This window comes from Ruegeria sp. CF5, assembly GCF_056537325.1.
In genome coordinates this window covers 1-230,686 of record NZ_JBQFRI010000004.1, presented here as the reverse complement: position 1 = coordinate 230,686, position 230,686 = coordinate 1, and the positions used below count along the sequence as shown (strand labels likewise).

Sequence of the window (230,686 nt, the reverse complement as noted above, 5' to 3'; positions counted from 1 at the left end):
GCGACGCACTGGTATGATTCACAAGGGAGGGACCCTGTGGGAATAGGAGGCCCCAACTAAAATCGACACAACCCGTCTTTTGAAATTCCTAAACTCTATAAAAATGGGGGTGCCTACCCATTATAAAGCCCTTCGCCATTTTGATTGTCTTCTTAACTAGAAAGTTGATTTAGCAGTGCGACGGTGCCTTGGCTTAGCCCGCTAGGTACAAATTATTCTCAATTTCGTCGTGACTTCTCCCAACCCCACTGAAACACTCTGTGAACCGTTACGAAGTAAAGCGATGGAAAGGTATGAATCCGGTTTTGAAGACTCAGCTGTGCGCAGGCAAAGTGAAAACTCGCTGAAGCCGCGCGAAGATTAGCCCCTAACGTGGGCGCAATCACGTGGGGCGCCAATAGGTCGTACTAAGTCGATCAGCACTATTGCCAGAATAGTTCAACGCGAATTGCCATCGCGCTCGACCTTAGGTTTGGGTTGAGCGGCCTAACCTTGAGGGCCAGCGAGTATTGCGAGGGTCCCCATCGATCTTCGACAAACTCACTAAAGTCGATGGGCAAATGGTTCTCGCCTGCAGTGACATTTGGAAGCTCGATCTTCGAGACAATGTTGCGCTGTTCCTCTGCAATTTCTCTTATTTCAACAACAATGTCTGATTGATTTGCTATCCAGAAGCTCAAAGTGCCAGTTCCTGAGACTTCTGGCTCTAGTGGGTTCTCCTGAAAGTCCAGAAGTTCGAAGTATTTGTTTACGAGTTCGTCAGGTATTCGCTCTCTCGAGAACACAAACTTTGTGGCTAAGGGAACATTTTCAGATTTCTTCACACTTGGAAAGATCGACAGACGTTGAGATTTTTTGTTGTAGCGCTCGTCATGCGGAATATTCCAAATTGCATGTTCGCTGTTCGATACAAGGTCCCAGTCAATGAAACTGACGCCATCGGAATCTGAAACCACCAAATTCAAAAATGTTTCGGCGGTATCCGACTTGCAGTAAACGTATCCACCTCCAGACAGAGTAAGATTGCCCAATACAAGCTCTTTTTTCTCCTCTCTATAGTAGCTACTAGGGAGCTCAGCTCCTTTGTCGATCCATCGCCTTAAAGCCTCGATTTCCAATTCCGATACCGTAGAAAAGTGTTCTTCTCCTTTCAGGAACTCAAATATTCTACTGTTGCTGCTGCTACCCGGTTTCACAAACTTTCCATTCAGACCTCCGATCATCAACTCGGTGTAATCTGTCAGCAAGACTCCTTGCACCCTCTTAGCTGAAAGCGCGTTGTTGTGCCCGTGACAACCGCTGCAGTAGTTCGCGAAGATCGGCTGGATGTCCTGGATATATGAGAAGTTCTTTCGTGCCCAAAACTCGTTCTCAAGCAACGTGGGTGGTGGGGATGTTGCTTTTCGCAGATACGCGATCAGATCTGCCCGGTCCTCTGGATCTTCAATTCCAGCAAAAGTCATATTGGTGCGTGGAACTAGACTTTTTGGGTCTCGTGTCCAATAATCCATTGCATAAGGGTCCCACAGAGGTTTAATTCTCTCCATCGAAGACGAATAGCGATACCCCTTCGTAGTTCCGCCTACTTGTCCGAACAAATCGTATAGGCTGGCACCCACCCTGTGGTGACCCGGTTCAAGAGTATGGCAAATAACGCATATTCTGTGAAATATCTTCCTACCCTTTTCCGGGTCACCAATCGGAAGGTCGGTTTGACCAAAAGCGCTAGACGCCAACAAAATGAAGGCTGCAGTTGTGAAGAGGTGAACCATTGTTAGTCTCTTTCTTTCTTGACAAATGCTTGGGCGGCAATTCGTTTTACCGTTCCTTTCAAAATTTCGACAAAAATCATGGATGCAAATAAGACGAACAAACCGAGTGCTCCTTGTTCGTACCACGGGCGAGCGAGCAACGACTCAAACCGACCTCGCATGAGTTCATGCCCATCTACTTTAACGGAAGTTGTATGGAACACGGCGCTTATATTTAGAGCGTTTCCCTGCAAACTAACATTAGCTAATTCAAGATCGCGGTAAGCGACATTAACATATGAATTCTCAGTTTTTGGTTTGTGCATTCCGTCAACGCCAACTTCGACGTAACTCAAGGTCTGGCAACCTGCGGCTTTGAATTGTCCATCGGTGCTCCTTGGCCCATCACCTCGAACCAGTTTCATTTCTGTTGTGGAGTTTGGAAATGATGCTCTAAAAATCTGTCCGGTTGCGTCGTTTGTCAGCATTGATTGCAGAAAGACGGCCAACGGTTCCCCACGACCGTCAAAACCAATAACTTCAGAGCGCACCACTTCTTTTCCGCCTAATTCGCGAATCTTCAGTCGACCCATCTCCGATAGTTCAAACGCCATGATGTCTAAGCGGACATGAATTTCGCTATCCTCGGTTGAGACTGATAAACCTTCAGCATCTACTGACATATCTGTTACATTGACTGTCTGAGCAGTAACTGGACCAAAATCTGCATTAGCTCGAAGTGTAAAGAACGGCATCTGGGTTGCATTGTTTGATACAATGGCGTCTAAAGTAAGAAGAGAAACGCGAGTTGTAGTTTTTCCACCAGAGATAAAGGCAACTTCGAAATCCGAGTTGTGTTGAACTTGAAGCTCGAACCCCCTCGTGTGTATAGAACTAGCTTCTGATAGGTCGAGCTGAACAGAGAATGGAAAACGAATTTTACTGCACGCGGCTTGAAATGCTAACTGTTTCTGCTTTGGAGAATCAAAGTGAGAAATCAGTGAGACAATCAAAAACAAGCACAAAATTAAGATTGCAATTACAACATTATCTTTTGAGATAACCCTTCGAATAAATTTCATCTTCCCTAAAGCCTTAAATCTATGATTTCATTACCTCGTCTTGCGAAAATTATTCGTGCATTCAGCGCTAGTGAAGCGCCACAATTCTATTGGTTACAGATAGTTGCACAACTTCGGCGTTACGCCAAATTTAATGTTGTTTGGCTCTGTAACTGTCCCATCAGCACCCGTACTCGCTGCGAGCTATTGCTCTCGCCTGATACTAACCACAAAGGGCAAAAAGCCGAGTTTCCTAAAGGTCTCGATGTAGTCTGTTCTCAAAAGTTGCTCAGCGTCCTTTTGGCCTTTGACTTATCTGCCTAAGCTTGGATATCGCGAAGCCTTCTCTGACCAAATCCGCCATCGGTGGAGCTTGGTATGAAAAGACACACACGTCCAAAATTGTTGTAATGACATGAACGTAAACAGAGCCGCTGACGCGGCCCTGATCAATTTACTTGATCGACAAAGCATCACCTAACGCGGCTTCAATGTCAGGTCGATGCATACTGTAGTGCTTCTTCAACACATCTTCCGTAGTGTTAACTGCCTCAGCAATGATGTTGAACGGTACGCCTGCGCGGACCATGTGAGTGATCGCTGTACGCTTCATCGTGTGGTGGGAAACAGGCTTTTTGACGCCAGCTTCCTTGGCGACTTCCGCCAATCCTTTCTTCAAACTCTTCACGGGTTTGCCATTGTAGGAAATCACGTACGGTTGTTCCCGATCACCGCCAAAGAGCAAGTAATTCATCAAGCGCCAGTTTTGGCCTATCGGTATCGCCGGGCGTCGCTTGTTTCCACTGCCTGCACCAAAGTCGATATAAACCCCGCTGACGTTTTCGCCCGTTTCATAGTTCAAAGGCGAATTCCCAAACTCCCATAAAGCAGCCTTGCGAGGTATTGCTTCATTGCCGTCAGCATCATGGGCAACACTACCGCGAATTTCGCTGGCCTTTCTCAAGACCGGCTCAGGAACATAAACCTGATCCCATGTCAAAGAGAGAATTGCTTCTTTCCTTGCGCCAGTAGCGTGTGCGATCAGTAGAAACGCTTCCAAGTGAGACCGGTCGCGTTCCCGATCAACTTCCTTTCCATTGACGAAAATGGGCTTGGGCTCGCATGCGGCAATCATCCGTTCCAGTTCTTCCGCAGTCAGCCATGCCTTGGTTTCACGGACCGGCTCACCTTCCTTGATGGAGAAGTCCGGTGGATAGCTGGTGTATCGGTTCTTGCGTGCGCGCGTCAGCGCGGCACGAAGCACACGCAGGTCCTTGCATGCAGTGTTGCGGCTAGTTTTGCCGAACTGACCTTCGGACTTTTGGTGTGCGGTCCAGCGTGGTTTCCCCATGCGCCATTCAATGTACTCATCCACTGTGTCCTGTACGATCTCATCCCAGAACAGATGTCCGAGATGTTCTTTCAGTGGTGCCACGTTTGCGGCCATTGGGCCTGACGTGGACTCTGCTTTTTCCCGGCAGATGTAGTCGTAATACTGATCAACCACCCACGTGATTGTCGGTCGGGTAGGTATTTCCGGTTTTACTAGCTCTTGGATGAATACGGCGTGCGCCGCCTCTGCCTCGACTTGGAACTTAGAGCCGTGGGATTTCCGGCGCGTCTTGCCGTCTTCCAGCCATACAGATTCCCAGTATCCATCTTTGCGACGGCGTAGACGTGGCGCATCAGGATCGATCGCGTCAGTGGTTGCGACCGGGTCAAACTCGGATAGCTTTTTCTCCGCCTCAACTTGATCTTTAGTGCCTGTGGCTTTGCGCTTTTTCTTCCCCGTGGTGGGATCGTCATAGACGATTTCCCAGTAAGAATCAGACCGTTGACGCACGTATGGGACAGGGTTCTTCATAAGAACATCCTCGCGATTTTGTGCAGCTCGTGCAAGATTGCACAGGTTGCAAGCTTCAATTTTCGCGTAAGTTCTTGATTTTATTGGTCGGAGTGAGAGGATTCGAACCTCCGACCCCTGCCTCCCGAAGACAGTGCTCTACCAGGCTGAGCTACACTCCGACCGTGGCGGGTGATCTATACCCGGCCGGTTGGATGCGCAAGAGGGATTCTGACATAATTGGGTGCAATGTCGCGGCCCATAAAATCATCTGAATCAGCTTAGGAGCGGGTGGATGCAGTGAAGCTGAAGCAGTGCACGGGTTTCGCTTAGGGTAGGGGATCGGTTCTGAACAGCCGGACCTTCGTGCCGCCATGGTCGACCACAGGGCCGGTGGGCAGGAACGGCAGATTTGTCGCGCGAGCCAACCCCTGATTACTGGTTATTATGCCCACGCGCCAGCCCGAGAAACGGTCGGTCAGCACCTTGCCAAGTGAGCCATAAAGTGAACGCAGACGCTTTTCATCGCCGATACGGGCCCCGTAAGGCGGATTGGCGATCACCAGCCCTGCCGGTCCGGCTGGTGCTTTCAAATCGCTAACAGATCGTTGCTGAAAATGGGTTGCGGTTTCAATCCCCGCCCGAGTCGCGTTTGCGCGGCTTGATTCCACTGCACCTGCGTTTCTGTCAGAACCACAGAACATGTAATCTGTTTCACCTGCAGGATCGCCTATCCGCATCTTTTTCCAGATATCTGGGTCGAATGTCACCAGATTCTCAAACGCAAAACTGCGCGACCGGCCGGGGTTCAGCCCCAGAGCAATCTCGGCTGCTTCGATGACGAACGTGCCAGAGCCGCACATCGGGTCGAGCACAGGTTCGGCCCCGGTAAATCCGCATTCGCGCAGAAACATCGCGGCCATGGTGTCACGCATCGGTGCCTTGGCCACGGCTTCCTTGTGCCCGCGCTTGTGCAACAATTCGCCCGAGGTATCGATCGAAAAGGTGCAGAGATCCTTTTCAATGCGCAACATAACCCTCAGCCCCGCATCCGACGAGACCGGCGTGCCGAGAGTTTCAGAGATTGCTTTCTCAATGCGCTGACGCGCGGCACCCGCATGATAGATGCGCGATTTGCGGCTGGTCGCCTCGATTTTGACAGGGACATCCGGACGCAGAAAATCACCCCATGGAAACTTGCGCGCTCTTTTGTCCAGCTGAGCCAGATGGACAGCCGGAAAACTGCCGATCCGGGCCAGAACCCGGTTTGCCCCGCGCAGTTGCAGGTTAGCACGCCAGACCTCGGGCCAGTTCCCGCGGCAGGAAACGCCGCCCGGGATCAGGCGCGCACCGGCAAAGTTCTTTTCTGTGGCCTCAGCTAAAAGAGGGGCTTCCAGTCCGGGGGTGGCGGCAAGAAAAATTTCAAGATCGTCTGAGCTGTTCATTCCCGCTGCTTACACCGGTTCTCTTATCCGTGCGAGCCGCAATTCTCATGCGACAAAGTTGACGTCGAATGCGCCACTATGGCTTAAACGGAACAGGATGTGCAGTTTTGGGCGGTAACAGGTTTGCCTTTGCGGCACGGGCCGCGTAAAGGGTCCGTGATTGGCGGTGCGCCTGCGGATTCCCGCCGGTTTCTGGCGCATTTCCCAGGGCATGGACCCGCGCGTCCGGGTAAGTGCAATGCTGAGGCAACGCGTCGGGATGATATGGCGCAGGAATGAGGCTTGGAAGAACGTAGCGACATGCAAACTTTCAAACTGAAAAAAGGGTTGGACCTGCCGGTTGAAGGCGCACCCGAACAGAAAATAAATCCGGGGCCCGAATACTCCACCGTTGGGGTGCTGGGAGGCGACTACATCGGCCTCAAGCCCCGTATGCTGGTGCAGGAAGGCGACGACGTTCAACGGGGCACACCGTTGTTCTGCCACAAGGACGCTCCGGACGCGATGATGGTTGCTCCGCTCAGCGGAAAGGTTGTGGCAATCAACCGCGGCGCGCGCCGCGTGCTGCAAAGCGTCGTGATCGAAGTTTCGGATGCCAATGACACTGGTCTGAGTTTCTCTGACGTGGGTGATGTTGATACAGCAGAGGGCGTGACTGCCCGGCTTTGCGCTGCGGGACTGTGGACAGCATTCCGCACACGGCCTTACTCGAAGATGCCCGAGCCTGGCACGGCCCCGACCTCTATCTTCGTGACCGCAATGGACAGTGACCCGCTGGCCGGTGACGCTGCATTGATCATCGACGATGCCGGTGAGGCATTTGCCGCAGGCCTCGCGGCTGTGTCCAAGCTGACCGAGGGCAAGACGTATCTGTGCCAAAAAGAAGGTGACTCGTTTCCGGGCACTGACCTGACTGGCGTTGAAACGGCTGCTTTTTCAGGTCCGCACCCGTCCGGACTGGCCGGTACGCATATTCATTTCCTGGAGCCGCTGGCCGGTGACAAACAGGTCTGGACCATCAGCTATCAGGATGTGATCTCCATTGGTCGCCTGATGCAGACCGGGCATCTGGACCCCAGTGTCGTGATCGCGCTGAGCGGCCCCGGCGCACGTCAACCCCGCCTGATCCGGACCGTCATGGGCGCATCGACCGACGATCTGACACGGGACGAGGTCAACGTTGACGGCTCGGCACGGATCATCTCGGGTTCGATCCTTTCTGGTCGGCACGCAGAAGGCCCGCACGCTTTCCTGAGCCGTTTTGCCCGTCAGATTACCATTATCCGCGAGGACGCAGACCAGATCCCGATGGGTTGGATCCGGCCGATGCCGTCGAAATATGCGGTGCAGCCGGTGCTGGGCTCGGCCTTTGCCAAAAAGCTCTTTGCTTTCACCTCGAACTTGAACGGTGGTCGCCGTGCGATGGTGCCGACCGGCACGTTCGAGGAACTGATGCCGCAGGACTATCTGCCGACGCAGTTGCTGCGTGCGCTATTGGTGATGGACACCGATACCGCTCAGGCGTTGGGTGCGTTGGAGCTGGACGAAGAGGATCTGGGCCTTGTCGGCTTTGCCTGTCCGGCGAAATATGAATACGGGCTGGCGCTGCGCGACTGCCTGACCAAAATTGAAAAGGAGGGCTGATCCGAATGGGTTTGCGCAACTTCTTTGACCGGATTGAGCCGAACTTTACCAAGGGCGGCAAATACGAAAAGCTCTTCCCGATCTACGAGATGGTCGAGAGTTTTATCTACACTCCGAAAACCGTAACCACTGTTGCACCTCATGCGCGGTCTTATGTGGATATGAAGCGGATCATGACCTATGTCGTGATCGCGACAATCCCCTGTATCCTGTTCGGGATGTGGAACACCGGGTATCAGGCGAACTCAGCCATTGCCACGCTGGGCCCGGATGCGGCCACCGGCTGGCGGATCGCCCTTTTGCAGATGTTCGGAATATCGCTGGATCCGTCCAGCATCTTTGCCAACACAATGCACGGGCTGCTGTACTTTCTGCCGATCTACATCGTGACACTGGTTGCGGGTGGTATATTCGAGGTGATCTTTGCCACAGTGCGCGGTCACGAGGTGAATGAGGGTTTCCTTGTTACCTCAATGCTTTACACGCTGATCATGCCGGCAACCACGCCTTTGTGGCAGGTCGCTCTGGGCATCATTTTCGGTGTCGTGATCGGTAAGGAAGTGTTTGGCGGCACCGGCAAGAACTTCCTGAACCCTGCGCTTGTGGGTCGTGCGTTCCTGTACTTCGCTTATCCGGCGCAGATGTCGGGCGACGCGGTCTGGACCCCGGTTGACGGGTTCTCAGGCGCGACTGCCTTGGCCGTGTCCGCTGCGGACGGCGTGCAGGCTCTGGCGGCCGAAGGTATCACCTGGTGGAGCGCCTTTTATGGCACCATTCAGGGCAGCTTTGGTGAAACCTCGACACTGGCCTGCATCATCGGTCTGGCATTCCTGTTGATGACCAAGATAGCAAACTATCGCCTGATCGTGGGGTGTCTGGCCGGAACAATCGCATTTACCTGGCTGCTGAACCTGATCGGATCAGACACCAATCCGATGTTCGCAATGCCATGGTACTGGCACGTTGTGCTGGGCGGTTATGCCTTTGGTCTGGCCTTTATGGTGACCGAACCCGTTTCCGCAAGCCACACCAATGTCGGCCGCTATATCTATGGCGCGCTGATTGGTGTCATGGTTGTGTTGATCCGTGTGGTGAACCCGGCCTTCCCCGAAGGCATGATGCTGGCCATTCTGTTCGGTAACGTCTTCGCACCCCTGATCGACTATTTCGTCGTTCAGGCAAACATCAAACGGAGGGCGCGTCGCCATGTCTGATACGCAATCCCAAGAACCTAAGGGCGCGATTGCCAAGTTTCTGGCGGCCTCGCCGGATTCAGTCGGCAAAACCGTCTTTGTCGCTGTCGCAATCTGTCTGGTTGCCTCGATGGTCGTATCGGCTGCCGCTGTCAGCCTGCGCCCGGTACAAGAGGCGAACAAGCTGAAGGACAGGCAGGTCAACGTTTTGCAGGTGGCGGGCGTCTATGAGCCCGGCATCAATGTGACCGAAGCCTTTGCGGCGTTTGAACCGCATGTGCTGGAACTGGCGACTGGCGATTTCGTCGACGATCAGTTCGACCCGGCGACCTTTGACGATCTGGCCGCGGCCAGCGACCCCGAGCTGAGCGTCGCGCTGGACGATGACCCCGCTGGTATTGGCCGCAAGGCGAAATACCGCGTCATTTACCTGCTGCGCGACGATGCCGGTGATCTGGACAAGGTGATCTTGCCACTGCACGGCTATGGTCTGTGGTCCACGCTCTATGGCTTTATCGCGCTGGAAAACAATGGCAACGATATCTTTGGCCTGCAGTTCTATCAGCATGGCGAGACCCCCGGCCTCGGCGCTGAGGTGGACAACCCGCGCTGGAAAGCACTGTGGAGCGGCAAGAAACTGCGCGACGATGCCGGTGATCTGCAGATCACAGTTGCCAAGACGCAACCCGCCGCCGGCCCCGATTTCTACGTTGACGCGCTGGCCGGTGCCACGCTGACGTCGGTCGGTGTCGATAACCTGGTGAAATTCTGGATGGGTGACGCGGGCTACGGCCCCTTCTTGGCCAAACTGCAAGCAGGAGAGTTCTGATGTCCCAGACAAAGAAAGAGCTGTTGGTCGACCCGCTTGTCGACAACAACCCGATCACCCTGCAGGTGCTGGGCATCTGTTCCGCGCTGGCGGTAACTTCGTCGCTGCAGGTGGCCTTTGTGATGGCGCTGGCGGTGACCTTCGTGACCGGCTTTGCGTCGATGTTCATCTCGATGCTGCGCAATCAGATTCCAGGTTCGATCCGGATCATCGTGCAGATGGTGATCATCGCCTCGCTGGTGATCCTGGTGGACCAGATTCTGAAGGCATACGCGTTCCAGATTTCGAAAACTCTGTCGGTTTTCGTCGGTCTGATCATCACCAACTGTATTGTGATGGGTCGCGCAGAAGCATTCGCCATGAAAAACCCGCCGATGGCCTCGTTCATCGACGGTGTGGGCAATGGACTGGGCTATGGTCTTATCCTGCTGCTGGTTGGCTTTATCCGGGAACTGTTCGGCTCGGGCAGCCTGTTCGGCGTCACCATCCTGCAGACGGTGAACAATGGTGGCTGGTATGTGCCCAACGGCCTGCTGCTGCTGCCGCCCTCGGCCTTCTTCGTGATTGGCCTGCTGATCTGGGCCTTCCGCACGTGGAAGCCAAACCAGGTCGAAGAACGTGAATATAAAATCCAGCAGGTAGAGGCGCACTGATGGAAGGGCTTATCTCTCTGGCCGTAAAGGCCATCTTTGTCGAAAACCTCGCGCTCAGCTTCTTTCTCGGCATGTGTACCTTCATCGCCGTATCCAAGAAGATTTCGACGGCGCTGGGTTTGGGTATCTCGGTTATGGTCGTGCAGGCCATCACCGTTCCCACAAACAACCTGCTGCTTAGCTACCTGCTGAAACCGGGTGCGCTGGCATGGGCCGGGTTCCCGGATGTGGACCTGACCTTCCTCGGCCTGATCTCATATATCGGTGTGATCGCCGCGATGGTGCAAATTCTGGAAATGGTGCTCGATAAGTATTTCCCGCCGCTCTACAACGCACTGGGGATCTTCCTGCCGCTGATCACGGTGAACTGCGCGATCCTTGGTGGTTCGCTGTTCATGGTGGAGCGGGACTATAACTTTGCCGAAGCGGCGACTTACGGTCTGTCTTCCGGTTTCGGTTGGGCGCTGGCGATCACCGCGATGGCAGGCGTGCGCGAAAAGCTGAAATATTCGGACATTCCGGATGGCTTGCAGGGTCTTGGCATCACCTTCATCACCGCGGGACTGATGGCCATGGCCTTCATGTCCTTCTCGGGCGTGAAACTGTAAGGAGGGGCCGATGGAAACTTTTAGCCTTGGCGTAATCCTTTTTACCCTGATCGTTCTTGCGCTGGTGGCCATCATCATGGCCGCGCGGTCCAAGCTGGTCTCGACCGGTGACGTGAACATCACCATCAACGGTGAGAAAACCATCTCGGTCCCTGCCGGCGGCAAGCTGCTGCAAACGCTGGCGGCCGAGAAACTGTTTGTCCCCTCGGCCTGCGGTGGCGGCGGGACCTGTGCCCAATGCCGGGTTCGGGTGCATTCGGGCGGCGGATCGATTCTGCCGACCGAGGAAAGCCATATCACCAAGCGCGAAGCCGCCTGTGGCGACCGTCTGTCCTGTCAGGTTGCGGTCAAGCAGGACATGGATATCGAAGTCCCCGAAGAGGTCTTTGGCGTCAAGAAGTGGGAATGTACCGTTCGTTCGAACGAGAACGTGGCCACCTTCATCAAGGCGCTGACGCTGGACTTGCCCGAGGGTGAGGACGTCAACTTCCGCGCCGGTGGATACATCCAGATCGAAGCGCCAGCGCACCAGCTCTCGTACACCGATTTCGATGTCGAAGAGGAGTATCGCGAGGATTGGGATCGCTTCAATCTGTGGCAGTACAAGTCCGTGGTGAGCGAGCCGATCGAACGGGCCTATTCGATGGCGAACTATCCGGACGAGAAAGGCATGATCATGCTGAACGTCCGGGTCGCCTCGCCACCTCCGGGCTCGGAAGGTATCCCGCCGGGTCAGATGTCGTCTTACATCTTCAACCTGAAACCGGGTGACAAGGTGACGATCTCGGGCCCGTTCGGCGAATTCTTCGCCCGCGAGACCGAGAAAGAGATGGTGTTCATCGGCGGTGGCGCCGGTATGGCACCGATGCGCAGCCACATCTTCGATCAGCTCAAGCGTCTTGAAAACCGCAACCGCAAGATCAGCTTCTGGTACGGCGCGCGGTCCAAGAAAGAGATGTTCTTTGTCGAGGATTTCGACACGCTGGCCGAAGAGTTTGACAATTTCGAATGGCACGTCGCGCTGTCGGATGCCCAGCCCGAGGATGACTGGAAAGGCTACACCGGCTTTATCCATAACGTGTTGTTCGAGGAGTACCTCAAGAACCACCCGGCGCCTGAGGATTGCGAGTTCTACATGTGTGGACCGCCAATCATGAACCAGTCGGTCATCAACATGCTGCTGGATTTGGGCGTGGACCGCGAAGACATCATGCTCGACGATTTCGGCGGGTAAGAAACGAAAAACCGGCGCCTATAGCGCCGGTTTTTTTTGTCAGCCAGCTTCGACTTTGTAGTAGTCCCGATACCATTCCACAAATCTGGCAAGACCCGTACGGATGTCTGTCTTGGGTTGATACCCGGTAAGTGACTGCAACAGACTGGTGTCTGCCCAGGTCGCAGGAACATCCCCCATCTGCATAGGCATGTAATTCCGTATAGCTTTCTTGCCGAGCGCGTCTTCGATCGCCTCAATAAAATCGAGAAGGCGCACTTTGTCGGAATTGCCGATATTCACCACCCGATAGGGGGCAACCGGCGACAGGCTGTCACCTTTGGCTATCTCGCTTTTGGTTTCAGGCCGTATGGGGACGGCGTCAATTAGCAGACGAATGCCCCGGACAAGATCGTCCACATAGGTAAAGTCACGATACATGTCCCCGTTGTTGTAAATGTCGATGGGACGGTCGTTCAGAATGGCGTCAGTGAACTTGAAATAGGCCAGATCGGGCCGCCCCCACGTGCCATAAACCGTGAAAAAGCGGAACATCGTGGTCGGAATATTCCAGAGGTGGGCATAGGAATGCCCCATTGCTTCGTTCGCTTTTTTTGTCGCGGCATAGATCGTCAGCTGACTGTCCGCCTTGTCGGTTTCGGTAAAAGGCATATCCTCGTTCGCGCCGTAGATCGAGGATGTAGAGGCCATCAGCAGGTGATCGACGTCATGCAGGCGAGCGACCTCCATCACATTGAAGGTGCCTGTGATGTTTGAATCTACATAGCTGCGCGGGTTTTCCAGGCTGTATCGCACCCCAGCCTGTGCTGCCAGATGCACGATGATGTCCGGTTTGAACTCGTCTGCTACCTGTAGCAGGCGCTCGTGATTTTCCAGAATGTCTTCGGTCGCGGAAAAACCCGGCGTTTGCAATAACATCTGATGGCGACGTTGTTTGAGCGTGACGTCGTAGTAATCCGTCATTCCGTCATAACCGTGGACTCGGAACCCTTCTGCCAACAGCAGCCGGGCAAGGTGAAATCCGATGAAACCCGCCGTACCCGTAACTAAAACCCGCTTCATGAAAACCCCCGAGTGCAGCGCATGTCCTGAAACCTGACGGGCCGCTTTCCCAACAAAGTTAAAGGACAAATTTCAAACATGGCACTCAATTGCAAGGTTTCGTTGGCCATCGTCACAATGTGCGATTTCCTCAGCTACGCAAACGGGTGGCCATTTCTGTGAAAGCAACGAATTCATTGGCGATTTCCCGTGCCGCCAGTTGCAAAAGCCGCGCGCCGTGTTCCGGGCTCGCCAAGGCGGAATGAGAGCCGACGCGCCCATCGGGAAATGCCGCGCGGTGCTCGTCAGGTGGGCCATGCCGATCGCCGCTATGGGCTTTCAGATAATCGGCTGTCAGTTTTTGCGGCGGTTGCGAAGCATCCAGCGGGGGTAACACTCCTAAAAGATGCTGGGTGATTGCGATTTCCGATGGTGTCGCGTGCATGCCTTCCCAGTCACCGTACAACTCCTTCCGAAGTGCGTTGACAGAAGGGGGTTCCCACCAGCTGCGGACCCTGAGTGCACCTTCCGCAAGTGATGTTGCGATTTGGTGCAGAGGTTCAACATTCGCCCCGTGACCATTCACGATGAAGACACCAAGAAACCCTTGTGCCAGACACCCTCCGATGACCTCTTTTGCAAGCAAACCAAAGGTTTTGGCAGATACGGAAACTGTCCCCGGAAAGGCGGTGTTGAACGGGGCAGGGGTATAGGCCAGGGGAGGCGCGACAATGGCATCGCACAGCGATGCGGCCCCCAGGGCCACTGCTTCGGCACAGAGTGTATCGGTCCCGATCCGGCCCATTGGCCCATGCTGTTCGGTTGATCCGACAGGCAGCAAAATGGCCGATCCTTTGTCGATGCGGGATTCGACCTCGCGCCAGGTCATATGTTCAAGTTTCATGCTGGTCTCCGTGAAATACGCGCCCAGAAACGCGCCGCTTCGCTTTCCCTTTGTGATTCGCCGCAGTACGTTAGGGGCATGGAAGATTCATTGCCCATCGATTTCACGAAACCCCCACTGGATCAGGTGGTTGGCGCAGCGGTCAAATCGCATCGCATGTTGGCAAACCTGACATTGTCCGAGCTTTCGGCGCAATCGGGTGTGTCCACTGCGATGATCTCCAAGATTGAACGAGGCCAGGTCTCTGCCTCTCTGGCCACGCTGGAGGCGCTGGCGCAGGGGATTGGAGTTCCACTGATCAACTTTTTCGCGGGCACCGTAGAACGTTCGGACGTTTCTTTTGTCGCTGCGGGTGAAGGTGTAACCGTTCAGAGGTTGGGAAGTGGGTTCGGCCACAGCTATAAGCTGATCGGACGGGCCGAAGGTACGCATGTCAGTTTTGAAAGCTTCAGTGTGACGCTTGAAGGCCCGCTTGCCCCGCGTCCGCTGTACCAGCATCAGGGGATCGAATTCATCCACGTCACTGATGGTGAAATGGTTTACCGTTGTGGGGACACAACCTATCACATGCGCCCCGGGGACAGTCTGAGCTTTGACTCCAATTCCGCACATGGGCCGATCGAGTTGAAGACGGATACCGTCAGTTTCGTCACAGTCGTGTCAAAGGCCGTATCTGGCCGCAACTGACCTTTGCGATTAGACAAGACCGGCCCGCTAAAGGGCCGATCTTGCTGAGTGGTGTTCAGAGGCCCCAGTTTTCTTTGTTCTTTTCAAAGAAACCTTGGGCTTTTTTGACGTTTACCCAGTTGTTTACATAGTTGATCCAGACCTGATCGGCCTGCGGCAGCAACATCGCAATAGGAGCGGGCGAGCGTGGGCCGGCATTCTTTACGCGCACGACCGGGAATTTCTCTTCCAGCGTCGCACCTTCGATGTTTGATGTGATGAAGACATCCGCACGTCCTGCAATCACCTCCTGAAAACCACGGGCAGGGGCCTCGACCACCTTGATTTCCGCGTCCGGGAACCATTCACGGGCGTTTTTCTCGAACGTCGTTCCCAGCGTCGTTGCGACAACCACATCCGGCTTGTTGATCGAGTCATACCCGTCGAACCGGTCCGCCTTGTCCTTGGTTGTGTATGGATACAGTTCGACGGAAATATAGCTTTCCGAGAATCCGGCAACTTTCATGCGTGGCGGTGAAATCGATGCGGACCCGGTAATGTGGTACTTGCCCGAGACGACGCCGTTGACCAGCGTTTTCCAGTCGGTCGGGACGTATTCGACTTCGACCCCAAGATCACTGGCAAGCTCGTTCATGATGTCGATGTCGAAGCCTTTGTAGGAATTAGTTGCCGGATCGCGCAGCGACATGGGATTCCAGTCACCGGTGGTGCCGACCTTCAACACGCCCGAATCCAGAATCTCGTTCAGTGCGGACTGGGCCTGTGCCGCGGTGGACAGGGCAATCCCGACCGCCGCGACCGCTGCGATTTTCAAGAACTGTTTCATGTTTTTCTCCCGTTGGTGGCGCAGACGTTATCTTCGCTGCCAGATTGTTTCTTGATTTAAGCGCAAAGACAAAGATAACCTCAAGAAATATTTTTACTGTGAAGAAAAGCGCGAACAGGAAATCAAATGCCACCAGCCGCGATTGAGCTAGAAGGCGTCAACAAATGGTTTGGCACATTTCACGTGCTGAAAGATATCAGCCTGACTGTTGGAACCGGTGAAAAAGTTGTGATCTGCGGTCCGTCGGGATCGGGGAAATCAACGGTTGTCCGATGTATCAACAAACTTGAAGAACACCAGAAGGGAACAATCCGCGTTGACGGGACCGAACTGACGAACGATCCCAAATCGGTTGCAGCCATCCGGTCCGAGGTCGGGATGGTGTTCCAGCAATTCAACCTGTTCCCGCATCTGACCGTGTTGGAAAACCTGACCCTTGGCCCGATCAAGGCGCGTGGCCTCAGCCGGAAAGAGGCCGAGGAAAAGGCACGGCATTATCTTGAGCGGGTACATATCCCTGATCAAGCGGATAAACGGCCGGGGCAGTTGTCCGGAGGGCAGCAGCAACGGGTCGCAATCGCCCGGTCCTTGTGCATGGAACCTAAGGTTCTGCTGTTTGACGAGCCGACCTCGGCACTTGATCCCGAAATGATTTCGGAAGTTCTAGATGTCATGGTCGAACTTGCCGAAGAGGGCATGACAATGGTGGTTGTCACCCACGAAATGGGATTTGCCAGAAAAGTCGCCGACAACATGATCTTCATGGACGCCGGTGAGATTGTCGAACAGGGGCCACCTGAAACATTCTTTGGCAGCCCTCGCTCCGAGCGCTGTCAGAAGTTCCTCAGCCAGATATTGCAGCACTGAGAGGTTATGATGAAAAAGCTATTCCTCTTTCTGGCGCTGCCGCTTCTGCTGACTGGCTGCGCGTCGTCTGACATCTGGGGCTGGTACGTCATTGACCCGACTACAGCCAGCGGTTGGACCAATATCAAATTCCTGATCTCTGGCATGGGCGATACCATCCTGATTTCGGTAATCGCGGCTGCCATTTCGATTTTTGTGGGTTTGATCGTGGCTTTGCCTGGGTTGTCCGAAAGATGGGGCTGGCGTCTGGTGAACCGGGTTTACGTCGAGCTTGTCAGGTCGATTCCCCTGCTGCCCATGCTGTTCTGGGTATTTTACGGGTTGCCGATCATCTTTCGGTCGATGGGCCTGAACATTCCGATCGATCCATTCTGGGGGGCGATCATAACGCTGGCGATTTCCGACAGTGCCTTCACCGCCGAAATCTATCGTGCGGGCATCCAGTCGATCGCCAAGGGACAACGCGAGGCCGCGCAAACAATTGGCTTGAACTATGCGCAAACCATGCGATACGTGATTCTGCCACAGGCGATCCGGCGCATTCTACCGCCGCTGGCCAATCAGTTCATCTACATCGTCAAGATGAGCGCCTTTGCTTCTGTCATCGGAATGCAGGAACTGACCCGGCGCGCGAACGAACTGGTCGTAACAGAATACCGGCCGCTGGAAATCTATACGTTGCTGATTTTTGAATATCTGGTCCTTGTGCTGATTATCAGCGCCTTTGTGCGCTGGTTGGAGCGGCGCATGGGATCGGACGAGCGCGGGTAAGGAGCTAACCGATGGACTGGAAAGAATTCATGGCAGAGACCGAGGCCAACATCGGAGCATTCTCCAAGGAGGTGCCGGAAACCGTCAAGGGCTTTGGTGTCATGGGCAAGGCTGCGAAAGCAGATGGCGCGCTGAGCGAAAAGACCAAAGAATTTATTGCTTTGGGAATAGCCGTGGCCACACGATGCGACAGCTGTATCGGATTTCACACCCGCTCATTGGTTCGGCTTGGAGCCAGCCGTGAGGAAGTGTGCGAAGCGTTGTCGATGGCAACGTATATGGGTGGGGGACCATCTTTTGCCTACAGCGCCAAGGCGCTGAAAGCGTTCGACACCTTTTCGGAACAGGAGTAACCATGCGACCCGATCTGGCCGGGGCCAAAGGCTTTATCCGCAACTGCTGGTATGTCGCGGGCCGAAGCGAGGATTTTGACCGCGAACTAAGCGCGGTTCGGATGCTGAACGAAGACATCGTGATCTTTCGCGATACCAAGGGTGCACCCATCGCGCTTGAGGATGCTTGTCCGCATCGCAAGTTACCCCTGTCTCGTGGCACCGTAGAGGGGGATAACGTTGTATGCGGTTATCATGGCCTGACCTTCGATTGTTCCGGTGAATGCGTGATTGCCCCGACGCAGTTGGACAATCCGCCTCGCCGTGCGGCAGTTCATTCTTATCCGGCAGAGGATCGCTGGGGATTCCTGTGGCTGTGGATGGGCGATTCGGCGCAGGCTGACCCGGCACAGATCATCGACATTCCGAACTTCGACAATCCATCGTGGGGGAAAACCCAAAAAGGTGCCATGGAAATGGCCTGTCATTACCTTTACATCACCGACAACCTGCTGGATCCCAGCCATGTGGCCTGGGTGCATCTGACCTCTTTCGCGGGGGCTGGAACGGACAATCAGCCGCTGGATCTGGAAGAAACCGATCAGGGTGTGATCGTGTCACGTTGGATACACGATCAGCCGCCTGCACCTTACTACAAGCCGATGTTGCCATTCGGGCCGAATTGCGACCGCAAGCAGCACTATGAATGCCGCCTGCCATCTACCGCCATCAACATGTCCGTCTATGCGCCGGTGGGCGAGGGTGGCCCGGACAAGCCACTGTCGCAGAACGCGCTTGTCAACATTTCCTACAATTTCATTACCCCGGTCGATGAAGAACGGTCACGCTATTTCTGGTTCCAGCATCGGAATATGCACGCCGAGGATGAGGCACTTTCCCAGCGTATGTTCGAAGGTGCGATAATGGCCTTTACCGAGGACAAAGAGGTTCTTGAACATGTTCAGACCGGAATGGCGCGCCGTAAATCGGCATACCTGAATCTTGGGCTCGATGCCGGGGCGATGCGGTTCCGTTCGCGGGTTGCCAAGATGATTGCGGCCCAAGACGACACCGAGGCGCAGGCAAGCTAGGTCACCCTGCAGAAAGACGGCCTTCCGGGCTTTGACCCACATCCTGCGCCGGATCGTCGAAAACGGCGCGGATACACGCATATTCAGTCAGAATTTCCGTTCCTCCGGGCACCGTCGCCGGGTCGAAAACGCCGTCTTTCCAAACCGCGACGCCATCCACGGTGACGGTGGGGTTCAGTACGTTCAGCGATATTTCCCCTGGCGCATAGTGGCCGCAGGTGTGGAAATGCAAAAGGCGGGGGTTGCCAAAGGCCGCGCCGCTCCAGCGTTCAAAATTCTTGTGGGCGGGCACCGGATAGGCACATCCAGGATGAATGCCGGCGTGCCAGGAGTGCATGGTAAACGCGTCCAGCCCGAACATCTGACCGACGTTCTCGTAATGAGCCTGGGCGCGCTCAACATCTGTTTCGTGCCCGGTAAAATGGGTCAACCGGTTTTCCTCGAAATGCACGGTCAGGGGGTGCTGCAAGGTGCAGCCGTAAGGGTCGTAGAATTTGGAACCAGTCCCGACAAGGAAGCCGTCCTGAATCACGACACCCGAAAAACCCTTGGCGGGGACAGGGGCAAAAACCGACATCGGGAACCGGTCGACACAAACGTCCGCTGGCCCGGCCTTGGGATATGCCGCTCCGGGCCCGTGAAAGTCCGTACCCAATGGACATGTCACCCGGATTTCAGTGGAATTCGCAAGCAGCGCGTTCACGGCATTCTTCAACGCCACGAACCCCTGATAGTTCGCGCGCCCGAACCCCGAGGCCAGCATTTCTGCGTCCAGCGCATATGACATGATGGGGCGAATACCTGCCATGGATGCGTCAAAACGAATCTGGTCGCCGCTGCGCGACAGAAAAAGTGTTCGGTCAGAGGCCTTCATCTCTTCGACCAATGCCTGGGGCAGGGCCGACCCCATCGGATCGAACGGCGCTGTCCGGACCAAAGCGTGGATGCCTAAAGTACGCGCACATTCGACGACTGCATCAACGATTTCCTGATCGTAGTAATCGTTGTCCGGGTCTTCGCGCAGGACCAGCAGCCGATCCCCGGCACCAAGACCGCCGCAGGTCGACAAAAGGTTTGTTGCTCCGCTGTGCAGGTTCGTTTGTTGCATATTCGCGCATCCCGAATTCGTCGGCCGAGTTTAACGCGATCACGTCCGCGTGATCCATCAAAATTTCCTGGTGGTGGAATTTTCTACTGGCAATATTCTGCTGCTTTGGTCTTTAGTACCTTGCACGCGAACAGGGAGGGTTGGATGAGCGCTTGGATCGAAATGGTGTCCGATGAATATGCGGATGGTCGTCTGAAAGAGTTGCTGGATCGCGCACGTACGCCCCATGGGACAGTGGATACTGTCATGCGGGTCCATTCGCTGCGCCCCGAAACGATGAACGGCCATGTCACGCTGTACCGCTCTGTGCTGCATTCGGACGACAACAACCTGCCATTCTGGTTTCTGGAAGTGGTAGCAAGTTACACTTCGATCCTGAACGATTGCACCTATTCCCTGACCCACCATTTCATGAACGTGCGCAATCTGATCAAGGATCAACCCCGCAGTGACCGTATATTCACGGCGCTCAAGGCGCACCGGCCCGAAGACGAGTTCCAAGGGAAAGAGCTTGCGTTGTTGCGCTATGCCGCCAAGCTGACCACGGATGTGGGAAAAATGGTGAAATCGGACTTTGAGGCCCTGAAGATTGCGGGATGTGATGATGGTGAAATTCTCGAGGTCAATCAGGTCTGCGCCTATTTCAACTATTCCAACCGGCTGTTGAATGGTCTGGGCGCGACCACTGAGAATGATGTGATCGGGTATTACAAAGGTGACGAATAGCGCCTGGCGTGAGACACTCCGGCTCAAAAGTTGACCGCACCTATCGTATAGACCATTCTGGGAGTTGTTAAATTTCCATTCGGCTTTCCGCGAACTGTCGGAAGGCCGCTGTTGTTTGTGAGATAAACCGCATGCTTGATGCGTCGCGGAAGCGGTATTTGACAGATACGCACCGGATGAGAGAGCCGGTGGAAACCCTTGCCGTCGTGCGGGATCATCTGCCCCGGATGGGTATTACCCGTATCGCAAATCTGACCGGGCTGGACCGGATTGGGCTGCCGACAGTGATGGTGACCCGTCCCAATTCACGTTCGGTCGCGGTTGCATTGGGCAAAGGGTTGTCGCTTGAGGCAGCCGAGGCGTCCGGTGTCATGGAAGCGATCGAAACCTGGCATGCGGAACATATCATTTTGCCGGTCCGACTGGCGAATTATACGAATATCCGCGACGACGTTCGACTGGTTGACATCGACCGGTTGCCCAAAGTGACAGGCGCGCGGTTTGACCCGGATGCAAGGATGCTGTGGATCGAAGGAACCGATCTGACTGACGGAGCCTCGCGCTGGGTTCCGTATGAAATGGTCGATACCGACTATACCGCCGAGCCGCTGGTGGGGCGGCACATCTTTCCTCGCTCCACCAATGGTCTGGCCTCGGGTAATGTGACACTCGAGGCTACCTGCCACGCGATCTGCGAACTGATCGAACGGGACGCAACGACGCTGTGGCATCTGGGACCGGAAACCGCGCGCATTGATCCATCGACGATTGACGACCCGCGCTGTCTTGAGGCGCTTGGCCGATTTGCTGCAGCGGATATCGACGTGGGAATTTGGGAAACAACCTCGGATATTGGTGTTCCCAGTTTCCGCTGCACGATCTGCGAAACCGGGGATAGGCCCAGTCATATCGGGATCGGTGATGGCTGCCACCCGGATCGTGCCATCGCCTTGCTGCGTGCCATGACCGAGGCCGCGCAGACCCGGCTGACTTATATCTCGGGTGCCCGCGATGACCTTATGCCGGATGAATTCACGGCATCGGCCCTGCGGGACAAATGGACCTATATCCGAAGCATGACAGACCGTTGCGCGCCCAACCTGGGCTTTTCTGATGGTCCAAACCGATCAACAGGTTCGTTCGAGGACGATCTGGACTGGCTGCTGGCGCGGCTGGCCTCGGTCGGGCTTGATCAGGTCGTCGCCGTCGATCTGTCACGGGAGGATATTGATGTTTCGGTCGTTCGGGTTGTCATCCCGGGCCTTGAGGCTCCGCATGACGATGCCGACTACGTTCCCGGCCCAAGGGCGCTTGCTGTTCCGGAGAGACCGGCATGAGCGCCGTCGTCTTCGTCGGACCGACGCTGGACGCGGCCTCTGTCGCCGGGTTTCTGGATGCCGAGGTTTTGCCGCCGGTAAAACAGGGCGATGTTTACCGCGCAGTCACGAACCGCCCCCGTGCTATTGGCATAATCGACGGGTATTTCGAAGGTGTTCCTTCGGTTTGGCACAAGGAAATCCTTTGGGCGATTGAACAGGGGATCGCGGTTTTTGGAAGTGCCAGCATGGGCGCGTTGCGCGCCTCGGAACTTTCTGATTTCGGCATGATCGGCGTCGGAGGCATCTACGAAGCGTATTCAAGCGGACAGATAAGGGATGACGATGAAGTTGCCGTGCTGCACGGTCCCGCGGAATTGGGGTTTCCAACCTTAAGTGAGCCGATGGTTTCCATACGTGAGACCATCAGGCGGGCCGTTGATGCCGGTATTCTGGGGGCGGAGGCGGCAGAAATCGTACTCGGCACCGCGAAATCGTTGTATTACCACGACCGGACTTGGAAGGCTGTTCAGTCCGGGGTTGGGGCAGAACTGGGCGGGCATCGGTTTTTCGATTGGTTGCAGGATGGTCGGGTCGACGCCAAGCGCGATGATGCCTGCGAAATGCTGAAGGCTATGCGGGTGTTCCTGCAGAAAGATGACCAACCGCAGCCCTCTGTTCAAAGGGTCGAACGCACGCTGGTCTGGGATGGTCTTGTTCGCCGGGTCGGCGCTGAAACACAGGCTCACCCTGCGGGTCAAGGCGTTTTGAATGAGCTCAGGCTTGATCCGGACCGATTTTTCGACACACGGGAACGTGCCGCGCTGCGTATGTTCGCGCGGCAGAATGCCGGTCGTAGCGGTACGCAAGCTGACCGCTCGGCATTGCTGGAACAGATGTCGTTGCATCGTGCCCGGCATGGTTTGGCGCGGCGGAGTGACATACTAGCATGGTTGGAACTGAATGATCTGGATGAGGCCGGATACGAAGATTTGCTGAACGGTTCGGCCTGCAAAAAGTCATTGCTAGAGCGCAAGAGCACTGAGCTGATACCTCATATTCTGGCTGAGCTTCGGTGGGAGGGCACCTATTCCGAACTCAAGGCAAGAGCGAATGCCAAAGATAGGATGATCGAGGTAAACGATGGGCGCGATCGTGAACTTTCAGGTGCAGACAAGGTGCGGATGCTGATCTGGTATTTCGAAAGCGTTTTGGAATCCGAAGTGCCCGAGGACCTTGATGCCTATGCGCAATCTCTGGGCCTTGCTGGGCGCGAGGACCTTCATGAACTGATCGCAGGCGAATTTCTGTATTGTATGGGCGCAGGCGGGTCGGGTCAGACTACCGGGAAAGGCCCGGGCTGAACTGATCGCCACGGTGACAAAAACTGGAGGGATACATGTACGGACCCGATACCGACGAGGGCGAAGCCCCCGGCACGCGGTTTCTGATCTTTCCGCAGTCTCCGTTTTTGGCGGGTAACGCCGAACCCGAAATGGTCGAGATATCCGCCCCCCCGGGTTCTATTGGACCGGGCCCGTCCGGGCCGCGCATGTACACGGTCAACCCGGTTGGCAAGACAGCGCACTATGGTGCCAAAGTGCAGGGGCCGGAGGGGCCGCAGATGTACCTGCCGCCATGGAATGGCCCGGTTCATCCACACCCTGAACCGGACGAGTTTGGCAATTTCATACACATAGACCCGTCCAGCCCGTCCTTCGAGGCCGCGCATCTGTTTGGGTCCGCACATTTTACAATGGATGTCTGGGAGGGCTATTTCGGGCGTCCGATCCCGTGGCACTTTGCTCGTGATTATGATCGTCTTGAATTGTCTCTTCTGCCGAATCTGGACAATGCCCATATCGGCTGGGGGTTTCTGGAAACCGGTGGCTCGCGCGAGCATGACAATGAATACAGGCCCTACAGCCTGAATTTTGACGTTGTCGCGCATGAGATCGGACACGCAATCATCTACAGCGTGATCGGTATGCCGGGGTCGGAGCACACGTCAGGGGAGTATTACGGATTTCATGAATCCGCCGCCGATCTGGTGGCTTTGCTGGCTTCATTGCACTTTGGCTCTGTTGTGGACGATTTGCTAGAAAACACGCGGGGCAACCTGTACACCTACAACCGGCTCAGTCGCTTTGCCGAACTTTCGGATAACGCTCAGATCAGGATGGCGACGAACGAACGCTCGATGCGGGAATTCGCAGATGGATGGTCCAGCGAGCACGACCTGTCCGAACCCCTGACAGGTGCCATGTTCGACATTTTCATAGACATCTACCACGAACGCCTGCTGGTGCATGATCTGATTACCCCTGAAGTCGAAAACCTGTCCGACCAGCTTGAGGGCTCACCAGACTATGTCAGTGTCATGCAGGGTTTTTTTGACGAGGAATACGCCCGTAATCCCGAAGGTTTCCGAATTGCCCTGCTCGAGGCACGGGATTTTCTGGGCACATACCTTGCGGACGCCTGGGAGATGCTGGACGCCGATATGCTGAGCTATTTCGGCGTGGAAAAAGCGATGCTGGCGGTTGATCGTGAAATCACCGGTGGTGCCTTCGCAAACATCATCGAAGGTAACTTCCGTATGCGCGATATCGGTCTGGCATCGGCCGGGCCACGCCTTGCCGAACCGGATGCCGAGAGCCATGCCGTATCCGTACGTACCAGGGTGCCAAGGTGACAGGCCGTAAATGTCTTTGTTTTAGCCGCGTTATGTGGCATTTTGCGCCGGGGTGATTTTTGAAGAATATTTTGGTCTGGGCTTTAGCACGGACCGCAATGAGGGGGAGATGAAGTTTCTGGCATCGTCGATCCCGCAATAGGGAGAAAGAACAATGTCTGAGTCTTTGCTCAGTTTTTCCGAAGTGTTGTTGTTTGGACGTCTCGTCGAAGATCTTGCGGTCAGGAAAGGCTATAAGACCGTTCGTCTGGCGTTGGTCGATGACAACAGCGATACCCTGCCGGCGCTGACCGACAAAATCGACGATGTTCCGATAGCTGATGGTGACAAGGTTCTGGTGCAAGTGTCGAAAGACAATGAGCCTAACAATGTGTCCGGTTTGTACAGGGTAAAAGAAGACGCTGCGAACCCAGGCACTTTTTCCTTGGAGGGTCTTAGAAGAATTCGGAACGGGAAGTTCGTATTTGTTCAGGAAGGCAAGCAACACGCCAAGACATTCTGGAAACAGAAAGCCCGGAAAAAGCAGGACCTTCAGTATTTCATTGACCGGGGCAAGCGGAGAAAAGGCTGGGGTGCAAACAACTTTGTTGGCGAGCAATTCGAAAAAGACCCAAGTCTCGCCCGCATCTATGGGTTTGCATATGACGGTACATATTACGAGCTGCCCGAGCCAACGATTTTCCTTGTACATGGCGAGGGCGAAAGCGCCACAGATCACAATATTCCAGACAATCAGGCAGGCAGAGCGCCCTTGTCACCGTCGGAATCGGGTGTTGCTTCAGCTGACTATCAAATGTCCAACGACATCCGTGTGTGGGACTATGACAAAGCTGACTACACAATCCGAATGGATGTGCTGACCGGACAATTCGAGCAGGTTTTGCTTGATCTTTTCTTCGGCTCTGATGGGCCGTCAGTGAGTGGCGCGCGGGTCAGCGGGGCCCGCGTGAGCGGCGCGCGGGTCAGTGGAGCTCGTGTAAGTGGTGCCAGAGTAAGCGGGGCTCGTGTCAGCGGTGCGCGGGCGCGCGGATCTGAGGATTAACAATCCCGCCAGTCCCTTGCCCAAAACTTCGGGGTCTTCCGTATCGGAAGGCCCCTTTGCTTTAGAACCCGGCTATTTTCAGGCTTTCCACAAAATGTTGCGTATCCTCGGGGCGTCGGTCCGGTTGAACACGGCCCCAGCGTTGCAATGAGAAATTCGGATGCACTTTGCGGTGCCTGTCGGCTATTTCGCGGGCAACGTCGAGCTTGCCCAATTTCACAAAGCTCGCCGCAAGGAGTCTTTGCCCCTCGGCAGGGTTGTTCATTTTGTTAATCCATCGGATGGTATCGTCATATTCGCCCAGATTGAAATAGGCACCGGCGATGTGCCAGAGATACTGATCCGGAAAGTATGGATTCAACCGCATCGCCCTTTTCAAATACTCAATTGCCGCTTCGTTGTCGCCTGAATGGGCCAGAGTATCGGCAAAATCGGACAGAAGATCTGCGTCATTTGGATTGAGCATCAAGGCACGGCGATATGCGCCGATCGCGGCGTCGTGTTCCTTGCGGTAAAGATGTACGAAACCCAGCTCGCCAAATCCTCGGGCATCCGTTGGATCCAGTTCAATGGATCGCTGCGCCAGAGCCAGCGCTGTATCCAATGCCTGATCCTGATCGGTTGCCCAGGAATAACGCCAATCTATATTCATCGTGCGGGACAGGGCAGCAGAGGCGCGGGCATATGATCCGTCACGCTCCAACGCGCGTGCATAGAGTTCGTGCGCTTCGTGATTGTCCTGCCGGGTATACTTATAGATATGTTGCTGTCCGCGCAGGACAAAACCATAGGCGGCCAGATCAGACGGTATTGCTTGGATCATACGCTGCCGTTCCTGAGCTTCGATCAGCACGGCCGCGGCAGCCACAATGGATTCTGTCACTTCGTCCAGAATATCAAAAATATCGTCAATTTCCCGATCGTATCTTTCACCCCACAGTGTTCTCTCGGAATCCGCATCAATCAGCTCAACAGAAATTCTAACTCTGGACTTGCTCCGCCGAACGCTACCCCGTGCGACATAGCGCACACCAAGCTCACGGGCGGCCTGACGGGGCGACATGGATTGAGCCTTGAAGAAATAAGCGGAATTCCGGGCAATGATGAACAGGTTCTTGAACTTGGAAAGATTGAGGATGACGTCGTCGGTCAATCCTTCCGCGAACCAGTCGTCGGACGGATCACCACCCAGATTGCTGAAGGGCAGTACGGCAACGGATGGAATGTCCGGTCGTTCCCTCTCAATCAAGCTTGTGTCCGGTCGCAAGGTTGACGCCATCGTGGCGCCTTCGGCCTCGCTGCGAACGCAATAGGTTGGAACCGGGTCCAGAATGTTCTTCAGCTGCTGGGGTCCAAGAAATTCATAGCCATAGCGCAGGTGGTTGCGGATTTGCTCATATACCGTTGCACTTATGTTGACACGACCAGGTTCGGCTATGCTCTGCAGACGGGCGGCGATGTTAACGTTTGCGCCGTGAATTCCGCGGTCATCTTCAAGCAGTTCGCCCATGTGCACGCCAACACGAAAGCGTATACGTCTTTCTTCCGGCTGGGTTGGATTGCTGGCCTCGGCTATCTGATGCAGTTTCACACCGTACCGGACGGCGTCGGTCGCAGTATCAAAAACGGCCAATACACCGTCCCCGCGAACCTCGACGATATTTCCACCGTATTGCGCGCATGCCGCATCCAGCTCGGCCAGAACAGTTTTGAGCGAGTTATACGTGTCGATTTCGTCTTCGCCCATAAGGCGCGAAAACCCGACCACGTCTGCAAACAGGACGGCACCAAGCCTTCGCCTGTAAGATTTGTCGGTACTACTCACATTAACGCCTCGTAACACTAATTCCGCTACAGTTGCCATATCCACCAGATCGTGCTCGAATTTTGATTGCGATTCCGGATGGCCTTTTGAAAAGTCTTTAGATTTCCGTTCCCTTTTGTGGTGGCCACTTCCAACCGCTTGCCGCGTGGCACCCCAGTGCGACAATGGTATTGTCACTCAGTTCCCGGGCCAGCACTTTACGCTGCTTTGCCCATTCGTCGCGCAGCATGCCGACCACGATCATATCGAAAAACCGGCCTTCGGCATACCACGCCTGCCGCATGCGACCCTCGACCTCGACACCCAATCGGGCCATAAGGTCGGCGCTTCGGCGGTTATCCTCGCGATAATAGGACGTAATTCGATTTAACCCAAATTGTTTGAAGGCGAGGTCCAGTATCAGAGCCACAGCGCGAATGCCAACTCCGTTGCGTCTGGACTCGTGGTCTACGAACAAGGCCACGACCGCATCGCGGTTCACCAGGTTCAAACTGTCCAAACCAACCATGGCAACAACTTTTTCATCGTGGTTTTCAACCACGAACCAGTAACTTCCTGTATTTGCCGGTTCTTCTATCGATGCCCGCCAGATTTTCTCTGCCGCATCCAGACTGAGTGGTGCGCGCCAGGACCGGTCAAATGTTGCCAGATCGTTTACATCGCGAAACCATCCCGCCGTGTCGGCCAGATCGCCTTTTTCCAGTGGTCTCAGCATAAACTGCTGTTTGAGTTGGTCTGACATTGACCGCCCTCTTGTCTGGATTTGTTGCCGATTGAAGTTCCGGCTTACGTAGTTAAAATTTAGTTTAGTATTTTTAAGTAGTTAGCCTTATTTTCGCTAATTGGGCGGCATCAGGCCAGAGTTATTTGACTATTATTCAGCGAAATGTGGATCGTTAGCAACAAGTAGAAATTGGCCTTTGATAAATTTAATCCAAGACGGCGTCAATCCGGCGGTATGTCGACTGTATGGCGACCAGAAACAATCGCTGGCGAAATCAGAGGAATCTGACAACCGGAATCGTCATTTATTAACTGAAAATATCGAATTTCCGGACCCGCACCCGGGATTTCATCATGAACCCGAATGAAAACAGCAGGCGGTGCAACAGTGGTCCGTTCCGTTTGAGCCAAAGCTGTTTTTCCGTATCCGGCAAAATCTCAGCTTCGAAATATGCCTCAGGCAGGAACATTGCGCCAGTTACGCATTTTATGAACAGGCCTAAACGGCGGAAAGGGTTGGCGGTCTTCCAAGTCAGCTTTTCCGGCAGCTTCAGTTGGGTTTCCGGATTGATCGGCCGCAGAAGCCTGATCTTCTTAGGACTGAGCGGCAATCCCAGAGAAACTTTTGCTGCTGTGGTCAATCTCTGAACAAGCGAACCGTCGACTTTCAGACACGCGACGCTATCAGGTTCTGCCCAGGGATTGGATTGTAGGAGAGCGGTTTTTTCAGCCAGCAGCTTTCGCAAAACCGTTGATGTCACTTCGGGATCTACCTGATCAAACGTCTTTTGTTCGGTCAGCCCCTTTAGCCATCCTTTATCAAACGAATTTCGCGGCACCAGATCCTTGACATTAATCCCTGACTGACATGCAGGAAGAAGCGTAGAAAAGTACCAATCGAGTTCACGGTTAAAGGCTCGATAGTCTGGAATGGCGAGATTTTTGAAGTTGTAGCTCAGTGGGTGAATTTCTTCGTCACCAACAAACGATCGAACCAATTCGTCGCTTGCCTGCCCCTGTTCACAACAAAATTCCATTATTTTACGAAGGGTTGGTGCCGGTTCGGTAATCAGCGCCTCATGCGAGATTGGCAGGATGCGATCAGGATGTGCCTGACACGCTGCAAGCGCAGCCTCATTCATGGTGCGCCAGTACACTAGCTGCTTTTGGGAATAGGACAGGTCAAAAAATTTAGCCGTGTCCATTCCGGTTTCTTTTGCAAAGCGGTGAACGTCAGACGGATGAAATTCACCACCAAATAAATCGAACGCGGGCAGTACGGAATCGATGACAGAACAGGGATTTCTGAAAACAAAGACAAATTTAGCATTCGGCCAAACATTCAAGAAATACTCGATCCGCCCGCAGGCCCTATCAAATTTTATAAGTGACGGAGAAGTCCCTATATCAAGATCTGCCACGAAATTGTTCAACGCCGGGTCGTCATGTGCCCGGGTAAACATGGGCGCGCGCGTGTGCGCGTAAATACCAGAGGGTGAAAGCTCTGTGGTTCTTTGGACCGTATCTTCGTTACAGTCGCTGATTGAGTTTCGAAGAAAGGGTTCAAAGAAAAGCCCTGGCTCAGCATCAAAACGCTCGTATGCCTTGGCCATGAACCGGAACAATGCAGTAGTGCCCGAGCGACCCACACCAAAGATCACGACGTCCGTGCCACTCTGCTTTGTTGGATTACTCACTATATGATTTTCCATCTGCTGGCCGTCGCCTGTATTTGCGGTGTGTCAAACGTTCAAATCGGGACGGCTGACTAATTCCATTAGGAACGTGTTTTGGAGTGCCGGATGTGGGAAACGTTCTGCGGCAAGCGACATCCGTTCCAGGAACTGCCGCATCGCGTTGCTGGTTGAAAAGCCACCTGGCTCGATCACCGAGATAGTTTCCGGAAGCCGATGGAAGATAGCGCCATTGAGATAAAGTTCCTGATTCAATCCAAGATCAGCCATCTGCAGACTTGTATCAAACGGAAACCGACGGAGCCATTCTGTTCGGGCATATTCAGATTGGTGGCAAAATGTCATGCCACGTGAAATCTGTGTGCGATGGGTATGGGGTCGGGTTTCGTCCATATACCGGGCATCACCATAGACGACGTCGTGCAGCCCGAGGGATTGTTTGACAAGGCTTAGTGTATTTTCATCAAAAAACGTATCCCCCGAATTCAGAAACACCACGTATTCCTGCGAGGCTTGCGCGACCCCCAGATTCATCGCATCGAACAGGCCTTTGTCCTGCCCGATTATGGAAATGTCGGGCTTGCGACTGGATTGTTCGACCAATTCCAATGAGCCGTCGGTGGAACCGCCATCGACAAAAATCCATTGAAAATCAGTCATGGCCTGCGTGCTGATCGACTGAATGGTTCGTTCAAGGCCAGCACGGTTGTTCAGATTGATCGTAATGATCGTCACGGTCCCGGTGCCCATTGCAGAACTGGACTGTCTTTGAAAATCGGACACAAGGCTGTCGTTCAGCAAATCTTTCAACTCCACCTTCTTGGAAAAGATATCGGATTGGCGCGCTGACAAAAAACCGGCGATGCAAATCTCGGCGTTGGGATTGCATCCAACTTGCCAGCCGTGCTCCAGAAAATCGTACAGGGTCAAATGACTCTCGACACCGTAGCGTTTCTTGTAATGGTCGACGTCAAAATATGAATTCGGCGCGATCGGTCTGTCTTTGACCAGCTTGCACCATCGCGAAATTGACGTGGTACGAGAGATTCCGCTCCAGCCCAGTTGTGCATTTACATGACCGTCATCAAAATGCTCGCACTTGTCATAATAGAGGATCAGCTCTTCCATTTCAGGCGGCGGTAGCGGATTTTTCATGGGCTTGGCTGGCATCACGGTCTTACCTGTCAGAAAGAAAGCGCTTTTTATTACGCGCCATGACGATGGGCCGCGTGTATACATATGACGGAAGACTTGCAATCCTTCTGGCCAAAGCCATCAGTTTTGGAGAAAACTGTTGCCATGATTGCAAAATGGCTCAGGGGAGTGGTGGGTAAGCCACTTATGGGAACGCGGCGTCATCCGTTTCCCTCAATTGCGCCCGAGCGGCCATTCTATGCCATCGGAGATGTGCATGGTCGGTTGGATCTGCTGCAACAATTGCTTACGCGTCTTGAACCTTCTCATCCGTTGGTCTTTGTCGGTGATTATATCGACCGAGGGGATTATGGCGCTCAGGTTCTGCGTCATCTTCAATATCTTGACGAAAAAAGCAGTCGCACAGTGTTTTGCCTGATGGGAAATCATGAGGACATGCTGCTACGATTTCTGGATGAGCCCCAACAGAACGCTCAGCCTTGGATGTGGAATGGTGGCTTTGAGACCCTGACGTCCTTCGGGGTCAAGTGCTCTCCGAACGAAATGGCAGGTGAGAAGGCAAGACGTGTTGCCGGGCAGCTGCGCGATGCGATGGGAGAAACTCTGTTAGAGTGGGTACGGGCGCGTCCGCTGATATGGAGCAGCGGCAATGTAACCGCCGTGCATGCGGCCCTTGATCCGACCCGGCCAGTTTCCGCGCAGGAGCGGCAGGTTTGTCTTTGGGGGCGCGGAGACGGGTTTCGGCGGCCACGACAGGACGGGCGGTGGGTTATTCACGGCCACACTATCGTTGACGATCCGAGTTTCGGGGGCGGGATCATTTCCATTGATACCGGTGCCTTTGCAACCGGCAGGTTGACCGCCGCCGAAATTTTCGACGGCGATGTTCGCTTCGTAACGACAGACTAGCGAACCAGAGCGGCGTGATCGATTGGTGTCAGCGCCGCCTTATCCGACGATCATCTGCTTCATGCGCAGGGCCTCGTATTCCAGCTCGTTCAACCGGAATTGCACCACATCGCCAATCGTGACGACACCGCTGAGGTTGCCGTCTTTCACAACGGGCATGTGGCGGAAACGCCCCTCTGTCATACGCTTGAGGATATCCATCAGCAGGTCATCCGGCGCGCAGGTGTGCACATCCCGCGTCATCAGATCCTCGACCGACTGTGGCAGGGTCTGACCCGGTGTGTCCGCCATGCGCCGCACGATGTCACGTTCGGACAAAATTCCCTGCAGCGCCCCGTTTTGATCCGTGACGACAACGGCGCCAATATGCTTTTCCTTCAAGATCTCGACGACAGAGTGAATGGTGTCGTTCGGACGGACGGCAAACACCGCATCTCCCTTGCCTTCCAGCAGTTTTGCCACGGTGGTCTGTGTGTGCGACAAATTCGAGTCGGTCGACTGGCTGTAGGTCGTCGTCTCGGCCTTGTCGCCCCGCATGGGTGACTGGTAAGAGCTTGGGGCCATGGGCGGTCTCCTCCTTTACCGGATATGGCTTTCCCTTCTACCTTAACGCAGGTAACTGGCCTGTATAGTGTGCAAATGCGCCACCCCGGCAACTAAACCCGCAATGCGAGGAAACTCAGTATCTTGGATGGCCTGTTTCTGACACCTCTGACCGGCGCGCTGATTGTGTTTGTGGTCGTTGTCTGCGGCCACCGTTTCCGGCTGACTTGGAAAGAGCAGACGCCTGGCTGGCAAAGACGCGCCTGGATATTCGGAGTGCCGGCTGCAATCGGCCTTTTGGCGCTGGCGTTTCTGCCTTTGAAGTATTGATGTCGGTTTGACTCCGGGCAGAGGCGCTGGCATACGCCGCACACAGTATTCCCGGAGGTCGCCTGATGCGCAAACTGCCAGTTCTGGCCCTGATCCTGTTCGTTTCCGGCTGTCTTTTCGACGAAGAGCCCGAGGTCGTTCGCCTGTCGGGCGAGACGATGGGAACCACCTACAATATCACTGCGATTGGTACGGACTTGGACGCTGAAGCGCTGGGTCAGGCAGTCGAGGATGCGCTTGCCTCGGTTAATGCAAAAATGTCGAACTGGGACCCGAATTCCGAAGTTTCGACCTTTTCCGCCAGCACCCAGACAACTCCCGTAAAGGTGTCTGAGGAATTCGCGCTGGTAATGGATGCCGCCAATGAAGTGCATGACAAAAGCGGTGGCACATTCGACGTAACCCTGGGACCGCTGATCGAGCTGTGGGGATTCGGGCCGCGTGAACCAGATGATCCGGTACCGGCAGATGCGGATATCGCCGCAGCGTTGGAGCGAGTGGGGCAAAGCAGGCTGCTATCGCTCGACAAAGATGCCGGAACGCTGGCGAAATCCGATGCCGGGGTTGGTATTAACCTGTCGGCCATCGCCAAAGGGTACGGAATTGACGCCATTGCAGGTACGCTGCAGGCGGCAGGGATCGAAGATTATCTGGTCGAAATTGGCGGTGATCTGGTAGCGCACGGCGAGAACGACAAGGGTGAAAACTGGCGGATCGGAATTGAAAAGCCCGAAACCGGCTCGCAAACGCTGCAACTCATCATTTCGCTTGATGACATCGGCATGGCGACCTCAGGCGATTACAAGAACTTCTTCGAACAGGATGGCATTCGCTATTCGCATATCATCGACCCGACCACTGGCAGGCCGATCACGCATCGCACAACCTCTGTCACGGTTCTGGCCGACAGTGCCATGATGGCCGATGCCTGGGCTACGGCCATGCTCGCCCTGGGTCAGGAAGAGGGGATGAAGGTGGCGGAAGAGAATAAACTTGCCGTGTTCTTCATCTCTCGGGATGTGACAGGCGGAGAAGATGCCTATATCACCGTACACAGCAGCGCGTTCAAGGATGCGCTTGGAACCAACTGACAGGTAGGAACCGGGATGAGCACGTTTCTTTTGGCATTTGTACTGTTGCTGATCATTGTGGTTGGAATGTCATTGGGTGTCATGCTGATGGGCAAGACGATCAAGGGCAGCTGCGGCGGCCTGAATGCGATCTCGGGCGCCGATAAATGCGTGGTCTGCCAAAAGGATATCGACCCTGACAGCCCATTGCGTGACAAACTGCAATGTCCGCGAGCAAAGAAGATGATGCAGCAGATGGAAAGTTGAATCCGCTCCCTGCAAATTGAGGCTTCGCTGCCCGGGAATTTCCCGATAAGTTAGCATGTGAAGGAAATTTGCAAGGGTCCGGGACTATGGCCAAAACCAGGAATATCCTGTTCATCATGTTCGACCAGCTTCGCTGGGACTACCTGAGTTGCTACGGCCATCCGCATCTTCATACCCCAAATATCGATCGCTTGGCGGCCAGGGGGGTTCGATTCAACAGGGCGTATATACAGTCACCGATCTGCGGCAGTTCGCGCATGTCCACCTATACCGGTCGGTATGTGCATTCCCATGGGGCGTCATGGAACGGAATTCCGCTGAAGGTTGGCGAAACGACCATGGGGGACCATCTGCGCAAGGCCGGGATGGGGTGCTGGCTGGTCGGAAAGACCCATATGCGCGCCGATGCCGAAGGTATGGAGAGGCTGGGGCTGGAACCCGACAGCCTGATCGGCGCCCGCGTGGCGGAATGCGGCTTTGACGTGTTTGAACGCGATGATGGCATGCTGCCCGAAGGTCCGGATGGGTATTATGACCCCGATGGCGCCAAGGAATACAACAAATACCTGAAAGCCAAAGGGTATGAGAGCGACAATCCCTGGCACGACTTTGCCAACTCTGGTCTGGATGCGGATGGGAATGTTCTATCGGGTTGGTTCCTGAAAAACTCGCACGAGCCCGCGAATATCGCGGAAGAGGATAGTGAAACACCTTATCTGACCAGTCGCGGGATGGCCTTTATGGAGCAACACGAGGGGCCGTGGTGCTGTCACCTGAGCTATATCAAACCCCACTGGCCCTATATTGTACCAGAACCTTATGCGTCGATGTACGGCCCGGAACATGTGCTTCCAGTCGTCCGTTCGGCAGCCGAGCGGGATCAGGCACATCCGGTTCTAAAGGCGTTCATGGACACCAAGGTTGGTCAGGCGTTTTCGCGGCAGGACGTGCGCGAGGCGGTGATCCCTGCCTATATGGGCCTGATCAAGCAGGCCGATGACCAGATGGGCCGTTTGTTTGACTGGATGGAAAAAACGGGCCGGATGGATGACACGATGATCGTGCTTACCTCGGATCACGGCGACTTTCTGGGCGATCACTGGTTGGGGGAAAAGACGTTCTTTCACGACGCCTCGACCAAGGTGCCTCTGATCATCTATGATCCATCGCCCGAGGCTGACGCGACCCGAGGCACCGTCTGCGATGCACTTGTCGAATCCATTGATCTTGTCCCCACCTTTGTCGACGCTGCGGAGGGTGAGGTTGCCAGTCACGTTCTGGAAGGGCATTCCCTGCAGCCAATCCTGCACGGAAACGCAGATACGACTCCCCGCGACTATGTGATCTGTGAATATGACTATTCGGCCTCTCCGGTGGCCGACATGCTGGATGCCTCGGTCCGGGATGCGGTGATGTTTATGGTCGCCAATAAGAAATGGAAGCTGATCCATTGCGAAGGCGGGCATCGACCTATCCTGTTCGATCTGGAAAACGACCCCGATGAGTTAACCGATCTGGGCGAAAGCCATGCGCATTCTGACGTTATTGCAGAGATGTATGAGCACCTGTTCGAATGGACGCGCCGCCAGTCACAACGCACGACCCGGTCCGAGCAACAACTGATCGAGATGCGAACCAAAAGCCGGGGCAGGGGTGTTGTCGTGGGTGTCTACGACGAAAATGACGCGCCACTTGAGTTGACCGTCAAGTATCGCAATCGCACCGCGCGCGCCTATCGGGACATCCTTGACAATGGCTGAGGTTCAGCTGCGGCGCGCCTTCCATTGGACATACCGCGCCATGCCACGTTCCAGCAGACCGGGTGGTTTTCCCTCGTCCAGTTGAAGTTTGCCACCGCCGGCACGGTACATCTCGGCAAATATGTCCAGAACTTTGGATTTGACCATGCCGCGCAGCGGAACATGGGCCATCATGCCATATGTTGCGGCACCGCCGGATTTTGCAAGCGATGGATCTGCGCGAACCGCCTGAACCGCATTGGCCAGGTCGATCAGATATTCGTCCACTACTTCCAGATGTTTGGCGGTGACCATGCAGTGAATGCCGTCGGGATTCTGTACCCGGTTTACGTTCCAGCCAAAGTTCTCAAGCTGATCGGCCACCGCGTAGATACTTAGTCTTTGATCCGTTGAGCCATAGGCCAGCAACGGTCCCTGCGGGTTTCCGAGAATTTTTAGCCCTTCGATGCCAGCAATCCCGGCCTTCAGTTTTTCCACGGCTTCTGTCGTGTCGTGTGCCAGTTTTCGATACCCATCTTCGCCAAATTTCTGCATCACCGCCCAGGCTGCGGCGTAAGCTCCACCGGGTCGCGTACCCAGCAGGGCAGGTGAAGCGAAAACGCCCCCCGGCCAGTCCTGATGGACAAACATCTGGTTTTTCAGCAAGTCGAGATGGCGATAAAGGATCGTTGATGCCCCCTTGGCCGCATAGCCGTATTTGTGCAGGTCGGCCGATATCGACGTGACACCGGGCACGCGGAAGTCCCAGTCGGGCAGATCAACGCCGTTTTTCTCCATGAAGGGCAGGATCAGCCCGCCCACACAGGCATCCACGTGCAGCGGGATGCCCTTGGACTGTGCGATCTGCCCCATGGCCGCAATCGGATCAATGGTGCCATGGGGATATTCAGGGGCTGAGCCCAGTATCATCACCGTACCCGCATTGATCATGCGCCCGAGTTTGGAGATATCGGTGGCGCAGTTTTCATCCATCGGCAACAATCGCGCCTTGACGCCGAAATATTCAGCAGCCTTGAACCAGGCGACATGCGCTGTCTTCGGGATGATCATGTTGGGCTTTGTGACCTTGCGCGTCTTCCGCGCCATGTCTCGATAAGCCTTGACGGCCATCAGACAGCTTTCAGTACCGCCTGCCGTGACAACTCCGCAGGTGTCCGGCCCGCCATGCAACAGCCCGGCCATGGTCGAAATGATCTCTGTCTCCATGCGCTTCAAGCTTTGAAACGCAGCGGGGTTCAGTCCGTTGGCAGATGAGAAGGTGCTGTATGCCTTTGCCGTAAAAGCATCGTGTTCATCATTCAGATGATAGACAAGGCTCCACGTTCGGCCCGCCTTATAGTTCGGGTCATCCTCGGCAAAGGTTTGCAGATGTTCCAGAACCTCATCTTCGGGGCGCCCATGTTCGGGAAGTTTCAGGTGGCTCATATCCTATCCTTTCCCCGCCAGCATCAGGGCAAGCGATATTCCTAGGTAGTTTCCGATCGCAAATCCCAGAATTCCGGTGGCCATGCCCGACATCAGAACAGCAGGGTTTTTTAGGCTTCGCGATACCATCGGCACAAAAGCCGGTGACATGACGGCCGCCACGGAAGTGATTAGAAACGTATCCCGATCAATCCGCGCCAACCTCGCCAGCAGCATGTGCAGGCCGAAGCTGCCAAAAGTCGCGGCAAGCACAAAGATAAGGACAGACAGATTGACGTTCATCAATGCTGTCAGATCCATGGATGCAGCCACACAGAATGAAAACACGTAGATCAGGTACATTCCCATATGAGGCGCCGCGCGATTCAGGCGCAGAATCGGAAGGAATGATCCGCAAATGCCCAACGTCGTCAGCAGTACGATGGTCAGAATCTGGGGGTTGCCAAAGGGCAGGACAGGGGCAAGAGCGACAGCGATTCCGACACAGACAGCAGCCGCAAACAATGCGATCACACCCTGGCCAAACAAGTTACCGGATTGAGGGGATACCGAATCCGATTGTTGTATTTGTTCCGACCCGCCGCCGGAGAACGGTGCGAAAAACCGGCTTAACATGGTTGGTATGACGGTCAGGACAAGCAGCAGGTAAACCGTACCGACAACGGTATCGACTGTCGCGAACAACAAATAGCGGGCCTCGGGAATGCCTAGCGCCAGCTTGATTGCACCCATATTGGCGATGCCGCCCGTGTACATGCCAACGGCCATTCCCGATAGCTGTTCGGCATCCGTCAAACCCTGAGACCTGAACAGGAAGAACAAAAGAGCGGCGACGCATGTAACTGACACGACCGCCAGCGCCATGGAAACCATGGCCGAGCCCGCTACGCGCGTCCATGCCCTTACATCAACCCCAAACAGAAGCAGTGGTAGTGCAAGTCCCAGGCTTGCCTCCATCACCGAGTTGCGAATGTCCTGAGCGCTTTCAGGTATCAGCCCCAACAGACCCAATAGCAGTCCGATTGCATAGCACAGGACAATTGGCCCCAGCTTTGCCGCAAATGAAGAGCGCAGGGTCAGAAAAACCAGCGCTGCCGGCGCAGCCAGGAAAAACAGTGCGAAGATGATTTGAACCGACGGCAAGTCTGGCCCCTCCCTGAGAGCCGAGACTAATCGCCGCTGTCATGATGGCGCAAGACAGCCTGACGTGAGGTTTTAAGGCTGAATCACACAGCTTCCGGTCGGGAATTCCTGACCTTTGAAGGCTATGATGACCTCAGTCCGCCAGCGACACCCACAGCACACGGGCGTCTTCTTCGCTGGTGGAAACGCATCCGTGGCCCATCCCGCTGTCGTAATAGACCGAATCCCCCGCTTTCATCGGAAGCGGGCGATAATGCTCGGTGTAGAGCGTAAGTTCACCGCTGATTACAAACATGAACTCTTCGCCCTTGTGACGGACCCAACTGTCAAATTCCGTCACATCTCGTGATTTGATCGTGCTGATATATGGCAGCATCCGCTTGCTGGTCAGTTCGTTGCACAGCAGTTCGTGATCATAGGTCCGTGTGACCTGATGTTCACCTTCACCTGAGCGGGTATAGTCGCGGCGCCCTGAAATATCGCTTTTTGCCGATTGAACAAACAGCTGAGGGGTCTCCAGTTCCAGCGTCTGCATCAGTCGGCGGATGATTTCAAAACTTGGACGCGTCTGATTGTTTTCGATCTTTGACAGAGTAGAGCGCCCGATCGCCGCCGCCTTGGCTGTCTCTTCCAGCGTCAGGCCTTTTTCCCGACGCGCATCGCGGATCATTTTACCCAGAACTTCACCGTCCGGTGCCTCAGCTGTTTCTGATGCAAGACCTGCGTCTTCAATCTGAACGGGTTCCATTTTGAATAATCTCCTGACTTTCAGGCAGAATAGCTTTGTTCCCTATTATGGTCAAAGTTTCCTTTCGGGGCGAGCTTGAACGAACTAAGGGAATATCGTGTGCGTCTCGGCAGTCATTCCCAAGTCGCCATCGGCATCGTAGGAAAGCTTGGTGCGGGTGGAGGGACTTGAACCCCCACGCCTTGCGGCGCCAGAACCTAAATCTGGTGCGTCTACCAATTTCGCCACACCCGCATTGCAATGCCGCGCTGAATAGCAAAGCTTGTGTAGGAGCGCGAGAGGAAATTAGGCGCTGTGCAGAATATTTTTGACGCTCAGATTTTTCCCCTTCGGGTCGATGCAGCACTTTCATTGCGCTTTCCACTCTACTCTGCTGGCTTGAGGTAGTTTTGCCTGTTGACAGCTTAATGTCGTGCCACCAAACAGTCAGTAATATTGGCCCACTGCATTGGTGATTTCCTACACCGCGATGTCCTGCCTTCTCCGGCTCAAACGAGCCTGCCCAATTTCAGGGAAATCGAAGCGGGAACGAGGCATTGACCAACAACTTTCCTGCTCGCTTACGTTGAGTTAACGGACTTTGCAGCGAAGTCCGTGCAGCAAGACGCGGAGTGCATTTCATATCCTCGAAATTGCGATCTGCCTTGCAGGCCGTTCGACGATTACCGGGTCGGGCAGGGTCAATCGGTCGCTTCGGGTTGTGTATTGCCTTTAAAATATGGCGTTTCATTCGTTCTTGTTTGTCTCCGAAATCCAGAAGGCCCCTATCATCATGCGGGAGAGTTTTTTGGTTTAACGGTAAGGATGTATAGGGCGGTCAGCGCGATTTCTCCTCAAGGTTGAGGCAATTTTAAGCAGGCCGATTCACAGTTCCGCCACAATTCCAACGCCAAAAAATCTTATTCAGGTCAAATTAACACCGCCTTGAGGGTAATGCTGTTCAGCAAGGAGTTAATGAGTCTTTTTGCCACTTTGGCGACGTACCAGTTTCTGCTCAACTCCGGAAAAAAGGTTCTCATCGTGACCGAACAACTCAAAACTGCTGCTTCGGAGCAAGAGTCCGTCTTTCTTGCCCGCGAGAGCTTCATTGGTGAGCTCAAAACCCTGAACAAACGCTACCCGAACACTGGGTTCGGCGTTTCGCTCAGAACACATTCAGGCGAACATTATTTGTTGGCAAACACACGGATGCCGTTGCCTGCCAACAAAGCCGAAGGTTTTCCGACCGGACGCCGTGTTGCTTGCCTGGAAAACGGTGACAGGTTTCATTCCATTGAGGTGCTGGCAGACTCCGGCGCCTACGAGTCGATCTCTCCGCGCACCGAAGCTGCGATACTCAGCAACGCGCTGGAACTGATCGCGAAAATCGACACCTCATCCAGCGTTCCGGCCGGGCGCCTGGAAACGCAGTTCGCGTCTCAGAACGTGGCTACCGGCACCGGAGGGTAAATTATGGCGCGCAATGATCACCTGCTGTCTGTCGGCAACGAGGCGCTTGCGCCCATGACATCGTCCATGTCGGCGCTGACCGCGCAGATCGACCAATTGACAGAGGTGGCAGATGCGCGCTCCTCGGCGCGTCTGGCCACACTCAAGACGCGAATGGAGAACTTTACGGCCAGTGTCACACTTGTGGGGCAGGTTAAGGCGGGCAAATCGTCTGTCATCAATATTCTGGCCGGACACCCCGGCTTGCTGCCTTCTGACGTCAACCCCTGGACCTCGGTGGTTACCACACTCAACATCAACACGCGGCCACCCGGTGACACAAAGTCAAAATTCACATTCTTCGCTCAGGAAGAGTGGGACAACCTGATGGTTGGCGGCGGTCGTTTGGGCGAATTGGCCAATCGGGCCGGCGCGGATGATGAAATGGACGATATCCGCCGTCAGATCGCCCAAATGAAAGCAAAGTCCGAGGAACGCCTTGGAAAACACTTTGATCTGATCCTCGGCCAAAGCCATCAATACGACTACTTTGACGACGAACTGATCGAGCGGTACGTCTGTCTGGGTGATGAAGACGATCCGGACATCGATCCCAAAACGGGGCGTTTTGCCGACGTCACGAAGTCAGCGGAACTGTATATGGACATTCCGCAGTATCCGATATCGCTGAAACTCTGTGATACTCCGGGCGTCAACGATACATTCATGGTTCGTGAGCAGATCACGTTGCGCAGCTTGCGCGGATCCGAAGTCTGTGTCGTGGTGCTGGCCGCAAGTCAGGCTTTGACAACCATGGACATGGCGCTGATGCGGATCATCGCGCAGTTCGAAAATCGTCAGATCGTTCTGTTCGTGAACCGCATCGATGAGCTGTCCGATCCTGTGAATCAAGTTCCGGAAATCCGTGATCGGATTCAAGAGACGCTCAAGCAGAACAACATCGACACCAGCACCAGCATCGTGTTCGGTAGCGCATTGTGGGCCGAAGCCGCCCTGACCGGAAATCCGGATATTTTGACTGAGGATTCGCGCAAGGCGCTGAATACCTTCTATCTTGCGGCCGGTTTCGGGGATCAGGCCGCCTCGCTGGACAAAATCTGGGCACTGTCGGGCTTGCCAGATCTGCTTTTGGCCATGAACGAACGGATTGCCGAAGGTGCGGGGGCACGTCTGATTGATCGCGTCCGCCATCGCGCCCGCAATATTGCCAGTCAGATTCGCGCGACTGCGGTGGCCAAGAATCTTTCCGACACAGGAGAAATCGCACGGGATTTGTCGGGTAACACACCCGAAGAGGCGATCTCGGATATCATCACGGATTACGAAAAACAGGTTGCTAATCTGACATCCTCGTTGCGTGACAGAGTTCTGGAACGTCTGACCTCGGCTGAAACCAACTTTGTCAAACGCGCCACGGATTCACTGATCTCGCATCTCGAAGTCAATGGTGAGCAAGGGACGTGGCAATACGATCCGGCGGGTCTACGAACTCTGCAAAAAGCCGCGTATTTCAGCTTTGCCCGTAACATGCGCAAAGAAGCCGGGGCGCTGTATACCGCCGCTGCGGCGGATATCGGCGCGTTGTATCACAAGCTGCTTGGCAATCATCTGGGTGAGTTCAACATCGAAGCACCCATTGTTCCGCGAGTTCCACCGCCTTTGGGCATCGGACGGACCATCGCACTTGATCTGCAAAGCACATGGTGGAGGCGATGGTGGCAAAAACGCAAAGGTTTTGAAGCTTATGCCGCTGACTACACCCGCCTGATCGCGTCCGAGGCAAACTCGATCACGAAGGATATCGAAGAAAATCAGGTGGCGGCGGTCCTTGAGAACGTGCGCGCAACGCTGACGGATTTCATGCGTGAACAAAAGGAGACGCTCCTGAGCATCTCGCAATCTGCCGAGCGGAATCCCGAACAAAACGCTGCATTGATGGCAGGAATGCAGCCCAAAAAATCCCGGGATGAAATCCTGGGAGACATCCTCAAAGACCTTAGCAACGAAGCAGCATAAGAAGAGTTATGGTAAAAAATAGTAGCATCCGCTTCGTCTCTCCTCGGCAATGGGAACGTATCGAGCAGTGGTCCCGCCGCAAGCCTGTCTTTGCGCTTATGGGGGAATTCAGTGCCGGGAAATCGACACTGATGAACTTTCTTCTGCGCAAGCGGGCTTTGCCGACGCAGGTGACGGCAACCCAACTTCCGCCGGTCTGGTTCAGTTGGGGCAATCAGCCTGCTTATGTGAAGCGCCCTGATGGCAGCACAGAAGAAATCAGTCTGGATCAACTGGATCAGGTTGGTGTCAATGATGCGCAGTTCATTCGCATTCACCTTGAGGCTGACATTCTGGAGGCCGTCGATCTGATCGACACTCCGGGTATCTCGGATCCAAAAATTTCGTCGGATGTTTGGCAGCGCGCTGTCGGTCAGGCAAACGGAGTGCTGTGGTGCACCCATTCAACCCAAGCCTGGCGCGAAACCGAGCGTGCGACTTGGGTTTCACTGCCTGAACGTTTGCACAATAACTCGTTGTTGCTGGTTACCCGCGCTGACGCGTTGAATACCAAAGACAGGCAAAAGGTTCTGCGCCGTGTCAATCGCGAGGCAGGCCATCTGTTCAATCGTTCAATTCTGTTTTCCGCCCGTGATGCAATTACCGCGCGGGACAAGACGGGCGACGCCGAATTGTGGGCCCGCAGCGGCGGCGGTAAAATGATCGACAGTTTTCTGGAAATTACCGAGAGCATCATGGATGCTCGCGCGGATCAACTGGCCCGGTATCAGGTCGACAAGAGCCTTTCCGACGCCACCCCGATTCAGCCGATGCGCGCTGCCGAAAAATCGGCGCCCATTTCTGATGATAGCGTCGCGGCATCGGAGCAATCCGCTGAAACATCCGTACAGCCACTCAAGCTTGAAAACCCGCTGCAGGAAGGAAAGTCTGCAACGGCCTCGTCCGGTGAAAGCGGTACCGTTACCAACTTTCCGGTGCGTCCGGCCCGGGTGGCGCCGCGCGGTGATGAAGAAGCGGAACGGGTGGAACGGGTTCGCATCGATGCCGAAGATGCTGTGCGGATGCGGGCGGAAGTGACAACTGAGACCACCGTTGACGTTGTCCCCGAAGCGGAAACCAGCGACGAAGAGCTGCGCGCATTCTTCCGGGATACAGGCGGCAATCCGTTGGATATTTCCAGCCAGGATGGCGGTCGGCCCACAGAATCGCCACTGGATATGGAGGATGAGTTCGGGCTGATCGATTTTGACGATGAAGAAGAGGCAGGCGAAGAGTCCTCGGCTCTGGAAAGAGACACCGCAGAGGAGCTTTCCGAAGAACACGCCGCAGGAGACGACACAGACGCCCTGCTTGCTTCGCTGAATGATCAGTTGGAGCAAACTCCGGACTCCGAAACCGGCGACATTGAGCCCGACAAGAATCCTGTCGCGTCGGAAATTGAAGTTTCCGTCTCGTCGATCACAGCGTTGCTGAGCCGTCAGGAGGCTGCGCAAAGTGAAAATCCCATTGAGGATTTCGAACTGGAGTCGGAGGAAGGCGACCTGCCCGGCGCATCTGTTCTGGCCATGTCGGACAATCTGCCGACCCCCGAGGGTGAAGCTGACGACGCAGAAACCGAAGGTGACGAAGGGGAGTTGGAGCATCTTCTCGACGTGCCTGCGGGCTCACCGCTGAGCGCTGCGGCCATGTGGCGGGAAGTGGCCTCAAGCGAGGTGTTGCCCGATGACGCGCAGGACCTCAGGGCAGTATTCCAATCGTTCCTCGAGGAATTCGACAAAATAGCGGTCGAGCATAGCGCCAGGCAGGCAAAGGACACATTGCGCCCGATCCCAAAGGCAAACAACGCAGGCAAGGCAGAATGGCATGTTTTGTAACGGAACATCTATTAGGCACTGGCCGAATGGAACTTTCTTCCAACATCCAGCCTGCGATGCTAACGAAGACGCGCAGCGGCCCGAGGGCCGCTGCAATTGTAGATATTTAGTAAATAATAGCAGGCGCTTAGATGTCACTTGACGCAGCACTGACTGCCGCAATGGCAACCATACCCGACTGTTTTGCAGCCGGGTATATCGACATGGAAACCGGCATGTTGCTGGGGCTTCGGGGGGATGATCCCGAAAGCGCCGAGGCCTTGGAAACTTTGGCGGTCGCAGCGTCAAATCTGTTTCAGGGAAGCGGCGTTCGAGCATTTGAACAGATGCTGCGCGAATCCGGCGTGCAGGATGCGGAAACGCCAGGTTTCGGGGAAATCGCGGTATTTTCGAATGACAGGCTGCACATCTTTTTGCGGACACAGAAATATCCGGATCATGTCGTCTGTTACATCTGCAAAGACAGTGCAAATGTCGGCCTTGCCCTGACGAAATCTCATATGAGTCTCGGGCCGGTGGCGGAAGCAGTTTAGACAGGAGCAGAGGGGGAAGTTATGATGGACACAGACATTCTCGACATGCTCGAAGATATCGGGCGGTCTGCAACAGCCCGGTTGTCTCCTGCGGTTCGCCTGCCGGGCTCGACCGCGGAAGAGCGCCGTCAGAGCGTTTTGAAGAAAATCCGGGGCACGATTCTGCCACGTCGATTGGAATTCACCGCCAGCAACGGGGATCAGCTGGCGCTTGAGGTCAGCAGCTCGCGCGTCACGGATGTGTTCCTGACGCCATCAGGAGATGCGCCCGACTTTGAGACCGAGCCGCGAAACGGCGTGGCCGACAAACTCGCGCAAGGCATATCAGCCATCAGCGGTGCACCTGCCCCGTTGGAAGTGGTATCGCTCCGTCCTGACGCGACGCCCGAGGCGGATGATGTTGGCATAACCCTCAGCGAGATTGAAAGCGCCTGTGCGTTGATCGACCTGCCTTCAGAACCGCATGTAAAAGTTGTGGCGGAAGCACTCGAACCTTTGGCCGAAAGTGAGCCAGTTTCCGAGGTGGCACCAGAGCCGGATACCGAAGCATCCTCGAGTTCCCGCAACTTTTTTGATGGCGCTGAACGCTTTGCCCTTGGGCGTATACTGGTTGAAACAGGCGATGCGACTTCGGTTCAGACTGCAGATCTGTGTGCTGAAAACGCACCGTTGCATCCTGAACAGGATGTGCTGGCCCGCTTTGTCAGTGATTTGTCCGGTTGGGATACCGATAGCAACTCAGTAATGCCCCATCCGCAATTGATCGTGATGCGCCCCTCAGGCGGCAGGGCTGCCGGCATTGCCGTATTACGCGACGGTTCTTCGACCGCAGTCGCGATTCACGAAGCGCGCAAATTGGGCGCGGTGGTAAACCTTTGGAAGTCCATTCGGGAGGCAGAGTGATGGCCGCCTCCCCAATCGTTAAAATTTTCTGTTCAAGAAAAGTCCTTACATACCAGTTAATAGGGTAAATCTTATGAGTGAGACCAGTCGCCGGGAGTTAGTCCGGATCGCGGAAGAAATGAACGAAACGACGAATGACGAAACCCGTCAGTTCATTTCGCGCATTATTGACGATCTTTCGAACCTCAAGCCCGGAATTGCATTTGTCGGGCAAATCAAGGCGGGTAAATCGCGTCTGATCAACGGGTTTACGGGTCAGGCGGAATTCCTGCCGTCCGACGTCAACCCGTGGACCACCGTGATTACGGATATGCACTTCGGGCACCCTTCGGGCCGAACCACCGGGGCCGAGTTCCACTTTTTCGACAATCACCAATGGCATGCGCTGATCGCCGAAGGCGAAGAGTTGCGCAACATGTTCCCGGATGACGAGGACAGCTATAAGCGCGAGATGATCGAAGAGCAGGTCGAGGCGATGAAAACCCGCGCTCGTATGCGTCTTGGCGACAGCTACGAGGAACTGCTGGGGCAACATCACGATCTGGACGCTTTGAATTCCGACGATCTGGCGCGCTATGTCTGCGCCGGAGACGACCCGCTTGATGGCGAAGTGGAAGAGCCCTCTTCGGATCGCGGGCTTTACAGCGATATCACCCGCAAGGCCGAGGTCTTTTTCGACGTCGGCCACTTTCCCTTTCCTTTGACGGTTACCGATACACCCGGTGTCAACGATCCACTGCTGATCCGCGAGGAGATTTCGCGGCAATATCTGAGAGAGGCGGATTTCTTTGTCGTGGTTCTGTCCGCGCATCAGGCTTTGTCCCGAGCGGATCTGAAACTGTTCCGACTAATGCAGGCATTGGAGCTGGGTCAGATCGTCGTCTTCATCAACCGGGTGGATGAGCTGGGTGGTGGTGCCGAGGATGCGCTCAAGGTGCGCACCGATGTTCAGGACGGTTTGGAAAAGGCCCTTGGAAACTCAGACATCGATGTGCTGATGGGCAGTGCCCAATGGGCGCATTACGCCCTGACCGGAGACGAATCCGGCGTCGATCATGATCAGGTACTTGCATGGTTGCGGGCGCATCCGGAACTGATGAAACAGTATCTGGAAGGTGTTGAGGACATTAAACAGGGCCCCGGCCCCATCAGCCGCGAAGCGGTGTTGAGGTTTGCCGCGATGATTGCGTCTGGTCTACCCGATCTGCGCCGACACGTGACTCATGCTTTGTCAACTGGCCCGCGCAGTGAACAATTGAAGATGGCATGGCAGCACCTCAACAGTTTCGCGCAGGCTGAGTTGGAGCGAAGCCAGATTCATCTGCGGGCTCTGGACGATGAGGACGACACAACACCCGCCGACGAAGAAGAAAACGACAAGACTCTGGCATCACTCCGCGTTCTTGTGGCGGAGAAAACCGCCGAGATTACCCGCGACATGGACGATGTGTTTGCCAATCTTCGTGGTGTTATGGACGACACAGTTTCCGAGGCCGTGTCCAATGTCGTGCGCGGTCCGGACGGAAAATCTCCGCTGTTGGCCAAGGGCGGCGCGACAGAGCTTAACTTCACCGATTTGCGCGACAGAATGCGCGAATTGGTTCAGGACGCAACTCAAGTCGTGCGGCAGCGGCTGTTAAGCGAACTTTTCACCGTCGACATTCAATGCAACGCGGCGCTCCGCGCCTTGCCGGGTTGGGAAAATCCGCAGGACAACAGAATGAACACTAGTGCGGTTCGTTGGTTCCGGCCCGATACAACTGCATTGACCCGTGGAATAACTGTTGAGCTTCGCGTGAACTGGCTTTCGCGTCTGATCTCGCGTAGCAGCGTTGTTTCCCGCGCGGAACGAATGATTGTTCAGGAGTTCGAATTGATCGGTGACGATTTGGTGGATACCGTTCGCACCGACCTGCTGGAACGGTTGAACACGGTGCTTGACCATTACCTGGCCCTGTTGGCCGGACATCTTGAAAACCGGATCGGGTCAGGGGAAACCTGCGCCCGAACCGAGGCACAAAGCGCGTTCGATAAAGCTCGGCGGATTGCCGACGAACTGGGCTCGGCATTCGGCTCTGAGCGCGCGGATGAAAGACAAGCGGAGGCTGCGGAGTGATCGAATTTCCCGGAACCGAGCATGAGGTGCGACAGCTTGAGCGTTTCCTTGCTGTCTCGGAGAAAGACCCTACCAGCCCCGCGCTGGAAGAGTGGCGCGCCCGCGCGCAAAAATATGTCGAAAGACTGTCCAGCGCCGTGTCGATTGGTTTTGCCGGAGAGTTCGGGGCCGGAAAATCGAGCCTTGCAAATATGCTGGCAGGCGCAGACATCCTGCCGACAGGACCGCAGCATCTGCAACTGCCTCTGGTTATCGTGGCTTATGCGGATGAGCCGGAGACGACTGTCGGCTGGTGGGATAAAGAGCCAAAAACATATTCAGGCGTCGCGTTGGAAAAGGCGGCGGCGGATAAACCCGACTTTATCTCGGTCGGGCTGAACACCCCTGCCCTACGCGAGATTTCCCTGTTCGATCTGCCCGGTTCCGGCGCATTGGACGATACGTATAAACAGACTCTTGATCTGCTGAAGTTCGTTGACTGCGCGATTTGGTGCACCAACGGAACGAATGCCTGGCGCGAGACCGAGCGCCACCTGTGGGCGCAGGTGCCCAAAGAATTGCGGGCCAACAGCCTGCTGGCGGTAACCCACTCCGATTTGCCACCTGTACGAGATTCGCTGGACCGTGTTCTTAAGCGGTTGGAAAAGGAAAAAACCGGAATGTTCCGGTCTATCGTGCCGATCGGAACGCCGGTTGCGGTCCGCGCGATGTCGCAAGAACCGGAGCCCGATATAAGCCTGTGGGAATCCTGTGGCGGGCAAAACCTGGCGGAACAGGTTCTGCAGGCCGCTTCGGACAGACGTCAGAGCGATCTGAAGGCTGCCCGTCAGGATTTGATTGAACATTTTCTGCCGTATCTTGAAGCCGTGTCCAAACTGAATGGTTCTGACGGGGCTGAGAAACCGGATGCGGTTGAACAGGTTCAGAACAGCTTGGGTGCGACCCTGCCCCCGCTTACAAACCCGATCCTCGAAGATTGGCTTGCCGCTATCGCCAGCATCTATGATGATCTGCGCGAATCGACCGACATCGAACCGTCAGAATTTTTGCGAAGCTGTCAGGATATCGTCGAGGATTTTGCCGAGCGGCTTGAAAGCGGAACGGAAATCGATCCTGATGCAGACTGGATTCCGGCAGAGTTCGAAAAGGCGACCGATCTGCTTCTGTTGCTGCAATTCGAAAGCGGCCAGGCACCGCTGAAAGATGCCGTAAATATTCTTGCTCAGCTAAGCGATAACCTGGCTTGGGCCGGCAGCACCGTCGCCGATCCGCAACCCAGAACAGGAACCTGATTGTTCCAGCAAAACTCACGTAATTTTGCATCGAATCGAATCTGTGGGAATCGCCTCCTAATTGTTTCGATATCGTAGACCAAGCACGGTATTTGGGGGCAACAGCCCCCATTTTTTTGCACAGTGAAATCAACATATAGTATCACGAGGGTACAAAAGCCTAAATATAGCGCTCCCGGGTTATCCATCCTTAGTGAAGCCATCAGGCGGCCCCAATAAAGTCAAATTTGAAACGTCTAACCGTTCTCGAATGTCCTGCGGTTGTTTTTGGTTGTGAGTTCGCGGGCCCCTAGCCCAGTTATTTTTTGCCGCAAACCGAGTATTATGGGCGGGTAGAAATGAGCCACAACCAGGCTGTCGGCCAAGCGCACGACGAACCTCAAATTGACGGGCTGAGACCAGGAGCGAAACTGCTTCGCGGCCAGTATGAAATTATCCGCTATCTCAGCCATGGCGGTTTTGGCGTCACCTATCTGGCTCGCGACAGCCTGGAGCGCGACGTCGTGATCAAAGAGTGTTTTCCGTCAGCACTCTGCCGTCGCAACGGTGATCTGGTCGAACCTGCGGACACGTCCTATCAGGAAGATCTGAAGTCGATCGTCGACCTTTTCATTCAGGAAGCCCGCAACCACGCACGCCTTGTCCATCCCAACATCGTGGATGTTCATCAGGTATTCGAAGATAACCAGACCGCTTACATCGCGATGGATCTGATCCGCGGGTGTGACCTGTTGGATTACATAGAAAACAAGGAAAACGACGCCGGGCCGGACTTTATTGTTCAGGTGACTGAAAAGATGCTGTCGGCGGTGTCATTTATCCATCAAAGCGGCATGCTGCACCGGGATATCTCGCCGGACAACATTCTGATCGACGAAAACGGTGATCCGGTTCTGATCGACTTTGGCGCGGCACGGGAACAGGCAGCCAACAAATCAGCGGCGCTGTTGACGCTGCGGGTGATCAAGGACGGATATTCTCCGCACGAGTTTTACGTACGCGGGGCCGAGCAGGGACCAAGCAGTGATCTGTATGTGTTGGCGGCAACGCTATATCACGCGATCAGCGGCGAACGTCCGATTGACGGGCAAACACGTCTGAACGCCTTCAACAATGATCAGTCTGATCCCTATGTGCCACTCACAGGACGTTTCGAGGGGTATCCGGATGGATTCCTGCAAGCGATCGACAAGGCGATGGAGGTTCACGCCACCGACCGGTTGCAATCCGCGCTGGACTGGCTGCGAATGTTCCGTGGGCCCGGCGTTGAATTTGACTCGTTCAAATACCGTCCGGTTTCGGTCATCGTTGCATTGGACCGCAAGGATGAGGCTGCAGAGAGGGAACGCATCAAGGCTGAGACCGAAAATGCCGAAGCGGTTGTTACGGCCCTGCTTGCAGGCAATTCAGATATCGCATTGGGCGACGAAGAAAAGCCCGGCCCCGAGGCCGCGAAATTTGTTCAGAAAGAAGAGCCCACTGTGGCAGTCGACACTGTGGTTCAAAGCAATTCAGGTGGCGGCATCAAGATTGTTGTCGGCCTTGCGGCGGTCGCTGCGCTTGCAGCGGGTGGGTTTATTTTCCTCAACAACAGTGACGGCGAAGTTCAAACGGCTGCGGTTCAATCGACCGAAGTTGCGGCAACTGCGGTGGAAGAACCAGCACCTCAAGTTGCTACAATTGCATCTGAGCCTGTTCAGGATAACACACCCGCAGCGGACGAGGTAACCGAAGCAACAGCAGGAACGGTAGCGGAAGAACCTGTCGAGCAGACAACCGTTGAAACAGCAGCCAACGAAGCTGCGAACAGCGAAAATGAGGTTCCAGTAACCGAGTCAGCGATTGAACCGGCAGAAGAAGCGGTTGAAATCGCTGAACCTGCTGCACCGCCTCAGCCTGCCCCTGTGAATGTCAGCGAAAATCAGATCTCGTTCTCGCACTGGGACGTGGATATTCCGTTCGCGACAAGCTTGCGGCGTGGGTCCACAGGCAATGTCTTTGCTATCACCAGCGTCGACTCAAACCGCGATATGTCGGTTATCGGCGACTGGGTTGGCCGTGGTGCTGCAATTTACACGCTGAACGGGAAACCAGTTCGCAATGACGCGACTTTTGCCGCGCAGGTGCTTGAAAATCTGAAGGTTGACCCGGACGGGTATACGCGCGTTGCCGCACGGTATCGTGAGCTGGGCAAAACCCGGGCCCAAAACGGATTGCTGGCCTTGCCTGCCGTACGGATGTTCGGACTGGAAAATGGCTATTCCTTCTCTGCACAAAATACCGGCAAAGACGGCTGGCAGACAGTTGTGACAAACGTGCCTGCCAGCAGTGCCGAGGGTCTGCAGCAAGGCGACGTACTGTTGCGTGAATCTACGACCGGACAAAGCGTGGAAGGGCCTGAAAGTCTGGATGAAATCCTGACAAAACTCGCAGGTAACAACCAGCCAAAGGCCAGCCTGACCGTCCTGCGGAACGGTGCCGAAACCGCTGCGGTCATGCAGCTGGCGCAGGAGTGACCTGAACAGTGTAATCGAAGTTCGCCAGTGTGTTGTTGCTGAGGATGGCGGGCAAAGTTTGCCATCCTGACCGGGGGTCACCCGGTCGCGAAAAGTAAAGGTTCCTTGGTTTTCCAGATAATCAGTGCCGCTGTGCGTCGTTGCGCAGAGGTTTGTATGCAGCCCCACGGGACACAGATCCTGTGCCCATAAATCGGAAGGTGTCGACACCATGTTCAAATATAAAAGCCCCCTGAGCCGGCTTCTCGAAGGTGCCGGCAAAGCCAAGGAAACCGAAGAAGAAGTGAGCCCCGCCCCCGAAGCGGAAGCTGCCGAACCGATTGCGGATTTCAACGCGCTGCGTCAGGCCCTTGCCGGCGGGAACATGCCCTCGGAAAGCTATGAGGACGCAGAAGAACTGATCCCGGAAGAACGGATGCCCGACTTTGATGAAGGCAACGCCGAACCGGATCAAGCCGAGGCTGCAGAAGAGGCCGTTGAACCGGAAGTCAGCGACATCGCTGAGGAAACGGCGAATGATGATGAAGTGGAACAGGTTGTAACCCTGCACCTTTCCACTCCTGAAAACAAAGAGCCCGAGGGTGAGCCTGTTCAGGTTGAAACGGTCGAAGCCGTTGAAGAAACTGCCCCTGAACCAGTGGTTGAAACCCCTGAGCCTGTTCTGGATGAGACGCCTGCAGCCCAGCCTGCCGCAGCTCAACCTGAGCAGCCCGCCGCACAGGCAGAGGACCGCCGTGCCCGTGTAAAAACCACATTCCTCGGTTTTGAACGTCCGGACACGCATGTGCAGGACCTGATGGAAACCGCACCAGCAGCAAAAGCCGAAGCCACTCAGGAATCCTTTCCCGTCGGCTGGCTTGTGATCACCAGCGGCCCTGGCCGTGGTGCAAGTGTAATTCTGACCGAAGGTCTCATGCAGATCGGCCGCAATGACGATCAGGGCATCCAGCTTGATTTTGGCGACACCGGGATATCGCGCAGCAACCATGCCGTGATCGCATATGATCCCGAAGACCGGAAATGTTACCTGGGACACGGCGGCAAAGCGAATCTGGTGCGTCTGAATGGCAAACCTGTGCTGAGCACGGTTCCTCTGAACAGTGGTGACATGATCCGGATCAGCGAAACCTCCATGCGTTTCGTCGCGTTTTGCGATGACGGCTTTGACTGGCGGGATGCCTGATAGATGCTGGCGTCCCCGGCATATGATATTGCGCTGATCCTTGATCAGGGTCGGCGCGACTCTCAGGAAGATGCGATTGCAGCGCGTGTTTTTGACGTTGCGAATGCAGGATATGTCGTCGTCGCTGACGGCATGGGCGGGCATGACGCTGGTGACGTTGCCTCGGAGCTTGTCATTGCTGCCTGGCGCAACATGCTGGATGAGCCGATGGAAAGCGGCGACTTTTCCGAGGCCTCTATCGTCGACGCGCTTCCGATGGCGGCCATGCAGGCCAACGCCGAAATCGCTTCTCATGTCGAAAGTCAGGTTGCCGGGTTCAACATGGGTTCGACGTTGTTGGGCGTTTTGTTGTTGGGCAATCGGCTGTTCTGGATATCGATCGGCGACAGTCCCCTCTATTTGTTTCGGGATGGGCAGTTAACGCAGATCAACGAAGACCATTCGATGGCACCTGTCATCGATGCTCAGGCCGAGGAAGGACTGATTTCGAAGGATGAGGCCCGTACGCATCCCGACCGCAATCAGCTGACTTCGGTAATCATGGGGGCCTCGATACCTAAGGTGGACTGCCCCGAAGCACCAATGGAGCTGACGTCAGATGATATCGTGATCATCGGCAGTGACGGCCTGCAATATCTGAGCAACACGGAAATCGAAACCATAACGGCGGAACAGAAAGACAATCTGGCCGGCGACATCGCAGATGCCTTGCTGAAGGCGCTGCAAGTCAGAAATGACCCGGATCAGGACAATGTCTCGGTCGCTGTTGTGAAATTGGCAAGTACGTAAATCAAGGCAAAGAAACGGAAACCATGAGGAAACATCTGATCGTATCCAGCCTGGCGCTGGCGGCTGCTGCAGGGGCAGCCTCGGCTCAGGAAGCCTGTTCGACCTATGAAATTCAGCGGGGCGACAGCCTGCGCGAACTGGCCATACAGGTTTATTCGACCGAGGATTACCGTATCATCTATGACGCCAACCGGGACACCATCGGATCCAATCCGAACATCATCCGGGTCGGAGATACCCTGACATTCCCATGTCTTGAGGATGTTGGACGGGCAGCGCCGGAACCCGCGTCAGAAGCGGAACGCATGGCCGAGGAAATGGCCGCTGAACTGATCAAAGCGGCGGAAGAACGGGCGCAAAAAGCGATTGACGAAGCAGAGGCGCGTGTCGCGGCGGCGGAAGCCGAGGCCAAGAAAACCAGCGAAGAAGCGGTAATTGCCGCCAAGGCTGCGGCCAAGCAGGAGATCGAGGCCGCCCGGGCCGAAGGTGCAGCCCTGATCCGTAACGCCGACGCAGGTGAGCGCCCGGATATCCGGGATAGGCAGTTGCTGCTGATCACCGGGGGCAATTACGCGCCGTTCACCGATGAAGCCTTGCCGAACCGCGGTCTTTACACCGATCTGGTACAAACTGCGTTTTTGCGGGCGGCTCCGGAACAGGCTTACAAAATCCAGTTCGTGAATGACTGGTCGTCGCATCTTGATTTGCTGATGCCGACACTTGCCTTTGACGCCACATTCCCGTGGTCGCGCCCGAATTGCGACGAGCCGGCCGCCCTGTCGGAAAATGACCGCAACCGTTGCGAGACCTACAATTTCTCAATCCCGTTCTACGAGGTCGTTGACACCTTCTTTGCCCGCGAGGGTTCGGGCTATGAGGAAACGCTGACCTATGCGGATTTTGCGGGAACCACGATCTGCCGTCCCGAAGGCTGGTCGTTGTCCCATATGGATGCGGTCGGCCTTTATGAACCGGCAGTTACCTTGCTGCGCCCCGTATCACCGGATGACTGTTTTCATGCAGTCATGCAGGGTGAAGCCGACATCGTAGCCATCGAAGCGCATCTGGCAGTCGAGGCGATCGGTCGGCTTGGTTACGAACATCAGATCATCGAAAACCCCAATCTTGCGGCGATCAAGCCGCTCAACATCATGACCCACAAGGATAATCCTGATGGGGAAGCGATCCTTGAGACACTGAATCAGGGATTGGCAATCATGCAGCAATCGGGTGAGTGGCGCGACATCGTTTCCACCGCTCTGCGTCATCAAATGGAAAATGGCTAAGGCCGCGACGGCCTGACAACTAAAATCTGGAGGAATTTCTAATGTTTGAACTCAAAGTCAAAAAAATCGCAATGTCGGCAGTGGCCTTCACTGCGATCAGCGCCGGAGCCGCCGCCGCTCAGGAAGCATGTACCAACTATACCGTATCCGACGGCGATACACTGGCGACAATTGCAATCGCGGCCTATGGCACCTCGAACTACCAGCCGATCTTTAACGCGAACCGCAACAACATCACCAACCCGAATGCACTGGAGCCAGGTCTGGTTCTGGCTCTTCCATGTGCGGACGGTAGCCTGCCAAACGGCCAAACCGCGCAAGAGATTATTGCCGCGGAAGAGCAACGTGCCGCGAGCGTCAAGCGGTCCAGCGTTTACGAACCTCCGATCAAGCTGGTAACCGGCAACGGCTGGGCGCCTTTTGCAGATGAATCACTGAACGGCGGTGGCGCGATCACCCGCCTGGGTACCACAGCCCTGCAACGTGGCGGCAACGCGCGCGATTACTCCGTCAGCTTTGTGGATGATTGGAACTCGCATCTGGAAACACTGTTGCCGTTGGGCGCATTTGATGTCTCGATGGCGTGGAATATGCCTGACTGCACCAACCGCACCTACGAATGGTCGTGGGAAACTGAAGTGCGCTGCACCCAGTTCGATTCATCTGTCCCGGTTTATGATATCGTCGTCGGCTTCTACACACTGCCCGAAAGTGATTATGCGAATGCAACCACCTTCGATCAGCTGAAAGGCTCGACTATCTGTCGTATGGACGGTTGGTTCATTCACGATCTGGAGCAGGAAGGCCTGCACAATGGCGAAACCATGACCCTGATGCAACCGATCACTGCGCGTGAATGCCTTGATGCGGTTTTGACCGGCACCGCTGACGTCGCAACGTTCGAAGTTCAGCTTTTCTCGGACACCATGTCGGAAATGGGCCTGAACCAAAACGACATGATCGAGAACCCCTTCGTGACTTCGCTGTCGTCACTGCGTTTCATCGCTCACCGCAGCAACCCCTTTGGAAAGCAATACCTCGCGATGCTGAACAAAGGCCTGAACGAGATGCGTGAGTCCGGCGAGTGGTATGCGATCGTTTCGGATACACTGCGCGAGCATAACGAAAAACTGATGGCCGCATCGAACTAATCCCTCGGCAATGCTGCCAAACATTGGGCCGGTCCTAGGACTGGCCCCTTTTTTGTTCGAAATACCAGATCATTTATTGTGTCTGCAGCGGGTTTTTGGCGCATTGCAACAGAAAATCCGTCCGAACTACGGGAAACCCCTAATATTCATAAGACTTGGAAATGCTACAGTTAAGTTCAAGCTTCCGGTCCGGCTAACGCCGAACCACTCACTCGGAAAGGGGCAGGCATTGGGGTGCCGCCCCTTTTGTGTTTTCAGCCACTAAATCGGCTCAAAGTGCCGGAACATGATTGGCCTGGGCACGACACCTGACGCGAAATCCGACACCCGGCCCGGCAGCGCAAGATAGAACCGCAAGAGACCCGGTTCGATTTCTTCCGCAATTTCAGAACACCTTCGGATGATCCGATCCGTATCATCGGACAGCTGCCCTTTGCGCAATGCGTCTACAAGTTTTTCATGCTGACCCGCCAGATCCCTGAACACTGCAGAGCGTGCAGTTTCCTGCCCGCCGACCACAAGAAAAATAGGTTCGGGAAGCGCTTTTCCCTTTAGTGGTACAACGCCTGCCTCCAACAGGGCCATTTCCTGTCCGATGGCCTGAAAAACAGTTTCGGAAACCAGTATGTCATAGTCCACATGGCGGCAGGTTTGCTCAATTCGCGCGGCTACATTCACCACGTCTCCGATGACGGTGTAGTTGAACCGGCTTCGCGAACCGATATTTCCCACGCAGGCAATCCCCGTTGCACATCCCGTGGCCAGAGAAATCCTGGGCTGCCCCTTGGACAAGCGTGTGACATTGATCCGGTTCAGGGCCTCTCGCATGCGCAGGGCAGCTTGTGCCGCGCGGATCGGGTGGTTCTCGAGCGGCATTGGCGCATTCCAGAAGGCCATGACCGCATCTCCGATGAATTTGTCGATTGTCCCGCGCTCAGATAGGATTTGATCGCCCAGGGTCGAAAAAAGTTCGTTCAGGTTCGTGACCAGCTCGGTCGCGGAAACTGTTTCGGACAGGGCGGTAAATCCCCGAATATCCGAGAACATCACGGTTATGTCCTGTGTGTCCCCGCCCAGCTTCAACGTATGGCCGTTGGTCTCCATCTCGTCCAGAATTTCGGGTGCTACATAGTGTGAGAAGGTCTGGCGAATGGCGCGTTTTTCTCGTTCCGTGGAAATGAACAGATATCCCGCCAACAGGCCAAAATTGGCCATGCCACCCATGAGAGGAAATGTAGCATCGAACAGTACCGAGTTGCTTTGAAACGCCGACCAGCTGATGACCAGAACGACAGCGGCAGCTACGCCCCCGGCTATGAACGAGGCCACGGCGCCAAAGCGGGACATGACAAAGACTACAACAAGACCAAGAACGGCGAACGAAATCAGTTCCAGGGCCGAGGTCACATCCGATCTCCGCAAGACTTCGCCTTGCAAAATCTGTTCGATGATCTGTGCATGTATTGAAACACCAGGGACAGCCTCGCCTAGCGCCGTTTCACGAATGTCGATCAGTCCGGCGGCCGAGGTGCCGACAAGAACGATGTGGCCTTCAATCCTGTCCCGCACCGAAGGGTCGTCGGGGCTTCTGAGCACATCAGCGGCAGACAGATAGAGGTCCGGATAGTCCTTGCGGTACCTCACCCAGATCTCACCGAATTCAGTCGTTGGAATGAAGAATTCTCCGATTGCAACGGACAGCATGATCCCCTTTTCGTCCTGAGAGCCTTCCGCAATGATGTTGGTTTCCCCCATCGCGATGCGTAACGCTTCGAGCGATAGAGCAGGCAGGATGCCATTTGGCCCGTTCCATAGCACCGGAACCTTGCGGACGACCCCGGTCCCACCCAAAGGCGAGACATTGATACCGCCGATGCCCCACGCCTTTTCACCCAATGGTGGCGCAAGTGATGTCCAGTGTGGAACGGTAAACAGACCTGCTCCGGGAAAGTCCCCGATCTCGATTATCCCCGCACGGGGCTGGATGGGGTCTGCTTCCCCCATCGTTCGGGCTGCGACACCCAAAACGACGGGCCACTCGGAGACGGCCTCGCCCAGTTGAACGTCGTTATCCATATCTGCAATCTCACTATCGGCGCGCAGTGCCGAAGCGAGGGTAGGATCGGCCAGCAGACGTGACGGCGAAAACCGGTCCGGTTCGGCAAACAATGTGTCAAACGCAATTACAGCAGCACCGTTGTGCCCCAACGTTTCAACCAGCTGTGAAATTATCGATCGGGGCCACGGCCACTGACCAAGCTCAGACAACGAAGTTTCATCGATATCCACAACGCGCACAGGCAGGTCAGGATAGTAATTTCTGGGTGCGAGTCGTTGCAGGTAGTCAAAGTAGATTAGACGGGACATCTTAACCGGATAGGGGTCCATGACCCGCACAAAACAACCGAGCAATATCAGGCTTAGCCCAGCCGCAAAGAATGCCCATTTGCGATGCCGTTGTCCCGATTGCTGACGCATATCACCGAGTTTCCAAATAAAGCGACCTAGCCGCTGGCTGCACTGGCACCCCCTGCCCCGCCGCCAGTTCCGCCACCAGACCCGCCATTGGCGCCTCCGACTCCGCCGTTCCCTCCGCCACCGGTATTCCCACCGGAACTATTGCCCGGAGCACCGCTACCACCGGTCGAGCCGCCGCCGGATCCACCGCTTACGCCGCCCGCGCCACCGATCTCTCCACCGCCGCTGCCGACGCCTGTGCCGCCACTACCGCCAACACTACCCTGACCACCGCCATTGCCACCACCGGTGCCCTGATTACCTCCGCTGCTCTGGTTTCCTCCCTGACCTGCCGGTTCACCGGCAGCGGGGGAGTTTTCTCCGGGGGGTGCAGGCGCTGGCTCTGGCATCGATACCGAATCCGGCTGGGACGCGCGATCCACAACTTCTGCAGCATTGGGCGGGTCAGTGATGCTTGCGCATCCGCTGATATCGACCCGGAAGGGCTGTAATAGCGTGTTCTGCGAAGTGATGAACGGAAAACCGGCGTTCAAAGCCCGGGCAGCCTGTCGTTTGTCGATGGGGCGACCGACGCGTCCCTGGGCATTTGTCGCAACGATGCTGCACTGGCCGCGGATGGATTTGCACCGACCGCTAAGCCCGCACATGCGCACAACACCTTCCAACATAACCAAGGAGCTTTGCTTGTCACCGACGACCCACAAATCAAAAACCGTTCCCCGGACACCCATCGTGGATGTTGGCGTTTTCACGACATAGGCAGATTTCTTGCTCTTCCCTGAAATAAACCGAAAACTGCCACCAAGCGTCTGAACAGCAAAGCTTTTGGCTTTCTTCCCGCCACGTAACATTGTGACGTCCAGAACCATGCGCGCATTCGGTCCGACGGCGATTTTGGTTTCGTCATTGAATAAAATCTGAACCAGCCCCTTTGAGTCCGTGGAAATAGTATCCCCGGTTGCTACGTCCATTCCCGCGCTGATCCGCCTGGTCTCTCCGCCTGACGTCAATTCGGCGCCCTGCTGAACACCGATGACTTTGCCAATCGTGGCGAATGCTTCACCAGGAAATAATGAAAACAAGCCGCAAAAGGCCAAAATCTTAAACCAGGCCAACGTAAGCTCTCCCTAAAAAGCAGCTTCCATCGGTTCACAAGGCCACCCATCCTTGCAACCAAACCCACAATGGGCCAAATCGCCTGTACTTATTTTCCGTCTCAAATATTCAAGAACTATTATGGTTTTTTACTCTCACATTGCAAGTTTTCAATGTGACAGCCCCGGAGCCGAGTGAGGCGACAAGACGGTTGGCCGCCATTGTTGGAAACCGGATGTCACAACCGCGAGTCTCATCCAACCGATGCCGGAACCTTGCCTCTGCAGACCTTCGGCAGCGCCAAAGTAACTTTGGGTGGGATTTCACTACGCCATTTCCAGACCGCATCAGATCAAGGTCGAATGACGACTACAGTAGGTGTGCATGCGTTTCAGGACTATTGCCGTTTATCTGTGTGTGTCTACGCATTGTTCTGCAATTTCAGCCATTAACCAAAGAGTCGCGAAAAATCTCCGAAACCCTTACTTTTGGCCTTGTTTCTCTGGGCGCATGGCTGATAGACGGGTCAGCGGAGATGTGGCCGAGTGGTCGAAGGCGCTCCCCTGCTAAGGGAGTAGGCGGGAAACCGTCTCGAGGGTTCGAATCCCTTCGTCTCCGCCACCTATCTTATGGGCGAATAAACTGTTTAAATTGAGTAACTTAACAGCTCTCAATTCTCCCCATCACCACACGTTATCACCACACGTTTGCTTACCGCGATCCGTTCGGCCTTGCGGGGTGCGGAATCGGTGTTGCCAAGGGAAAAATTAGCTGGATAGGCTACTTGCGTGGCGCTTCCAGATTTGCATGATCTCACTTCGATACAGTCGATTAACGTAGTGGTTTCAGCATGATAACTCTTAAGGAAGCTATGCAGAGCATTTCGGAGGAACACCGTCAGGCTCTGGAATGGTTTCAACGCCATAAGGGGCAACGTATCCTATGGTCGGAAATTAAAGGTCAGGCTGAAACAGGTCCGCGCCTCGTGACACAAGCCAAAGGTATCTACAAACCCAAAGGCAGCGAGTACGCTCTCAGCTTTAGAACACTGCAAGAAGGGCCATACCTGGACAAGGATGTTGAGTTTCGATCCGACGGGAGTTGGGTTGTCCAGTATCACCAAGAGAACCCGGACCCTGCCCAACGCGATCGAGAAGCCACAAATCGTGGTCTAGTGCGCTGTATGGATGATCGTGTCCCCGTGGGGTTTCTCGTTAAACGGAAGCCGAAGCCAGACGTAGAATACGATGTTATTGGGCTGGGTTTGGTGATTGGTTGGGATGACGGATATTTCACTGTTGAAGGTTTCGCGGATGACGGCGGAAGTCACGCAACTTTAGAAACTCAAGACGCAACTCGTTCACGGGCGCGGTTCAGTTCTATCCACGAGACAGGCGTAGATGAACGAGAGGACTTCAATGCGCAGAAAGACGAAGACCTTCGAGAGCGGACGATACGCCAGGTCGCTCAAAGGCGAGGACAAGCAAGGTTCCGTGCATCACTGCTAGCAGCTTATGAAGGTAGGTGTTGCATCACAGGGTGCGACTTTCCTGAGGCCTTAGAAGCAGCCCACATCTCTCCTTACCGCGGTCCCCATTCCAACCACCTGCAGAACGGATTGTTGTTACGTGGAGACCTGCACTCATTGTTCGACTTGGGTCACCTATCAATAACACCGGATTACACTGTCGTCCTGTCTCGGCAGGGCAAAGCCTCACAGTCATACCGACACCTAGAAGGGGCGCTGTTAGAGCTACCAAAGCGTGAAAAGGATCGCCCTTCACAGGACGCATTGGCCGCACACAGATCATGGGCAGGTTTTGACTAAAGCGTACAATGAGAATTTCGTTTGACGATTTACGGAAGCAATACTGTCTGGACGTCTATTCGTGATGCCCCCGTACCCCCGCGTTGAATAGCTCCGAGGGTTGGAGATCGATTTTCCGCACCTCAGAACGGTAGTAGAGCGGCGGAGTTTCGGTAGATTAAACATGCCGTCACCTGGATGTCGCTTCGGTGCTTGACAGGATGCGATAAACGGACGCTCGTCCGATTTTGAGCTGCCTAGCGATGTCAGTGGGCCGGACACCTTGAGCTTTGAGTTCCCTTACCTCGCCGGCCTTGGCTTGAGCTGTTGGTTTGCGACCTTTGTACTTCCCCGCGGCTTTAGCCTTGGCGATACCCTCACGCTGGCGCTCGAGCATAATCTCCCTTTCAAACTCAGCGACGCTGCCCAGCAGGTTAATCATCAGTTTTCCTGTGGGCGTCGAAGTGTCGAGATTCAGGCCGATGATCTTTAGATGCGCCCCTTGAGTCTCAAGTCGCTGCCGTATTTCCATCAGATGGGCCATGGAGCGAGCCAGACGGTCGAGTTTGGTGACCACTAGGGTGTCCCCCCCTCGCACAAAGGACAACGCCTCCTCGAGTCTTTCACGCGCTCTCACGTCCACTGAGGATACCTGTTCCTCGAATACGCGTTCGCAACCTTCAGTCTTGAGGACCCGCAACTGGGCTTCAAGCCCCGCAGTCTGGTCCAGAGTGGATGTACGTGCATAGCCAACAATCATGACAGCTCCCTTTTTGTCTCATACGGATCTTAGAGTCAGGAGTCACTTGTGTCTCATATCTCAAAACTCATTCCAATGAGTCACTCTGACTCACCCGCTGAGACGTCTCATTGGAGCAAGCCCCTGTGAGATGCTGCTCAGGGTCCTTTGGAAGCTCGCCATCACGGCGCAAAAATTGACAACCGGTGATGTGTTGAGTCCAAACAGCAACATATTTGAGTCATTGCCGCCAGTTCACTTTTGGTTCCTTTCATCCGATTGCACTATGTCGCAAGTGAACTCGGGGATGGTGCAGTGGCGAAGCCAAAAGCCACAATAAATCAAGCCACTTACTCTTCAGATCGAATGACGGCGGGGTGCTAAGCATGGGATACGACTTGCGATCAAATGAACATCAGTTCTCAAGTCCAAGTTTGGAGGCCGAGGCTCGCGAAGCCGAAAGACGGTTGATCGAGATTGACACCAAATTGCACACCTTCTTCTTGGAGTATGTTTCTGACAGAGCGGTGGTCTATGTTGGTGTGCCCATCTTCCTTGCCTCCGTGTACGGGTATTTTGCAGGAACTGAGGACGCTGGCTGGATGGCTGCTCTGAGCGCCATTGCGGTTTGCGCGTCGATCAGCGCACACTCTATTGCTAGTGCCCTCCGAGAACAGGCATTCACGGAGAGCGAAAGGGTCAAGCGAACCGTTGAAGATGACCTGATGTACTCAGGCCGCCTCAGACAAGCTGATGTGGACTAACAGAAGGTATTTGCGGCCCCCTGTTTTTCGGGACAAGAACTTAAAAGTACGTACACGGGAGAGGCGAAGCCCTCCCCGAATGTACATACCTATAGTCTACTGTATGTAGTCATGAGACAGTCTAGAGAGGGACGTTAGAGAGGACCCTCAGTTATGGGGTAATTAGATAGAATATACCCCCCACTGAGGACCTCAGCATTTAGCCCACTAATATGCTCTACAGTATGTAGGCAAGAGGCATTCTTGAGGGGGACGTTCGGCAAGACGCTCTGGTATGGAACGACCACAACAACCTAGGTTGTTCCAAACAGAGGACTTCATCAGTTAGTCGATCCTATGTCCTTCTCTCGTCTGCTTTCGATCAAAGGAATAAGCGCGGCCAATCGTGTAACCCGGCGAAAAGCAAGATGATAGGAGGCACCATTTCCCTCCGCGCGAAGACGGTGCGCTAGGCGGGCCGTAGAGCGACGAAAACTTGCTTTGGCTGGGGTGGGGTGCGGGGACTCCACTTGGCCGCTGTGGGACTCACACAGGCGCGCTGTGTGGCTCATTCATATCGTCGGGTAGCTCAGTTTCGCGATGGCCGCGCGCTTCTGGTTGAGGCTGGGTCCTGCGCTGTACAAACCGTAGGTGATTGACCGGTTCTCGTGGCCCACAATCGACATCGTGATCTCTTCTGGGACATTCGAGTGCTGGAGTTGTGTAACGACTGTCTTGCGGATGCTGTGGAAGCCCCATTGCCGCCCTTCGAAGCCCATTCGTTCCTTGAGCCGACCGAACCGTTTACCGATGGCATTGGACCTGTCACCGTATTTGTTCGAGGACAAACCGGAAAGGACATACCCGTCGGCGCTATTCGCACAAAGCTCAGACAGAGTGCCTTTGAGTTTTTCGTGGACGGGGACGATGCGATCCCCGGCATCGGTCTTGTCACTGACCCGCAAGGTGTCGTCTTTCACGTCTTCGACTTTGAGTGAGCACAGTGACTCTATCCGGCAGCCTGTCCACATGCCAAGCGTGACTAGATTGGCCAGAGCATCGTCTCCGCTGGTGACCGCTGAGTTCAACAGCTTTACCACGTCCACCGGCTCAAACGGAACATAGGGTGTCGCTTTTCCCCTTCGGTTCTTGCTCTGGGACCCGACTTTCAGGACGTTGGCAAACGGATCGTTGTCCCCCGTGACCACCCCACGGTCCTGTAAGTGTCTCCAATACCCACGCACCGCAGAAAATGTTCTCTGTAGGGTGTTGTCTTTTGTCCCTTCGTCCCTCAACTGCGCCACCCAATCTTTTACTGACTGGTGGTTAACATCGGAGGTCTTGGGAAAGTGCTGACAGAAGCGAACTAGGCTACCCCTGTACAGGTCTATCGTTTTTGGCTTCGTGTCTCGGGCTTTGGCCTCAAGGAAACTATCCAGATGCTCGTCTGTTTGCGCGTGTTCTCCTAAGGCGATTTCAACGAATAGCTCGCCTCGACGGATACCGTGGAAATCGTCATGGTCAGAAGGGTCTGCTTCCTGACTGGCCTCTTCCTTCATCTGTTCAATGATTATGTCCCTTGATGACGGTGCCGCGTTAGCAATCCGCTGTCGCCAGTGGTTCGCCCTGCGGTGCATCCTGTCTTCGGCGGTTTCTTTGGGGGCGGAGTCGTTCTCTGGACGGGTGGCATTCCTAATCATCTCCAGCCAGCTTACGTCAAAAGTGGCTGCTACCAGTTTGGCTGCCGCATGATCTCCGGTGCCTGTGGATCTAAGGAAGCGCGACTTTCCGATGCGCTTTTGAGCGTCTAGTGGTATGTCCCTAACGGCATAGTAAAGTCGCCGTCGTTTCTCGAGTCTTGCCATCACGTCACCACACGTTATCACCACACGTTAGGTGTCTATTTCACCATATTTCCTTAGCTGCAAGGCTCAAATTAAATCACGTCAGTGAATCCCTTCGTCTCCGCCATCAAACTTTTTCAGTGAATTAATATGGCGTGTATAGCGTGCCGTATCCTTATTAATAATTGGCTCTTACTGCCCCGTAGTATCATCTTGAGCTTTGCTCAGATCGCCACCCTTTGCCCTGCACTTGACGTACAGTGCATCGGAACTCCACCGATATATACGTACCCAAGTGGACCTTGCTGTGCTTGAGCACGCGAGTAGAAGAAGAGATTTGTCGTAATAAGAGCTGCAAAAACAATGAAATTTGACAACTGGTTTTCCTCCCTATTGTGAACTTTCGAATGTCTCCGGTGAGCCCAAAGCGGACCTAGCATCGGGTCAATGGCGTAAGCAGATCTCGTTGTACTAAGTAAGATATGACCCCAATCAGCGCTCCGCGGTGAAATATGGTAAAATCGACGGAGAACCCACTGTTCGAGGACCGTACGATGCTTCGATTCAGAGTATTCAATTGGCTATTCTGTCCCCTTCTTATGGTTTTGCTGTCTTCGCAGATTGCTCGTGCTGACGACATATTGCAGGCAGCCAGAAAAGGAGACGTTGAGGCTTTGAAGGCTGCGCTCGCCGCCGAAGAAGGCGTTGATCCAACCAGTTTGGAGAGGCCTTTGTTCTTCGCCGCTCAGTCCGGCCACACCGACGTTGTCGCAATACTTCTCGAACATGGCGCAGATGCCAACACGATGCTCGACTTTGGTAGTCCTTTGCAAAAGGCTGCCCGCGGCAACCATAAAAAGATAGTTGAACTTTTACTGAATGCGGGAGCGGATCCAAGCGCACAGGCAGGTGATAAGGGCTATACGCCGCTTCATGATGCTGCCGAGAGGGGCGCATTGGACGCCGCCAAAATTCTTGTGGCTTATGGTGCAAACGTTAATGCCCGAGAGTTTTGGGGTGTGCCGCCGATCCATCTGGCCAAAAAGAAAGATAACGCAGAGATGGTTTCGTTTCTCTCAGAAAGCGGTGCACGACCAATCGAACCGCCGCCCATTTCCGAAACTGAATTAGCAACGGCCGACTTGGAACTCGGGCGGATTTCAGCAATTGGTTGCACGCAATGCCACATTATCGAAGAAGGAACCGCACCAAGCGGAGCGCACAATCACGGCCCGTCGCTCATTGGTGTGGTCGGACGCACCAAAGCCGGAGTTGAAGGCTACAACTACTCAAACGAAATGGCTTCGCTTTCCGGTGTTTGGAGCGTCTCAGAACTCAATCAATTCATCGCCGATCCCGCAGGACGTGTTCCTGGGACAGAGATGGCTTTAATGCCGGATCTATCGGACGTCGAAAGGGTCGCTTTGATTGCGTTCCTTAGTGCGCTTCGAGTGCAATGAGCCAATATAAGTGCACCAATACAGGCAATCCGGCCATGGTCGGCATTGTCCGCACAGCAGACGTCCCTCCCTATTGTGAACTTTCGAATGTCGGCTGTAAGCCCAAAGCAGCCATTGAAATGCGACAAATAGTGTTTTCAGTTTCTTTTTCTTTGAGGGATTGCTGCGTTGCGGCATACTGATGTTGGGCTTGCGAAATTGTCGTCAGGAGATTCAACCGTGCCCAAGAAACGAATTGATATCGCCCTTCAGGGCGGTGGATCGCATGGCGCGTTCACTTGGGGCGTGCTGGATCGATTGCTACAGCTTGAAGATATTGAAATCGTGGGCATTTCCGGCACCAGCGCCGGTGCTATGAATGCCGTCGCTCTCGCACAGGGCCTGACCGAGGCCGGGCCTGAGGGTGCACGCGACTTGCTTAGGCGCTACTGGACGCGGGTGAGTCGAGCCAGCACGGCGAGTCCCTATAAGCGAACTCTATGGGACAGGTTGCGGGGCGACTGGAGCTTAGAATATTCTCCCGGCTTTATCATTTCGCAATTTACGCGCCAAATGGCGTCCCCCTATCAATTCAATCCGCTCAACTTCAATCCCTTGCGGGATCTCGTGAAGGATTGTTTTGATTTTGACGCCATCAATTCAGCAGAAGGACCGCGTATATTTCTGTCCGCTACAAATGTGCGCACCGGACGGCCCAAAGTGTTTCGCCAACCCGATCTGAGCGTAGATGCGGTGATGGCGTCTGCCTGCCTTCCACATGTCTTCAAAGCTGTTGAAATCGACGGAGAAGCATACTGGGACGGCGGATACATGGGAAACCCACCACTCTTCCCCCTTGTCGACGAAACCGAAGCGCGAGACATCGTTATAGTTCAAATCAATCCGTTCGAACGTGCGGATGTCCCCACAACGCCTTACGAGATCGAAAATCGTCTTAACGAGATCACGTTCAACTCAAGCCTAATGAAAGAACTCCGCTCAATTGGATTCCTATGGGAGATTATAGAGCATGACAATCTCGATCGGGCCGCGTACCGAGATGGGCGGTTGCACCGTATTCATTCTTCTGAAGCCATGTGTGAACTCAGCGTTTCCAGCAAGATGAACGCCGAGATGGCCTTTCTGGATCACCTTTTCCAAATCGGCCGCGAAACTGCTGAAGATTGGGTTAAGACGGCATGGCCGGACGTCGGAAAGATGTCAACCTGGCGGCCAAGAGAGATTTTTGAAGAAAGTCTCCAGCCGGCTCATCTGGCTGAAGGTACCGATCGGGAGCCCAAGTCATAAATGGATATCGCCTCTGTTCTACTCTCGCTCTTGTTGCTCATGTACTTTGCATTTCGCGGTGTCACGCTGCTGATATTGGCGCCGCTCCTTGCTTTGCTGGCGGCTGCGTTGACGGGAGCATTGCCGCTACTGGCAAGCTTCACACAGATTTTTATGGCAAATACAGGCGATTTCATCGTTTCGTTTTTTCCACTGTTCTTTCTGGGTGCGATCTTTGGCAAGTTGATGGACGACAGCGGTTCGGCGCGTTCGATCGCACATTGGGTAATCTCCAAGCTTGGCGCTGACAAAGCTATTTTGGCAGTCGTTCTGTGCTGTGGAGTGCTAACCTACGGCGGCGTCTCGCTTTTTGTGGTAGCATTCGCGATCTATCCAATCGCAGCAGCACTCTTCCGCGACGCGGATATTCCCAAACGGCTCATCCCCGGCGCACTCGCGCTTGGCGCATTCACATTCACGATGTCGGCTTTGCCGGGCACCCCTGCGATCCAGAACGCCATACCGATGCCATTCTTCGGAACCACTGCGTTCGCCGCACCGGGCCTTGGATTCATCGCAGCTACTATTATGGCTGGCCTTGGTATGGCGTGGCTCAACCGTCGGGCCTCCAGAGCTGCAGCTTCCGGTGAAGGATATGGACAACACGATGAAGCTCTTCCCGCACTGGATAGCGAGATGCGCGCCCGCTCTCAGGGTGAAGGCTTCGACTTAAACGAGATTGAACCGGGAAGTGTCACCCAAAGGAATGAACCAGCCTTCGCTCTGGCTATAACGCCAGTTGTGCTTGTGGTCGTGGTAAACTTCCTTTTCATACAGTTGGCCGTTCCGCGTTTGGATACCAGTTACCTCGCAGAACCGTTGTTTGGGCAGACAACCATTGAGGCCGTGCGTGGTGTGTGGTCCATTATTGTAGCGCTGACCACTTCTATCTTATTCCTGCTCGCAACGAATTGGCCCCGTCTTGCAAGCGTCAAAACAAGCCTTAACAAGGGCGCTGATGCAGCCGTTTTGCCGATCTTCAACACAGCCAGCCTCGTTGGTTTCGGTGCTGTAATCGCGGCGTTGCCTGTTTTTCAATCCATCACCGATGTCATGCTCGAGTTGAGCGAGGGCAATCCGCTTGTTGCCGTGGCAGTTTCCGTTACGACGCTCTCAGCGATCACTGGCTCTGCTTCTGGAGGCATGAGTATCGCCCTTGATGCATTAGGCTCGCAATTTGTCGAACTTGCCGCCGCAACCAACACCTCGTTGGAAGCCATGCATCGCGTCACTTCTGTCGCTTCCGGCGCCCTTGACGCCTTGCCCCACAACGGAGCGGTCATCACGGTACTCGGTATATGTGGCCTTACCCATCGTGAAGCTTATGGTGATATCTTCGTAGTTGCTGTTCTGGTACCGATGATTGCGTTGGCTGCAATCATCCTGCTCGGGACACTGTTCGGTGGGTTTTGAAGCCTCATGAGGTAATCGTTTCAAGCATGAACATGATCGAGAATATTGCAGGGCTCATCGCTGACATTGTTGATGCGGGCGCGATCGTTCTTATCAGAATTCTGCTTGTATTCTTTCTTGACCGTGAATTTGATCGCCTTTCGTCCAACGGGAAGTAGCCGCCACTAAAAAATTGTGTCTGCATAGTCCGAAAAACAGGCGTCGGCGCTCCCTACTTTGAACGCTCGAATGTCCGCTATGAGCCCTTACCAGACCTTCATAGCACTTTGCGGCTTCGCTCGTGCAACAAGTCGCAAACCGCACATTCCGGACGTTAAAAAATCTGGCGCCAGATGGCAGATGGGCGGACCGAGCCGCCAATCGTAATTTCACAACGAGCGGCCAGTTTGCGCGCATCGCTACCGCAGCAAAAAACAGCAAGGGCGGGAAGCGATCGTTCTGATCGACGCCAAAGTCTGCGACAGAGCCAGAATTTCACCAATAGCATCCTCCTTCAATTTCGGAGGCGTTACTGGGTGTTTCCTCTCTCGAAGGTCGAACCCAAAACTCGTTTATTACTTTTTTTTTGAAATCTGGACTTTCTTCCCAGCGAGCACCAGTAATTCCGAATAGAATTTGAGTTGCTCCACCCAAATGCACTGCTGTTTTGCCCATGCGTTTGATGTGGGCCGCAAGAGGAAATCCGTAAGCACCGCAGCCAATGATTGCTACATCGAAATCAATTTTTGAGGCCTTTTGGTGCATGTAATCAAGCGCTTCAAACCAAGAATGAAACGGCACCGATGCGCCCCCTATGGATTGAACCGCAGGCAACGTGATCAGTTTGAACTCCGGCATCAAGTCGGGATCAGAAAACAGCTTTCTTCGCTTGGTTGAATATTGTATCTCAATTGTTTTCGCAAAAGGATGAACAACAAGCACCCTCTTGCCTGCCAACGCTTTGGTCCAAGGTGTTTCGCTGAATAAAGGTCCAATGCCACCTAAATGACAAACATTTGCGTTTGACAATTGCTGTGCGTAAACCGCTTCTCCATTAACCCAAGATGCTAATAGGTCCACCTCGGGCAGCATATCCAAAATCATTGCTTGGTATTTTTCGAGTGCCTTCCGTTCAGGTGGGAAAAAGCCGGCTGCATGATGCATGGAGCGGATTGTTCTCTTCGACGGGAATGGTATACCTTCACGGTATAAATAATGCTGTATTCTCTCGGCTCGAGAGGCAATATGCCCAAGCCAATAATTATCCATGGGTGCAAATTCGCTCGTTCCGAATCTGGCAACCATTCTGGCTTCGCCATTCACTATCCACCCGGATATTAGTGCATTGGCTTGATCTTTCGATAGGACATCGGGTCGGACAGTTGTAAGAGGCTTGTATTGTTCGACTGTGGATTCGCTGATTATCGGACGGGCAACCACTCTTGAAGTCTTTTTGAGCAGCCTAGAATCCAAAAAACGGTCTTTAATTCGGTTGCTCTGATATTCACGCGATGTTGGCATTTTGATCTAACTCATAATGAACTTCAAAAATAGACACATCTAAATAGTATGTTTAGTTGGAAAGCCCAAAAAGTCTAGGTTCCAGACTTCGGTAACGGGGTCCTCCCAGTCAAGCGGCTTTACGCAGAATTAATGATCCGGCGAAGCGGTGTTGTCAGGACTGTATTTGTCCGACCTGCTATCTATCGCGGCCTTCGGTTGAGATTCTTCAGGTAGGGGGCGGGCTTACCGTCGTTCAAATGCGCAAATGCGGTGGCTGGGCTTGTGACTGCAATCAATACTCCGGCTCAAGAGCAAACGGAGATGTTCCACTGGACCAAAATCGCCAATTGTTACCACCAAAGCAACGGGTCACTGTTCAGACATCTACGCGGGGCGTGGTTGGACACAAATGGCGACGCCAACGACGGCCACACGTTAGACGGTCTGACGCTTTCGTGCATCCTGTTAGTCATCATCCCATCGTCGATGGCAGACACCATGGGATGAGAGCTAAACAGCGAATAGGTTTGGGCTCGATGCGGCCATTCTCTGCGACGTCCCCGGTGGTCGAAAGAGCCCTTTCCAGCTATTTAATGTGGTCCAGCATTTTGCTTGTACAGCAGGTCACGAAACTGCGAAAACCGGACGTTTGGAGTACCGGCGAGTAATGGCAAGTGGTGGACAAACAGAGTTATCGCTGCGACCGCTCCAAGGAGCGTTTTTTGGACGGGCGTTCAACAGCGATCTTCTTTTTCATACATGTATGCCAAGCGCTGGCCGTTTGGCTTCAACGGCGCCCGTCACCTGAGTATATAATGCGCCAAGGCTTCGTGTCTGGCACCTTCTGGGTGCAAGGTCGATTGGAATAGGGTAAAGCCGATCACCGGCATCTTTGGCAAGGCGTTCATAGTGCGCGGACGTTGGACGAGCTGAACCGCCTCGTGTTGTCCTGGTTTGAAGCGAGCAATAGTCACATGCGGGCGAAAGCGCCGGCGGGGCAGCACGATCCCGGCTCGACGCATGGCAGTATGGATTTTTTGGTGCAAGGCTGTAAGTGCCGGACAATCCTCCACTGCGACAGCCAGAACCTGCCCAAAACTTTCGATCCCTGAAAAGGAGACGCCGAAGGGTGGAGCTGAAAGTATCAAAAGCTCTTCATGCAATTCCTCTAACGTCTCCTCGGCCTGATCACCCAGAAAGGCTAGCGTCAAATGCATGTTGTCCGACGATACCAGTCGGCCGACCGGCAGCGCGCGTTGCAAGGGCACAAAAGCTGCCTTTACGCCGTCGCTGAGCGATATCGCAATGAAAGAGCGCATAGAGCCCATACCTGCCGACAATCTTCTCATGTTTTTTTGCACCTGCAGTACGTTGCGAACCGCGCCAACCGGACATTTCTGGCGCAGTTTGCCAATAGCAATCAGCGGGCAAAGCTAGTGTTTAATCCGGTGCAGGCGCAAAGTCTTTTGGCTGCTTTTTGCATTCTTAGATAGCGCGATTGCAATCGCTAGCCAGAAGGTCGAACGTAAGATCATGGCCCCAATTGTTCGCCATTCGAACGGGGTGCCAGTAATTGCCATTGCTATCAGAGAAACGAACACCAAAAGTGTACAAACACCAATCAACCAAGCAATTCGCTGCGCACAGAATGCAGATCTAAGGAGTGTGTATCCGCCGAGCACATAAACGAAACCAGCAAAGAAATTGAACCACAGCACCAACGGAACCGCGTCTCCAACGGCGGCTTTGGCTGCGGCACCGCCGAATAGTGCCGTCCCCCCGGAAAAGACCGTCACAATGCCAAAAAGCACAGCGACTATTGCTACAGGACGAACCCAGCTTGGAGACTGATGTATAATTGGCCTTCTCCGGATTAGATCAATGGTCGTGATGCAAGCAACCTAATCCTTAAAGCCAGCGCCAACTTGATTGATATCAATGCGGTCATTCTGCCGTGAGGATTTGCAGGCTAAAAAAACGGTCACTATGTGACTCGCTCTTTCGTTTTTAGTGGCTGAACAGACGTGTCACTTTGAGCCCATATCAGCCGTCGACCAAGCTTCGGTCCTTTGCATGTGTGGCACGTCGAGAGCCACACATTCCGGACGTTTAGCACCAAGTGGCAAATGGCTGTTCTGCGGACAAAGCTGCCGTCCAATTCCATCCGTCAAATGCCCGTTCGCTAACTGCCCAAAAGCCTTACTCAATGAAACTACTGATCGAGCAAATGAGTTTTGCGAATTGTTGAAGTTGTTTTAGTAACGCCGTCCAAAATTTGTCCAGCACGGCAGCTTCGAAGATGCTCCAAGCAAAAAAACTCGTCAATGCAGAGCGTTAAGAGGCTTATTCGGTGCGATCTCTCTCGCATGGAAGTGTCCGGAGTCACATCCGTTAGCGGACGTGCCGTCTGATTGAATGATCCAGTTCACTAAAGCTTCCGTAAACATCATCAGTTCCGGGCAATCGAAAGCAGATTGCCGCTGCCAAAGGAAGCAACGTTCACCTTTGGTGCAAAACCAAAACTGCTGGGGAGTACCACCATGTTCTTTAAAAACCTTCTGTCAAACGTCTTCGACAAGCTGTTCGGAAAGCCACCAGAGCCGCCGATGCCCGAACCACCGGTGGAAGAAATGCCCATGGACACCATCGCGTCTATCGCTTCCGGCAACGACAATTTCGAAACCCTCGTTGCCGCGCTTCAAGCAACAAACGGGATTGACGGCCTGCTGGACGTGGCATTGGATCCGAATGCCGATATAACTGTCTTTGCCCCGACTGACGCTGCCTTTGCTGAGCTTGCCAAGAGCCTTGGCATCGATGTCGCGGCCGTTCTTGAAAAAGACCCGGCTGACGTCGTTGATGCGGACGTCGCTACTGCACTTGCTACTGTATTGGGCGCCGACGTGGTAAGCCAAGTACTCAAATATCATGTCAAAATCGGTGGTGCTTCTCTGGCAGAGCTCGAAGAGGCCGGTTCTGTCAACACACTGGTCGATCTTGACGGGCTGGCCACCAGCTTTGACGTCAAAGATGGTGAATTGATCGACGCGGACCCTGAGCTCGAAAACCCTGAAGTGATTGAAGGTCTGACCGATATTGCGGCCAGCAACGGCACAATTCAGGCCATTGATCGGGTTCTATTGCCGTTGGATGTCGCCGAGGTGATTGCACAACCGACCATTGCCGACATTGCAACCGGAAATGACAGCTTTGAAATCCTGACGGCCGCATTGATCGCTACAAACGACATTAACGGCTTGTTGGACGCTGCGGCGTCCCGGAATGCCGATGTTACGGTCTTTGCGCCGACAGACGACGCATTCATTGCGTTGTCCGACAGCCTCGGAATTAATGTTGCCGAAGTGGTTGAAAAGGCACCAGAGGACGTGGTGGATGCCGATTACGCAACTGCTCTGGCGACCGTTCTCGGCGCTGAAACTGTGTCAGACGTTCTGAAGTACCATGTGTTGGGTGGTGGCCAGCGTGTTGATGGCCTGCAAGAGGAAAAGGTCCTTGGAACACTTCTGGACGGTGCGACGCTTGTCATTGAAGGCAACAAAGTGGTCGACGCGGACCCGCAGATATCAAATCCAGAATTGATAGACGGGCTGACGGATATCGAAGCCGCCAATGGTCAAATACAGGCGATAGATGCCGTACTTCTTCCATTCGACCTCGATCCGGAGCCGTTAAAGCTCAAAGGATCGCGGAGTGATGACGTTCTTGAAGGCGGCGGTGCCAATGATAAGCTTTGGGGTCGTTGGGGCGATGATGTCCTGAGTGCCGGTGACGGACACGACAGACTTGCAGGTGGCGCTGGTAACGACACTCTGATCGACGGTGGCGGCAACGATAAATCGTATGGCGGTCGTGGCGACGACACTTTCATTGATGGCGCCGGCAATGACAGATCGTTTGGTGGCCGCGGAAATGACACCTTTATTGATGGCGAAGGGAATGACTTCTACAGCGGAGGATTTGGGGCAGACAGCTTCGATTTCACGAACATCGATGGAGACAACAAAGTAGCCCGTTTCGACTCCCACGACGAGCTGATCTTTTCGTCGGATGATTTCGGATCAGCGCTGGACGTTGCCAACGCAGTTGAGTTGGTAAGAGGAGGTTCTTTGATCGAGATCGAAGACAAGGGATCAGTGCTCATTTCTAATGTGTGGCATCTTGACGTCGACGACTTTCAAATCGTGTAATTTACGGGTCGACGCCGACACTTCGGGGGGCTGGAAACAGTAGCCCCCCTCTTCTGCGGCCAAGCGTTCTTGATTTAACGCTCAGCAAGCTTCCTTTCACGCGCACTAGAAACTTTTTGTCTTGGCAAAGTGCGCGAGGAAAGGCTTCGGCTTGGCAGTCTGCACCTGAGCTATGCCCACGTTCAAATCGGCGAACACTTTGCGCTTTTAAATCCTGGCAGCTATCGCCTCCTTGCTGTTTAAAAAAAACAGACGTGGGCTAACCCATTCTGCATTGTCCGATCTGGGTTCAATGCGGCCTTTCAGCGGAATTCATTGCATTTCCACCTTGCGGACAAAGTGGTCTTTCTCGGCGGTCGTACCAACGCCTTGTATTCGGGGTGTTCCCAGTCATAAGCTCGCGACTTAAGGATTTTGTAGTTTTGCTTAGCCTACCTCAAATTACCTGGTTCGACTTTAAATATTGTAGGCTGGCAACGTACTGCGGAGTGACAGATGAAGTATGTAGTTTCCGGCGTTGCCTTCGGTGCTCTAATCTTTTTTCCCTTGGTTTTTCAGATGGGTTGGGCTTCCGCCTTTATAGCCGCATCCATTTCGGGGTTTTTGTTTTCTATTTTCATTTTTGCTTTTGTCAACAATCCGATAATCAAACGCCAAACAGCCTTCCCTTCAAATAAGTTATTGCCTGGCGAAGTCGTCAAAGAAACTTTTGGAGCAAATTTTATCATTCGGTTGGATGACTATGAACTAGAAGCTTTTGCCGCTAGTGGCCTGATGTGGGCGGTGGGGATGAAAGGTAAAGAAGGCATCGGAGGACGGCTACATCTCACTAATTATCGGCTTTACTTTCAATCGCACCGCCTTAATCGCCTGACAGGTGCAATCAGCATTTTTCTACCACAGATTGACGATGTACAGCCCCAAATAAAGTACTTGGTGTTTCGACAGGCAAGCGTTCTTGTCGGCAAGAATACAATGCGATTTGTGGTCAGCGATCCCAAAAAAATTGCCGAATGTCTTGCGATAGCTGTCGAAGAGTCAAAAGCTATCGACACAGAAATTGCAAACCACGCTGCGGCGAACCCAGAAAAATGTGTGGCTGGATTAGAGCAGGCTCAACTTCTTGTTTCTGTGAATAACCTACTTAACCGCGCATCGACGATCTCCGAAGCTAGCAAGATAGTTGTGAACCCAATTGGAGCCATTGGCGCAATGCTATTGGCAGATCTTCAAGATCGTATGGGAAAAAGCGTCTGGAACGATCACTTGGACAACTCCCTCACTAATATATCAGTGCAACGGGAGTCCCTATAGCCCTGTCGAACTACAAGCAGCCATGGGAGCTATCCGCGGCATCGATCATATTTGGGCTCACAGCGGTCGTTCTTTGCAGCCTGCCTCATGTGGCCGAACGGGCCCAAAGCGGTCGTCAGCAACCTGGCAGCCCTTCGCCGGTGCAACATGCAGCGAATGGAGCTAAGCAGGCGCCCCCTGTTCGGGCTACTCGCAGTCTCCACAATCCCCGATCACAAACACTGCATCTTCATACGAGGTGCCGAAGTCGCTTCAGAGCGCTCCCGGGGCGGTCTGGGTGTAACGTCGCGCAGATTAGCGTTGAATCCTTTGACGTAAATTCACGTTTCCATATTGTTCTCGAGCATCGCAATTACCTCTATCTCGATCACCATGCCTTTGTAGACCAGATTGGGCACCGGGATGCCTGTCGTGGCTGGGCCGGGTGCAGTGTAGGAATTGGAACGGATCAGCAGGTTTTCGTGTAGCGCTTCGGCTGAGGCACTGCCTTGATAGAAGGTGGTGACCTTGACCACATCGTCTAGAGTGGCCCCGAACTCATCCAAAACTCGAGCCACATTCTCCATTGCGATACGGGTTTGGGCGACCATGTCGCCGGGTTCCAGCACCTCAGCTTGCGTATCCAGTGCCACCTGGCCGCCCACATGGATGAGCTGGCCGGAACCGACTCCGTGTTTGTAAGGCAGTGCGGCGGTCCAATTCCAGTGCCCGTCAGGCCAGATATGGCGGATTCGACGCGCTCCGGGAGCACAGGCGGTCGCGGCGATGCGTGTGGTCAAACCATCATGGGGAAAGGAAGGTACGGGAATGCCGGTGGGCGTCGGACCGGGATCAGGGAAATAATCGGCACGGATGCGGGCCGAAACTTCCCAATCTTCCGCCGTGCCGTCGCCAAGGTAGAACGTGTTGACCTTGACCACATCCTGCATCCCCGCACCTGCCATCTGAAGTGCGCAGGAGAGACGCTCCATCATCAATCGGGTCTGCGCCACGATATCGCCGGGATAGGTGACCGATCCGTCGGCAGAGCGGGCGGTCATGTCACCGGTAAAGATCATGTCGCTGCATTTTACCACATGCGAGAAGGCCCTGGGCAAGGGCGACTGGGCGTCGAGATGGAAGTTCTCGCGGGGCAGAGCGCTGCCATCAGGAGCTCGCATGGCGACGCCTTCGATTTCGCACAGCATGTCTGGGTAACAAAGTTCAGGCAGGTTGATCAGATTGACCACCGGTTTAACCTCATCTCCGATGATGTCGGCCAGAAGGTTCAGCAACCGGACCTCATCACCCGCGTCACCGACGTAATATACAACCAGCCGCACCAGATCGGCGAAACCCACGCCAAGGTCGGTCAGAAGATCCTGCATATAGGTCATCGAATTACGCACTTGGGCATCCAGATCGCCGATGTTGCGAACGGCTCCCTGGGAATCCAAATCCACCTGCCCGCCAGTAAAGACCATGTCGCCCGCACGCACTGCATGGTGGTGCGTCAGAGTTACCGGCCAATTCCAGTGCCCCTCGGGAAAGCTGTATCGCCTGGTCATGGAGCGCCTCCTGGCTGTTCGATGCCTGTAAGAGCGCAAGTAATCATGGAGCTGAAGATCTGGCCAGTGGTTTCTGGAACGCGCATGTGCCGACAGCACAATTGTGCGGTTTGAGCCCAACGCCACCATTCCTGTGTGTGACGGATTTTGCGGGTGCGTTCGTCGGGTTGCAGCGCAAATCGGACATTGGAAGCGCCAGTGAGTTAAGACAGGTGAGCGGGACAAAACAGACCTTTGATCAGTGTCCGCTTTGTAGCTCACTTCGTTCGCCATCGAACGGTTATTACTGGCTGCATTCGTTTTCTGTCCTTAATCTGTCTTGCATGGCAATCGAACCGAGACTGGACATAATCGGGGCCGCGCTCGCCGATCCCAGCCGATCCCGCATCTTGTGCGAACTGATGGACGGGCGCGCATTCACCAACAAAGAGCTGGCTTGTGCGGCTGAGGTTAGCCCGCAGACGGCGAGTGCCCATCTGAAGCAACTCGAAATTGCCGGTCTGACCTCTTCATTGCGAAGCGGTCGGCATATTTATCACCAGGTGGCAAGTGCTGACGTTGCTCAGGTTCTGGAAGGATTGGCAACTCTGTCACCGACTGACCACCTGTCTCGGCCCGGCCGGATCGCGACAGACACACAACGCGCACGCAGTTGCTACAATCATATTGCTGGTAAGCTCGGTGTCCTGATGACGAAGCGCCTTGTTGCCCTTAACGTGCTGAATCTCAGAGATGACGCTTTGACATCCGGCCCTCGTTATCAAGATTTCCTCGATGATATCGGGATCGAGCCTCCACCTGTTTCATCGGGGAAACCTGCGGCAAAACTCTGCCTTGATTGGACAGAGCGTCGGCACCACATTTCCGGCCCGCTGGCCACAGCGATCATGCAGAAGTCACTGACGGCGAACTGGTTGAAGCGCAGGACCGGTAGCCGCGCCCTTACCATTTCCGACGACGGGTTCGATGCGCTCGAACGCTGGTTCGGCCTGAGCAGACAGACTCTGGACGGCTCGGGTGACACCTGACGGTTCGGCCGATAACGAACCGTCATTTTCCGGAACATCGCCAAAATGAGCTATTTCGGCAGAAACTGCTGGAGATAAACATGACATTGCCCAAACTCAAAAATGACAGGTTCGTTCCTGAAAACGGTCTGCGGATCGTCGTCCAGGTGCCCGATACACACGTGCAAAAGATCATTGACGCGGTTCTGGTCGATGACGCTCTAGAGTATGGCGACTACGATTGCGTCACCTATCGGACCGCGCCGGGAATTCAACAATTCAGATCACTGGGGAGTGGGCGCAACACGGCAACCAAAAGGGTTGTCGAAGTGCCCTGTGTGGAGCTGTCTTTCTTTCTGGGCAGTGACGAAGCCAAAACCGTGCAGGTTCTAAGAAACATCTATTCATCACACCCCTACGAAGAGCCGGTGATCCTCGTAGAGCCGTGCATGCGGACGCTCCATATCCGGGGAATGGACGAGGACAATCCTAACAGGTTCTGGAACAACGAGGCCGAAGACTGGGTGCCAAAAGAGCACCGTTAGGTAAGGGTGAACCCAGCAATCACCGAACCCCAATGAAATAATAGGCAGGGCTCGCAGTGGCCATTCATTGCAGCGAGTATCAAATTGGTGGTTTCGAGCCCACTGCCGCCAATTCAGTGAAACTTGGAAGCTGCAGGTGCATTGGGCCGTTTGCAGCCCAAACCTAACATTCAAAGTCAGGCTTTGCACTTTCCGATATGCGAGAGAGTACCGCCACACCTGTTCCATACGCAGGCGGCTCGTGTATGCACTTTGTTTCCGAAAAAAGGGCCGCTTGTGACGCCTCCGCCGGATGTGTGGAGGATACGGCACATAGTTGAATCAGGCTAACCGTCAATTTTGGGATAAATAAACCCGTTCACCGGGTAGAAACTGCCATACCGGCCCGGATTGCTTTCGACCCGGACCAGAGTCCAATCATTGTTTTTGGATACATCCTTGACGCCCATTTTCAACGATACCTTGTTGCGGTGCCAGTTGGCGTGGTTCACGATGACTTCCCTGTCTGTGATAACATCGGATACGACAGCCACGTGACCAAGGGGCATCCCTCGGGTTGCTCGAAATGACATGACCGCACCGACAACCGGTTCACTACCTCGCTCAAAAGTATTGCGCGCCTTGCCCCACCAGTCCTTGGCATTTCCGCGAATTTCGATACCGCTGAGGTTACGTGCGTAGGGTACACACCACACCCTTTGCCCTCGAGCTTGTTTTTGTGAGACCTCGCGCAAAGCCATGGACTGACGTTCTGGGTCGAGATCCGCCTCGTTTGAGCCCTGAGCGCAGGCAGATAGAAGAGCAAAACAAACCATCGCAAACGCAGCGCGGGCAGTGCCGGACTGGCGCGGCCATTTCGTAGTCGTTTTGCTGTCGCTGTTTTGCAAGAAGCTATATTGCCTGTTTGAGGGGTTGCGGAGTTTTATGGCGATCTTGGGGTTATGAAAAGAGCCCGGCCTATTCCCCGGCAGGAATTTGCCAGTTAATGTTCCTCGTCTACGGGCCGAGCGCGAGGCTTTGCAAAGTCAGCTTTCTACATGCTGCTGCCGATCGTGGCGCCTGATACTGCAGACTCAGAGAAGGTCTGCTTTGTGGCCTTCCAACCTGCCCCGGCGACTTAAGTTGAATGTCGGCTATGTCCGCATAGCGGACGTCCCTTCTGATTGTGAACTTTCGAATTTCCGCTATGAGCTCGAACCGGACGTTTCAAAACGAGCGTGGCTCGCAGTTACAGCATTTCACTGTACAGCACGAACGGCCCATTCGTCGGACGCATACTAACGAAGTCCAGGCTCCACGCGTACTTCGAGCCATCAAGAACCACCATCGGCCTTCTGCTACTCACTGCTACTTAGTGCCCGCTTCATGCCACCAATACGCCGGGCCTGAATACTGTTTTCCCGTCAGCTGAAAAATTCAAAACAAGCAGCGTATAAGCTAACCTTATCAGAAATCTACTCCAGAATACTCCTGCAAGCTTGATATCGCTTCGCCCGCAATTTTTTGTACTCTGGAGTTTTCGCCATTTTCACATCAAGTGCGAACTTTGGATAGTCCGAGAGCGCTTCCTGCTTCAAACTCGGAGACAAGTGGTCTGCAAAAACACTCTCCTCGCAAACGCAGAGCTGAGGAGTGGCAGGTTTCAACGAAGTGGCTACATACATGCTTGCGTGCCAGCAAGCCTCCGAAATCGTTTGGAAGTTTGAACTGCCCGGCTCTATGCTAGATTCTGAACGAGATTTGTCAGCATCAAGCGCACTAGATTGCTGTACGCTCAATCCACCGCCCAACGCATTCAAGAGATTAAGATCAAACTGCTGAACCGAATTGCTCTCGCAGCCATTCGAGCGAATGAATACGGCTGCATCAATAATTGGCGCACTCAATCCGCTTGGAACCTCAAAAACCGCAGTCAGGTCACCATTCCACACCCTTGTTAGCTGATTGAGTGCTACCATGAAGGACGGCCCGAACTTATTCCGACGAATTGCATCCACATAGGGAGCAAAGTGTTTTCTTACTCTGACGGAGTTACTGCTTGAATACGATGATTTCGGCCTGCCAAGTCTGGACCGATAGGTGACCATGTATTGATCTTCGAACTCAAAGTAGTCTTCCGCCAGGAGATGGCTGCATTGAGCCTCAAAAGCTGCCACCCACCCCATCAGGATGCCATCAAGGTTATACCCCTGGCCGTCGCCATTCAGAATTGCTGCCATCAGTACTGGATCCTGAAAATTCACCCAGTAATCGTAACCCTTATAGACAGCTCCGGTTCGCACTGCGTTTTTATAGATGGCTTTTTGGGCATCAATGCGCTCCTGAGCAATGGTTTCGCGTTTTTTCCAACTCTCCAGAATTCGCTCGTCTATCTGGTTCTCTCTTTTTACGACAACTTCTAATGCATTAGACCTTTTGCCGGCCGTCATGCCGCCTGGGTCTACCCGATCCTGAGCGACGTCCCCTACAAGACCGCCCGACCCATTTGGACGAAGGTGAATCCTATACTCTCCCTTTGCGACAGTTGTCATTTGGCTAGAGCTTTGAGGTATCCGAGCTCCATTCACAATGTGATACATATGAACGAATTGCATCTGACCAGCCCGTCTGATCCTTGACGTGTCCACGCGATGCTTTGCCAGATGGTCAACATAAAGCGTTTGGAGAAATCGCACATAATCGGGTTGTCCTGCGACAACGAGATGGTCAGCTGGGTTGGTATTGATGTCTGGATAATGAACAACAACGACAACCAACCTATTCTGCCTGTCCCACGCCTCCGAAAAAAGCATTCCTGGAGCGACAGCTACCGGCATATGGTCCTTAAGGCCATAAAACCTCAATTCGGCAGCAAGCGACGAGGCATCGTATTGAGGTATATGCTGACTATTTGCTTGATGAGAAAACAGAAATAGCACTGCGAAAATGCTACTGACGATAAAACGCATCATTGCAAAGTCCCTCAAGAAATATGCAAAAACTACGTGCTTTTACGATTGTCGTCAATTTTGTCGGCGGAAGTGATCCAGACCCGAAGTTCCCGGCCTCAACACTGTGGATGACCTCAGCCTGCGTTCGAGAAGCCTAAGTCGGCCGGCAAATCCCGGTGGGGTGACGCGTTTCCGAAAAAAGGGTCCCAAAAGGGATTTGAGCGACCGAGCTGGCCGTCGGAAAAGCTGACACCAAATGGGACAGCAGCGATTGCCCGCATTGTCCGCATAGCGGAGGTCCCTCCCTAATGTGAACTTTCGAATGACCGCTGTGAACCCAAAGCGGAAACTCACCCGCCTAAGGCGAAACAAGTGATTTTGGACGATTTTGCATCAGCCTAAATCCAAATAGCAACGATAGAAATCCCAACGCCAATCCCATGGCAAGCGCATTAGCAACAAAGACACCACCAAACAGGGATGCCGCTGTTCTTCCCGCCTGTTCGATAGACGTGTCTTCTATGATTGACACCCAGTCTTGTAGGTATCGTGCGAACAGGATCGAGAGCCCCACGGGTGAAATGATAAGCGCTGTACCGAGAGAGGCCAAGCCTCGTCCGAGGGTGTCCCGCAGTGTTGACCCTTTCGGTACTATTGCGTCTGTGGAAGCAAAAATGACAAGCGCAGAGAACAGGACTAGCAACAGATCAACAATAAGGGTTAGGTCTTTAGAGACAGCCCTTGGGAGGGCTGAGGTGACGGGCAATAGAACACAGGTCACAAGCCCTGCAGCGATGAGCCCTTTGAACAACTTTGGCAACATGCCGGACGAACGACTGCCGCCCCGGTTTCGTTGTTTAAGTGGAATGGGCAGAGCAGGATCAATCTGATCCCACCGCACCGGCATTAATTTTGGAAGAGAAAGCATCATTGCCCCTTAGAATTTCTAAAGATGAGACGACCAGGCCGGTTGCTTGTTCTTCGGAATTTGGCTGTTCGGAACTGGGTTTCTTTCGACACTTGAACAAATGCGTGCGCCAGTTGGACACGCCGATGTGCGAGCATTGGTATCCTTGGTATTTCAGGTGATGAACAACCTGATTACGTAAGCGACAGTGGCTAGGCACAAGACGCTGCAGAACCAGATCGCGCCGAACCAGAAAACTTGCTTTAGCAGTTTCAATGATAATTCTCCTCTGGATCGATCTTCCCGCGGAAAACCCAGTACGTGTAGGCGGTGTAAGCCAGGATCACAGGCAGCAGAATGACGGCTCCGACCAGAGCGAAAGCCAAACTGCTGTCCGGTGCGGCGGCTTCAGCAATCGTGAGGCTTGGAGGTAGCATATAGGGATAGAAGCTGATCCCGATGCCAATGAAGCACACGGCGAACAAGGCAATGGCGCAGAAAAAGGGCTGGTAGTCGCGCTGTTCCTTTAGGCCGCGATCGAGCATCCATGCAATGACGGTAACTACAGCCGGCACAAGTACCGAGAAGACGACACCGGGCCACGAAAACCATCTGATCAGATAGATCGGGTCTTGGAATGGGGTCAAAAGACTGACGACGCCGATCAACGCAAGCGTCGTGAACATCAGCGGACGGGCATAAGAACGCATCCGGTGCTGTATCTCGCCCGTGGTTTTCATATTGAGCCAGGTCGCACCCAGCAAGGCATACCCGATCACCAAGGCCACACCCGTCAAGACAGAGAACGGCGTCAGCCAATCCCACTGTCCACCTGCGTACACCCGATCCTCGACATGGATACCCTGAACCAGAGCGCCAAGCGCGATGCCTTGGCATAGGGTGGCTACGGTTGAGCCACCATGAAACGCAACATCCCACAGCCAGCGCCCGCGCACCGTTCGCCACCGGTATTCGAAGGCGACACCTCGGAAGACAAGCGCAAGTAGCATTATGATTACAGGCAGATAGATCGCGGGCATCACCACGGAATAAGCCAGCGGGAAAACAGCAAACAAACCTCCTCCGCCCATGACCAGCCAGGTCTCGTTTCCGTCCCATACCGGCGCGACCGAGTTCATCATGACATCGCGATCTTTGTCGGTTTTTGCGAATGGAAAGAGGATCCCAATTCCAAGATCGAATCCGTCCAGGATCACATAGGTCAGAACGGCAAAGGCAATGATGCCTGCCCAGATTGTCGAAAGTTCAAACATTACGCCGCCTCCGCAAAGGTACAGATTTCAATGGGTTTGTGATTTTCCTGTAGACCTTCGACAGGTGCTTTTCCCATGAGGCGCAACATGTAGAACGTGCCCGCCCCGAAAACGGCGAAATACACGACAATGAAGGCAACCAGAGACGCTGCAACAGCAGTCGCATCCACTTGTGAGATGGAGTCCGATGTCCGCATCAGCCCGTACACTGTGTATGGTTGGCGCCCCACTTCGGTGGTGATCCAACCGGCCAGCACTGCTACAAACCCACTGGGCGCCAACAGGACGGATGCCCGCTGCAACCAGCGATCTTCGTTGAGGCGGCCTCGAACGCGCTGAACAAGCGACCACATGCCGACACCCAACATGGCAAAGCCAATAGCGAGCATGACGCGGAAGCTGTAAAAGACGATCGCGACCGGGGGCTCTTCATCGTCAGGAATAGTGTCCAGCCCGTCAAGCGGGGCGTTCAGGTCATGTTTTAGGATCAGCGATGATAGTTTCGGAATCGCGATGGCATAGTCCACGCGCTTCACATCCTCGTTTGGAATACCAAATAAGATCAGTGGTGCGCCTTCGGGATGGCTGTCGAAGTGACCCTCCATCGCCATTACTTTCTGCGGTTGATGCTCCAGCGTGTTCAAGCCATGGAGATCGCCCGCGACGATCTGCAGAGGGGTAACCAGAACGGCCATCCACATCGCCATCGAGAACATGCGGGTGACCTCGGCCGTTCGATTGCGGCGCAGCAAGTGCCAGGCCCCGACCCCGGCCACCACAAATGCCGTGGTGAGGTAGGCGGCGAGAACCATATGTGTCAGGCGGTAGGGAAAGGATGGGTTGAAGACTATCGACCACCAATCCACGGGGATGAATTGCCCCAGCTCGTTGATGTCGAACCCGGCCGGAGTTTGCATCCAGGAATTGACGGACAAGATCCACGTAGCCGATATCAGAGTGCCAAGGGCGACCATCGCCGTGGCCATCATATGCAAGCCGGGACCGACGCGTTCGCGACCGAAAAGCATGATACCTAGGAAACCTGCCTCAAGAAAGAAGGCTGTCATGACCTCGTAGGCCATCAGGGGTCCGATTACGGGCCCGGCGGTGTCCGAGAATGTGCTCCAATTCGTGCCAAATTGGTAAGACATCACGATGCCGGACACGACACCCATCGCAAAGCCAACTGCGAAGATCTTTTTCCAGTAGTTGAAGAGATTGAGGTAAGTCCTGTCCTTGCGCCAAAGCCAAAGGCCGTTGAGGACAGCCAGGAAACTTGCCAAGCCGATGGAAAAGGCCGGGAAGATGATGTGAAACGACACAGTAAAGGCAAACTGGATGCGTGCCAGGGTCTCTGCGTCGAAGTTTGCGAATAGGTTCATTGCCGTTTCCTTTGGCATTGGGTTGCAAAGAGCGGCAGTGAACAGAAGTGCCTAGGCTGCCAACTCGTCGATGTCCTTCAGATGAGCCGGATTTGGGTTGGTGCCTGTTTCAGTTCGTTTGGGTTCTGGACGGTTGTTTTTGGGTTTTGGACAAAACCCGAGGCGAGTTGGGCGCCTCAAGTTCGGATCTGCGGCTTCCGCAAAGGAGTTACGTTTGAGGGTCCAAAACAAAGTTGCCACCCGGCTCGTTTGTGAGCTGGATGGCAACTATCAGAAACTGTGCGAGTTCTGTGCGGGGATGGTCAGTCAAATGGCGTCTGAATGCTAACAACGCAGGGCCAATGGGCCTTATTCTGACCGGTCAGTTTTGTTCGGCTGTGTTTCTCCTTTTTCTGTTTCGCTGGCGGTCGAGTTTTAGTCGTTCCAGTCCTTATGCTCTTCTTTGAAGTCGTCGCGGCGCTCTTGAGCTTCGTCCTGCGCGTCTTCAAAATTGTCCTTTTGGATCGCACCGCCCACAGCTCCGACTGCGGCACCAGCAGCCGCGCCACCTACGATGCTTTCGCCAGCGATACCGGCGACAGTGGCGCCGACAACTGCGCCTTTAATCGCTTTGTCTGTGACGTAGTCGGCATGAGCCGCTGCTGCCATGGTGATCAGAAGTGCGCCTGAGATCGGGGCGAAAAAGAGTTTCTTCGAGGTCTTCATAGGGTTCATCCTTGTTCTGGGTCAGCAACCACTTCGGCTGCTGTGTGCCATTGAACTAAGTGACCCTATGGCCTGCTTTCTTTTGGAGACGGGACAAGGTTTTGTGGATCTTGGACATCTAACGTCCCCCGCACGTTGCAAGGGTCGGGGCTCCTAACGGCCTGCTTTACGGAACCTGGCGGGCGTTTCACCTGTCCATCGCTTGAATGCCACTGAAAAGGCGGCCTGATCCGCAAATCCAAGCATGAACGCAACGCGGGCAACACCCTCGCCACTACGAAGCATCCGCTTGGACAGGTCGCACAAAACCCCTTCCAAGAGTGCTTTAAAACTTGTTCCCTCGGCCGACAGATGCCGGGTCATAGTGCGCCGCGTCAGTCCAAGCTCTCCTGCTATATCGTCGCCGTTTGGTATCGGTCCGGGAAGACGCTCCCCGAGCATGTCCACAATGCGGTCGGAAAGGCTGCGGACGGCATCAGGCTGAGCCTTCAGTTGCTCTTCCCCGTGCCTGCGTAAATGCCCCAGCAAGTTACTGTCTGCCGTTGGTATCCTAAAGCTCATGCCGTTTGAGGGCAGAACCAAGGCGTATCCGGAATTGAAGCCTACCACTTCACATCCCGCCAAATCGGCCAGCAACCGGCAGTGTTCTGCATCGTCTGTTTCCAGCTCGATAGAGATCGGGGCAAGCCCGCCAGAGGTGATTTGTTGAAGTCGCCTATTAAGGCCGAAAATCAGCATTTCGCGATGGCGAGGATATTGATGCGCCGGGATTACACTGCTCTCCAGAGTGATCTTTGGCTGATCGGGTGCCCCAACTACGTCCAGACGCAGGTCGGGGTCTTGCATTGCGTAGAAACGCTGTGTCAATGCCAGGGCATCTTCGACCGTCTCGGCAGCCCGCACGATGTAAGCCAGAAGCGTTCCGGGACCTTGCGCAGAAAGCCCCACCCGCGCAGCGAAGGTTTTGTCTTCCAGAACCCGACAGGTGGTTTCAACTGTGCCTGCTTCATGCAGCAGCTCGACGGTGGCGTCGGGGCTGTCGACGATATCAGAAGGTGCCCCCGCCATTTCCAGGACCTCAGGAAACGGAATGCGCGCGCCGGGTTCTTGCGAATAACGCCGCCCGACATTTTGCAGTCTGTAAGCGCTGATGCGTGGCACTTTTGCGCCCTCCTCTGATTAGCACGCAACCCCCTGCAATCACCGCAATTGTCCAGAAGGCAATAACAAATGTCCAGAACCCTCAGGATCGCGGACGCGATGGCGGTTAAGTCCGGGTCATCAGAAAGGACAACGCAATGATCCACTTCGCAAGGTACTACCGCGTTTTCAAAGCAATCCACGACTCCGCCAGACAGGAATGGTCCGGCGGCAACAATCAAGGCCTGCAAGCATCGCCACTTGGCGAGAAAACACCGAACGGGCGTCGTTGGGATCCCCCCTACTCCCCGCAGGAGCAGCCCTCAGAACCCGCACAACAACCAACCGAGAATTGACGTTCTCCAGACACTGAAAATCTACATGCGCAGCTTGGCTGCACAACGAAAGGACCTAAAAAATGAAACCACCCGCGTTCCTGTTGGCGCCCTTTGTTGGCGTCATTACAACTCCGGCCTTTGCCGCTGGCGGCGATCCCAGATGGTGGGTCGCGCCCAATCAAACCGACACCTACGCATGGGTCGGCCTGGTTGTTCTCTTCCTTGCGATCCTGCTGGTCGTACATCTCTATGCGCGTTTTGAACGTTACACCGAACACAAATCAATTGGCACTCCGCTGCGTACAACCATTCCGACGATGCTTACCGTAGCCTTGGCGTATGAGCTGATGCCTGCCCTCAGCCACTTCAGCAGTCTACTGCCGGGCGCCCTTATCCTGACCGCAATCGCTCGCGACTTCATGTTGTGGTGGCGCCCATCGAAAGAGGAGTTGGTAAAATGATTGAGCTTCTGGTCACATCTTTTCCGTTTGTCCTGCGCGTGATCTATCTGAAATGGCGCGGGCTACCGGTCACCCTCTACAACGTTCACCGGGCGTTGTTCATGTGGTTCGTCCTGGCCCTGATCGTGTTCTTTGCCGTATTCTACAACTACCCCAAGTCCTACACTGGCCTTGTGCCATTCAGAACCGTTCCGGTCGTCGCCGAGAATGGTGGAACAGTGACCGATATCTACGTTAAGGGCGGTGATCATGTAGAACCAGGCGATCCGCTGTTTGCAGTCGAGAATGCGTCGGAACAAGCCGCTGTAGATCTCGCGACCCGCAAAGTTGAAGAGATCGAAAGCGCAAAACTGGCAACTGAGTTGCAAGTCCAGACTGCGCAAGCCGTGCTGGATGCCGCTATAACCGCCCGAGAGCAGGCCGAGCTGGTGCTAATGGATCACAAAGCGCTTCAAGCGAAGGGCTCCGCAGCATTTCAAGTGAGCCAGCTGGAACGCGCTCAGGCAACTTTGAGCACTCGGGAAGCAGAAGTTGAGGCTGCTGAAACGCAACTTGGTGTGGCGCAAGTCCAGGCGACGGCAGTTTTGCCTGCCCAACTCGCGTCGGCGCGAGCGTCGTTGAAGCAAGCTCAGGTGGAACTGTCAAAGACGCTGACGCTCAGCTCCGTCGAGGGTGTCGTTGAACAGGTAACCCTAAATGTCGGATCGCGCGCAGCGCAAGCCGCAATGAGCCCTGCCATGCTGATTGTACCGGATCGAAAAGATGCTGAACGCGGACGTATCGTTGCTGGTTTTTCACAGGTTTCTCGCACCGAACTGTACGAAGGTATGGCGGCAGAAGTGGCTTGCGAAAGCAACTTTAACATCTCGATGCGCAATACCGTGCTTCCAGCAAGGATTGTACGTATTCAGGAATCGATTTCTTCCGGTCAACTTGCGCCCAGCGGTCGACTAATCGAACCTAGTGAAAAGGCTAAACGGGGTCAGATCGTCGTTCATCTTGACCTCGTACACCCAGAGCACCGCGAACTATTGGTGCCAGGTAGTGGTTGCATCGTTCAATCCTACACCACCAGTTTTGAAGGTGACATGGAAGGTACACTTGTCGCCCACGGGATCCAGGCAATGGGTATCATCAAGGCGGTTGGTCTGAGGGTCAAAGCTTGGTTCGGACTGACTTCGGGTATCGGTTTGATCGGTGGTGGACACGCCTGATTTCCCAAAGCCCCTCCTATTCAGTAACCACGGCTCCCGATAAACGTTGGGAGCCGTTTCTATTATTTGCGGACAGACCGAACGCAAATAATGTGAGTTCTGTAACGGTTTTCTGCTACACGGCAAACGGTCGGAAAGTCCGCCCAGGCAGCCTTTTGCAAGAAAATGACAACCACGTGAACTAGCCCGAAATGGCAGCTTTGTTCGCTTTGCTACCGCGGTAGAAGGCACCTTGGGGGGGAAGCAGTCATTCGCTGTGCTTGCAGAGATTTTGGAGTGACAGGTGTACTGCAGATGTTTGCCGCGTCGTCTTTTATCGTCAGCGACGCGATCCAAGTGGGCGTTTACTTATCAAGAACTGAAGAAAACACTGCAACCACGCCAATCGCAAAGGCCTGTAACCCAAGGATTAGTTCAATACATTTATTAACCTAAACTTTCTGCACTGATGCCAGCCAAAATGGTTAGGGTGAGGTTTTAAGAGTTGCAGCTGTATCTGGAGGAATTGCGAATTGAGCCTCGTCTATGTTTGGGCATTTCTCGTCATGCTTGCGCAGGTTTTTTTGGCCTTCGGCGTTACTTTACATGCCGTTCTAAAAAAACGCGACACGCGCGCGGCCATCGGCTGGTCAGCCCTTGCTTGGCTTGCGCCGTTTGTGGGCTCGCTGGCATATGTCGTTCTGGGAGTTAATCGCATCAACCGCGCCGGTACGCGGATGGGCCTGTCAGATATCATGCGGCAGATTCCAAACTTCTCACTCTCGGAGAGCGAGAGAGTGCTGTTTGAAGAGACCAATGTCCAATTTCCTCACATTGCCGGTTTAGCCCGCGCCGGGGAGGCTCTTAGCGCAAAGCCGCTGCTGCCGGGAAACAAAGTCCATTGTTTGCGGGATGGTGATGAGGCTTTTCCAGAAATGATCGCGGCCATCGATAGCGCCAAACTGTCAGTAGGCTTGCTGAGTTATATTTTTGACAGTGACCGAGCAGGACAAGAATTTCTGGATGCCCTTGTTCGTGCCAAGGATCGTGGCGTGGAAGTACGCGTTCTTATCGACTGCGTTGGAGCTCGCTACAGCGAGGAAAACATGGTTACCCGTTTGAAAGCAGTCGGTGTTGAGGCAGCGAGTTTTCTTCCCACAAGCGGGTTCTCCTCACGTCGTTTTTCGAACCTGCGAAATCACAGAAAAATCCTTGTTGTAGACGGCTGTATTGGCTTTACAGGTGGAACCAATATTCGCGAAGCGCACTGCCTGAACCTCGATCCCAAGGGGCCGACGCAATGCCTGCATTTCAAGTTTGAAGGGCCGGTGGTAAGCCATTTCAAACAAGTATTTGTTACGGACTGGGCCTTCACCACAGGTGAGCAGTTGAAAGGTGCTGCATGGTTTCCCGAGCTTTCTCGCAGCGGTTCAGTCTGGTCGCGCGGGATTTCACACGGACCTGACGAGGATTTCGAAACGCTTAGCAAACTTATGTTTGCGGCACTATCAGCAGCGCGGGAACGTGTGCGTATCGTAAGCCCCTACTTCCTTCCGGATTCTCGCCTGATAGAAGCGCTTTCAGTGGCAGCTCTGCGTGGCATCAGGGTCGAGATTTACCTCCCGTCAGACAACAACGTTAAACTCGTCGAGTGGGCGGCTATGGCTCAAATCGGGCAAATAATGGAACACGGGTGCCGGGTTTTTTTCACCAAGCCACCATTTGATCACACAAAGCTCATGCTCGTGGACGACGTTTGGGCCCTTGTTGGAAGCACTAATTGGGATCCCCGAAGTCTGAGATTGAATTTTGAATTCAATGTTGAATGCTATCATCGAACATTGTCAGAAGAACTCCATGCCATCCTTGACGCAAAAGCACTTGGCGCACGCGAGATGCGCCTCGAACACATCAATGATCTCCCGCTATGGATCAAATTGCGCAACGGACTGGCACGACTACTCTCTCCCTACCTGTAGCAACCGACACTTGGTTCGCCCACGGACTGATTGCCGGTGGTGCACGGTTCAAAAGTAAGTTCACGTCAATCCAAACAGAAACTCGCGAAAAGCCGAGTTATGATCTCACTCATCTTGCGTTGTTTCGGAAGCTGCAGGTGCAACACGTGTTGGTCCGTCAGAGCGAGTAAACAAATAGAACAAAAGCGCAACGAATACTAAAGCAGCAAAAACTACTACGCCTGAAATTCCTAAGAGAGGAGCACGATGGCGCGAACCTTTGTTGTCGGGATCAGTGTTGTTGGCAGACATTGTCTTTCTGACCTCCAGTGTGATCCCTGACACTATCATTTTCAGTGTTCACAAACAAATTGACGGTAGAAGAAGGAATATTCCACAATTCCTGCGGCTTTGGATGACATGCCGCAGCATCAGTCGTGAAGAGTGTTGTGCGCCTGCTTTAATGCAGTTAACTTTTTACTATGGAATTTATTATTGGCGCCATCGTCACCGTTTTCCTTGTAGTTTGGGGAGCTATTTCGTGGTGGCGCGTTCCGAGCTGCAATCGAAAGAAAGAAGACGACGACAAGTAGCCTAACAAACTACTTGTAAGGAGCTTTCACGCTCGAAACGAAGGTGCTGCCTGTTTGTCCTAAAGGTGGGATGATTCAAGGCATTCATTTGTTTTCAGCCGCGTCAGAGAATGAACGCAAACGGTCGATATCTTTCAGCACAAACTTTCCGTAACGAGTCTCTAACACTCCATCGGCTTTGAGTTTTTTGAAGGTGCGTTGCACGGTTGGAACAGAGGATCCTGTTAGTGCTGCAAATTCATGTTGTGAAATTTGAATTGGCTTGTTGACCCGCAGCCAAGAGCCTTCAAACAGACCCAGAAGCAACGCCGCAACGCGTGTTTCGCCCGTGGTAGTCAAAGCATTGGTAAAAGCTTGTTGCAGAACGTGCCGCGAGTAGTTGTCATAGGTCATCAACTCCCGGTACCGTGACGGATCGGCATCCAGAAACGTAAGCAGTTCCTTGCGCGATATGCGTACTACCTGCGACGGGACACGCGAAACCGCGTCCGCAATCGGAGGTGTTTTAGTGATCATGTCGCTGAAGCTGAGCCACCGACCCGGCGTAGTCGTTGGCGATACGATCTCAGTGCCATCCGGCGCATGCATGATGACGTCAAGTTGACCACGGATCAGGCCATAGACACTGCGGAACACTTTTCCGCGCCGATAAAGCCATTTGCCGGCGGGAAGTTCCACAACCTTGCCAAGCTCCAGAAATGCTGTTCGAAACTCAGGGCTTCGCGACGTGAGCCATTCGGAGTTACGAAGTGCCGTTTTGTACTTGGGCGATGTCAGCGATGATGACTCGTGGTTCATACTCCACCACACAAAACTAAAGACGGTTAAATCACTAAAGATATATTAAATTATTCCAAGACTTGATCACGTGAGCAAGTCTGACTTCGGAATTCCAAGTAATGCTGACTGTGCGAGCAGAATTCAATTTTGCAATATGTTGTAACGGAACAGCAATTCAGGACCGAGCGCATTCCGTGACACGCCAAAGCGAGGTTCTCTTATGTCCACTAACAGAAGAGATTTTATCAAGTCAGTGCCCGCGATGGGTGCTGCCTTTGCTGTAGCGCCTGCATTCGTTGCAGAGGAAGCCAGCGCACAATCCCAATCGGCCACGCCATTGGAAGGGCATTTTCACCCAAAAGGGAAAGCCCCTTCGGAGCATACATTGAAGGTATTGGCAGAGGCGAAAGAAGGATTGCCTTTCTCTGACACTTTGGATTTTGACGAAGTTGCACGTGGGTTCATCGCCGAAATGCCGGAACCGCAGATTATGGCGGATGCGGGCAATGTAGCTTGGGATCGAGGCGCATTTGACTTCATTGACGAGCAGGATGAGTACGACAGCATTCATCCATCACTGATGCGCATCAGCAAACTCAACCAGAATTACGGTTTGTATGAGGTTATCCCCGGAATTTATCAGGTTCGCGGGTTTGACCTGTCCGATATCTCTTTTGTGCGTGGCAAAACGGGCTGGATAGCCATTGATCCGCTGGTCTCAGCCGAGACAGCCCGCGCGGCCTGGGAGCTGTTTTCAGAGCACAAAGGCGAAGGTCTGCCGATCACCGCGGTGATCTATTCTCATTCGCATGGTGACCACTGGGGCGGCGTGCGCGGCATTGTATCTCCGGAAGACATAGACGCGGGCAAAGTGGAAATCATTGCGTCGCGCGATTTCATGCAGCACACGATTTCCGAGAATGTCTTTGCTGGCAACGCCATGAACCGGCGCCTGTTCTATCAGTATGGCCTCCTCTTGCCGGTTGCTCCCCACGGCTTTGTAAATCAGGGTCTGGGTAAGCGTGTGTCGGCAGGTGCCGTAGGACTGATCGCACCCACCCGGATTGTCGAGGACGATATCGAAGAGTTTGAGGTCGATGGCGTGCGAATGATATTCCAGAACACGCCCAACACCGAAGCGCCATCTGAGATGAATACTTACATCCCAGAAATGAAGGCCTTGTGGATGGCCGAGAACGTGACCGCGACCTTGCACAACATTTACACGCTGCGTGGCGCCCAAGTGCGCGACGCATTGCGGTGGTCGAAATACATCTCTCGCGCCCTGTTCCTATTTGGTCAGGAAGCCGAAGTGATGTTTGCTTCGCACCATTGGCCGCGGTGGGGCAACGACCGGGTACAGCAGGTTCTGCGAGATCAGCGGGATCTTTATGCCCATATGAACAACCAGACACTGCATCTGGCCAATCAGGGTGTGACAATCAATCAGATCCACCACCATTACCAGCCTTCCAAAGGGTTGCAGCAAACCTGGCACACGCGGGGATATCACGGATCTCCCGAGCACAACTCACGTGGTGTCGTGCAGCGGTTTCTTGGCTTCTGGGACTGTAACCCTGCCACATTGATTCCATTGGCCCCAGAAGACTCAGCCCCTCTTTATGTCGAGATGATGCGGGGCAAAGACGCGATTATGGCGAAAGGGTGGGAACTGCATGGTGCCGGCCAATATTTCGAAGCGTCCGAAATCCTGAACAAGCTGTTCCTGTCTGACCCATCGGACCAAGAGGTCAAAGACCTTCTGGCCGATGTCTACGAACAGTTGGGATATCAGCAAGAGAACCCCGGTCTGCGCAACAGCTTCCTGTCTGGCGCTTATGAGTTGCGCTCGGGGATACCCACCGGCGAAACAGCCGATACTTCCAGCCCCGAAGTCATCCGCGCCATGTCGACTGAACTATTCCTGGACTTTCTCGCGATCAAGATGGACAGCCGCAAGGCTGAAGGGATCGAGTTCACGATGAATCTGAGCACGCCAGACAATGGAGAGATGTTTGCGATCGAGCTTGCCAAAGCGACGCTTACAAACGTCGAAGGGTTTGCCTTCGGTGAACCGGACCTGACCTTGACATTGAACCGGTCTGATCTGGAGCTTGTGATGGTCGGCGAAGCCGAGTTTGAGGAGCTTCTGGCCGATGGTCGGGCTACGGCCGAAGGCGACGTAAGCGTTCTGATCAAACTGGCAGGCACGATGGTCGAGTTTGATCCGCTGTTCGAGGTTCTACCCGGCACCAAGTCCGGTCCAACCGAAATGGCCGAAGCTGAGGCGTTGCAAGCCGTTACCGGTCAGGTTGCGATCGAGTGAGGTTGTTGTCCCCGGCTCCATATGGGCCGGGGCACCTCAATGAATAACCGATCTCAGGATCGGGGCGCATCAAAGCGCCCAAAAACCGCAGAGTAATATTTGAAAATCACTCACTTTGTTTTTGGAGGTATAAATGGCTGATCTTGTCGTTCTTTCCTTTGACGGAGTCGACAGCGCGGACGCTGTTCTAACGAAATTAAGGCAATTGAAGAAACAGGAGTTGATTGACTTGCTCGATGCCTGTGTCGTCGTTCGACCAGAGGAGGGGGATATCCATATCAAGCAATCGGTGAACATGACACGCATTGGCGCCAGTACAGGCCTAAGTACAGGTGCGATTGTCGGGATGTTGGCCGGTATTCTGGTTCTCAACCCGCTCGCTGGAATGGCGGTTGGCGGATTGGCCGGTGCCGCAATGGGTGCACTTGGAGGCTCTTTGTCGGACTACGGCATTAACGATGATTTCATCAAGGAATTAGGAGAGACGATTAAACCCAACTCCTCCGCCCTTTTCCTTCTGATTGCAAAGGTCACACCTGATAAGGTTCTCGCGGAGATTGAGCAATACGATCCCAAAATTCTTCAAACATCCCTTTCCCAAGAACAAGAAGACAAGCTGCGCGAGGCGATAGCTGCAGCTCACGGTAAGTAACCGCTGAATTGCGATCTCACGTACCGAGCGTTGCTCGAGCCCTCTGATGTTCTTGAGTAACTGCGCAAAACTTGCTCAGCCCTGAGCAGCTACCTGCCAGTCGATGACTGACATTGAAGACCTTGTGGTTGGATACGGCGGAAAGGGGCTATCTCAAGCCACAAGAGTCGCGGCCCAGAAAACTGTTGAGTTCGCTTGCAATGAAGACAATCTTCGGATGTTCTTGGGATTTCGTGTCAGCGAGGACCTATCGGCTCTGCGCACTGACCCTATTTATCGGAGCGCAGGCACGACGCGCAGATTGCGGGGGCGCTGCGATTTTGCCACGCTGGTTTACGCTGCCGCGTGCTTCCACAGTGCTTCCAGCTGGTTTGGCACAACGCAGGGAATCGTCCTCGGGTGGATCGTAGGCTGTTGTTATTGTGTGTTTATTTTTTTGCGTGAGGGTGCAACCACTGTTGCCGAACGCAATTATCAAGGCAGGATTAAACGCAAAGAGGACATCACAGTTTCGACCAATAGACTTCCGTGTTGCGGACAAAGAAGACGTCCAAGATTTAAGTCTATCCGAAGGTGGAGTTGTTCGAGTTTAAAAACCCAGTTACCGTTTTGTGTTCAAACCTTTCCAGAAGCCATGGACACGCTTATGACACCCGACATCAAAACGGCTCGAAAATTGGCCCAGGATCATTGTGCCGCCTGGACTGACAGAACACCGGAGCGTGTAGCCAGTAGGTATGCCGAAAAGACCTCGATGGCCATGAACGGCGGCGAACCTATGACCAGCCGCGCTCAAATATCTGATATGGCTGAAGGTTTCATGGCTGACTTCCCTGACCTTGTTCTTAGTCTCGATACTGTTCTCGTTGCTGACCATCACATGGTTTATGCGTGGACTTTCGAAGGCGAACACAAAGATACAGGAAACCGCGTTCGCTTTTCTGGTTGGGAAGAATGGGACCTGGATGAAAATTTGAGTGTGAGCAAATCGTTAGGTTGGTACGACAGCGCTGACTATGACCGCCAAGTCGCTGGGGAGTGACTTTTCAACCGCGCGACTAGGCAACGACATACTGGGTGCATCGCGGCCATTCGGGTAAGGCGCGGCATTTGGGAGGTATGGGCTCACAGCTAAAGTTCGCCGCATCTTCATGAGTGTCTGCTATGTGTTTCAAACTGAAATTTCTGCCATCTAGTACCTTAGGCAGTGCGTCTGCCGTCCTTTTTTTACTCCGGCGGGCCAAGCTGATTCAGTTGGGGCGTGCCCCTACTTTCCACACAAACCACCAATCAAACATGCGACTTCTCCACCTGCAAACACGGGTCTTTCAATCGGCAGTCGAAAATGACAGGCTTTGCCATCACGAAGCGATCCCTGCCCAGCTAAGGTCAGGCAAAACCCGGAGGTTGGCGAGCCGTGCCAGTTATCAATAACCCATATCGTAGGGGCGCCAAATTGGTGGGTGATGCCCCGTTTCCTTCGGTGGCTGTCGAACGTGTGGCTGCGCTTTTGGCGCAGTGTCCTGCGGCTCAGGAGACACCATTGGTCGAGGTTTCCGATTTAGGGTCTGTGGCTGCGCTTTATATCAAGGACGAACGGGGCCGCATGAACCTTGGGTCATTCAAGGCTCTGGGTGCGGCCTATGTGATCGCGCGACACGCGGTCCAGGCGCAAGGCGACACGCCGGGGCAGAACGCGCTAAAAGGCAAAACGTATGTAACGGCCAGCGCGGGAAATCACGGAATGAGCGTTGCGGCAGGCGCGCGGGCTTTTGGTGCCGATGCAGTGGTTTTTATTGCCGAAACCGTACCTGAGAGCTTTGCCGCGCGGCTTAGGGAACAGGGCGCGCATGTAGAGCGGCAGGGTAAGGATTATGCCGCGTCGATGGAAGCCGCACAGAATGCGGCCGAACAGAACGGATGGATACTTTTGTCGGACAGTTCATGGGTCGGGTATACGGAACTGCCTCATATTCTGATGGAAGGGTATCTGCAGATGGCGGCCGAGGCTGTTCGCCAATGCCCCGAAGTTCCGACACACGTCATGCTTCAGGCGGGCGTGGGGGGACTGGCCGGTGCAGTCGCGGCCCATATTCGGGAGGCTTGGGGCGATGGTCCGACGATCGTCGTCGTCGAACCCGAGGCGGCCCCTGCCCTTCAGGCCAGCATCCAGGCAGGGAAGTCTGTTTTTGCTGACGGACCGGTCAGCAACATGGGGCGTCTGGACTGCAAGGAACCTTCGCTGATCGCATTAAACGGATTGGCGCGGGATGCCGACCTGTTTCTGACGATCGGGGACGAGGCGGTTGCAGCCTGCCTGCCCGCGCTTGCCTCGGCGGGGTTGGCCACGACCGCATCAGGTGGAGCGGGCGTGGCTGCGGTGTTGACACCGGATACACGTACCGCAGTTGGTATCGACAGCACATCCCGGGTTTTGTGTTTCCTGTCCGAGGCTCCTGAATGAGGGGGTTTGATACGTCGGAATTTACCGCCCGTTGTGCGCGGGCGCAGGAACTGATGGTAGAAAACGGATTGTCGGCGCTTTTGCTGACGACCGAGCCGGAACTGCGGTATTTCACCGGCTACCTGACCCGCTTTTGGGAAAGCCCGACGCGGCCATGGTTTCTGATCCTGCCTATTGATGGCCCGCCAGTTGCGGTGATCCCCTCCATCGGCGCAGCCCTGATGGGGCAAACGTGGATTGAAGATATCCGAACCTGGACGTCGCCGGATCTGAAGGATGATGGCGTTACCCTGCTTGCCGACACGCTTGTCGAACTCACGCCCCTTTCCGCAAGAATAGGCATTCCTGACGGCCACGAAACTCATTTGCGGATGCCTCTGGCTGACCTCGGACGTTTGGAGGGACTGATAGGCAGCCGTCAGATATCCGGTGATCACGGTATTCTGCGCAAGCTCCGTATGGTGAAATCCGCAGCCGAGATCGCAAAGATCGAGACGGCTTGTGAAATCGCCGGCCGGGCATTTGCCCGGGTACCTGAAATTGCCCGTGCAGGCGTGCCGCTGGATGAAGTTTATCGCCGCTTCCAAATGCTCTGCCTCGACGAAGGCGCAGATTGGGTTTCCTACCTTGCCGGAGGAGCTGGGCAGTCCGGATATGGCGATGTGATTTCTCCGGCTACAGAATCACCGCTGGCGCCCGGTGATGTGCTGATGCTGGATACAGGTTTGGTCTGGGATGGGTACTTTTGCGATTATGACCGCAACTGGTCCGTCGGGCCGCCGAACTCAGCGGTTCGGTCAGCGCATCAACGACTTATCGAAGCATCTGATGCTGCCTTTGATATTGCGCGGCCGGGCGAAACCGCAGCAGACCTTTTTCATGCCATGAACAAGGTTCTGGCTGATGGCGGCGGTGATACCGATGCAGGTCGCCTTGGGCATGGGCTGGGGATGTCCCTGACTGAATGGCCATCTCTTATCCCTTCGGACAATACGGTTCTTGAGCCGGGTATGGTGCTGACACTTGAGCCGGGGATCACTGTTGGTGACAAGATCATGGTACATGAGGAAAACATCGTCATAACCCAGGGTTCGCCACGATTCCTCAGCCCGAAAGCACGGCCGGAGATCATCGAAATATGAAAATATTCCCACATACACTTGAACCGGCAAACGCCATGCCACCGCCAATGGGGTTAATCGTCCTGCAGGCCGATCAAACGATCGAACCCGAGTTTCGGCGAGTATTCTCGGATCATCCCGCACCGCTTCATGTTTCGCGCATTCCAAGCTCTGCCGAGGTCACACACAGCACTCTTGCCGCAATGGAAGATGACCTGACGGCCGCCGCATCGCTGTTGCCGAATGCAGCCCCCTACCCTGTGGTTGGATATGGCTGCACCTCCGCAAGCTCGGTCATTGGGTCTGAAAGAATTGAGACGTTGGTTCAAAAAGGGTGCAACGCGAAGGTCGTAACGAATCCGCTACGCGCTGCACTCGCCTGCGCCGCTGATCTGGGTATCTCACGGCTGGCGTTGCTGTCGCCGTATATCGAGGAAGTCAATGAGCCTTTGAGGCAAGCCTTCGCCAAGGGCGGCCTGTCAACCGAAGTTTTCGGCAGTTTCGGCGAATCGGAAGAGGCCAAGGTCGTTCGGATATCACTGAGTTCGGTGATCACCGCGGCCCAGAAACTTGGGGAAGACCCCAAAGTTGAAGGGGTTTTCATCAGTTGCACGAACTTGCGAACACTTGATGCGATTCCAAAAGTTCAGGACCTGATTGGCAAACCGGTTCTGTCCAGCAATCAATCGCTTGGTTGGCACATGAAAAAGGTTGCCGCAGAACATTCTCACAACCATTTGTAATAATTATTTATTTTTGAGTTGCCTAATGCGTTCTCATTGTTCTCTAATGGGCGATGTCAAATGCGATGGCGGGATCAACTTGCCACAGGAACATTAGACGGGGAGATCACGTGGCCGATACGGCAAACGACAATGCGTTCGTTAGATTCGAACGCGTACAGAAATCATACGATGGTGAAACTCTGGTGGTGAAGGACCTGAACCTGTCCTTACCAAGAGGAGAGTTTCTGACAATGCTTGGGCCTTCGGGGTCCGGAAAAACAACCTGTCTGATGATGCTTGCGGGTTTCGAAACCGCCACTCACGGGGAAATTCTGCTGGACGGGCAACCGATCAACAACATCCCGCCACACAAACGTGGCATCGGGATGGTGTTCCAGAACTATGCACTGTTCCCGCATATGACAGTAGCCGAGAACCTCTCGTTTCCGCTGGAGGTTCGGAAAATCGGCAAGTCCGATCGTGAAGACAAGGTCAAACGCGCATTGGATATGGTTCAGATGGGTGAGTTCGGCGGAAGACGCCCGGCGCAGCTTTCGGGTGGCCAGCAGCAACGGATTGCCTTGGCCCGTGCGCTGGTTTTTGAACCCGAGCTCGTGCTGATGGACGAGCCTTTGGGCGCACTGGACAAGCAGTTGCGCGAGCATATGCAGTTCGAGATTACGCGCCTGGCGCATAACCTGGGCATCACGACTGTGTATGTGACGCATGACCAGACCGAAGCTCTTACCATGTCAGACAGGGTTGCCGTGTTCGACGATGGTCGCATTCAGCAGATCGCCCCACCTGACCAGCTGTATGAAGAGCCCGAAAACAGTTTCGTGGCGCAGTTCATCGGCGAGAACAACACGCTGACCGGAACCGTCAGTTCCATTGATGGGGACAGGTGCGTCATCCAGCTGGATGATGGCGAAGAGATCGACGCCAAACCGGTCAACGTGTCGGAGGTCGGCGAACGGACCAAGGTTTCGATCCGCCCGGAACGTGTGGAATTCAACAAGGACAGGCTGCACGCCGACGCACACATGCTGAAGGCTGAAGTCAAGGAATTCATCTATATGGGTGACATCTTCCGTTTCCGTCTTTCTGTGGCCGGAAATGATGACTTCATCGTGAAGACACGAAATGCACCGGATGCGGTTAGACTCAAAGAAGGCCAGATCATCGAAATTGGCTGGCTGCCGCAGGATTGTCGGGCGCTGGACGCCTGACGAATCAGCAAACAACAATACGAGACCGGTGACCAAAACCCGCTCCGGTCTCGCATAAAAAAAACTCGGGTAAACCAACTGGGAGAAAAAAATGAAATCAACGACAAAGATTCTCGCCGTTCTGGCCGCTACGACAGCAGCCGGGTCGGTGGCCGCTCAGGAAATGACCATCGTGTCATGGGGTGGCGCGTATTCCAAGTCGCAGCTTAAGGCGTATCACGAGCCCTATTCGGAAAAGACCGGCGTCACGATCATCAACGACGACAGCTCGGCCGAAGCCGTTGCCAAACTGCGCGCGATGAACGAGGCCAACAACATCACCTGGGATGTGGTCGATGTTGTGGCGGCTGACGCCATTCGCCTGTGCGACGAAGGTCTGGCCATGGAAATCGATCCCGACACGATGCTGGCCCCGGCGCCTGACGGCACATCTGCTGCAGACGATTTTGGTGACCTGCTGGTTTCGGAATGCTTCATTCCACAGATCGTCTATTCGACCACCTTCGGCTATCGCACTGATCTGGTTGGCGACACTCCGCCGTCCAACATTTGCGATGTCTTCGATCTGGAAAACTATCCCGGCAAGCGCTCGCTGGAAAAGCGCCCGATCAACAACATGGAATGGGCGCTGCTGTGTGACGGCGTTGCCAAGGAAGACGTCTATGACGTGCTTGCCACCGAAGAAGGTCAGGATCAGGCGCTTGCCAAGCTGGACACCATCAAGGACAACGTCGTCTGGTGGAATGCCGGTGCCGACACACCGCAGCTTTTGGCTGATGGCGAGGTCGTGATGGGTTCGACCTATAACGGACGTCTGTTCTCGGTCATCGAAGAACAGAACCAACCCGTGGCCATGCTGTGGGACGCACAGGTGTTCGATCTGGATGGATGGATCATCCCGGCGGGCCTGAGCGATGAGCGTAAGCAGCGTGCGCTGGACTACATCATGTTCGCGACCGACACCCAGCGTCTGGCAGATCAGGCCAAGTACATCTCGTACGGCCCGGCACGCGCCTCGTCGGCACCTCTGGTTGGTCAGCATGCCGATCTTGGTATCGACATGGCACCGCATATGCCGACCGATCCGGAAAACGCAAAGAACACGTTCCTTTATAACTACGAGTTCTGGGCGGATTACCGCGACGACATCGACGCCAAATTCCAGGCGTGGCTGGCGCAATAAGCGAAACGCACTACCGAAGGGGGCCATCTGGCCCTCTTCTCTACAGGCATTCGTTAGTCACTTTTTGACCAATAAACACGTCACAGACGGGGACGAAGATGAGCGACGAGACACAATCCGGCCCGGTGCTGGCAGCTGATGGCACACCGCTAAAGCGAAGCCTGCAACGATCTTTGCGGAATCAAAGGTTAAGGGCTCTGGCTTTGATCGCGCCGCTTTTGCTGTTTGTGCTCTTGTCGTTCATCATACCGATTGCATCGATGTTGTTCCGGTCGGTTGAAAACAACATCGTCTCCGACACTCTGCCCCTGACCGTCGAAGCTTTGCAGGAATGGGACGCCAATAGCGGAGAGTTGCCGGATGAACAGGTCTTTGACGCGTTCGTCAACGACATGGTGGTGGCGATCGAAGCCAAAGAGCATACCCGACTGGGAACCCGCTTGAACTATGAGCAGACGGGGATGTCGTCTCTGTTCCGCAAATCGGGTCGCCAGATCAGACGGTTGGATCCTGCAACGGACGGACCGTTCAAGGAAACGCTGATCGATATCGACAAGGACTGGGGAGATCCGGATACATGGCGAACGATCAAGACACATTCCGTCCCATTGACCAATGGCTACTTCCTTAACGCTGTCGACATGCGCCGCACACCCGAAGGGGCCCAGGCGCAACCGGAAAGCAAGCAGATCCTCGTAAAGCTCTTTGGGCGGACGTTGATCATGTCGCTGGTGATTACGCTGTCATGTGTCATCCTAGGGTATCCCGTGGCCTGGATACTTGCGAACCTGCCGGCACGTAAGGCAAACGTTCTGATGATCCTTGTACTGCTGCCATTCTGGACTTCGCTGCTGGTTCGGACGTCAGCCTGGAAGGTGATGCTACAACAACAGGGCGTCATCAATGATGTGCTGGTTTGGCTGGGACTAGTAGCCGATGATGCGCGTCTGGTGATGATCAACAACCAGTTGGGCACAATCATCGCGATGACTCACATCCTGCTGCCCTTCATGATCCTGCCGATGTATTCCGTGATGCAGACCATTCCGCCCACTTATCTGCGAGCCGCGAAATCGCTGGGCGCCACAAACTGGACCGCGTTCTGGCGGATTTACTTCCCGCAGACCGTGCCCGGTATCGGTGCGGGCTCGATCCTCGTGTTTATTCTTGCCATTGGTTACTACATCACGCCCGAAATCGTCGGCGGCACCAAAGGCGTCTTTATCTCGAACCGGATCGCTTATCACATCTCGTCATCGCTTAACTGGGGGCTCGCGGCCGCGCTTGGAACGATCCTTCTTGCGGTGGTTCTGATCCTTTACTGGGCCTACGACAAGATCGTCGGCATCGACAACGTGAAGCTGGGTTAAGTGAATATGGCAAACGATCTTTCTGATATCAAAGTTCCGGTTTCGCTGTCCTTCACGCTGTCACTGGTAGGTCTTGTCGTTGCAGCGGTCAGCTTTGTGGCCGGTGTCTCGACCGCATCTGATTTCTCAGAATTCCTGCTGACCGTGGCGGCTGGTGCTGCACTGGCGATTGGCTACGCCTATTCGGTCATCGCACTGTTCGACTCAGCCAGACCCGCCAAGATCGTCAGCGCCCTGTTGGGTGCGCTGATCGGTTTGGCTGTGGGCAGCTTGGGCGGTGCTCTGTTCGGAATTATTGGCGGAGTCATTGCCGCGCAGCTGGTATTCTGGGTGCACTATCGCCACTATCGTCACGGACTGCCACCGTATCTTACGTCAAATCAGGTGCTGTGGCATTACGGTTTCCGGGCGATCTGCGGCGCAATCTTCATCTTCCTGATCACGCCGATTCTTGTTGTGCTGCCTCTCAGCTTCAACGCTCAGGACTTCTTTACGTTCACTCCGGAAATGCTGCGTTTTGATCCCGAAGGGTATTCACTCAAGCATTACCGCGATTTCTTCACCAACAACGAATGGCAACGCAGTTTCAAAAACTCGCTGATCATCGCACCAATTGCCACGATAATCTCCGTGTCACTTGGCACGCTGGCAGCAATTGGACTTAGTCAAAGCCACGTGCCGGGCCGCCGCGCGATCATGGCAATTCTGATTTCGCCAATGATCGTGCCATTGATCATCTCGGCCACGGGCATGTTCTTTTTCTACTCCTCCATCGGCAACTGGCTGGAAGGAACGCTTGGCCTGCCCAAGAACTTTGTAGGCTATATCAAGGTTGTTCTGGCCCACGCCGTTCTGGGTATTCCCTTTGTGATCATCACGGTTACGGCCACCCTTGTTGGATTCGACCGCTCGTTGACCCGAGCGGCGGCGAATATGGGCGCTGATCCGGTAACAACCTTTTTCCGGGTGCAGATGCCGCTGATTTTGCCGGGCGTAATCTCAGGCGGACTGTTTGCCTTCATCACTTCATTTGACGAAGTGGTGGTGGTCCTGTTCGTAGGCTCCGCAAGCCAGAAAACCCTGCCATGGCAGATGTTTACCGGTCTGCGCGAACAAATCAGCCCGACGATCCTGGCCGTTGCGACGATCCTTGTCGTGATCTCGATCGCGCTGTTGACGACTGTGGAACTGTTGCGCAGGCGTTCGGAGCGATTGCGGGGCATGTCTCCGTCTTGACGTGTCGCTTTTCTTAATCTAGCCATTTCACCGTGCGGACCGGCCGCGATGGCGTCGCGGAAATTCCGGCTTGCACGGTCCTCGAGTGCCGAGGCCGCATTGTCCTGAACGCCGGGACTTCGTGGCCGGGCGGATTCCGTTCGGCATTGAACGGAGACCGAAATGACTGACCTATCCAATCGCCCCGAATTTTTCACCTGCCACAACGGGTCAAAAGCGCCACTGCAGTTCAGCGAAGCTGAATACAATCGCCGCCTGAGCATGCTGCGCTCAATCATGGCGGCGCGCGACATTCCCGCTGTCTTGCTGACGTCGATGCACAACATCGCGTATTACACCGGCTTTCTGTATTGCGCATTCGGCCGCCCCTATGGATGCGTCGTTACCCAGGAAGCGGTTACGACCGTTTCGGCAAATATTGACGCCGGACAGCCTTGGCGGCGCTCGGTGGGTGAGAACGTGATCTATACCGACTGGAAGCGGAACAACTACTGGCGGGCCGTTGCCTCGTTGATCGGGGGTGCAAAGCGTGTCGGTATCGAAGGCGATCACATGACGCTGGCGTCCCGCGATGTGGCACAGGATATGCTTGGCGGCCCGGAACTGGTCGATATCGCAGCAGACACAATGTCCGCCCGACTGGTTAAGTCCGACGAAGAGATCACTCTGATCAAAAGCGGCGCACATACTGCAGACGTTGGCGGAGCCGCAATTCATGCCGCAATCCGCGAAGGCGTGACCGAGATCGAAGTTGCGATGGCCGGTCGTGACGCGATGGAGGCCGAGATTGCCCGCGCGCATCCAGGTGCCGAGTATCGGGATACCTGGGTTTGGTTCCAATCCGGGATCAACACGGACGGTGCACATAACCCGGTGACCAGCAGGGCCCTGCAAAAGGGTGACATCCTGTCTCTCAATACTTTCCCGATGATCTCCGGCTATTACACCGCGCTCGAACGGACTCTGTTTCTGGGCGAACCTGACGCGGCATCCCTGAAGCTGTGGGAGGCAAATGTCGCCGCGCATGAGCTTGGCCTCAGCCTGATCCGGCCCGGCGCGACCTGCTCGGGCATCACCGCCGAAATCAACAGGTTCTTTGCCGATGAGGGTCTGCTGCAATACCGGTCGTTCGGATACGGTCATTCGTTTGGCGTACTGAGCCACTATTATGGGCGCGAAGCAGGTCTGGAGTTGCGTGAGGATATCGACACGGTTCTGGAACCCGGGATGGTGGTTTCGATTGAACCCATGCTTTGGGTCCCCGAGGGTCAACCCGGCGCCGGTGGCTACCGCGAGCACGATATTCTGGTCGTGGGGGAAGATGGCGCTGAAAATATCACGGGCTTTCCTTACGGGCCTGCCCACAACATCATCAGCGCATAACACAAAGCATTCGAGACTGAAGTGTCGGGGCCAAAACTGGCTCCGGCGCATTTGTATTTTCAAGTCGATCACGATTCCGCGTGATGAAACGTGCTTGACGCACCACAGGCGACATCGGTCAACATCGCGCAAGGACAATCAGTCGCCGTGGAGGTAATTCCATCTGTATCAGAAACAGTAAGTTTGGCGCTTTTCTTGTCCCCTTTCTACACGATTTCAAGATGATGCGGCTGGTCTTCGGAACTTGCAGCCACAGTCATTGAAACCTATCAACTTGCCCTCAATGTGGCTGAGTGGCAGAATTCGGCGAAGTTGATGTGTAAAGTGCAGTTAACATTGATAGATCGCAGCGTTCCGCATATGAGGGACACCCGGCTGCTCCGGTTTGCTAAGATTCTGTGAGGTATTATGACGCGTAAGGTGACCAAAGCAATTTTCCCGGTTGCTGGGTTAGGCACCCGATTTTTGCCAGCAACAAAATCTGTTCCCAAAGAGATCATGACCCTCGTTGACCGTCCTCTGGTACAGTACGCCATCGACGAGGCCCGCGCGGCAGGGATCAAGGAATTTATTTTTGTAACCTCACGCGGAAAGTCCGCGCTGGAGGACTATTTTGATCACAACCTGACTCTTGAGCAGGAGCTCAAGAAAAAAGGCAAGGACGATCTTCTCGAAGTTCTTGAAGCGACCAACATGGAAAGCGGGGCTATTGCCTATATCCGCCAGCATAAGGCGCTGGGGCTTGGGCATGCAGTTTGGTGCGCGCGCCGCCTGATCGGTGATGAACCATTTGCAGTCATTCTGCCGGACGATGTGATCGCTGCCGAAAAGCCATGCTTGCAGCAAATGATCGAAGCATACGCTGAAACCGGTGGCAACATGGTTGCCGCCATGGAGGTTTCCGCCGAAAAAACAAGCGCATATGGCGTTCTGGACGTTGCCGAAGACATGGGCGCGGTTGTGTCTGCCCGGGGCATGGTTGAAAAGCCCGAGGCTGACAAAGCACCTTCGAATCTTGCCGTTATCGGGCGATACGTTCTGAGCCCGACGGTTTTGAACAATCTCAACCAGATGAAAACAGGAAGCGGTGGAGAGATTCAGCTGACCGATGCCATTGCGGATGACATCGCAGGTGGTGTTCCGGTTTATGGCTACCGGTTTAACGGGCAACGATTTGACTGCGGGTCAAAGGCAGGGTTTTTGCAGGCAACCGTGGCGTTTGCGCTGGCGCGTGACGACCTGCGCGCTGACTTGTCCAGTTATTTGCAGGATCTGACCCTTGCCGAACATGCCGCGCAGTGACAAAACTGCGATCCAGTCTTAGGGGCCTCTCAGCGGCCCCTCTCCCTCAATTGGTCTAGAAGCACGGGCATTATGACAACTGTTCATCCTATCATTCTCTGTGGCGGCTCCGGCACACGGCTGTGGCCGTTGTCCAGAAAAAGCTATCCCAAGCAATTTGTTCCACTGGTAGGAAACGAGACGCTGTTACAGGCTTGTGCCGAGCGGATGCGAGGCCCGGCGAGTGCGCCCTATGCCGCCCCCATGGTGCTGACCAATCAGGCTTTTCGGTTCATCGTCACCGAACAACTGGCCTCGATCGGGATGGACCCTGGTCCGATTATGATTGAACCGGATGGCCGCAACACCGCACCGGCGGTTCTGGCCGCCGCGTTGCATTTGGCGAAGAAAGACCCTGAAGCCATCATGCTGGTGGCACCGTCAGACCATGTGGTACCGGACACAGGTGCTTTCCACGAGGCCATCGCAGAAGGCGTTCGTGCGATTCAGGCCAATGGTGATCTGATCACGTTTGGCATTACACCGACCAGCCCTGAAACGGGTTACGGTTATCTGAATCTTGCACAAAAGCCAGATGGCTCAGGTGCGACGGTTCCACTGAGCCGGTTTGTGGAAAAACCGGATCTGGAAACCGCAAAGTCCATGCTGAAAGATGGCAGCTACCTGTGGAATTCGGGGATTTTCCTGTTTTCAGTGCGCGATATTCTGGCCGCCTTCGAAAAGCACGCCCCACAGCTGCTGGCGCCCGTTCAGAAGGCCGTCGAAGATGCCCAGATTGATCTGGGTTTCCTGCGACTGGACCCAAAAGCCTGGGACCAGGTCGAAGACATCTCGATCGACTACGCGGTTATGGAAAAAGCCAGCAATCTCAGCGTTGTCCCATACTCTGCCGGGTGGTCTGATCTGGGCAACTGGCAAGCAGTTCAGGAACTGAGTGAACCCGATGAAAACGGTGTCGCAACAACCGGCGAAGTGACTGCCATTGACTGCAAAAACGTTCTTGTGCGTTCTGAGACGCCCGCACAAGAGGTTGTCGCGATGGGGCTGGAAAACGTAATTACAGTGGCGATGCCCGATGCGGTTCTTGTGGCCAGCATGGACAAGGCACAAGACGTCAAACAGGCGGTGGCCGCGTTGAAAGCCAAAGGGGCGAAACAGGCCGAAGCGTTGCCCGTCGATCACCGGCCCTGGGGTTGGTTTGAAAGTCTGGTGATTGGCGACCGTTTTCAGGTCAAGCGCATCCATGTTCACCCCGGCGCGTCCCTGAGCCTGCAATCGCACCATCACCGTTCCGAGCATTGGATCGTCGTTGAAGGAACCGCCAAGGTTACCGTGGACGATAAAGTTACCCTCATCTCGGAAAATCAGTCGGTCTATATTCCGCTCGGCGCAGTTCACCGGATGGAAAACCCGGGCAAGGTTCCGATGGTGCTGATTGAAGTTCAGACCGGTTCGTATCTGGGTGAGGATGACATTATCCGCTACGAAGACGTTTACGCCCGTAGCTGATGCACGGCCTAAATGGAAGCGGGCGATTGTAATCGCCCACTCAAAAACCCCGAATTGCCGTATGGCATTGCGGGGTTTTTATTTGTCTACAGAAAAAGAAAATCCTCGGCGCTCAACTGATCGGGTGCTACGCCCACAAGATGAATGATCCCCGTGCCGAGGGTAATGAATGCGTCGCCTTCACGCGCTTCAATCGTCAGGGCGTCGTATGACTTGGCCAGACCTACCAGCGAAATCGTGTCTTGCCCCGGAACAAAATCGTTGATCGTGTCGTTCATGTGGTTCCCGACAAAGCGAAATTCGTCTGCGCCACTCCCTCCGTGGAGAATGTCATCACCCAGCCCACCAATAAGAATATCGTTACCGCTGCCGCCCCATAGAGTGTCCACCCCAGATTTTCCCGCAAGAAAATCATCACCGTGATCACCAAATAACTGGTCGTTCCCTCCCTGTCCGAACAATCTGTCATGGCCTTCACCACCCCAAAGCGAGTCGTCCCCGTTCCCCCCCCGAAGTTCGTCGTTGTCTTGTTCCCCATACAAAAGGTCATTCGCAGGTCCGCCCTTCAGAATGTCATCGCCCCTGCCACCCCAAAGCTTGTCGTTTCCACCACCTCCCTGCAGCAGATCGTTACCTGCATCACCAAACAGCTGATCGACACCGAACGACCCATATAGCTTATCGTGCCCATCACCCCCTCTGAGTATGTCTGACCCATACCAACCGTTCAGACTGTCGTTGCCGCGCTGACCATCAAGAGTATCGTGCATGATGCCGCCATGAAGAACGTCGTTCCCCGATCCTCCAAACAACTCATCGTTGCCATCTTCACCGGAAAGAAAATCGTGATCGTCACCCCCATCAAGCCGATCAGCGCCCTGACCGCCCAGAAGCCTGTCATTACCACGACCTCCTACCATGTAATCCTGGCCCCACTGGCCATACAGCTTGTCATTTCCATAGCCGCCAAAGATCGCGTCGTTCCCTTTATTGCCAAAAACCACATCGTTCCCACCTAGTGCTTCGATAAAATCAACAGAGGATTTGCCTTGCATGACGTTGTTCAAATTGTTTCCCCGCCATGCGGCGGAAACTGAGCCTGTTTTCTGGCTCTGGACGGATTCCCATGTCCCCAACCCGTCCATGTAATTTACACGGACGGAAAACTGAGCACCCGCGTCCGAGTCCTTCAATCGATAGCTGGCTGCTGTCGCTCCGGAAATCTCCACCCCATTGCGTAACCACTGATAGGTGAACGCGGTTCCAATGCCATCTGCGTCCTGTATGTTCTCGGTCTTTGCCTGGAGAGATTGGCCTGTGCCAAGCCATCCGGACACAGAAGCCGTCCCTTGCGGAGCTGAGTTCACATCAACACCCGTCAGTTTCAGAGTGGAGCTGTCCCCAAATGTTATGATCCGTGTGGAGCCGACCTGAACAGACGTCAGAGCGGCCTGTTGAACAGTGTCCAGTTTCGAAAAATCCAGGCGATCTTCGGCAGGGTTGAAGTCGGTGATCGTGTCCGCGCCCGAATTGGACATCAGGACAAACGCGTCCGAGCCAGCACCCAGCGTAAAAATCTCGTTCGCCCAGGTGCCTTCAATCGTGTCCGCGTTGTCGCTGCCGGATACATTGATTGGTGCACCCGGAGCCTGTGAACCAACAGGAAAATGGTTTGCGCTGTCAAAACGGTTACCCGGCCAAAGATCGGCCAATGTCAGTGGGCTGGCATCGGCCGATGTAATACGGATCTCAGTTCCGTTATGGCGCAGTACAATCCCATCCGGTATTACATCGTGATCCAGTTGCAAGGGGCTGTAGAGGTACGGCAATCCACTAACGTCCAGCTCGTCCTTGGCGGGATCGAAGTCCAGTATGTGATGCTGGCCCTCGGTCACAACGAATACATCGGCCCCTGAGCCGCCAGCCATGTCGCTGCCGTCGCCTCCGGAAACCAGAATGTCATCCCCCGCGCCGCCTTCAAGCCGGTCACGCGCCCCAGCAGAGGCGGTTTCGCCGGTCGCAACGATCAAATCATCGCCGCCTGTTCCGATAACGGTCTGGGCCTCAGGATCCTGATCCTGCTTTACCTGCCCAAGATCCTTTAACGAAACACGGAACTGAGAAATTCCGGGGGCGCCCTCACCTGCAGCAAATATCTGCAACTCGTCGCCGACGCGGACGATTTCCAATGCCGTGACGTCGCGAAGGCCGCGCCCGGGTGCTTGCGCAAGCGTCGCAAGCTGCAGCAAATGGCCGTTGGGCAGAAGGGTGAACAGGGTAAATCCGTCATCCCCTCCACCGGCGACAACAAAAATCCTGCCATCTGTTTCCAGCATCGCAACAGACTGAACATTGCCAAAACGCGTTTCCTGCGTATCCAACAAGTAGTCGGTCGGTGTCAGGCTGCCATCTGCGCCCAAACGCAGGACGCTGAGGGATTGAGCAGCGCCATCGCCGACGACGACCCAGGCGGTTCCATTCGCACTGACGGTTGCCATTGTGGTTGGCGTGTTTATTCCCAATCCGTCGACAGCGCCGCTAATGTCGCGCTGTTCCAATGCGCCGGTCGCCGGATCGACACGGTAGCTGGTGACGTTGCCCGGGCCCGACCAGCCACTTCCTGCCACTACGACGTAGCGCGAACCGCCCGACTGCACGTCGTGAATGCTTGCACCCTTCTGCGTTTCAAGCGCGTCTATTTGTGCATCTGCGATCGCATCCAATCCGCCGTTAGCGTTTTCTACGTAGCTGCCAAGTTTTCCCGAATTCGCATCCAGTACGTAATGGGCCATCCGACCATCCGTCAGATATGCAGTTGCCACTCCGCTGATTGTTCCGCCCGAGCCGCTCGGCAGTCCGGTTTCGGCTTTGCTGCCAAATCCGCCATTCGCATGCAGGTCGTATCCGATCAAACTGTGCCCCGGCCCCGATCCAAGCAACAGCTTTGGCCCGGTCCCTGTATCGGCGTCGACCAGCGTACCGACACCCAGCCCGACATCCGCCGGTGAAAAGAACACCTTTCCAGGAAGCGACGATGCCAGAGCACCCTCGTTCACGTCAAAGGCACTGATGCCCCCGTTCTGACCTGTTGCCGCGTAAAGGATCGGCCCCGACGGCCCGTCAATTATCTGAAGATCACGCAAATCTAAATCCAGAACAGCCTGACCTGCCGTCAGACGCCCCTGAAACACCGGTTTCATGGCCCCACCACAATTTTGTTTCCACTCCACAAACCATGTTGCAGGCGGTGAAGGTCGCGGCTGGGTCTACAAATGGGCCCAATTGTGGCGTTTGTTTCCAATTCGAGAAATTACGGTAAACAAAAAATCAACTGAGAGTTCGGGCTGCTCGGATGAGATTTACTGGTTCGGTCGCAGGGTTGCGCGCAATTCGAATTGCCGGACAACATCGACAGGAGATTCCGATGCCACAGATCTCGCCGCTTTTGGCCCTGCCCTTTTTGCAACCTTCTCAGGCCCAAAAACACGTCACCCACAATGAGGCACTGCGCAAACTGGACCTTGTCGTTCAATTGAGTTTGGCGTCTACCAATGCGATGACACCGCCGGTCTCGCCTGCCGAGGGGGATATTCACAGCCTGGGGGCCAACCCGACCGGAGACTGGGTTGGTCAGGCGGGTAAGCTTGCGGCTTTGCTGGACGACACATGGCACTTTTTCTCTGCCCGCGCGGGGTGGCGGGCATGGGATGCTGCCGCAAGCCGGCTTGTGGTCTGGGACGGCTCAGCGTGGGTCGAGCCGCCTGTTGAGCTTCAGAATCTCGATGGTGTCGGCATTGCGACCAGCCATGATCAGAACAACCGCTTGTCGGTACGTGCTCCGGCAACGCTGTTGTCTCACGAAGGGGCCGGGCATCAGTTGAAAATTAACAAAGCGAGCGCAGGAGACACCGCATCTCTGCTGTTCCAGTCAAACTGGACCGGTCACGCGGAAATGGGGCTGGCCGGGGGAACAGGGTTTTCCATCAAGGTATCGACGGATGGCGGATCGTGGACTGAAGCGCTGGCCATTGATCCGTCCGCGGGAACAGCCAGCGGAGCGGCCGTGCAGAACAGTGCTGACGACACCACCCCCGGCAGACTGATGCGGGCGGATTACGGGTATGGTCCTGGTAATCTGGTGGGCACGGTTTCTGAAAATGCCGGTGCACCCACGGGTGCCGTCATCGAACGCGGCAGCACCGCAAACGGAGAGTTCGTAAGATTTGCCGACGGAACCCAGATTTGCTCGGCGACGCTTGCCGGAGTGAGTTGTACGAATGCGCAAGGCGCACTGTTCGACACCGGTGCAATCATGACGTGGGATTTCCCGGCCACATTCGTCGCTGGCAGCACCCCCGCCGTCAGTGGAAACGGCGGCGCGCCGCAGCGTTTTGTTGGCTGCGACACAGCATCGGCCACTCAGGTTGCTTATCAGGTGATGTCGGCAAGCTCCGATACTTCCACATCGGCACCTGCCATGATTGCCATCGGACGCTGGTATTGATGGATGGCCGTCCGGCAGGTTTGCCGGGCGGCCCTTAAACCCGAATGTCAGTGTCGGATTGCTTGAGGAACCAATCGTAGGTTTCGCGAATGCCGCCTTCCAGTTCAATCCGCGCGGTCCAGCCCATGTCAGCAAGCCGCGAAACGTCCATCAACTTGCGCATTGTGCCGTCGGGTTTGCTGGTGTCCTGGGTTATCTTGCCCGAAAAACCAGTGACTTTCGCCACCAGCGCGGCCAATTCGGCAATCGACACATCCGAACCACAGCCGACGTTGATGTGGCTCAACATAGGCTGCGTGTTCGCCTCGTAATCGGCTCGTGGCAAGTCCAGCACAAACAGAGAGGCTTCGGCCATATCGTCCACGTGCAGGAACTCGCGCCGCGGCTTCCCGGTTCCCCAGATCACGACCTCATCCAGACCATCCCGGGCCGCCTCATGGAAACGGCGGATCAGCGCGGGCAGAACATGCGAGTTCTCAGGGTGGAAATTGTCACCCGGCCCGTAGAGGTTCGTGGGCATGACCGAGCGATAGTCGACACCGTGCTGGCGATTATAGCTTTCGCACAGCTTGATGCCTGCAATCTTGGCCACGGCATACGGCTCATTGGTGGGTTCCAGAACCCCGGTCAGCAGCGCATCTTCGCGCATTGGCTGCGGAACTGCTCGGGGATAGATGCAGGAACTGCCCAGTTGCAACAGTTGCTTGACGCCCGAAGCAAAAGCCTGATGAATCACATTGCACTCGATCATCAGGTTTTCATAAATAAAATCAGCTGGGTATGTGTTATTGGCGTGAATACCGCCCACTTTTGCAGCGGCAAGTATCACGACATCGGGGCGTTCGGTTTCCATAAAGGTTCGAACGGCGGACTGATCCGTCAGATCAAGTTCTGCGTGGGTTCTCGTCACGAGTTCCAGCGGCTCGCCCGCCTCTTTGCGATCCTGAAGGCGGCGCAGGATCGCACCGCCTACCATACCCCGGTGACCGGCGACATAGATCTTACGCATCAGCCTACTCCTCAGCCGTTTTCCAGGCTAACCGGCAATTCATACCCGTGCTCTTTGAGCAATGCATGACGTTTGGCCGTTTTCAGATCTTCGGAGACCATTTCTTCGCACATCTGCTGGACGGTCAGTTCCGGCTCCCAGCCCAGTTTCTGTTTTGCATTCGTGGGATCGCCCAACAGGGTCTCCACTTCGGCCGGGCGGAAATACTGCGGATCGATACGGACGATGACATCACCGACCTTCAGCGCCGGGGCATTTTCGCCCTTGATCGCGGAAACAGTTGCGATTTCATCCACGCCTTCGCCCGAGAATTCCAGAGTAACGCCCAGCTCGGCCGCCGACCACGCTATGAACTGGCGAACAGAATATTGTTTGCCGGTCGCGATCACAAAATCTTCGGGGTTGTCCTGCTGCAGCATCATCCACTGCATCCGCACATAGTCCTTGGCATGGCCCCAGTCACGCAGACTGTCGATGTTGCCCATGTACAGGCAGTCTTCCAGGCCCTGCGCGATATTCGCCAGGCCCCGCGTGATCTTGCGGGTCACAAAGGTCTCGCCGCGGCGCGGGCTTTCGTGATTGAACAGGATGCCGTTGCAGGCATACATGCCGTAGGCCTCACGGTAGTTGACGGTAATCCAGTAGGAATAAAGCTTGGCCACCGCATAAGGGCTGCGCGGATAAAACGGCGTGGTCTCGCGTTGAGGGATTTCCTGAACCAGACCGTAAAGCTCGGAAGTCGATGCCTGATAAAAGCGTGTTTTCTTTTCCAGCCCGAGGAACCGGATCGCCTCAAGCAGGCGGAGGGTGCCAAGGGCATCCACGTCCGCCGTATATTCCGGCGATTCAAAACTGACCGCCACGTGGGACTGCGCGCCGAGGTTGTAAACCTCGTCCGGCTGCACCTCCTGAATGATTCGCGTCAGGTTCGAAGTGTCGCTTAGATCGCCATAATGCAGCCGCAACTTCGGGTTTGGTTCGTGCGGGTCCTGATAAATGTGATCGATCCGCTGTGTGTTGAAAGACGAGGCGCGGCGTTTAATTCCATGCACTTCGTAGCCTTTGGCCAATAGAAACTCGGCCAGATACGATCCGTCCTGACCTGTAATTCCGGTAATCAAAGCTGTTTTGGTCATTAAAGCCCCACCAAATTCACGTTCTTGTTTGTCGCCCCAAAAACCTCAAGATCGAAGGGAATGCAAGCGGACGCTGATTACAGGCATTGAATCCGGCGGCGGATTCTTCAAATGTAGGGCCGCCATCGGCGGTAATTGAGTAAGAAGGGTTTCGGATAATGCGAATTGCGATGATCGGCACCGGCTACGTGGGCCTGGTGTCAGGGGTGTGTTTTTCCGATTTCGGACATGACGTGACCTGCGTCGACAAAGCAGTCGCCAAGATCGAGATGTTGCAAGCCGGAAAGGTTCCGATTTATGAGCCCGGCCTTGATACGTTGATGGCCAAGAATGTCGCTGCCGGACGCCTGAATTTTACCACCGATCTGGCCTCCGCAGTGCGCGAGGCTGACGCCGTTTTTATTGCGGTGGGCACGCCGACCCGCCGCGGTGACGGTCACGCAGACCTGACTTATGTGATGGCCGCCGCCGAAGAGATTGCGCATGCCGTTTCCGGTTACACGGTGATCATCACGAAATCCACGGTACCTGTCGGCACCAATCGCAAGGTGCAGCAGATTGTGGCCGAGGCTAATCCAGACGCGGAATTCGACGTTGCCTCCAACCCCGAATTTCTGCGCGAAGGCGCGGCAATAGACGATTTCATGCGCCCCGACCGCGTGGTTGTCGGTGTCGAGTCGGACCGCGCGGCCGAGGTGATGGCAGAAATCTATCGCCCGCTTTATCTGCGTGATTTTCCGATTCTGACGACCGATCTGGAATCCGCTGAAATGATCAAATACGCGGCCAATGCGTTCCTTGCGACCAAGATCACATTCATCAATGAAATTGCGGGCCTGTGTGAACGTGTTGGCGGCGACGTCAAGGAGGTGGCGCGCGGCATCGGTCTGGATGGCCGCATCGGCAATAAATTCCTGCATGCAGGGCCAGGTTATGGCGGGTCCTGCTTTCCCAAGGATACCGCTGCGCTAGCACGTATCGGGCAGGAACATGCCCATCCGATGCAGATCACTGAAACCGTCATCCGGGTGAACGACGGCGTCAAGAGCCGGATGGTCGACAAAATTCGCGACGCTTGCGACGACAACTTCAACGGCAAGACGGTTGCGGTTCTGGGTGTCACCTTCAAACCGAACACCGACGATATGCGCGACGCCCCATCCGTTACAATCGTACCGGCACTGATTGGAGGCGGCGCCCAGGTTCGGGTCGTGGACCCGCAGGGCCGTGCCGAAGGAGAGGCCTTGTTGCCCGGTGTTCAATGGGTGGATGACCCCTACAAGGCAGCTGCAGGCGCCGATGTAGTTGTTTTGCTGACTGAATGGAACGAATTCCGCGCCCTGAATCTTGAAGATATCGCCAAAGGAATGAAGACCCCGCGCATGGTGGATTTGCGTAACATTTATTCCGAAAAGCGAGCCATGAATTCGGGCTTTGAAAAGTATGTGGGTGTGGGGCGCTGATCGAACCTAGCCATCCCACTGACGGGCCACGGGTTGGCCAATTCCCAACAGATCAATCGCCCGTGCTGCAATCTGATCTATGATTTCAGGCACAGATTGAGGCAGCAGGTAAAAGGCCGGGACCGGTGGCAGCATGATTGCCCCCAGTTCGGTGGCGGCGGTCATGTTCCGAAGATGCGCCAGCGTCAAAGGCGCCTCTCGCGCCAGCAACACCACTCGGCGGCGTTCTTTAAGTTGAACCGATGCGGCGCGGGTCAGCAGGTTGTCATCCAGCCCATGAGCAATGGCGGCCAGACTGCGCATTGAACAGGGGGCCACGATCATACCCGCAACTGGCACCGAGCCCGAAGCGATAGAGGCGCCGATGTTTTCGGCCGGATGCACCCGTGTCGCGAATGCGCTTAGCTTGTCCATTCCATCCGGACCACATTCGGCAGCAATGGTGCGCTCTGCCGCTGCGCTGATGACCAGATCAACCTCGGCACCCAGATCACGCAGTTGCCTTGCAACCGATATACCCAAAGCTGCACCAGATGCACCGGACAATCCCAGGACGACACGTTTCCTGTTCATGAGACCAGACCCGGCAGATGATCACGTAGAAGTTCAGCCGCAAATGCGGCGTCTTCGGGATCCGTTGTCATGACTTCCCCCCACTCGCGGGTTGTTTCCGCACCGATTTTGCGTGTCGCGTCGAACCCCATTTTTCCGGTCAGCCCCGGTTGCGTGGACGCAAAGTCGAGATAGTCGATGGGTGTGTTCTGCATCATCATCACATCCCGCGCCGGGTCCATGCGGGTTGCGATCGCCCATGCGATGTCGTCCCAGTTTCTGACGTCGATATCGTCATCCACAACGATTATGGATTTGGTGTAACTGAATTGCGGCAACATCCCCCAAAGCGCCATCATGACCCGCCGCGCCTGACCGGGATAGCGCTTGTCGATACTGACAACGGCCATACGATACGAGCATGCTGCAGGGGGCAGCCAAACATCCAGAATGTCGGGAATCTGCGCACGGATTGTCGGCAGCGCAAGCCGGTTGAAAACCTCGCCGATGATAGCCGGCTCATCCGGCGGGCGTCCTGTATAGGTCGAAAGGTACAACGGATTTTCCCGATGCGTCACGGCAGTGACATTCATGACCGGGAACGGCTCAGCCGGGTTGTAATAGCCGGTGTGATCCCCGAAAGGGCCTTCGGGGGCTGTTTCCGTTGCTGACACCCAGCCTTCGATTACGATCTCGGCTTCGGCGGGAACCATCAAAGGTATTGTCTTTGCCCTGACCAGTCGTGGACGTGTGCCGCTGAGCACACCGGAAAAGGTCAGCTCGGACACTGATTCCGGCAGGGGCAGAGCCGCGGCCAGCAGCATTCCGGGATCAGCACCAAGGACAACCGCAATGGGCGTGGCCTGACCCTTTGCAGACCAGCTGCGATGATGCGCCGCCCCACCCCGGTGCGGCAGCCACCGCATGATCAGGCGGTTTTGATCCAGAACCTGAGCACGATAGACCCCGGCATTGTAGCGCGCGGTTTCATCCGGTTCCGACCCGAATGGCCGCGTCAGGACCACTGGCCATGTGATCAGGGGACCGGCATCGCCCGGCCAGTGGGTCTGAACAGGCAGTGCGGACAGATCTGCGGCCTCGCCTTCATGCGTTATCTGTTGAACCGGGGCACTGCGGCAAACCTTTGGCCGTGTGCTGAGCGCTGCCCGCAGCAATGGCCAGCGCGCCAGTGCATCTCTCATTCCGTCCGGCGGCGTAGGCGCCCGAAGCTCGGACAGGAAACCACCCAGCGCGCCAAGGTTTTCCGGGGCCACCCCCAATCCCGCAGCAACGCGATCCGGGTGTCCGAACAGATTGGTTACAACCGGAATGTCGAAACTGGCCCCATCTGCCCCGGTCGGGTGGTCAAACTGCAGAACCGGCCCCCCGCCTTCCAGTACAGCCTTGTGCACCGCTGTCATTCTGTGCGCGACAGGCACCGGTTGCGGAATTGAGCTGAACTGCCCGGAGTCACGGCACCAGTCGAGAAAGCGGCGCAGGCTGGGAAAGGGAGGGTAGTCGCGAATGGGTCTTCTCCTGCAGGGCCTTGTCATTGCGGCCTCTAGTTCGCGCCTAACAGCAGGTTCGTGGATCGAAATTGACGTTCGTCAATTCACGTTTGGATTCACGCTCCTAGAAAGACCACGCTGAACCTGTTGACCGCCAAGGCAGAAAAGGAACAATCCTTGGATCACTTCCCATCGGCGTTTCCAAAGTGCCCCGCACCGCTGCAACGCGCCTTGCGGGTAGCCCCGCTTGTGCCGCTGTCCATAACACTCACAAAGTTCTCCCGAGCCGTTGCGGTAAGACACCCTTCGTTGTTTCGACGTCTGGGCGAGCACGCGCATTCGCGGTTTATTCTGGATCCCACCGACCTGCCCTTTGTCATCAGCCTGGAACCGCAGGGTGGCCACCCAAGCGTTCGGGCATTGCGCGGGCATGGGCAAGGCGATGCAAGGATCGCAGGGGCGTTGTCCGTGCTGTTGGGCCTGCTGCATGGCGCGGTTGACGGTGATGCGCTGTTTTTCTCTCGCGATCTGGTGATCGAAGGCGACACCGCCGCCGTACTTGCCCTGCGCAATGCGATCGACGACAGCGAGATTGATTTGTCGGATGAACTGGCGCGCATGTCTGGCCCGTTCTCTCCCGCGTTGCGGCAACTGGTCGGGCTGGCCGAACGCCGTGCCGGGCTGTGCCTGTCCCGGCCAGAGGAGGCGTTGGCATGGTAATGGAAATCGTCTGCCCCGCCGGAACACCTGCGGCGTTGCGCGCTGCAGTCAAAGCCGGGGCTCATACCGTCTATTGTGGTTTTGCGGATGAAACCAACGCCCGAAACTTTCCCGGTCTGAACTTTGACCGGGCTGAAATGCGCGAAGGCGTTGCATTTGCGCATGCGCATGGGGCCAAGGTTCTGGTGGCGATCAACACCTTTCCGCGAGCCGGTGCCGAACATATCTGGCATCAGGCAATCGGTGATGCTGCGGCTGCAGGGGCAGATGCCGTTATTCTGGCTGATCTCGGGCTGCTGGATTACGCCGCACGGACCCATCCGGCCCTAAGGCGCCATATGTCCGTACAGGCAGCAGCGGCAAATGCCGATATCATCAACTTCTGCGCCACCGAGTTTGGCATCCGACGTGTCGTGCTGCCGCGTGTCCTGTCCGTGCCCGAAATCGCTGCCATCAATGCCGAGACGGATGTGGAAACCGAAGTCTTTGTTTTCGGCGGCCTCTGCGTGATGGCCGAAGGGCGTTGCTCACTTTCTTCTTATGCGACAGGTAAATCGCCAAACATGAACGGCGTGTGCTCACCGGCCAGTCATGTGGAATACCGCGAAAGCGCCGGAAAACTGGATGCCCGGCTGAACGGCTTTACGATCCATCGTGTCGGACAGGACGAGCCGGTGCCCTACCCGACACTTTGCAAAGGCTGTTTCAGCGCCGGTGGCAAGACCGGGCACCTGTTCGAAGACCCGGTGAGCCTGAATGCCGAACGGCTGATCCCGCAGTTGTCAAAGGCAGGCGTCACGGCACTCAAAATCGAGGGGCGGCAAAGATCCAAGGCTTATGTCGCGCAGGTCGTGCGCAATTTTCGCGCGGCCGTGGACGCGCTCGACAAGGGCCAGCCCGTGCCCGAGGGGTTGCTGGCGTCGCTGTCCGAAGGTCAGGCGACAACCACGGGCGCTTATCGAAAAACCTGGAGGTGACGGCATGGAACTGACCGCAGGCCCCGTTCAGTATTTCTGGAAAGCCGACCAATGGGCGGAATTTTATGAAAATCTTGCCACAACCCCCGTCGATCGCGTGGTTCTGGGCGAATTGGTGTGTTCGAAACGCCTGCCCTTTTTTCAGGACCGTATTCCCGGCGCGATTTCGACCCTGCTGTCGGCCGGAAAACAGGTTGCCCTGACCAGCCTTGCGCTGATTACGTTGAAACGTGAGCGCAAGATCACTGCGGAACTGGCCGAAATGGGGGCGGAAGTCGAGGTTAACGACCTGACGGCACTTGCCTATCTGCCCGAAGGCACCGCCTTTTCGGTTGGCCCCTTGGTCAATGTTTATAATGAAAGCACTCTGCGTTGGCTTGCTGGGCGCGGCGCGACCCGTATCTGCCTGCCGCCAGAACTTCCCCTTGCGTCGGTGCGTGTTCTCGTACGCGCAGGGCAAGAGCACGGCGTCGCAATCGAGGTTTGGGGACACGGGCGTGTGCCGTTGGCTATCTCCGGGCGATGCTATCACGCACGCAGGCACGGGCGGACCAAGGATAACTGCCAGTTTGCCTGCGAAGAGGACCCCGATGGTCTCGACGTCCGCACGATGGATGACCAGCCTTTTCTTGCGATGAACGGGGTGCAAACCCTGTCGGACAGCTATGCCTGTGTCGATTATCAGATTGAAGCACTGTGCGATGCAGGGGTATCCGCACTGCGTTTGTCACCGCAATCCTCAGGGTTTGGAAGCCTTTGCGAGGTCTACCGTCAGCGTGTCAGTGGGGCCGTGGGTCCCGGCGCAGTGTCCCAAGCCGTTCAGGATCGCACGCCCGGCGTCCGGCTGAGCAACGGTTTTCTGTTAGGTACCAGCGGTGTTGAATGGTCTGACCGGTCTGCACCTGCGTAATTTGCTGCGGAAATAGCGATGCAATTCGCCTGTGGGTTCAGGTCTTTTTGGGCGATGCCCTACAGGCCGCTTTTTCCTGCGGCCTTCCTTTGCGCCGCCACTGTCATCCTGATCTGGCCGTTGGGGGCGGAATTCGGCTGGAACGCCCCATCACTTGGCACTCCGGCGCTGTGGCACGCACATGAACTGCTGTTCGGTTTTGGCGGGGCCGCCGTGGGTGGTTACATGCTGACTGCACTGCCCTCGTGGACCGGAAGCCGCCCGTTACAGGGCAGGTCGTTACAGTTGCTTCTGCTTTTTTGGTGCCTGTCCCGATTGGTCTGTGCCAACAGTGGCCCCCTGCCAGTCTGGGTGGTTCTGTTGCCGGGCCTGGGCTACTTTCTGTTTGTCGCGGCAATTCTGGCACGGGCGATCATTTCAGCGAAAGAGGGTCGAAAAGCCGGGTTCGTTGCCGTCGTTCTGGCGTTGGGCTTCTGCGATGCTCTGCTTCTCATTTCTTCTATCAGCGGTGCATACGCTCAGGCCAGTCAGGTGGCCGGAGCTACGATATTGGTATTTTCGATGTTGATAGCGGTGATTGGCGCCAAGGCAATCCCTGCTTTTAGCCGAAACTGGATGCTGGCTGTGTATGACCAAAAAGGGGATGGCACACAGTCAGCTCCATGGGTTGCAATATTTTGCATCGCCATAGGGACTGTGTCTTATCTCGTGAATGCAGGGATGCTCGGCGGAATGGCCTTTTTGTTGGCCGCAGGCATTTTGGTTCGAAGGATGCAAACATGGTTCCAGTGGGAAACACTGACGAACCCGCTTTTGACTGCGCTGAATGCTGCGTTTCTTTGGTTGCCATTCGGGTTGTCGTTGATTGCGGTTGCCGTGATGGCCCCAAGTGCCTATTCGACCTCAGCTGCGCTACACGCCATCACGGTTGGCGCGATGGGTTGTCTGATCATGGCGATCACCGCCCGCGCCGCAGCAAAACGGGAAAAGGGTGTCCTGCAGGCTCGCCGTGGCTTTGCGCTGTGCGCAACCCTGATCTGGCTGGCCTCGGTCTGTCGGCTGGCGGCGCCGTTACTCCCAGATCACTATAGCCCAGTGATTTCTGCCTCGGCCTTGATGTGGTGCCTGGGATGGCTTGCCTTCACTATCACATTCATACCCGCATTGATCGGACCGCCGAACCGGCCCGTATTAAGCGGGAACCGGATCGGCAATCTCAGAAACAACTGAGGCAGGCGCGATCACTGCATGTCGTGCTCTTTCTTGAATTCACTGACCAAATCCGTCAGCACGTCACTCACATCCCAAGCTCCTGCTTTCATCTCGTCACTCAGAGGATCCGTCAGACCAGTCGTGTCGGGTTTTGGCGGAGGTTTCGCGCCGGGCACTGACCAGGCTTCTTCAGTGATGACCGCCATGCGCTCTGTAATGGCTTCTTTGGTAATGTTCCAAACCATGTTGTCCGTGGCCAATGACAATGGCCCGTCATAGACCGTTCGAACCTGTTCATAGATATCGAACCGCGTACCTTCTTCGTTGAAAAAGTGGTATCCGATCGCGTGGCGCGGCTTGATCTCGGCCATAACTTTTCCAAAGGCGGCCGGAGCCGTGTGGACCTGAGTGCCCACGCCAAGGGCCTGTTCGGGCGACTGACCGTACCACTGGACCAGCTGATCCGGTGTCAGAAAGGTCTCATGAATCGCCAGATCCGCGTCCTTGGCATAGTCGATGTACCACTTGTTAGGATAGGTATCGCCGCCAATCACAATCTTCAGATCATTCCATTCCAGTGAAAAGCTGACCGGGCCGTCACCCGAATGAATCGCGGGCCATGACCGGATCACAACGCCGTTTTCGTCATACACGACCTCGTTTTCCCCACGAAAATCAAACTCGGTCACTTCAATTTTCCCGGGCTCCGGGCTGAGGGCAAAGTTGCGCGTTTGCGCATCCCAGTTGTAGGCCTTCAAAAAATGTTCGACCGCGTATTTTGTACCCATGTCCTCGGTTGCGCCGGACGGTCCCCAGATGCGCAACGGACCAGTCCGGCCTGCGGTCCAGCCACCCGCCCACAAAGTGGCGAGATCACCCCAGTGATCGGTGTGCAGGTGTGTGATGAATACCTTGTCCAGCATGTCATAGGGGATCATGTACGCTGCGACGTTGGCCATCGAGCCCGTGCCAATATCAAAAAAGAACTTATCGCCATTACCCAATTCGGCCAGAAAACAGGTCGCCGCCTGTTTGTGCCGCGCTGCCGGCATGCCTGTTCCGCACGCAATGAGACGAATTTCGTCATCCGCAAGCTCTTCGGTGCCGGGATAATAGACGTATCGGTCAGGGGCAGTGCCATTGGGGTCTGAAACGGTTCCGCCAGCAGCGAATACTGCAGGCGAAAGAATGAGTGACATGCTGAACGCCAGAAAACTGGTGTTTTTAGTCTTCCCAACGTTTCGGGTTTTTCCCTTTGCGGTCATCAAAACTCTCCCCTTTCTTGATGAAGCTTCGGACAGGGCACTAATTTAGAGGATGGCCCCTATTATTCTTATCTGTGAATAATTTTTGCATATTTTCTGACCATTGTCTGCTGTGACCAATCAATAGGCACAGTGTTTGGAGTTGGAGTTATGCACTCGCATCTAGCTGGTCTTTGCATGCGCACACTCAAACGTGTTTTTCCCCGATGATGAAAGCCTGCGTGACGACCTACTGATCGAAAGCTCAGACTTCTTTACCCGCAGGGCCTGATGATCGCGGCACTTCCGCCCGCCCGTTCTGGTTAAAAACTCGACGATCTTCTCACAGAAAAAATGCGGCTCTTTCGACTACCCAAAACATTGCGATGATCGATGCACAGCCAGCAACAACCCCGCGCGACAACAACCAAACGCGTCCGGGAATTCTGCGCAACACGACAACTATCGGCCAAACAAGCACAACAATGGCAAGCTGGCCGATTTCAACGCCGACGTTGAACGCCAGAAGGCTTTGCCAGACATTCGGGGCATCAACTTTCAGGATCTGGTGCAGCATGAACGAAAATCCGAATCCGTGCAGCAATCCGATGCCGGAAGTCACCGAAAATGCACGCAGATTACCACCCGGTGCTGTGTCGTCCTTAGACACAGCCATCCAGGCCGCGTAAATGATCGACAGCGCGATCGCCAGCTCAACGGTCGGGATAAACCATGCGCCACTGGGTGCGATGCCAAAAAAGCCAAGGATCAATGTAACCGTGTGGCCAATGGTAAACCCCGTTACCCTCTCGACAAGCGACCAAAGACCACTGGCCCCGATAATCATGCAAAGCACAAACAGAACGTGGTCCGGACCCTCAAGGATGTGGCGTATCCCTTCGACAACAAAGGTGGACACGGCAGCGGCAGACGACTGCATTATCTGAACGGGTTCGCCCATCAGTCCGGTGGCGCGGAAGGTCCTGATGATGTCCCCGCGATAGTCCAATATCAGGTTCGCTGTCTTTTCCTGTTCCGGCAGTCCCGGATCAAAAGAATGCGACATTGCATAAGATCGGATCGGTCCGCCGCCGTACCGAAGGTGAACGTCGACCACAGCATCCCCGACATATGTCTCTGGCGCGTCTGGGGGGAAAACCGTTTTGCCTTCGAATGCGGCCTTGGCTTCGTGCCGTGTCGCAAATCCGGGCTCTGTTCCAATTGGGTGCACCCTTACGGCCACGACCTGCAGCTGCAACTCACCTTCGTCACTTTGCACCTGAATATCACTTGTCGCGATTCTGCCCAGACCCATGGGATCGGCGGCCAATGCCCGATGATCAACGATGTGCATAACGGTGCCATCTTCCAGCCGGTTGACGGTAAACGGAGCAGGTTCAGGTAAACCGTCATCCTGCACCGGCCCCAAAAGACCCGCCAAAAGGTAGGCCAGGGGAAGGCGCAGGTACAGATCAGCCCCCTCATCGTTATGGACCACATGATGTATCCGAACATTCTGGTTGAGCTTGAAATGCGACATCGCAGCGGTACCGCAAAGGCTGGCTAGCAATACCAGACAGGCAATCGCTCTTGCCAATTTGCGCGGCTTGCCGGTGGTTGAGTTCGATTGACCCATCATCGTGATCATGCCTGAACCTCTGTGCGATCCGGTACAGAAAATCATGAAACCTTTTGATTTCACAGGCTCAATATGAAATTTTGAATATGAACAGCGAAGAGAGTTCAACATTTCGGCGGTGTTGGGCAGAAACGGCACGCGTAATGGTAAAGTTATTCTGCTTTTTCTTTCTTCTGGCGGCTACCGCCGCACGGGCGGATTACATGCCGTTTGGCGGTGCAGAGGTTGCACCGAACGTCGCAGAGTTTCACGTTGATGAAAACGGCGTGCATCTTCAGCTGGAGGTCTATTACGGCGATATTCCTGAGTTCGCAGCGCTGATCCCGGACGATTGGCTTACAGACTCAGAACGTCAGGCCCCTGTTTTTCAGGATCGGATTAAGAAATTTGCGCAAAGCGGTCTGAGCCTGAAACGTGATGACGGGACACCGCTGCCTATTCAGATAAAGACCGTTGAGCCGCGCATGCGGGTTGATCGCACGACCCCGTTGTCCGGTAAGGTAGATCCCTATTCAGGGCGGCGATTTCCGGAACCACCGGAAGATAAACGCGTTCTGTATGCCGATCTGTTTTATGATTTCGAGGGTACAAAACCGGATGCGATAACGCTGACCCCGCCCATGGGCGATAACGGAAAGCCCGATGTCTCGATCGGGATGGTTTTGTTCGATAGGGATGTTCCGGTCACAAGCTTCAAGTTTCTGTCAGGTCCAGCCCAGTTGAATATCAATTGGGACGATCCCTGGTATTCACATTTCGCCAACAGGAACCTCAGAAGACACCATGAATCTGCGGCAATGACGTTTCTTTATGTGGAACCGAGGGAAGTCCGGCATGAAAGTCTGATTAGAATCCGCGATCTGGCGAATTTTATTGGTGAAACTGCATCATACGACCAAAACCTAAACCAAGAAGACCAGCAAAAATTCAAAGCCGCCGCAATTGATTTTCTGACAAGTGGCAACACACTGATCTTGGACGGGAAGCAGGCATCGGCCCACTCCGGCCGTGCGGAGTTTCTGAGAATCACGACCAATGGTCTGGAGGTCCTGGATAATCCGGAACTCGTTGATCCATCCACCACCATGCTGGGCGTCATTCTGTCCTATCCGGTTGATGTCATTCCGCAAGAGGCAATCATAACCTGGAACCTGTTCAATGATCGAATTCTGAAAGTTCCCGCAACACTCACTGATCCTGCAGGGCCTTTCCTCAGCGGCGCTACCCCGGATGCACCTGAGATCAAATGGACCAATCATCTTTTGACCTATGAAGAACCAGTGCTGTCCCACTTGACCACAAGCGGGGCAGATAGCATTCGCTTGCCTGTTCTGACGCTGGCCTTCGCGCTTGTGGCCTTGATCGTTCTGGTATTTGCAATGCGAAAGAATGGAAGAACCAGACTGATATTTTCAGGCTTTTCTATCACGTGTCTGATGTTGGCCGGGTTGTTTTATGGGCGCGGCGAGTTGGCTTTTGCAAACCCTCTTCAAAAAACTCCAGATTCCGAAGCCGCGACAGCGATCTTTGCAACCATGCTGAACAACATAAACATTGCGGGCTATGAGGTTCTTGCGGACAGGAAGGCCGCGATGCTGGAGCCGGTGCTGGCCGATAAGACCAAAAAAGAGGTTCTGGCCGAGATCGAACGCGGTCTGGCCATTCCTGTTGTCGGCGGTGGATACGCCAGGTCCGACAGGGTTGAAGACGTGACGCTGACCGAAATCCGGCCACGTCAAAGCGGGCCGGGCTTTTCGGCCGTCGCTACCTGGACCGCGCGTGCGGGCGCGGGCCATTGGGGGCACAATCATCGCCGCAACGTCGCCTATCAGGCTGTGGTTGAGCTTGAAAACGCCGCGAGCGAATGGAAACTCGCCGGTCTGACGATACTGTCCGCAAGGCAACTCGAATAACAAATCCTCATCCCCCGGTTACTGACCAGACTGTAACCTCTTGGCAAACATGCCCGGCAAAATCACCCCGACCAAAAGATTTCCATTGCAGTCGGGGGGTTATCGGCTACTCATTCCAAACATGACCCAGCCTTCGCTTTCTTCAGAACAAACGGCTGACGGATTGCTTGTTCGCGTTGCAGGTAGAATGCTGACTCAGTCGCTGAACGTGGTTGAACGTCCATTTGAAGATGTAACAGGCAGTAATTCCAAGGCTGTGCTTGACCTGTCCGGGGTCGAAGCGCTGGATACCGGTGGCGCGTGGCTGATCGCCAACCTGAAACGCCGGTTAGAGGCTGAAGGCTGCGATGCGCAGGTAACTGGGGCCAAGCCGGCCCATGCTGCGCTTATCGAAACCGTTTCAGAAAACATGCCCGACGAGGCCGGACCCGAAGCCCCACCACATGGCTTTGTACCGTGGTTGGAACGGCTGGGTGAAAAAACCGCCGGTACGGTCAAGGATTCCATGTCAATTCTGGAATTTCTCGGCCTGACTCTGCATCGCCTTGTCCGATGTCTGCTGATGCCCTGGCGGCTGCGCAAGGCATCACTTGTCACGCATATGGACGAAACCGGCTTCAAGGCCATGCCCATCGTTATCCTAATGGGGTTTCTGATCGGTGTTGTGCTGGCATTTCAGGGCGCGACGCAGCTGAAACAGTTTGGCGCAGAAATTTTTGTGGTCGAACTGATTTCGATTTCGATCCTTCGCGAACTGGGCATCCTTCTGACCGCTATCATTGTTGCGGGCCGATCCGGGTCGGCCTTTACCGCATCCATCGGATCGATGAAGGTGCAAGAGGAGATCGACGCGATGCGCACGCTGGGCCTTGACCCGATCGAGGTGCTGGTCGTCCCGCGTGTTCTGGCATTGATTATCGTCCTGCCCATCCTGGGCTTTGTCGCTGACATCGCCGGCCTTTTCGGCGGCGCATTAATGAGTTGGATCGACCTGGGTGTCAGCCCGGGAATGTTCCTGACGCGCCTCAAGGAAAACACCGATGTCTGGCAACTTGCCGTTGGCTTGATCAAGGCCCCCTTCTTTGCACTGGTTATTGGCGTGATCGCCTGCTGGCAGGCCATGCAGGTCAAGGGGTCATCAGAGAGTGTTGGGCAACGCACAACCGCTTCGGTCGTACAGTCCATCTTTATGGTCATTGCCATCGACGCTCTGTTTTCGATCTTCTTTTCGGAAGTGGGGGTCTGACATGGACGGCTCAACCGTACAGCAGACCACAAGAACCGGCGCTCAGCGCGAGGCGGTCATCCGCGTCCGCAACCTGACCAATCGGTTCGGGCCTCAGGTTGTCCATGACAACCTTAATCTGGATGTCTGGCGGGGTGAGGTTCTGGGCGTTGTCGGCGGTTCCGGCACCGGCAAATCGGTGCTGCTCCGTACCATCGTGGGCCTCAACACGCCTGCGTCGGGCAGCATCGAAGTTCTGGGTGTTGATGTTCTGAACGCACCCGAAAAAGAACGCCGCCGCATCGAAAGACGCTGGGGCGTTGCGTTTCAGGACGGGGCGCTGTTTTCATCGCTGACTGTATTGCAAAACGTGATGGCCCCGCTGCGCGAGCATGTGAATATCAGCGAAAGCCTGATGCGTTCACTTGGCGCGCTCAAGATCAGCCTAGTGGGCCTTCCACAACTGAGTTGTGACAAGTTTCCTTCGGAATTGTCGGGCGGCATGCGCAAACGCGCCGCGCTGGCCCGCGCATTGGCAATGGACCCCGAGATCGTCTTTCTGGATGAACCGACCGCCGGTCTGGACCCGATCGGGGCGGCGGCATACGACGAACTGATTCAGGAACTGCAACAGGCGTTGGGGCTGACGGTATTCATGGTAACCCATGACCTCGACAGCCTTTATGCAATCTGTGACCGGATCGCCGTACTTGCCGAAAAACGTGTACTGGTGGAAGGTCCGATTGAAGAAATGGCCGAGGTCGATCATCCTTGGGTAAAGGAGTATTTCAACGGCCCCAGGGCGCGCGCAGCGCAAGATAAGGGGTATAACAGTTAGAGGCAGCCATGGAGACCCGAGCGAATTATCTTCTGATCGGTGCATTTACCCTGGCGGGTATTCTGGGCACCTTTGGCTTTTTCCTCTGGCTTGCCAAGTTCGAGGTCAACCGCCAATACGCCTATTATGACGTGCTGTTCGACAACGTGTCGGGTCTGGCAACAGCCGGCGGTGTCAGCTTTAACGGCCTGCCGGTCGGACAGGTCATCGCACTGAATCTGGACGAGGACGACCCCGCCAAGGTGCGCGTCCGGATTGAAGTGAATGCCGACATCCCGGTCAAAACCGACACAATTGCACAACTGCAATCTCTGGGTGTCACCGGGGTCAGCTATGTTGAACTTTCAGGCGGATCGCCTACGGCAGAACGCTTGCCTGAAAACAGTGTCATCAAGAGCAAACGCAGCGCGATACAGTCGCTTTTCGAGGGCGCGCCAGAGCTTTTGAACAAGGCGATCGAACTGCTGGAGAACCTCAACACAGTCGTGGATGAGGAAAATCGACAAGCAGTCACCCGGATTTTGGACAACCTTGCCTCGGCCTCGGGGCGTCTGGACAAGACCCTGTCTGATTTCGAGTCGCTCTCGGGCGACCTGGGCAGCGCGGCCCGCGATATCGGCGCCTTCACAAAACGGCTGGATGAGCTATCCGATACAGCCGAAACCACTCTCAAAACCGGGACAGACACTCTGAACAGCGTCAAAGATGCCAGCGATTCCGCGAAATCGGCGCTTGATACGGCCAAACAGACGCTTGAAACGGCGGAAACCATCATCAAAGACGATGTGAAGCCGTTTATCGAACGTGGATCTGAACTGGCCGACCATCTTATCGTTCTCAGCGAACAGGGCAGTGTAACCCTTGGCACCATTACAGGAACGGTGGAAAACGCGAACGAAACCCTGGTTTCGATCACCTCTGCGATGGAAACCGCAAAGAGCGCACTTTCTTCCGCCGAACAGGCATTTGACTCGGCCAACAGGGTTCTGGACACCGATATATCTCCCGTCGTGGCCGATATCCGCAATGCGGCCGAGCAGGTGGCGACAACCGTGTCGAACGTTGCCGGCAGCCTCGACAAGGTTTCGGACAACATCCTGAGCGCCTCGAACTCTGCATCCGAGTTGCTGGGAACGGTCGATGGAATCGTGCAGGCGAACCAGCGTCAGGTCTCGGATTTTCTGCGCGTAGGGTTGCCTCAGTTCGTGCGCTTCATCGAAGAAGCCCAACGGCTGGTCGTCAATGTTGATCGTCTTGTGGACAGGGTGGAACGCGACCCCGCCCGCTTTCTGCTGGGAACCCAGGCTTCGGAGTTTCGTCAATGAACCGGCTTAATTTATTCTTCGCACTGGTCGTCACGGCAATCCTTGGCGGTTGCGCGGGGTTAGGAACTTTGAAGCAGGCGGCCAAGCCGAACGATTTGTATACGCTGACACCAAAAAGCACCTTTTCATCTTCTCTACCGCGTCTCGCACAACAGATCGTTGTCGAAGAGCCGACTGCCACTGCAGCTGTGAACACCGATCAGATCGCCATTCAACCGACCCCGTTGCAGGTACAATACCTGCCGCGTGCAAGGTGGGTGGACCGGGCGCCCCTGTTCGTTCAGTCACTGCTGGTCGAAAGCTTTGAAAACACCAGAAAAGTGGCTGCGGTCGGACGCTCCACCGTCGGGCTGCGTGCAGATTACCTGGTCGTTCCGGATCTGCGCGAATTTCAGGGTCACGTGATCGGAGAAACCGAGAACTCGAAAACAGTTCAGATCAAGGTGCGGTTGAACATCAAGATCATTGACGAATTCGAAGATAAAATCATCGCCTCCAGTTCGTTCGAAGAAAAAGTGGTGTCGGTCAGCGATCAGACGCCGGATCTGGTCAAGGCGTTCGATGAAGCCTTGGGCGATGCCATGCGCGACTCCGTGGAATGGAGCATCCGCAAGATCAGTGCCCACGCCGCCAACAACCCGCGCCCATCCCTGAACTGAACGCACCGGTATCTGCGTAAACGGCGGTTACCAATTTACTTTTCTGCTCCCGCTCATAAGCTTGCAGGTGGGAGGAGAGTTGCATGAGGACACAGGTTGCCATTATCGGTGGCGGACCTTCGGGGTTGTTGCTGGGCCAGTTGCTGCACCGTCGTGGAATAGACACAGTGGTTCTGGAGCGCCGGACCCGAGATCATGTTCTAAGCCGTATTCGCGCTGGCATCCTTGAGGTAGGTTTCGTCAACCTGATGCGCGAAGCAGGCGTGGGCGAGCGCATGGACAAAGAAAGTTTCACCCATGACGGCGCGGTGATTTCTGATGGCGATGGCCAGTTCACGATCAATTTCAAGGAACACACTGGCAGTCACGTCGTGGTTTACGGCCAGACCGAGGTGACCCAAGATTTGTATGATGCTCGCGATGCCTCGGGCGCAAAGACCGTCTTTGAGGCCGAGCATGTGGAAATACATCAGGCCGATGGTGACGCACCATTCGTTACCTATGAAAAGGACGGCACCGAACACCAGATAGACTGCGACTTTGTTGCCGGATGTGACGGATTTCATGGCGTCAGCCGCCAAACCATACCCCTGACCGTAAGGCGCGAATATGAAAAGGTTTATCCGTTTGGTTGGCTTGGCATTCTGTCTGAAACACCTCCTGTCCATGATGAGCTGATCTATTCCTGCTCGGATCGGGGATTTGCGCTTTGTTCCATGCGCAATGCCAACCTCAGCCGGTACTACATTCAATGCTCACTGTCAGACAGCCCCGAGGACTGGACTGACAAGGCGTTCTGGTCCGAACTGAAACGCCGCATTCCCACCGATGCCGCCGACCGCCTGGTCACAGGACCCTCGATCGAAAAATCAATCGCTCCGCTCAGGTCGTTCGTGACAGAGCCGATGCGTTGGGGGCGGCTTTTCCTGTGTGGGGATGCCGCGCATATTGTGCCGCCGACCGGCGCCAAGGGTTTGAACACGGCTGCGAGTGATATCCACTATTTGTATCACGCTCTGACCGGGTATTTTGAAAGCGGCGACACCGAAGGGATCGATACCTACTCGCAAAACGCTCTGGCGCGCGTATGGAAGACCGAACGTTTCAGCTGGTGGATGACAAACCTGCTTCACCGTTTTCCGCACCAAACGGAATTCGATCTGCGGATTCAGCGCGCCGAACTGGATTTCCTGCGCACCAACCGCGAAGCGCAATCGGTACTTGCACAAAATTACGTAGGGCTGCCTTATTGATCAAAGCGGCGACGCATCAGAGGGGTCAGTATGTCCGAAAAATTTGAACGCGGGATGCAGATCAGACGCAGCGTTCTTGGCGATGCGCATGTCGATCGGGCCGAAGCGGCCAAAACTGACTTTGACGAGCCGTTTCAAACCCTGATCACCGAAGGCGCCTGGGGGACGGTCTGGGCGTCCGAAGGCATCACCCTACGCGAGAGGTCGATGCTGACCCTTGCATTGCTGGCCGCCCTTGGAAATTTCGAAGAGATTCCGATGCATATACGCGCCACTGCCAATACCGGTGCAAGCAAACAGGACGTGCTGGAGGTGTTTCAGCACGTCGCCATCTATGCGGGTGTGCCACGCGCGAACCATGCCCTGAAGCTGGCCAGACAAACCTATGCTGAAATGGAGGGGGAATGACCCAAGATCACTCTGGAAAGAGCGCACCCATGTCAAAGCCCGGCGAGTTTTACCAACGTGACCGCGATTGGCACCCCCCTGCCCTGACGCCGGACTACAAGACCTCGGTCGCGCGTTCCCCACGACTTGCGCTTATCAGCATCGAAAACACGCTGAGCGAAATTACCGGGCCTGCCTTTGGTCATGGCGACATAAACCCCGGCGACAACGATCTGCTGATGAACTATGCCAAGCCGGATGAAAGTCCGATTGGAGAGCGCATCATCCTGCATGGTCGCGTACTGGATGAGAATGCGCGCCCTGTTCCCAATACGCTGGTGGAAATCTGGCAAGCCAATGCGGGTGGGCGGTATCGTCACAAGAACGATACCTACTTCGCCCCGATTGATCCGAATTTCGGCGGGTGTGGCCGCACCCTGACCGATGAAAACGGATATTACTATTTCCGAACAGTCAAACCCGGAGCATATCCGTGGCGCAACCGGATCAATGACTGGCGACCTGCCCATATTCACGTTTCGGTCTTTGGCACGGCTTTTGCGCAACGCCTCATCACACAATGTTATTTCGAGGGTGATCCGCTGATCCCCAGATGCCCGATCGTCAGAACGATCCCTGACCCCGAGGCTGTGAACCAACTTGTTGCGGTGCTGGACATGAACGCAGCGATCCCGCTGGATGCGCTGGCCTATAAATTCGACATTGTTTTACGCGGGCGGCGCTCGACCCTGTTCGAAAACCGGTTGGAGGGAAACTGATGGCACAAAATCTCAGATACCTTCGGGAGACGCCGTCGCAAACAGCCGGACCGTATGTCCACATTGGCCTGGCGCCGGGTGCTGCCGGATTTGACATCTACGGACGCGAACTTGGCTGGGACATAGCCGGACCCAACGCAAAGGGCGAGAGAATCCGGGTTGAGGGTCTGGTGATCGATGGCACGGGCAGCCCCGTCAGAGACGTGATGCTGGAGGTCTGGCAAGCAAACGCTGCCGGCATCTATGCCCATCCGGAACAGCCCGGTCAGGTCGAGGACGGGTTTCGGGGATGGGGCCGTGTGATCACCGATTTCGAAACAGGCGAATGGGGTTTTGACACAATCAAGCCCGGCGCAGTCCCGGGCCGATCCGGCACAGTGATGGCGCCGCATATCAACCTTTGGATTGTGGCACGCGGGATCAATGTCGGCCTGAACACGCGGCTGTACTTCAGTGACGAAGCTGGCGCAAACGGTGCCGATCCGATCCTGAACTCCATTGAGTGGAAAAACCGTCGAACAACCCTGATTGCAGATCGGCAGGAACGCGATGGGCAGACTGTTTATCGCTTTGACGTCCGCCTTCAGGGCGAAGATGAAACCGTCTTTTTTGACATCTGAACCGGAGGGAACATGTCCAAACCCTGCATCATCTGCGTCGCGATCACCGGATCGGTTCCGACCAAAGAAAACAATCCTGCAGTTCCCATATCCGTGGATGAGCAGATTGAAAGCACGCATGAAGCCTTTGAAGCCGGTGCCTCAATCGCCCATTGCCACGTACGCAACGAGGATCAGACACCAACCAGCGACCCAGAGCGGTTTGCCCGGCTCAAGGAAGGGTTACAAAAACACTGCCCCGGTATGGTCATCCAGTTCTCGACAGGTGGCCGATCCGGTGCTGGCGCGGCCCGTGGGGGTATGTTGCCGCTGAGCCCGGACATGGCTTCTCTGTCCGTGGGGTCAAACAATTTTCCTACGCGCGTTTACGAAAATCCGCCCGATCTGATTGATTGGCTGGCGGGCGAAATGCGCACCTATGAAGTAACGCCAGAAATTGAGGCATTTGATCTGTCCCATATCCTGCAGGCCATACGCCTGCATGGTCAGGGGGTGCTGTACGGCAAGCTTTATGTCCAGTTTGTCATGGGCGTCAAAAATGCCATGCCTGCTGACCGCGAGGTGTTTGATTTCTACGTGAACACCATGCAGACGCGGGCACCGGAGGCCGAATGGTGCGCAGCCGGGATCGGAGCCAATCAGCTGGCAGTGAACGAATGGGCGATCGCCGCGGGCGGGCACACCAGAACTGGGTTGGAAGACAATGTTCGTCTGGACAAATCCTCGCTAGCCCCATCTAACGCGGCTCTGGTCAAACGTGCCGTTGAACTCTGCGAAAAATACGAGCGCCCCGTCGCCACATGGCAACAGGCCCGTAGCATTCTGGAATTGCGCCCGGCGTAGGAATCCCCAGAACGGATTGTCTCAGCGCTCCTGACGCCTGGTCCGGATCAAATCGAAGGCTGACGCGTCGGGTCGGCAAGAAAGGGCTGCAATCCCTGCAAGAACGCGTCGATGAAGTCCAGGGCCAACAGTGACCTGCTGCCGGCGGCAGGTTGCAAAATGGACAGGCGATGGTGGATGTCGGGCCGAAACGGGACAATCGCGACGTTCTGATCCCGAAAAGCCTCGGCATCCAAGGCGCTGACGATCGACGCCCCCTGCCCCTGATTGATGATAATGCACGCGGTCGAAAATTGGCGCACTTCGATCCAGCTGTTCATTTCCACACCATATTCGGCGAATGCGTTCGACAGCTTTCTATAAAACGGACTGTCACGCCGGGTGTGGATCAATTTGTGATCACGAAGATCGGATGGTGATACCGAGTCTCGGTGGGCCAGCGGATCGTTTTTGTGCAAAACACAGACGGTTCGGATCGGAACATTGATGTTTTCAACTGCGGGGTGCGTTGCAAATTCATCGGTAATTCCACAATCGTATTGCTGCCCGATGATCCATTCCAGAATGCGCTCTGGTCTGTCCGGTTCAAGCGTGAGGCGGACGCTTGGCCGATGCCTCAGGAATCCCGCCAGAAGCTCGGGCAAAAGTGTATTGGCAAAACCCGGCAGGCAGGCAATCCGCAGGTGTCCTGCAGTGCGCTCTGTCAGGTCCCGGGTGAGTTCCTCGAGGTGGTTCAGATTCTCGAAAACGCGGCCAACTTCCGATAACAAATATCGCGCCTCGCTGGTCGGAACCAACATGCCATCCTTGCGCACAAAAAGGTCCACCGCCACCGATTTTGAGAAATCCGACAAAAGCCGACTGGCGGCGGGTTGAGAAATTCCAAGTATTTTTGCGGCACGAGTCACAGAACCCGTATGCGCAATGGCCTGAAACGCTTCGAGTTGCCTGAGTTTAAATTTCAATGGGTTACGGTCCCTTGGAGAGATTTCTGCTACCGGTGATATAATGTTGTGTTATGAAATTTGTCAAAAAACTTTTGCTTGAATTATTCTCTCAGCCTGACGCAAAAAGGTTCGAGAGCTAACTTCAGGGAGAAGAGACTCATGACAATCAAGTCCTCACTCAGCGCCTTTGCACTGGTCGCAGCAACCGGCAGCATGGCTTTTGCTGAAACCGAAATTCAATGGTGGCACGCGATGGGCGGCACCAATGGTGAGCGCGTCAACAAGATCGCCGAGGACTTCAACGCCTCGCAGAGCGACTACAAGGTGGTTCCTGTTTACAAGGGGAACTACACCGAAACCATGACCGCCGCGATTGCCGCTTTCCGTGCGCAGGAACACCCCCAGATCGTTCAGGTGTTCGAGGTCGGCACTGCGACGATGATGGCGGCGCAAGGCGCGATCTATCCGGTTGAAAAGCTGATGTCGGATACGGGCGAACCTTTTGACGGCGACGCTTTCCTTCCGGCGGTGGTCTCGTACTACGAGACACCTGAGGGCGAGTTGCTGTCGATGCCATTCAACAGCTCGACCCCGGTTCTGTGGTACAACAAGGATGCGCTGGACGCGGCAGGCGCGGCGGTTCCCACCACTTGGGCCGAAGTTAAGGAATCTGCACAAAAGCTGGTCGACAACGGCATGAAGTGCGGCTTTTCCTTTGGCTGGCAGTCCTGGGTGATGATCGAGAATTTCTCGGCCTGGCACAATCTGCCGACCGGCACCCTTGAAAACGGGTTTGGCGGGTTCGATACCGAATTCACCTTCAACAACGACAAGGTCGCCGCGCGTCTGGATGACGTGGCCTCGATGTCCGATGGCAATCTGTTCGTCTATGGTGGTCGTCGCGGCGACAGCCTTCCGATGTTCACCAACGGTGAATGCGGCATGTGGATGAACTCGTCTGCCTACTACGGTTCGATTTCATCGCAGGCCGAGTTTGAATTCGGCCAGACCATGCTGCCGCTGGACACGGCCGTGGCAGATGCGCCGCAGAACTCGATCATCGGTGGCGCAACTCTGTGGGTCCTTGGGGGTCATGATGATGAAGAATACAAAGGGACCGCAAAGTTCCTGACCTATCTGTCATCGCCCGAAGTTCAGGCATGGTGGCATCAGGAAACCGGTTACGTACCGATCACGACAGCGGCCTATGACCTGTCGAAGGAACAGGGTTTCTATGACGAGAACCCCGGCACCGACATCGCCATCCAGCAGCTGAGCCTGAACGCCCCGACCGCCAACAGCCGTGGTCTGCGTTATGGCAACTTCGTGCAGGTTCGTGACGTCATCAACGAAGAGATGGAAGCCGTTTGGGCTGGTGAAAAGTCGGCGCAGGAAGCGCTTGATAACGCGGTCGAGCGTGGCAACGATCTGCTGCGCCGTTTCGAACGCACCACCAACTAATCCATAATCAGGGATCATGCCGTTCCTTCAGGGGCGGCATGATCCAATTCTGTCAGGGCCACTCATGCTCAAAAGAGTACACTTCCCTTCCGCGCCGCTGCCATATCTTCTGGTTGCGCCGCAGATTGCCATCACGCTGATATTCTTTATCTGGCCCGCAAGTCAGGCAATGTATCAGTCCTTTCTGATTCAGGATGCGTTCGGCCTTGGCACCGAATTTGTCTGGTTCGAGAATTTCGAAATTCTCTGGTCGGATGAATTGTATCTGGCAAGTTTCAAAAGAACGGCTGTGTTTTCGATCCTCGTGGCCGCGCTTTCAATGGGGTTCGCGCTTGTTCTGGCGGGTTTCGCGCAAAGGGTAATTCGCGGCGCCATGTTCTATCGAACGCTGCTGATCTGGCCCTACGCGGTTGCCCCTGTTCTGGCCGGGGCGTTGTGGGTGTTCATGTTCAACCCCACGCTGGGCATTTTCCCATATTTTCTGGAATTCGCAGGAATCACCTGGAACCACTACCTGAACGGAAATCAGGCGATGGCACTTGTGATCCTTGCAGCCGCATGGAAGCAGGTCGCCTATAACTTCCTGTTTTATCTGGCTGCCATGCAATCCATCCCCAACTCGGTTATCGAGGCCGCCGCCATCGATGGCGCGGGACCTGGTCGCCGTTTCTGGACAATCATCTTTCCGCTGATCTCGCCGACCACGTTCTTTTTGCTGGTCATCAACATGGTTTACGCCTTTTTCGAAACCTTCGGCATCATTCATGCGGTGACGCAGGGCGGACCGGGTACAGCGACGACGATCCTTGTCTACAAGGTGTTCAATGACGGGTTTGTTGGCCTGGACCTCGGCGGTTCGGCCGCGCAATCGGTGATCCTGATGGCACTGGTCATTGCGATGACGGTGATCCAGTTCCGCTTTGTCGAAAGAAAGGTGGAATACTGATGGTCGAAAATCGCCCGCTTGCCACGTTCCTAACGCATGTGGCCCTGATCATCGGCGTCTTTGCAATCGCGCTTCCTGTCTGGATCACTTTCGTTGCATCCACCCATGATGAATTGCGTATGACCCAGGCGCCATTGCCACTCTGGCCCGGTACGCATTTCTGGGAGAACATGAACCAGACATTGTTCGGCAAGGGGCTGAGCGGTACTGAACAGGCACCTGTTTGGCTGATGTTGCTGAACAGCCTTGCCATGGCGATGATGATCTCCGTCGGAAAGATCGTGATCTCATTGCTATCGGCTTTTGCCATCGTCTACTTCAAGTTTCCATTCCGCATGACGTTCTTCTGGCTGATTTTCATCACGCTCATGTTGCCGGTTGAAGTTCGGATTTTGCCCACCTTCGAGGTGGTGGCAAACCTTGGAATGCTAAACAGCTATTGGGGGCTTTCCATCCCGCTGATCGCGTCGGCCACTGCGACTTTCATGTTCCGTCAGGTGTTTTTGACTGTGCCGGACGAGTTGCTGGAAAGCGCGCGGATCGACGGCGCGGGTCCCATGCGGTTCTTCTGGGACATCCTGATCCCGATGTCGCGCACGAACATCGCGGCATTGTTCGTGATCCTTTTCATCTTTGGGTGGAACCAGTACCTCTGGCCGCTGCTGATCACGACTGACACGTCGATGACGACGATCGTCATGTCGATCAAACAGATGCTGGAGGCCGCCGAGCAGAGCCCCCAATGGAACATCATCATGATGACCGCCCTTCTGGCGATGATCCCCCCGGTATTTGTGGTCATCGCAATGCAAAAGCTCTTTGTTCAGGGCTTGACGGAAACCGACAAGTAGGACGCCCTAAATGGCAACAATAGAACTAAAAGACCTGGTGAAATCCTACGGCCCGACCGAAGTTTTGCACCACATCGAGGGCGATATCAAAGACGGCGAATTCGTCGTGATCGTCGGGCCTTCGGGATGCGGTAAGTCCACATTGCTGAGGATGATTGCCGGGCTCGAAACGGTAACTTCGGGTGAAATCCGAATTGGTGAACGCCGGGTCAACGAGCTGGAACCCTCGGCGCGCGACATTGCGATGGTTTTTCAGAACTATGCGCTTTACCCCCATATGAGCGTTCGGGAGAACATGGCGTATGGCCTGAAAATCCGGAAGCTTTCGAAAGACGAAATCAACCGCCGGGTCGAAGAAGCAGCCGATACGCTTGAAATTCGTCAGTATCTCGATCGCAAACCCCGGCAACTGTCCGGTGGTCAGCGTCAGCGTGTTGCCATGGGGCGGGCCATCGTTCGCGACCCGCAGGTTTTCCTGTTTGATGAGCCGCTGTCCAATCTGGATGCAAAGCTGCGGGTTCAGATGCGTCTGGAAATTCGCAAGCTTCAGCAACGCCTCGGCGTCACCTCGATCTACGTCACGCATGATCAGGTAGAGGCAATGACGCTGGGTGATCGGCTGATGGTCCTTAATGGCGGATATGTCGAGCAATTTGGCACACCGATCGAGCTGTATGACCGGCCAGCCTCGGTTTTTGTGGCGGGTTTCATCGGCAGCCCTGCGATGAATTTCTTTCCGGCTCAGTTGCAGGATGGCAATGGGCTGTTGCCCGGAGGCGCCAAAGTGCACACGGGTTCGGTTCCTGATGGTACCGCAACACTTGGCATTCGGCCCGAGCATCTATCGGATGATCCGGATGGCCCAATTTCTGTTCGCGTGGAAATGCTGGAACAACTGGGCGCCAACACGCTGATCCATGGACGCCTTGAAGGGACAGATCATGCAATCGTTACAAGCGTCACCGGCCATGCCAATGACGGTGTCGGCAGTCTTCGCCGCTTCAGCGTCGAGCCTGCGCTGATCCATCTGTTCGACCCGGAAACCGGCAAGCGTCTGGAGAAATAATGAAATTTCCACAGATAGCAGCATTTTCCGGCGCGCCCTCGGTTATACGGCTTGTCGGCCATCGCGGTGCGCGCGGTATCATGCCGGAAAATACGATCGAGGGTTTTGAGTTTGCACTAAAAACCGGCGTGGAACTGCTTGAACTGGATGTTACGAACTCGGGCGATGGGGTTCCTGTCGTAACACACAATCATCGGCTTACCGGTTCAGTGGTTAGGGACAGCAACGGCGAATGGCTGAGCGAGCCCGAACCAAAGGTCTCGTCCCTGCCCTATGTCGAATTGTTGCAGCATGACGTGGGCGGTCTGGATGGGCACAGCGAATATGGCCAGAGGTTTCCCGATCAGGCGTTCCTGAGCAATATCCGCATTCCCCGGCTTGCCGAAGTGCTGGAGCTTTTGCGGCAGCCCCAACACCAAAACGCGCACCTTTTGCTGGAAATAAAATCCGACCCGGACTTTCTGCATGACGTTTCCGCCCGTGAAAATCTGGTCTGGTCGGTGGTCGAAGTTGTCAGGCAGACCGGTCTGCAAGAGCGCACGGTGCTGCACAGTTTTGATTGGGGGTTGCTGGCGTTGTGTCAACGTTTTGCCCCGGAAATTCCGGTTTCGTTTTTGACCCAGCAACCGGAAAACGCAGCGGATAAGGGTGAGGATTCCTCGCAGGAGGTTAATCCGATCAAAGGCATGTCCGTCATGGACCTGCCCGAAATGATTGCAAAAGCATCCGGTCAGTTCTGGTGCCCCTACTATCTTGATATTACGTCGCAGTCCCTGGCCCGCGCTCGGGAATTGGGGTTGAAGGTTGTCGTTTGGACGGTCAACGAGCCCCGGGACATCGAGAATATGATTGAATTGGGCGTTGATGCGATCTGTTCTGATTACCCGGGACGCGTCCAACGCCAATTGCTTCGCCGTGGGCTACACTGGCAGGGTTGAATGCTCTGGTCGTAACTCTGGGCCACATCTACATTTTTTCCAAAACTGTTCCCAAAATGGGTAATGACGCGTAGTGTGTCGGTACTTGCGACACTGGCCAATAGTGCAGGCAAGGCGTCGCCCCAGCAAAGGTGGTGAATAAATGCATAAGGTTTCAATTGTTGGCGCCGGGATCGCTGGTCTTACGGCAGCACTAAGACTTTTAGAACGTGGCTTTCACGTAACCCTTTATGAACAGGACAATTTTATCGGTGGGATGTTGCGATCTCACAAGGAGCACGATCACGGAGAATGCCCGCGCGAACACAGCTATCACATGCTGTGCAATTGGTATTACAACTTCTGGTCGGTCGCCAAAGATCTGGGAATCGAAAAGAACTTTACCCCTCGGGAAAGTTTTAAGTTTCTGTATAAGGGGCATCTGGATGACATGCCCGAGATGGTCAACCCCGGCGGAATTCAAGACTTTTATCGAAACCTGACAGGTGGTGCAGCTCCGACGGAAGAGTTGTTCCTTTTCATGTATTCGATGGTCGACCTGCTTTCGATTCCGGACAGTGAAGACGATAAACTTGACCGGATGTCCTTCAATGGCTGGTTGCGTGGCCGGCCTTATTGCACGGACGAAGTTGTGAGCCTGCATGAAAAAATCTGGCAGACGGTCTGGGCAATCGACAGTTGGCAGGCCTCTGCCCGCAGCTACAAAACGTTTCTGAAGTACGGCAACCGCGTTCCGGTCCCTCAGCTCTGGCTGTTCGACGGGCCCAAGAAAGACACGCTGCTCGACCCGTTTCTGAAAAAGCTCCATTCGTATGGGGACAAGTTCGAACTAAAATACCTGCACCGGATAAAGGAAATTCATCCGGACAAATCCGGCCAAAAGATTGGCAAGCTGGTTTTTGACGAGGTTACCAAATCGCCTTCGGTCTATACGGACTGGAAGGTCAAAAAGAAGAATATCGTAGCCGACGTCTCGGATCAGAACGTTATCATCAGCGTTTCGCCGGGCGCTTTCGCGTCCATGGTCACGAACGATCTGTACATTGCCGATCCTGATCTTGGACAGGTCCGCTATCTGGAAGCCGAGCCCATGGCCTCGGTCGAGCTTTATCTCAATCGCAAGCTCGACGACATACCCGACGAAGTCGTCGTGTTCATGGATGCGCCATATGAGATGACATTCTTGAACTATTCCGCCACATGGGGTCTGGAAAACACATTCCTCTATGTCACCGTCTCGGATTTCAAATCGCTGCTGTCGGTCGAGCCCGAGCGTCGGGATGCCAACAATAACGTCATACTGGATTTGAAGAATCCCAAGACCGCCATCGATTATATCTTGCGCGAGATTGTGGAAAATCTGGATTTGACGGTTGCAGATATCGACCTGTACCAGACCTCGGTCGAAACGAACACGGGCGAGGAGTTGTTCGCCAACCTGACCGGCAGCTGGGCACATCGTCCCGAAGTACAGACGGGATTTTCGAATATGTTCCTAGCAGGAACATATGTAAGAAACTTCGCGGATGTCTCGACCGTAGAGGGTGCCTGCGCCACAGGGCTGATGGCGGCGGAAGGCGTGCGCAAGATGGCGCAACTGGAACCGAACAAGGGTGAAGTGGGCACGCCCATCGAAATGATCACACCGGAATTTTATCCAAGCCAAATGTTCCAGGCTCTGAAAGTGGCATGGGCGCCACTTGCCGCCAGTGCAAAAGCCTGGTCATTCGCGGACAAAACTCTGGGGATCAACAAATTCTGGCCACCCAAGGACTTCAAACTTCCCAAATCCAAGTTCACCCCCAGCCCCGATGACCTGGGATCGCTGTTCACCGATTGGCAGCCTGCCAGCAAGTGGGACAAAAAAACAATGGGTCTGGGCCCATTGTTCTGGAACTACACGGTTGACGGTAAACGGCGGAAATAGATACGAAGTTAAGTAAGTAAGTTCAGAGAAGACCCATGACAACAAAGACAATTGAGGCGTGGTTAAGTGAAATTGGCTTGCCTCAATACGGTGAAGTGTTCGAAGAGAACGGCATCGACCTGGATATTCTGGGGGATGTGACTGACGAACACCTGAAGGAAATGGGTGTTTCGATACTTGGCCATCGTCTCAAGATCGCCAAGGCCATCGCCGCGCTTAGCTCTGCCCCGGTTGCAGCCAAGCCCAGTGGAGCGATGGCCAGTGAAGAAGCGGCTGAGCGGCGGCATCTGACGATCATGTTCTGTGATCTTGTCGGCTCGACCGCACTTTCGGCTCGACTTGATCCGGAAGACTACCGCGATCTCATGGCGCTTTATCAGGCCACGGTTTCCCGTTTTGTCATCAAGGCGGGGGGACACGTCGCGCAATACCTTGGCGATGGGGTCGTTGTCTATTTCGGCTATCCTGTCGCACAGGAGGATGCCGCAGAACGGGCATGCCGATCTGCACTGGAAATTGTCGAAGCGGTTGCGTCGCTCGACACAATGGCGGGGGAATCCCTGCAAGTGCGTATCGGCATTGCCACCGGTACGGTTGTGGTCGGGGATCTTGACCGCACTGGTGTGGATTCCACCTCAGCCGTTGCCGGGGATACCCCCAACCTTGCCGCCCGTCTGCAAGGGCTGGCAAAGCCGGGGCAGATCATAATCGGCGACAGGACCCACTCCCTATTGGGTGATATGTTTGTCTATAAGCCCCTGAAAAACATTCAGCTGAAAGGTTTCGCACCAGGACAGGTCGCATGGCGCGTCGTTTCCGAAGCGCAACGGCAGGAAAGGTTTGCCGTCACATCCGCGCGCAAAACGCTGACACCACTGGTAGGTCGTGAAAAGGAACGCGCGCGCCTGATGGCGGCATGGGATGACGTTAAATCCGGGAAAGGCAGGGTTTGCCTTGTATCGGGCGAGGCCGGTATCGGCAAAAGCCGTCTGTCCTACGAAATTGTGAATCAGGCCAAGATTGAAGGCGCGCGGGTTTTCCACCTTCAATCCGCACCCTATTTCGAAAACACGGCCCTCTATCCCATCCGGCGTAGGATCGAGCATATGCTCGATTTCTCGGTTGAAGATGACGACGACGTGCGGCTGGACAAGCTGGAAAAGCTGGTCGTCGCCGAGGGGGATCTGGGTGAGGCGCGCGCCCTAATGGCGTCGCTTTTTTCATTGCCTTGCGACAGATATCCGTCACTCAACCTTTCACCAGCGCTGCAAAAGGCTCGTACGAACGACATGCTGATCGAGCAGGTCATCGTACAGGCAAAGCAAGGTCCGTTGCTGGTGCATTTCGAAGACCTGCACTGGATCGACCCTACATCGCTTGAGCTGTTGAACAGCTTCGTGGAGAAGCTGGTCGATCATCCGATTTTGCTACTGGCGACCAGCCGACCGGAATTCAGCCCTGAATGGAACGTTGATCATCTTGAAACCCACAAGCTCTCGCGACTTTCAACCGCCGAGGTCGAAAGGTTGTTGGACAGCATTACGCAAGAGAAAGCCTTTACGCCCGAGCAGCGCAAACAACTGCTGGATCGCTCTGATGGGGTGCCGCTGTTTGCCGAAGAACTGACCCGCTCCGCTATGGAAGCCAAAGACAGCGTCGATCTGGTGCCCGAAAGCTTGCAGGACAGTTTGATGGCCCGTCTCGACAAGCTGGGTTCGACCCGTGAATTCGCCCAGATCGGGGCCGTGATCGGGCGCGAATTCGATATCGATCTACTGGCACAGGTCACAGACACACCACTAACCGAGCTTTCGGATTCGATGGAGCAACTGGCCGAGGCCGATCTGGCCTATCCGTCTGCAAAGGGTAATAGCTGGATGTTCCGCCACGCGCTGATTCAGGAGGCCGCATACCGGTCGATCCTGCGCAAACGTCGATTTCAGCTGCACGGAAAGATCGCGACAACGCTGGAGGACAAGTTTCCCGAGCGGTGCAAATCAGGGCCTGAACAGGTTGCAAACCACTTTGTGGCTGCTGGCCTTGGGGACCGATCAGTTTCCTACTGGCTGACGGCAGGGAAATCGGCATGGGGACGGGCTTCGATGAAGGAAGCCCTGGTACAGCTAGGTCACGGGCTGGATTTCGTCAACGAAATCAAGGACCCCGCCGAGCGCGCCAAGCTGGAGCTACAGCTTCAGTCCACCATCGGTGTCGTCCATTTTGCGGCAACCAGCTATGCCTCGCCTCAGGCGCAGACAGCATTTGAGCGCGCGCGCGAGCTGTTTGGAGATGTGGACGATTCCGATCTTCGCGTCGCCGTTCTGTATGGAATCGGTGCGTTTCAAACCATGCGTGGGGATGTCGAAGCAGGGCACAAGACTTTTGCTGCGCTTGCGGAAGAGGCCGAGCGCAGCGGAAACGCCCGCTACGAAATCTACTCAGACGCCATGCAGTGCTGGTCGCATTTCAACCGCGGTGACTATGCCGAGTCCGTTCGATATGGCGAGCGTGTGCTTGAGCTGTATGATCAGGGTGTCTGGGATCAGCCTGGTCCGCGTCTTTCCGCCGCCGAACCAAAGGTGATTTCCGAGTGTTTCCGCGCAGCGGCTCTCTGGTCATTGGGGTATCCCGAACAGGCCGTAAAGGTCGGGAACGATATTCTTGAATATACCCGCACCCTGCCGGATCCGTATTCACTGGTCTATGCGCTGTCGAATGGCGTCATTCGCGTGCACGACTGGAACGGCGACTGGGATAAGGTCATGGAGTTGACCGAAGAATGCAGCGCGGTGGCCAGCGAATATGGCTATGGATTCCTCGGGCTGTGGGGATCGTTCTGGCGCGCACGTGCGATGGCGCAGAAAGGTCAGCTGGAAGAAGCCGAGCAGATGACCGCAAAGGCGGCGGCCGCCTGCAAGGCTGCGGGCGTTCATTACCACCGTGTTTGTTTCGAGGCCAACCACGCACGCCAGCTTATTGCGATGAACCGGCTGGAGGATGCGGCCGCTGTGCTGGACGATCTGCAGGGGCCGTTGACCGAAGGGGGCGAATTCAATCACGCCATTGAACTGAATCTTGTCAAAGCCGAACATGCGCTGGCTTGCGATGACAGGTCAAAGGCCGAAGAATTCTATCAGGCTGCTCTGACATTGGCAGAAGAACGGTCGGCCCTGTCCTGGCAGTTGCGCGCGTCACTTGGTCTGGCGTCTTTGCGAACCAAAAAAGACATTCGCACAAGCCTTGTCCAACCCGTCTACGCGCAATTTCAGGAAGGTCATTCAACCCAATACCTGACCGCCGCCAAAGAGCATATTTAGCGGCGCACCTGTTCACCCGCGTCAGCGGGCTTCGCCCAGTGCGCGGGTGCGATCAACCAGAGTGATCAACTTTTTCGGATCCTTTGCGAACCGTCTGGCCTCAGCAATCGCGCTTGCGGCAATCCGGTCCAGTTCGGCCTCGGCTTCCGGCAACGCAGCGCGAAAGGCTTCGGCTAAAGCGTCATAGTTGTCCGGGTTGGGGTTGCGGAACATCGCTGCCACCTCTGGTTCGCGCACCGCGATTGCCGCAGGCAGGGTCAGGATACCGTCGCGGATGTCCTCCTCACCGCCGCCGCCAAGCGCCTCGGTGCCCCGCACATCCGACACGTCGTCACACGCGTGGTACAGCGTGCCCAGCAATGCACCGTACTGGCGCAGGCCTTCGCTGCGATCCCCCAGGCAGGCGGCCACCTCAAACATGGAACCGGTATCTTCCTGCGCCAGCCGCCGCCAGTCTTCGACGCCGCGGGGCATCTTGCGGCTGTCCCATTGCATCACCTCAGCCACGCCCAGACGCGACATCAGTTCGGACAGCAGGGAAATGACCTGTGGGTCCCGGGCCATTATCCGATACCCTTCCGCAACCATAAAGCCGGATGTCATCAGCGCAGTCAGTTGCCCGAAGGCCGTGTGCATTGTCGGCTTGCCGCGACGCTCATCTGACTGGTCCAGAATATCGTCAACGACCAGCGTCATGTTGTGGAACAATTCCAGCACCAGAGCTGCCTGAATGGTGTCGTCCGATACCTCATCGCCGCCCGCCGCCGTTTGGCAGGCAAAAATTGTCAGCGGCCGAAAATACTTTGACCCCGCAAGAAACTGCTCGCCGAGCTGGGGCTGCATTTCCGGCGGTGTCGATTTCACCCACTCACCAATTGCAGCGCGTAGCGTTTCGGTTTCAGCTTCAAATCCCAGCTCCGGAATAATCCAATCGGAGCGAACGCCTTCGTTATTCATGATTTGGGCTTTGCATAGCGGCGAGGACCATCCAGATCATCGTCGTCCGAATTCACCACATTGCGGAGTTCCGCTTCGATATCCATCAAGTCGCGCTGCAAAAGCTTGGCCTCACTCATCGACAATTCCGAGATTTCGCGCAGGATAGCGCGCGCCTTGTCCAGCAACACCAGTTGCTGCGCTTCCAAAGATTGCCCTTTGGGTTCGGGCACGATCGCCTCGATCGCGTCCACGCCCTGCGTCCCGATGATCGCGGCAACCTGCTGCCAATACCGCAGGGCCGAAGTCAGCCATCTGGCCTGTGCCTGAGCCAGCAGGTACATCACATCCGACTGAAATCTCCTGCCGCCGGTTTCATGGTCTTTCAGCGACGCCAGAACGTCCTTCAGCGCCGAAAGATACATGGCCGCCATGTCGTCAATTGACGACGGATCATGAAATGTCTTGCGTGACGGGTCGCTATCCTGATCCATAAATCTATCCTGTTAACTGTGGTTAACATGCTTCAACATTCCCGCCAAAAAGGAAACAGTTATTCTTCACTTTCCGGGGGTTGGTGGAAACACTTTCCGGGTTTGGGCAGTTCGTAACCAAAGCAACCGAGGGCAGGCAATCCCGGGATTTGCGTTGGAACAGGAATATGCAATGCTCTAGGTTCATCCTTGTTATTTTTTGTTGGAAAAACCATGAAACATTATCTTTGCACGGCTGCTCTATGCCTGAGCGCTTCCGCAATGCCCGCGTTTGCAGACGAGACCTGCCCCTGGGCCGGAGGAGAGTACGAATTCAAGGAACACGGTATTTATGGTGACTTCACCGTCAACGGCGACTGCACCCAGCTGGTCTGGAGCCGACTAAGCGACGGGCCCGAAACAACCGCGCTTGCAAAGACCAATGGTGGCTGGGAAGGAAAGCTTGAAAAGGCAGACGTGGAGCTGCTGGAGAATGGTCGCAATCTCAGGATAACCGGTAATGGCGGTGCCATGCGACAGGCCAGCGCCAAGAGAAAGAACTAAATTCTGACAACGGCATGCTGTCATGAAACCTGCATCCATTTGGCGGGGACGAGTGTACGAAAACGGTGACCGGTCTGCGTGAACGTATTTTGATGTATGGTGCCGTCTTTGTTGGTGGTGCATTGGGGTCGCTGCTGCGCGAGGTTTTCGCGCTGGAAATCCCTGGCGCGCCTTTTCTGACGGCGACTTTCGGGATCAACATCGCGGCCTGTCTGATGCTGGGCTGGCTTTATGCTGTCCGGCATCGCGTTCACGCCCATGTAATACACTTGGGTGCTGTCGGCTTCTGCGGCGGATTGTCAACATTTTCATCATTCGTGGCAGAGCTTGAAAGGCTTGCCCAAGACGGAAGCGGCTATGTAACCGTGGCCATTTTGTTCGAAATTGTCTTTGGTCTGGGCGCGGCGATACTGGGTGAGGCGATCGGGCGGCGCTATCACGCGCAGAAAAAGCAGAGATGAACGAGTTTTATCTTCATGCCGCATTTGCCTTGGGGGGTGGTCTGGGTGCAGTTCTACGCCACTGGCTTTCCCGTGTTGTCACCCATGAACTGCCCTTGTCCACACTGATCGTAAATGTGGCGGGCTGCCTGCTTTTGGGCCTCTGGCTCGGGTACCTTGGAGACCTTCCAACAGTGCCCGAAGAAGAACGCCGCCTTGTCTTTGGCTTTTGCGGCGGGTTCACTACGTTTTCCAGCTTTGCCTACCAGTCGCTTCAGCTTCGCCGTGAACGCACTGTTCTAATGGCCGCTGGCAACGTTCTACTAAGCCTCGGTCTGTGCTGGATCGCGCTGTGGATCGGGTTGCACCTGAGCATGTGACAGACCCCGGCCCGCAACATTCAGCGTTAGAACTGGCTGGCAGACGCCCGTTCCCAATTGGCAGCATAAGGTTCCGGCACATCGCCATCCAACAGCGCGCCGTCCGTCAGGAACGTATATAATTCGGCATAGCTCCGTTCCCTTTCGTCGGCAGTCCGCCGCAGGATATCCGAAGGCTGCAGATCGCGAACGGTTTGCCGACCCATCGCACCCAAAATCTCGCGAAAGCTCTCCAATGTGGTGTCGTGAAAGCGGTGAACGCGCTGCCGTTTTTGCGGCACATTAATTGCGCGTGCCCGCACCGGATCCTGAGTGGCAACGCCACTGGGGCAGCGGTTCGTATTGCAGTGCAGCGCCTGAATGCATCCGACCGCAAACATCATGGCCCGGGCCGAGTTGCACATATCGGCACCCAACGCGAACTTTTCGACCAGATCATAACCGGTGGCGACCTTGCCCGAACAGATTATTCGCACCTTGTCACGCACGCCGATCCCCCGCAGGCAGTTGTGAACGAAAATCAAACCTTCGTTCACCGGCACGCCTAGACGGTTCGAATATTCGACCGGTGCAGCGCCAGTACCACCTTCGGCCCCGTCGACCGTGATGAAATCTGGCAGAATACCGGTTTCGAGCATCGCCTTGCATATCCCCATAAACTCCGAAGGGTTCCCGATGCAGAGTTTGAACCCCACGGGCTTGCCGCCCGACATCTCGCGCAGATGTTGCACGAATTTCATCAGCCCCTCGGGCCCGTCAAATGCGGAATGGGTCGGAGGAGAAATCACATCCTTGTGCGGCTCAACCCCGCGAATTTCCGCAATCTCTTCATCCACCTTGGCTGCGGGCAGAACGCCACCATGGGACGGTTTTGCCCCTTGGCTCAGCTTGATCTCGATCGCCTTGACCACATCTTTTCCGGCTTTTTCCGCAAATTTGTCCTTGTCAAAGCCGCCTTCAGGCGTTCGGCAACCGAAATACCCGGTCCCGATCTGCCAGATGATATCTCCGCCTTCTGCCAGATGATGGGGGCTGAGGCCGCCTTCGCCCGTATTGTGAGCAAACCCGCCATCCCTTGCGCCACCGTTCAACGCTCGGATCGCCGTATGGCTGAGCGCACCGAAACTCATCGCGGACACATTCAGGCGGGATGCGTTGTATGGCTTGTCGCATTGCGGTCCGCCCAGCGTGATCCTTTCTTCGCTCTTGTCCACTTCCTTTGGCGCAAGCGAGTGATTGGACCGGTGATAGCCGACTTTCATGATGTCATATTGTGTGCCGAAGGCTTGTGTATCCTGCTGCCCCTTTGCGCGGGAATAGACCAACGCGCGCGTAATCCGGTTGAACGGGCGGCCGCTGTCGTTTGTTTCCACGAAATACTGACGAATTTCGGGGCTAACGAATTCCAGCATGTACCGGAAATGCCCCAAAACAGGATAGTTGTTCAGGACGTTGTGCTTCGTTGTGGTCAGATCATAAAAACCGATCAGAACATAGGGAATGACAATCACCAGCAGCCACAGGGCCGGTGTCCAGAGCCATCCCAGCAACAGCGTCAGCGGCAGGCCGAGGAAAGCGACAGCGTAATAGATTTTGCGTACCATTCTTCCATTCTCCGACAGAAGTATTCCGTAGAGACCCCGGTGAAATCCGGGATCGCAATGTCAGTTCCCGATGCGGCCGGTCAGATTTGCGCCGATAACCCACGTCACCATTGTGCCTTGAGTTCCTTGACCCAATTATCCCACTGCGCATGATCGCCCTTGGCCAGCAGAATACCTTCCTTGAGCTTCGACATGCCAAAACCCCAGGCCATGTCAGCCTTGATATGGGGCGGCATTACCAACTCACCCGGGGTTACCATTGCTTCGATTATGAAAGGCTTGCGGCTGGCCTTGGCCTGAGAGATCGCATCCCTGATGTCGGCGGCATGTTCCACCCGGACGCCATCGCCACCGCACACCTTGGCGTATTCGGCAAAATTGGGGTTCACAAGGTCGGTCGCCGCGGGGTTCATCGCATAGCCCGATACCTGCATCTCCATCTTCACGAAACCAAGCGTCTGGTTGTTGAACACGATCACCTTGATCGGCCAGTCATAGCGAACTGCAGTCACAAAATCCTGCATCGACATGCCAAATCCGCCGTCGCCACAGAATGTCCAGACCTCGCGGCCGGGGTCCAGTGCTGCAGCCCCCAGTGCAGACGGCAGACCAGATCCCAGCGATGAATGATTGAATGAACCAACCATGCGCCGACCGTTCTTCATCCGCGTTTGCCGCGCCACCCAAACCGTACATTCCCCGATATCCATGGCAAAAACCGCATCGTCAGCAGCCTGATCCGAAATCTCGCGGGCAAACAGCTGCGGGTGCAACGGTTCGGAACTGCGCTCAAGACTCGCCTCCTGATCCTGCTGTTTCAACCACTTGGTGCAAAGTCTGATCTGATAGTCGGCAAAACTGCGATCACTTTTTTCCTCAATTTTCGGCAATAGCAGGTCCAACGTCGCCCCGGCATCTCCCAAAAGACCTGATGCAATCGGCGCGCGGCGGCCCAGATTTTCGACGCTCCGGTCGATCTGCACGATTTTGGCCTTGTCGGGCAAAAACCACTCATACGGAAAATCCGTGCCGATCATCACCAGAACATCGCAATCGCGCACCGCGTGGTACCCGCCGGGGTTGCCGATCAACCCGGTCATGCCGACAACGTTCGGATCGTCATAATCGAAGATGTCCTTGCCTTTGAGTGAATGGGCAACAGGCGCATTCAGCCGCTTGGACAGGGCCATGACCTTATCCTTTGCATCGCGGCAGCCAACTCCGGCAAAGATGGCGACTTTTTTTCCAGCATTGATGATCCCTGCTGCCCGGTCGATCTCACAATCCGGCGGGATCAGGATTGATGGCGTTTTCACCAGCGGATGCATCTGGTGCAGACTTGGCACCGGCTTTTCCGACACATCCATGGGTAGTTCGATCCGGACCACCTCGCGGTTTAGCAGCGCGCGCTGCACAGCGATCTGGGCCAGTCGCGGCATCTGGTCTGCGGTGTTGATGACAGCCTGATAGGCGCAGACATCCTCGAACACCTTGTCCAGATTGACCTCCTGATGATAACCGGTGCCGCGTTCGCGATGCGCTACCTGACCGGTGATCGCAACCACCCCGGCCCCTTCACGTCTGGCATTGTAAAGCCCGTTAATAAGGTGCAGCGCACCGGGGCCAACCGTTCCTGCACAAATACCGATCCCGCCCGTCAGGTGCGATTGAGCATAAGCGGCATAGGCTGCGTTTTCCTCGTGGCGGACGCCGATCCATTCAAACCGGTCATCCCCCCGCATCGCTTCCAGAAGCGGGTTGAGTGCATCACCGGTCACACCAAAAATCTGGTGACCCCCTGCGTCGGCGAGAATATCCAACAACACTTCGCAGACGTTCTTGCTCATCGGTCCCTCCGGTCTGGTCGGCGTACAAGCTACACGCCTGCCTTATGAAAAATGTGCAAATACTCTGGCCATAGTAGGTGGCCAAAACAAAAAAATGTAAAGTTTCAACAGGATTGCAGATACCCGTAAGGCTCGTGCACTCGGGATTTTCGCCAAATTCTGTAGTTTTGCACCTTTCAACGTGGGTGACGTACAAAAGGTTTTTGTCGCTCACGGGCATTTAGGTCGCAATTCGGCTTGCCGGAATCGCCACAACAGGCCCAACTGACACCATGATCAAACATTGCGTTCCAAATTGTCTAAACCGCCGTATCACCGGCTGCGATCTGGTCACCCGAGGCTGAGATCGGTTTTTCCCGTCTCTGATGCTTTGATGTCCAGCTTTGGAATGCCCTATGACAACTCCTCCTGCATTGCGCCTTGCCATTGATATTGGCGGCACTTTTACCGACACCGTTCTTGTTTCAGGCGACGAGACCATTGTCGCTTCGACCAAGACCCTGACAACGCACCAAAACCCCGCCGACGGAGCCATGGAGGGTGCCGCCCGCGTCATGGCACAATCAGGCCGGCATCTGGGTCAGGTGACCGGGTTCATTCACGGCACGACTCTGGCCACAAACGCGCTGATCGAACGGCGCGGGGCAACCGTCGCCACCATCACCACCGAAGGGTTCCGCGACATCCTCGAAATCGCTTACGAAAGGCGATATTCGCAATATGATATCAATCTGGAAAAGCCCGATCTTCTTGTTCCCCGCGACAGGGCGCTGACCGTCCGCGAACGAATGTCCGCAGATGGTAAAGTCCTGATCGAGATGGACGATGCATCGATCAATGCGCTGCTGGAACAGCTTGATGAAAGCGGTGCCGAAGCCGTTGCGATCTGCCTCATGCATTCCTATGCAAATCCCGCGCATGAACGCCGGTTGCGCGATGTTCTTGCAGGCCGGCGGCCCCAGCTGAAGGTTTCGATCTCGTCCGAAGTCAGCCCTGAGGCACGGGAATTCGATCGTCTCTGCACCACCGTCGCCAACGCCTATATCCAGCCGCTGATGGAAACCTATCTGTCACGATTTGCCGAGCGGTTTGCGACCGAAGGTGTGAGCTGCCCGATCCTGATGATGACCGCAGGTGGCGGCATGTGCACCATCGACACCGCCGCGCGGTTCCCGATCCGGCTTGTCGAATCCGGCCCGGCCGGAGGAGCAATTCTGGCGGCCCGGATCGCGGCGCGTTCAGGATTGGAGCAGGTACTTTCCTTTGACGTAGGCGGCACCACCGCCAAGCTTTGTCTGATCGACAATGCCCGCCCGCAGACCTCGCGACAGTTCGAGATTGCCCGCGCAGCGCGTTTCATCAAAGGCTCGGGTATGCCGGTGCGAATTCCGGTGATCGAAATGATCGAGATCGGCGCGGGTGGCGGTTCTATCGCCGGGGTCGACCGGTTGGGCCGCCTGACTGTCGGACCCAAATCAGCAGGGTCGGAACCCGGCCCGGTGGCGTTTGGCCGGGGCGGCGACGAGCCTACGGTGACCGACAGCGACATCGCGCTTGGTTATATCGTGCCGGACACGTTTGCAGAGGGGCATATCAGCATCGATCCGCAAGCTGCGTCTGCGGCTTTGGAAAGGGTCATCGGCGCGCCGCTGGACCTTGGTGCAATCGGTGCTGCCGATGGCGTCAGTCGGATCGTCGACGAAAGCATGGCCAGTGCCGGGCGGATGCATGCGGTAGAAAGCGGCAAGGACCTGGGCGCGCGCACGATGATTGCCTTTGGCGGCAACGGTCCACTGCATGCAAGCCGGGTGGCACGTTCCGCAGGAGTCGACCGGATCGTGATCCCACCCAATCCGGGCGTCGGTTCTGCTGTGGGGTTCCTGTTCGCGCCGGTCTCGTTCGAGATCGTGCGCTCACGCTATTCGTTGCTGAACGGTCTGGATGTCCAAGCGATAAATGATGTGTTCGACGAAATGATTGCCGAGGCACAGGCCGTCGTCTCGCAAGGCGCTGGTGATGCACCGGTTCAGACATTCCGCACCGCTTTCATGCGTTACAGCGGTCAGGGCCACGAAATCGAAATATCCCTGCCGAACCGGGCACTTTCCAAAGAAGATATCGTGCCTCTGACAACAGCATTCGAGACAGAATACCAAAGGCAGTTTTCACGCCCCGTGCCGGGAATGGAGATCGAGATACTGAACTGGGCGGTCCGTGTGTCCACGCTGGACCGACCTGATCAATCAGTTCCGGCGATGCCACCCCCCACCACGGTCAGCGTATCCGAAACCCGCCCGATTACCTGCGACATTGACGGTACAATAAAACAGGCCGCCTTCGTGGCGCGCGACAGCCTGCAACCGGGCGACCGGGTCACCGGCCCTGCCCTGATCACCGAACCTCAGACAACGACGCTGGTCTCGTCCGATTTCTCGGCCCATGTGGACGGTGTTGGCAATCTGGTTCTGATCCGCGACCGGAAAGGAGTTGCATGATGAACATGACCCCGACAAACGATCTGTCTCCTGCCCGCTTGCAAGTAATGTGGAACCGGCTGCTGGCAGTGGTCGAGGAACAGGGACAAACCCTGATCCGCGCCGCCTTTTCCCCTATTGTCCGCGAATGCGGCGATATTTCAGCCGGAATATTCGACGCCAAAGGCCGCATGCTGGCGCAGGCCGTGACCGGCACACCGGGCCATATCAACACCATGGCCGAAGCAGTATTGCATTTACGTGACCGCTTTCCGGTCCAGGACATGCAGCCGGGCGACATCTATATGACAAATGACCCCTGGCTGGCCTCGGGTCATCTGAATGATTTTCTGCTGATGATGCCGGCGTTCAGGAACGGCAAAGTCGTAGGTTTCACCTCGTGTACGTCGCATCTGGTGGATCTGGGCGGTCTGGGCATGGGACCGGAAGGGTCCGACATCTATGACGAGGGCCTTCTGATCCCGCCTTGCAAATTGGTCGAGGCCGGAGAGCCCAACGCGCTTTTGCTGGACATCGTCCGCGCCAACAGCCGAGAGCCCATTGCCAATGAGGGCGACATCTATGCCCTGATCGCCTGTTGCGAGGCGGGGGTGAAACGGCTTTTGGACATGATGGAGGAATTCAGCCTCGACGATCTTGAAACGCTCTCACAATACATCATTGACACGTCGCGGCGCGGAACGCTGGAGGCTATCGCAGAGGTGCCCGAGGGCGTCTACAAGAATGCCCTGAAGATGGATGGCTATGAAAACGAACTGGAACTGCATGCCACACTGACCGTCAGCAAGGATGGGATGCACGTGGATTTTGCAGGCACGTCCGGCTGTTCCCGAAAAGGTATCAACGTGCCGCTCAACTATGCGACCGCTTATACCGTTTTTGCGCTGCGCTGCATCGTGGGGCCGGACATTCCCAATAACGCAGGCTCGCTGGAACCCTTTACCGTGACTGGGCCCAAAGGCTGCATTCTGAACGCGCAGCGCCCGGTTCCGGTCGCCATGCGGCACACGCTGGGTCAGGTGACACCTGATCTGGTACTCGGGTGTCTGCATCAGGCCCTGCCCGATGAAGTTCCGGCCGAAGGCGCATCCTGCATGTTCGATCTGCCTATGCGTCACGCGCCCGAGGTGGCGCGGGATGGCGGGCGCGAATTTGCCGTCGAGCCCGTCCACAACGGCGGCACTGGTGCCCGCCCTCATGCAGACGGGCTGTCAGCTACTGCCTACCCATCGGGGGTATACGGCTCTCAGGTCGAGATCACCGAAAGCGTGGCGCCTGTCACCATCTGGCGGCGCGAGTTGCGCCCGGATTCAGGTGGTGCAGGCAAGTATCGGGGCGGGCTGGGACAGAGGATCGAGATGACCTCGGCCAACGGTGCGCCATTCATTGTGTTTCTGTCGGTCGAAAGGCTGAAGTTCCCTGCGCTTGGCCGGGATGGAGGACTGCCCGGCGCGCCGGGACGCATCCGGTTTCGCGATGGAGGTGATGATATCCCCGGCAAAGGCGAGCTTCGGGTTGAGGCAGATGACTATCTGATTTTCGAAACCCCAGGCGGCGGTGGTTTTGGCGATCCGTCCGATCGCGACCCAAAAGCTGTGGCGCGAGACCGCAAACGGGGGCTAGTGACCGAGGCCGGAGCCAAGCTGTATCGAGGTGCACCATGATCCGCCCCGTTCCTCATGTTCACGCGATGGCGGCCTATGCGCTTGCCGATCTTGGCGGGTCCGATACCGTCTCGCTGGCACAAAACGAAAGCGCCTTTCCGGCAAGCCCTGCAGCAATCGCTGCCGGGCGTGCGACGATGGATCAGGTGCCCCTCTATCCCGATCCGGAATGGACCGAATTGCGTGCGGCCATTTCCCATGTTCATGGGCTGGACCCTACGAAAATCCTATGCGGCGCAGGTTCGATGGAACTGATCGGTTGCCTGATCCGCGCCTTTGCCGGGCCCGGTGATCGGGTTCTGGGCACCGATTACGGCTATGCCTATGTGGCCTCGGCAACCGCGCAGGTGCAGGCGGATTATGTCAAGGCGCGCGAGGTTGATATGACGGTATCGGTTGACGACATCCTTGCTGCGGTGACCCCGAAAACGCGGATCGTTTTTGTGTGCAATCCAGGTAACCCGACCGGGACCCTGATTTCAAACTCCGACATTCTGCGTCTGCGGTCGAACCTGCCCGCCGATGTGCTTCTGGTGGTGGATCAGGCCTATGCCGAGTTTGCTGATGCAGCTCAGGACCCGGGAGATATTTTTGGTTTGGTGGAGCGGGGCGACACCGTGGTCATGCGCACATTGTCCAAGGCTTACGGGCTGGCGGGCGCGCGAGCAGGTTGGGGGTATTTCCCTCCCGAGATCGCCAATGAACTGCGCAAACTTCTGAACCCGAACAACATCTCGACCTGCTCTCAGTCAATGGCGGCCGCAGCCATGCAGGATCAGGCCCATATGCGGGAAACCGTGGCGCGTACTGCCGAAATCCGCGACGGTTTTGCCAAAGACTGCCGCGGGCTGGGTCTGGAGGTTCCCGACAGTCACACCAATTTCGTTCTGCTGCGATTTGATAGCCCCGATACTGCCCGCCGCAACGATACCGCGCTGCGCGAGGCAAAGCTGCTGATGCGCGGTATGGGTGGTTACGGCCTGCCCGATTGTCTGCGCGCCACCATATGCCAGCCTCCCGTAATGGAGCGCGCGCTTTCAGTGTTGAAAGGAGTTCTAACATGACGATCCAGACACGAACCCGCGCCAAAATAGGTGTGCTGGTTCCCTTCACCAACACCAATCTGGAACCGGACATGGAATTGATGCGCCCACCCGGTACCACTATGCATTTTCAACGCATGGGCGGTTACGATGTGGATGAGGTTCCGGGCGCGGATCAGATGGCAGGTCTTGGTGCGTCGGATATCAGCCATGATCTGCGTATGATTTCAGGTGTCCGTCCGGACGCGGTGCTGTACGGCTGCACCTCGGCGACACTGACCCACGGACCAGAATTCGACACCGATCTGGCGCGGCAGATCAAGGCAGGCTCGGGCGCGGTTTCCCTGACGGCTGCCGGATCGCTGGTCGCAGCGATCAATGCGCTGGGGGCTGCCCGCGTGGGATTTTCCTCGCCCTATCTGGGTGAAATAAACGAACAGGCCGTGGCGTTTCTGGCTGAAAATGGGATCGAAACCGTCAAACGTACCGATATCGGTCGCGAGCTTGGCAACTACGGGCAGGGCGAACTGACACCCGATGAGGTTTTTGAACTTGCCTGCCGGGCCGACCATCCGGACGCGCAAGCGATCGTACTTAGTTGCACCGACATGCGCGCAGTTGAGGCCATCAACCGGATCGAGGCTCATCTTGGAAAACCTGTTGTCACCTCAAACCAGGCCATGATGTTCTGCCTGGTGCGTGCGCTTGGCTTGCCGCAGCACGACAACTTGCCCGGGGAACTGTTCAATCAGCTTTAATCTGCAGGTGATCATAGAATGCGCCCCTGCCCTGTATCTGCCGTTTTTGGGCAAGCCTGAAGGGCGGGGATGGGTTGGGGTGGGTTCGGTGGAGAAAATTTCGTGACACAAACATCAAGCCCGGCCGAGCGGCTGAACCGGATAACCGAAGATGCCATGTGTATCGGCTGTGGCTTGTGTCAATCGGTGGCCGGACCTCAGACAGTGCAGATGCAGGTCGTTGAAACCGGTTACGAGCGTCCGGTCGTGACCGGAGAGCTGACACATGAAATGGTGGATCATCTGATGGATCTGTGCCCGGGCACACGGATTGAGGGCTTGCCTGAGTGCCAAATCGACGAAACCACAAAGACCGATCTGGTTTGGGGTCCTTACCAGAGCATGTCTCTCGCCTATGCCAGTGATCCCGATGTAAGGCACAAGGGATCAACAGGGGGCGTTTTGACCGCCTTGGGGATGTTTCTGGTCGACTGCGGTGAGGTCGACTTCATTCTGCATGCCAGAGCGTCCACAACAGAACCGACATTCGGAGAACGCGCCGTTTCGCCCACGGCTGCGGAAGTACTGGCGGGTGCCGGGTCGCGCTATGGCCCGACCGCACCGCTGATTGATGTGCTGGAGCAATTGGACAAGGATCGGCCTTTTGCCTTTGTGGGCAAGCCCTGCGACATTGCTGCGCTGCGCAATCTTGCGCGCGTAGATGCACGGGTGAACACGCTGGTCAAATACATGCTGACCCCGGTTTGCGGGGGCTTCATGCCACCACAGGGCATGGCGCGTTTTCTGGATCAGGAACTTGGGATCAACCCTGAACAGGTAACCGGATTTCGCTATCGCGGCCACGGTTGCCCCGGCCTGACCCGGGTCGAAATGGCGGGCGGGATGGTTCACGAAAGGCGCTATACTGATTTCTGGGGAACCGACGAAAGCATGTGGGTGCTGCCATTCCGCTGCAAAGTCTGCCCCGACGGTATCGGCGAGGCCGCGGATATCGCGGCCTCGGACACATGGCCCGGTGGCTCTCCTGATCCGGCAACCGAAGATGACGATCCCGGCACCAACGCCATTGTCGTGCGCACAGCGCGTGGTGCCGATCTGGTGGACCGCGCGGTCGCGGCCGGATATCTGACGATCACCACGCCGGTCGATCCGCGTTACATGGACAGTGTCCAACCGCATCAGCGCAACAAGAAATACGCCGCTGGTGCCCGTCACGAAGGCCTGCGCACCGAAGGTAAAACGGCCCCCATGACCAGTCGGCTCCGGCTGGATGCGCTTATGAGCGATCTGGATGACGAGCAAGCTGCCTTCCAACGGGAAGGCACGCGAGAACGGGTTCGGATCGGCAAGGCCTCAGAACCCACGCCCAGATCGAAAATGTGACGTCGACTGCCACCAGATTAGCCGGAACCATGGTTATGGCCACTTCTAACGCGAGCAGTTGAGGCTTTGACTTGTCGGCTTTTCCGAAAAAAGGAATGGTGCAATGATCGGTTACGGGGCCGCTGGCGTCAGTTGGTCCGGAATATCTGCCATAATGGGAATGACCTATGTCCGCCTTGGAATCCGCCGCTCCGGCGACCACGCCACGCACCCGTGCCAAGGCGCGGCACATCCTTGATAACTACTATATCGGTCCGTCGCGGGATGCTGAGGTATTGGAAATCTGGGGTTATACAGAGCGTATGACCTATGCGCCCGGCGACAACGTGGCCTTGCGTGTATCGACGACCGCCGAAACATGGAGCCTTGAGATCGGTCGCGACGGTGCCGTTTATGAGGCCATGCTGACGGAAACCGGTCTGAAAGGCGTGCATCAGGATACACCCGAGGATTGTTCGGTATGTGGTTGCGGTTGGCAGTCGTCTTTTGAATTCACCATTCCCGACGATTGGAAAGAAGGCGGCTATCTGGTGACGTTGCGCGCCGAACGCGACGGAGACATGGTCGAGGAACACCACATGCTCCTTGTCCGCCGTGCGGCCGACAAACCGCCCGCGCCCTATCTGCTGGTTTGCGCCACCGGAACCTGGCTGGCCTATAACTGCTGGGGCGGATCGAACCATTACGAAGGCATAACTGGTCCCGAAGGCAATGCCTTCTCACCGGTGGTTTCGACCCAACGTCCATGGACGCGCGGGTTCTGCAAATTACCCGAAGGCGCCCCCCGGGCAGTACCCGAAGCTCCCCACACCCCCGGTGGAATGGTTCGTTATCCGTACATGGAATGGGCGTATAGCTATGGCTATTCCAAGAAATACGCCTCGGCCGGTTGGGCCAGTTATGAACGCCATTTCGCCCGTTGGGCCGAGATGCAGGGGTTTGAAATCGACTTTGCCACCCAACACGATCTTGATGCCGATCCGGATTTGCTAAGCCGATATCGCTGCGCCATATTTGTCGGCCACGACGAATACTGGTCCGCCAACATGCGTCACGCCGTTGATCGTTACACAGAAGCCGGAGGCAACATTGCGCGGTTCGGCGGCAATTTCCTGTGGCAGACCCGCATCGAAGACGAAGGGCGCAGCCAGGTATGCTACAAGTACATGGCCGATCAGGACCCTCTGGTGGGCACCGATCAGGAACATCTAGTCACGGCCGCTTGGGAGGTTGATCCGGTCAACTGGCCCGGTGCAAAAACGTTTGGTACCAACGGGTTGAAAGGGGTTTATGCCGGGCTGGGGCGCTGCGTGGGTCAGGGCAGCGGCGGTTTCACGGTATACCGGCCCAGTCATTGGGCGTTGGATGGCACCCAACTGGGCTATGGCGATCAGTTGGGCGCGGCTTCACGCATCTTTGGCTATGAAGTGGATGGCGTGGACTATCGCATGGAGGACGGCCTGCCCTATGCCACAGGGACTGACGGGGCCGACCCCGAGATGGTGATTCTGGCCCTCGGCCTAGCCACCAATGTCGAACCACAGCACGGTATTTGGGGCGAAACCGTCTATATCGGAGACGCCGATGCGACTTTTAAAGCGCACACCATGTTTGGTGAGGTCACGGCAGAAACGCTGGACCGCAGCTCGCGGGGCAACGGGGTAATCGTGAACTGGAAACGCGGCAAGGGCGAGGTTTTTACCGCCGGTACCTGCGAGTGGATCATGGGGCTTGTACGTCACGATTGGCAGGTCGAGCGCATAACCCGGAACGTATTGCAGAAGTTTGGTCACACGTCTCAGGACGTGGAGCCGTTCGACCCAAAATCGAACGAACAAGCCGTATGAAACAAATGCCCGGAAACCCGGTTACTTCATTCACAGAGGCTGCGCCCTCAGGTCACGAAACAGGTGAGAACGACACCCGCTATCTGACCGCGGATATCCCGGTTTTCCTGATCCGCTGTCTGACTGCAACTATGAAAGATCTTGGAATCTCGACCTCGCGACTGACGGCAGGTCTTGGCCTGTCGATCGAAGACCTGACCGACCCCTACTGTCGCGTTTCCTTTCGGCAGGGCCGTGAATTCATCCGCCGTGCTCTCGATATGGCCGAGGATCGAGCACTGGGTCTGGAAACCGGCTCGCGCGAGAGAATAACCTCAATCGGTCTGGTTGGATTTGCGATGATCACCAGCAATACACTGGGTGACGCCATTGAGCTGGGGCTGAGTCTGCAAAAGGAAACCGGCAGTATGCTGGAATTTGATGCGCGGACCGAAGACGGGGCTTTCGTTGTGTCGGCAAACAGCCGGTTTCATGATCCCGACATCCATGTCTTTCTGGTTGAAGAGGCGTTTTCCAGTTTCATGCAACTTGCGTTGGACCTAATCGGGGACACATTCAAGCCGCTGCGTGTCGATCTGACCTATCCCGAACCGATCTATTCCGGCCTGCGATACTCAGAGGTTTTCGGATGCGACATACGGTTCGGACAGCCGGAAAACGCTTTTGTCTATGATCTGGCGTGGCATCAGACGCCCTTGTTGACCGCTGACCCTTTGGCCCACAAACAAGTGCTGGGGTACCTGCAGGAGACCGGGATGCGGGCGCGGGAAATGATGGAGCTTGTGGAAACGGTCGAAAGGATTATCCGGCAGAACCTTTCCGATGCACCAAAGTTCTCTGCCGTGGCAAAAGCACTGCATATGAGCGACCGGACACTCCGCCGAAGGTTGGGAGAGCTGGATGTGACCTATCAATCGCTTCTGGATCGGCAAAAAAGGCTCAGGGCGCTGGAACTGCTTCGCAACCCCGTCTGGTCACTGGATCAAGTCGCGCAGGAGGCTGGATTCAGCGATCCGCAAAACTTCCGCCGCGCATTTCGCCGCTGGACCGGAAAAACGCCAGCGCAGGCCCGCCGGGAAATGATGGAATGATAGATTAGCCGACAGCATCTGAGTGGCCACATTTTTGGCCGATAATGACCCTTCACTGGCCATTTCGGAAGTTAGCGCAGCCCCTGATGGTGCCTAGTATCTGATGTCACAGGTTCAGGGCAGCAGATGCAAAACGACGGAAATACAAACACCAAAGCCCACATTCTGGCGATCGACCTTGGTACAAGCGGGTGCAAGGTCGGTGTCATATCGCTGGACGGAAAGGTATCGGGCTGGGCCTTTCGTCCCGTTGCCCTGCATGTTGTGGGCGAGGTCGGTGCCGAGCAGGTGCCCGATGATTGGTGGACTGCATTTCTGGGCGCCGCTGACGACGCGCTTGCGCAAAGCGGGGTGAAACGAAACAGCATTCTTGCCATCTGCAGTTCCACGCAGGGCGAAGGTACCCTTCCGGTCGACCGGGATGGTAATCCGTTGATGAACGCGATCACCTGGCTGGATATGCGCGGGCAGCAGCACCTTCACGCCAGCATGAAAGGTTTGCTGAGGATTGCGGGATATAATCCGCTAAAACTGGTTCGATGGCTGCGCCTGTGTGGCGGGGCCCCTGCCTTGTCGGGCAAGGACCCGGCAGCGCATATGCTGTTGGTAAGGGATCGCTTTCCGGGCATTTATGAACGCACCTACAAATTCCTCAACGTCTTGGACTTCTTCAACCTGCGGCTCACAGGGCGGTTCGTGGCAACACAGGATTCCATTCTAACCTCATGGGTGACAGACAACCGCGATCCGGCCAACATCCGCTATGATGGCAAACTGATCGCCCAGAGCGGTATTGAGACGGACAAATTCCCTGACCTTGTTCGCTGTGACGAGGTGTTGGGGCCGGTTTTGCCGGATGTTGCCGAACAGTTGGGCATTCCATCCTCCACACCGGTCGTCGCTGGCGCCATCGACAACACCGCCGCGGCCATCGGCAGCGGTGCAGTGGTGGATTATGACACCCATCTTTATATCGGGTCATCCTCGTGGCTGGCGGCGCATGTGCCCTTCAAAAAGGCCAATGTGTTTAACCAGATCGCATCGGTTCCGTGTGCCCTGCCCTCACGTTATCTGATGATGGCAATGCAAAGCAGCGGCGCAAGCAGTATCGAGTTTTTCAAGAACAGAATGCTGGATCATTCTGACGGGCTGACCGAAGGCGGTGCCGCCCGGGATATCTTTGCCCGCCTCGATACGGCGGCAAACGAAATTGCGCCCGGAAGCGACGGCCTGATGTACCTTCCCTGGCTGTTTGGCGAACGCAGCCCAAATGATGAAAGCGCTTTGCGCGCGGGTTTTCTGAACATTCATGCCGATCACAGCCGCGCCACCATGGCCCGCGCGGTTTTGGAAGGTACCGCGCTAAACACCCGCAAGATGGTCGGTTCCGTCAAACGGTTTCTGGGCCGCTGGCCTGCGCAAATCAACATCGTCGGTGGCGGCGCACAATCGGACAGTTGGTGCCAGATTTACGCGGATGTCCTGAATACTCCGATCCGCAGGCCCGTCGCGCCAATCAAAGCCAATGCGCTGGGGGCTGCTGTCATAGGCGCCGTGGGCGTCGGCCAGATGGACTATGCCAGTGCGGCTGAGATGGTGCATATCGAAAAGGTTTTCGAGCCCGACCCGGCAAACAAGGGCATCTATGACGCCCGCTTCGATGTTTTTCGCGATCTGCAGAAGCGCCTGACACCCACATTCCGGCATCTCAACTCCAACACATCAGGAGGGGCACATGGTTGACTTCGTTCACGAACGCGCTGCCATTGTTGATATCTGTCACAAGCTGTCCGATCAGGGATATCTGGCCGGAACAGGTGGCAACGTCGCCCTGCGGCTGAGTAAAGATCTGTTTGCGATCACACCGTCGGCCACCGATTATACCACGCTCACACCCGCCGACATCGCGATAATCCGGCTGAACGGGTTGGAACAGATCGATGGTGACAAGCCCGCATCGGTGGAAAAAGGGCTGCACGCACGAATGCTGAGCATGTTCCCCGACAGACCAGCCAGCATTCATACCCATCAGCCGGTCGCCAGTGCGGTCGCCTTGCTGCACAAGCGCCTGGATTGGCCCGAAGGATCGGACTATGCCGTGACCGGCGATCACATCGCTTTGGCCAAATACCGGCCGTCAGGCACCGGAATGCTGGTCAAGGCCCTGGGCAAGGCGTTGCGCAACGACGTCTACTGCTATCTTCTGGCCAGCCACGGCGTGATCGCATCCGCCTCTTCGCTAGAACAGGGTGCCGATCTGGTTGCCAAGATCGAGGATGCGGCAGCGCAATATCTGAGCCCACTCATCCGGAACAACCCGAACCTTTCGGACGCCACCCGTCAAATGACGCTTGGCACATTGGAAGGTATCCTGACCAAAGGATCAGAATCGTGAACGCGGAACAAAAAATAAAGCAACCCACTGGCCTGCCGACCTATCCGGATACGCAGGTTGTAATGGACAAGCTTCAGGCGCTGCTGAAGGAACCCGTGCGTTCGATCCGGCCCGACGCCATGCCGCAGATTCTGGAGTATTTCGAGCAGAATTGCCAGAAATCCAAGGCTTTGTCTGCACGCGCGGCCGAGGTCATACCCGGTGGCGTTCAGCACAATCTGGCCTTCAACTACCCCTTTCCGCTGGAAGCGTCGAAATGTGAAGGGGCGTATATGTGGGACGCCGACGGCAACCGCTATATCGACTTTCTGCAGGCAGGCGGGCCGACACTGTTGGGATCAAACGATCCGGATGTGCGTCAGAAAGTAGTCGATCTGCTTGAAGAATGCGGTCCCGTCACCGGCCTTTTCCACGAATACGAAATGAAGCTTGCCGAACTCATCCGCACGCATATGCCAAAGGTCGAAATGTTTCGGATGCTGGGATCGGGTACCGAGGCCGTGATGGCCGCAATCCGGCTCGCACGGACCTTCACCGGCAAAAAACAGATCATCAAGATCGGCGGCGGCTATCACGGCTGGAGCGATCAGATGGTTTACGGCCTGCGCGTGCCGGGAACCCGGCGACGCGAGGCGATGGGCATTCCGCGCGGCACCACGACACGAACGCACGAGGTGTTCCCGAATGAGTTGGGCACGTTGCGCCGCAGGCTGATGCTGAACCGGATGCGGGGTGGGACTGCCGCCGTCATAGTCGAACCGCTTGGCCCGGAAAGCGGCACCCGCCCTGCCGACCGCACCTACAACAACGAAGTGCGCAAACTGTGTGACGAATTCGGAGCGCTTTTGATCTTTGACGAGGTGGTGACGGGTTTCCGTACCGGAATGGGCGGTGCGCAAGGGTATTTCGATGTTTACCCCGATCTGACCGTGTTCGGGAAATGCCTGACTGGCGGCTATCCGATGGCGGGTGGTATCGGTGGCAGGAAAGATGTGATGATGCGGCTTGCGGGTGGTATCGGCGGCAGTCAAAAACGCGCATTTGTCGGTGGCACCCTATCCGCCAACCCGCTCTCCTGCGTCGCCGGATACTATGCGATCCGCAAGATGGCCGAGACCGATGCCGCCGGTCACGCAGGTCGCGCCGGTGATCGCCTGCGTCAGGGATTGACTGAAATCCTTGATCGGCTGGGCCTGCCGTTTGTCGCCTATAACTTCGGCTCAATAGTGCATCTGCAGACCACGGCGGTCATGTTGATGAGCATGCGCACGCCGCTGAAGCTGATGCGCGAAGCCAACGCACGCAAACACGCGATGGAGGAGATGGGCGCCGCCTATCTGGCGCACGGTATCCTCACGCTGGCAGGCAGCCGCATCTATACCAGCATGGCCGACACGGATGACGTGATTGACGATGCGCTTAACCGTTTCGAAGACGTATTCAAACTGGTCTGAGCAATGGCTGATCGTACCGAGATTGAAAAGAAAATGCGGCAGGCGGCAGAGCTTCTGTCGGATCAGGCGCTTTTTTTTGCTGGTGATACGCTGACAATGCGGGTCCCGGAGTTGAATAAGGTGGCGATGTTGTCACACGGCGACGCTCTGGAATGGAGCGCGCCAAACCCGGACGGGTCGACACTTCAGCGTATTTACTCATACCGGCCGGACGTGGGTGCTGCGCTGCAAAGCGGGATGGGCTGGCTGCGGGCCATGCACGAAATGGCGGCCCCCATGCCTGCAATCTTTGACGAACAGGTTCGACATCTGGGGCGCGGCGTTCCGGTCTTTCAAAAAACCGCCAACGAGGCGGTGCAGCCAAAAAGCCTTGCAGGAACCACGAATGCCGTTGTTTTTTCGGATACTTCCTTTTGTCTGGGCATGGGTCTTGAACGATTGCTTTTGAACGTTGAACTGCTTGAGAAATGCGCCGAAGCCTTTGTTCTTGCAAAGTCCACCGGCCAGACCGTGAGGCAGATACCTTTTTGGGTCCAGTTCATCGCTGATGGCCGCCTAAAAAAAGACGAACGCAAAGCGGCTGAGCATCACGCGCGGGGCGAGTTCTCTGTTCTTGCCAAAGGGTACTGATAACCCTTTTTACAGCACGATCGGCTGGTAGACCTTCCGCTGACTGCAAAGCTGCGCAATCTGAGCCTCAGTATTTGCTACTGGTCGTTTTTACCTGCGCATTGTAAATAGTCATGCCTAATATATGAATTGATCGGAGCACAGCTTGTCCGAGGCCGAAAAAGCATATGAATCCATGGAAGCCATGGTGGTGATAGGCCAGCTATCTCCGGGCAGCCTGCATACCGAACGGGAACTGGGTGAGCTTCTTCAGTTGGGGCGCACCCCGATACGCGAAGCGCTGCAACGCCTTGCGCATGAGGGGCTGGTCGAGATTCAGCCGCGTCGCGGCATCCAGATTCCGCCCATCAGTATGGATGATCAGATGAAGCTGCTACGCGTGCGCCGCGCGGTTGAATCGATCTGCATCGAAACGGCTTGTGAAAACGCGTCGGACAAACAACGCCGCACACTTGCCGATCTGGCGGAGAACCTGAAACGCTCGGCAGATAACGTTGATAACCGTGCCGATTTTCTGCGGATTCTGCGAACCGCGCACGAAGCGTTGACCGAAGCAGCGGATAATCCGTTTCTGGTTCGTGCCATGCGACCTGTTCAAGGTCTTTCACGCCGGTTCTGGTTTTTCCACGCTACTTTCGAGGACTATCAGCACGCGGCCAGTCTGCACGCCGATATTCTGCACACCGTATCTAAGGGCGACAAGCAGGCCGCGGGCGCCGCATCACACGCACTTATTGACTATCTCGAGGCGTTCACCCGCGCGACAGACAACCTGCGCCCCGGCCTCGCGCAGGCTCAGGTCCGATAGGTTTCTATCCGTTCCCAGTCGATCCGCATGCCAAGCCCCGGCGCTTGTGGCACTGGCAGATAACCGTCGTCATCAAACGCAATATCTTCACGCGTGACGGCCCATCTAAGCGGTGAAGCTGAGGTCGAGAATTCGGCCATCTCCAAGGGGTCGCGGCTGGCAAGAACGTGCAGGTTAGCTGCAAGTGTCAGGTTCGAGTTCCAGCCGTGGGGCGCGATCCTGTCACAGCCAAAATGCTTCGCCATTGCCTGCAACTTCACAAGCCCGGTCAGCCCGCCGATATGCGACAGGTCCGGTTGGGCGATGTCTACAATCCCTGCCTCAAAGAACGGACGCCATTCCAGCGGTGCGGTCAGACCAAGATCGCCCACACCCACCGGCAACCCGCATCCTTTCAGCAATGCGTGGCCGTCAATGTCGTCCAGCGGCAGCGGAGCCTCCAGCCAGTGGATATTGCAGTCGTGCAAAACCGGCAGCATACGCTGAACATCTTCCACCGTGTCGAATGCCGTGATCGCATCGACCATCAGTGGAAATTCCGCGCCCAGATGTTCGCGCGTCGTGCGGATCATTTTTTCGGCCAAAGCCGGATCTTCGTGCCAGAACCTGTCGGCGGCGATTTTGATCCCCACCGGGTTGTAGGTTTGCACAGCATTGTCCAGCTTGCGGCGCGCCTCATCCGGGCAACGCCCCAGAGGGTAGATGGTAACGTATCCCGGTACCCGGTCGTGACGACATCCCCCCAATAGCTCTGAGACGGTTTTACCTTCGGCCTTGCCCTTCAGATCCCACAGCGCGATGTCGATGCCCGAAATGGCATGCATTACCAGGCCGCGGCGACCGATAAAGCTGGTCTGCTCCAGCATGTCCATCCACCGCGCTTCGATATCGGTGGCGTCCTTGCCTATCAGGATCTCGCGCAGACCCCGCTGCAAGGGGGACCGCGTCGGTGCCGAAATGATGGCATTGGCGATAGACGGGATGGTGTCGATTTCGGACACACCCATCAACCCGTCATCTGTAGTGATGCGGATCAGACAGGTGGAATAAGCCGTGTCATGGGCGTCCTGCCCCGCGGGTTTTGGCGCGTATAGTTCAATAACGCCGATATCGGTGATGCGCATCTTGGGCTCCGTGAATGAAATGGACGGCCCCAATAGGGCCGCCCGTAAGAAGCGGTTGATCCGCTCAAGTTTACTGATCCGGTCAGATCAGGCGCGCAGGTCCTGCGTAACCCTTGTGCCGTCCGGCGGGGTTACAGTCTGGCTGATCGGGGTCGCCGACGGGTCTTCGCGCAGCGACTTGTAGAGGCCGATGGCCATCGCCAAGATCACGAAGGACATCGGGAAGCCTGCGGCGATGTTCGCCGTCTGCAACGCGGACAGGCCGTCCGCCAGCAGCAGAACGATCGCTGTTGCACCGATGCCGAAGCCCCAGATGATGCGGAACTTGTTCGGCGGGTTGTCATCGCCCATCGACAGCATCGTCGTGATCACCAGAGTGCCCGAATCCGCCGAGGTGACGAACCACGAGAACAGCAGCAGCGTCGCCAGTGCCCACATCGGCCAGGTCAGCCAGCTCAGGTCACCCATCCACGACGTGTTGTTCAGGTTCTCGATCGCTCCGTACAGTGCGGCGGGCAGATCCCAGGCACGAACGGTTTCGATCAGGCCTGCACCACCTTCGGTTGCCGGTCCGGTGCCCATGTTCAGCTCTTGCCAGATGGCGGTGCCGCCGAACATGCAGAGCCAGAAGAACGCGATACAGGTCGGTACGAACAGCACACCCACCATGAACTCGCGAATGGTCCGCCCACGCGAAATGCGCGCGATAAAGATACCAACCAGCGGTGCCCATGCGATCCACCAACCCCAGTAGAAGATGGTCCAGCCGCCCTGCCATTTGACGGAATCGCCATCAACCGCAGTCCAGAAACCCATAGGGATGAAGTTCCACAGATAATCGCCCAGAGTGGTAACGTAGAAGCCCAGCAACCACTGGAACGGGCCGATGATGATGAACCCGGCCAGCAGAACGATCGACAGCCAGATGTTCCATTCGGAAATGATCCGGATACCCTTGCCAACACCCGAAACGGTCGAAGCAACCGCGATCACCGTCACGATGATGATCAGGGCGATCTTTAGGCCCATGGTGTTTTCCATCCCGAAAAGCACATTCATGCCGGTCGCCATCTGGCTTGCACCCAGACCCAGCGAGGTCGAGATACCGAACACCGCGCCGAACACGGCCAGCAGGTCAACCATGTGACCGATGGGGCCATAGATCTTTTCACCGATTAGCGGATACAGCGCCGAACGCATGGTCAACGGCAGTTTTTTTCTGAAGCCGAAGTAGCCAAGGCACAGGCCGACAATCACATACAGCGCCCAGCCGTGGAAACCCCAGTGGAAATAGGTTACACGCATAGCGTCGATGGCACGCTGCATGTTCATTTCCGTATGCCCGTTCATGTCGGCATGCGGGTTATTCGGATAGCCGAATGCGCCAGAGTTGTCGAAATAGAAGATCGGTTCAGCCACGCCGAAGAACAGGATGCCGATCCCGATACCAGCCGAGAACAGCATGGCGAACCAGCTGAAGTTGCTGAATTCGGGGCGGGAATCATCGTCCCCCAGCCGCAGCGAGCCGTATTTCGAGAACATCAGGAAGAAGCAGAACAGCATGATCCCGGCAACGACCGAGATGTAGTACCAGCTTAACCCGCTTTCCAGCCAGGAGCGGATCGAGCGATAGATGCCACCTGCGAACTCTACGTTGAGGATGGTAAAGATCACGAATGCGGCGACCATCGCCTTCGCGGCCAAGCCCATGCCGGGGTGCAGACCGGTAAAGAAACCGGACTTTGCCACCAGATGGGCATTGGGGTTTTCGTCTGACATATGGGACCTCCCTTTTGACGAAATGAAGGCACGCCCGGCGGGGCGCGCCAATTACGGCCCGAGCTACTCGGGCAGGTATTTCTCGGACCAGCTTGTTCCGGCCGCACCGTGTTCGGCCATTTTCTGAATTTGTTCCTCGTCGTATCCGATTTCCCTCAGAATTCTGGTCGTGTGCTCCCCGTATTTCGGCATCGGCCCCGGTATCGTGATCCTGCCGGTTTCAGTCCGCACTGCATTGGGCGCCACCAGATCGCACCAGCGGCCCATCGGGTGCTTGTCATGGCGGATGACGCGGAATGTCGCGCTGGAAATGTCGATCTCACCTTCGCTTTCAAGCTGCAGCGACCGGTCGCGCGTTTCGTGCAGCGAGGCCAGTGGGACCACCGTGTTCTTTCCGTTTGCGAATGCAGTTTTCCAATGATCCAGCGGCCGGGTCCTGAAACGCTCGGCCAGCGCGCCGTGCAACTCATCTTCAGGAAGATTGGCCAGGTCTGCCAGATCCGCCACCGCTGTCAGGGCAAACTGCCGTTCGGTGGGTGCTGCGAAGAACATCCATTGATCGGCGGCCTCGTAGCAGTGGTAGAACGGTCCCCAACCCAACGCTTCTCGGCCCGATGGTTCGTTGAACGGGGCTCGTCCGTCATAGTCGTACATGAATTGCGCCTGAATCAGGTTACCTGCGCCCGCCAGAGAAGCGCGGGCAATCCCGCCCTTTCCGGTTTCACGCAGGCGCAACAAGGCGCCACCCAGTGCAACGCAGGCACAGAAACCTGTCAGTACGTCGATAGTGCCGAAATGAGCGTGTTCCTCGGGCGTGTCCATGCCACCCCCGAACCGCACCATGACCCCGGTCGCAGCCTGTGCCAGATCATCGTAACCCAGGTGATCTGATTTCGGCCCCCGCATCGGCCCGCCAAACGCATCCAGTTGCACAAGGATGAGTTTCGGGTTTATCGCGGCCAAACGGTCCGGAGACAGACCCAGCTTGTCGCGCTGTTCGTCCGTGCCGTTCATGGTGATGACATCCGACCGCTCGATAAGTTTGGCCAGCGCCTCCTGTCCGTCATCCGAACGCAGGTTCAGCAGGATGCTTTCCTTGCCGCGTTGCGCGTGGATTCCGAAAACAACGGTATTCCAAGGGTCGACCGAAGGCTCAACCGACTGCACCAGAGTGACATCCGCGCCATAGCGGGCCAGCGTCGACCCGATTGTCGGGCCAGCAATCACGTTGGTCAGGTCCAGCACCTTCAGCCCGTCCAGCCAACCTCCGTTTCCGGTTTGGCCGCCGCTGCGGGGGGCCTCAGTCAGCAGCGCATCGAGATCAGCGGAACCCGGGCTCGATTTCACCGCCGCTTCGTCATCGCCCGACAGCCAGGCCACGTTGCCCATCTGCCGCATCTCGCCGTTACGGGCATCATCGACTTTCAGCACCAGACCGGATGCCAGGGCATGCGGATCGGCCAGCCATTCCTTGGTGAAGCGCTGTGCCGTCGCGGGTGCCTTGGCGGTTCCGAACAGTTCTTCCCATTCGTGCGAGGGGCGCGTCAGAAACGCCTTTTTCATTGCGTTCGAGACCCGCTCGCGATCCGACGCGCCAACAGGATAATTTCGCATGGACCATTCGGCGGGCCAATCCTTTGTGTCCAGATAGGCCGAAAAATCCGGCAATTCGTCTGCCAGCTCCTTTAGCCCCAATGTTTCAAGCACCCGGCGCGGGTGTGTAGCCACCGATCCGGAAACCACATAGAAACCACGCCCATCGGCGCAGGTATAGGTGCGGTAGAATGGATCGAGGAATTCGGACAGTTCTTCGAACTTGAGGTTCATCGGCAAGCCTTCGGCGGCCCTCCGGTCCAGCTCGACCTCACGCGGGGACTTGTAGCGTTCGGGGTAATCTTCGATTTGCTCACAGTTGTAGATCAGCCCTTCCAGCAAGGCCGAGGCCAGCGGAACCTCAATGTAATCACCGCCATTGTTGTCACGTGCGTTCAGTGCAAACAGCACGGACATCGCGCCAAAGCTGGCACCGTAGGCCGAGGCCAGCGTCAACGGTGTGAAGGAGGGGTTGATGCCCATAAGCCGCCGGTTCAGGCCCATATCGGTGAATTGTCCGGTGTAGGCGGCAATCACCGCCTCCCAGGCGGGCAGTCCGGCCAGTTCCGGGTCGGTCGAGGCAAATCCCGGCATCGACAGATAGACCAGCTGATCGTTGGCCGCGCGCAGGGCTTTTTGGCCCAGACCAAGCCGGTCCATGACACCGGGGCGGAAATTCTCGATCACGACATCAGCGCGTCTGGCCAGTTCGATGGCTTTGTCGCGGCCTTCATCGGTCTTCAGGTCCAGCGTCAGCACTTTTTTGCCGCGCGAAATCATGTCGAAAGCCGGATCGTCAAAGGTCGGTCCGCCGGGTGGGTCAATCCGAATGACCTCGGCCCCCATATCCGCCAGCATCATGCCAACCAGCGGTCCGGCCAAATATTGGCCGAAATCAAGGACACGGATGTGGGAAAGGGGTCGTCTCGCCATGTATCACCTATGCAAGTTCATTGGTTGGGTTGCGCAAATTTGGCGAAAGCTACTCGCAACAGGTGCCGATAGACACTGGTGTAAAGATGATGCAGCGGCTAACAATTTGTTATGGAAAGAACGATCCGCCCGATATCCGGTTCCTTGAACTCGCTTCTGGTTTTCGAGGTTGTCGTCCGCCATTCCAGCCTGTCCCGCGCCGCCGAAGAGCTGGGGATGAGCCAACCCGCCGTCTCGCGGCACATCGCGACGCTTGAGGCGCGTTTGGGCCAACCGCTTCTGACCCGAAACAACAATCGCGTGGCTCCGACCGCGAACGCCTTCAAGCTGGCCAAGTCGGTGGAGCTGGGCATGGGACACGTGGATCAGGTCTGGACCGAGATTTCCGCGCCGCCCGACCGAACCGACGTAACCCTTGCCTGTACCTTCGGTTTTGCAGATCAATGGCTGATGCCGCGGTTCTCTGATTTGCGTAAGATCGTAGGCGAAGGACGGGTCCGGGTTGTGACCACGGATCAGCTGGGCGACATTGATCTGGGACGCCTGGACGCCGCGGTGGTCTGGGACCCGGGCCGCATGCCCGACCGGCCCTATTTTCCATTGATTCCCTGCGAAACGTTTCCGATTTGCAGCCCCAAGTTTCTGAAAGCCCATCCCGAGGCGCAGGAGTGCATATCCGACCTCTCGCCCGACCTGTTCGTGCATCTGGATGTCGGTGATTCCGGCTTTATGACATGGGACAGCTGGTTCGCGCATGCGGGGCTCAAGCCGCCGGCATTCGACCGCCCACCGACGTTCAATGCCTATCCCTTCTTGTTGGAGGCAGTCCGCAATGGCGAGGGTGTCGGCATGGGCTGGCGCGGGCTTGTCGAACAGGCACTGGCCAAAGGCGAAGTGCTGCGCCTCGGGCCAACGATTTCGAACCGGAAAGTGTCCTATTTTCTTCAGCATCGTCCAGTGCGCAACGAAAATGGTGTTTTGGGGCGGATGCTGCAGTGGTTTGAACATGCAGCATCCGAGTAGGGTGTCGCTTACAGCCTTGCGCCTTCGTTGTTCAGCAAGGTGCGGATATCTGCGCCCTTGATGTCGCGGATGGCGATGTTTTCGTTGATGGACAGATCGGTAGCCAGCGCCGCCGCATGGCCGTAGCCAAAGCACTGTGCTGTCACCCGGGCCGAGGCCAGCGCCTCGTGTTCCGCCGACAGGCAGCGTCCCGCAACGATGATGTTCTCGCCCTGCACCGGCACCAGCGTGCCGTAAGGGATTTCATAGGTGTCGTCGAACAGCCATTCGACCTTGGGTTTGGTGCCCGAATGCAGTTCGATCGGCCAGGGTGAGTTGGCGATGGCATCGGGCGATTTGGATCGGCCCAGCACATCTTCGTTGGTCAAAGTTGCGATGCCGGTCACGGTGCGGGTCTGGCGGATGCCGATCTCGACCCCGGTGTCGTTGACATAACCCTCTTCGCAACCCGGAATGTTGCTGCGCAGGAAATCTGCGTATTCGCGTACCTGCAGGCGGGCGACCAGTTCGCCCTCGGAATGGTCGACCGGATTGGTCACATCCAGATCGCGGCCGTCAAAGCCCAGAATGCGAGTTGCATTTACCATCAGTTCACCCGGGCGGGTGGTGGGAAAGATCCAGATCTTCTTGCGCGGCAGGCGCTTGCCTTCGTTGTCCGCCGCGATCAGCTGATCGATGACCTTTTGCGGGCTGATCGTATCCTCGCCCCAATATTCACAGAACCGGTCGACATCGATACCGCACATGCGGAAGATCATGGTCGGGTTCTGGATCGTACCGTTGTTGCCCTTGGTGGTCTGGAAACCTGCGCGGTGGATCACGTCGCCATCGCCTGACGCGTCGATTATCCGCTTGGCGCGAACCTGAGCCAGACCGGATTTCGAGTTCACGATAACCCCGCCAAACGCGTCACCTTCCATCAGCACGCCCACGACCTGCGAATGATAGAGGATCTGAACACCCGCCTCGCGCAGGAAGCCGTCGGCCACCTCGCGCCAGATCTGCGGATCATGAGTAACGGTATAAGTCTTGCCATAGCGCTGCGGGCCGCTGACGCCATTGCGGCTTTCCAGCGCGGCGCGAAATTTCTCGGCCCAGCCAAAGACCACCTGCTCGGGCGCCGCGTTTTCTTTTTCGGTCGACAGGAACATCCCGCAAATGGTGCCGGACAGGCCAGCCACGGCACCGCCGCCGCAGAACCCATAGCGTTCGATCAGCAAAACCGAGCGTCCCTTGCGCCCCAAGGTTTCCGCTGCTGCCACCCCGGCGGCACCACCGCCAACAACAACCGCATCGACATCGGCGAAAATCGGAAGATCGCTATGCGAAGATACTCTGTAGGTGCTCTGCCATTGGGATTCAAAGCTGGCCATCTGCGGTCTCCTCTACAACTGGCATGCCGTTGGGCGGTGAATGATTTTTGGCGCATTAACTGATATATCTATTGATCGTCAATACCGTTTGTCATAGGTGAAGTTAGCGAATGACCGCAAATCAACCCCAACACGCTCATCCGAGGGCACGCAAATGACTGAAATGACAGAAGATCGTTTTGGTAAGATCGAGAGAATCCAGGTCTATGTCGTCAAGACCGGGATCCCCAAATTTTCGTGGTCACCGACCATGCCGGCATTGCTGACCACCAACACCATCGCCAGAATCACCACCTCGGACGGGTTCGAAGGTGCGGGCGGGGTCTTTTCGTGCACCGAGCACGATTTTGACCGCGCCGTCGCCGAAGGCATGCGCCCGCTGCTGAAGGGCCTGTTGGGCCGCGCCGCCCTGCGCCGCGAAGATATCTGGAAATGGATGCAACTGCGCCGCCTGTCGATCCCCAACACCTCAATCGCAGGGCTGGACATCGCCATGTGGGATCTGGCCGCCAAGCGAGCGGACATGCCACTTTACATGTTCCTCGGTGGCTCACGAGATCGGGTCAAGGCCTATGCCTCGACCCAGGTATTCGACGGGCCGGAACCCTATGTGGATTTGATCGATGAGCTGCGCGAACAGGGATTTGCCGCATTCAAGTTCCACTACAAATGCGAACCGAATGCCGACATTGAAATGATGCGGGCCGTCCATGCCGCCCATGGCGACAAGGGGTTGGGCTTCATGTTCGATGCTGATGCCTACTACAGCCACAAAGGCGCGCTGAAGGTGGCGCGTGCGATGTACGAAATGGGTTATGTCTGGCTTGAGGCGCCCTTCCCCGACCATGATCTGGACGGATATCGCGAACTGCGCCGCCGTACGGAACTGCCGATCCTGCCCGGCGGCAACACCATCGTCGATCTACCCAACATCGCCCACGCCATGCGGCACGACTGCTGGGACGGTGTGCGGATCGACGCGACAACCGCAGGCGGCATCACGCCCGCGCGCAAGGTCATGGCACTGGCCGAAGCCAACAACTATAACGTCGAGTTCCAGAGCTGGGGCTGCGCCCTGTCGATGGCGGCGAACCTGCACCTCATGCTCGCCTTTGACAATTGCGAGTATTTCGAGATGCCGGTGCCCTATGCCGACTTTCAGGTGGATGCGCTTGGCCGGATCGAGGTCGACGCCGAAGGATACGTCAACGCATCCGGCGGGGCCGGGCTGGGTCTTGAAATCGACTGGGACGAAGTCGAGGACATGTCGATCTGCAAGATCGACGTGCACTCCTAACACCAAAGTCGACAAATTGATCGGGGCGGTTATTCACCGCCCCTTTTCTTTGTGACACGTGATAAGAAACGCACTCCATCTGCGTCTTCCGACAAACCGGCCACCTTGCTGCGCAATCGAACATCACAGAGTAACGTGCGTACGCAGCACATTGCCTGTGCATTTTTCGGTCTGAAAAAACGATACCTTCCGCCCCAGATGTGGTCGGAAAGGAGCAGGACCATGCTTGATACAGTCAACATCCGTACTGACAATATGCCCACCGAAATGCGCGTCTTGCTGAACGAGTATCCGCGCGGGGACTGGGACACCCATCCAGGTTTCCATGAAAAGACCCGCCATTGGCTTGGCGCGCACCAAATGTTTCGTCGACTGGCCAGTCTGGTGCGGAAGGACGCGCAGGCGTATCTGGACAAGGGCATTGCCCCCGAGAAATACGCAAGCCGCCTTTCTTATTACGGAAACGCGCTGGTGGCGAACTTGCACGGTCATCACGGCTGGGAAGATCACAGCTTTTTCCCGGAATTGTCGGCGACAGACCCCCGGTTCGATGCAGGTCTTGAGTTGCTGGAAAAAGATCACGCCGATCTTGATCTGGTTCTGGACAGCTACACCCGGACCGCCAACCGTGCGATCAAGCTGATCCAGCTTGATGAACGGCAAGCGCATGACGAGGTCGGGCGATTGCATGACACCTCGGAAGTAATTGAAGCCTTTCTGAACCGCCATCTGAGCGACGAAGAAGAGCTTGCCGTGCCCATCATTCTGCATCACCGTCTGAGAGGATGAGCGATCTGACGAAACAGGAAGATCAGGCGAATGCCGAAAACCGCCGCGCACGGGGTGAATTCGTGCGTGGCGTCAGTGGTTTCAGACACGCAATCGGTGACGCCTACTTTCCCGCGGAGGCGGTGCGCTATCACCTTTTTGTGGCGCTGAATTGTCCCTGGTGCCACAGGGTGACGCTGGCGCGGAACATTCTTGGACTTCAGGACAGCATCACGATGGATGTCGCGTTTCCCAACAGAACAGAGGAAAGCGATCCCGAAGGCGCCAACAACTGGCAATTTGATCCGAACCGGGTCGCTTCGCTAACCGGCGCACCACTGCCCGAATGCACCGGTGAAACCGGAACCGGGCGCAATCACCGGCTGGTCAAGGGCATATACGCGGCCGAAGGATCAACCGAACGGTCCGTTCCGATCCTTTACGACAAAAAACTCGGGCGGATCGTCAACAACGAAAGTGCCGAAATCATCCGGATGCTGGACCTGCACGCCGTGGAACTTGGTGGCGGCATTCAGGGGGCGAGCCATCCCCGCCTGTATCCTCAAGATCCGGATTTGCGCGTCGAGATCGACGACTTGAATGCGTTAATCTACACCACCATCAATAACGGTGCTTACAAAGCCGGATTTTCTTCGGATCAGGCAATATATGCTGCTGCGTTCGAGGCCTATTTCGACACACTTTCCCAACTCGAAGCCCGGTTGGCCTCAGACAACCGGCCATTTCTGACCGGCACGTCATTCACCGAGGCCGATCTGCGCCTTTTCCCGACGTTGTTCCGCCACGATCCTGTCTATTACCTGCGAATGAAGCTGAACGGCGCGAGAATGCTTGACTACCCGCATCTGTGGCGCTGGCTCTGCCGGGTGTACGCGATGCCGGGCGTTGCCGAAAGCAACTCGTTGGTTCACTGCCGGCAGGGGTATTTCGGCAGAAGCTGGAACGGCGTTGTTCCTCTGGGGCCGGTCACACCACTGCCCTACCCCAAGGCCTATCTGCACCCGGAACTGGCGGGTTAAAGCGTGCGCTGAAGGCCGCGCGTCCAGACCCCGCGTAGTCTGGTGCCATCATCAATATGCAATATGTCAGCTTGCGCACCGGCTTTCAGCCTGCCCAGATGACCCGCACCGATCAGATCCGCAGGAACCTGCGTCGCCATACGAAACGCCTCTTCGACGGTCAACTCTGCCATGTCGCTCACGTTCCTGACTGCTGTCAGCAATTCAAGATGCGCCCCGGCCAGAGTTCCATCCTCAAGTGTCAGTCGGTCGCCGTCACGCCGGATTTCCCTGCCGTTCAGCGTGAACGAGTCAATCTCTGACCCTGCCGTCGCCATTGCATCACTGACCAGAAAAATATGTCCTGGCCCGGTTTTTGCGCGGATGGCATTGCGTACCGATGCGGGGTGAACATGGATACCGTCTGCAATCAGCCCGGCGGACAGACGTCCCAGAGCCATTGCCGCACCTACAGTTCCGGGTTCGCGATTGCCCATCTGACTTTGGGCATTGAACAGATGCGTGACGCAGCGCGCTCCGGCCTCTGCAGCCTTACGGCAATCGTCAAAACTCGCATCCGTGTGCCCCAAGGATACAAGAACGCCAGCATCAGATAGCGTCGCGATCTGAGTGTCCGTTACGCTTTCCGGGGCAACCGTTACCTTCAACACCGGCAACCTTTCAGCGGCCCGCAACAGAACATCAAGATCCGGCCCCTGCATCGGCCGTACAAGTTGCCCATCATGCGCCCCCTTGCGGGACAGCGAAAGATGCGGCCCTTCCAGATGGAGACCCGCAATACCGGTGACACCTTCGCCGATTGCCTGAACTGTTGCTTCTATTGCGTGCCCGGTAATCTCTGGTGTGTCTGTGATCAGTGTCGGAAGGATCGTCGTTGCGCCGATTTGGGCATGGGCATCAGCCATCCTGCGCAGCGTTTCGACACGCGGAGCATTGTTGAACATCACCCCGCCCCCGCCATTGACCTGAAGGTCCACAAAACCGGGCGTCAGCAGGCCACCGTCCAATTGCGTCACCTCTGCGTCGTCAGGAACTTCCGCCTCGGGCGCAATCGCCACGATCTGACCGGCCTCATGCATCAATGCGTGACCGTCCAGCACTCCGTCCTCCGTCAGGATACGTGCACCCATAAGGGCTTGCAGGCCAGTCATCATACGGTTTCCGTTACCTTGTTCAGATGTCGCGGGGCGTCGGGGTCGATGCCAAGCGATGCGGCAAATGCCTCGACCATCGAATAGAACGAGACAATCAGGCTGACAGGGTCGGTCAGCGCATGATCTGTCCTCACATATTCAATACACGCCGCCGCCTGAACCCTGTCTGTCGTGGCAAAAACGCGGGCGCCTTTTGCGCTGATCGCATCAGCGATTTCAGACAGCGCCGGTTCCGCCGCATCAGCTGCAGCGAAACACAGAACCGGGAATCCCTCTTCAACAATCGAAACCGGTCCGTGCAACACTTCGGCAGAGGAATAGCTTTCAGCGTGCAATTGGCATGTTTCCTTGAACTTCAAAGCTGCTTCGTGGGACACCGCCAGTGCCTGTCCCCTACCGAGGGTGAACAGAGAAGATTGCGCCCCGATTGCTTCGCGCACCTGTGGCCAATCTATCCGAGTCGCCTTTTCCAACTGCTTCGGCAGATTGCGGATCGCAGACAGCAAGGCCTCGTTCCTGTTCCAGTCAGCCAAAAGCCAGAGCCCGGCCACGACCGAGGTCACGAATGTCTTGGTTGCCGCCACGCTTAACTCTGGCCCGGCCTGAATATCAATCGTGTGCGCACTGGTTTTTGCCAGCGGCGAGTCGGGATTGTTTGTCAATGCTACGGTCATCGCGCCATCGCGACCGGCATTGGTGGCCATCGCCGTGATATCCGGGCTTTTCCCGGATTGGGAAACCGAAACGCATAGCCCACGGTTCAGTTTGAGCGTCGCATCATAGATCGAGCCGATGGACGGCCCGACGGATGCCACCGGTACGCCCAACAGAATTTCCGACGCGTATTTCAGGTAGGTGCAGACATGATCAGACGACCCTCGAGCCACTGTCATCATGAACGCCGGGTCTAGTGTCCGCACGGCCGTTGCCACTTGGCGAATGTCGTTCTCTCCAAGGCTCAGCAACCGTTCGACGGCTTCGGGAATTTCGTCGATCTCCTGACGCATTCGGGTTGGTAGGGTCTGCATCCGGCGTCCTAACTATTTGCAAAGCGCAGTTCGGCCACAAAATCATAGGCATCACCGCGATAGATGGAGCGGGTAAATTCTACGACCCGCCTGTTCGGCAAGTAAGATGTACGTTCAATTCTAAGACCCGCCACACCGGGAGAGACACCCAACAGATTTGCGTCCTCATCTTCAAGGTTGATCGCCGAAATGCGCTGCAAGGCACGCACCGGGCGGTTTCCACTGCTTTCCAGCACTTCGTAAAGCGAGGTCTCGACCTCAAGTGGATCGGGCAGAATATCGGTCGGCAACGAGGCGCGCTCAATCGCCATCGGCTTGTCGTTGGCACGGCGCAGCCGGGCGATCCGCGATACGGCCTCACCGGATGACAGGGCAAGGGCCATGACCTCCTCAGGAGAAGGCACATGTACACCACGCTCCAGCCACTCGCTGGATGAGCGCAACCCACGACGCATCATGTCCTCGGTGAATGAAGTGAGACGGGACAACGATTGCTCAACCTTCGGCGTGCCGTCCGAGACAAAGCTACCCGAACCCTGACGCTGTATGATGATGCCACGGTCAACCAGATCCTGCATGGCCCGGCGAACCGTGACACGGGACAGGCCCGTCAGGTTTGCAATCTCGCGCTCTGCCGGTAGCGGCGAGCTCTTGACCAGAACCCCTTGTGAGATGCTCTCTTCGATCCGCTTGCGCAACTGGACATATCTGGGGCCGGCGCTGTCCTGCATCCAACCGTCCGACTTCAGAAAGCTTTCGATTGTCTGAACTGTCATGCCGCGCCCTGCCGGTGTCTCTGGGCCAGCCTTTGCGCCAGCACCATCGCGCCATCCACGGCGCTGCCTAACGGTGCAATGACTGATCCCGCCATTTCCGGTGGCAAGTACTGAACATAGTGAGGCGCCACCCCACCTATTGCGCAAATCGGCTCGCCGGATGTCCATCCCAGAGATCGCAATACCACCATAAGGTAGTCAGCCCCCCTTTGCATGAGATCCAGCCCGACTTTGTCACCCTTTCCGGCAGCATCGACTACTGCCGGGGCAAAGCTCGCGAAATCGGCCGGGCGCGCCTGTCCTGAGAATTCGACCAGACGCATCGGATCGTCGCCGAAACGCGCCGAAATCTCATCGGTCAGAGGCGTGGAAGATCCGGCGCCATCCATTGTCAGCAGAACCTGCCGAAACAACTCCAACCCAAGCCAGTTCCCGGACGCCTGATCCCCGATCAAAGGGCCATATCCACCCGCGAACCGGATTTCACCGCAATCCTGTCGCGCGAGAAACGAGCCGGTTCCCACCCCGATCAAACTGCCCGTCCGATCCCCCAGCGCCCCCACAACGGCAGACCGCCGGTCATCTTCAACTTCGACGATTCCGGATGGCAGGCGACTGGCAACGCGCCGGGCAACGGTCTGGTCCGCGACACCCGCCAGCCCTGCGTAGACGGGAATGCCTTTCAGCTCTGCGGGATTGAGTCCCGCGGCTTCCATCAATCCGCGAAGGCCTTCCAATATCGTATGGATGGCGCGATCGAAGTCCGAGAAGACATTCGCGCTGCCAAGCTTCAACTCATGGCGGCCCGCCGGAGTCGTCAGGGCGAACCGGCAGGAGGTACCGCCGCCATCTATGGCAATCAGGTAGGGAAAGGACTCAATCATGTAGATACCTTTACAATACCTTTTAGCACACCAAAAGGTGTTTCTAGCCAAAATCGCTCCAAGTTTGGCACTTTTTCTAATTCATTCGGCGATTTTCTAAAAAAGAAAAGATGGACAAAAGGTATTGCAAAGGTATTAGATATGAGGGCCACAGGGGAATCGCATGAAGCCGCAAACGCCGCTAAAAACCGAAATGCTGCGCGATGCGGCGGTTGACTTGGACCTCAAGCCCAACCCGGAAATTCTGTCCTGCCTTCTGCAAGGGCAACAGGATGCCCTTGCATCGGTCGCCGGCAGCCTGAACGAAATTGCGGCAGGCGCGGAAATCCTCACAGAAACCATTCGGCAAGGGGGGCGCATTTTCTATGCCGCCGCAGGGTCCTCGGGCCTTATGTGCCTTGCAGATGCGGCAGAGTTGTCGGGAACGTTCGGATTGTCCCCAGAACGCATTCGGATTTGCATGGCCGGGGGGGTGCCGACAGATGCCGCGATGCCGGGGCATACCGAAGATGATGAAGCCGAAGCGCAAACTGCTGCACAGGACGTAACCGCGCAAGACGCGGTTATCGCCATATCAGCCAGCGGATCGACCCCGTTTGCATTGGCATTTGCGAAACTGGCCCGAAATTCAGGCGCGCAGACAATTTGCATCGCGAACAACCCCGATGCCAAGCTGTTCACGCACTCGACCTGCGCAATCCATCTCCAAACTCCGCCCGAAATTATTGCGGGATCGACCCGCATGGGGGCCGCGACTGCGCAAAAGGCCGCGCTCAATCTGATGTCGACACTGATGGGTATTCGGCTGGGGCATGTCCTTGACGGCCTTATGGTAAATGTCATCGCTGACAACAAAAAGCTCAAGGCCCGCGCGCTGGGTATCGTGAAGAAAATTACCGGCAGCTCAGACACTCTGGCGCGGGATGCGCTGACACGCTCTGAGGGGCACGTGAAAACTGCCATTTTGCTGGCTGCGGGTGTCTCTGCACGCGATCGTGCGGAACAAATTTTACAGGAAACCGGGGGGCAGGTCCGACCGGCACTGGAGCGCCTCAAAGTCAATTTGCATCAACAGGGAGAAGAAACATGAACAGGAAGTCCTTTGGAGCCATATTATTGGCATCAACCGCTTTGAGTGGGGCGGCCTTTGCGGAAACGACACTAACGATCGAAAGCTGGCGCAACGATGACCTGACGTTGTGGCAGGACAAGATCATACCGGCGTTTGAGGCGCAACATCCTGACATCAAGATTGTATTCTCACCGCTTGCACCCACGGAATACGATGCCGCTTTAAACGCAAAACTCGAGGCCGGTTCAGCGGGCGACATAATCACCTGCCGTCCATTTGATCGGTCGCTTGGGCTGTATGATGGCGGGCACCTTTCTGACCTTTCAGATTTACCGGCAATGTCGAACTTCTCGGACGTGGCAAAATCCGCGTGGCAGACCGATGACGGTTCGGCCACTTTCTGCGTTCCGATGGCCTCGGTGATCCATGGCTTCATCTACAACAAGGACGCATTTAACGAGCTTGGAATCGAGGCCCCTCAGACCGAGGATGAGTTCTTTGCTGCGCTGGACAAAATCAGAGAGGACGGCACTTACATTCCGATGGCGATGGGCACGAACGACCAATGGGAAGCCGCCACAATGGGCTACAACAACATTGGGCCGAACTATTGGAAAGGTGAAGAGGGTCGACTTGCTCTGATCGATGGATCGCAAAAACTGACCGACGAACAATGGGTCGCGCCCTATGAAACTCTGGCGCGATGGAAAGACTATCTGGGCGACGGGTACGAGGCACAAACCTACCCGGACAGCCAGAACCTGTTCACGCTGGGGCGGGCTGCTATTTACCCAGCGGGGAGCTGGGAAATCTCGGGCTTCAACACGCAAGCGGACTTTGAAATGGGCGCGTTCAAACCTCCGGTAAAGAACGCCGGGGACACGTGCTATATCTCCGATCACACCGATATTGGGATTGGCATGAATGCCGCGACCGAAAACCCCGAGGCGGCGCAAACGTTTCTGGCTTGGGTCGCGTCTCCGGAATTTGCGAATATCTTTGGTAACGCCCTGCCCGGTTTTTTCCCGCTGTCCAACGAGCCTGTCGAACTGGAAGACCCGCTTGCCAAGGAATTCGCAAGCTGGCGTGGGGAATGCGGGTCGACCATTCGCTCGACCTATCAGATTTTGTCGCGCGGCGAGCCGAACCTGGAACTGGAAACCTGGAACGCGTCGGCGAACGTTGTGAAAGGCACCGAAAGCCCGGCCGATGCAGGCCAACGGCTGCAGGAAGGTCTGGCTAGTTGGTACGCGCCGCACCAGTAACCCACCCCTTAAATCGAAGGCCTTCGGCTGATTGGCCGGGGGCGTTCCGAACCGCCGAGGCAGGCTATGGGCAACAGCCGAAACAAATGGCACATCGTGATTTTTCTGGCACCTGCGGTGCTGGTCTATACAGCCGTGATGATCTTTCCCCTGTTCAACACCCTGCGACTGGCGCTGTATACCGAGGTGGAACAGGTCCGCGTATTTGTCGGGCTGGATAACTTTCTGACATTGTTTGGTGATCCCAACTGGTCGGGCGCATTCTGGAATGCGCTTGGCAACAACTTCTGGTTCTTTTTCATTCACATGCTGGTCCAGAACCCGATCGGCATCGCTTTGGCCGCGATACTCAGCCATCCGCGCCTGCGCTATGCCGCTTTCTATCGCTCGGCCATTTTCATCCCGACGATACTGTCCTTTGTCATCGTGGGTTTCGCTTGGAAGCTGATCCTGTCGCCGATCTGGGGTATCGCCCCCGATCTGCTGAAAGCGGTGGGTCTGAAATCGCTCTATGCCCCGTGGCTGGGCAAGGAGGAATATGCACTGACCACGCTGGCGCTTGTGTCGGTCTGGCAGTTCGTGGGCATCCCGATGATGCTGATCTATGCAGCACTGCTGTCGATCCCCGAAGAAATTCTTGAGGCCGCCGAAGTTGAAGGTGTCACCGGCATGTCCGCGTTCTGGCGGATCAAACTGCCTTTGATCCTGCCCTCGATCGGCATCATCTCAATCCTGACATTCGTGGGAAACTTCAACGCGTTCGACCTGATCTACGCAGCCCAGGGCGCGTTGGCCGGGCCGGACTTTTCCACGGACATCCTCGGGACGTTCATGTATCGCACTTTCTTCGGGTTTCAGTTGCAATTGGGCGATCCGTACATGGGTTCGGCCATCGCCACAGCCATGTTCGGCATCATCCTGACCGGCGTCTGTATCTATCTTTTCCTGATCCAGACACGCATCCGCCGGTATCAGTTCTGAGGTGATAGTGATGAACAAGGCCCGCAGAAACCCACTCAATATTGCCGCGATGCATGGGGCGCTGATCATATACACGCTGATCGCGCTGTTCCCGGTTTTTGTGATCCTGATCAACAGTTTCAAAACCCGCAAAGCCATCTTTCGCGAGCCGCTGGCGCTGCCAAGCTCGGACACGTTTTCGATGATCGGATACCAGACGGTAATGAAACAGGGGGATTTCTTCCTGTATTTTCAGAACTCGATGATCGTCACCGTCGCCTCGCTGTTCTTCATCCTTCTGTTCGGGGCCATGGCCGCTTTTGCCCTGTCCGAATACCGGTTCCGGGGCAACACCCTGATGGGGCTGTATCTGGCGCTTGGCATCATGATCCCCATCCGGATCGGTACCGTCGCGATCCTTGAGATGATGGTGGCCACCGGACTTGTGAACACCCTTTGGGCGCTGATCCTTGTCTATACCGCGCAGGGGCTGCCGCTGGCCGTTTTCATCCTGTCCGAGTTCATGCGCCAGGTCAGTGACGATCTGAAGAATGCCGGACGTGTCGATGGCCTCAGCGAATATACTATTTTCTTCCGCCTTGTTCTGCCGCTGGTGCGACCTGCAATGGCGACGGTCGCGGTATTCAACATGATCCCCATCTGGAACGATCTGTGGTTCCCGCTGATCCTTGCACCGGCGGAAGAGACCAAGACACTGACACTTGGCAGTCAGGTCTTCATCGGGCAATTCGTGACCGACTGGAATGCGGTTCTGTCTGCACTCAGCATGGCGATCTTGCCGGTCATGGGCCTCTACATCATCTTTTCGCGGCAACTCATCCGCGGCATCACTTCGGGAGCGGTCAAATGATCCGTGTACTGATTGCCGGACTGGGCAATATGGGGCTTAGTCACGCCCTTGCACATCACAATCACCCTGACGCGGAAATCGTGGGGCTGATCAACCGCTCGGGCGAAGTCTCGCATCCGGCGCTGCAAGGGTATCCGGTTTTTAAGGATTTCAACACCGCTCTGTCACGGACCCGGCCCGAACTGGTGGTCATCGCCACCTATTCAGACACCCATGCCGATTATGCCTGCGCGGCAATGGATACCGGCGCGCATGTCTTTGTTGAAAAGCCTCTGGCCACCACTGTTGCAGATGCCCAACGCGTAGCAGCCAAAGCAGAGGAAACCGGCCGCAAACTGGTCGTCGGATACATCCTACGACACCATCCTTCGTGGATGCGTTTGATATCCGAGGCACGCGATCTTGGTGGCCCTTATGTCTTTCGCCTGAACCTGAACCAGCAATCGGACGGCCCTACATGGGAAACGCACAAGATGCTGATGCAAACGACCTCTCCCATCGTGGATTGCGGTGTGCATTACGTTGACGTCATGTGCCAAATCACAGACGCCCTGCCCGTTCGCGTGAACGGTATGGGTTTGCGCCTGTCGGATGAGATTGCCGAGGACATGTATAACTATGGCCAGTTTCAGGTGGTCTTCGCTGACGGCTCCGTGGGCTGGTACGAAGCGGGTTGGGGGCCGATGATGTCCGAAACTGCGTTTTTCGTGAAAGACATCATCTCGCCCAACGGCGCAGTTTCGATCACCGAAGGCAACAAAGGCGCATCCGATGATGTGGACGGCCATACCCGGGTTGGTGGCATTCTGGTCCATCGCCCCTCGGGCGATCACCTGATCGAGATGCAGGGCGAGCCGGATCATCAACAGCTTTGCGATGCGGAACAGGCCTATATGCTGCGCGCGATCTCGCAGGATATCGACCTGACCCGCCACATGAGCGACGCGGTGCAATCCTTGCGCATTTGTCTGGCGGCTGACGAAAGTATCCGAACCGGACAACCGGTTGACCTAAAGGAGGCGTAACGTGACCGCGCTGAAACTATCCAACGTTTGTAAGTCATTCGGCTCGGTCGAGGTTCTGAAAAACATCGACCTCACGGTAGAGGAAAATGAGTTTGTGGTGTTTGTCGGCCCCTCGGGCTGCGGCAAGTCGACCCTGTTGCGCGTCATTGCCGGGCTTGAGGATGCGTCGGAAGGAACGGTCGAAATCGACGGCGAGGTGGTAAACACCACTCCCCCCGCCAAGCGTGGGATCGCGATGGTATTCCAATCCTACGCGCTCTACCCGCACCTGACCGTCCGGGGCAATATGGAACTGGGGCTGAAAAAGGCTGGACATCCAAAGGCTGAAATCCAGCGCCGGATCACCGAGGCCGGCCGGATGCTGTCGCTTGGGTCGTATCTGGAGCGCCGACCGGCCGAATTGTCCGGTGGTCAACGGCAGCGGGTGGCAATCGGTCGTGCCATTGTACGCAATCCCAAGCTGTTTCTGTTTGACGAGCCGCTCTCTAACCTCGACGCGGCATTGCGGCTGAACACCCGCATCGAGATTGCCAACCTACACCGGCAGATCAGTGCCAGCATGATTTACGTGACCCATGATCAGACCGAGGCCATGACACTCGCCGACAAGATCGTCGTTCTGCGTGACGGTCAGGTTGAACAGGTGGGCAGCCCGATGGAGCTGTACAACAACCCAGCCAACCGGTTTGTGGCGGAATTCATCGGGTCCCCGGCGATGAATTTTGTTCCTGCGGACCGAGTTGGCCGGGCGCAGGGTCAGCTAGTGGGCATCCGCCCCGAACATGCCCGGCTGAGTGACACCGGCCCCCTGTCAGGCACTGTCGTGCATGTCGAGAATCTGGGGGCGGACACAAATATCCTTGCGGATATCGGAACGGAAAAACCCTTTACCGTCCGTGCCTTCGGACAGCATCAGGTCGAACCCGGTTCGACGATCGCAATCGAATTTGATCAGGACAAGGCGCTGTCCTTCAGTACCGAGGGACAAAGGGTTTAGGAAACACCCCCATAGGATCAATCGGGATGAAACCGGGGTTTTCGTTTTTCCAGGAAGGCCGACATCCCCTCTTTCTGGGCCGGTAGCCCGTACAGCGAGTGATACATCTGCCGCTCGTACCGTATACCGGTCTCAAGCTGGCATTGTTCGGCCATGTTCACACAAGACCGCGCCATTTGCACAATATCCGGAGCATACCCTGCTATCGTCTGCGCCACGTCTTGCGCAGTTTCGATCAATGTGTCCTGCGGCACAACGCGGCTGACCAGTCCCATCTGCAGGGCCTCATGCGCATCAATCATGCGTCCGGTCAGGATCATGTCCATCGCCCGCGCCCGTCCGATCAGCCGCGTCAGGCGTTGTGTGCCTCCGATACCAGGAATGCATCCGATCTTGATTTCGGGCTGCCCGAACCTTGCTGTGTCCGAGGCCAAAATGACATCGCACATCATCGCAACCTCGCACCCTCCGCCTAAAGCATAGCCACTGATGGCGGCCACTTTCGGAATGCGCAGCGCGGCGAACCGGTCCCATCCTCCAAAGAAGTCGCTGGCTTGCATGCTGGCATAGTCCTGAACAAGCAGTTCACCGATATCAGCCCCGGCAGCAAAGGCGCGATCGTTTCCGGTCAGGATCAGGCAGCCGATATCCGGGTCTGTGTCAAAGGCGGTCGCCGCCTCCAACACCTCGTCCATCACCTGTGTATTCAGCGCGTTCAATTGATCGGGCCGGTTGAAACGGATCGTCGCAACCCGGCCCTGTGTCTCGGTTTTAATCGTTTCATACATGTTCAACTGTCCCAGATTGCGCCATAGGCCGGGATGCCCAGGCTTTCCATGTCATGCACGACCTTGCGGGTCAGCTTCTGGTTCGAGATCACAATGACCGCCTCGGCCCCGCTGTCCCGCACCGCCTGCAAGGCCAGCGCCGACAGGTTCGGCTTGCCCTGCGTGTCAGTGTCCCAGATCAGCGGGTTTTCGGTATGCGCCTCGATCTCGTCCACCAGCGCATCCCCATAGGTCTTGCGCGGGCTGCGCGTGGACCAGATCAGGCGGTTGGGTACCTCACCCGCCAACAGATGCGGCAGGATCGGTCCAATGCCGGAACCTGTGCCGACATAGACGACCCTTTTGAACAGCACCTCAATTCGCGCCACGCCGGATGTGGTAATGCCCTTGACCCAGACCTTGTCCGGCGGGTTATCGATGAAGCGTCCGGTCCAGTCCCCTGCCCGGCTGATCGCCAGCCTGTATCCGGCCTCATTCGGTGCCGGGATGTTGGCGAACGAATGATACTCGCCAAAGGGGGTATGACTGATCGCATTGGAACTGCCGGGAAATGGTGTATCGCCATAGTCAAACCGCGCCAGAACGGCATGGTTGGAAGGTTTGACAATATCAACCTTGACCCTCTTCAGGGTTAACCATGGCGACAGGATCGACAGCGTGATCAGGCACAGCATCCAGAAGGCGGGGCTGTGTAGCAGATCACCCCCCATATCCCGTGTGATCGACACGGTTTGCCCCCAGAACAGGCCCAGAACCGTCCACCCGACAAAGCGGTGAATTTTCTCGAACGCGTTGTGAAAACGGGCGCGGATCGGATCAAGGGCCGAGATGACCATCACGGTCATCAGCACCACCATGGCTGCACTCAATCCCAGCGTCAGATCCGAAGGGACCACACCCCCGCTCAACCGGTTCCGGATCATCGCGTAAAGAAGAAATCCGAACCAGATCGTGCCTGCGACCGTTCCACCCGAATGCAGGCCGCCGAAATGAAACACCTTTCCGGCCCCCCAGCGTATCCATAATGGCCAGGATACCGGTACGCGGGTTGCCAGCCAGAATAAGGCGTTGATCACCCTTTGCTGCCGGATCAGAATTCCGACGCTCAGGTTGATCAACGCCATGTCCGCAATGGGACTCAGTGCGTACTCGTTACCAAAAAACCAACGCCCGTCGCGCAGCCCCAGCGCGAACACACTCAGATTCAGGACTGCCACGAGGAAAGCCAGACGGCGGTATTCCATCAGCGCGGGATGCCGGGTGATCCGCCGCCAGTTCAGGGCGCGAGATTCCAGATTTGTCGCTTGGGTCGTCATCTGGTCAGCTCCGTATCGATGGCGGTCATATGGTCCTGCGCCAGCTTCAGCAGCAGACGCTTGTCCAGTTTTCCGCGTGGCGTGCGCGGCAGGCTCTCCATCGGAAGCACCAACGCCGGAGCGCAGTAGTAAGGCAGGCGGTCGGCTACCGACTGCGCGGCCTGTTTCGGGCAGGCCGTGGCCGGTGAGATAAAGCTGACCAGATTTCGATCGTCATATTTCAGTGTCACGGCCTGTTGGCAGCACGGCGAGGCCTCCAGCGCATTGGTGACGCCATCCAGTTCGACGCGAAAGCCACGTATCTTGACCAGATCGTCCACGCGTCCGAAATGCTCCAACTCTCCATCTTCTGTCCAGCGACCCAGATCGCGGGTGCGGAACATCATATGGCCGGGCCGAAACGGATCGGGGCGATAACGGTCTGAGGTCAGATCGGGATTTGCCAAATAGCCTGCGGTAACGCAGTCACCACCTGCCCACATCTCACCTTTGTGACCCATCGGCAGTGGGCGCAGGTCCTCGTCCAGAATATAGACGGTATTGTTTGGTGTCGGGCGGCCGATTGACAGGACCGGTTTGTCGGGAAAATGCGGCTCGGCGGTATTGATGATGGTCGTTTCCGTTGGCCCGCAGGAGTTGTAAAAGGTGCAAAACGATGACCAGGCATCGGCCAGCGGGCGCGGACAGGGCTCACCCGCCACAGCGGCCACTTTGATTTGCCGGCACCGGGAATGATCCAGCGAATTCAGGATCGACGGTGTGGCAATCAGCACGTCGACCTTTTCTGCTGTTTCCTGAATGGACTTGCCGCGAATGACAAGCGTCGCACCGTTGGACAGCGACCCAAGCGTCTCCCATGCCGCCATGTCGAATGCGATCGAGAGTATCTGACCTACCTTCAACCCTGGGCGCATCCCCAGATCGCCGGGTGCGGTCAACAGAATGTTGGCCAGATTGGCATGTGTGACCTGCACTCCGTTCGGGACACCTGTTGTGCCCGAGGTAAATAGGATCATCACCAGATCATCCGGCAAGGCGCGATACTCGTCGCCCACAGGAACCGGCGCATCCAGCATTGGATCAAACATCACCGTGTCAATTGTGATCAGCGTCTGATCCGCCGCCACGGGCACCTGATCGACCAGTTCGCTGAGGCTTAGCAGTGCTTTTGCCCCGGTGACATCGGCGATGTGGCGCAACGTTTCGGACGGCGCTACGCCCACGTGTTGCGGCACATAGGCAGCGCCAAGCTTCATTGCGGCGACAATACCGACCACCATTTCGACTGAGCGGCGCAAATAGAGGCAAACCGCATCACCACGTTTGACACCATGGGCACGCAGCACACCCGCCAACCGGTTGGATGCCTCATCCAGCGCGCGATAGCTCATCTTATAGCCACCGCATTCAACAGCATCTGCATCTGGCTGCCTGCCCAACTGGTGAAGCATTGCGTCTGCGATCGTTGCGTGCCGAGGCTTGACCTTGGGGCCCCAGCCAAACCTGCGGAACTGCGCACGGTCCTGCGGGCTGAGGCGCGACAAGGCGTTGTTATCAGGCGCACAATCAGCCGTTGACGGTGTAAGTGGCCGGAATTCCTTCAAATGATTGATGACTATATCTTGCATGGCGGTCTCACTTTCTAGTGGGTCACGCCATATTGATAATGGGAAAATTTCCCATTACACTTCACGTTCAATCACACATCGGTAACGAAACCGTTGAATGTGCAGTCAAATAGTAAATGTTATCGCCTGAAAGCCCATAACGAGTAACACGATGTCAAACGGCCCTGATAACCCATTCGATTCCGCCCTGGCCTCGCTGCTGGCCCCGCTGGCGCAGGCCATGGTCGCGCATGGTGTAACCATCGGTACGGCAACCGAGGCAATGAAGAAGGCGTTGTTGACAGCCGCGCTCGAAACCTCGGCAGAACCGCTCAGTGACAGCAAAGCCAGCCTTTTGACCGGCATTCACCGCAAGGATGTCAAAAGGCTTCGTGATCCGGAAAGTGATGTTGCCGAGAGGCGCAGTTGCAACGCAGCGGCACTGGTCATCAGCTATTGGGCAACGTCGCCGGAGTTTCAGGACAAGTCCGGTTCACCACGTGATTTGCACCGCAAGGGTGACGAGGACAGCCCGGGTTTTGACGAGCTTGTACGCCATGCACGTGTCGACATGGCCCCGGGTACCGTTTTGCAGACCCTTGTGGATCAAAATATTGTACAGCTGCAACCAGACGGCGCTTTCCGGTTGTTGACCCACGCCTTTCTACCGTCGGGCGGCAGTGCCGAACAGGTGGCGGCCTATCAGGCCACCTTGTCGGCACATCTGACAGCCGCCACCCAAAACCTTCTTGCGGATCAGGACACACTCAGAAACTTCGACCGGGCCGTTCGATACTCGCACCTTTCGACCGCTTCGATCGTGGAATTACGCGAAACTTCAAGCCAGCGGGCGCAGGCGTTGTTGCAGGACATCAACGCACTGGCACGCAAATTGCAGGACCGCGATCAGGTCGGCGATCACAGGGGTCGCTTTGCAATGGGCGCCTATGTTCTGCCCTCGCCGGACAAAGGTAAGGAGACATGATCGTGTTTCTGCGCATTTTGGCTGCAATTCTGGCTATGACTGCATGGGTGGCACCGGTCACAGCTCGGGACAACGAAGACCGCGAAGGCGGGATCATCGGAACCGGTATTGTCGGCACAATCACCGATCTGGGCAGTATTATCGTGAATGGGCTGCATCTGGAGATCACAGACGAAATGCCCGTAGACGGGGCCATTCCGGCAATGAACGCAAGCGAACTACGCCCCGGCCATACCGTCGCGATTGTGGCCGAGCGGCAGGGTGATGATTGGTATGCGCGGAACATTCGACAGGTATATCCCCTTGTCGGGGAGGTAAGCGCCACGACCGAAGCCGGGATAACCGTGATGGGCACCGAAGTCGAGTTAAACGATCTATTGTCGGATATTAAGGTCGGGGATTGGGTCGCAATCAGCGGATTGTGGCAAGGGCAAAGGGTAAACGCATCAATGATCGAGCGGTTGCCCGGCGCACAGCCCGAGGCGCGGCTGAGCGGAACCTATCTGGGCCCGGATCACAACGGCAATGACGTGGTTGGAGATACCGTAATCACCGGGATCAGTCCCAGCCATCTGAAACCGGGTGATCTGGTGCGCGTCTTTGGACGGCCGACACCGAACGGGATCGATGCAACACGTCTAGAAACCCGTCTATTCGGCGAAAGGGTCGGGGTGGTTCAGGTTCAGGGATATTACTCCACCCCGCAGCCAGATGGCCTTTATACAGTTCTGGGCAGTGGCCTTGTGGCATATACCGATCAGCCAGAGATGATTGACGGGAGCACCAAGATCATTGAATGCGGGGAAAACGGTCGTCTGGGCAATGTAATGGCCGATCCCTCCGGATCCGAGCCAGACACCCGAGTTTTGCAAGAATTGGGGTGCTGATCCCGACCCAAACTGCCCGGCTGTCAGAACTGATGTTCCAGCCCGGCCTTTTGCAGGCTGCTCATCAGCTTTTCCCGGAACGTGTCGTCCAACCGCCAGATCGACAGGGTTTCAGGGGCTTTAGTTGCAAAATCCGGTTGCAGGTCCAACAGGTCATTTAGTGCATCCCGCGCCTGTTCCCGGTTCCCAAGCTCGGCGTGCAATGCCGCACGCCACAAGTGGGTCCAAAAGAAGTTCGGCATATGTATCCGGTCCAGCACCGTCAGAGCCTGTATATATTCGGACTGGTCGAACAAATAGAAGACGCGTGGAAAGTGGTACCAGTGTGGATGCACCGGATTCAGGGCGATTGCACGATCCACGATGGCAAGGCCTTCGTCCCAGTTTCCGCTAAAAGCAAGCCGCATACCGTAATGGGCAAGTATGGTTGCATCATTGGGGTTCAATTCCATGGCCCGTTGTCCGGCCTGACGGAAGCCATCGATCTCACCAAGAACAAACCGCATGTTCGCCAGCATAAGATGGGCTGTGGCCAGATTGGGATCGGCCTGAACCGCGCGCTGTGCCGCTGCTTTGGCGGCATCCAGAACCCGGGCAGGATCACCGGCGAGATTGAACCGGATCTGTTGAAGATAGAGGTTCGACAAAACCGCCCAGGCCTCGGCGTAATCCGGGTTTTGTTCAACCGCTTTCAGAATACAAGCTTTGACATCATCGTGGCGATCCAGATCGATGGTGATCTGATAGCTGTAGTAATCCAGAACACAGTCATAGGCATCCCGGTCATGGGGCGGCGTTCGGGTAGCCGTCTGCATCGCGCCTTGGGTCAGCAGACCGTATTTCCCGGCAAGCTGGCCCGTCACGTCACGGACCACCCTGTCCTGCACGTCATAAATTTCACCGGGTGTCCGGCCAGTGACGTAACTGCGGACCCAGATGTACCGCCCGGCCTTCAGATCAATCAGGCGGGCCGACAGATGCAGCGCATCGCCCGCTTCCAGAACGCTGCCTTCCAGCGCAAAATCTGCGTTGAACTCGGCTCTCAATTCCTGAGGATCGGTCTGACCGTTGCGAAACCGTTCGACGCTGCCAAGTGGCAGAACCCACAGATCGCGAAAACGCACCAGTTCTGTGGTCAGTTGCTGTGTGACCCCATTGGCAAAAACCTCGGGCGCGGCTCCAAGGGACTCAAACGGCAGCACCGCAACAATCGGCCCGCTGGGCAGGTCGAGGTCATGCGCAGATGCGGGCTCGGGCTGGCCAAACCCTGCAATCCGGGCCCAGACGATGCCACCGGCCAACACGATACAGATCGCCATGACCGCAAGCACCAGGCGCTGCATCGGAGCATTTGGTGCGCGTTTGACGTCTGCTACGTCAGTGGTCGGTGGGCGCGTGGTCACCGTATCGAAACGGGGCGCATATCCACCTTTTGGGATAGATAAGCGCATCGGATCGTCCCGTCCGGGACCGGCATAGTAACTGTCGATGTCCTGCCGCAACCGCCGCGCTTCAAGCCGAACAATGGGGTCAATTTGCTGATCAAAACTGGCATCCCGGCCAAATACGGACATGGCGATTGACACGCCTTTGATCTGTTCGGCGCGGCCAGCCAGATGTTCTTCGACCACATAGGTCAGAAACGCCCGCCGCTGTGGGGTGGCGGCAAAATCGGGATGGTCCAGAAGACGTTGCAACTGCTCCCGGATGTCGCGTTCCGAAATGGTCAACCTAATGATCTCCGATCTGAACAGACTTGTGAAAACGGCCAAAAACATCAGTGTTTTCACGGTCATACATTGGTTGGAGTGCAGGTAGCAACATGTTCGAACTTCACCCCTGCGTTTGTATGGCTAGGACGGGCGAACTGCCCGTCATGTCGGCGGGCGACAACGCAACAAGGAGAATGCCCGGTTTTTCAAACCAAAGCCAATACTGTCAATCAACCGGATCTGGCCTCGTGGTCCGGTACATTTGGCATCCTTTACCGCGTTAGCCCAATTGAATTCACCATCAACAGGAGCCGTTTGAAAATGGCACGCCGATATACACTGGTTTTGACCACCGCGTTGCTGACACTCAGCGCGGGCCTCGTGACCGCACAAGAACATTTTGATCCGAAAGGCAAACCACCATCCAGCTTTACCGCTGAATTCCAGCAGCAGATGCGCGACGCTCTGCCGTTCGAGGATCAGCGCGATTTCGAAGAAAGTCGCAAAGGGCTGATCGCCGTTCCAGACTACACGCAGATCAAGACCGAGGACGGGACTGTCGCTTGGGATATTGGCAGCTATGAGTTCCTGCTGCAGGAGGGTCAGACCTTCGACTCGATCCACCCTTCGCTGCAGCGTCAGGCGATCCTGAACATGAACTATGGCCTGTACGAAATTCTCGAGGGCAAAATCTATCAGGTCCGCGGTTTTGATCTGTCCAACATTTCATTTATCCGCGGCGATACCGGCTGGATCATTTTTGACCCGCTGGCTTCCAAGGAAACTGCCGCAGCAGCACTAAAGCTGCTGACCGATACCGTCGGTGAACTGCCCGTCAAGGCGGTGATCTATTCGCACTCGCATGCGGACCACTATGGCGGTGTTCGCGGTGTCATCACTGACGAAGACGTGGCCAACGGGGTCGAGGTCATAGCGCCTGCGGGCTTTATGGAACACGCGGTTTCCGAAAACGTCTATGCGGGCAACGTGATGAACCGCCGCCTGTTCTTCCAATATGGCGTGCTGTTGCCGCGCAACCCCTATGGGCACGTGGACCAATCGATCGGCAAGAACATTTCAGCCGGCACCACCGGCCTGATCGAACCAACGCGTTATGTCTCGGATGACTACGAGGAGATCACCGTCGACGGTGTGCGCATGATCTTCCAGAACACACCGGGGACCGAGGCACCGGCGGAAATGAACACCTATTTCCCCGACCTCAAGGCGTTCTGGGCGGCAGAAAACATCACTGGCACCATCCACAACATCTATACCCTGCGCGGCGCGCTGGTGCGTGATGCGCTGAGTTGGTCGAAACATATCAATGACGCGCTTTATGAGTTCGGACAGGATGCGGAACTGATGTTCGCCTCGCACTCTTGGCCGCGCTTTGGCAATGATCGTATTCAGGAAGTGATGCGGGCACAGCGCGACACCTATGCCAACCTCAACAACGGGGTGCTGAACCTGGCCAACCAGGGCGTGACCATCAATCAAGTGCACAATGTCTATGAGGTGCCCGAAAGCCTGCAACAGCAATGGGCAGCACGCAGCTATCACGGCTCGGTCGAGCATAACAGCCGGGCGGTGATCAACCGCTATCTGGGCTATTGGGATGCAAACCCGACCACGCTGACGCCTCTGTCCCCCGAAGACAGCGCACCCCTGTTCGTCGAGATGATGGGCGGTGCCGAGCCGATCCTGAACAAAGGGCAGGAACTTATCGACAACGGCAAATATCTTGAGGCCACCGAAATTTTGAACAAGCTGGTCTATGCCGAGCCGCAGAACCAGACGGCGAAAGACCTGCTGGCTGATGCGTTCGAACAGATCGGTTATCAAAAGGAAAGCCCCTCGGTCCGCAACTCGTTCCTGGGTGCGGCCTATGAACTGCGCAACGGCATCCCGCAGGGGGCGACCATCGAAACCACCGGCCCGGACACGATCAAGGCGATGCAGACCACCATGTGGCTGGATTTCATCGGCATCCGTGTCAACAGCGCCAAGGCGGCTGGGATGGAGTTCACCATCAACCTTGCGATCCCCGATCGGGATGAGAACATCGTGGTTGAAATGAGCAACGCCACCCTGACCCACATCGTCGATCAGGTGGCCGAAAACGCGGATCTGTCCATCAGCCTGAACCGGGCCGATCTGGAGAAGGTCATGACCGGCGAGAGCAAACTGACCGACCTGCTGGCCGACGGCACCGCACAGTCCGAAGGTAATACAGATGTGGTGACCCAACTGGCCTCAACACTGGATCAGTTCGATCTGGGCTTTGAGCTGATGCCCGGCACCGGCGCTCAGGACCTGACGCCACCCGCAAATGACTTTGCCCAGCCCGCACTGGCAAATTCCAACGGCGGTTGAGCAGTCTAAAACAAAAAAACAGCCCCGGCCAGATTGCCGGGGCTAGTTGCAAATTTTGGCGGTGCTTGCCCGGCTATCCGGGTTCAGGCCTGAACCGCCTTCATGAACCGGTCACGGATCACTACTGGGTCCATGGTAATCACCGGCATTTTGGCGTTACCGCTTTCACACTTGCTGACGATGATCGTCATCTTGCCACTGTCCAGCGCCTTTTGCAGCGCGGCACCGGTATCTTCTGCCCGACACTCGATTACGTTTTCGCACCCGCAGGCGCTGGCCACGGCCGCCAGCGATGTCTTTTTACCCGCGTAGGTCGGCTGATCACCGGTAGAACCGTAAGAGCCGTTGTCCACGATCAGCAGGATGTAGTTGTCGGCCACATTGTTGGCGATGGTTGGAAGGGTGCCAAGGTTGGTCAGAACCGAACCATCCCCGTCGATCACAATCACCGGCTTCGGTTGCGCCAGCGCCAGACCCAGACCAATGCTTGAAGCCAACCCCATGGTGCCCAGCATGTAGAAATTGGTGGGCTGATCGTCGATCGCGTGCAGTTCCTGACTGGGAATACCGATGTTGCAGACAACCAGTTGGTCGCGAAGGATCGGGGCGATGTTTTCTAACACTTCCGAACGTATCATTGGTCGCCATAACCTCCCCAGAAACTGGCGTCTGTCAGGATTGCAACCGGCTTGTTGCACATGAAGGTGTATTTCAGGATCGCATCCAGCTCTTCGACATCCGCCTGATGATGGAAGTGGTAGGTCGGGATGTTGAGCTGCGCCAGCAATGCCTTGGTGTGGACTGCCATCTCGACCTGGCATGCCACCGGTTCGCGCAATTCACCACGATACGAGATCAGCATGGGCAGCGGCATCCTGTAGTACTGTATCAGCGTCGCCAGCGTATTGATCGTCACTCCGATGGCTGTGTTCTGCATGATGATCGCCGGGCGTTTGCCGCCCATCCACGCCCCGGCGCACAGGCCCATGCCCTCATCTTCCTTGTTGGAAGGGACATGGAGAATTTCGGACCGCCTGTCGACTTCATTGATGACACCGGCCAGTTGCTTGCACGGAACGGTGGTTACGAACTCTATCTGATTGGCAATCAGATCATCCGCGATCCTGGCATCAATGGACATGTTCAGTTCCACATTCTCATGGCGTCACCATCTTTTCCCGCATGAGACCTGCGAAATCAACGCATTTGATCCGGATCAGCCGCCAATAACAGTTCACCACTGCTCCGGATTCAAATTACCTACGACAACGAAGGTTTGGCCGGTCAATCGTAATGTTTGGCTCGGGACATCTTGCCGATGCCGGGGTTCATGCTGTTGGTCGGATCAATCGACTTATAAAACGCGGCAAGGTCCGGCTTGGCCGGGTACAGATGACCCACATTATGCTCGGCCGGGTATTCCGCACCGCGTCGGTCCAGAATCTCAAGCATCGCCGCCTTCAATGCCGCTGGATCCACACCCTTTTTAACGACGTAGTCCTGATGCAACACGTGGCACATGAAATGGCCATAGTAGAGCTTGCTCACCAGTTGGTCCGTGATCTCCACAGGCAGTTCCTCGAACCAGTCCACGTCGTTGCGCCGCAATGCGATATCCAGCGCGATGATGTCTTCGACTTCGCTTGCATGCACTTTCATGTAGCGTATCGCCGCCCCGGCGGCGGCAAATCTGTGCAGACCGGCCATCTTGGCCTCGCGCGGATCGCACTCGAAGAAATCCAGCCGGTTTTGGCCGGTCATGTCCTTCAGCAGCGCGTGTGCCTCTTCAATCCCCTCGTCCCGCATTTTCAGGATCAGATGGTGAGGAAACCGGATGCGAAACTCGCGCATCCGGCGCGGCAGGATGTCAGGCCAGAACCGCATGGCGAACTGCATGAAACGGTCGGTAAAGTTGGAAAGACCCGGCACGCCCTCAAGCCGCGCATCAACCGCGCCCTTGATCGCAAAGAAAGTCGGCAGCCGGTCGGTGCCCAGCTTGTCGATCATCACCATCGTATCTTTGCCGTAACGGTCCGAGATATCGAACACCTCTTCATGCATGTATTCGGCACTGACGGGCAGCGTCTGAAAATCCGACAGGATGCGGCGGCGCAACTCGGTCAGGGCGGCGGTGTCCTGTGCGCCGACATAGAATGTGCGCTCCCTGTTATTCTTGGGATAGGTGTCCAGCCGCACCGCAAAGACGGCCAACTTTCCGGCGCAGCCCGACGCCTCGTACAGTCGCGACTTGTCGGCGTTGAACCTTGCCGGAGTATCCGCATCCACATTTCGCACCCTTCGGGCGTAATCTGTATCAGACGCCTTACGATTGTCGGCTTCGATATCATCGGCGGTAAAGTCGCCCTTTTCCAAACGGGTCAGGATGTCTTCGGGCGTGTCACCCAGGTGGATGCCAAGATGATTGACCAGCTCCAACCGGCCGTCTTGTGTAATCTGGGCATAAAGGGACAATTCAGTATAGGACGGCCCGCGTTCAACCAGCGATCCGCCCGAGTTGTTGCATACACCACCCACAACAGACGCGCCGATACAGGACGATCCGATTACCGAATGCGGCTGCCGCCCGATCGGGTCCAGCTGCTTTTCCAGCGCGAACAGCGTCGATCCCGGAAAGCTGATGACCTGCGTGCCATCATTGATCAGCTGCAACCGGTCCATGCGCCGGGTGTTGATCAGCACCACATCGCGGTCATAACGCCCCTTTGGTGTCGAGCCTTCGGTCAGGCCGGTATTGGCCGCCTGCATGATGACGATCTTGTCGGCTTCAACACAGGCCTTCAACACCTGCCATTGCTCCAGCAGCGTGCCGGGCTGCAGAACCGCCAGCGCTTCGCCCTCGCCCGAACGAAAGCCCTTGCGAAAACGGCGGGTGCGCCGGGCGCCGGTCATCACATGCCGCCGCCCGCAGATGGCCTGAAACCGTTTGATCAGTTCGGCATCGGTCATCCGACGACCCTCCTCAATACGCCACCGAAGGCAGCCATGTTGCCAGTTGCGGCCAGAGGAAGACAAAGAACAGGCCGATCAACTGCAGGATAACAAAAGGAATGATGCCTTTGTAGATGTCGGTAAGCTTGATTTCGGGCGGGCAGACGCCTTTCAGATAGAACAGAGCAAACCCAACCGGTGGCGTCAGGAACGATGTCTGCAATGTTACGGCCACAAGGATCACGAACCACACCAGCGCCGGTTCATCGATGACGCCGAAACCTTCGATGTCCAGTCCCAACCCGTTAACGATCGGGCGCATCAGCGGCAGAACGATCAGCGTGATCTCGATCCAGTCCAGCACAAAGCCCAGAAGGAATACGATGAACAGGATCATGCAGATGGTGCCCGTGGGGCCAAGGCCCGTACCCTGAATCATATCCTCGATCAGCGCGTCGCCGCCCAGCTCACGCAGGACATACGAAAACACCGTCGCGCCAAGGAAAATCGCAAAGATATATGCGGTGGTGTTGAACGTTGCCTTCAACACATTCACCAGCTTGGCCAGCGTCAGCTTGCGATACCCTAGCGCCAGCAAAGTCGCCCCAAGTGCACCCACGCCCGAGGCTTCGGTCGGCGTGGTCAGACCAGCAAAGATCGACCCCAGCACGGCAAGGATAAGACCAAGGGTCGGCAGTACGGCGATCAGCACATCCTTGACCGCAGACCAATCAGGGCGCGTTGCCCCCTCGGGCACCGGGGCCACGTCGCGTTTGATCAGGGCGATCACGAAAATATAGGTCAGGTACAACATGCCGATGATGACACCGGGAAAGACCGCCGCCATGAACAGGTCACCCACCGACAGGGCCATCTGATCGGCCATGATCACCAGCATGATCGAAGGCGGGATCAAAATGCCCAGCGTGCCCGAGGCTGACACCACACCAGCGGCCAGAGAGGGGTTGTATTTCTGTTCCATCATTGACGGCAGCGACAGCACGCCCAGCAGAACAACCGAGGCGCCAATGATACCGGTCGAAGCAGCCAGAATGATGCCAATCATGGTGACTGTAATCGCCAACCCACCGCGCACCGTACCAAACAGGCGCTGCATCGAGGACATCAGCCGCTCGGCCACGCCGGATTCGTCCAGCATCAAACCCATGAAGATGAACATCGGCAGGGCGACCAGAACCGCGTTGGACATGGTGGCGTAGACACGGTTCACAACCGCACCAAGCGTCAGATAATCCAGACCGGTCAGCGTTTCCTCAAGCCCGGTCCAGTTCATCATGCCGTTGTCGAACAGGTAGGCCAGACCGCAATAGGCCACCCCCACACCAGCCAGCGTCCACGCAACCGGGAAGCCGGTAAAAAGCAGCGCTATGAAGGTCAGGAACATGGCGATGACCAGTTTTTCCTCGGTCGATTCCACAAGGAAGGTCAGCGCAACCGCGACAATGGTGAAACCCAGCAAAGCCCAAACGATCAGGCGTAGTCCCTTGCCCTGCCTCTCTTCTTCGAGGTTGACCAGCAGCGCATGAACGTCGTGGATCAGACGCGCCGCCGCCGCCAGCGCGAGCAGGACAAAGCTGACCGGGATCACCGCCTTGAGCGCCCAGCGGGCAGGCAAGCCGGTGGGGCTGTCAGAGGACTCGTTCACCCGCCAGCTTTCGTAGAAATAGTCATACCCCTGATCGATCATCAGCCAGATGAAAGGCACCAGCAGGGCAAATATTCCGATGATCTCGATAATCCGGCGCGCCCGCTGGCTGAGTTGCATGTGCAGCAGGTCAACTCGCACATGACTGTCGGTGACCAGCGCATAGGAAATGCCGATCATTGTCACCAGCCCGTAGAAGTGCCACTGAATCTCGTCCAGCTTGGGATAGTTCTGGTTCAGTAGATAGCGCAGCGCCACCTGTGAAACGATGGCGCCAACCAGCAACAGGTTGGCCCACATGACCACATGCCCGATTGTCTTGACCCCGTTGTCGATGGCCACCGCCAGCCCCTGACGGTCGGGTTCGCCGTGTTCAAGGATGCTTTCATAGACTTCAATCGGGTCATCCTGAGTGCGCTTAATCTCGGCCATGGTCTCCTCCTCAAGGTGCAGGCAACGGGGACGGAAATGCGCCCGGGGTCGGTTTGGAAAATCAAGAAAATCAGAGGTCGGAGGCGGCGGATCAGGCCGCCTCCGGGGAGGCGCAGGTGATCAGATCACTTGCGGGGGAGGAACGCGTTCTCTTTCCACACGGCATAGCCATCGCGGAATTCGTTCATGTCGGTCAGAACCTTGTTGAAGAATTCGTCGTTGGCGGCCTGTTCGGCAGCAACCTCTTCCCATGTGGTGCGGAAAGTGGCCAGCATGTCGTCATTCCACTGCTTGATCTGAACACCGTTGTTTTCGACGTTATCGATCAGGGCAGCGTGCTGGATTGCCTCGCCTTCGGCAAAGCTGTCGGCCATCGACGCCTTACAGGCGTTTTCAATGATTGCCTTATGCTGATCGCTGGCGTCGTTCCAGACGTCTTTGTTGATCATCAGCTCAAACACGGTGGCCTGCTGGTGCCAGCCGGGGAAGTAGTTGTACTTGACCAGCTTGTGGAAACCCAAGCGCGCGTCGATGGCAGGCATCGAGAATTCGGTCGCGTCAATCGCGCCCTTTTCCAGCGCCGGGAAAATCTCACCACCCGGCAGCAACGAGGTCGCAACACCCAGTTTCTGCATGACCTGACCGCCCAGACCGAAGAAACGCATCTTCAGACCGTTCAGGTCTTCGGGGCTGTTGATTTCATTTGCGAACCAGCCCGATGTTTCAGGCGCGATGATGGCGCAGGGGATGACGTGCACGTTGAAGCCGGCCTGATCATACATCTCCTGATACAGGCTCAGACCGTTTCCGTAGTAGAGCCATGCCATGTATTCGCCCGCTTCGGGACCAAAGGGAACTGCCGAAAACAACGGTGCGGCAGGGATTTTACCGGCCCAGTAGCCGGCGGTGGTGTAGCCCGAATTGATCTTTCCCGAGGACACCGCATCCAGAATTTCGAACGGCGGAACCAGCTTGCCCGGCTCATACACTTTCATCTTAAGGGTGCCGCCAGACATCAGGTCCAGCTGCTCGGCCACACGCGGAATCGGCGTTCCAAGGCCAGGCAGAGCGGTCGAAAATGCGATCGGCGTTTTCAGCAGCATCTTGTCGGCAGCATACGCGGCGGGTGCAGTCAGCAGCGAGGCTGCGACAGCAAGCGAGGTCAGGGTATTCTTCATGGTATCTCCTCCAGAGTGCAGGTCAGCCGCATGCGCAGCCGCTGGTCACACCGCATTGGCGGCATGTGTGGTAAATATTCTTGACCACTATATTCAGTCAATAATTTTATTTACCTCTTATAGAAAGGCTGAAAATATCAACTCTCTTCTGGAAGAAGAAAAAATCGCGCAATAAAAACAATTGAAGGTTGTTTTTCGTTTATTTCCCTTGTTTTATTTAAGACGCCGCGATCCGTATTTCTGGGTAATTTTTCTTGCATTAGAACTCAGCAGTGGTAAATTTTTTAAACAACCATCAATTTTGCGAATTTGGCGCGACATGGACGAGATGAGCGAAAACAGCCCCTTTGAGAGGGTCGGCCACGAATCGGTTGCCGATGCCGTGGTGGATCAGATCGAGACAATGATCGTCGATGGAATCCTGAAAGAAGGGCGCAAATTACCGTCCGAACGGGAACTCGCCGAAGCGATGGGCGTATCCCGTCCCAAGCTGCGTGAGGCGCTGCAAGTGCTGGAGCAGTGCGGGTTAGTCAACGTGCGCCACGGCGAAGGGACCTTTATTGCGCCACTAACCGGGCGGGCAATGTCCCCTGCCCTGTTGTCGCTATACGCCCGTCACGGCGGCGCATTTTATGACTATCTGGAATACCGTCGCGAGCAGGAGGCCTTTGCCAGCCGCCTTGCGGCTGAACGGGCTACGCAGTCTGATAAGGAACGCATTGCTGAAATTGTCGAAGATATGCAAAAGGCATGGGAAGACGACGACATAGACGCCAGTCAGGAGGCCGATTTTCGCCTTCACGCCGCCGTGGTCGATGCAAGCCAGAACACGACCCTCATCCACATGATGGCCTCAATCTATGACCTGACCCGGCAGGGCGTTTTTTACAATCGAAGGTTCCTGCGCACGATGGACGGGTCCGGCGAAACGCTTTTGCAGCAGCACAAGGACATCGCGCAGGCCATTCTGGATGGCCACCCCGAACGCGCCGAGGCCGCCGCACGCAGCCACATGGATTTTGTCGAATCCTCATTTCGTATTGGGCAAGAGCAACAGGCGCGCGAAGTCAGGGCCGCCAAACGGCGTCAGCTTTCGCGGTAGGCGCATCCAGTCAACTGGTCACTTCCGGGCCGCCAGATAGCCCGATACGCGGGCAAGCCCTTGCCTCAGAATCTCCGGGTTGTTGGCATAGCCGATGCGGACATAGCCCTCCATGCCCAGGACCGAGCCGGGCGTGAACATCACACCGGTTTCTTTCAGCAAAGACACGCAAAACTCGCGCGAGGTCATCGGAAGATCGAATTTCAGCAAGGCCGTCGTCCCCGAGCGGGGCTTAACCCAAGACATGCGCGGCTGCTGCTGCACCCAGTCCTGCAGGATCGACAGATTGCCCCGCGTGATTGACTGACTGCGGGCAAGCACACGGTCCCGGTTTTCAAGCGCCAGCGCTGCGAAATGGTCGTCGATCATCCCGACCGAGATCGTGTCATAATCGCGGTGAATCGTGACCGCTTCGATCACCTCTGTCGGCGCGGCGACCCAGCCAAGCCGCAAGCCTGCCAGAGAATAGGCCTTTGACATCCCCGCCGTACTGATCCCCTTTTCATAGATATCGGCGATCGAGGCAGTCATGCCCGCCCCCTCCTGATCTGTGCCACGATAGACCTCGTCACACAGAATCCAGGCATCGGCCTGACGGGCAATGGCGGCAATCTCCTCCAGCATGCCGCGATCCATCAGGGCACCGGTTGGATTGTTCGGGTTGTTGATTGCAATCAAACGGGTTTCCGGCGTGACCATTTCGCGCAATTTATCCAGATCGGGCAGAAATCCGTTTTCCTCCCGCAACTTCAACTGGTGAACATCAGCGCCAATACTGGCCGGGATCGAATAGTGCTGCTGATAGGTAGGTACCACCGCCACCACACGATCCCCGGCACTGACCAATGTTCTGTGAATCAGCATGTTGGCGCCGATAGTGCCATGGGTGACGATAGTATTTTCGACCTCCTGCCGCTCATAAAGTGCGGCTATCGCGCGGCGCAACCGGTCAGAACCCTCGATGGCGCCATAGGTCATCTTCATCGCCAGCAGTTCGGACAGGTCGGTTTCGTTCTTGCCCGTCAGCTTCAGCAACTCTTCAATGGTCAGGCTTTCGACACATGTCTCTGCCAGATTCCAATCGCAGCGGGTTTCCCATTCGTTCATCCAGATTTCGACGCCAAAGGGTTCGATATGCACGGGTCCGGGTCCTTTCGTCAGGCGCCTGCTGCGCGACAGATGGCTTTTTCGACAGCGATATCGCCAAGCACCAACACCTTTCTGCTTTGTGAGACAAAGGGGAAAGGCCCTTATTCCCTGCTGACTCGTAACCCAAAGACCCTCGAAAGATGCCGTTCAGCTATATTTCAACAGAGCTTGCCTTCTGAACTCGGTGGATATCGCCTTTATGCGAGCCGAAATATCCCGGCCAAATGTAATTCGCAAATCCAATCTGGCGCGGAAGAAGGTAAAAGACCGCCATTTGGCTGCAACTAGTCCACGACGATCAGATCTATATCCATCGTCTTCAGCATGTCAGTGATCGCCTGCGGAGGTTTCTCGTCTGTACAAAAAACATCGAACTGCACATCCCGACCGATCGAAACCGGTGCGCGTTTGTTGAACTTGTCACGGTCCGCAACCACGATCCGAACCTGCGCGTTGGCGGCCGCTATGCGCGCCAGATTTGCCTCTTCAAGGTCATGCAGCATGAACCCCAGTTCTGCATTTACCGCACCGACCGAAAAGACAGCAAACTGCACGTTCAACCGGCTCACCAGATCCAGAGCCTCGGCACCGAAGGCGCCGCCGTCATGCGCGCGCAGCTCACCGCCTGCCAGAAACACCCGGTTGCCGTTGCGCGTCGCCAGCGTGTTGGCCACAAACGCCGAATTGGTGACGACAAACAGATTACTGCGCTTTTTCAGCTCCATAGCCACAAAGGCCGTTGTCGACCCGATATCCAGAAAGACTGAGTCGCCATCGCTGATCATCTCCACGACAGCGGCGGCGATATTTGCCTTTTCTTCAGCATGGGTTCCCATGCGGCTTTGAAAGGTTGGCTCAATGGCACTTTCGATAAGGTGCACACCGCCGTGAACCTTGCGCACAACATTGGCATCCTCAAGCGTGCGGATGTTGCGCCGTATAGTTTCGTTGGAAACGTCCAGCCTTTGGGCCAGAAAACTTACCCGGCACGATCCCCCTGCTCTTTGCAGCTCGCGCAGGATTTCCTCTTCGCGTTGGTTCGTGGTTTTTCGTGCTTTTGCCATGAGGCCTCCCACAATCGAGGTAGCTCAATAAGCCACAAAAAGCAACATAAAGGCCGGAAATATGTTATTTTCTGCTGCTTTGTGTTGGCAGTATCGCGTTTTAATGTGGCTTTATGTGGTTTTAATTGACGAAACTGTTTGTTTAGTACAACATACCTCAAAATGACGAGAGAACTCGCACAAAATACCACATAACAGGGAGCTAAACATGACCCGGAATATCAAGACCTTAGGCGCATTCGCCTTGGCCGCGGCGGTGACGGCCTCGGCTTCGTGGGCGGCCGAATCCTCTGACCCCATCAAACTGACATTGCATGACTGGTCCGGCCAGCTGATCAATACCAAGATCATGGGCAGCATCCTGCAAGAGGCTGGCTATAACGTCGAATACGTGCAGGCAGACTACATCGCGCAGTTCGCCGGCCTGAAAACCGGCGACCTGCATCTGGCGATGGAAATCTGGGAAACCACCGGACGCGAAGCGCTGGATGAAGCGACCGCCTCTGGCAACGTGGTCAATGTTGGCGAAACCGGCCTGATGGCGATCGAGGAATGGTGGTACCCGTCCTACATGAAAGAGCGCTGCCCCGGCCTGCCGAACTGGGAAGCCCTGAAAGACTGCGCCGAGGAATTTGCCACAGCCGAAACCGACCCTCTGGGCCGGTATGTCGGTGGGCCAGTGACCTGGGGTGGCTTTGACGAGGAACGCGTCGAGGCGCTGGAACTGGAATTCGAGGTTGTCCATGCGGGCACCGATGCGGCACTCTTTGCAGAACTGGAATCCGCCTATCAGCGGCAGGACCCGATCATGCTGTGGGTCTATGTCCCGCACTGGGCACCTGCAAAATACGACGGTGAATTCGTGGAATTCCCACCCTATTCCGCCGAATGCTATGCTGATCCGTCGGTCGGTGTGAACCCGGATCTTGCTTATGACTGCGGCAAACCACGCGGCCCGATCTGGAAAGCGGCCTGGTCCGGACTGCAGGAAAAATGGCCCGGCGCTTATGACATCATCGAGGCCTATAACATCAACAACGATGAAATGAGCGCGATGGTCGGCAAGGCCGATCTGGAGGGCGTCGAAATCGACACCGTTGTCGCGGATTGGATGGAAACCAACAAGGACCGCTGGTCCGGCTGGATTTCCAAGTAGTCCGCAATAGGCCGGGGCGGGCTTCCTCTCTCCCCTCTCTCGTCCCGGCCATTTTTTCTTTCCTCCTGACCGGATGCGAAGATGACTGCCAAGACAAAACTGTCCTGCCGTAATGTGTGGAAACTCTACGGCCCGAACGCCGAGTCCCTGCTGAAACAGACACCGAACCCTTCGGGTCAGGACATTCGCGATGCCGGTGTCATCGGCGCGGTGCGCAATGCCAATATCGACATTGCCGAAGGTGAGATATTTGTCATCATGGGATTGTCGGGTTCAGGCAAATCCACCTTGGTGCGATGCTTGTCGCGACTGATCGAACCTACGGGCGGCGAGGTGCTGTTTGATGGCGTTGACCTGCTGCGCGCAAGTGACGCCGAACTTATCGAAATCCGCCGACACAAGATGGGAATGGTGTTCCAGCACTTTGCCCTGCTGCCGCACCTGACCGTCCTGCAAAATGTTATGTTCCCCCTGACCATTCAGGCGATCCCCAAGGCCGAAGCCGACGCCAAGGCACGTGAGGTTGTCGAATTGGTGGGCCTAAAGGGTCGCGAAGACTATTACCCCCGCGAACTGTCCGGCGGACAGCAACAGCGCGTTGGTATTGCCCGGTCGCTGGTGACCGAACCGGACCTGTGGTTTCTGGATGAACCGTTTTCGGCGCTTGATCCTCTGATCCGGCGCGAGATGCAGGATGAATTCCTGCGCCTGCAGGAGCGACTGCACAAAACCATTGTATTCATCACTCACGACTTTGACGAAGCCGTGCGACTGGCGGACCGGATCGCCATCATGAAGGACGGCGAGGTGATCCAGATCGCCACGCCCGAGGAACTGGTGATGAACCCCGCCACGGATTACGTGGCAGAATTCACGCGCCACATCCCGCGCTCAAAGGTGCTGACCGTCGGCGGCATGATGACCGCAGGTGCCGCAGGTGAAGGCGACCCCATTCCGCAGAACACGCGCGTGTCCGACGTGGCCGAGCGGATCATCGCAGCGGACGCGCCCCTGCCGGTTTCGGATGAGGCCGGACAGATCATCGGCTCCATCGACCGCAAGGCCGTCGCGCATGTGCTGTTCGGCAGCGGGGATGCCGCATGATCCGCCTGACCCGAAATCAGGCGGTCATTCTGGCCTTGGTGGTCTTTACCATCGTGCTGGGCTATTTCGGGCGCGATCTGGCCAAAGCGCTGGACGCGCGGTGGCTGACCAAATTTCCGTCGGCTTGGGTCATTCCTTTCAAAACCTACATCTCGTCCGCCATGACATGGCTGATCGAAGATGCCGCTATCGGGCCGGTGTCCTTTACCGACATCACCCGCTCAATCGCTTGGCTGATCGAACAGCCCTACAATCTGATGCTTGCACTTCTGGCCGACGGGTTTGTCAGAGGTCAGGGCAACGATGCGCAGGTCATCCTGCCGGCAATCAGCTGGATCGTGGTAACAACCGCCGTGATCGCTCTGGGTCAGTATTGCCGTGACTGGGGTCTGGCCGCGCTTGTCGGGGCGTGTTTCCTGTATCTGGCCATATTCGGCCAATGGGACAGCGCCATGGTCACGCTGGCCTCGGTCCTGATCGCAGTACCGATTGGCGCGGGCGGAGGATTGCTGCTGGGTATTTTGGCTTACAGGCATCCGGTTTTAGAAAGAGTGATCTCACCCATTCTGGACCTGATGCAAACGATACCGATCTTCGCCTATCTGGTACCGATCCTGTTCATGTTCGGTTTCGGCCCGATCTCGGCGCTGGTTGCCACGATCATCTACGCCACACCGCCAATGGTACGCATCACGACATTGGCGCTGAAAGCCGTCGATCCCGAAATTCTGGATTTCGGACGTATGGCGGGAACAACGCCCAGACAGCTGATGTGGCGGGTTCTGGTGCCATCAGCCAGCCACAGCCTGATGGTTGGCGTCAATCAGGTGATCATGCTGACGCTGAACATGGTTATCATCGCTTCGATGATCGGCGCCGGAGGGTTGGGTTTCGACGTGCTGGCCGCCCTGCGCCGTCTGGATATCGGCGCGGGTTTCGAAGCCGGCATCGCCATTGTGGTTCTTGCCATCGCCGTGGACCGGCTGAGTCAGGCCTTTGCCGAGCGTATGGGGCAGGTCCATCACGAGGTTCCCGGCTCGTGGGTCGCCCGGCACCGGCGCACAGTTCTGGTGCTGATCCTGCTGGTGCTGACATGGGTGCTGGGACAGTTTTCACCCCTCCTTCTGGAATATCCCGAAAGCCAGACCATCACCACCGGCGCCTTCTGGGACAACACGGTCGAGTACCTGAACGTCAACTATTTCGACGTGTTCGAGGCCATCAAGGTCTTCTTCCTTAACTGGTTCATGGTGCCAATCAAAAAGGTGCTGCTTGGTATCCCATGGCCGTGGGCCATCGCCATGTTAACCCTGCTGGGCTGGTACGCGGGCGGATGGCGGCTGGCGCTGTTGTGCGGCGGCATGGCCTCGCTGATCCTTGTATCGGGTCTGTGGTCCAAGGCGATGGTCACGGTCTATCTATGTGGCGCATCGGTGATCCTCGCGACGCTGATCGGGGTACCTCTGGGCGTGCTGGCGGCGCTGAACAAACGCGCCGGGACCATCATCAATCTGCTGATTGACACCCTGCAGACCCTGCCCAGCTTTGTCTATCTGATCCCTGTGGTGATGCTGTTCCGGGTCGGCGATTTCACCGCGCTGATTGCCATCGTGCTTTATGCGCTAGCCCCGGCGGTACGTTATGCCGCCCACGGTGTGCGTTCGGTCAGCGAGGAGCTGATTGAGGCAGGGCTGGTCTCGGGCTGTACCCGTACACAACTGCTGCGTCATATCCGGCTGCCGATGGCCTTGCCCGAAATTCTGCTGGGCATCAATCAGACCATCATGCTGGCGCTGTCGATGCTGGTCATCACCGCCCTCGTCGGCACCCGCGATCTGGGTCAGGAGGTCTATATCGCCCTGACCAAGGCCGACACGGGCCGTGGTCTAGTCGCCGGTCTTGCCATTGCCTTTATCGCCATCATCGCCGACCGGCTGGTCAATGCCGGGGCGCGTCAGGCCCGCATCCGTTTTGGACTGGAGAGTTGAGATGAGCCAATCCGATCTGATGACCCGCATCCGTGCCTTGCCTATCTGGCAGGGCGAGATCGAGGCCCAGCCTCTGACCGGCGGCATCACCAACGTGAACTACAAGGTGACCGATGCACACGGCGCGTTTGTAGTGCGCGTGGGCGACGATATCCCACTGCACCAAGTCATGCGTTTCAATGAATTGGCAGCCAACAAAGCCGCCCATGCCGCCGGACTATCACCTGCGGTTGTATATGCCGCGGGCGACCTGACAGTTCTGCAGTACATCGACAGCCGTACGCTGAGCGAAGAGGACGTACGCGACCCGCAAATGCTGCCGCGTGTGTTGGATCTGGTCAAACGATGTCACCAAGAGGTGCCCAACCATCTGCGCGGCCCATCGCTTGTGTTCTGGGTCTTCCACGTCATTCGCGACTATGCCGCCACGCTCACGGAACGTGGCAGCGCCCACTCGGCCTTGATCCCGGAACTGGTGCAAACAGGAAACATGCTGGAAGCCGAGGCCGGACCATATGACATGGTGTTTGGCCATAACGATCTGCTGTGTGGCAACTTTCTGGACGACGGCGACCGGTTGTGGCTGATCGATTTCGACTATGCCGGGTTCAACTCGCCTCTGTTCGATCTGGGCGGGCTGGCGTCGAACAATGGCCTGTCGCCGGATCAGGAAAACTGGATGCTGGAAACCTATTTCGGGGCACCAGCCACGGATGATCTACACCATCGCTATGGCGCAATGAAATGCGCCTCACTGCTGCGCGAAACCATGTGGAGTATGGTTTCCGAGCTCACTTCGGACATCGATTTCGACTACGCGGCCTACACGGCCGAGAACCTCGCGCGGTTCCGCGCGGCCCTGACTGAATTCAAAAACACCTGAGGACAGACATGACGGAACTTCCCTCCTCTGCAAAGGCGGTCATCATCGGTGGCGGCATCATCGGCTGTTCGACGGCCTATCATCTGGCCAAAATGGGCTGGACCGACACGGTTCTGCTGGAACGCAAAAAACTGACCTCGGGCACCACGTTTCACGCGGCGGGGCTGGTTGGGCAATTGCGGTCGAACGCCAACATCACCCAGTTGCTGGGCTACTCGGTAGACCTGTACAAGAAGCTGGAAGAGGAAACCGGCCTTGGCACAGGCTGGAAGATGAATGGCGGGTTGCGGCTGGCCTGTAACGAGGAACGCTGGACCGAAGTCAAACGACAGGCCACGACGGCGCATTCCTTTGGCCTGGACATGCAACTTCTGACACCGAAAGAAGCGCAGGACTTGTGGCCTCTGATGGATATCGGTGATGTGATTGGCGCAGCCTTCCTGCCGACAGACGGTCAGGCGAACCCTTCCGACATCACACAGGCCCTGGCCAAGGGCGCGCGCATGGCGGGTGCGAAGATTTTCGAAGATACCAAGGTCACCGATCTTGAGATCGAAAACGGCAAAATCCGCGCCGTTATCACCGAGCATGGACGTATCGAATGTGAAAAGGTGATCGTCTGCGCCGGGCAATGGACCCGCGATTTCGCCGCCAAATTCGGGGTGAACGTTCCGCTGGTGCCGATGGAGCATCAATACATGGTCACCGAACCCTTTGGTGTTCCGGGCGACCTGCCGACGCTGCGCGACCCCGACCGGCTGACCTATTACAAGGAAGAGGTCGGCGGGTTGGTCATGGGCGGGTACGAACCCAACCCGATCCCCTGGGCGGTAAACGGCATACCCAATGGCTTCCACTACACGCTGCTCGACAGCAATTTCGACCACTTCGAGCAGATCATGGAACTGTCGCTGGGCCGCGTTCCCGCACTGGAAACCGCCGGGATCAAAACGCTTACCAACGGCCCCGAGAGCTTTACCCCTGACGGCAATTTCATCGTGGGCGAAGCGCCCGAGCTGAAGAACTTTTTTGTCGGCGCGGGTTTCAACGCATTCGGCATCGCGTCGGGCGGCGGCGCAGGCATGGTGTTGGCGGAATGGGCCGCCAAAGGCGAGCCGCCCTTTGATCTTTGGTCTGCGGACATCCGCCGTTTTGGCCGCCCGCATTTTGATACCGACTGGGTGCGCACCCGCACGGTCGAAGCTTATGGCAAACACTACACCATGGCCTGGCCGCACGAGGAACATGACTCGGGTCGTCCCTGCCGGAAGTCGCCGCTCTACGACACACTCAAGGATCAGGGCGCATGCTTTGGTGAAAAGCTTGGCTGGGAACGCCCGAACTGGTACGCGGACGCATCGCTGGGCGAGACCGCAAAGGACGAATACAGCTTTGGCCGCCAGAACTGGTTTGCAGCCGTCGGGCGCGAACACAAGGCGGCGCGCGAGGCAGCGGTGCTGTTCGATCAGACATCTTTCGCCAAGTTTGCCCTGAAAGGCCCGGACGCACTCGCCGCGATGAACTGGATTTGCGCCAATGACGTGGACAAACCCGTGGGGGCGCTGGTCTATACCCAGATGCTGAACGACAAGGGGGGCATCGAATGTGACCTCACTGTCGGCCGCGTCGCGCATGACGAGTTCTACATCGTCACCGGCACCGGCTATGCCACACATGATTTCGACTGGATCAGTCGCAACATCCCCGAAGGCATGAACTGCCAGCTGTTTGATATCACATCCTCCAATGCCGTTCTGTCGCTGATGGGGCCGAAAGCGCGCGATATCCTGTCCGAAGTCACCCGCGACGACGTTTCGAACGAAGGGTTCAAATTCGGCACTATCCGCACCATCGGAATCGCCGGTTGCCCGGTCAAGGCGCTGCGCGTGACCTATGTGGGCGAGTTGGGATGGGAACTACATCTGCCGGTGGAATACGCCCAGACCGTCTATGCCGCTTTGATGCAGGCAGGCAAGGCGCATGGGTTGGTCAATGCCGGATACCGTGCCATTGAATCTTTGCGCTTGGAAAAGGGCTATCGCGCTTGGGGGTCGGATATCGGTGCCGATCACACCCCGTTCGAAAGCGGGCTGGGCTGGGCCGTGAAACTGCGCAAGGATATCGACTTTAAAGGCCGGGCCGCTGCCGAACAGCAAAAGGCAGAAGGCGTCAAAAAGATGCTGGCCTGTTTCACGGTCGACCCTGATGTGGTTCTGCTGGGCCGCGAGACCATCTATCGCAACGGTGAACGCGTTGGTTGGCTGACCTCGGGTGGTTATGGCTATACCGTTGGTCAGTCCATTGGCTACGGATATGTTCGCAATCCGGACGGCGTGACGGCAGACTACGTTCTGTCCGGCGAATACGAGCTTGAGGTCGCAACGGAACGCGTATCCGCAAAGGTCCATCTTGAGCCGCTATACGACCCCAAAATGCAGCGTGTAAAAGCCTGACATCCCTGAACGGCTGGCAACCGGGCGCGACGATCCGTCGGCCCGGTTGCAATCACATTCAGCCGGCCACGACCTGCTGCTTTTGAACCCCCAGTCCTTCGATGCCCAATTCCATCACATCGCCCGGTTTAAGGTAGGTCGGCGGGTTCTGCCCCATACCCACACCGGGTGGCGTCCCGGTCGAGATCACGTCGCCCGGCTGCAGGGACATGAACTGCGACAGATGGGAAATCACCGTCGCCACGTCAAAATACATCGTTTGGGTCGAGCCGTCCTGATAGCGGTGCCCGTTCACTTCAAGATACATGGAAAGGTTCTGCGGGTCGGCGATTTCATCGCGCGTCACCAGCCATGGCCCGATCGGGCCGAAGGTATCCGCAGATTTGCCTTTCACCCATTGGCCCGAGCGATGCAACTGAAAGTCACGCTCGGACAGGTCATTGATCACGCAATACCCTGCCACATGGTCCAGCGCTTCGGCCTCGGACACGTATTTGGCCTCTTTCCCGATCACGACACCCAGTTCAACCTCCCAATCGGTTTTGCCCGATCCACGCGGGATTTCCACGGTGTCATCCGGTCCGATGATTGCTGAAGTTGCCTTGAAAAAGATCACCGGTTCTTCCGGCAATTCCATCCCGGATTCCGCAGCGTGGTCCGCGTAATTCAGGCCAATGCAAATGAACTTGCCCACATGCCCTACACACGGGCCAAGGCGGGGGGAACCTTCGACCATGGGCAGGTTCGCCGGATCAAGTGCCCTCAGCCGTTCCAGCGCAGCGTCGCTCAGAGCGTCGCCGGACAGATCCTCGATATGCCCGGACAGATCACGAAGGCTCCCATCCTCCGCAATCAGGCCGGGCCTTTCCTGCCCCGCAGGGCCATAGCGTAACAGTTTCATAACTTCTTTTCCTTGCTTCAGATGGTCCAGCCACCGTCGATGGCCATGGCCTGGCCGGTCGTGTACCTGCTTTCGTTACTGGCCAGATAGAGCGCCAGATCGGCAATTTCCCCGGCCGTTCCGATGCGCCCCATAGGCTGGCGGGCAACAAAATCCCGCATCGCCTTGTCGTAGTCGCCGGTTGCGCGCAGCCTGTCATGCAGGCTGGGGCTGTCCACTGTGCCAGGACAGATCGCATTGCACCGTATGCCCTGTTCGACGAAATCCGCCGCGATCGCCTTGGTAAGGCCGATGACCGCCGCCTTTGAGGCACAATAGGCGAACCGGTTCGGCACACCCTTTATCGAGGAAGCCACCGAAGACATATTGATGATGGAGCCCCCGCCCCGCTCCAGCATCCCCGGAAGCGTCAATTTGCACAGGCGATACATGGCCTTGACGTTCAGATCGAAACTGAAATCCCAATCGCTTTCGTCACACTCCAGAATGCTACCACCCGCCACATATCCGGCACAGTTGAACAACACATCCAGCGGTCCAATCTCCACCATTGCACGCGAAACCGCATCAGCATCGGTCACGTCAAGCTGCCGCGCCGTTATTCCGTTCAGCGAATTCAGTTCCTCAAGCGCGGCCGCGTTGATATCGCTGGCGATCACTTCGGCGCCCTGCGCGGCAAACAATTCAGCGGTCGCGCGACCGATGCCCTGACCCGCCGCAGTGATTAGACACCGCTTTCCGGCCAAACGTCCTTTGTCGGTTGCCACCTCGATCTCCTTAACTCTCGTATTCCGGAAGAATGTCTGTTGGCATGTCCTGATAGCAGACAGGGCGCAGGAACCGCCGGATGGACAGCGTCCCGACCGAGGTTGCGCCGAAATTGGTGGATGCCGGATATGGGCCGCCATGCACCATCGCGTCGCAAACCTCGACCCCGGTAGGGAAACCATTGGCGATCAGGCGACCTGCCTTGCGCTCCAGCACCGGTAACAGCTGCGCGGCGCGGTCGCGATCCGCAGCCTCCATGTGCAGGGTACAGGTGAGTTGCCCGTCAAGGGTGCGCGCCACCTGCATCATCTGGTCGAAGTCGGTAACAGTGACCAAAAGACCAAGGGGGCCAAAAACCTCATGATGCAGGTCGGGATTGGTCAGCCAGTCCGCACCCGAAACGGAAAACAATGCCGGGGCCGCTGCCCGCTCGGAACAGGATGGGCTCAATAAGGGCGTTACATTCGCCTGCTGTGCCATCTGGTCCGCACCCGCCCCATAAGCCGCAGCAATGCCTTGCGTCAGCATGGTCTGTGGCCCGGTCTGCTGCAACGCGTGACGCGCAGCATCGGCAAAACGCTCGGCATCCGGCCCGGCCATGGCAATAGCGACACCTGGATTGGTGCAGAACTGCCCCACACCCATGGTCAGGGACCCTGCCCAGCCTTCACCCAAGGCCTCGGCCTTTGCTGACAAGGCTTCGGGCAGCAGGAACATGGGATTGATCGACCCCAGCTCGCCAAAGAACGGGATCGGTTCGGGTCGCTGCGCACACAGGTCAAACAGGGCGCGTCCGCCGCGCAACGATCCGGTAAAGCCCACGGCGCGGATCAGGGGGTGCTGGACCAACCGTTCCCCAACTTCGCGCGCTCCGCCCTGCACCAGCGAAAAGATACCGGGATGCAGGTCAAGCGCAGTCAGGGCTGCATGGATCGCCTGAGCGACCAGCTCGCCGGTTCCGGGATGGGCCTCGTGCCCTTTGACGACCACCGGACATCCGGCGGCAAGGGCCGCCGCCGTGTCGCCACCCGCGACCGAGAAGGCCAGCGGGAAATTCGATGCACCGAACACCGCCACGGGACCGATGGGGCGCTGCACCAGCCGCAGATCGGACCGTGGCAGGGGTGCGCGGTCAGGCAAGGCCGCGTCGTGGCGCACATCAAGATAGTCTCCCCGTTCGATGTGATCGGCAAAAAGGCGCAGTTGGCCGGTGGTGCGTCCACGTTCGCCAACAAGACGCGCCTCGGGCAATCCGGTTTCCTGACACCCGATTTCGGTGATCGCATCACCACGCGCGTCAATTTCATCCGCGATGCGCCGCAGCAGGGCAGCACGACTGGCGCGCGAGGACCAGCCGAAGCTGGCAAAAGCGGCCTCAGCCCCTTCGACTGCGCGGTCCACAAGCTCTGCATTGCCCATGCAGAATGTGTGTGATGGACCCTTGGCCGGGTCAGAATCGAAACTGTCGTTGCCGCCAACCCAATGGCCGGCAATCAGATGGTGTCCTGTCAGCATGTTTTGCCTATCCTGCATTCATAAAAGGCCGCGCGCGGCCAGATTTCGCATCAGCGCAGTCGCGCCAAAACTCCACTCGGGGCATTCGGTAGACAACCGAACGGTATTGACCAGTTGCCCAAGTTCGGGACAGGCCACTTTCACCACATCGCCCAGCTTGTGCGTGAACCCCTGCCCCGGCGTGTCGCGATCCTGTGTCGGCGCAAACAGCGTGCCAAGAAACAGCATCAGACCATCCGGATACTGATGATGTCGCCCGATGGTCTGCTTAACCAGATCAACGGGGTCGCGGCTGATCTGTGCCATCGATGAGCTTCCGTTCAGCACATATCCGTCCTCGCCAATGACCGTCAGGGTCAGTTCGGCCTGTCGTACATGGTCCAGCGTGAAACCGTCATCGAACAGCCGGATCATCGGTCCGATCGCGCAGGATGCGTTGTTATCCTTGGCCTTGCCCAGCAAAAGCGCCGATCGACCCTCGACATCGCGCAGATTGACGTCGTTGCCCAACGCTGCACCCTGAATCTGCCCGCCCGAGTTCACAGCCAGCACAACCTCGGGTTCGGGGTTGTTCCAGGTCGAGATTGGGTGCAGACCCACATCGGCGCCGAACCCGACCGAGGACAACACCTGCGCCTTGGTGAACACCTCGGCATCAGGTCCGATGCCGACCTCCAGATACTGGCTCCATAATCCTTCGTCGATCAGTGCCCGTTTCACCTCGGCGGCCTTGTCGGATCCGGGAACGATATTCGACAGGCTTTCACCGATCCGTGTGCCGATCCTCTCGCGAATACTGTGGGCACGATCCGGGTCGCCCGCCGCCTGTTCTTCAATCACGCGCTCGACCATCGATCCGGCAAAGGTCACGCCGCAGGCCTTGATCGCCTGAAAGTCACATGGGGCCAGCCAACGATGATCCCCGTTCAGCGGCCATTGATACTTACCGGGGGCGCTGCGTACATATTCGGCGGCGTCGTCGCGTTCGAGAATATCACGGACAGTCGGTGCCGCCCGATCGGTGATATTCACCAGATGGTTTTCGCGCAGGGTTACGACACAAGGTCCGATGCCCGGGACGTCAATTCGGCCCAACCACAGGCCGGCGGGGTCCAGATCAGGGGTCATGTCACTCTCTCAACAGATAAGCGCGGGTCGCGTTGCCGCCAAGGACGGCGTCCCGCTCTGGCCCGGAAAGTTCGGCCAGCAGGGTTTCGGTGGTCTCAATCCAGCGGTCATATGACCCAGCCAGCGTGCAGACCGGCCAGTCACTGCCCCAGATCAGGCGATCCGGTCCAAAGCAGTCAAGCAGATGACCAACATAAGGTTTCAGGTCCGCGACCGACCAATCCGCTGCCGCCTCGGTCATCAGGCCGGACAGTTTACAATAGGCACCTGTCTCACGCGCCAGCGCCGATATATCCAGCGCCCATCCATCAATCAGCTGATCCCGGATTTCTGGCTTTGAACCATGATCAATCACGACGCGCAGGTCAGGATGCCGCTGCAACAGGGTTAGCAGGTTCGGCAGGTGCCTCGGCAATGTCAGGGCCTCGAATGTCAGGTCCTGCGCCAACATTGTCTGGAATGCGGGCGTCAGCGTCTCGCCTAACATCCAGTCAGGGTCGGGTATATCCTGAATCATCGGCCGCAACCCAACCAGTGCGGGATGCCGGGCAAGGTCGGCGATCCGTTCCGGCGCGTCCGGGGCTGAAAAATCGACCCATCCGACCACCCCCCTGATAAACGGATTGCTGTCGGCAAGGTTCAGCATGAACCGGGTCTCAGCTTCCGTGGGCGCTGCCTGAACCAGAATCGTGCCACTGATATCATGCGTCTGCAAAAGCGGTTCCAGATCGTGCGGACTGAAATCCCGGTGGATCGGCCCCAAATCTGGCGTAAGCCAGCCATAATCGCCCCGCTTCAAAGCCCAGAAATGCTGATGCGCGTCGATCCGGCTCATCCAATCACGCCCTTTGTCAGAATGATGTTGCCGTACAATCTGCACTCTCCGGTTTGCACTACGACAAAGGATTGCGCGGCACGTTCGTAGAAATCGAAACGTTCCAGCCCGGCAGCTTGCGCGGGATTATCTGCAACCGAATTAATGATAATCTGAAAATCGGCCACCGCTTCGGGGGTTTCATCCGCGTTGCCGACCACCTGCATCGTCAGCGCCGGGTTCTCTGCATATGTATCCAGCGGCATCACCGACAACACCGCGCGCAGCATGTCGCTGGCAGAAGAGCCATCAGCCCGGATACAGGGCGGGCCAAGACTTTCACCGGGAAAGTTCGCATCAGCAATGACGATCATGTCCCCGTGCCCCATCGCGCGCAGGGCATGCAGAAGGTCAGGCGACAGGATCGGGTCGATGTTACGCAGCATGCGCACCCTCCGTCGGCAAAGGCGCATCGTATCGGATCAGCCCTTCATTGCGCAGGTCCGACCATAGCGCCGTCGGTATCGGGCGTTCAAGCAAAGCGACATTGGCCTGAACTTCGGCTGCGTTAACCGCACCGGGGACAACCGTTTTCACGCAAGGATGCCCCAAAACGAATTGCAGCGCGGCGGCGATCAGCGGAGTTTTATGGGCGGCGCAGACCGCCTCGATCCGCCGGACCCGGTCAAGGATTTCAGGCGGGGCGTCGGCGTAGTTGTATTTCGCACCCGGCACAGCCCCGGTCGCCAGAATGCCCGAATTGTACGGGCCACCCAGAATGATGCCGACATCGCGTTTCACGCATAGGGGCAAAAAACTCTCCAGCGCGTCCTGTTCCAGCAGTGTGTATCGACCGGCCAGCAGGAAACCATCGAAATCACCCAGACCCAGCAGACGTTCGCAGACCTGCCATTCGTTCACACCCGCGCCGATGGCAGCGATTTCTCCGGCAGCGCGCAACTCGGTCAGGGCACGAAAACCGCCGCCATCAAAAAGTTCTCGTACTTTCGCGTCCGATGCTTCCTGTGACCCCTGGCTGAAGGCGCACACATCATGCACCAGCAGAATGTCCGCCTTTTCAACATCCAGCCGGGCCTTGCTGGCCTCGTATGACCGCATTACCCCGTCATATGTATAGTCGAACACGATCCGTTTCTGAGGGACATCGACAAAGGCCTCGGGCGTCACTTCATGCGGTTCGCAATCCATCAGCAGGCGACCGATCTTGGTCGAAAGCTGGATGTTGGTCCGACCGAACCTGCCTATTGCGGGCCCAAACCGCTGCTCCGACCGTCCCAGCCCGTATTGAGGTGCTGTGTCGAAGTATCGGATACCGGCGTCAAACGCCGCCTGCAAAGCGGCCTGCGCATCCTTGTCACTGACCTTGCGATACAGGTTCCCAAGCGGTGCCCCACCAAAGCCCATCCGCGTCAGCGGCACAGACCGGGCAGTACGGGCGTTGAGCAGTGCGGTATCGGTTACTTTCATTACTAATCCTCGTCTCAGGAAGAGCTAAACAGTTCGGGGCGTTGCTGCTCAAGTGGCTCAATTCGCGGCAGCAACTGACCCAGATGGCGGCGCATGGCGGCCTGCGCTGCGGCGGGATCACGGCTGCGAATAGCCTCGAGTATGGCGAGGTGCTCTTCATAGGTTTCCACAGCGCGGCCAGGCGTTGGCAGCAGCAGCACCCGCGCACGGCTGACTTGCAGCGAAACCATCCGGGCGACCGCGATCAGACGCGTAAATCCGGTAAATTGCATCAACATCGCGTGGAATTCCTCATCCGCCTGATAAAACCCGGCAAAATCCTGATCTTCGACCAGCAGACCTTGCAGACGCAGGTTGCGGGTCAGTTGCGCCAATTGCTCATCGGTTCGGTCTTCCGCCACTTTGGCCACGGCAGCCAATTCCAGCGCCTCGCGCAAAAATGCACCTTCGCGGATTTCAGCCATCGAGAAATAGGCAACACGTGTCGCTGATTGGGGAACCACATCCACCAGTCCTTCGGCACTAAGCCGCGCTATCGCTTCGGAGACGGGAGAACGGGATACACCCAGCTGCTCACAGATCGCCCCTTTACGCAAAACCGTGCCCGGCAAAAATTCCAAAGACAGGATGGCGCCCTTGAGCGACAGGTAAACCCGCTGCGCCAGCGACCCTTCAAGCGCGCTTATCTCTTTCAGTTGGGCTGCATCGATTTCCGTTGGGGCGGTCATTTATTCCTCCGTGTCGACTAACATGTTAGTTGACATGCGTCTCAAGTCAAGCTAGCACATACATCACTCGTAGCGAATTCGGACGCAAGGCAGGAGGAAGCTCAGCGTGGACGCGCAAGCCAGTGATGTTGTTCAGTTACAGCCACAGGACAATGTGGTCATTGCACTGCGTGATCTGCCTGCCGGGCAGATTGTAGCGGGCCTGAAAGCACCACTGACCTCAGCCGTCACCCGCGGCCACAAGATCGCCAGCAAGCCGATCGCGGCAGGCGCTAACGTTCTTCGCTATGGCCAGATCATCGGACAAGCTAGAAGCAACATAGCAGTGGGTGATCATGTTCACGTCCAGAATCTGGGCATGGGCGCGCATCAGCAGGATTATGGCTTTGCCAGCCAGAACGATCCCCTTCCCTCCATTGGCAGCAATCGGACATTTCAGGGCTATCACCGCGCCGACGGCAAAGTCGGAACCCGCAACTATGTTGGCATCCTTACTTCGGTGAATTGTGCAGGTTCAGTCGCGCGTTTCATCGCGGAAGCGGCCGAAAAAGCCGGTTTGCTTGACGCCTATCCCAATGTTGACGGGATTGTTCCCATCGTACACGGCACGGGCTGCGGAATGTCCGGCACGGGCGAAGGCTATGACACTTTGTTCCGCACGCTGGCGGGATATGCACAGCACCCGAATTTCGGAGGTATTCTGCTGATCGGTCTTGGGTGCGAGGTGATGCAGGTGGCGGATCTGGTTGGCGGTCGGCCAATCCGGGCTGACGGCATCCTGCGATACATGACTATCCAGCATGAAGGCGGGACGCGAAAGACCATCGAAAAGGGACTGACCGAACTGCAGGGCATTGCCGAACTGGCCAATCAGGCCAGCCGTGCGCCCGCCCCTGTCAGTGAAATTACCGTCGGGATGCAATGCGGCGGATCGGACGGGTATTCGGGGATCACCGCCAATCCGGCCCTTGGCTGCGCCTCGGACCTTCTGGTGCGCCACGGGGGCACCACGATCCTTTCCGAAACCTCGGAAATCTATGGGGCCGAGCATCTTTTGACCCGGCGTGCCGAGACTATTGAAGTCGGCGAAAAACTGGTCGAGCGGGTGCGCTGGTGGGAAGACTATACCGCTCGAAACGGCGGTGAAATGGACAACAATCCCAGTCCGGGCAACAAGCGCGGCGGCCTCACCACCATTCTGGAAAAATCTCTGGGCGCAGTTGCCAAAGGCGGCAGCGCACCCCTGCGCGATGTCTACAAATTCGGAGAGCTTGTCGACAAAAAGGGTTTCGTCTTCATGGACAGCCCCGGGTTTGACCCGTGCTCGGTCACCGGACAGGTTGCCTCGGGCGCGAACCTGATCGTGTTCACCACCGGACGCGGCTCGGTCTCGGGGTATCAGCCGACACCCTGCATCAAGCTGGCCACAAACTCCGAAATGTATGCGCGCATGTCCGAGGACATGGATCTGAACTGCGGCGACATCGTCACCGACGGTGTCAGCATCGAAGCCAAGGGCGAAGAACTGTTCGAACTGATGATCGACGTTGCCAGCGGCAAACAGACCAAAAGCGAAGAACTTGGATTTGGCGGGGTCGAATTCGTCCCCTGGCAGATCGGGGCCGTGATGTGATGCGGAAGGATGACGCAACATGACCGGATCGGGGGAGGAGAAATGACGAAGCTGGTCGAAATGACGGGGATCGAAAAGCACTTCCCCGGCGTGCACGCCCTCAAGACCGTGAGGTTCGATCTGGAGCCCGGAGAAGTTCACGCGCTGATGGGCGAAAACGGAGCGGGTAAATCGACGTTGATGAAAATCCTGTCCGGCATCTACCAGCGTGATGCGGGCGAACTGAAGATCGGCGGTCAAAGCGTCAATCCGGACTCTCCGCGCGCCGCGCAGGACCTTGGCATCGGGATCATCCATCAGGAGCTGAGCCTGATGAACGATCTGACTGCCGCTCAAAACATCTATATCGGGCGTGAGCCGCGCAAGCGGTTTGGTCGTCTGGACGACGCCGCTCTGAACGCACAGGCGGCAGAGGTCTTTGCCTCGATGAATTTGTCGCTGGACCCGAAAACGCTGGTCGGAAACCTGACCATCGCCAAACAGCAGATGATCGAAATCGCAAAAGCACTGTCCTACCGCTCGAAGGTTCTGATCATGGATGAACCCACGGCAGCGCTAAACGATGCCGAGATCGCCGAGCTGTTCGTGATCATCCGGCGCCTCAAGGCCGAAGGCGTGGGCATCGTCTATATCAGCCACAAGATGGACGAGCTCAAACAGATCGCCGACCGAGTGACCGTCATGCGCGATGGGGAATACGTCGGAACGGTCGATGCCGCCGCGACACCCATTTCGCAGATCATCGCCATGATGGTCGGGCGGGAAGTCAAGGAAGAGCCACAGGATATTCCGGACCTGAGCGAAGCCGAAGTATCGTTGGAAGTCGTTGGGCTGAACCGTGGGAGGGAAATTCAGGACGTCAGTTTTTCCGTCCGAAAGGGTGAAATTCTGGGCTTTGCCGGGCTGATGGGCGCAGGCCGGACCGAGGTCGCGCGCGCCATATTCGGGGCTGACGCCAAAGACGCGGGCGAAATTCGCGTGCATGGTCACAGCGTCGGGATTGCATCCCCGGCCGATGCCGTACAGGCGGGGATCGGATACCTTTCCGAAGACCGCAAGCATTTCGGTCTGGCGACCGGCATGAACGTCCGCGACAACATCGCATTGGCCTCGATGAACATGTTTACCCGGCGCGGCGGCGTCCTGAATGACGCCGGTATTTCGCGCACAGCGCAGAACTATATCGCTCAGTTAGGCATTCGCACACCGTCAGACACGCAAGAGGTCAGGCTGCTGTCGGGTGGCAACCAGCAGAAAGTTGTCATCGCCAAATGGCTACTGCGTGACTGCGACATTCTGATTTTCGACGAACCGACGCGCGGGATCGATGTCGGTGCTAAATCCGAAATTTACAAACTTCTCGAAGAACTGGCTGCCGATGGCAAGGCGATCATCGTGATCTCATCGGAACTGCCTGAAATCTTACGGCTGAGCCATCGCATCGCTGTCATGTGCGAAGGGCGCCTGACCGGAATCCTGCCCGGCGGCAAAACGGCCACGCAGGAAGAAATAATGAAACTGGCCACGCAACGCGAAGCGGCAATGCAGGTGTCAGAGCACGCAACGGGGACACATCAATGACCACTGCAACCGACGTGAAGCAAAAAAAGCCGCTGGCTCCGCTGACCGACACGGGCGCCTATCAAAAGCTGCTGGCCTTTGCCAGCCTCATCGCTCTACTGATCGGATTCTCGATAGCGTCGCCCAACTTCATGCAAACCTCGAACATGATCGCCATTTTGCAGGCGACTTCGGTCAATGGGGTGCTTGCCGTGGGCGTGACCCTTGTCATCATTACTGGTGGCATCGATCTGTCGGTGGGCACATTGATGACCTTTTGCGCCGTCATCGCCGGGGTGGTTCTAACCTATCTGGGCATGCCGCTTTTGCTTGGCGTAATTGCGGCCATTGCCGCTGGCGCCTTCTGCGGCCTGTGCTCGGGCACGTTCGTCGCCAAAATGAAGATCCCGCCGTTCATCGCCACGCTCGGCATGATGCTGATCCTCAAGGGTCTGTCGCTGGTGATCTCCGGAACGCGACCGATCTATTTCAATGATACACCCGGCTTTGACCAAATCTCGCGCGGATCGCTGATCGGTGATGTTTTCCCCGGCCTGCCCATCCCGAACGGTGTGCTGATCCTGTTTCTGGTGGCCATTGCCACGTCATACATCCTCAGCCGTACCGTGCTGGGCCGGTACACATTTGCCCTGGGTTCAAACGAAGAGGCGGTGCGCCTGTCCGGTGTGAACACAGATGCCTGGAAAATGCGGATCTATGCCCTTGCTGGCGGTATCTGCGGGATCGCGGGCGTCCTCATCGCCTCGCGCCTGAACTCGGCCCAGCCCGCTTTGGGGCTTGGGTATGAGCTGGAGGCGATTGCCGCGGTGGTCATCGGCGGCACATCCCTGTCCGGCGGGCGGGGTACCATTCTGGGAACGCTGATCGGCGCCCTGATCATGGCAGTTCTGACCAACGGGCTGCGTGTCCTGTCGGTGGCGCAGGAATGGCAGACGGTGGTGACCGGCGCCATCATCATCCTTGCGGTCTACGCCGATATGGTGCGCCGTGGAAAAACGAGCTGAGGCAACTTCAATACAGGCAAAACCAAAAGAAAATTCAACAGGATAAAGACTCAACAGGAGGAGAAGACATGCTTTCACGCCGCTTAATTCTCGGGGCTCTCAGCGCTGTGGCGCTCAGCGTTCCCGCCACCACTGCCTTTGCCGAGGAAATCTATGTTCCGCTGGTCTCGAAAGGTTTCCAGCACCAGTTCTGGCAGGCGGTGAAGGCCGGTGCGGAACAGGCCGCCAACGAAGAGGGTGTTCGGATCACATTCGAAGGTCCCGACAATGAAACGATGGTGGACCGGCAGATCGACATGCTGGCCGCCGCGCTGGCCAACAAGCCCGCCGCCATCGGATTTGCCGCGCTGGATAGTCAGGCCGCCATCCCCCTGCTGCGTCAGGCGCAAGAGGCAGGCATTCCCGTGATCGCCTTTGACAGTGGCGTCGATAGTGACATCCCCCTAGCTACCGCGACCACCGATAATGTCGCCGCCGCATCGCTGGCGGCCGACAAGATGGCCGAGCTGCTCGGCGGCAGCGGCAAGGTGGCAGTTGTTGCACACGACCAGACCAGCCGGACTGGGATCGACCGCCGCGACGGCTTTGTTAATCGCATTGCAGAGAAATACCCGGATATCGAGGTTGTCACAGTACAATACGGTCAGGGCGACCACCTGAAATCCACCGAAGTCACCAAGGCCATTCTGACAGCGAACCCAGACCTGAAAGGTATCTTCGGCACCAATGAGGGGTCAGCGATTGGTGTGGTGAACGGTGTGCAGGAACTTGGCACCAAGGATCTGGTGATCATCGGCTATGACTCGGGCAAGGCTCAGAAGGACGCGATAAAAAGCGGCCTGATGGCCGGAGCAATCACTCAGAACCCGGTTGGCATCGGATACGAGACGGTCAAAGCTGCCGTCGCCGCCACCAAAGGCGGAGAAGTTCCGGGACTGATCGATACCGGCTTCTACTACTATGATGCATCCAACATCGACGATCCGGAAATCGCGGCCGTCCTTTACGACTGAGGTAAAGGCTGTACTTTCAAGGCCCGGCGTACCCACGCCGGGCTGAATTTTCCGGGTGATTGGTGTTTTCAGACAAATCAGCTTTCCGTCTTCTGAAGACCTATGACTGTTTTGAGCCTCCAGAAAACTGCGAAGAATAGTAATAGGCAATCGCCTGTGCCCGGTTCTTCACCGACAATTTTTCATAGATGTTGGACAAATGAAATTTCACCGTATTGGTCGAAATTTGCAGTTCCTTGGACAGGTCCCGATTTGACATCCCCTTGGCCAAAGCATCCAGAATCGCACGCTCTTTGCGGGACAGGCTGTGTATGGGATCCTGCTGCATCTTGCGCACGTCGATAAAGGGGAAAACCATTTTGCCCGCTGCCACTTCGGCACAGGTTTCTAACAACCCTTCGACCTCGCCCGAGCGCGCAGCAAACCCGGCAGCACCGGCCTGCATTGCCAATCTGGGAATATCTCCTGCCGTATCGCCATAGACGACGAACCGGGGCGCGGTTTCCTGTTCGCGCAGCACCTCTATCAATTTTGCAGCCCCAAGAACGGGCAGGTTCCAGTCGATGACGGCGATCTTAACGGGCACGCGCACAACCATTCCCAGAAAGCCTTCTGCGGTTGCCGAGGTTGCGACAAGCGAGAATCGGGTGTCGCGTTCAAAGATTTCGGACATTGCCGAGAGCACCAGCGGATTGCTGTCCGCCAGCATGACGTCGATTGCTTCAGTTGTTTTCCCAAGCATATGAAATTGCCTTTGAATTTGGGATTACCTACCCGTTTTGGTGGTGTGAGTTGCGGTATACGGTGGTATCCTTACCCATTTGGGTAGTTTTTTGCCC

Annotated in this window: 193 protein-coding genes and 3 tRNA genes; 121 read left to right on the top strand and 75 right to left on the bottom strand. The window is 56.1% G+C overall.

Translation table 11 applies throughout. The features are described from left to right. Positions 1–422 precede the first annotated feature (422 nt). The 5 genes from ACR0NW_RS12385 to ACR0NW_RS12365 form a co-directional block, all read right to left on the bottom strand. Entirely contained in the window at positions 423–1,772 is a 1,350-nt protein-coding gene (locus tag ACR0NW_RS12385; RefSeq protein WP_480450308.1) for a c-type cytochrome, read from the bottom strand. 2 nt (positions 1,773–1,774) lie between these two features. Further along, complete coding sequence (locus tag ACR0NW_RS12380; protein ID WP_480450310.1) at positions 1,775–2,833, bottom strand: hypothetical protein; 1,059 nt, start codon at positions 2,831–2,833, stop codon at positions 1,775–1,777. 433 nt (positions 2,834–3,266) lie between these two features. Then, the gene (locus tag ACR0NW_RS12375) at positions 3,267–4,676 is read right to left on the bottom strand and encodes a tyrosine-type recombinase/integrase (RefSeq protein ID WP_480450312.1); all 1,410 of its coding nucleotides are present in this window, start codon (positions 4,674–4,676) and stop codon (positions 3,267–3,269) included. Positions 4,677–4,760: 84 nt separating this feature from the next. Continuing rightward, a tRNA-Pro gene (locus tag ACR0NW_RS12370) sits at positions 4,761–4,837 on the bottom strand. A 147-nt stretch (positions 4,838–4,984) separates the two neighbouring features. Then, a complete protein-coding gene (locus ACR0NW_RS12365; RefSeq protein WP_480450313.1) occupies positions 4,985–6,100 on the bottom strand; it encodes a THUMP domain-containing class I SAM-dependent RNA methyltransferase in 1,116 nt (371 codons plus the stop codon). A gap of 300 nt (positions 6,101–6,400) precedes the next feature. On the opposite strand from ACR0NW_RS12365, the gene ACR0NW_RS12360 reads away from it, so the two are divergent. The 6 genes from ACR0NW_RS12360 to nqrF are packed head-to-tail and all read left to right on the top strand — an operon-like array spanning position 6,401 to position 12,261. Continuing rightward, positions 6,401–7,744 (top strand): Na(+)-translocating NADH-quinone reductase subunit A, encoded by a 1,344-nt coding sequence (locus tag ACR0NW_RS12360; RefSeq protein ID WP_480450315.1) that lies wholly within the window; start codon positions 6,401–6,403, stop codon positions 7,742–7,744. Between the two features lie 5 nt (positions 7,745–7,749). Then, complete coding sequence (locus ACR0NW_RS12355; protein WP_170652964.1) at positions 7,750–8,958, top strand: NADH:ubiquinone reductase (Na(+)-transporting) subunit B; 1,209 nt, start codon at positions 7,750–7,752, stop codon at positions 8,956–8,958. Beyond that, positions 8,951–9,766, top strand: coding sequence for a Na(+)-translocating NADH-quinone reductase subunit C (locus ACR0NW_RS12350; protein ID WP_480450317.1), 816 nt, complete (start codon positions 8,951–8,953; stop codon positions 9,764–9,766). Before ACR0NW_RS12355 ends, ACR0NW_RS12350 begins: the two co-directional genes overlap by 8 nt. Continuing rightward, positions 9,766–10,419 (top strand): NADH:ubiquinone reductase (Na(+)-transporting) subunit D, encoded by a 654-nt coding sequence (locus ACR0NW_RS12345; protein WP_170652958.1) that lies wholly within the window; start codon positions 9,766–9,768, stop codon positions 10,417–10,419. Before ACR0NW_RS12350 ends, ACR0NW_RS12345 begins: the two co-directional genes overlap by 1 nt. Next, positions 10,419–11,027, top strand: a complete 609-nt coding sequence (nqrE, locus tag ACR0NW_RS12340; protein WP_010441340.1) for an NADH:ubiquinone reductase (Na(+)-transporting) subunit E — start codon at positions 10,419–10,421, stop codon at positions 11,025–11,027. The genes ACR0NW_RS12345 and nqrE overlap by 1 nt, the downstream gene beginning before the upstream one ends. A 10-nt stretch (positions 11,028–11,037) precedes the next feature. Next, on the top strand, positions 11,038–12,261 hold the full coding sequence (nqrF, locus tag ACR0NW_RS12335; RefSeq protein ID WP_170652955.1) for an NADH:ubiquinone reductase (Na(+)-transporting) subunit F: 1,224 nt from the start codon (positions 11,038–11,040) through the stop codon (positions 12,259–12,261). A gap of 39 nt (positions 12,262–12,300) precedes the next feature. Here the strand turns inward: nqrF and ACR0NW_RS12330 are convergent, their stop codons facing one another. Both ACR0NW_RS12330 and ACR0NW_RS12325 read right to left on the bottom strand, forming a co-directional pair. Then, the gene (locus tag ACR0NW_RS12330; protein ID WP_480450318.1) at positions 12,301–13,323 is read right to left on the bottom strand and encodes an NAD-dependent epimerase/dehydratase family protein; all 1,023 of its coding nucleotides are present in this window, start codon (positions 13,321–13,323) and stop codon (positions 12,301–12,303) included. Between the two features lie 130 nt (positions 13,324–13,453). Beyond that, complete coding sequence (locus ACR0NW_RS12325) at positions 13,454–14,206, bottom strand: creatininase family protein (protein ID WP_480450320.1); 753 nt, start codon at positions 14,204–14,206, stop codon at positions 13,454–13,456. Positions 14,207–14,284: 78 nt separating this feature from the next. Between ACR0NW_RS12325 and ACR0NW_RS12320 the strand changes: the two genes are divergently transcribed. Beyond that, the gene (locus ACR0NW_RS12320; RefSeq protein WP_170652948.1) at positions 14,285–14,893 is read left to right on the top strand and encodes an XRE family transcriptional regulator; all 609 of its coding nucleotides are present in this window, start codon (positions 14,285–14,287) and stop codon (positions 14,891–14,893) included. A 55-nt stretch (positions 14,894–14,948) separates the two neighbouring features. On the opposite strand, the gene ACR0NW_RS12315 is transcribed toward ACR0NW_RS12320, so the two are convergent. Next, on the bottom strand, positions 14,949–15,719 hold the full coding sequence (locus ACR0NW_RS12315; protein WP_170652946.1) for a transporter substrate-binding domain-containing protein: 771 nt from the start codon (positions 15,717–15,719) through the stop codon (positions 14,949–14,951). A 126-nt stretch (positions 15,720–15,845) separates the two neighbouring features. On the opposite strand from ACR0NW_RS12315, the gene ACR0NW_RS12310 reads away from it, so the two are divergent. From ACR0NW_RS12310 to ACR0NW_RS12295, 4 genes are read left to right on the top strand one after another with little or no spacing between them, the layout of a single operon-like run. After that, positions 15,846–16,586, top strand: a complete 741-nt coding sequence (locus tag ACR0NW_RS12310) for an amino acid ABC transporter ATP-binding protein (protein ID WP_170652944.1) — start codon at positions 15,846–15,848, stop codon at positions 16,584–16,586. Between the two features lie 9 nt (positions 16,587–16,595). Then, entirely contained in the window at positions 16,596–17,357 is a 762-nt protein-coding gene (locus tag ACR0NW_RS12305) for an amino acid ABC transporter permease (protein WP_170652942.1), read from the top strand. An 11-nt stretch (positions 17,358–17,368) separates the two neighbouring features. Next, complete coding sequence (locus tag ACR0NW_RS12300) at positions 17,369–17,710, top strand: carboxymuconolactone decarboxylase family protein (RefSeq protein WP_480450321.1); 342 nt, start codon at positions 17,369–17,371, stop codon at positions 17,708–17,710. Between the two features lie 2 nt (positions 17,711–17,712). Further along, a complete protein-coding gene (locus ACR0NW_RS12295; protein WP_480450323.1) occupies positions 17,713–18,780 on the top strand; it encodes an aromatic ring-hydroxylating dioxygenase subunit alpha in 1,068 nt (355 codons plus the stop codon). Position 18,781: 1 nt separating this feature from the next. Here ACR0NW_RS12295 and ACR0NW_RS12290 read toward each other — a convergent pair whose 3' ends face one another. Further along, positions 18,782–19,888 carry a hypothetical protein gene (locus tag ACR0NW_RS12290; RefSeq protein ID WP_480450325.1) on the bottom strand — a complete coding sequence of 369 codons (1,107 nt, stop codon included), beginning with the start codon at positions 19,886–19,888 and terminating at the stop codon, positions 18,782–18,784. Positions 19,889–20,032: 144 nt separating this feature from the next. Here ACR0NW_RS12290 and ACR0NW_RS12285 point away from each other — a divergent pair, with 144 nt between their 5' ends. The 5 genes from ACR0NW_RS12285 (at position 20,033) to ACR0NW_RS12265 (ending at position 25,667) form a co-directional block, all read left to right on the top strand. After that, complete coding sequence (locus ACR0NW_RS12285; protein ID WP_480450327.1) at positions 20,033–20,614, top strand: carboxymuconolactone decarboxylase family protein; 582 nt, start codon at positions 20,033–20,035, stop codon at positions 20,612–20,614. 158 nt (positions 20,615–20,772) lie between these two features. Next, positions 20,773–21,951, top strand: a complete 1,179-nt coding sequence (locus ACR0NW_RS12280; protein WP_480450328.1) for a YcaO-like family protein — start codon at positions 20,773–20,775, stop codon at positions 21,949–21,951. Continuing rightward, positions 21,948–23,294 (top strand): TfuA-like protein, encoded by a 1,347-nt coding sequence (locus tag ACR0NW_RS12275; RefSeq protein ID WP_480450330.1) that lies wholly within the window; start codon positions 21,948–21,950, stop codon positions 23,292–23,294. The genes ACR0NW_RS12280 and ACR0NW_RS12275 overlap by 4 nt, the downstream gene beginning before the upstream one ends. A 35-nt stretch (positions 23,295–23,329) precedes the next feature. Next, positions 23,330–24,625 carry a gluzincin family metallopeptidase gene (locus ACR0NW_RS12270; protein WP_480450332.1) on the top strand — a complete coding sequence of 432 codons (1,296 nt, stop codon included), beginning with the start codon at positions 23,330–23,332 and terminating at the stop codon, positions 24,623–24,625. Between the two features lie 154 nt (positions 24,626–24,779). Next, a complete protein-coding gene (locus ACR0NW_RS12265) occupies positions 24,780–25,667 on the top strand; it encodes a hypothetical protein (RefSeq protein WP_480450333.1) in 888 nt (295 codons plus the stop codon). Positions 25,668–25,728: 61 nt separating this feature from the next. On the opposite strand, the gene ACR0NW_RS12260 is transcribed toward ACR0NW_RS12265, so the two are convergent. The 4 genes from ACR0NW_RS12260 to ACR0NW_RS12245 all read right to left on the bottom strand — a co-directional run bounded on the left by ACR0NW_RS12260 (position 25,729) and on the right by ACR0NW_RS12245 (position 31,079). Next, positions 25,729–27,492 carry an adenylate/guanylate cyclase domain-containing protein gene (locus tag ACR0NW_RS12260; RefSeq protein WP_480450335.1) on the bottom strand — a complete coding sequence of 588 codons (1,764 nt, stop codon included), beginning with the start codon at positions 27,490–27,492 and terminating at the stop codon, positions 25,729–25,731. A gap of 97 nt (positions 27,493–27,589) precedes the next feature. Then, positions 27,590–28,234 (bottom strand): GNAT family N-acetyltransferase, encoded by a 645-nt coding sequence (locus ACR0NW_RS12255; protein WP_480450337.1) that lies wholly within the window; start codon positions 28,232–28,234, stop codon positions 27,590–27,592. Positions 28,235–28,523: 289 nt separating this feature from the next. Next, the gene (locus tag ACR0NW_RS12250) at positions 28,524–29,927 is read right to left on the bottom strand and encodes a sulfotransferase family protein (protein WP_480450338.1); all 1,404 of its coding nucleotides are present in this window, start codon (positions 29,925–29,927) and stop codon (positions 28,524–28,526) included. A gap of 30 nt (positions 29,928–29,957) precedes the next feature. Then, the gene (locus ACR0NW_RS12245; RefSeq protein WP_480450340.1) at positions 29,958–31,079 is read right to left on the bottom strand and encodes a glycosyltransferase; all 1,122 of its coding nucleotides are present in this window, start codon (positions 31,077–31,079) and stop codon (positions 29,958–29,960) included. A 129-nt stretch (positions 31,080–31,208) separates the two neighbouring features. Here ACR0NW_RS12245 and ACR0NW_RS12240 point away from each other — a divergent pair, with 129 nt between their 5' ends. Further along, positions 31,209–31,973, top strand: a complete 765-nt coding sequence (locus tag ACR0NW_RS12240) for a metallophosphoesterase (RefSeq protein ID WP_480450342.1) — start codon at positions 31,209–31,211, stop codon at positions 31,971–31,973. Between the two features lie 39 nt (positions 31,974–32,012). On the opposite strand, the gene ACR0NW_RS12235 is transcribed toward ACR0NW_RS12240, so the two are convergent. Beyond that, complete coding sequence (locus tag ACR0NW_RS12235) at positions 32,013–32,537, bottom strand: CBS domain-containing protein (RefSeq protein ID WP_170652916.1); 525 nt, start codon at positions 32,535–32,537, stop codon at positions 32,013–32,015. Positions 32,538–32,660: 123 nt separating this feature from the next. Between ACR0NW_RS12235 and ACR0NW_RS12230 the strand changes: the two genes are divergently transcribed. The 4 genes from ACR0NW_RS12230 (at position 32,661) to ACR0NW_RS12215 (ending at position 35,943) form a co-directional block, all read left to right on the top strand. Beyond that, positions 32,661–32,846, top strand: coding sequence for a hypothetical protein (locus ACR0NW_RS12230; RefSeq protein ID WP_170652914.1), 186 nt, complete (start codon positions 32,661–32,663; stop codon positions 32,844–32,846). A gap of 65 nt (positions 32,847–32,911) precedes the next feature. Continuing rightward, a complete protein-coding gene (locus ACR0NW_RS12225; protein ID WP_480450344.1) occupies positions 32,912–33,937 on the top strand; it encodes an FAD:protein FMN transferase in 1,026 nt (341 codons plus the stop codon). A 15-nt stretch (positions 33,938–33,952) separates the two neighbouring features. Then, on the top strand, positions 33,953–34,183 hold the full coding sequence (gene nqrM / locus ACR0NW_RS12220; protein WP_480450345.1) for a (Na+)-NQR maturation NqrM: 231 nt from the start codon (positions 33,953–33,955) through the stop codon (positions 34,181–34,183). Positions 34,184–34,269: 86 nt separating this feature from the next. Continuing rightward, positions 34,270–35,943, top strand: a complete 1,674-nt coding sequence (locus ACR0NW_RS12215) for a sulfatase-like hydrolase/transferase (RefSeq protein ID WP_480450346.1) — start codon at positions 34,270–34,272, stop codon at positions 35,941–35,943. A gap of 3 nt (positions 35,944–35,946) precedes the next feature. On the opposite strand, the gene ACR0NW_RS12210 is transcribed toward ACR0NW_RS12215, so the two are convergent. The 4 genes from ACR0NW_RS12210 to ACR0NW_RS12195 all read right to left on the bottom strand — a co-directional run bounded on the left by ACR0NW_RS12210 (position 35,947) and on the right by ACR0NW_RS12195 (position 39,493). Continuing rightward, entirely contained in the window at positions 35,947–37,368 is a 1,422-nt protein-coding gene (locus ACR0NW_RS12210) for a pyridoxal phosphate-dependent decarboxylase family protein (protein WP_480450348.1), read from the bottom strand. A gap of 3 nt (positions 37,369–37,371) precedes the next feature. Then, positions 37,372–38,511, bottom strand: coding sequence for a DUF819 family protein (locus ACR0NW_RS12205; protein ID WP_480450350.1), 1,140 nt, complete (start codon positions 38,509–38,511; stop codon positions 37,372–37,374). Positions 38,512–38,644: 133 nt separating this feature from the next. Next, positions 38,645–39,259 (bottom strand): cupin domain-containing protein, encoded by a 615-nt coding sequence (locus ACR0NW_RS12200; RefSeq protein ID WP_170652901.1) that lies wholly within the window; start codon positions 39,257–39,259, stop codon positions 38,645–38,647. 149 nt (positions 39,260–39,408) lie between these two features. Further along, positions 39,409–39,493 (bottom strand) — tRNA-Leu (locus tag ACR0NW_RS12195). Positions 39,494–40,192: 699 nt separating this feature from the next. Between ACR0NW_RS12195 and ACR0NW_RS12190 the strand changes: the two genes are divergently transcribed. The 12 genes from ACR0NW_RS12190 to ACR0NW_RS12135 all read left to right on the top strand — a co-directional run bounded on the left by ACR0NW_RS12190 (position 40,193) and on the right by ACR0NW_RS12135 (position 56,367). Further along, a complete protein-coding gene (locus ACR0NW_RS12190) occupies positions 40,193–40,708 on the top strand; it encodes a hypothetical protein (RefSeq protein WP_480450352.1) in 516 nt (171 codons plus the stop codon). Positions 40,709–40,711: 3 nt separating this feature from the next. Continuing rightward, positions 40,712–42,724, top strand: a complete 2,013-nt coding sequence (locus ACR0NW_RS12185) for a dynamin family protein (RefSeq protein ID WP_480450353.1) — start codon at positions 40,712–40,714, stop codon at positions 42,722–42,724. An 8-nt stretch (positions 42,725–42,732) separates the two neighbouring features. After that, on the top strand, positions 42,733–44,598 hold the full coding sequence (locus ACR0NW_RS12180) for a dynamin family protein (RefSeq protein ID WP_480450355.1): 1,866 nt from the start codon (positions 42,733–42,735) through the stop codon (positions 44,596–44,598). Between the two features lie 131 nt (positions 44,599–44,729). Beyond that, positions 44,730–45,131 carry a hypothetical protein gene (locus ACR0NW_RS12175; RefSeq protein ID WP_480450357.1) on the top strand — a complete coding sequence of 134 codons (402 nt, stop codon included), beginning with the start codon at positions 44,730–44,732 and terminating at the stop codon, positions 45,129–45,131. 21 nt (positions 45,132–45,152) lie between these two features. Continuing rightward, a complete protein-coding gene (locus ACR0NW_RS12170; RefSeq protein ID WP_170652893.1) occupies positions 45,153–46,034 on the top strand; it encodes a hypothetical protein in 882 nt (293 codons plus the stop codon). 73 nt (positions 46,035–46,107) lie between these two features. Then, positions 46,108–48,150 carry a dynamin family protein gene (locus ACR0NW_RS12165; protein WP_480450359.1) on the top strand — a complete coding sequence of 681 codons (2,043 nt, stop codon included), beginning with the start codon at positions 46,108–46,110 and terminating at the stop codon, positions 48,148–48,150. Beyond that, positions 48,147–49,442, top strand: a complete 1,296-nt coding sequence (locus ACR0NW_RS12160) for a dynamin family protein (RefSeq protein ID WP_480450361.1) — start codon at positions 48,147–48,149, stop codon at positions 49,440–49,442. The genes ACR0NW_RS12165 and ACR0NW_RS12160 overlap by 4 nt, the downstream gene beginning before the upstream one ends. Before the next feature lie 338 nt (positions 49,443–49,780). Beyond that, positions 49,781–51,958, top strand: a complete 2,178-nt coding sequence (locus tag ACR0NW_RS12155; RefSeq protein ID WP_480450363.1) for a serine/threonine protein kinase — start codon at positions 49,781–49,783, stop codon at positions 51,956–51,958. Between the two features lie 211 nt (positions 51,959–52,169). Continuing rightward, positions 52,170–53,141: an FHA domain-containing protein gene (locus ACR0NW_RS12150; protein WP_480450364.1), complete on the top strand. Its 972-nt coding sequence runs from the start codon at positions 52,170–52,172 to the stop codon at positions 53,139–53,141. A 3-nt stretch (positions 53,142–53,144) separates the two neighbouring features. Then, complete coding sequence (locus ACR0NW_RS12145; protein WP_480450366.1) at positions 53,145–53,930, top strand: PP2C family protein-serine/threonine phosphatase; 786 nt, start codon at positions 53,145–53,147, stop codon at positions 53,928–53,930. Positions 53,931–53,953: 23 nt separating this feature from the next. After that, positions 53,954–55,216, top strand: coding sequence for a transporter substrate-binding domain-containing protein (locus ACR0NW_RS12140; protein WP_170652881.1), 1,263 nt, complete (start codon positions 53,954–53,956; stop codon positions 55,214–55,216). Between the two features lie 41 nt (positions 55,217–55,257). Beyond that, complete coding sequence (locus ACR0NW_RS12135; RefSeq protein WP_170652879.1) at positions 55,258–56,367, top strand: LysM peptidoglycan-binding domain-containing protein; 1,110 nt, start codon at positions 55,258–55,260, stop codon at positions 56,365–56,367. Between the two features lie 261 nt (positions 56,368–56,628). On the opposite strand, the gene ACR0NW_RS12130 is transcribed toward ACR0NW_RS12135, so the two are convergent. Further along, positions 56,629–58,845 carry a CHASE2 domain-containing protein gene (locus tag ACR0NW_RS12130; protein ID WP_480450368.1) on the bottom strand — a complete coding sequence of 739 codons (2,217 nt, stop codon included), beginning with the start codon at positions 58,843–58,845 and terminating at the stop codon, positions 56,629–56,631. Between the two features lie 26 nt (positions 58,846–58,871). Then, on the bottom strand, positions 58,872–59,960 hold the full coding sequence (locus tag ACR0NW_RS12125) for a FecR family protein (protein ID WP_480450370.1): 1,089 nt from the start codon (positions 59,958–59,960) through the stop codon (positions 58,872–58,874). A 511-nt stretch (positions 59,961–60,471) separates the two neighbouring features. Here ACR0NW_RS12125 and ACR0NW_RS12120 point away from each other — a divergent pair. Continuing rightward, positions 60,472–60,561, top strand: a tRNA-Ser gene (locus ACR0NW_RS12120). A 229-nt stretch (positions 60,562–60,790) separates the two neighbouring features. Next, positions 60,791–61,768, top strand: coding sequence for an HNH endonuclease (locus ACR0NW_RS12115; protein WP_480791873.1), 978 nt, complete (start codon positions 60,791–60,793; stop codon positions 61,766–61,768). 169 nt (positions 61,769–61,937) lie between these two features. On the opposite strand, the gene ACR0NW_RS12110 is transcribed toward ACR0NW_RS12115, so the two are convergent. Continuing rightward, positions 61,938–62,507: a recombinase family protein gene (locus ACR0NW_RS12110; RefSeq protein ID WP_480450371.1), complete on the bottom strand. Its 570-nt coding sequence runs from the start codon at positions 62,505–62,507 to the stop codon at positions 61,938–61,940. A 365-nt stretch (positions 62,508–62,872) separates the two neighbouring features. On the opposite strand from ACR0NW_RS12110, the gene ACR0NW_RS12105 reads away from it, so the two are divergent. After that, entirely contained in the window at positions 62,873–63,250 is a 378-nt protein-coding gene (locus ACR0NW_RS12105) for a hypothetical protein (protein WP_480450373.1), read from the top strand. 551 nt (positions 63,251–63,801) lie between these two features. Here ACR0NW_RS12105 and ACR0NW_RS12100 read toward each other — a convergent pair. Continuing rightward, positions 63,802–65,094, bottom strand: a complete 1,293-nt coding sequence (locus ACR0NW_RS12100; protein ID WP_170674220.1) for a tyrosine-type recombinase/integrase — start codon at positions 65,092–65,094, stop codon at positions 63,802–63,804. A gap of 533 nt (positions 65,095–65,627) precedes the next feature. Between ACR0NW_RS12100 and ACR0NW_RS12095 the strand changes: the two genes are divergently transcribed. From ACR0NW_RS12095 to ACR0NW_RS12085, 3 genes are all read left to right on the top strand, one after another. Then, positions 65,628–66,533 carry an ankyrin repeat domain-containing protein gene (locus ACR0NW_RS12095; protein ID WP_480450375.1) on the top strand — a complete coding sequence of 302 codons (906 nt, stop codon included), beginning with the start codon at positions 65,628–65,630 and terminating at the stop codon, positions 66,531–66,533. Between the two features lie 219 nt (positions 66,534–66,752). Then, on the top strand, positions 66,753–67,820 hold the full coding sequence (locus tag ACR0NW_RS12090) for a patatin-like phospholipase family protein (RefSeq protein ID WP_170652845.1): 1,068 nt from the start codon (positions 66,753–66,755) through the stop codon (positions 67,818–67,820). After that, a complete protein-coding gene (locus ACR0NW_RS12085) occupies positions 67,821–69,272 on the top strand; it encodes a GntP family permease (protein WP_480450377.1) in 1,452 nt (483 codons plus the stop codon). It abuts the gene before it with no gap. A 474-nt stretch (positions 69,273–69,746) separates the two neighbouring features. On the opposite strand, the gene ACR0NW_RS12080 is transcribed toward ACR0NW_RS12085, so the two are convergent. Then, positions 69,747–70,772: a PX domain-containing protein gene (locus tag ACR0NW_RS12080; RefSeq protein WP_480450379.1), complete on the bottom strand. Its 1,026-nt coding sequence runs from the start codon at positions 70,770–70,772 to the stop codon at positions 69,747–69,749. A 303-nt stretch (positions 70,773–71,075) separates the two neighbouring features. Here ACR0NW_RS12080 and ACR0NW_RS12075 point away from each other — a divergent pair, with 303 nt between their 5' ends. Then, positions 71,076–71,261: a hypothetical protein gene (locus ACR0NW_RS12075; protein WP_480450381.1), complete on the top strand. Its 186-nt coding sequence runs from the start codon at positions 71,076–71,078 to the stop codon at positions 71,259–71,261. Positions 71,262–71,554: 293 nt separating this feature from the next. On the opposite strand, the gene thpR is transcribed toward ACR0NW_RS12075, so the two are convergent. Then, on the bottom strand, positions 71,555–72,103 hold the full coding sequence (gene thpR, locus ACR0NW_RS12070) for an RNA 2',3'-cyclic phosphodiesterase (RefSeq protein WP_480791872.1): 549 nt from the start codon (positions 72,101–72,103) through the stop codon (positions 71,555–71,557). An 84-nt stretch (positions 72,104–72,187) separates the two neighbouring features. After that, entirely contained in the window at positions 72,188–72,565 is a 378-nt protein-coding gene (locus tag ACR0NW_RS12065; protein ID WP_480450384.1) for a hypothetical protein, read from the bottom strand. Positions 72,566–73,294: 729 nt separating this feature from the next. On the opposite strand from ACR0NW_RS12065, the gene ACR0NW_RS12060 reads away from it, so the two are divergent. Both ACR0NW_RS12060 and ACR0NW_RS12055 read left to right on the top strand, forming a co-directional pair. Beyond that, positions 73,295–74,962: a fasciclin domain-containing protein gene (locus ACR0NW_RS12060; protein WP_480450386.1), complete on the top strand. Its 1,668-nt coding sequence runs from the start codon at positions 73,295–73,297 to the stop codon at positions 74,960–74,962. A gap of 495 nt (positions 74,963–75,457) precedes the next feature. Continuing rightward, positions 75,458–76,276, top strand: coding sequence for a hypothetical protein (locus tag ACR0NW_RS12055; protein WP_480450387.1), 819 nt, complete (start codon positions 75,458–75,460; stop codon positions 76,274–76,276). Between the two features lie 320 nt (positions 76,277–76,596). On the opposite strand, the gene ACR0NW_RS12050 is transcribed toward ACR0NW_RS12055, so the two are convergent. Further along, positions 76,597–77,823: a RidA family protein gene (locus tag ACR0NW_RS12050; protein ID WP_480450389.1), complete on the bottom strand. Its 1,227-nt coding sequence runs from the start codon at positions 77,821–77,823 to the stop codon at positions 76,597–76,599. A gap of 323 nt (positions 77,824–78,146) precedes the next feature. Between ACR0NW_RS12050 and ACR0NW_RS12045 the strand changes: the two genes are divergently transcribed. Together ACR0NW_RS12045 and ACR0NW_RS12040 are read left to right on the top strand one after the other, a co-directional pair. Beyond that, positions 78,147–78,851 (top strand): ArsR/SmtB family transcription factor, encoded by a 705-nt coding sequence (locus ACR0NW_RS12045; RefSeq protein ID WP_480450391.1) that lies wholly within the window; start codon positions 78,147–78,149, stop codon positions 78,849–78,851. Between the two features lie 80 nt (positions 78,852–78,931). Next, positions 78,932–79,375, top strand: a complete 444-nt coding sequence (locus tag ACR0NW_RS12040; protein WP_480450392.1) for a YqfO family protein — start codon at positions 78,932–78,934, stop codon at positions 79,373–79,375. Between the two features lie 326 nt (positions 79,376–79,701). Here the strand turns inward: ACR0NW_RS12040 and ACR0NW_RS12035 are convergent, their stop codons facing one another. The 8 genes from ACR0NW_RS12035 to ACR0NW_RS12000 form a co-directional block, all read right to left on the bottom strand. Next, entirely contained in the window at positions 79,702–80,115 is a 414-nt protein-coding gene (locus tag ACR0NW_RS12035; protein WP_480791871.1) for a CHAP domain-containing protein, read from the bottom strand. 714 nt (positions 80,116–80,829) lie between these two features. Beyond that, the gene (locus ACR0NW_RS12030) at positions 80,830–82,326 is read right to left on the bottom strand and encodes a hypothetical protein (protein ID WP_480450396.1); all 1,497 of its coding nucleotides are present in this window, start codon (positions 82,324–82,326) and stop codon (positions 80,830–80,832) included. A gap of 337 nt (positions 82,327–82,663) precedes the next feature. Continuing rightward, positions 82,664–83,236: a hypothetical protein gene (locus ACR0NW_RS12025; RefSeq protein WP_480791870.1), complete on the bottom strand. Its 573-nt coding sequence runs from the start codon at positions 83,234–83,236 to the stop codon at positions 82,664–82,666. A 150-nt stretch (positions 83,237–83,386) separates the two neighbouring features. Beyond that, positions 83,387–83,488: a DUF2474 family protein gene (locus ACR0NW_RS12020; protein WP_480450399.1), complete on the bottom strand. Its 102-nt coding sequence runs from the start codon at positions 83,486–83,488 to the stop codon at positions 83,387–83,389. Beyond that, positions 83,485–84,486, bottom strand: coding sequence for a cytochrome d ubiquinol oxidase subunit II (gene cydB / locus ACR0NW_RS12015; protein ID WP_480450401.1), 1,002 nt, complete (start codon positions 84,484–84,486; stop codon positions 83,485–83,487). Before cydB ends, ACR0NW_RS12020 begins: the two co-directional genes overlap by 4 nt. Next, complete coding sequence (locus ACR0NW_RS12010; RefSeq protein ID WP_480450402.1) at positions 84,486–85,868, bottom strand: cytochrome ubiquinol oxidase subunit I; 1,383 nt, start codon at positions 85,866–85,868, stop codon at positions 84,486–84,488. The genes cydB and ACR0NW_RS12010 overlap by 1 nt, the downstream gene beginning before the upstream one ends. A gap of 414 nt (positions 85,869–86,282) precedes the next feature. Beyond that, on the bottom strand, positions 86,283–86,573 hold the full coding sequence (locus ACR0NW_RS12005; RefSeq protein ID WP_480450404.1) for a hypothetical protein: 291 nt from the start codon (positions 86,571–86,573) through the stop codon (positions 86,283–86,285). Between the two features lie 153 nt (positions 86,574–86,726). After that, positions 86,727–87,734, bottom strand: coding sequence for a helix-turn-helix domain-containing protein (locus ACR0NW_RS12000; RefSeq protein ID WP_480450405.1), 1,008 nt, complete (start codon positions 87,732–87,734; stop codon positions 86,727–86,729). Positions 87,735–88,131: 397 nt separating this feature from the next. Between ACR0NW_RS12000 and ACR0NW_RS11995 the strand changes: the two genes are divergently transcribed. The 3 genes from ACR0NW_RS11995 to ACR0NW_RS11985 all read left to right on the top strand — a co-directional run bounded on the left by ACR0NW_RS11995 (position 88,132) and on the right by ACR0NW_RS11985 (position 91,684). Next, positions 88,132–88,512 (top strand): hypothetical protein, encoded by a 381-nt coding sequence (locus ACR0NW_RS11995; RefSeq protein WP_480450407.1) that lies wholly within the window; start codon positions 88,132–88,134, stop codon positions 88,510–88,512. Next, on the top strand, positions 88,509–89,726 hold the full coding sequence (locus tag ACR0NW_RS11990) for an HlyD family secretion protein (RefSeq protein WP_480450409.1): 1,218 nt from the start codon (positions 88,509–88,511) through the stop codon (positions 89,724–89,726). Before ACR0NW_RS11995 ends, ACR0NW_RS11990 begins: the two co-directional genes overlap by 4 nt. Positions 89,727–90,238: 512 nt before the next feature. Beyond that, positions 90,239–91,684, top strand: a complete 1,446-nt coding sequence (locus tag ACR0NW_RS11985) for a phospholipase D-like domain-containing protein (protein WP_480450411.1) — start codon at positions 90,239–90,241, stop codon at positions 91,682–91,684. Positions 91,685–92,340: 656 nt separating this feature from the next. On the opposite strand, the gene ACR0NW_RS11980 is transcribed toward ACR0NW_RS11985, so the two are convergent. Further along, positions 92,341–93,054 carry a Crp/Fnr family transcriptional regulator gene (locus ACR0NW_RS11980; RefSeq protein ID WP_480450413.1) on the bottom strand — a complete coding sequence of 238 codons (714 nt, stop codon included), beginning with the start codon at positions 93,052–93,054 and terminating at the stop codon, positions 92,341–92,343. Between the two features lie 367 nt (positions 93,055–93,421). Between ACR0NW_RS11980 and ACR0NW_RS11975 the strand changes: the two genes are divergently transcribed. The 13 genes from ACR0NW_RS11975 to ACR0NW_RS11915 all read left to right on the top strand — a co-directional run bounded on the left by ACR0NW_RS11975 (position 93,422) and on the right by ACR0NW_RS11915 (position 109,536). After that, positions 93,422–95,362, top strand: coding sequence for an alkyl/aryl-sulfatase (locus ACR0NW_RS11975; RefSeq protein ID WP_480450414.1), 1,941 nt, complete (start codon positions 93,422–93,424; stop codon positions 95,360–95,362). Positions 95,363–95,495: 133 nt separating this feature from the next. Continuing rightward, on the top strand, positions 95,496–96,014 hold the full coding sequence (locus ACR0NW_RS11970; RefSeq protein WP_480450416.1) for a DUF1269 domain-containing protein: 519 nt from the start codon (positions 95,496–95,498) through the stop codon (positions 96,012–96,014). A 646-nt stretch (positions 96,015–96,660) separates the two neighbouring features. Then, positions 96,661–97,056, top strand: coding sequence for a nuclear transport factor 2 family protein (locus tag ACR0NW_RS11965; protein WP_480450418.1), 396 nt, complete (start codon positions 96,661–96,663; stop codon positions 97,054–97,056). Positions 97,057–97,431: 375 nt separating this feature from the next. Beyond that, a complete protein-coding gene (locus tag ACR0NW_RS11960) occupies positions 97,432–98,478 on the top strand; it encodes a pyridoxal-phosphate dependent enzyme (RefSeq protein WP_480450420.1) in 1,047 nt (348 codons plus the stop codon). Continuing rightward, positions 98,475–99,620, top strand: coding sequence for a M24 family metallopeptidase (locus ACR0NW_RS11955; protein ID WP_480450421.1), 1,146 nt, complete (start codon positions 98,475–98,477; stop codon positions 99,618–99,620). The genes ACR0NW_RS11960 and ACR0NW_RS11955 overlap by 4 nt, the downstream gene beginning before the upstream one ends. Beyond that, positions 99,617–100,342, top strand: coding sequence for a maleate cis-trans isomerase family protein (locus ACR0NW_RS11950; protein WP_480450423.1), 726 nt, complete (start codon positions 99,617–99,619; stop codon positions 100,340–100,342). The genes ACR0NW_RS11955 and ACR0NW_RS11950 overlap by 4 nt, the downstream gene beginning before the upstream one ends. Before the next feature lie 110 nt (positions 100,343–100,452). Then, positions 100,453–101,553, top strand: coding sequence for an ABC transporter ATP-binding protein (locus ACR0NW_RS11945; protein WP_170652831.1), 1,101 nt, complete (start codon positions 100,453–100,455; stop codon positions 101,551–101,553). A gap of 91 nt (positions 101,554–101,644) precedes the next feature. Further along, the gene (locus tag ACR0NW_RS11940; RefSeq protein WP_170652829.1) at positions 101,645–102,736 is read left to right on the top strand and encodes an extracellular solute-binding protein; all 1,092 of its coding nucleotides are present in this window, start codon (positions 101,645–101,647) and stop codon (positions 102,734–102,736) included. 98 nt (positions 102,737–102,834) lie between these two features. Further along, positions 102,835–104,106 carry an ABC transporter permease gene (locus tag ACR0NW_RS11935; RefSeq protein WP_480450425.1) on the top strand — a complete coding sequence of 424 codons (1,272 nt, stop codon included), beginning with the start codon at positions 102,835–102,837 and terminating at the stop codon, positions 104,104–104,106. A gap of 6 nt (positions 104,107–104,112) precedes the next feature. Further along, positions 104,113–105,342: an ABC transporter permease gene (locus tag ACR0NW_RS11930; RefSeq protein ID WP_170652825.1), complete on the top strand. Its 1,230-nt coding sequence runs from the start codon at positions 104,113–104,115 to the stop codon at positions 105,340–105,342. Positions 105,343–105,504: 162 nt separating this feature from the next. Further along, entirely contained in the window at positions 105,505–106,725 is a 1,221-nt protein-coding gene (locus ACR0NW_RS11925) for an aminopeptidase P family protein (RefSeq protein ID WP_480450427.1), read from the top strand. A 408-nt stretch (positions 106,726–107,133) separates the two neighbouring features. After that, positions 107,134–108,027 carry a UTP--glucose-1-phosphate uridylyltransferase GalU gene (gene galU, locus ACR0NW_RS11920; protein WP_480450429.1) on the top strand — a complete coding sequence of 298 codons (894 nt, stop codon included), beginning with the start codon at positions 107,134–107,136 and terminating at the stop codon, positions 108,025–108,027. Between the two features lie 72 nt (positions 108,028–108,099). Then, the gene (locus ACR0NW_RS11915; protein ID WP_480450430.1) at positions 108,100–109,536 is read left to right on the top strand and encodes a mannose-1-phosphate guanylyltransferase/mannose-6-phosphate isomerase; all 1,437 of its coding nucleotides are present in this window, start codon (positions 108,100–108,102) and stop codon (positions 109,534–109,536) included. 86 nt (positions 109,537–109,622) lie between these two features. Here ACR0NW_RS11915 and ACR0NW_RS11910 read toward each other — a convergent pair whose 3' ends face one another. Next, positions 109,623–112,736 (bottom strand): M10 family metallopeptidase C-terminal domain-containing protein, encoded by a 3,114-nt coding sequence (locus ACR0NW_RS11910; protein ID WP_480450432.1) that lies wholly within the window; start codon positions 112,734–112,736, stop codon positions 109,623–109,625. A gap of 224 nt (positions 112,737–112,960) precedes the next feature. On the opposite strand from ACR0NW_RS11910, the gene ACR0NW_RS11905 reads away from it, so the two are divergent. Beyond that, the gene (locus tag ACR0NW_RS11905; RefSeq protein WP_480450434.1) at positions 112,961–114,040 is read left to right on the top strand and encodes a DUF2793 domain-containing protein; all 1,080 of its coding nucleotides are present in this window, start codon (positions 112,961–112,963) and stop codon (positions 114,038–114,040) included. Between the two features lie 34 nt (positions 114,041–114,074). Here ACR0NW_RS11905 and fcl read toward each other — a convergent pair whose 3' ends face one another. Beyond that, positions 114,075–115,049, bottom strand: coding sequence for a GDP-L-fucose synthase (fcl, locus tag ACR0NW_RS11900; RefSeq protein ID WP_480450435.1), 975 nt, complete (start codon positions 115,047–115,049; stop codon positions 114,075–114,077). 11 nt (positions 115,050–115,060) lie between these two features. After that, positions 115,061–116,185, bottom strand: coding sequence for a GDP-mannose 4,6-dehydratase (gene gmd, locus ACR0NW_RS11895; protein WP_480450437.1), 1,125 nt, complete (start codon positions 116,183–116,185; stop codon positions 115,061–115,063). 158 nt (positions 116,186–116,343) lie between these two features. On the opposite strand from gmd, the gene ACR0NW_RS11890 reads away from it, so the two are divergent. Then, positions 116,344–117,648 carry a UDP-glucose dehydrogenase family protein gene (locus ACR0NW_RS11890; protein WP_480450438.1) on the top strand — a complete coding sequence of 435 codons (1,305 nt, stop codon included), beginning with the start codon at positions 116,344–116,346 and terminating at the stop codon, positions 117,646–117,648. A gap of 6 nt (positions 117,649–117,654) precedes the next feature. Here ACR0NW_RS11890 and ACR0NW_RS11885 read toward each other — a convergent pair whose 3' ends face one another. Further along, complete coding sequence (locus tag ACR0NW_RS11885) at positions 117,655–118,221, bottom strand: UbiX family flavin prenyltransferase (protein WP_480450439.1); 567 nt, start codon at positions 118,219–118,221, stop codon at positions 117,655–117,657. Continuing rightward, positions 118,218–119,726: a UbiD family decarboxylase gene (locus tag ACR0NW_RS11880; RefSeq protein ID WP_480450581.1), complete on the bottom strand. Its 1,509-nt coding sequence runs from the start codon at positions 119,724–119,726 to the stop codon at positions 118,218–118,220. The genes ACR0NW_RS11885 and ACR0NW_RS11880 overlap by 4 nt, the downstream gene beginning before the upstream one ends. A 159-nt stretch (positions 119,727–119,885) precedes the next feature. On the opposite strand from ACR0NW_RS11880, the gene ubiT reads away from it, so the two are divergent. From ubiT to ACR0NW_RS11860, 4 genes are read left to right on the top strand one after another with little or no spacing between them, the layout of a single operon-like run. Then, entirely contained in the window at positions 119,886–120,428 is a 543-nt protein-coding gene (gene ubiT, locus ACR0NW_RS11875; protein WP_480450441.1) for a ubiquinone anaerobic biosynthesis accessory factor UbiT, read from the top strand. Continuing rightward, entirely contained in the window at positions 120,428–121,405 is a 978-nt protein-coding gene (ubiU, locus tag ACR0NW_RS11870; RefSeq protein ID WP_480450583.1) for a ubiquinone anaerobic biosynthesis protein UbiU, read from the top strand. Before ubiT ends, ubiU begins: the two co-directional genes overlap by 1 nt. A 4-nt stretch (positions 121,406–121,409) precedes the next feature. Further along, positions 121,410–122,315 (top strand): ubiquinone anaerobic biosynthesis protein UbiV, encoded by a 906-nt coding sequence (gene ubiV, locus ACR0NW_RS11865; protein WP_480450442.1) that lies wholly within the window; start codon positions 121,410–121,412, stop codon positions 122,313–122,315. Positions 122,316–122,333: 18 nt separating this feature from the next. Next, complete coding sequence (locus ACR0NW_RS11860; RefSeq protein ID WP_480450444.1) at positions 122,334–123,545, top strand: NnrS family protein; 1,212 nt, start codon at positions 122,334–122,336, stop codon at positions 123,543–123,545. Positions 123,546–123,556: 11 nt separating this feature from the next. On the opposite strand, the gene gntH is transcribed toward ACR0NW_RS11860, so the two are convergent. Together gntH and ACR0NW_RS11850 are read right to left on the bottom strand one after the other, a co-directional pair. Next, positions 123,557–124,726 (bottom strand): guanitoxin biosynthesis MBL fold metallo-hydrolase GntH, encoded by a 1,170-nt coding sequence (gene gntH / locus ACR0NW_RS11855; protein ID WP_480450446.1) that lies wholly within the window; start codon positions 124,724–124,726, stop codon positions 123,557–123,559. Between the two features lie 388 nt (positions 124,727–125,114). Then, entirely contained in the window at positions 125,115–126,419 is a 1,305-nt protein-coding gene (locus ACR0NW_RS11850; protein ID WP_480450448.1) for a HupE/UreJ family protein, read from the bottom strand. A gap of 134 nt (positions 126,420–126,553) precedes the next feature. Between ACR0NW_RS11850 and ACR0NW_RS11845 the strand changes: the two genes are divergently transcribed. The 10 genes from ACR0NW_RS11845 (at position 126,554) to ACR0NW_RS11800 (ending at position 136,252) form a co-directional block, all read left to right on the top strand. Continuing rightward, the gene (locus ACR0NW_RS11845; RefSeq protein ID WP_480450450.1) at positions 126,554–128,323 is read left to right on the top strand and encodes a hypothetical protein; all 1,770 of its coding nucleotides are present in this window, start codon (positions 126,554–126,556) and stop codon (positions 128,321–128,323) included. 121 nt (positions 128,324–128,444) lie between these two features. Next, positions 128,445–129,569, top strand: a complete 1,125-nt coding sequence (locus ACR0NW_RS11840; protein ID WP_170652795.1) for an ABC transporter permease — start codon at positions 128,445–128,447, stop codon at positions 129,567–129,569. A gap of 1 nt (position 129,570) precedes the next feature. Beyond that, positions 129,571–130,386, top strand: coding sequence for an ABC transporter ATP-binding protein (locus ACR0NW_RS11835; protein ID WP_480450452.1), 816 nt, complete (start codon positions 129,571–129,573; stop codon positions 130,384–130,386). An 8-nt stretch (positions 130,387–130,394) separates the two neighbouring features. Next, on the top strand, positions 130,395–131,711 hold the full coding sequence (locus ACR0NW_RS11830) for an MlaD family protein (protein ID WP_170652790.1): 1,317 nt from the start codon (positions 130,395–130,397) through the stop codon (positions 131,709–131,711). Then, positions 131,708–132,370, top strand: a complete 663-nt coding sequence (locus ACR0NW_RS11825; protein WP_170652788.1) for an ABC-type transport auxiliary lipoprotein family protein — start codon at positions 131,708–131,710, stop codon at positions 132,368–132,370. The genes ACR0NW_RS11830 and ACR0NW_RS11825 overlap by 4 nt, the downstream gene beginning before the upstream one ends. An 83-nt stretch (positions 132,371–132,453) precedes the next feature. Beyond that, entirely contained in the window at positions 132,454–133,623 is a 1,170-nt protein-coding gene (gene pobA / locus ACR0NW_RS11820) for a 4-hydroxybenzoate 3-monooxygenase (RefSeq protein WP_480450454.1), read from the top strand. 30 nt (positions 133,624–133,653) lie between these two features. Further along, the gene (gene pcaC / locus ACR0NW_RS11815) at positions 133,654–134,031 is read left to right on the top strand and encodes a 4-carboxymuconolactone decarboxylase (protein WP_480450456.1); all 378 of its coding nucleotides are present in this window, start codon (positions 133,654–133,656) and stop codon (positions 134,029–134,031) included. A 29-nt stretch (positions 134,032–134,060) separates the two neighbouring features. Continuing rightward, a complete protein-coding gene (gene pcaH / locus ACR0NW_RS11810; protein WP_480450458.1) occupies positions 134,061–134,789 on the top strand; it encodes a protocatechuate 3,4-dioxygenase subunit beta in 729 nt (242 codons plus the stop codon). Next, on the top strand, positions 134,789–135,409 hold the full coding sequence (gene pcaG, locus ACR0NW_RS11805) for a protocatechuate 3,4-dioxygenase subunit alpha (RefSeq protein WP_480450459.1): 621 nt from the start codon (positions 134,789–134,791) through the stop codon (positions 135,407–135,409). The genes pcaH and pcaG overlap by 1 nt, the downstream gene beginning before the upstream one ends. Positions 135,410–135,421: 12 nt before the next feature. Next, positions 135,422–136,252 carry a 3-oxoadipate:acetyl-CoA acetyltransferase gene (locus tag ACR0NW_RS11800; protein ID WP_480450461.1) on the top strand — a complete coding sequence of 277 codons (831 nt, stop codon included), beginning with the start codon at positions 135,422–135,424 and terminating at the stop codon, positions 136,250–136,252. A gap of 47 nt (positions 136,253–136,299) precedes the next feature. On the opposite strand, the gene ACR0NW_RS11795 is transcribed toward ACR0NW_RS11800, so the two are convergent. After that, on the bottom strand, positions 136,300–137,217 hold the full coding sequence (locus tag ACR0NW_RS11795; RefSeq protein WP_480450462.1) for a LysR substrate-binding domain-containing protein: 918 nt from the start codon (positions 137,215–137,217) through the stop codon (positions 136,300–136,302). Between the two features lie 141 nt (positions 137,218–137,358). Between ACR0NW_RS11795 and ugpB the strand changes: the two genes are divergently transcribed. From ugpB to ACR0NW_RS11760, 7 genes are all read left to right on the top strand, one after another. Next, positions 137,359–138,660 carry a sn-glycerol-3-phosphate ABC transporter substrate-binding protein UgpB gene (gene ugpB / locus ACR0NW_RS11790; RefSeq protein WP_480450463.1) on the top strand — a complete coding sequence of 434 codons (1,302 nt, stop codon included), beginning with the start codon at positions 137,359–137,361 and terminating at the stop codon, positions 138,658–138,660. A 64-nt stretch (positions 138,661–138,724) separates the two neighbouring features. After that, entirely contained in the window at positions 138,725–139,606 is an 882-nt protein-coding gene (gene ugpA / locus ACR0NW_RS11785; RefSeq protein WP_170652774.1) for a sn-glycerol-3-phosphate ABC transporter permease UgpA, read from the top strand. Further along, positions 139,606–140,457, top strand: a complete 852-nt coding sequence (gene ugpE, locus ACR0NW_RS11780; protein ID WP_170652772.1) for a sn-glycerol-3-phosphate ABC transporter permease UgpE — start codon at positions 139,606–139,608, stop codon at positions 140,455–140,457. The genes ugpA and ugpE overlap by 1 nt, the downstream gene beginning before the upstream one ends. A gap of 10 nt (positions 140,458–140,467) precedes the next feature. Further along, positions 140,468–141,523 carry a sn-glycerol-3-phosphate import ATP-binding protein UgpC gene (locus ACR0NW_RS11775; protein WP_480450465.1) on the top strand — a complete coding sequence of 352 codons (1,056 nt, stop codon included), beginning with the start codon at positions 140,468–140,470 and terminating at the stop codon, positions 141,521–141,523. Next, positions 141,523–142,461: a glycerophosphodiester phosphodiesterase family protein gene (locus ACR0NW_RS11770; RefSeq protein WP_480450467.1), complete on the top strand. Its 939-nt coding sequence runs from the start codon at positions 141,523–141,525 to the stop codon at positions 142,459–142,461. Before ACR0NW_RS11775 ends, ACR0NW_RS11770 begins: the two co-directional genes overlap by 1 nt. Before the next feature lie 142 nt (positions 142,462–142,603). After that, positions 142,604–144,388 (top strand): FAD-dependent oxidoreductase, encoded by a 1,785-nt coding sequence (locus tag ACR0NW_RS11765; RefSeq protein ID WP_480450468.1) that lies wholly within the window; start codon positions 142,604–142,606, stop codon positions 144,386–144,388. 35 nt (positions 144,389–144,423) lie between these two features. Further along, on the top strand, positions 144,424–147,705 hold the full coding sequence (locus ACR0NW_RS11760; RefSeq protein WP_480450470.1) for an adenylate/guanylate cyclase domain-containing protein: 3,282 nt from the start codon (positions 144,424–144,426) through the stop codon (positions 147,703–147,705). 21 nt (positions 147,706–147,726) lie between these two features. On the opposite strand, the gene ACR0NW_RS11755 is transcribed toward ACR0NW_RS11760, so the two are convergent. Both ACR0NW_RS11755 and ACR0NW_RS11750 read right to left on the bottom strand, forming a co-directional pair. Then, positions 147,727–148,662 carry a polyprenyl synthetase family protein gene (locus ACR0NW_RS11755; protein WP_170652765.1) on the bottom strand — a complete coding sequence of 312 codons (936 nt, stop codon included), beginning with the start codon at positions 148,660–148,662 and terminating at the stop codon, positions 147,727–147,729. Further along, on the bottom strand, positions 148,659–149,135 hold the full coding sequence (locus ACR0NW_RS11750) for a hypothetical protein (RefSeq protein ID WP_170652763.1): 477 nt from the start codon (positions 149,133–149,135) through the stop codon (positions 148,659–148,661). The genes ACR0NW_RS11755 and ACR0NW_RS11750 overlap by 4 nt, the downstream gene beginning before the upstream one ends. 213 nt (positions 149,136–149,348) lie before the next feature. Between ACR0NW_RS11750 and ACR0NW_RS11745 the strand changes: the two genes are divergently transcribed. The 3 genes from ACR0NW_RS11745 (at position 149,349) to crcB (ending at position 150,498) form a co-directional block, all read left to right on the top strand. Continuing rightward, the gene (locus ACR0NW_RS11745; RefSeq protein WP_480450473.1) at positions 149,349–149,678 is read left to right on the top strand and encodes a hypothetical protein; all 330 of its coding nucleotides are present in this window, start codon (positions 149,349–149,351) and stop codon (positions 149,676–149,678) included. A 65-nt stretch (positions 149,679–149,743) separates the two neighbouring features. After that, on the top strand, positions 149,744–150,139 hold the full coding sequence (locus ACR0NW_RS11740) for a fluoride efflux transporter FluC (RefSeq protein WP_480450474.1): 396 nt from the start codon (positions 149,744–149,746) through the stop codon (positions 150,137–150,139). Further along, on the top strand, positions 150,136–150,498 hold the full coding sequence (gene crcB / locus ACR0NW_RS11735) for a fluoride efflux transporter CrcB (protein ID WP_480450476.1): 363 nt from the start codon (positions 150,136–150,138) through the stop codon (positions 150,496–150,498). Before ACR0NW_RS11740 ends, crcB begins: the two co-directional genes overlap by 4 nt. Before the next feature lie 26 nt (positions 150,499–150,524). Here the strand turns inward: crcB and ACR0NW_RS11730 are convergent, their stop codons facing one another. Continuing rightward, entirely contained in the window at positions 150,525–152,102 is a 1,578-nt protein-coding gene (locus tag ACR0NW_RS11730) for an FMN-binding glutamate synthase family protein (RefSeq protein ID WP_480450478.1), read from the bottom strand. Between the two features lie 104 nt (positions 152,103–152,206). Then, positions 152,207–153,949 (bottom strand): thiamine pyrophosphate-dependent enzyme, encoded by a 1,743-nt coding sequence (locus tag ACR0NW_RS11725; protein ID WP_480450479.1) that lies wholly within the window; start codon positions 153,947–153,949, stop codon positions 152,207–152,209. 395 nt (positions 153,950–154,344) lie between these two features. On the opposite strand from ACR0NW_RS11725, the gene ACR0NW_RS11720 reads away from it, so the two are divergent. From ACR0NW_RS11720 to ACR0NW_RS11665, 12 genes are all read left to right on the top strand, one after another. Then, entirely contained in the window at positions 154,345–156,444 is a 2,100-nt protein-coding gene (locus tag ACR0NW_RS11720) for a hydantoinase/oxoprolinase family protein (RefSeq protein ID WP_480450481.1), read from the top strand. After that, complete coding sequence (locus ACR0NW_RS11715) at positions 156,441–158,108, top strand: hydantoinase B/oxoprolinase family protein (RefSeq protein WP_480791869.1); 1,668 nt, start codon at positions 156,441–156,443, stop codon at positions 158,106–158,108. Before ACR0NW_RS11720 ends, ACR0NW_RS11715 begins: the two co-directional genes overlap by 4 nt. Next, positions 158,105–159,172 carry a pyridoxal phosphate-dependent aminotransferase gene (locus ACR0NW_RS11710; RefSeq protein ID WP_480450484.1) on the top strand — a complete coding sequence of 356 codons (1,068 nt, stop codon included), beginning with the start codon at positions 158,105–158,107 and terminating at the stop codon, positions 159,170–159,172. The genes ACR0NW_RS11715 and ACR0NW_RS11710 overlap by 4 nt, the downstream gene beginning before the upstream one ends. Further along, positions 159,169–159,909: a maleate cis-trans isomerase family protein gene (locus ACR0NW_RS11705; protein ID WP_480450485.1), complete on the top strand. Its 741-nt coding sequence runs from the start codon at positions 159,169–159,171 to the stop codon at positions 159,907–159,909. The genes ACR0NW_RS11710 and ACR0NW_RS11705 overlap by 4 nt, the downstream gene beginning before the upstream one ends. Positions 159,910–160,011: 102 nt before the next feature. After that, a complete protein-coding gene (locus tag ACR0NW_RS11700; RefSeq protein WP_480450486.1) occupies positions 160,012–161,292 on the top strand; it encodes a Coenzyme F420 hydrogenase/dehydrogenase, beta subunit C-terminal domain in 1,281 nt (426 codons plus the stop codon). A 167-nt stretch (positions 161,293–161,459) separates the two neighbouring features. After that, on the top strand, positions 161,460–163,139 hold the full coding sequence (locus ACR0NW_RS11695) for a N,N-dimethylformamidase beta subunit family domain-containing protein (protein WP_480450487.1): 1,680 nt from the start codon (positions 161,460–161,462) through the stop codon (positions 163,137–163,139). Then, entirely contained in the window at positions 163,136–164,230 is a 1,095-nt protein-coding gene (locus ACR0NW_RS11690) for an AraC family transcriptional regulator (RefSeq protein ID WP_480450489.1), read from the top strand. The genes ACR0NW_RS11695 and ACR0NW_RS11690 overlap by 4 nt, the downstream gene beginning before the upstream one ends. A gap of 126 nt (positions 164,231–164,356) precedes the next feature. Continuing rightward, positions 164,357–165,973 (top strand): xylulokinase, encoded by a 1,617-nt coding sequence (locus tag ACR0NW_RS11685; RefSeq protein ID WP_480450491.1) that lies wholly within the window; start codon positions 164,357–164,359, stop codon positions 165,971–165,973. Then, complete coding sequence (locus ACR0NW_RS11680; protein WP_480450492.1) at positions 165,966–166,625, top strand: class II aldolase/adducin family protein; 660 nt, start codon at positions 165,966–165,968, stop codon at positions 166,623–166,625. The genes ACR0NW_RS11685 and ACR0NW_RS11680 overlap by 8 nt, the downstream gene beginning before the upstream one ends. After that, positions 166,622–168,079: an aspartate aminotransferase family protein gene (locus ACR0NW_RS11675; protein ID WP_480450493.1), complete on the top strand. Its 1,458-nt coding sequence runs from the start codon at positions 166,622–166,624 to the stop codon at positions 168,077–168,079. The genes ACR0NW_RS11680 and ACR0NW_RS11675 overlap by 4 nt, the downstream gene beginning before the upstream one ends. Positions 168,080–168,082: 3 nt before the next feature. Continuing rightward, positions 168,083–168,709, top strand: coding sequence for a hypothetical protein (locus ACR0NW_RS11670; RefSeq protein ID WP_480450494.1), 627 nt, complete (start codon positions 168,083–168,085; stop codon positions 168,707–168,709). Between the two features lie 145 nt (positions 168,710–168,854). Then, the gene (locus tag ACR0NW_RS11665) at positions 168,855–169,517 is read left to right on the top strand and encodes a GntR family transcriptional regulator (protein ID WP_480450496.1); all 663 of its coding nucleotides are present in this window, start codon (positions 168,855–168,857) and stop codon (positions 169,515–169,517) included. On the opposite strand, the gene ACR0NW_RS11660 is transcribed toward ACR0NW_RS11665, so the two are convergent. The 3 genes from ACR0NW_RS11660 to ACR0NW_RS11650 form a co-directional block, all read right to left on the bottom strand. Then, a complete protein-coding gene (locus ACR0NW_RS11660) occupies positions 169,505–170,641 on the bottom strand; it encodes a mandelate racemase/muconate lactonizing enzyme family protein (protein ID WP_480450498.1) in 1,137 nt (378 codons plus the stop codon). The genes ACR0NW_RS11665 and ACR0NW_RS11660 overlap by 13 nt on opposite strands. 87 nt (positions 170,642–170,728) lie before the next feature. Beyond that, the gene (locus ACR0NW_RS11655) at positions 170,729–172,420 is read right to left on the bottom strand and encodes a BCCT family transporter (protein ID WP_480450500.1); all 1,692 of its coding nucleotides are present in this window, start codon (positions 172,418–172,420) and stop codon (positions 170,729–170,731) included. Positions 172,421–172,483: 63 nt separating this feature from the next. Further along, positions 172,484–174,946 carry a CoA transferase gene (locus tag ACR0NW_RS11650; RefSeq protein WP_480450502.1) on the bottom strand — a complete coding sequence of 821 codons (2,463 nt, stop codon included), beginning with the start codon at positions 174,944–174,946 and terminating at the stop codon, positions 172,484–172,486. 111 nt (positions 174,947–175,057) lie between these two features. Between ACR0NW_RS11650 and ACR0NW_RS11645 the strand changes: the two genes are divergently transcribed. Continuing rightward, on the top strand, positions 175,058–175,969 hold the full coding sequence (locus tag ACR0NW_RS11645; RefSeq protein ID WP_480450504.1) for a LysR family transcriptional regulator: 912 nt from the start codon (positions 175,058–175,060) through the stop codon (positions 175,967–175,969). An 8-nt stretch (positions 175,970–175,977) separates the two neighbouring features. Here ACR0NW_RS11645 and ACR0NW_RS11640 read toward each other — a convergent pair whose 3' ends face one another. Further along, a complete protein-coding gene (locus ACR0NW_RS11640) occupies positions 175,978–177,342 on the bottom strand; it encodes an FAD-dependent oxidoreductase (RefSeq protein ID WP_480450506.1) in 1,365 nt (454 codons plus the stop codon). Between the two features lie 154 nt (positions 177,343–177,496). Here ACR0NW_RS11640 and ACR0NW_RS11635 point away from each other — a divergent pair, with 154 nt between their 5' ends. The 3 genes from ACR0NW_RS11635 to ACR0NW_RS11625 all read left to right on the top strand — a co-directional run bounded on the left by ACR0NW_RS11635 (position 177,497) and on the right by ACR0NW_RS11625 (position 180,447). Then, positions 177,497–178,639: a mandelate racemase/muconate lactonizing enzyme family protein gene (locus tag ACR0NW_RS11635; RefSeq protein ID WP_480450507.1), complete on the top strand. Its 1,143-nt coding sequence runs from the start codon at positions 177,497–177,499 to the stop codon at positions 178,637–178,639. Positions 178,640–178,861: 222 nt separating this feature from the next. Further along, positions 178,862–179,428, top strand: coding sequence for a hemerythrin domain-containing protein (locus ACR0NW_RS11630; protein ID WP_480450508.1), 567 nt, complete (start codon positions 178,862–178,864; stop codon positions 179,426–179,428). Next, positions 179,425–180,447 (top strand): glutathione S-transferase C-terminal domain-containing protein, encoded by a 1,023-nt coding sequence (locus tag ACR0NW_RS11625; protein ID WP_480450510.1) that lies wholly within the window; start codon positions 179,425–179,427, stop codon positions 180,445–180,447. Before ACR0NW_RS11630 ends, ACR0NW_RS11625 begins: the two co-directional genes overlap by 4 nt. Here the strand turns inward: ACR0NW_RS11625 and nagA are convergent. Genes nagA through ACR0NW_RS11605 form a run of 4 tightly spaced genes read right to left on the bottom strand, consistent with a single transcriptional unit; the run spans position 180,444 to position 184,289 of the window. Further along, positions 180,444–181,601 carry an N-acetylglucosamine-6-phosphate deacetylase gene (nagA, locus tag ACR0NW_RS11620; protein ID WP_480450512.1) on the bottom strand — a complete coding sequence of 386 codons (1,158 nt, stop codon included), beginning with the start codon at positions 181,599–181,601 and terminating at the stop codon, positions 180,444–180,446. The genes ACR0NW_RS11625 and nagA overlap by 4 nt on opposite strands. Next, positions 181,598–182,629, bottom strand: a complete 1,032-nt coding sequence (locus ACR0NW_RS11615) for an SIS domain-containing protein (protein WP_480450513.1) — start codon at positions 182,627–182,629, stop codon at positions 181,598–181,600. Before ACR0NW_RS11615 ends, nagA begins: the two co-directional genes overlap by 4 nt. Before the next feature lie 8 nt (positions 182,630–182,637). Further along, the gene (locus tag ACR0NW_RS11610; RefSeq protein WP_480450515.1) at positions 182,638–183,405 is read right to left on the bottom strand and encodes a GntR family transcriptional regulator; all 768 of its coding nucleotides are present in this window, start codon (positions 183,403–183,405) and stop codon (positions 182,638–182,640) included. Continuing rightward, complete coding sequence (locus ACR0NW_RS11605) at positions 183,402–184,289, bottom strand: glucosamine kinase nucleotide-binding domain-containing protein (protein WP_480450516.1); 888 nt, start codon at positions 184,287–184,289, stop codon at positions 183,402–183,404. Before ACR0NW_RS11605 ends, ACR0NW_RS11610 begins: the two co-directional genes overlap by 4 nt. A 163-nt stretch (positions 184,290–184,452) precedes the next feature. Here ACR0NW_RS11605 and ACR0NW_RS11600 point away from each other — a divergent pair, with 163 nt between their 5' ends. From ACR0NW_RS11600 to ACR0NW_RS11575, 6 genes are all read left to right on the top strand, one after another. Further along, entirely contained in the window at positions 184,453–185,379 is a 927-nt protein-coding gene (locus ACR0NW_RS11600) for an N-acetylmuramic acid 6-phosphate etherase (RefSeq protein ID WP_480450517.1), read from the top strand. Next, positions 185,376–186,626, top strand: coding sequence for an ABC transporter substrate-binding protein (locus tag ACR0NW_RS11595; RefSeq protein WP_480450519.1), 1,251 nt, complete (start codon positions 185,376–185,378; stop codon positions 186,624–186,626). Before ACR0NW_RS11600 ends, ACR0NW_RS11595 begins: the two co-directional genes overlap by 4 nt. A 66-nt stretch (positions 186,627–186,692) precedes the next feature. Then, positions 186,693–187,607, top strand: coding sequence for a carbohydrate ABC transporter permease (locus ACR0NW_RS11590; protein WP_480450521.1), 915 nt, complete (start codon positions 186,693–186,695; stop codon positions 187,605–187,607). 10 nt (positions 187,608–187,617) lie between these two features. After that, on the top strand, positions 187,618–188,457 hold the full coding sequence (locus ACR0NW_RS11585; RefSeq protein WP_170652706.1) for a carbohydrate ABC transporter permease: 840 nt from the start codon (positions 187,618–187,620) through the stop codon (positions 188,455–188,457). After that, positions 188,454–189,482, top strand: a complete 1,029-nt coding sequence (locus tag ACR0NW_RS11580; RefSeq protein ID WP_480450523.1) for a Gfo/Idh/MocA family protein — start codon at positions 188,454–188,456, stop codon at positions 189,480–189,482. Before ACR0NW_RS11585 ends, ACR0NW_RS11580 begins: the two co-directional genes overlap by 4 nt. 1 nt (position 189,483) lies before the next feature. Continuing rightward, complete coding sequence (locus ACR0NW_RS11575; RefSeq protein ID WP_480450524.1) at positions 189,484–190,479, top strand: ABC transporter ATP-binding protein; 996 nt, start codon at positions 189,484–189,486, stop codon at positions 190,477–190,479. Positions 190,480–190,496: 17 nt separating this feature from the next. Here the strand turns inward: ACR0NW_RS11575 and ACR0NW_RS11570 are convergent, their stop codons facing one another. From ACR0NW_RS11570 to ACR0NW_RS11560, 3 genes are read right to left on the bottom strand one after another with little or no spacing between them, the layout of a single operon-like run. After that, positions 190,497–191,267 carry an enoyl-CoA hydratase-related protein gene (locus ACR0NW_RS11570; protein ID WP_480450526.1) on the bottom strand — a complete coding sequence of 257 codons (771 nt, stop codon included), beginning with the start codon at positions 191,265–191,267 and terminating at the stop codon, positions 190,497–190,499. 2 nt (positions 191,268–191,269) lie between these two features. Beyond that, positions 191,270–192,583, bottom strand: coding sequence for a ferric reductase-like transmembrane domain-containing protein (locus ACR0NW_RS11565; RefSeq protein ID WP_480450527.1), 1,314 nt, complete (start codon positions 192,581–192,583; stop codon positions 191,270–191,272). Then, positions 192,580–194,211, bottom strand: a complete 1,632-nt coding sequence (locus ACR0NW_RS11560; protein WP_480450529.1) for an AMP-binding protein — start codon at positions 194,209–194,211, stop codon at positions 192,580–192,582. The genes ACR0NW_RS11565 and ACR0NW_RS11560 overlap by 4 nt, the downstream gene beginning before the upstream one ends. A gap of 151 nt (positions 194,212–194,362) precedes the next feature. Between ACR0NW_RS11560 and ACR0NW_RS11555 the strand changes: the two genes are divergently transcribed. Further along, the gene (locus ACR0NW_RS11555; protein WP_480450531.1) at positions 194,363–195,175 is read left to right on the top strand and encodes a DUF6502 family protein; all 813 of its coding nucleotides are present in this window, start codon (positions 194,363–194,365) and stop codon (positions 195,173–195,175) included. After that, on the top strand, positions 195,172–196,062 hold the full coding sequence (locus tag ACR0NW_RS11550; RefSeq protein WP_480450533.1) for a DUF5666 domain-containing protein: 891 nt from the start codon (positions 195,172–195,174) through the stop codon (positions 196,060–196,062). The genes ACR0NW_RS11555 and ACR0NW_RS11550 overlap by 4 nt, the downstream gene beginning before the upstream one ends. A gap of 23 nt (positions 196,063–196,085) precedes the next feature. Here ACR0NW_RS11550 and ACR0NW_RS11545 read toward each other — a convergent pair whose 3' ends face one another. Then, positions 196,086–197,792, bottom strand: coding sequence for a tetratricopeptide repeat protein (locus tag ACR0NW_RS11545; RefSeq protein ID WP_480450534.1), 1,707 nt, complete (start codon positions 197,790–197,792; stop codon positions 196,086–196,088). Positions 197,793–198,095: 303 nt separating this feature from the next. On the opposite strand from ACR0NW_RS11545, the gene ACR0NW_RS11540 reads away from it, so the two are divergent. Continuing rightward, complete coding sequence (locus tag ACR0NW_RS11540) at positions 198,096–200,150, top strand: alkyl/aryl-sulfatase (RefSeq protein ID WP_480450536.1); 2,055 nt, start codon at positions 198,096–198,098, stop codon at positions 200,148–200,150. An 83-nt stretch (positions 200,151–200,233) separates the two neighbouring features. Here the strand turns inward: ACR0NW_RS11540 and comE are convergent, their stop codons facing one another. The 5 genes from comE to ACR0NW_RS11515 all read right to left on the bottom strand — a co-directional run bounded on the left by comE (position 200,234) and on the right by ACR0NW_RS11515 (position 206,375). After that, positions 200,234–200,788 carry a sulfopyruvate decarboxylase subunit beta gene (gene comE, locus ACR0NW_RS11535; protein ID WP_480450538.1) on the bottom strand — a complete coding sequence of 185 codons (555 nt, stop codon included), beginning with the start codon at positions 200,786–200,788 and terminating at the stop codon, positions 200,234–200,236. After that, complete coding sequence (locus ACR0NW_RS11530; RefSeq protein ID WP_480450540.1) at positions 200,785–201,291, bottom strand: sulfopyruvate decarboxylase subunit alpha; 507 nt, start codon at positions 201,289–201,291, stop codon at positions 200,785–200,787. The genes comE and ACR0NW_RS11530 overlap by 4 nt, the downstream gene beginning before the upstream one ends. Positions 201,292–201,434: 143 nt before the next feature. Next, a complete protein-coding gene (gene dld / locus ACR0NW_RS11525) occupies positions 201,435–203,117 on the bottom strand; it encodes a D-lactate dehydrogenase (RefSeq protein WP_480450541.1) in 1,683 nt (560 codons plus the stop codon). 13 nt (positions 203,118–203,130) lie between these two features. Beyond that, the gene (locus ACR0NW_RS11520) at positions 203,131–205,197 is read right to left on the bottom strand and encodes a TRAP transporter large permease subunit (protein WP_480450543.1); all 2,067 of its coding nucleotides are present in this window, start codon (positions 205,195–205,197) and stop codon (positions 203,131–203,133) included. A gap of 125 nt (positions 205,198–205,322) precedes the next feature. Beyond that, positions 205,323–206,375 carry a TRAP transporter substrate-binding protein gene (locus ACR0NW_RS11515; RefSeq protein ID WP_170652678.1) on the bottom strand — a complete coding sequence of 351 codons (1,053 nt, stop codon included), beginning with the start codon at positions 206,373–206,375 and terminating at the stop codon, positions 205,323–205,325. 328 nt (positions 206,376–206,703) lie between these two features. Here ACR0NW_RS11515 and ACR0NW_RS11510 point away from each other — a divergent pair, with 328 nt between their 5' ends. Next, positions 206,704–207,477 (top strand): FadR/GntR family transcriptional regulator, encoded by a 774-nt coding sequence (locus tag ACR0NW_RS11510; protein WP_480450545.1) that lies wholly within the window; start codon positions 206,704–206,706, stop codon positions 207,475–207,477. Positions 207,478–207,495: 18 nt separating this feature from the next. Here the strand turns inward: ACR0NW_RS11510 and ACR0NW_RS11505 are convergent, their stop codons facing one another. Together ACR0NW_RS11505 and ACR0NW_RS11500 are read right to left on the bottom strand one after the other, a co-directional pair. Further along, positions 207,496–208,617: an aminotransferase gene (locus ACR0NW_RS11505; RefSeq protein WP_480450546.1), complete on the bottom strand. Its 1,122-nt coding sequence runs from the start codon at positions 208,615–208,617 to the stop codon at positions 207,496–207,498. Between the two features lie 293 nt (positions 208,618–208,910). After that, complete coding sequence (locus ACR0NW_RS11500; RefSeq protein ID WP_480450548.1) at positions 208,911–209,690, bottom strand: DeoR/GlpR family DNA-binding transcription regulator; 780 nt, start codon at positions 209,688–209,690, stop codon at positions 208,911–208,913. Between the two features lie 208 nt (positions 209,691–209,898). Here ACR0NW_RS11500 and ACR0NW_RS11495 point away from each other — a divergent pair, with 208 nt between their 5' ends. From ACR0NW_RS11495 to ACR0NW_RS11475, 5 genes are all read left to right on the top strand, one after another. Beyond that, complete coding sequence (locus tag ACR0NW_RS11495; protein ID WP_170652670.1) at positions 209,899–210,846, top strand: ABC transporter substrate-binding protein; 948 nt, start codon at positions 209,899–209,901, stop codon at positions 210,844–210,846. Positions 210,847–210,927: 81 nt separating this feature from the next. Further along, entirely contained in the window at positions 210,928–211,950 is a 1,023-nt protein-coding gene (locus ACR0NW_RS11490) for a quaternary amine ABC transporter ATP-binding protein (protein WP_480450550.1), read from the top strand. Continuing rightward, a complete protein-coding gene (locus ACR0NW_RS11485) occupies positions 211,947–213,938 on the top strand; it encodes an ABC transporter permease (RefSeq protein ID WP_480450551.1) in 1,992 nt (663 codons plus the stop codon). Before ACR0NW_RS11490 ends, ACR0NW_RS11485 begins: the two co-directional genes overlap by 4 nt. Position 213,939: 1 nt before the next feature. Then, on the top strand, positions 213,940–214,821 hold the full coding sequence (locus ACR0NW_RS11480) for a phosphotransferase (RefSeq protein WP_480450553.1): 882 nt from the start codon (positions 213,940–213,942) through the stop codon (positions 214,819–214,821). A gap of 8 nt (positions 214,822–214,829) precedes the next feature. Beyond that, positions 214,830–217,274 (top strand): GcvT family protein, encoded by a 2,445-nt coding sequence (locus ACR0NW_RS11475; RefSeq protein WP_480450554.1) that lies wholly within the window; start codon positions 214,830–214,832, stop codon positions 217,272–217,274. Between the two features lie 58 nt (positions 217,275–217,332). Here ACR0NW_RS11475 and ACR0NW_RS11470 read toward each other — a convergent pair whose 3' ends face one another. The 8 genes from ACR0NW_RS11470 to ACR0NW_RS11435 are packed head-to-tail and all read right to left on the bottom strand — an operon-like array spanning position 217,333 to position 224,616. Then, positions 217,333–218,175, bottom strand: coding sequence for a fumarylacetoacetate hydrolase family protein (locus ACR0NW_RS11470; protein ID WP_480450556.1), 843 nt, complete (start codon positions 218,173–218,175; stop codon positions 217,333–217,335). Between the two features lie 17 nt (positions 218,176–218,192). Then, the gene (locus ACR0NW_RS11465) at positions 218,193–218,942 is read right to left on the bottom strand and encodes an SDR family oxidoreductase (RefSeq protein ID WP_480450558.1); all 750 of its coding nucleotides are present in this window, start codon (positions 218,940–218,942) and stop codon (positions 218,193–218,195) included. 10 nt (positions 218,943–218,952) lie between these two features. After that, complete coding sequence (locus ACR0NW_RS11460; RefSeq protein WP_480450560.1) at positions 218,953–220,458, bottom strand: aldehyde dehydrogenase (NADP(+)); 1,506 nt, start codon at positions 220,456–220,458, stop codon at positions 218,953–218,955. 18 nt (positions 220,459–220,476) lie between these two features. Beyond that, positions 220,477–221,586: a fumarylacetoacetate hydrolase family protein gene (locus ACR0NW_RS11455; RefSeq protein ID WP_480450562.1), complete on the bottom strand. Its 1,110-nt coding sequence runs from the start codon at positions 221,584–221,586 to the stop codon at positions 220,477–220,479. Position 221,587: 1 nt separating this feature from the next. Next, a complete protein-coding gene (locus tag ACR0NW_RS11450; RefSeq protein ID WP_480450564.1) occupies positions 221,588–222,421 on the bottom strand; it encodes an amidohydrolase family protein in 834 nt (277 codons plus the stop codon). Continuing rightward, positions 222,418–222,846, bottom strand: coding sequence for an RbsD/FucU family protein (locus ACR0NW_RS11445; RefSeq protein WP_480450566.1), 429 nt, complete (start codon positions 222,844–222,846; stop codon positions 222,418–222,420). Before ACR0NW_RS11445 ends, ACR0NW_RS11450 begins: the two co-directional genes overlap by 4 nt. After that, entirely contained in the window at positions 222,836–223,888 is a 1,053-nt protein-coding gene (locus ACR0NW_RS11440) for an aldo/keto reductase (protein WP_480450567.1), read from the bottom strand. The genes ACR0NW_RS11445 and ACR0NW_RS11440 overlap by 11 nt, the downstream gene beginning before the upstream one ends. 14 nt (positions 223,889–223,902) lie before the next feature. After that, on the bottom strand, positions 223,903–224,616 hold the full coding sequence (locus ACR0NW_RS11435; protein ID WP_480450569.1) for a GntR family transcriptional regulator: 714 nt from the start codon (positions 224,614–224,616) through the stop codon (positions 223,903–223,905). A 106-nt stretch (positions 224,617–224,722) separates the two neighbouring features. Between ACR0NW_RS11435 and ACR0NW_RS11430 the strand changes: the two genes are divergently transcribed. The 4 genes from ACR0NW_RS11430 (at position 224,723) to ACR0NW_RS11415 (ending at position 229,847) form a co-directional block, all read left to right on the top strand. Then, on the top strand, positions 224,723–226,249 hold the full coding sequence (locus ACR0NW_RS11430; protein WP_480450571.1) for a UxaA family hydrolase: 1,527 nt from the start codon (positions 224,723–224,725) through the stop codon (positions 226,247–226,249). Between the two features lie 42 nt (positions 226,250–226,291). Beyond that, positions 226,292–227,830, top strand: a complete 1,539-nt coding sequence (locus ACR0NW_RS11425; protein WP_480450573.1) for a sugar ABC transporter ATP-binding protein — start codon at positions 226,292–226,294, stop codon at positions 227,828–227,830. After that, positions 227,827–228,834 (top strand): ABC transporter permease, encoded by a 1,008-nt coding sequence (locus ACR0NW_RS11420; protein WP_170652641.1) that lies wholly within the window; start codon positions 227,827–227,829, stop codon positions 228,832–228,834. The genes ACR0NW_RS11425 and ACR0NW_RS11420 overlap by 4 nt, the downstream gene beginning before the upstream one ends. 68 nt (positions 228,835–228,902) lie before the next feature. Further along, positions 228,903–229,847, top strand: a complete 945-nt coding sequence (locus ACR0NW_RS11415; RefSeq protein ID WP_480450575.1) for a substrate-binding domain-containing protein — start codon at positions 228,903–228,905, stop codon at positions 229,845–229,847. A gap of 100 nt (positions 229,848–229,947) precedes the next feature. Here ACR0NW_RS11415 and ACR0NW_RS11410 read toward each other — a convergent pair whose 3' ends face one another. Then, positions 229,948–230,589 (bottom strand): LuxR C-terminal-related transcriptional regulator, encoded by a 642-nt coding sequence (locus tag ACR0NW_RS11410; RefSeq protein ID WP_480450577.1) that lies wholly within the window; start codon positions 230,587–230,589, stop codon positions 229,948–229,950. Positions 230,590–230,686 lie beyond the last annotated feature (97 nt).

What these genes read in the sequence shown, in the direction of transcription:
- nqrF (WP_170652955.1), top strand. Translation starts at nt 11,038, where the DNA reads ATGGAAACTTTTAGCCTTGGCGTAATCCTTTTTACCCTGATCGTTCTT.
- ACR0NW_RS11570 (WP_480450526.1), bottom strand. Translation starts at nt 191,267, where the DNA reads ATGTATGAAACGATTAAAACCGAGACACAGGGCCGGGTTGCGACGATC.
- ACR0NW_RS11640 (WP_480450506.1), bottom strand. Translation starts at nt 177,342, where the DNA reads ATGGCCAGCTTTGAATCCCAATGGCAGAGCACCTACAGAGTATCTTCG.
- ACR0NW_RS11470 (WP_480450556.1), bottom strand. Translation starts at nt 218,175, where the DNA reads ATGAAACTGTTACGCTATGGCCCTGCGGGGCAGGAAAGGCCCGGCCTG.
- ACR0NW_RS11490 (WP_480450550.1), top strand. Translation starts at nt 210,928, where the DNA reads ATGACTGCCAAGACAAAACTGTCCTGCCGTAATGTGTGGAAACTCTAC.
- ACR0NW_RS11480 (WP_480450553.1), top strand. Translation starts at nt 213,940, where the DNA reads ATGAGCCAATCCGATCTGATGACCCGCATCCGTGCCTTGCCTATCTGG.
- ACR0NW_RS12255 (WP_480450337.1), bottom strand. Translation starts at nt 28,234, where the DNA reads ATGTCAGACCAACTCAAACAGCAGTTTATGCTGAGACCACTGGAAAAA.
- ACR0NW_RS12045 (WP_480450391.1), top strand. Translation starts at nt 78,147, where the DNA reads ATGGCAATCGAACCGAGACTGGACATAATCGGGGCCGCGCTCGCCGAT.
- ACR0NW_RS11585 (WP_170652706.1), top strand. Translation starts at nt 187,618, where the DNA reads ATGAACAAGGCCCGCAGAAACCCACTCAATATTGCCGCGATGCATGGG.
- ACR0NW_RS12210 (WP_480450348.1), bottom strand. Translation starts at nt 37,368, where the DNA reads ATGAGCCACCTGAAACTTCCCGAACATGGGCGCCCCGAAGATGAGGTT.
- ACR0NW_RS12080 (WP_480450379.1), bottom strand. Translation starts at nt 70,772, where the DNA reads ATGCCAACATCGCGTGAATATCAGAGCAACCGAATTAAAGACCGTTTT.
- ACR0NW_RS12315 (WP_170652946.1), bottom strand. Translation starts at nt 15,719, where the DNA reads ATGAAACAGTTCTTGAAAATCGCAGCGGTCGCGGCGGTCGGGATTGCC.
- ACR0NW_RS11520 (WP_480450543.1), bottom strand. Translation starts at nt 205,197, where the DNA reads ATGGCCGAGATTAAGCGCACTCAGGATGACCCGATTGAAGTCTATGAA.
- ACR0NW_RS11635 (WP_480450507.1), top strand. Translation starts at nt 177,497, where the DNA reads ATGACTGAAATGACAGAAGATCGTTTTGGTAAGATCGAGAGAATCCAG.
- ACR0NW_RS12270 (WP_480450332.1), top strand. Translation starts at nt 23,330, where the DNA reads ATGTACGGACCCGATACCGACGAGGGCGAAGCCCCCGGCACGCGGTTT.
- ugpA (WP_170652774.1), top strand. Translation starts at nt 138,725, where the DNA reads ATGCTCAAAAGAGTACACTTCCCTTCCGCGCCGCTGCCATATCTTCTG.
- ACR0NW_RS12345 (WP_170652958.1), top strand. Translation starts at nt 9,766, where the DNA reads ATGTCCCAGACAAAGAAAGAGCTGTTGGTCGACCCGCTTGTCGACAAC.
- ACR0NW_RS11445 (WP_480450566.1), bottom strand. Translation starts at nt 222,846, where the DNA reads ATGCTGCGTAACATCGACCCGATCCTGTCGCCTGACCTTCTGCATGCC.
- ubiV (WP_480450442.1), top strand. Translation starts at nt 121,410, where the DNA reads ATGGAACTGACCGCAGGCCCCGTTCAGTATTTCTGGAAAGCCGACCAA.
- ACR0NW_RS11460 (WP_480450560.1), bottom strand. Translation starts at nt 220,458, where the DNA reads ATGCTGACAGGACACCATCTGATTGCCGGCCATTGGGTTGGCGGCAAC.
- ACR0NW_RS12030 (WP_480450396.1), bottom strand. Translation starts at nt 82,326, where the DNA reads ATGATGCGTTTTATCGTCAGTAGCATTTTCGCAGTGCTATTTCTGTTT.
- ACR0NW_RS11550 (WP_480450533.1), top strand. Translation starts at nt 195,172, where the DNA reads ATGATCGTGTTTCTGCGCATTTTGGCTGCAATTCTGGCTATGACTGCA.
- ACR0NW_RS11560 (WP_480450529.1), bottom strand. Translation starts at nt 194,211, where the DNA reads ATGCAAGATATAGTCATCAATCATTTGAAGGAATTCCGGCCACTTACA.
- ACR0NW_RS11485 (WP_480450551.1), top strand. Translation starts at nt 211,947, where the DNA reads ATGATCCGCCTGACCCGAAATCAGGCGGTCATTCTGGCCTTGGTGGTC.
- ACR0NW_RS11565 (WP_480450527.1), bottom strand. Translation starts at nt 192,583, where the DNA reads ATGACGACCCAAGCGACAAATCTGGAATCTCGCGCCCTGAACTGGCGG.
- ACR0NW_RS11530 (WP_480450540.1), bottom strand. Translation starts at nt 201,291, where the DNA reads ATGTCCATTGATGCCAGGATCGCGGATGATCTGATTGCCAATCAGATA.
- ACR0NW_RS12150 (WP_480450364.1), top strand. Translation starts at nt 52,170, where the DNA reads ATGTTCAAATATAAAAGCCCCCTGAGCCGGCTTCTCGAAGGTGCCGGC.
- ACR0NW_RS12215 (WP_480450346.1), top strand. Translation starts at nt 34,270, where the DNA reads ATGGCCAAAACCAGGAATATCCTGTTCATCATGTTCGACCAGCTTCGC.
- ACR0NW_RS11455 (WP_480450562.1), bottom strand. Translation starts at nt 221,586, where the DNA reads ATGACCCCTGATCTGGACCCCGCCGGCCTGTGGTTGGGCCGAATTGAC.
- ACR0NW_RS11590 (WP_480450521.1), top strand. Translation starts at nt 186,693, where the DNA reads ATGGGCAACAGCCGAAACAAATGGCACATCGTGATTTTTCTGGCACCT.
- ACR0NW_RS12330 (WP_480450318.1), bottom strand. Translation starts at nt 13,323, where the DNA reads ATGAAGCGGGTTTTAGTTACGGGTACGGCGGGTTTCATCGGATTTCAC.
- ACR0NW_RS12225 (WP_480450344.1), top strand. Translation starts at nt 32,912, where the DNA reads ATGCGCAAACTGCCAGTTCTGGCCCTGATCCTGTTCGTTTCCGGCTGT.
- ACR0NW_RS12240 (WP_480450342.1), top strand. Translation starts at nt 31,209, where the DNA reads ATGATTGCAAAATGGCTCAGGGGAGTGGTGGGTAAGCCACTTATGGGA.
- ACR0NW_RS11515 (WP_170652678.1), bottom strand. Translation starts at nt 206,375, where the DNA reads ATGAAGAATACCCTGACCTCGCTTGCTGTCGCAGCCTCGCTGCTGACT.
- ACR0NW_RS11615 (WP_480450513.1), bottom strand. Translation starts at nt 182,629, where the DNA reads ATGCAGACCCTACCAACCCGAATGCGTCAGGAGATCGACGAAATTCCC.
- pobA (WP_480450454.1), top strand. Translation starts at nt 132,454, where the DNA reads ATGAGGACACAGGTTGCCATTATCGGTGGCGGACCTTCGGGGTTGTTG.
- ACR0NW_RS11690 (WP_480450489.1), top strand. Translation starts at nt 163,136, where the DNA reads ATGAAACAAATGCCCGGAAACCCGGTTACTTCATTCACAGAGGCTGCG.
- ACR0NW_RS11685 (WP_480450491.1), top strand. Translation starts at nt 164,357, where the DNA reads ATGCAAAACGACGGAAATACAAACACCAAAGCCCACATTCTGGCGATC.
- ACR0NW_RS11755 (WP_170652765.1), bottom strand. Translation starts at nt 148,662, where the DNA reads ATGAATAACGAAGGCGTTCGCTCCGATTGGATTATTCCGGAGCTGGGA.
- ACR0NW_RS11950 (WP_480450423.1), top strand. Translation starts at nt 99,617, where the DNA reads ATGAAAATATTCCCACATACACTTGAACCGGCAAACGCCATGCCACCG.
- ACR0NW_RS11965 (WP_480450418.1), top strand. Translation starts at nt 96,661, where the DNA reads ATGACACCCGACATCAAAACGGCTCGAAAATTGGCCCAGGATCATTGT.
- ACR0NW_RS11745 (WP_480450473.1), top strand. Translation starts at nt 149,349, where the DNA reads ATGAAACATTATCTTTGCACGGCTGCTCTATGCCTGAGCGCTTCCGCA.
- ACR0NW_RS12115 (WP_480791873.1), top strand. Translation starts at nt 60,791, where the DNA reads ATGATAACTCTTAAGGAAGCTATGCAGAGCATTTCGGAGGAACACCGT.
- fcl (WP_480450435.1), bottom strand. Translation starts at nt 115,049, where the DNA reads ATGCGTAAGATCTATGTCGCCGGTCACCGGGGTATGGTAGGCGGTGCG.
- ACR0NW_RS11495 (WP_170652670.1), top strand. Translation starts at nt 209,899, where the DNA reads ATGACCCGGAATATCAAGACCTTAGGCGCATTCGCCTTGGCCGCGGCG.
- ACR0NW_RS12305 (WP_170652942.1), top strand. Translation starts at nt 16,596, where the DNA reads ATGAAAAAGCTATTCCTCTTTCTGGCGCTGCCGCTTCTGCTGACTGGC.
- ACR0NW_RS12235 (WP_170652916.1), bottom strand. Translation starts at nt 32,537, where the DNA reads ATGGCCCCAAGCTCTTACCAGTCACCCATGCGGGGCGACAAGGCCGAG.
- ACR0NW_RS11475 (WP_480450554.1), top strand. Translation starts at nt 214,830, where the DNA reads ATGACGGAACTTCCCTCCTCTGCAAAGGCGGTCATCATCGGTGGCGGC.
- ACR0NW_RS11730 (WP_480450478.1), bottom strand. Translation starts at nt 152,102, where the DNA reads ATGGTACGCAAAATCTATTACGCTGTCGCTTTCCTCGGCCTGCCGCTG.
- ACR0NW_RS11775 (WP_480450465.1), top strand. Translation starts at nt 140,468, where the DNA reads ATGGCAACAATAGAACTAAAAGACCTGGTGAAATCCTACGGCCCGACC.
- pcaG (WP_480450459.1), top strand. Translation starts at nt 134,789, where the DNA reads ATGGCACAAAATCTCAGATACCTTCGGGAGACGCCGTCGCAAACAGCC.
- ACR0NW_RS12025 (WP_480791870.1), bottom strand. Translation starts at nt 83,236, where the DNA reads ATGATGCTTTCTCTTCCAAAATTAATGCCGGTGCGGTGGGATCAGATT.
- ACR0NW_RS12265 (WP_480450333.1), top strand. Translation starts at nt 24,780, where the DNA reads ATGTCTGAGTCTTTGCTCAGTTTTTCCGAAGTGTTGTTGTTTGGACGT.
- ACR0NW_RS11540 (WP_480450536.1), top strand. Translation starts at nt 198,096, where the DNA reads ATGGCACGCCGATATACACTGGTTTTGACCACCGCGTTGCTGACACTC.
- ACR0NW_RS11595 (WP_480450519.1), top strand. Translation starts at nt 185,376, where the DNA reads ATGAACAGGAAGTCCTTTGGAGCCATATTATTGGCATCAACCGCTTTG.
- ACR0NW_RS12175 (WP_480450357.1), top strand. Translation starts at nt 44,730, where the DNA reads ATGTCACTTGACGCAGCACTGACTGCCGCAATGGCAACCATACCCGAC.
- ACR0NW_RS11600 (WP_480450517.1), top strand. Translation starts at nt 184,453, where the DNA reads ATGAAGCCGCAAACGCCGCTAAAAACCGAAATGCTGCGCGATGCGGCG.
- ACR0NW_RS12360 (WP_480450315.1), top strand. Translation starts at nt 6,401, where the DNA reads ATGCAAACTTTCAAACTGAAAAAAGGGTTGGACCTGCCGGTTGAAGGC.
- ACR0NW_RS11625 (WP_480450510.1), top strand. Translation starts at nt 179,425, where the DNA reads ATGAGCGATCTGACGAAACAGGAAGATCAGGCGAATGCCGAAAACCGC.
- ACR0NW_RS12190 (WP_480450352.1), top strand. Translation starts at nt 40,193, where the DNA reads ATGCTGTTCAGCAAGGAGTTAATGAGTCTTTTTGCCACTTTGGCGACG.
- thpR (WP_480791872.1), bottom strand. Translation starts at nt 72,103, where the DNA reads ATGAGAAGATTGTCGGCAGGTATGGGCTCTATGCGCTCTTTCATTGCG.
- ACR0NW_RS11995 (WP_480450407.1), top strand. Translation starts at nt 88,132, where the DNA reads ATGAAACCACCCGCGTTCCTGTTGGCGCCCTTTGTTGGCGTCATTACA.
- ACR0NW_RS11450 (WP_480450564.1), bottom strand. Translation starts at nt 222,421, where the DNA reads ATGAGCCGGATCGACGCGCATCAGCATTTCTGGGCTTTGAAGCGGGGC.
- ACR0NW_RS11765 (WP_480450468.1), top strand. Translation starts at nt 142,604, where the DNA reads ATGCATAAGGTTTCAATTGTTGGCGCCGGGATCGCTGGTCTTACGGCA.
- ACR0NW_RS11670 (WP_480450494.1), top strand. Translation starts at nt 168,083, where the DNA reads ATGGCTGATCGTACCGAGATTGAAAAGAAAATGCGGCAGGCGGCAGAG.
- ACR0NW_RS11770 (WP_480450467.1), top strand. Translation starts at nt 141,523, where the DNA reads ATGAAATTTCCACAGATAGCAGCATTTTCCGGCGCGCCCTCGGTTATA.
- ACR0NW_RS11710 (WP_480450484.1), top strand. Translation starts at nt 158,105, where the DNA reads ATGATCCGCCCCGTTCCTCATGTTCACGCGATGGCGGCCTATGCGCTT.
- nqrM (WP_480450345.1), top strand. Translation starts at nt 33,953, where the DNA reads ATGAGCACGTTTCTTTTGGCATTTGTACTGTTGCTGATCATTGTGGTT.
- ACR0NW_RS11510 (WP_480450545.1), top strand. Translation starts at nt 206,704, where the DNA reads ATGAGCGAAAACAGCCCCTTTGAGAGGGTCGGCCACGAATCGGTTGCC.
- ACR0NW_RS12185 (WP_480450353.1), top strand. Translation starts at nt 40,712, where the DNA reads ATGGCGCGCAATGATCACCTGCTGTCTGTCGGCAACGAGGCGCTTGCG.
- ACR0NW_RS11580 (WP_480450523.1), top strand. Translation starts at nt 188,454, where the DNA reads ATGATCCGTGTACTGATTGCCGGACTGGGCAATATGGGGCTTAGTCAC.
- ACR0NW_RS11940 (WP_170652829.1), top strand. Translation starts at nt 101,645, where the DNA reads ATGAAATCAACGACAAAGATTCTCGCCGTTCTGGCCGCTACGACAGCA.
- ACR0NW_RS11760 (WP_480450470.1), top strand. Translation starts at nt 144,424, where the DNA reads ATGACAACAAAGACAATTGAGGCGTGGTTAAGTGAAATTGGCTTGCCT.
- ugpE (WP_170652772.1), top strand. Translation starts at nt 139,606, where the DNA reads ATGGTCGAAAATCGCCCGCTTGCCACGTTCCTAACGCATGTGGCCCTG.
- ACR0NW_RS11910 (WP_480450432.1), bottom strand. Translation starts at nt 112,736, where the DNA reads ATGAAACCGGTGTTTCAGGGGCGTCTGACGGCAGGTCAGGCTGTTCTG.
- ACR0NW_RS11830 (WP_170652790.1), top strand. Translation starts at nt 130,395, where the DNA reads ATGGAGACCCGAGCGAATTATCTTCTGATCGGTGCATTTACCCTGGCG.
- ACR0NW_RS11425 (WP_480450573.1), top strand. Translation starts at nt 226,292, where the DNA reads ATGACGAAGCTGGTCGAAATGACGGGGATCGAAAAGCACTTCCCCGGC.
- ACR0NW_RS11980 (WP_480450413.1), bottom strand. Translation starts at nt 93,054, where the DNA reads ATGAACCACGAGTCATCATCGCTGACATCGCCCAAGTACAAAACGGCA.
- ACR0NW_RS11680 (WP_480450492.1), top strand. Translation starts at nt 165,966, where the DNA reads ATGGTTGACTTCGTTCACGAACGCGCTGCCATTGTTGATATCTGTCAC.
- ACR0NW_RS12320 (WP_170652948.1), top strand. Translation starts at nt 14,285, where the DNA reads ATGGAAGATTCATTGCCCATCGATTTCACGAAACCCCCACTGGATCAG.
- ACR0NW_RS11885 (WP_480450439.1), bottom strand. Translation starts at nt 118,221, where the DNA reads ATGAACAGGAAACGTGTCGTCCTGGGATTGTCCGGTGCATCTGGTGCA.
- galU (WP_480450429.1), top strand. Translation starts at nt 107,134, where the DNA reads ATGACGCGTAAGGTGACCAAAGCAATTTTCCCGGTTGCTGGGTTAGGC.
- cydB (WP_480450401.1), bottom strand. Translation starts at nt 84,486, where the DNA reads ATGTTTGAACTTTCGACAATCTGGGCAGGCATCATTGCCTTTGCCGTT.
- ACR0NW_RS12380 (WP_480450310.1), bottom strand. Translation starts at nt 2,833, where the DNA reads ATGAAATTTATTCGAAGGGTTATCTCAAAAGATAATGTTGTAATTGCA.
- ACR0NW_RS12275 (WP_480450330.1), top strand. Translation starts at nt 21,948, where the DNA reads ATGAGCGCCGTCGTCTTCGTCGGACCGACGCTGGACGCGGCCTCTGTC.
- ACR0NW_RS11630 (WP_480450508.1), top strand. Translation starts at nt 178,862, where the DNA reads ATGCTTGATACAGTCAACATCCGTACTGACAATATGCCCACCGAAATG.
- ACR0NW_RS12350 (WP_480450317.1), top strand. Translation starts at nt 8,951, where the DNA reads ATGTCTGATACGCAATCCCAAGAACCTAAGGGCGCGATTGCCAAGTTT.
- ACR0NW_RS11840 (WP_170652795.1), top strand. Translation starts at nt 128,445, where the DNA reads ATGACCCAGCCTTCGCTTTCTTCAGAACAAACGGCTGACGGATTGCTT.
- ACR0NW_RS12245 (WP_480450340.1), bottom strand. Translation starts at nt 31,079, where the DNA reads ATGCCAGCCAAGCCCATGAAAAATCCGCTACCGCCGCCTGAAATGGAA.
- ACR0NW_RS12075 (WP_480450381.1), top strand. Translation starts at nt 71,076, where the DNA reads ATGTTCCACTGGACCAAAATCGCCAATTGTTACCACCAAAGCAACGGG.
- ACR0NW_RS12050 (WP_480450389.1), bottom strand. Translation starts at nt 77,823, where the DNA reads ATGACCAGGCGATACAGCTTTCCCGAGGGGCACTGGAATTGGCCGGTA.
- ACR0NW_RS11435 (WP_480450569.1), bottom strand. Translation starts at nt 224,616, where the DNA reads ATGACCGCCCCAACGGAAATCGATGCAGCCCAACTGAAAGAGATAAGC.
- ACR0NW_RS11410 (WP_480450577.1), bottom strand. Translation starts at nt 230,589, where the DNA reads ATGCTTGGGAAAACAACTGAAGCAATCGACGTCATGCTGGCGGACAGC.
- ACR0NW_RS11500 (WP_480450548.1), bottom strand. Translation starts at nt 209,690, where the DNA reads ATGGCAAAAGCACGAAAAACCACGAACCAACGCGAAGAGGAAATCCTG.
- ACR0NW_RS11720 (WP_480450481.1), top strand. Translation starts at nt 154,345, where the DNA reads ATGACAACTCCTCCTGCATTGCGCCTTGCCATTGATATTGGCGGCACT.
- ACR0NW_RS11935 (WP_480450425.1), top strand. Translation starts at nt 102,835, where the DNA reads ATGAGCGACGAGACACAATCCGGCCCGGTGCTGGCAGCTGATGGCACA.
- ACR0NW_RS11905 (WP_480450434.1), top strand. Translation starts at nt 112,961, where the DNA reads ATGCCACAGATCTCGCCGCTTTTGGCCCTGCCCTTTTTGCAACCTTCT.
- gntH (WP_480450446.1), bottom strand. Translation starts at nt 124,726, where the DNA reads ATGTCACTCATTCTTTCGCCTGCAGTATTCGCTGCTGGCGGAACCGTT.
- nqrE (WP_010441340.1), top strand. Translation starts at nt 10,419, where the DNA reads ATGGAAGGGCTTATCTCTCTGGCCGTAAAGGCCATCTTTGTCGAAAAC.
- ACR0NW_RS11420 (WP_170652641.1), top strand. Translation starts at nt 227,827, where the DNA reads ATGACCACTGCAACCGACGTGAAGCAAAAAAAGCCGCTGGCTCCGCTG.
- gmd (WP_480450437.1), bottom strand. Translation starts at nt 116,185, where the DNA reads ATGACCAAAACAGCTTTGATTACCGGAATTACAGGTCAGGACGGATCG.
- ACR0NW_RS11955 (WP_480450421.1), top strand. Translation starts at nt 98,475, where the DNA reads ATGAGGGGGTTTGATACGTCGGAATTTACCGCCCGTTGTGCGCGGGCG.
- ACR0NW_RS12110 (WP_480450371.1), bottom strand. Translation starts at nt 62,507, where the DNA reads ATGATTGTTGGCTATGCACGTACATCCACTCTGGACCAGACTGCGGGG.
- ACR0NW_RS11825 (WP_170652788.1), top strand. Translation starts at nt 131,708, where the DNA reads ATGAACCGGCTTAATTTATTCTTCGCACTGGTCGTCACGGCAATCCTT.
- ACR0NW_RS11930 (WP_170652825.1), top strand. Translation starts at nt 104,113, where the DNA reads ATGGCAAACGATCTTTCTGATATCAAAGTTCCGGTTTCGCTGTCCTTC.
- nagA (WP_480450512.1), bottom strand. Translation starts at nt 181,601, where the DNA reads ATGATGACTGGCCTGCAAGCCCTTATGGGTGCACGTATCCTGACGGAG.
- ACR0NW_RS12135 (WP_170652879.1), top strand. Translation starts at nt 55,258, where the DNA reads ATGTTTGAACTCAAAGTCAAAAAAATCGCAATGTCGGCAGTGGCCTTC.
- ACR0NW_RS12365 (WP_480450313.1), bottom strand. Translation starts at nt 6,100, where the DNA reads ATGAACAGCTCAGACGATCTTGAAATTTTTCTTGCCGCCACCCCCGGA.
- ACR0NW_RS12060 (WP_480450386.1), top strand. Translation starts at nt 73,295, where the DNA reads ATGTTCTTTAAAAACCTTCTGTCAAACGTCTTCGACAAGCTGTTCGGA.
- ACR0NW_RS11645 (WP_480450504.1), top strand. Translation starts at nt 175,058, where the DNA reads ATGGAAAGAACGATCCGCCCGATATCCGGTTCCTTGAACTCGCTTCTG.
- ACR0NW_RS11705 (WP_480450485.1), top strand. Translation starts at nt 159,169, where the DNA reads ATGACGATCCAGACACGAACCCGCGCCAAAATAGGTGTGCTGGTTCCC.
- ACR0NW_RS11850 (WP_480450448.1), bottom strand. Translation starts at nt 126,419, where the DNA reads ATGATCACGATGATGGGTCAATCGAACTCAACCACCGGCAAGCCGCGC.
- ACR0NW_RS11800 (WP_480450461.1), top strand. Translation starts at nt 135,422, where the DNA reads ATGTCCAAACCCTGCATCATCTGCGTCGCGATCACCGGATCGGTTCCG.
- ACR0NW_RS12250 (WP_480450338.1), bottom strand. Translation starts at nt 29,927, where the DNA reads ATGGAAAATCATATAGTGAGTAATCCAACAAAGCAGAGTGGCACGGAC.
- ACR0NW_RS12040 (WP_480450392.1), top strand. Translation starts at nt 78,932, where the DNA reads ATGACATTGCCCAAACTCAAAAATGACAGGTTCGTTCCTGAAAACGGT.
- ACR0NW_RS12310 (WP_170652944.1), top strand. Translation starts at nt 15,846, where the DNA reads ATGCCACCAGCCGCGATTGAGCTAGAAGGCGTCAACAAATGGTTTGGC.
- ACR0NW_RS12300 (WP_480450321.1), top strand. Translation starts at nt 17,369, where the DNA reads ATGGACTGGAAAGAATTCATGGCAGAGACCGAGGCCAACATCGGAGCA.
- comE (WP_480450538.1), bottom strand. Translation starts at nt 200,788, where the DNA reads ATGATACGTTCGGAAGTGTTAGAAAACATCGCCCCGATCCTTCGCGAC.
- ACR0NW_RS11715 (WP_480791869.1), top strand. Translation starts at nt 156,441, where the DNA reads ATGATGAACATGACCCCGACAAACGATCTGTCTCCTGCCCGCTTGCAA.
- ACR0NW_RS11750 (WP_170652763.1), bottom strand. Translation starts at nt 149,135, where the DNA reads ATGGATCAGGATAGCGACCCGTCACGCAAGACATTTCATGATCCGTCG.
- ACR0NW_RS12095 (WP_480450375.1), top strand. Translation starts at nt 65,628, where the DNA reads ATGCTTCGATTCAGAGTATTCAATTGGCTATTCTGTCCCCTTCTTATG.
- ubiU (WP_480450583.1), top strand. Translation starts at nt 120,428, where the DNA reads ATGGAAATCGTCTGCCCCGCCGGAACACCTGCGGCGTTGCGCGCTGCA.
- ACR0NW_RS12035 (WP_480791871.1), bottom strand. Translation starts at nt 80,115, where the DNA reads ATGGCTTTGCGCGAGGTCTCACAAAAACAAGCTCGAGGGCAAAGGGTG.
- ACR0NW_RS12100 (WP_170674220.1), bottom strand. Translation starts at nt 65,094, where the DNA reads ATGGCAAGACTCGAGAAACGACGGCGACTTTACTATGCCGTTAGGGAC.
- ACR0NW_RS11440 (WP_480450567.1), bottom strand. Translation starts at nt 223,888, where the DNA reads ATGAAAGTAACCGATACCGCACTGCTCAACGCCCGTACTGCCCGGTCT.
- ACR0NW_RS12385 (WP_480450308.1), bottom strand. Translation starts at nt 1,772, where the DNA reads ATGGTTCACCTCTTCACAACTGCAGCCTTCATTTTGTTGGCGTCTAGC.
- ACR0NW_RS12375 (WP_480450312.1), bottom strand. Translation starts at nt 4,676, where the DNA reads ATGAAGAACCCTGTCCCATACGTGCGTCAACGGTCTGATTCTTACTGG.
- ACR0NW_RS11845 (WP_480450450.1), top strand. Translation starts at nt 126,554, where the DNA reads ATGGTAAAGTTATTCTGCTTTTTCTTTCTTCTGGCGGCTACCGCCGCA.
- ACR0NW_RS11915 (WP_480450430.1), top strand. Translation starts at nt 108,100, where the DNA reads ATGACAACTGTTCATCCTATCATTCTCTGTGGCGGCTCCGGCACACGG.
- ACR0NW_RS11990 (WP_480450409.1), top strand. Translation starts at nt 88,509, where the DNA reads ATGATTGAGCTTCTGGTCACATCTTTTCCGTTTGTCCTGCGCGTGATC.
- ACR0NW_RS12055 (WP_480450387.1), top strand. Translation starts at nt 75,458, where the DNA reads ATGAAGTATGTAGTTTCCGGCGTTGCCTTCGGTGCTCTAATCTTTTTT.
- ACR0NW_RS12010 (WP_480450402.1), bottom strand. Translation starts at nt 85,868, where the DNA reads ATGAACCTATTCGCAAACTTCGACGCAGAGACCCTGGCACGCATCCAG.
- ACR0NW_RS12285 (WP_480450327.1), top strand. Translation starts at nt 20,033, where the DNA reads ATGAGCGCTTGGATCGAAATGGTGTCCGATGAATATGCGGATGGTCGT.
- pcaC (WP_480450456.1), top strand. Translation starts at nt 133,654, where the DNA reads ATGTCCGAAAAATTTGAACGCGGGATGCAGATCAGACGCAGCGTTCTT.
- ACR0NW_RS12085 (WP_480450377.1), top strand. Translation starts at nt 67,821, where the DNA reads ATGGATATCGCCTCTGTTCTACTCTCGCTCTTGTTGCTCATGTACTTT.
- ACR0NW_RS11835 (WP_480450452.1), top strand. Translation starts at nt 129,571, where the DNA reads ATGGACGGCTCAACCGTACAGCAGACCACAAGAACCGGCGCTCAGCGC.
- ACR0NW_RS12130 (WP_480450368.1), bottom strand. Translation starts at nt 58,845, where the DNA reads ATGCGTCAGCAATCGGGACAACGGCATCGCAAATGGGCATTCTTTGCG.
- ACR0NW_RS11655 (WP_480450500.1), bottom strand. Translation starts at nt 172,420, where the DNA reads ATGTCAGACGAAAACCCCAATGCCCATCTGGTGGCAAAGTCCGGTTTC.
- dld (WP_480450541.1), bottom strand. Translation starts at nt 203,117, where the DNA reads ATGACCGATGCCGAACTGATCAAACGGTTTCAGGCCATCTGCGGGCGG.
- ACR0NW_RS12325 (WP_480450320.1), bottom strand. Translation starts at nt 14,206, where the DNA reads ATGAAACTTGAACATATGACCTGGCGCGAGGTCGAATCCCGCATCGAC.
- ACR0NW_RS11650 (WP_480450502.1), bottom strand. Translation starts at nt 174,946, where the DNA reads ATGGCGAGACGACCCCTTTCCCACATCCGTGTCCTTGATTTCGGCCAA.
- ACR0NW_RS12105 (WP_480450373.1), top strand. Translation starts at nt 62,873, where the DNA reads ATGGGATACGACTTGCGATCAAATGAACATCAGTTCTCAAGTCCAAGT.
- ACR0NW_RS12355 (WP_170652964.1), top strand. Translation starts at nt 7,750, where the DNA reads ATGGGTTTGCGCAACTTCTTTGACCGGATTGAGCCGAACTTTACCAAG.
- ACR0NW_RS11415 (WP_480450575.1), top strand. Translation starts at nt 228,903, where the DNA reads ATGCTTTCACGCCGCTTAATTCTCGGGGCTCTCAGCGCTGTGGCGCTC.
- ACR0NW_RS11890 (WP_480450438.1), top strand. Translation starts at nt 116,344, where the DNA reads ATGCGAATTGCGATGATCGGCACCGGCTACGTGGGCCTGGTGTCAGGG.
- ACR0NW_RS12140 (WP_170652881.1), top strand. Translation starts at nt 53,954, where the DNA reads ATGAGGAAACATCTGATCGTATCCAGCCTGGCGCTGGCGGCTGCTGCA.
- ugpB (WP_480450463.1), top strand. Translation starts at nt 137,359, where the DNA reads ATGACAATCAAGTCCTCACTCAGCGCCTTTGCACTGGTCGCAGCAACC.
- ACR0NW_RS12290 (WP_480450325.1), bottom strand. Translation starts at nt 19,888, where the DNA reads ATGCAACAAACGAACCTGCACAGCGGAGCAACAAACCTTTTGTCGACC.
- ACR0NW_RS12200 (WP_170652901.1), bottom strand. Translation starts at nt 39,259, where the DNA reads ATGGAACCCGTTCAGATTGAAGACGCAGGTCTTGCATCAGAAACAGCT.
- ACR0NW_RS12165 (WP_480450359.1), top strand. Translation starts at nt 46,108, where the DNA reads ATGAGTGAGACCAGTCGCCGGGAGTTAGTCCGGATCGCGGAAGAAATG.
- pcaH (WP_480450458.1), top strand. Translation starts at nt 134,061, where the DNA reads ATGTCAAAGCCCGGCGAGTTTTACCAACGTGACCGCGATTGGCACCCC.
- ACR0NW_RS12005 (WP_480450404.1), bottom strand. Translation starts at nt 86,573, where the DNA reads ATGAAGACCTCGAAGAAACTCTTTTTCGCCCCGATCTCAGGCGCACTT.
- ACR0NW_RS12295 (WP_480450323.1), top strand. Translation starts at nt 17,713, where the DNA reads ATGCGACCCGATCTGGCCGGGGCCAAAGGCTTTATCCGCAACTGCTGG.
- ACR0NW_RS11555 (WP_480450531.1), top strand. Translation starts at nt 194,363, where the DNA reads ATGTCAAACGGCCCTGATAACCCATTCGATTCCGCCCTGGCCTCGCTG.
- crcB (WP_480450476.1), top strand. Translation starts at nt 150,136, where the DNA reads ATGAACGAGTTTTATCTTCATGCCGCATTTGCCTTGGGGGGTGGTCTG.
- ACR0NW_RS11605 (WP_480450516.1), bottom strand. Translation starts at nt 184,289, where the DNA reads ATGATTGAGTCCTTTCCCTACCTGATTGCCATAGATGGCGGCGGTACC.
- ACR0NW_RS11925 (WP_480450427.1), top strand. Translation starts at nt 105,505, where the DNA reads ATGACTGACCTATCCAATCGCCCCGAATTTTTCACCTGCCACAACGGG.
- ACR0NW_RS12145 (WP_480450366.1), top strand. Translation starts at nt 53,145, where the DNA reads ATGCTGGCGTCCCCGGCATATGATATTGCGCTGATCCTTGATCAGGGT.
- ACR0NW_RS11610 (WP_480450515.1), bottom strand. Translation starts at nt 183,405, where the DNA reads ATGACAGTTCAGACAATCGAAAGCTTTCTGAAGTCGGACGGTTGGATG.
- ACR0NW_RS12170 (WP_170652893.1), top strand. Translation starts at nt 45,153, where the DNA reads ATGATGGACACAGACATTCTCGACATGCTCGAAGATATCGGGCGGTCT.
- ACR0NW_RS11660 (WP_480450498.1), bottom strand. Translation starts at nt 170,641, where the DNA reads ATGCGCATCACCGATATCGGCGTTATTGAACTATACGCGCCAAAACCC.
- ACR0NW_RS12155 (WP_480450363.1), top strand. Translation starts at nt 49,781, where the DNA reads ATGAGCCACAACCAGGCTGTCGGCCAAGCGCACGACGAACCTCAAATT.
- ACR0NW_RS11695 (WP_480450487.1), top strand. Translation starts at nt 161,460, where the DNA reads ATGTCCGCCTTGGAATCCGCCGCTCCGGCGACCACGCCACGCACCCGT.
- ACR0NW_RS11970 (WP_480450416.1), top strand. Translation starts at nt 95,496, where the DNA reads ATGGCTGATCTTGTCGTTCTTTCCTTTGACGGAGTCGACAGCGCGGAC.
- ACR0NW_RS12180 (WP_480450355.1), top strand. Translation starts at nt 42,733, where the DNA reads ATGGTAAAAAATAGTAGCATCCGCTTCGTCTCTCCTCGGCAATGGGAA.
- ACR0NW_RS11725 (WP_480450479.1), bottom strand. Translation starts at nt 153,949, where the DNA reads ATGAGCAAGAACGTCTGCGAAGTGTTGTTGGATATTCTCGCCGACGCA.
- ACR0NW_RS11860 (WP_480450444.1), top strand. Translation starts at nt 122,334, where the DNA reads ATGCAATTCGCCTGTGGGTTCAGGTCTTTTTGGGCGATGCCCTACAGG.